This is a genomic window from Bacillus sp. AR13-1, assembly GCF_008042285.1.
GTDB lineage: Bacteria > Bacillota > Bacilli > Bacillales > Bacillaceae_G > Bacillus_A > Bacillus_A mycoides.
On record NZ_QNUA01000010.1, the window covers coordinates 230,687 to 459,191 of the forward strand.

General features: G+C 35.9%; 266 protein-coding genes, 1 tRNA gene, 3 pseudogenes, 6 riboswitches and 1 other annotated feature (2 of these 277 cut by a window edge). Of the genes and pseudogenes, 80 read left to right on the top strand and 190 right to left on the bottom strand.

What is annotated here, in order from left to right:
* Positions 1-1,408 carry the 5' portion of an oligo-1,6-glucosidase gene (gene malL, locus DN408_RS09200; RefSeq protein WP_002128902.1) on the bottom strand. It extends 269 nt beyond the left edge of the window, so 1,408 of the gene's 1,677 nt are visible here — the first part of the coding sequence; it begins with the start codon at positions 1,406-1,408; the stop codon falls past the left edge of the window.
* 279 nt (positions 1,409-1,687) lie between these two features.
* On the opposite strand from malL, the gene DN408_RS09205 reads away from it, so the two are divergent.
* Positions 1,688-2,788 (top strand): ABC transporter ATP-binding protein, encoded by a 1,101-nt coding sequence (locus DN408_RS09205; protein ID WP_002128903.1) that lies wholly within the window; start codon positions 1,688-1,690, stop codon positions 2,786-2,788.
* 69 nt (positions 2,789-2,857) lie between these two features.
* On the opposite strand, the gene DN408_RS09210 is transcribed toward DN408_RS09205, so the two are convergent.
* The 3 genes from DN408_RS09210 to DN408_RS09220 form a co-directional block, all read right to left on the bottom strand.
* Complete coding sequence (locus DN408_RS09210) at positions 2,858-3,367, bottom strand: SDR family NAD(P)-dependent oxidoreductase (protein ID WP_002066937.1); 510 nt, start codon at positions 3,365-3,367, stop codon at positions 2,858-2,860.
* A gap of 65 nt (positions 3,368-3,432) precedes the next feature.
* On the bottom strand, positions 3,433-3,531 hold the full coding sequence (locus DN408_RS09215) for a hypothetical protein (RefSeq protein ID WP_002111552.1): 99 nt from the start codon (positions 3,529-3,531) through the stop codon (positions 3,433-3,435).
* 270 nt (positions 3,532-3,801) lie between these two features.
* Positions 3,802-4,257, bottom strand: a complete 456-nt coding sequence (locus DN408_RS09220; protein ID WP_078213430.1) for an RDD family protein — start codon at positions 4,255-4,257, stop codon at positions 3,802-3,804.
* 131 nt (positions 4,258-4,388) lie between these two features.
* Between DN408_RS09220 and DN408_RS09225 the strand changes: the two genes are divergently transcribed.
* A complete protein-coding gene (locus DN408_RS09225) occupies positions 4,389-4,820 on the top strand; it encodes a DUF3997 domain-containing protein (protein ID WP_002128907.1) in 432 nt (143 codons plus the stop codon).
* A 44-nt stretch (positions 4,821-4,864) separates the two neighbouring features.
* On the opposite strand, the gene DN408_RS09230 is transcribed toward DN408_RS09225, so the two are convergent.
* Both DN408_RS09230 and DN408_RS09235 read right to left on the bottom strand, forming a co-directional pair.
* The gene (locus DN408_RS09230) at positions 4,865-5,623 is read right to left on the bottom strand and encodes a hypothetical protein (RefSeq protein ID WP_078213431.1); all 759 of its coding nucleotides are present in this window, start codon (positions 5,621-5,623) and stop codon (positions 4,865-4,867) included.
* A 36-nt stretch (positions 5,624-5,659) separates the two neighbouring features.
* On the bottom strand, positions 5,660-6,388 hold the full coding sequence (locus tag DN408_RS09235; protein WP_002111554.1) for a DUF4184 family protein: 729 nt from the start codon (positions 6,386-6,388) through the stop codon (positions 5,660-5,662).
* A gap of 148 nt (positions 6,389-6,536) precedes the next feature.
* Here DN408_RS09235 and DN408_RS32450 point away from each other — a divergent pair.
* Together DN408_RS32450 and DN408_RS09245 are read left to right on the top strand one after the other, a co-directional pair.
* Positions 6,537-6,796, top strand: a pseudogene (locus DN408_RS32450) (hypothetical protein).
* A 10-nt stretch (positions 6,797-6,806) separates the two neighbouring features.
* The gene (locus tag DN408_RS09245) at positions 6,807-7,532 is read left to right on the top strand and encodes an AAA family ATPase (RefSeq protein ID WP_147740071.1); all 726 of its coding nucleotides are present in this window, start codon (positions 6,807-6,809) and stop codon (positions 7,530-7,532) included.
* 29 nt (positions 7,533-7,561) lie between these two features.
* Here DN408_RS09245 and DN408_RS09250 read toward each other — a convergent pair whose 3' ends face one another.
* The 3 genes from DN408_RS09250 to DN408_RS09260 all read right to left on the bottom strand — a co-directional run bounded on the left by DN408_RS09250 (position 7,562) and on the right by DN408_RS09260 (position 9,727).
* Positions 7,562-8,737 carry an acetyl-CoA C-acetyltransferase gene (locus tag DN408_RS09250; RefSeq protein ID WP_002111558.1) on the bottom strand — a complete coding sequence of 392 codons (1,176 nt, stop codon included), beginning with the start codon at positions 8,735-8,737 and terminating at the stop codon, positions 7,562-7,564.
* Between the two features lie 139 nt (positions 8,738-8,876).
* Entirely contained in the window at positions 8,877-9,326 is a 450-nt protein-coding gene (locus tag DN408_RS09255; protein WP_002066949.1) for an NUDIX hydrolase, read from the bottom strand.
* Between the two features lie 107 nt (positions 9,327-9,433).
* A complete protein-coding gene (locus DN408_RS09260) occupies positions 9,434-9,727 on the bottom strand; it encodes a DUF3928 family protein (protein WP_002088390.1) in 294 nt (97 codons plus the stop codon).
* A gap of 177 nt (positions 9,728-9,904) precedes the next feature.
* Here DN408_RS09260 and DN408_RS09265 point away from each other — a divergent pair, with 177 nt between their 5' ends.
* Entirely contained in the window at positions 9,905-10,522 is a 618-nt protein-coding gene (locus DN408_RS09265) for an ImmA/IrrE family metallo-endopeptidase (RefSeq protein WP_002167734.1), read from the top strand.
* A gap of 15 nt (positions 10,523-10,537) precedes the next feature.
* On the opposite strand, the gene DN408_RS09270 is transcribed toward DN408_RS09265, so the two are convergent.
* Genes DN408_RS09270 through DN408_RS09285 form a run of 4 tightly spaced genes read right to left on the bottom strand, consistent with a single transcriptional unit; the run spans position 10,538 to position 12,763 of the window.
* Positions 10,538-10,837 carry a hypothetical protein gene (locus tag DN408_RS09270; protein WP_002128914.1) on the bottom strand — a complete coding sequence of 100 codons (300 nt, stop codon included), beginning with the start codon at positions 10,835-10,837 and terminating at the stop codon, positions 10,538-10,540.
* Between the two features lie 51 nt (positions 10,838-10,888).
* On the bottom strand, positions 10,889-11,650 hold the full coding sequence (locus tag DN408_RS09275; protein ID WP_016120762.1) for a DUF1129 domain-containing protein: 762 nt from the start codon (positions 11,648-11,650) through the stop codon (positions 10,889-10,891).
* A gap of 13 nt (positions 11,651-11,663) precedes the next feature.
* Positions 11,664-12,431 carry a DUF1129 domain-containing protein gene (locus DN408_RS09280; protein WP_147740072.1) on the bottom strand — a complete coding sequence of 256 codons (768 nt, stop codon included), beginning with the start codon at positions 12,429-12,431 and terminating at the stop codon, positions 11,664-11,666.
* Complete coding sequence (locus DN408_RS09285) at positions 12,431-12,763, bottom strand: PadR family transcriptional regulator (protein ID WP_002014879.1); 333 nt, start codon at positions 12,761-12,763, stop codon at positions 12,431-12,433. The genes DN408_RS09280 and DN408_RS09285 overlap by 1 nt, the downstream gene beginning before the upstream one ends.
* Before the next feature lie 196 nt (positions 12,764-12,959).
* Between DN408_RS09285 and DN408_RS09290 the strand changes: the two genes are divergently transcribed.
* A complete protein-coding gene (locus DN408_RS09290; RefSeq protein ID WP_002128918.1) occupies positions 12,960-13,736 on the top strand; it encodes a 3-hydroxybutyrate dehydrogenase in 777 nt (258 codons plus the stop codon).
* 150 nt (positions 13,737-13,886) lie between these two features.
* Here DN408_RS09290 and DN408_RS09295 read toward each other — a convergent pair whose 3' ends face one another.
* From DN408_RS09295 to DN408_RS09310, 4 genes are all read right to left on the bottom strand, one after another.
* On the bottom strand, positions 13,887-14,024 hold the full coding sequence (locus DN408_RS09295) for a YvrJ family protein (protein ID WP_002014881.1): 138 nt from the start codon (positions 14,022-14,024) through the stop codon (positions 13,887-13,889).
* Between the two features lie 290 nt (positions 14,025-14,314).
* On the bottom strand, positions 14,315-15,370 hold the full coding sequence (mtnA, locus tag DN408_RS09300) for an S-methyl-5-thioribose-1-phosphate isomerase (RefSeq protein WP_078177786.1): 1,056 nt from the start codon (positions 15,368-15,370) through the stop codon (positions 14,315-14,317).
* Complete coding sequence (gene mtnK, locus DN408_RS09305) at positions 15,367-16,545, bottom strand: S-methyl-5-thioribose kinase (RefSeq protein WP_078177785.1); 1,179 nt, start codon at positions 16,543-16,545, stop codon at positions 15,367-15,369. The genes mtnA and mtnK overlap by 4 nt, the downstream gene beginning before the upstream one ends.
* 88 nt (positions 16,546-16,633) lie before the next feature.
* A riboswitch (SAM riboswitch) is annotated at positions 16,634-16,774 on the bottom strand.
* Positions 16,775-16,845: 71 nt separating this feature from the next.
* Positions 16,846-17,709 (bottom strand): carbon-nitrogen family hydrolase, encoded by an 864-nt coding sequence (locus DN408_RS09310; RefSeq protein WP_002131202.1) that lies wholly within the window; start codon positions 17,707-17,709, stop codon positions 16,846-16,848.
* 14 nt (positions 17,710-17,723) lie between these two features.
* Here DN408_RS09310 and DN408_RS09315 point away from each other — a divergent pair, with 14 nt between their 5' ends.
* The 6 genes from DN408_RS09315 (at position 17,724) to DN408_RS09340 (ending at position 22,757) form a co-directional block, all read left to right on the top strand.
* The gene (locus tag DN408_RS09315) at positions 17,724-18,914 is read left to right on the top strand and encodes a pyridoxal phosphate-dependent aminotransferase (protein ID WP_078213434.1); all 1,191 of its coding nucleotides are present in this window, start codon (positions 17,724-17,726) and stop codon (positions 18,912-18,914) included.
* Positions 18,915-18,966: 52 nt separating this feature from the next.
* Positions 18,967-19,072: riboswitch (SAM riboswitch) on the top strand.
* 64 nt (positions 19,073-19,136) lie between these two features.
* Positions 19,137-20,381, top strand: a complete 1,245-nt coding sequence (gene mtnW, locus DN408_RS09320) for a 2,3-diketo-5-methylthiopentyl-1-phosphate enolase (protein WP_144512833.1) — start codon at positions 19,137-19,139, stop codon at positions 20,379-20,381.
* Positions 20,378-21,037, top strand: a complete 660-nt coding sequence (locus DN408_RS09325; RefSeq protein WP_147740073.1) for a 2-hydroxy-3-keto-5-methylthiopentenyl-1-phosphate phosphatase — start codon at positions 20,378-20,380, stop codon at positions 21,035-21,037. Before mtnW ends, DN408_RS09325 begins: the two co-directional genes overlap by 4 nt.
* Positions 21,034-21,672 carry a methylthioribulose 1-phosphate dehydratase gene (locus DN408_RS09330; protein WP_002128926.1) on the top strand — a complete coding sequence of 213 codons (639 nt, stop codon included), beginning with the start codon at positions 21,034-21,036 and terminating at the stop codon, positions 21,670-21,672. The genes DN408_RS09325 and DN408_RS09330 overlap by 4 nt, the downstream gene beginning before the upstream one ends.
* Positions 21,650-22,162, top strand: a complete 513-nt coding sequence (locus tag DN408_RS09335) for a cupin domain-containing protein (RefSeq protein ID WP_050000342.1) — start codon at positions 21,650-21,652, stop codon at positions 22,160-22,162. Before DN408_RS09330 ends, DN408_RS09335 begins: the two co-directional genes overlap by 23 nt.
* A gap of 319 nt (positions 22,163-22,481) precedes the next feature.
* Positions 22,482-22,757 (top strand): hypothetical protein, encoded by a 276-nt coding sequence (locus DN408_RS09340; RefSeq protein ID WP_002014891.1) that lies wholly within the window; start codon positions 22,482-22,484, stop codon positions 22,755-22,757.
* A gap of 111 nt (positions 22,758-22,868) precedes the next feature.
* On the opposite strand, the gene DN408_RS09345 is transcribed toward DN408_RS09340, so the two are convergent.
* The 4 genes from DN408_RS09345 to DN408_RS09360 form a co-directional block, all read right to left on the bottom strand.
* Complete coding sequence (locus tag DN408_RS09345) at positions 22,869-23,201, bottom strand: DUF3909 family protein (RefSeq protein WP_002014892.1); 333 nt, start codon at positions 23,199-23,201, stop codon at positions 22,869-22,871.
* A gap of 5 nt (positions 23,202-23,206) precedes the next feature.
* Positions 23,207-24,085 (bottom strand): NAD(P)-dependent oxidoreductase, encoded by an 879-nt coding sequence (locus DN408_RS09350; RefSeq protein WP_002128930.1) that lies wholly within the window; start codon positions 24,083-24,085, stop codon positions 23,207-23,209.
* Positions 24,086-24,089: 4 nt separating this feature from the next.
* The gene (locus tag DN408_RS09355; protein ID WP_050000341.1) at positions 24,090-25,220 is read right to left on the bottom strand and encodes a serine hydrolase domain-containing protein; all 1,131 of its coding nucleotides are present in this window, start codon (positions 25,218-25,220) and stop codon (positions 24,090-24,092) included.
* A 148-nt stretch (positions 25,221-25,368) separates the two neighbouring features.
* Complete coding sequence (locus tag DN408_RS09360) at positions 25,369-26,661, bottom strand: sensor domain-containing diguanylate cyclase (protein WP_141506898.1); 1,293 nt, start codon at positions 26,659-26,661, stop codon at positions 25,369-25,371.
* 310 nt (positions 26,662-26,971) lie between these two features.
* On the opposite strand from DN408_RS09360, the gene DN408_RS09365 reads away from it, so the two are divergent.
* The 3 genes from DN408_RS09365 to DN408_RS09375 all read left to right on the top strand — a co-directional run bounded on the left by DN408_RS09365 (position 26,972) and on the right by DN408_RS09375 (position 28,608).
* Positions 26,972-27,589 (top strand): nitroreductase family protein, encoded by a 618-nt coding sequence (locus tag DN408_RS09365; RefSeq protein ID WP_002033918.1) that lies wholly within the window; start codon positions 26,972-26,974, stop codon positions 27,587-27,589.
* 234 nt (positions 27,590-27,823) lie between these two features.
* Complete coding sequence (locus tag DN408_RS09370; protein ID WP_002088422.1) at positions 27,824-28,042, top strand: hypothetical protein; 219 nt, start codon at positions 27,824-27,826, stop codon at positions 28,040-28,042.
* 197 nt (positions 28,043-28,239) lie between these two features.
* On the top strand, positions 28,240-28,608 hold the full coding sequence (locus tag DN408_RS09375; RefSeq protein WP_050000339.1) for a DUF3915 family protein: 369 nt from the start codon (positions 28,240-28,242) through the stop codon (positions 28,606-28,608).
* Positions 28,609-28,694: 86 nt separating this feature from the next.
* Here the strand turns inward: DN408_RS09375 and ptsP are convergent, their stop codons facing one another.
* The 4 genes from ptsP to glcT all read right to left on the bottom strand — a co-directional run bounded on the left by ptsP (position 28,695) and on the right by glcT (position 34,058).
* Positions 28,695-30,407 (bottom strand): phosphoenolpyruvate--protein phosphotransferase, encoded by a 1,713-nt coding sequence (ptsP, locus tag DN408_RS09380; RefSeq protein WP_078177783.1) that lies wholly within the window; start codon positions 30,405-30,407, stop codon positions 28,695-28,697.
* Positions 30,407-30,670 (bottom strand): phosphocarrier protein HPr, encoded by a 264-nt coding sequence (gene ptsH / locus DN408_RS09385; RefSeq protein ID WP_002033915.1) that lies wholly within the window; start codon positions 30,668-30,670, stop codon positions 30,407-30,409. Before ptsH ends, ptsP begins: the two co-directional genes overlap by 1 nt.
* A gap of 135 nt (positions 30,671-30,805) precedes the next feature.
* Positions 30,806-32,869, bottom strand: coding sequence for a PTS glucose transporter subunit IIABC (ptsG, locus tag DN408_RS09390; protein ID WP_078177782.1), 2,064 nt, complete (start codon positions 32,867-32,869; stop codon positions 30,806-30,808).
* Between the two features lie 340 nt (positions 32,870-33,209).
* Positions 33,210-34,058 carry a glucose PTS transporter transcription antiterminator GlcT gene (gene glcT / locus DN408_RS09395; protein ID WP_002033914.1) on the bottom strand — a complete coding sequence of 283 codons (849 nt, stop codon included), beginning with the start codon at positions 34,056-34,058 and terminating at the stop codon, positions 33,210-33,212.
* A 165-nt stretch (positions 34,059-34,223) separates the two neighbouring features.
* Here glcT and DN408_RS09400 point away from each other — a divergent pair, with 165 nt between their 5' ends.
* Positions 34,224-35,042 carry a Cof-type HAD-IIB family hydrolase gene (locus DN408_RS09400; protein WP_002167724.1) on the top strand — a complete coding sequence of 273 codons (819 nt, stop codon included), beginning with the start codon at positions 34,224-34,226 and terminating at the stop codon, positions 35,040-35,042.
* Between the two features lie 73 nt (positions 35,043-35,115).
* Here DN408_RS09400 and phnF read toward each other — a convergent pair whose 3' ends face one another.
* The 6 genes from phnF to DN408_RS09435 all read right to left on the bottom strand — a co-directional run bounded on the left by phnF (position 35,116) and on the right by DN408_RS09435 (position 40,372).
* On the bottom strand, positions 35,116-35,847 hold the full coding sequence (phnF, locus tag DN408_RS09405; protein WP_078172874.1) for a phosphonate metabolism transcriptional regulator PhnF: 732 nt from the start codon (positions 35,845-35,847) through the stop codon (positions 35,116-35,118).
* Positions 35,777-36,565: a glucosamine-6-phosphate deaminase gene (gene nagB / locus DN408_RS09410; protein WP_002033913.1), complete on the bottom strand. Its 789-nt coding sequence runs from the start codon at positions 36,563-36,565 to the stop codon at positions 35,777-35,779. The genes phnF and nagB overlap by 71 nt, the downstream gene beginning before the upstream one ends.
* 4 nt (positions 36,566-36,569) lie before the next feature.
* Positions 36,570-37,712 (bottom strand): N-acetylglucosamine-6-phosphate deacetylase, encoded by a 1,143-nt coding sequence (gene nagA, locus DN408_RS09415; RefSeq protein ID WP_002088433.1) that lies wholly within the window; start codon positions 37,710-37,712, stop codon positions 36,570-36,572.
* Between the two features lie 206 nt (positions 37,713-37,918).
* On the bottom strand, positions 37,919-38,821 hold the full coding sequence (locus DN408_RS09420; protein WP_002143023.1) for a ComEC/Rec2 family competence protein: 903 nt from the start codon (positions 38,819-38,821) through the stop codon (positions 37,919-37,921).
* 78 nt (positions 38,822-38,899) lie between these two features.
* Positions 38,900-39,472 (bottom strand): SMC-Scp complex subunit ScpB, encoded by a 573-nt coding sequence (gene scpB / locus DN408_RS09425; protein WP_012261645.1) that lies wholly within the window; start codon positions 39,470-39,472, stop codon positions 38,900-38,902.
* A 156-nt stretch (positions 39,473-39,628) separates the two neighbouring features.
* Positions 39,629-40,372 (bottom strand): segregation/condensation protein A, encoded by a 744-nt coding sequence (locus DN408_RS09435; RefSeq protein ID WP_002143025.1) that lies wholly within the window; start codon positions 40,370-40,372, stop codon positions 39,629-39,631.
* A gap of 169 nt (positions 40,373-40,541) precedes the next feature.
* Between DN408_RS09435 and DN408_RS09440 the strand changes: the two genes are divergently transcribed.
* Complete coding sequence (locus DN408_RS09440) at positions 40,542-40,637, top strand: YjcZ family sporulation protein (protein ID WP_000510194.1); 96 nt, start codon at positions 40,542-40,544, stop codon at positions 40,635-40,637.
* A gap of 99 nt (positions 40,638-40,736) precedes the next feature.
* Positions 40,737-41,255: a DUF309 domain-containing protein gene (locus DN408_RS09445; RefSeq protein ID WP_078177781.1), complete on the top strand. Its 519-nt coding sequence runs from the start codon at positions 40,737-40,739 to the stop codon at positions 41,253-41,255.
* A 19-nt stretch (positions 41,256-41,274) separates the two neighbouring features.
* On the opposite strand, the gene ribT is transcribed toward DN408_RS09445, so the two are convergent.
* Complete coding sequence (ribT, locus tag DN408_RS09450) at positions 41,275-41,643, bottom strand: GNAT family N-acetyltransferase RibT (RefSeq protein ID WP_000908403.1); 369 nt, start codon at positions 41,641-41,643, stop codon at positions 41,275-41,277.
* Between the two features lie 485 nt (positions 41,644-42,128).
* A complete protein-coding gene (locus tag DN408_RS09455; RefSeq protein ID WP_000853785.1) occupies positions 42,129-42,566 on the bottom strand; it encodes a peptidylprolyl isomerase in 438 nt (145 codons plus the stop codon).
* A gap of 187 nt (positions 42,567-42,753) precedes the next feature.
* On the opposite strand from DN408_RS09455, the gene DN408_RS09460 reads away from it, so the two are divergent.
* Positions 42,754-43,620: a DUF1002 domain-containing protein gene (locus DN408_RS09460; protein ID WP_002014912.1), complete on the top strand. Its 867-nt coding sequence runs from the start codon at positions 42,754-42,756 to the stop codon at positions 43,618-43,620.
* Positions 43,621-43,651: 31 nt separating this feature from the next.
* Here DN408_RS09460 and DN408_RS09465 read toward each other — a convergent pair whose 3' ends face one another.
* The 13 genes from DN408_RS09465 to dacF all read right to left on the bottom strand — a co-directional run bounded on the left by DN408_RS09465 (position 43,652) and on the right by dacF (position 52,759).
* A complete protein-coding gene (locus DN408_RS09465; protein WP_078177780.1) occupies positions 43,652-44,455 on the bottom strand; it encodes a Cof-type HAD-IIB family hydrolase in 804 nt (267 codons plus the stop codon).
* A gap of 95 nt (positions 44,456-44,550) precedes the next feature.
* Positions 44,551-46,023: a spore germination protein SpoVAF gene (spoVAF, locus tag DN408_RS09470; RefSeq protein ID WP_002143032.1), complete on the bottom strand. Its 1,473-nt coding sequence runs from the start codon at positions 46,021-46,023 to the stop codon at positions 44,551-44,553.
* Complete coding sequence (gene spoVAEA, locus DN408_RS09475) at positions 46,010-46,579, bottom strand: stage V sporulation protein SpoVABEA (RefSeq protein WP_002088445.1); 570 nt, start codon at positions 46,577-46,579, stop codon at positions 46,010-46,012. Before spoVAEA ends, spoVAF begins: the two co-directional genes overlap by 14 nt.
* A 5-nt stretch (positions 46,580-46,584) precedes the next feature.
* Positions 46,585-46,935 carry a stage V sporulation protein AE gene (gene spoVAE, locus DN408_RS09480; RefSeq protein WP_002014916.1) on the bottom strand — a complete coding sequence of 117 codons (351 nt, stop codon included), beginning with the start codon at positions 46,933-46,935 and terminating at the stop codon, positions 46,585-46,587.
* A gap of 3 nt (positions 46,936-46,938) precedes the next feature.
* Positions 46,939-47,955, bottom strand: coding sequence for a stage V sporulation protein AD (gene spoVAD, locus DN408_RS09485; protein WP_002165116.1), 1,017 nt, complete (start codon positions 47,953-47,955; stop codon positions 46,939-46,941).
* 13 nt (positions 47,956-47,968) lie between these two features.
* Entirely contained in the window at positions 47,969-48,427 is a 459-nt protein-coding gene (spoVAC, locus tag DN408_RS09490) for a stage V sporulation protein AC (RefSeq protein ID WP_002128953.1), read from the bottom strand.
* 12 nt (positions 48,428-48,439) lie between these two features.
* Positions 48,440-48,856 (bottom strand): stage V sporulation protein SpoVAB, encoded by a 417-nt coding sequence (gene spoVAB / locus DN408_RS09495; protein ID WP_016092269.1) that lies wholly within the window; start codon positions 48,854-48,856, stop codon positions 48,440-48,442.
* Positions 48,849-49,469, bottom strand: a complete 621-nt coding sequence (locus DN408_RS09500) for a stage V sporulation protein AA (protein WP_002067040.1) — start codon at positions 49,467-49,469, stop codon at positions 48,849-48,851. The genes spoVAB and DN408_RS09500 overlap by 8 nt, the downstream gene beginning before the upstream one ends.
* 115 nt (positions 49,470-49,584) lie before the next feature.
* Entirely contained in the window at positions 49,585-49,686 is a 102-nt protein-coding gene (locus DN408_RS09505; RefSeq protein WP_002094424.1) for a methionine/alanine import family NSS transporter small subunit, read from the bottom strand.
* Positions 49,687-49,840: 154 nt separating this feature from the next.
* A complete protein-coding gene (sigF, locus tag DN408_RS09510) occupies positions 49,841-50,599 on the bottom strand; it encodes an RNA polymerase sporulation sigma factor SigF (protein ID WP_002014922.1) in 759 nt (252 codons plus the stop codon).
* A gap of 12 nt (positions 50,600-50,611) precedes the next feature.
* Positions 50,612-51,052: an anti-sigma F factor gene (spoIIAB, locus tag DN408_RS09515; RefSeq protein WP_001243400.1), complete on the bottom strand. Its 441-nt coding sequence runs from the start codon at positions 51,050-51,052 to the stop codon at positions 50,612-50,614.
* Positions 51,053-51,403, bottom strand: coding sequence for an anti-sigma F factor antagonist (gene spoIIAA / locus DN408_RS09520; RefSeq protein WP_002128957.1), 351 nt, complete (start codon positions 51,401-51,403; stop codon positions 51,053-51,055).
* A gap of 165 nt (positions 51,404-51,568) precedes the next feature.
* Complete coding sequence (dacF, locus tag DN408_RS09525; protein WP_002088461.1) at positions 51,569-52,759, bottom strand: serine-type D-Ala-D-Ala carboxypeptidase DacF; 1,191 nt, start codon at positions 52,757-52,759, stop codon at positions 51,569-51,571.
* A 166-nt stretch (positions 52,760-52,925) separates the two neighbouring features.
* On the opposite strand from dacF, the gene DN408_RS09530 reads away from it, so the two are divergent.
* From DN408_RS09530 to DN408_RS09545, 4 genes are read left to right on the top strand one after another with little or no spacing between them, the layout of a single operon-like run.
* Positions 52,926-53,345: a GntR family transcriptional regulator gene (locus tag DN408_RS09530; RefSeq protein ID WP_002033900.1), complete on the top strand. Its 420-nt coding sequence runs from the start codon at positions 52,926-52,928 to the stop codon at positions 53,343-53,345.
* Positions 53,311-54,192 carry an ABC transporter ATP-binding protein gene (locus DN408_RS09535; RefSeq protein ID WP_078177779.1) on the top strand — a complete coding sequence of 294 codons (882 nt, stop codon included), beginning with the start codon at positions 53,311-53,313 and terminating at the stop codon, positions 54,190-54,192. Before DN408_RS09530 ends, DN408_RS09535 begins: the two co-directional genes overlap by 35 nt.
* On the top strand, positions 54,182-55,249 hold the full coding sequence (locus DN408_RS09540) for an ABC transporter permease (RefSeq protein ID WP_147740074.1): 1,068 nt from the start codon (positions 54,182-54,184) through the stop codon (positions 55,247-55,249). The genes DN408_RS09535 and DN408_RS09540 overlap by 11 nt, the downstream gene beginning before the upstream one ends.
* A gap of 12 nt (positions 55,250-55,261) precedes the next feature.
* Complete coding sequence (locus tag DN408_RS09545) at positions 55,262-56,347, top strand: ABC transporter permease subunit (protein WP_078177777.1); 1,086 nt, start codon at positions 55,262-55,264, stop codon at positions 56,345-56,347.
* An 18-nt stretch (positions 56,348-56,365) separates the two neighbouring features.
* On the opposite strand, the gene DN408_RS09550 is transcribed toward DN408_RS09545, so the two are convergent.
* Positions 56,366-56,911: a hypothetical protein gene (locus DN408_RS09550; RefSeq protein WP_078177776.1), complete on the bottom strand. Its 546-nt coding sequence runs from the start codon at positions 56,909-56,911 to the stop codon at positions 56,366-56,368.
* Between the two features lie 100 nt (positions 56,912-57,011).
* The gene (locus DN408_RS09555; protein ID WP_002088468.1) at positions 57,012-57,431 is read right to left on the bottom strand and encodes a MarR family winged helix-turn-helix transcriptional regulator; all 420 of its coding nucleotides are present in this window, start codon (positions 57,429-57,431) and stop codon (positions 57,012-57,014) included.
* A 160-nt stretch (positions 57,432-57,591) separates the two neighbouring features.
* Here DN408_RS09555 and DN408_RS09560 point away from each other — a divergent pair, with 160 nt between their 5' ends.
* Both DN408_RS09560 and DN408_RS09565 read left to right on the top strand, forming a co-directional pair.
* Positions 57,592-58,263, top strand: coding sequence for an SIMPL domain-containing protein (locus DN408_RS09560; protein ID WP_002033894.1), 672 nt, complete (start codon positions 57,592-57,594; stop codon positions 58,261-58,263).
* Positions 58,264-58,397: 134 nt separating this feature from the next.
* Entirely contained in the window at positions 58,398-59,687 is a 1,290-nt protein-coding gene (locus DN408_RS09565) for an NCS2 family permease (RefSeq protein ID WP_002143039.1), read from the top strand.
* A 33-nt stretch (positions 59,688-59,720) separates the two neighbouring features.
* On the opposite strand, the gene corA is transcribed toward DN408_RS09565, so the two are convergent.
* The 9 genes from corA to spoIIM form a co-directional block, all read right to left on the bottom strand.
* A complete protein-coding gene (gene corA, locus DN408_RS09570; protein WP_002067031.1) occupies positions 59,721-60,683 on the bottom strand; it encodes a magnesium/cobalt transporter CorA in 963 nt (320 codons plus the stop codon).
* Between the two features lie 209 nt (positions 60,684-60,892).
* Positions 60,893-62,197 (bottom strand): pyrimidine-nucleoside phosphorylase, encoded by a 1,305-nt coding sequence (locus DN408_RS09575; RefSeq protein WP_078177775.1) that lies wholly within the window; start codon positions 62,195-62,197, stop codon positions 60,893-60,895.
* A gap of 7 nt (positions 62,198-62,204) precedes the next feature.
* A complete protein-coding gene (locus tag DN408_RS09580; RefSeq protein ID WP_078177774.1) occupies positions 62,205-63,026 on the bottom strand; it encodes a purine-nucleoside phosphorylase in 822 nt (273 codons plus the stop codon).
* Positions 63,027-63,038: 12 nt separating this feature from the next.
* Positions 63,039-64,223, bottom strand: a complete 1,185-nt coding sequence (gene deoB / locus DN408_RS09585; protein WP_002014935.1) for a phosphopentomutase — start codon at positions 64,221-64,223, stop codon at positions 63,039-63,041.
* A gap of 364 nt (positions 64,224-64,587) precedes the next feature.
* Entirely contained in the window at positions 64,588-65,328 is a 741-nt protein-coding gene (locus tag DN408_RS09590) for a FixH family protein (protein ID WP_078177773.1), read from the bottom strand.
* Between the two features lie 146 nt (positions 65,329-65,474).
* Complete coding sequence (gene xerD / locus DN408_RS09595; RefSeq protein ID WP_002067028.1) at positions 65,475-66,365, bottom strand: site-specific tyrosine recombinase XerD; 891 nt, start codon at positions 66,363-66,365, stop codon at positions 65,475-65,477.
* Between the two features lie 6 nt (positions 66,366-66,371).
* The gene (locus DN408_RS09600; RefSeq protein WP_002088473.1) at positions 66,372-66,602 is read right to left on the bottom strand and encodes a YqzK family protein; all 231 of its coding nucleotides are present in this window, start codon (positions 66,600-66,602) and stop codon (positions 66,372-66,374) included.
* Positions 66,603-66,705: 103 nt separating this feature from the next.
* Positions 66,706-67,161 carry a ferric iron uptake transcriptional regulator gene (gene fur / locus DN408_RS09605; RefSeq protein ID WP_000392654.1) on the bottom strand — a complete coding sequence of 152 codons (456 nt, stop codon included), beginning with the start codon at positions 67,159-67,161 and terminating at the stop codon, positions 66,706-66,708.
* Positions 67,162-67,267: 106 nt separating this feature from the next.
* Positions 67,268-67,915 carry a stage II sporulation protein M gene (gene spoIIM / locus DN408_RS09610; protein ID WP_002014939.1) on the bottom strand — a complete coding sequence of 216 codons (648 nt, stop codon included), beginning with the start codon at positions 67,913-67,915 and terminating at the stop codon, positions 67,268-67,270.
* Between the two features lie 126 nt (positions 67,916-68,041).
* Here spoIIM and DN408_RS09615 point away from each other — a divergent pair, with 126 nt between their 5' ends.
* A complete protein-coding gene (locus DN408_RS09615; protein ID WP_002033881.1) occupies positions 68,042-68,593 on the top strand; it encodes a GNAT family N-acetyltransferase in 552 nt (183 codons plus the stop codon).
* A 23-nt stretch (positions 68,594-68,616) separates the two neighbouring features.
* Here DN408_RS09615 and DN408_RS09620 read toward each other — a convergent pair whose 3' ends face one another.
* Positions 68,617-69,156, bottom strand: a complete 540-nt coding sequence (locus tag DN408_RS09620) for an NUDIX domain-containing protein (RefSeq protein ID WP_002014941.1) — start codon at positions 69,154-69,156, stop codon at positions 68,617-68,619.
* Positions 69,157-69,230: 74 nt separating this feature from the next.
* On the opposite strand from DN408_RS09620, the gene mciZ reads away from it, so the two are divergent.
* Both mciZ and DN408_RS09630 read left to right on the top strand, forming a co-directional pair.
* Positions 69,231-69,365, top strand: a complete 135-nt coding sequence (gene mciZ, locus DN408_RS09625) for a Z-ring formation inhibitor MciZ (RefSeq protein WP_000870297.1) — start codon at positions 69,231-69,233, stop codon at positions 69,363-69,365.
* A gap of 131 nt (positions 69,366-69,496) precedes the next feature.
* Positions 69,497-70,411: an aldo/keto reductase gene (locus DN408_RS09630; RefSeq protein ID WP_002088476.1), complete on the top strand. Its 915-nt coding sequence runs from the start codon at positions 69,497-69,499 to the stop codon at positions 70,409-70,411.
* A gap of 57 nt (positions 70,412-70,468) precedes the next feature.
* Here the strand turns inward: DN408_RS09630 and DN408_RS09635 are convergent, their stop codons facing one another.
* From DN408_RS09635 to DN408_RS09645, 3 genes are all read right to left on the bottom strand, one after another.
* Complete coding sequence (locus DN408_RS09635) at positions 70,469-71,296, bottom strand: aldo/keto reductase (RefSeq protein WP_078177772.1); 828 nt, start codon at positions 71,294-71,296, stop codon at positions 70,469-70,471.
* Between the two features lie 130 nt (positions 71,297-71,426).
* Positions 71,427-71,951, bottom strand: coding sequence for a GrpB family protein (locus DN408_RS09640; protein WP_002167715.1), 525 nt, complete (start codon positions 71,949-71,951; stop codon positions 71,427-71,429).
* Positions 71,952-72,019: 68 nt separating this feature from the next.
* Positions 72,020-72,283 carry a YqkE family protein gene (locus tag DN408_RS09645; RefSeq protein ID WP_002014945.1) on the bottom strand — a complete coding sequence of 88 codons (264 nt, stop codon included), beginning with the start codon at positions 72,281-72,283 and terminating at the stop codon, positions 72,020-72,022.
* A 212-nt stretch (positions 72,284-72,495) separates the two neighbouring features.
* Here DN408_RS09645 and DN408_RS09650 point away from each other — a divergent pair, with 212 nt between their 5' ends.
* Positions 72,496-74,085: a bifunctional metallophosphatase/5'-nucleotidase gene (locus DN408_RS09650; protein ID WP_002128971.1), complete on the top strand. Its 1,590-nt coding sequence runs from the start codon at positions 72,496-72,498 to the stop codon at positions 74,083-74,085.
* Positions 74,086-74,254: 169 nt separating this feature from the next.
* On the top strand, positions 74,255-74,566 hold the full coding sequence (locus DN408_RS09655; protein WP_002014947.1) for a ferritin-like domain-containing protein: 312 nt from the start codon (positions 74,255-74,257) through the stop codon (positions 74,564-74,566).
* A 49-nt stretch (positions 74,567-74,615) separates the two neighbouring features.
* Here the strand turns inward: DN408_RS09655 and DN408_RS09660 are convergent, their stop codons facing one another.
* The gene (locus DN408_RS09660) at positions 74,616-75,092 is read right to left on the bottom strand and encodes a ribbon-helix-helix domain-containing protein (protein ID WP_002014948.1); all 477 of its coding nucleotides are present in this window, start codon (positions 75,090-75,092) and stop codon (positions 74,616-74,618) included.
* Between the two features lie 131 nt (positions 75,093-75,223).
* Between DN408_RS09660 and DN408_RS09665 the strand changes: the two genes are divergently transcribed.
* Entirely contained in the window at positions 75,224-76,222 is a 999-nt protein-coding gene (locus tag DN408_RS09665; RefSeq protein WP_002128974.1) for an alpha/beta fold hydrolase, read from the top strand.
* Between the two features lie 119 nt (positions 76,223-76,341).
* Positions 76,342-77,661, top strand: a complete 1,320-nt coding sequence (locus DN408_RS09670) for a Na+/H+ antiporter family protein (protein WP_147740075.1) — start codon at positions 76,342-76,344, stop codon at positions 77,659-77,661.
* A gap of 25 nt (positions 77,662-77,686) precedes the next feature.
* Here the strand turns inward: DN408_RS09670 and DN408_RS09675 are convergent, their stop codons facing one another.
* On the bottom strand, positions 77,687-78,613 hold the full coding sequence (locus DN408_RS09675; protein WP_002014951.1) for a LacI family DNA-binding transcriptional regulator: 927 nt from the start codon (positions 78,611-78,613) through the stop codon (positions 77,687-77,689).
* Positions 78,614-78,727: 114 nt separating this feature from the next.
* On the bottom strand, positions 78,728-79,204 hold the full coding sequence (locus DN408_RS09680) for a GNAT family N-acetyltransferase (protein WP_078177770.1): 477 nt from the start codon (positions 79,202-79,204) through the stop codon (positions 78,728-78,730).
* 82 nt (positions 79,205-79,286) lie between these two features.
* Between DN408_RS09680 and DN408_RS09685 the strand changes: the two genes are divergently transcribed.
* Positions 79,287-80,210: an alpha/beta hydrolase gene (locus DN408_RS09685; protein ID WP_078177769.1), complete on the top strand. Its 924-nt coding sequence runs from the start codon at positions 79,287-79,289 to the stop codon at positions 80,208-80,210.
* 10 nt (positions 80,211-80,220) lie between these two features.
* Here the strand turns inward: DN408_RS09685 and DN408_RS09690 are convergent, their stop codons facing one another.
* Positions 80,221-80,466 (bottom strand): DUF2552 family protein, encoded by a 246-nt coding sequence (locus DN408_RS09690; RefSeq protein WP_002014992.1) that lies wholly within the window; start codon positions 80,464-80,466, stop codon positions 80,221-80,223.
* A gap of 139 nt (positions 80,467-80,605) precedes the next feature.
* Between DN408_RS09690 and DN408_RS09695 the strand changes: the two genes are divergently transcribed.
* The 5 genes from DN408_RS09695 (at position 80,606) to ribH (ending at position 84,880) form a co-directional block, all read left to right on the top strand.
* A complete protein-coding gene (locus DN408_RS09695) occupies positions 80,606-80,812 on the top strand; it encodes a CDGSH iron-sulfur domain-containing protein (protein WP_001151582.1) in 207 nt (68 codons plus the stop codon).
* A 190-nt stretch (positions 80,813-81,002) separates the two neighbouring features.
* Positions 81,003-81,146, top strand: a riboswitch (FMN riboswitch).
* Positions 81,147-81,455: 309 nt separating this feature from the next.
* A complete protein-coding gene (gene ribD, locus DN408_RS09700) occupies positions 81,456-82,568 on the top strand; it encodes a bifunctional diaminohydroxyphosphoribosylaminopyrimidine deaminase/5-amino-6-(5-phosphoribosylamino)uracil reductase RibD (protein WP_002167712.1) in 1,113 nt (370 codons plus the stop codon).
* Complete coding sequence (ribE, locus tag DN408_RS09705; RefSeq protein WP_078177768.1) at positions 82,550-83,194, top strand: riboflavin synthase; 645 nt, start codon at positions 82,550-82,552, stop codon at positions 83,192-83,194. The genes ribD and ribE overlap by 19 nt, the downstream gene beginning before the upstream one ends.
* A gap of 12 nt (positions 83,195-83,206) precedes the next feature.
* Complete coding sequence (ribBA, locus tag DN408_RS09710; protein ID WP_002167711.1) at positions 83,207-84,400, top strand: bifunctional 3,4-dihydroxy-2-butanone 4-phosphate synthase/GTP cyclohydrolase II; 1,194 nt, start codon at positions 83,207-83,209, stop codon at positions 84,398-84,400.
* Positions 84,401-84,418: 18 nt separating this feature from the next.
* The gene (gene ribH / locus DN408_RS09715; RefSeq protein ID WP_000230892.1) at positions 84,419-84,880 is read left to right on the top strand and encodes a 6,7-dimethyl-8-ribityllumazine synthase; all 462 of its coding nucleotides are present in this window, start codon (positions 84,419-84,421) and stop codon (positions 84,878-84,880) included.
* A 23-nt stretch (positions 84,881-84,903) separates the two neighbouring features.
* On the opposite strand, the gene DN408_RS09720 is transcribed toward ribH, so the two are convergent.
* The 8 genes from DN408_RS09720 to DN408_RS09755 all read right to left on the bottom strand — a co-directional run bounded on the left by DN408_RS09720 (position 84,904) and on the right by DN408_RS09755 (position 91,666).
* Entirely contained in the window at positions 84,904-85,224 is a 321-nt protein-coding gene (locus DN408_RS09720) for a hypothetical protein (RefSeq protein WP_002088493.1), read from the bottom strand.
* Positions 85,225-85,405: 181 nt separating this feature from the next.
* Positions 85,406-86,404, bottom strand: coding sequence for a biotin synthase (bioB, locus tag DN408_RS09725; RefSeq protein WP_078177767.1), 999 nt, complete (start codon positions 86,402-86,404; stop codon positions 85,406-85,408).
* 1 nt (position 86,405) lies between these two features.
* A complete protein-coding gene (gene bioC, locus DN408_RS09730) occupies positions 86,406-87,215 on the bottom strand; it encodes a malonyl-ACP O-methyltransferase BioC (protein WP_002128987.1) in 810 nt (269 codons plus the stop codon).
* Complete coding sequence (locus DN408_RS09735) at positions 87,181-87,921, bottom strand: alpha/beta fold hydrolase (RefSeq protein WP_002128989.1); 741 nt, start codon at positions 87,919-87,921, stop codon at positions 87,181-87,183. The genes bioC and DN408_RS09735 overlap by 35 nt, the downstream gene beginning before the upstream one ends.
* On the bottom strand, positions 87,918-89,105 hold the full coding sequence (gene bioF / locus DN408_RS09740; protein WP_147740076.1) for an 8-amino-7-oxononanoate synthase: 1,188 nt from the start codon (positions 89,103-89,105) through the stop codon (positions 87,918-87,920). The genes DN408_RS09735 and bioF overlap by 4 nt, the downstream gene beginning before the upstream one ends.
* Positions 89,071-89,799 (bottom strand): dethiobiotin synthase, encoded by a 729-nt coding sequence (gene bioD / locus DN408_RS09745; protein WP_078177765.1) that lies wholly within the window; start codon positions 89,797-89,799, stop codon positions 89,071-89,073. Before bioD ends, bioF begins: the two co-directional genes overlap by 35 nt.
* A complete protein-coding gene (gene bioA, locus DN408_RS09750; protein ID WP_078177764.1) occupies positions 89,799-91,232 on the bottom strand; it encodes an adenosylmethionine--8-amino-7-oxononanoate transaminase in 1,434 nt (477 codons plus the stop codon). The genes bioD and bioA overlap by 1 nt, the downstream gene beginning before the upstream one ends.
* Before the next feature lie 77 nt (positions 91,233-91,309).
* Positions 91,310-91,666: a hypothetical protein gene (locus DN408_RS09755; protein WP_002128995.1), complete on the bottom strand. Its 357-nt coding sequence runs from the start codon at positions 91,664-91,666 to the stop codon at positions 91,310-91,312.
* A 142-nt stretch (positions 91,667-91,808) separates the two neighbouring features.
* Positions 91,809-92,028, top strand: a binding site (T-box leader).
* A gap of 277 nt (positions 92,029-92,305) precedes the next feature.
* Here DN408_RS09755 and nhaC point away from each other — a divergent pair.
* Positions 92,306-93,679: a Na+/H+ antiporter NhaC gene (nhaC, locus tag DN408_RS09760; protein ID WP_078177762.1), complete on the top strand. Its 1,374-nt coding sequence runs from the start codon at positions 92,306-92,308 to the stop codon at positions 93,677-93,679.
* A gap of 53 nt (positions 93,680-93,732) precedes the next feature.
* On the opposite strand, the gene cpdB is transcribed toward nhaC, so the two are convergent.
* Positions 93,733-96,102: a bifunctional 2',3'-cyclic-nucleotide 2'-phosphodiesterase/3'-nucleotidase gene (cpdB, locus tag DN408_RS09765; RefSeq protein WP_078177761.1), complete on the bottom strand. Its 2,370-nt coding sequence runs from the start codon at positions 96,100-96,102 to the stop codon at positions 93,733-93,735.
* A gap of 271 nt (positions 96,103-96,373) precedes the next feature.
* Between cpdB and DN408_RS09770 the strand changes: the two genes are divergently transcribed.
* The gene (locus DN408_RS09770; protein WP_147740077.1) at positions 96,374-97,153 is read left to right on the top strand and encodes a GDSL-type esterase/lipase family protein; all 780 of its coding nucleotides are present in this window, start codon (positions 96,374-96,376) and stop codon (positions 97,151-97,153) included.
* A gap of 72 nt (positions 97,154-97,225) precedes the next feature.
* Positions 97,226-97,672: a MarR family winged helix-turn-helix transcriptional regulator gene (locus DN408_RS09775; protein ID WP_002129002.1), complete on the top strand. Its 447-nt coding sequence runs from the start codon at positions 97,226-97,228 to the stop codon at positions 97,670-97,672.
* A gap of 24 nt (positions 97,673-97,696) precedes the next feature.
* On the opposite strand, the gene DN408_RS09780 is transcribed toward DN408_RS09775, so the two are convergent.
* From DN408_RS09780 to argC, 7 genes are all read right to left on the bottom strand, one after another.
* Positions 97,697-97,903, bottom strand: coding sequence for a hypothetical protein (locus DN408_RS09780; RefSeq protein ID WP_002167706.1), 207 nt, complete (start codon positions 97,901-97,903; stop codon positions 97,697-97,699).
* Positions 97,904-97,961: 58 nt separating this feature from the next.
* Positions 97,962-98,513, bottom strand: coding sequence for a DUF2062 domain-containing protein (locus DN408_RS09785; protein WP_002167705.1), 552 nt, complete (start codon positions 98,511-98,513; stop codon positions 97,962-97,964).
* Positions 98,514-98,661: 148 nt separating this feature from the next.
* Positions 98,662-99,612 (bottom strand): ornithine carbamoyltransferase, encoded by a 951-nt coding sequence (gene argF / locus DN408_RS09790; RefSeq protein ID WP_002014968.1) that lies wholly within the window; start codon positions 99,610-99,612, stop codon positions 98,662-98,664.
* A gap of 12 nt (positions 99,613-99,624) precedes the next feature.
* Positions 99,625-100,800 carry an acetylornithine transaminase gene (locus tag DN408_RS09795; protein ID WP_078177759.1) on the bottom strand — a complete coding sequence of 392 codons (1,176 nt, stop codon included), beginning with the start codon at positions 100,798-100,800 and terminating at the stop codon, positions 99,625-99,627.
* Entirely contained in the window at positions 100,797-101,564 is a 768-nt protein-coding gene (gene argB, locus DN408_RS09800) for an acetylglutamate kinase (protein WP_002033848.1), read from the bottom strand. Before argB ends, DN408_RS09795 begins: the two co-directional genes overlap by 4 nt.
* Before the next feature lie 11 nt (positions 101,565-101,575).
* The gene (gene argJ, locus DN408_RS09805; RefSeq protein WP_002129011.1) at positions 101,576-102,799 is read right to left on the bottom strand and encodes a bifunctional glutamate N-acetyltransferase/amino-acid acetyltransferase ArgJ; all 1,224 of its coding nucleotides are present in this window, start codon (positions 102,797-102,799) and stop codon (positions 101,576-101,578) included.
* A 10-nt stretch (positions 102,800-102,809) separates the two neighbouring features.
* A complete protein-coding gene (gene argC, locus DN408_RS09810) occupies positions 102,810-103,847 on the bottom strand; it encodes an N-acetyl-gamma-glutamyl-phosphate reductase (RefSeq protein WP_002129012.1) in 1,038 nt (345 codons plus the stop codon).
* A gap of 224 nt (positions 103,848-104,071) precedes the next feature.
* Between argC and DN408_RS09815 the strand changes: the two genes are divergently transcribed.
* A complete protein-coding gene (locus tag DN408_RS09815) occupies positions 104,072-104,257 on the top strand; it encodes a YqzH family protein (protein ID WP_002014960.1) in 186 nt (61 codons plus the stop codon).
* A gap of 29 nt (positions 104,258-104,286) precedes the next feature.
* Here the strand turns inward: DN408_RS09815 and DN408_RS09820 are convergent, their stop codons facing one another.
* Both DN408_RS09820 and DN408_RS09825 read right to left on the bottom strand, forming a co-directional pair.
* Positions 104,287-105,081 carry an SDR family oxidoreductase gene (locus DN408_RS09820; RefSeq protein ID WP_078178714.1) on the bottom strand — a complete coding sequence of 265 codons (795 nt, stop codon included), beginning with the start codon at positions 105,079-105,081 and terminating at the stop codon, positions 104,287-104,289.
* A 9-nt stretch (positions 105,082-105,090) separates the two neighbouring features.
* Positions 105,091-106,044 (bottom strand): MBL fold metallo-hydrolase, encoded by a 954-nt coding sequence (locus DN408_RS09825; protein WP_078178713.1) that lies wholly within the window; start codon positions 106,042-106,044, stop codon positions 105,091-105,093.
* Positions 106,045-106,209: 165 nt separating this feature from the next.
* On the opposite strand from DN408_RS09825, the gene proI reads away from it, so the two are divergent.
* Complete coding sequence (gene proI, locus DN408_RS09830; RefSeq protein ID WP_002066991.1) at positions 106,210-107,049, top strand: pyrroline-5-carboxylate reductase ProI; 840 nt, start codon at positions 106,210-106,212, stop codon at positions 107,047-107,049.
* A 57-nt stretch (positions 107,050-107,106) separates the two neighbouring features.
* On the opposite strand, the gene sdaAA is transcribed toward proI, so the two are convergent.
* The 4 genes from sdaAA to rnz form a co-directional block, all read right to left on the bottom strand.
* The gene (gene sdaAA, locus DN408_RS09835; RefSeq protein ID WP_002033842.1) at positions 107,107-107,985 is read right to left on the bottom strand and encodes an L-serine ammonia-lyase, iron-sulfur-dependent, subunit alpha; all 879 of its coding nucleotides are present in this window, start codon (positions 107,983-107,985) and stop codon (positions 107,107-107,109) included.
* An 18-nt stretch (positions 107,986-108,003) separates the two neighbouring features.
* Positions 108,004-108,663 carry an L-serine ammonia-lyase, iron-sulfur-dependent subunit beta gene (sdaAB, locus tag DN408_RS09840; protein ID WP_002088527.1) on the bottom strand — a complete coding sequence of 220 codons (660 nt, stop codon included), beginning with the start codon at positions 108,661-108,663 and terminating at the stop codon, positions 108,004-108,006.
* A 45-nt stretch (positions 108,664-108,708) separates the two neighbouring features.
* Positions 108,709-108,855, bottom strand: coding sequence for a hypothetical protein (locus DN408_RS31935; RefSeq protein ID WP_158080567.1), 147 nt, complete (start codon positions 108,853-108,855; stop codon positions 108,709-108,711).
* 553 nt (positions 108,856-109,408) lie between these two features.
* A complete protein-coding gene (rnz, locus tag DN408_RS09850) occupies positions 109,409-110,332 on the bottom strand; it encodes a ribonuclease Z (RefSeq protein ID WP_002014952.1) in 924 nt (307 codons plus the stop codon).
* Between the two features lie 189 nt (positions 110,333-110,521).
* Here rnz and DN408_RS09855 point away from each other — a divergent pair, with 189 nt between their 5' ends.
* The 3 genes from DN408_RS09855 to DN408_RS31345 all read left to right on the top strand — a co-directional run bounded on the left by DN408_RS09855 (position 110,522) and on the right by DN408_RS31345 (position 114,400).
* Positions 110,522-110,773, top strand: a complete 252-nt coding sequence (locus DN408_RS09855; protein ID WP_000665712.1) for a DUF3932 family protein — start codon at positions 110,522-110,524, stop codon at positions 110,771-110,773.
* 196 nt (positions 110,774-110,969) lie between these two features.
* Positions 110,970-111,137: riboswitch (M-box (ykoK) riboswitch) on the top strand.
* Between the two features lie 331 nt (positions 111,138-111,468).
* On the top strand, positions 111,469-114,174 hold the full coding sequence (mgtA, locus tag DN408_RS09860; protein ID WP_078178712.1) for a magnesium-translocating P-type ATPase: 2,706 nt from the start codon (positions 111,469-111,471) through the stop codon (positions 114,172-114,174).
* Positions 114,175-114,250: 76 nt separating this feature from the next.
* Complete coding sequence (locus DN408_RS31345; RefSeq protein ID WP_162208024.1) at positions 114,251-114,400, top strand: hypothetical protein; 150 nt, start codon at positions 114,251-114,253, stop codon at positions 114,398-114,400.
* Here DN408_RS31345 and DN408_RS09865 read toward each other — a convergent pair.
* The gene (locus DN408_RS09865; protein ID WP_002088539.1) at positions 114,393-115,631 is read right to left on the bottom strand and encodes a DNA polymerase IV; all 1,239 of its coding nucleotides are present in this window, start codon (positions 115,629-115,631) and stop codon (positions 114,393-114,395) included. The genes DN408_RS31345 and DN408_RS09865 overlap by 8 nt on opposite strands.
* A gap of 142 nt (positions 115,632-115,773) precedes the next feature.
* Here DN408_RS09865 and DN408_RS09870 point away from each other — a divergent pair, with 142 nt between their 5' ends.
* Positions 115,774-115,980, top strand: a complete 207-nt coding sequence (locus tag DN408_RS09870) for a hypothetical protein (protein WP_002129020.1) — start codon at positions 115,774-115,776, stop codon at positions 115,978-115,980.
* 51 nt (positions 115,981-116,031) lie between these two features.
* On the opposite strand, the gene DN408_RS09875 is transcribed toward DN408_RS09870, so the two are convergent.
* A complete protein-coding gene (locus DN408_RS09875; protein ID WP_050000324.1) occupies positions 116,032-117,150 on the bottom strand; it encodes a tripeptidase T in 1,119 nt (372 codons plus the stop codon).
* A gap of 127 nt (positions 117,151-117,277) precedes the next feature.
* Positions 117,278-117,823 (bottom strand): GNAT family N-acetyltransferase, encoded by a 546-nt coding sequence (locus DN408_RS09880; protein ID WP_002015105.1) that lies wholly within the window; start codon positions 117,821-117,823, stop codon positions 117,278-117,280.
* A gap of 188 nt (positions 117,824-118,011) precedes the next feature.
* On the opposite strand from DN408_RS09880, the gene prli42 reads away from it, so the two are divergent.
* On the top strand, positions 118,012-118,104 hold the full coding sequence (prli42, locus tag DN408_RS31350) for a stressosome-associated protein Prli42 (RefSeq protein ID WP_000549036.1): 93 nt from the start codon (positions 118,012-118,014) through the stop codon (positions 118,102-118,104).
* 90 nt (positions 118,105-118,194) lie between these two features.
* On the opposite strand, the gene DN408_RS09885 is transcribed toward prli42, so the two are convergent.
* The 18 genes from DN408_RS09885 to DN408_RS09980 form a co-directional block, all read right to left on the bottom strand.
* On the bottom strand, positions 118,195-118,434 hold the full coding sequence (locus tag DN408_RS09885; RefSeq protein WP_002088543.1) for a DUF3894 domain-containing protein: 240 nt from the start codon (positions 118,432-118,434) through the stop codon (positions 118,195-118,197).
* A 64-nt stretch (positions 118,435-118,498) separates the two neighbouring features.
* A complete protein-coding gene (locus tag DN408_RS09890; RefSeq protein ID WP_002015103.1) occupies positions 118,499-119,059 on the bottom strand; it encodes a L,D-transpeptidase in 561 nt (186 codons plus the stop codon).
* A 16-nt stretch (positions 119,060-119,075) separates the two neighbouring features.
* The gene (locus DN408_RS09895) at positions 119,076-120,044 is read right to left on the bottom strand and encodes an aromatic acid exporter family protein (RefSeq protein WP_002033971.1); all 969 of its coding nucleotides are present in this window, start codon (positions 120,042-120,044) and stop codon (positions 119,076-119,078) included.
* Between the two features lie 100 nt (positions 120,045-120,144).
* A complete protein-coding gene (locus DN408_RS09900) occupies positions 120,145-120,867 on the bottom strand; it encodes an amino acid ABC transporter ATP-binding protein (RefSeq protein WP_002088545.1) in 723 nt (240 codons plus the stop codon).
* Positions 120,860-121,519, bottom strand: coding sequence for an amino acid ABC transporter permease (locus DN408_RS09905; protein ID WP_002067073.1), 660 nt, complete (start codon positions 121,517-121,519; stop codon positions 120,860-120,862). Before DN408_RS09905 ends, DN408_RS09900 begins: the two co-directional genes overlap by 8 nt.
* Positions 121,520-121,555: 36 nt before the next feature.
* The gene (locus DN408_RS09910; RefSeq protein ID WP_002129023.1) at positions 121,556-122,335 is read right to left on the bottom strand and encodes a transporter substrate-binding domain-containing protein; all 780 of its coding nucleotides are present in this window, start codon (positions 122,333-122,335) and stop codon (positions 121,556-121,558) included.
* Positions 122,336-122,586: 251 nt separating this feature from the next.
* The gene (locus DN408_RS09915; protein WP_002008492.1) at positions 122,587-123,000 is read right to left on the bottom strand and encodes a BrxA/BrxB family bacilliredoxin; all 414 of its coding nucleotides are present in this window, start codon (positions 122,998-123,000) and stop codon (positions 122,587-122,589) included.
* 144 nt (positions 123,001-123,144) lie between these two features.
* The gene (locus DN408_RS09920; protein WP_033709417.1) at positions 123,145-123,603 is read right to left on the bottom strand and encodes an NUDIX hydrolase; all 459 of its coding nucleotides are present in this window, start codon (positions 123,601-123,603) and stop codon (positions 123,145-123,147) included.
* 70 nt (positions 123,604-123,673) lie between these two features.
* Positions 123,674-124,378, bottom strand: a complete 705-nt coding sequence (locus DN408_RS09925) for a DUF421 domain-containing protein (RefSeq protein WP_002129026.1) — start codon at positions 124,376-124,378, stop codon at positions 123,674-123,676.
* Positions 124,379-124,484: 106 nt separating this feature from the next.
* Complete coding sequence (locus DN408_RS09930) at positions 124,485-125,663, bottom strand: FtsW/RodA/SpoVE family cell cycle protein (protein ID WP_002129028.1); 1,179 nt, start codon at positions 125,661-125,663, stop codon at positions 124,485-124,487.
* A 340-nt stretch (positions 125,664-126,003) separates the two neighbouring features.
* Entirely contained in the window at positions 126,004-127,320 is a 1,317-nt protein-coding gene (locus tag DN408_RS09940) for a dihydrolipoamide acetyltransferase family protein (RefSeq protein WP_002184993.1), read from the bottom strand.
* Between the two features lie 15 nt (positions 127,321-127,335).
* On the bottom strand, positions 127,336-128,319 hold the full coding sequence (gene bfmBAB / locus DN408_RS09945) for a 3-methyl-2-oxobutanoate dehydrogenase subunit beta (protein WP_000290070.1): 984 nt from the start codon (positions 128,317-128,319) through the stop codon (positions 127,336-127,338).
* A gap of 13 nt (positions 128,320-128,332) precedes the next feature.
* The gene (bfmBAA, locus tag DN408_RS09950) at positions 128,333-129,334 is read right to left on the bottom strand and encodes a 3-methyl-2-oxobutanoate dehydrogenase subunit alpha (protein ID WP_002167697.1); all 1,002 of its coding nucleotides are present in this window, start codon (positions 129,332-129,334) and stop codon (positions 128,333-128,335) included.
* Positions 129,335-129,361: 27 nt separating this feature from the next.
* The gene (gene lpdA, locus DN408_RS09955) at positions 129,362-130,783 is read right to left on the bottom strand and encodes a dihydrolipoyl dehydrogenase (RefSeq protein WP_002015090.1); all 1,422 of its coding nucleotides are present in this window, start codon (positions 130,781-130,783) and stop codon (positions 129,362-129,364) included.
* Between the two features lie 4 nt (positions 130,784-130,787).
* On the bottom strand, positions 130,788-131,891 hold the full coding sequence (gene buk, locus DN408_RS09960; protein WP_002088555.1) for a butyrate kinase: 1,104 nt from the start codon (positions 131,889-131,891) through the stop codon (positions 130,788-130,790).
* Positions 131,892-131,978: 87 nt separating this feature from the next.
* On the bottom strand, positions 131,979-133,079 hold the full coding sequence (locus tag DN408_RS09965; protein WP_002015088.1) for a leucine dehydrogenase: 1,101 nt from the start codon (positions 133,077-133,079) through the stop codon (positions 131,979-131,981).
* 35 nt (positions 133,080-133,114) lie between these two features.
* Positions 133,115-134,014: a phosphate butyryltransferase gene (gene yqiS / locus DN408_RS09970; protein WP_002033959.1), complete on the bottom strand. Its 900-nt coding sequence runs from the start codon at positions 134,012-134,014 to the stop codon at positions 133,115-133,117.
* 195 nt (positions 134,015-134,209) lie between these two features.
* Positions 134,210-136,282 carry a sigma 54-interacting transcriptional regulator gene (locus DN408_RS09980; RefSeq protein WP_002129032.1) on the bottom strand — a complete coding sequence of 691 codons (2,073 nt, stop codon included), beginning with the start codon at positions 136,280-136,282 and terminating at the stop codon, positions 134,210-134,212.
* Between the two features lie 137 nt (positions 136,283-136,419).
* Here DN408_RS09980 and DN408_RS09985 point away from each other — a divergent pair, with 137 nt between their 5' ends.
* Positions 136,420-136,653, top strand: a complete 234-nt coding sequence (locus DN408_RS09985; protein WP_001190193.1) for a DUF2627 domain-containing protein — start codon at positions 136,420-136,422, stop codon at positions 136,651-136,653.
* 51 nt (positions 136,654-136,704) lie between these two features.
* On the opposite strand, the gene DN408_RS09990 is transcribed toward DN408_RS09985, so the two are convergent.
* Positions 136,705-137,433 (bottom strand): glycerophosphodiester phosphodiesterase, encoded by a 729-nt coding sequence (locus tag DN408_RS09990; protein ID WP_002033957.1) that lies wholly within the window; start codon positions 137,431-137,433, stop codon positions 136,705-136,707.
* A 50-nt stretch (positions 137,434-137,483) separates the two neighbouring features.
* Here DN408_RS09990 and DN408_RS09995 point away from each other — a divergent pair, with 50 nt between their 5' ends.
* Positions 137,484-137,630: a YycC family protein gene (locus DN408_RS09995; protein ID WP_001247671.1), complete on the top strand. Its 147-nt coding sequence runs from the start codon at positions 137,484-137,486 to the stop codon at positions 137,628-137,630.
* A gap of 240 nt (positions 137,631-137,870) precedes the next feature.
* Here the strand turns inward: DN408_RS09995 and DN408_RS10000 are convergent.
* The 15 genes and pseudogenes from DN408_RS10000 to accB all read right to left on the bottom strand — a co-directional run bounded on the left by DN408_RS10000 (position 137,871) and on the right by accB (position 153,265).
* Positions 137,871-138,433, bottom strand: a pseudogene (locus DN408_RS10000) (PRK06770 family protein).
* Positions 138,434-138,730: 297 nt separating this feature from the next.
* Positions 138,731-139,525, bottom strand: a complete 795-nt coding sequence (gene spo0A, locus DN408_RS10005; RefSeq protein WP_002015081.1) for a sporulation transcription factor Spo0A — start codon at positions 139,523-139,525, stop codon at positions 138,731-138,733.
* A gap of 286 nt (positions 139,526-139,811) precedes the next feature.
* Complete coding sequence (gene spoIVB / locus DN408_RS10015) at positions 139,812-141,104, bottom strand: SpoIVB peptidase (RefSeq protein ID WP_002015079.1); 1,293 nt, start codon at positions 141,102-141,104, stop codon at positions 139,812-139,814.
* Between the two features lie 119 nt (positions 141,105-141,223).
* On the bottom strand, positions 141,224-142,963 hold the full coding sequence (gene recN / locus DN408_RS10020; protein WP_002088564.1) for a DNA repair protein RecN: 1,740 nt from the start codon (positions 142,961-142,963) through the stop codon (positions 141,224-141,226).
* Positions 142,964-143,233: 270 nt separating this feature from the next.
* Positions 143,234-143,683, bottom strand: a complete 450-nt coding sequence (gene argR, locus DN408_RS10025) for an arginine repressor ArgR (protein WP_002015076.1) — start codon at positions 143,681-143,683, stop codon at positions 143,234-143,236.
* Between the two features lie 142 nt (positions 143,684-143,825).
* The gene (locus tag DN408_RS10030) at positions 143,826-144,665 is read right to left on the bottom strand and encodes a TlyA family RNA methyltransferase (protein ID WP_002015074.1); all 840 of its coding nucleotides are present in this window, start codon (positions 144,663-144,665) and stop codon (positions 143,826-143,828) included.
* A gap of 3 nt (positions 144,666-144,668) precedes the next feature.
* Positions 144,669-146,561, bottom strand: coding sequence for a 1-deoxy-D-xylulose-5-phosphate synthase (dxs, locus tag DN408_RS10035; protein ID WP_002129043.1), 1,893 nt, complete (start codon positions 146,559-146,561; stop codon positions 144,669-144,671).
* A gap of 308 nt (positions 146,562-146,869) precedes the next feature.
* Entirely contained in the window at positions 146,870-147,763 is an 894-nt protein-coding gene (gene ispA, locus DN408_RS10040) for a (2E,6E)-farnesyl diphosphate synthase (RefSeq protein ID WP_002129045.1), read from the bottom strand.
* Positions 147,763-147,993 (bottom strand): exodeoxyribonuclease VII small subunit, encoded by a 231-nt coding sequence (gene xseB, locus DN408_RS10045; protein WP_000428422.1) that lies wholly within the window; start codon positions 147,991-147,993, stop codon positions 147,763-147,765. The genes ispA and xseB overlap by 1 nt, the downstream gene beginning before the upstream one ends.
* The gene (gene xseA, locus DN408_RS10050) at positions 147,983-149,341 is read right to left on the bottom strand and encodes an exodeoxyribonuclease VII large subunit (RefSeq protein ID WP_002015068.1); all 1,359 of its coding nucleotides are present in this window, start codon (positions 149,339-149,341) and stop codon (positions 147,983-147,985) included. Before xseA ends, xseB begins: the two co-directional genes overlap by 11 nt.
* 26 nt (positions 149,342-149,367) lie before the next feature.
* Positions 149,368-150,228: a bifunctional methylenetetrahydrofolate dehydrogenase/methenyltetrahydrofolate cyclohydrolase FolD gene (folD, locus tag DN408_RS10055; protein ID WP_002067081.1), complete on the bottom strand. Its 861-nt coding sequence runs from the start codon at positions 150,226-150,228 to the stop codon at positions 149,368-149,370.
* Positions 150,229-150,251: 23 nt separating this feature from the next.
* On the bottom strand, positions 150,252-150,644 hold the full coding sequence (gene nusB / locus DN408_RS10060; protein WP_002067080.1) for a N utilization substance protein NusB: 393 nt from the start codon (positions 150,642-150,644) through the stop codon (positions 150,252-150,254).
* 348 nt (positions 150,645-150,992) lie between these two features.
* Positions 150,993-151,385, bottom strand: a complete 393-nt coding sequence (locus tag DN408_RS10065; protein ID WP_000807630.1) for an Asp23/Gls24 family envelope stress response protein — start codon at positions 151,383-151,385, stop codon at positions 150,993-150,995.
* A gap of 22 nt (positions 151,386-151,407) precedes the next feature.
* Complete coding sequence (gene accC, locus DN408_RS10070) at positions 151,408-152,760, bottom strand: acetyl-CoA carboxylase biotin carboxylase subunit (RefSeq protein ID WP_002015065.1); 1,353 nt, start codon at positions 152,758-152,760, stop codon at positions 151,408-151,410.
* A gap of 16 nt (positions 152,761-152,776) precedes the next feature.
* On the bottom strand, positions 152,777-153,265 hold the full coding sequence (gene accB, locus DN408_RS10075) for an acetyl-CoA carboxylase biotin carboxyl carrier protein (RefSeq protein WP_002129047.1): 489 nt from the start codon (positions 153,263-153,265) through the stop codon (positions 152,777-152,779).
* A 471-nt stretch (positions 153,266-153,736) separates the two neighbouring features.
* On the opposite strand from accB, the gene DN408_RS10080 reads away from it, so the two are divergent.
* Entirely contained in the window at positions 153,737-153,934 is a 198-nt protein-coding gene (locus DN408_RS10080; protein ID WP_012261697.1) for a hypothetical protein, read from the top strand.
* A 58-nt stretch (positions 153,935-153,992) separates the two neighbouring features.
* Here the strand turns inward: DN408_RS10080 and DN408_RS10085 are convergent, their stop codons facing one another.
* From DN408_RS10085 to DN408_RS10125, 9 genes are read right to left on the bottom strand one after another with little or no spacing between them, the layout of a single operon-like run.
* Entirely contained in the window at positions 153,993-154,649 is a 657-nt protein-coding gene (locus DN408_RS10085) for a SpoIIIAH-like family protein (RefSeq protein ID WP_002015062.1), read from the bottom strand.
* Between the two features lie 15 nt (positions 154,650-154,664).
* Positions 154,665-155,327: a stage III sporulation protein AG gene (gene spoIIIAG, locus DN408_RS10090; RefSeq protein ID WP_002088572.1), complete on the bottom strand. Its 663-nt coding sequence runs from the start codon at positions 155,325-155,327 to the stop codon at positions 154,665-154,667.
* Positions 155,317-155,949, bottom strand: coding sequence for a stage III sporulation protein AF (gene spoIIIAF / locus DN408_RS10095; RefSeq protein ID WP_002015059.1), 633 nt, complete (start codon positions 155,947-155,949; stop codon positions 155,317-155,319). Before spoIIIAF ends, spoIIIAG begins: the two co-directional genes overlap by 11 nt.
* 12 nt (positions 155,950-155,961) lie before the next feature.
* Positions 155,962-157,134, bottom strand: a complete 1,173-nt coding sequence (gene spoIIIAE, locus DN408_RS10100; protein WP_002033983.1) for a stage III sporulation protein AE — start codon at positions 157,132-157,134, stop codon at positions 155,962-155,964.
* Between the two features lie 10 nt (positions 157,135-157,144).
* Positions 157,145-157,528 (bottom strand): stage III sporulation protein AD, encoded by a 384-nt coding sequence (gene spoIIIAD / locus DN408_RS10105; protein WP_078172833.1) that lies wholly within the window; start codon positions 157,526-157,528, stop codon positions 157,145-157,147.
* Positions 157,529-157,551: 23 nt separating this feature from the next.
* Complete coding sequence (spoIIIAC, locus tag DN408_RS10110; protein WP_000020914.1) at positions 157,552-157,755, bottom strand: stage III sporulation protein AC; 204 nt, start codon at positions 157,753-157,755, stop codon at positions 157,552-157,554.
* A gap of 14 nt (positions 157,756-157,769) precedes the next feature.
* The gene (spoIIIAB, locus tag DN408_RS10115; RefSeq protein WP_002088574.1) at positions 157,770-158,285 is read right to left on the bottom strand and encodes a stage III sporulation protein SpoIIIAB; all 516 of its coding nucleotides are present in this window, start codon (positions 158,283-158,285) and stop codon (positions 157,770-157,772) included.
* The gene (spoIIIAA, locus tag DN408_RS10120; RefSeq protein ID WP_002088576.1) at positions 158,279-159,205 is read right to left on the bottom strand and encodes a stage III sporulation protein AA; all 927 of its coding nucleotides are present in this window, start codon (positions 159,203-159,205) and stop codon (positions 158,279-158,281) included. The genes spoIIIAB and spoIIIAA overlap by 7 nt, the downstream gene beginning before the upstream one ends.
* Before the next feature lie 27 nt (positions 159,206-159,232).
* Positions 159,233-159,514: a YqhV family protein gene (locus DN408_RS10125; RefSeq protein ID WP_000816054.1), complete on the bottom strand. Its 282-nt coding sequence runs from the start codon at positions 159,512-159,514 to the stop codon at positions 159,233-159,235.
* A gap of 178 nt (positions 159,515-159,692) precedes the next feature.
* Here DN408_RS10125 and DN408_RS10130 point away from each other — a divergent pair, with 178 nt between their 5' ends.
* Together DN408_RS10130 and DN408_RS10135 are read left to right on the top strand one after the other, a co-directional pair.
* Positions 159,693-160,274, top strand: coding sequence for a GNAT family N-acetyltransferase (locus DN408_RS10130; RefSeq protein ID WP_002129049.1), 582 nt, complete (start codon positions 159,693-159,695; stop codon positions 160,272-160,274).
* On the top strand, positions 160,255-160,575 hold the full coding sequence (locus DN408_RS10135; protein ID WP_002129051.1) for a hypothetical protein: 321 nt from the start codon (positions 160,255-160,257) through the stop codon (positions 160,573-160,575). The genes DN408_RS10130 and DN408_RS10135 overlap by 20 nt, the downstream gene beginning before the upstream one ends.
* A 35-nt stretch (positions 160,576-160,610) precedes the next feature.
* Here the strand turns inward: DN408_RS10135 and efp are convergent, their stop codons facing one another.
* From efp to DN408_RS10155, 4 genes are read right to left on the bottom strand one after another with little or no spacing between them, the layout of a single operon-like run.
* Positions 160,611-161,168 carry an elongation factor P gene (efp, locus tag DN408_RS10140; RefSeq protein ID WP_002129052.1) on the bottom strand — a complete coding sequence of 186 codons (558 nt, stop codon included), beginning with the start codon at positions 161,166-161,168 and terminating at the stop codon, positions 160,611-160,613.
* A gap of 21 nt (positions 161,169-161,189) precedes the next feature.
* Positions 161,190-162,251, bottom strand: a complete 1,062-nt coding sequence (pepQ, locus tag DN408_RS10145; protein ID WP_002015050.1) for a Xaa-Pro dipeptidase — start codon at positions 162,249-162,251, stop codon at positions 161,190-161,192.
* Positions 162,252-162,255: 4 nt separating this feature from the next.
* Positions 162,256-162,696 carry a type II 3-dehydroquinate dehydratase gene (aroQ, locus tag DN408_RS10150; RefSeq protein ID WP_002015049.1) on the bottom strand — a complete coding sequence of 147 codons (441 nt, stop codon included), beginning with the start codon at positions 162,694-162,696 and terminating at the stop codon, positions 162,256-162,258.
* Positions 162,697-162,751: 55 nt separating this feature from the next.
* Complete coding sequence (locus tag DN408_RS10155; protein WP_002015048.1) at positions 162,752-163,237, bottom strand: YqhR family membrane protein; 486 nt, start codon at positions 163,235-163,237, stop codon at positions 162,752-162,754.
* Positions 163,238-163,481: 244 nt separating this feature from the next.
* Between DN408_RS10155 and DN408_RS10160 the strand changes: the two genes are divergently transcribed.
* Both DN408_RS10160 and DN408_RS10165 read left to right on the top strand, forming a co-directional pair.
* On the top strand, positions 163,482-164,402 hold the full coding sequence (locus DN408_RS10160) for a DUF1385 domain-containing protein (protein WP_002015047.1): 921 nt from the start codon (positions 163,482-163,484) through the stop codon (positions 164,400-164,402).
* Positions 164,403-164,481: 79 nt separating this feature from the next.
* Positions 164,482-164,883, top strand: a complete 402-nt coding sequence (locus tag DN408_RS10165) for an SA1362 family protein (RefSeq protein ID WP_002129056.1) — start codon at positions 164,482-164,484, stop codon at positions 164,881-164,883.
* Between the two features lie 78 nt (positions 164,884-164,961).
* On the opposite strand, the gene DN408_RS10170 is transcribed toward DN408_RS10165, so the two are convergent.
* The 3 genes from DN408_RS10170 to splB form a co-directional block, all read right to left on the bottom strand.
* On the bottom strand, positions 164,962-165,609 hold the full coding sequence (locus tag DN408_RS10170) for an HAD family hydrolase (RefSeq protein ID WP_078178177.1): 648 nt from the start codon (positions 165,607-165,609) through the stop codon (positions 164,962-164,964).
* Between the two features lie 53 nt (positions 165,610-165,662).
* Positions 165,663-166,091: a transcriptional regulator MntR gene (gene mntR, locus DN408_RS10175; RefSeq protein WP_001143080.1), complete on the bottom strand. Its 429-nt coding sequence runs from the start codon at positions 166,089-166,091 to the stop codon at positions 165,663-165,665.
* Positions 166,092-166,224: 133 nt separating this feature from the next.
* Positions 166,225-167,250 carry a spore photoproduct lyase gene (splB, locus tag DN408_RS10180; RefSeq protein ID WP_078178176.1) on the bottom strand — a complete coding sequence of 342 codons (1,026 nt, stop codon included), beginning with the start codon at positions 167,248-167,250 and terminating at the stop codon, positions 166,225-166,227.
* Positions 167,251-167,406: 156 nt separating this feature from the next.
* Between splB and DN408_RS10185 the strand changes: the two genes are divergently transcribed.
* From DN408_RS10185 to DN408_RS10195, 3 genes are all read left to right on the top strand, one after another.
* Positions 167,407-167,724: a PadR family transcriptional regulator gene (locus DN408_RS10185; RefSeq protein WP_000556081.1), complete on the top strand. Its 318-nt coding sequence runs from the start codon at positions 167,407-167,409 to the stop codon at positions 167,722-167,724.
* 5 nt (positions 167,725-167,729) lie between these two features.
* The gene (locus tag DN408_RS10190; RefSeq protein WP_144512790.1) at positions 167,730-168,401 is read left to right on the top strand and encodes a DUF1129 domain-containing protein; all 672 of its coding nucleotides are present in this window, start codon (positions 167,730-167,732) and stop codon (positions 168,399-168,401) included.
* 200 nt (positions 168,402-168,601) lie between these two features.
* Positions 168,602-169,444 carry a hypothetical protein gene (locus DN408_RS10195; protein WP_078178175.1) on the top strand — a complete coding sequence of 281 codons (843 nt, stop codon included), beginning with the start codon at positions 168,602-168,604 and terminating at the stop codon, positions 169,442-169,444.
* Positions 169,445-169,472: 28 nt separating this feature from the next.
* Here DN408_RS10195 and DN408_RS10200 read toward each other — a convergent pair whose 3' ends face one another.
* Positions 169,473-170,309, bottom strand: coding sequence for a lipoate--protein ligase family protein (locus tag DN408_RS10200; RefSeq protein ID WP_016120796.1), 837 nt, complete (start codon positions 170,307-170,309; stop codon positions 169,473-169,475).
* Positions 170,310-170,479: 170 nt separating this feature from the next.
* Here DN408_RS10200 and DN408_RS10205 point away from each other — a divergent pair, with 170 nt between their 5' ends.
* Entirely contained in the window at positions 170,480-170,863 is a 384-nt protein-coding gene (locus DN408_RS10205; RefSeq protein WP_002034000.1) for a rhodanese-like domain-containing protein, read from the top strand.
* Positions 170,864-170,898: 35 nt separating this feature from the next.
* On the opposite strand, the gene DN408_RS10210 is transcribed toward DN408_RS10205, so the two are convergent.
* Entirely contained in the window at positions 170,899-171,435 is a 537-nt protein-coding gene (locus DN408_RS10210) for a hypothetical protein (protein WP_016100627.1), read from the bottom strand.
* 317 nt (positions 171,436-171,752) lie between these two features.
* Here DN408_RS10210 and DN408_RS10215 point away from each other — a divergent pair, with 317 nt between their 5' ends.
* The 5 genes from DN408_RS10215 (at position 171,753) to DN408_RS10235 (ending at position 174,402) form a co-directional block, all read left to right on the top strand.
* Entirely contained in the window at positions 171,753-172,730 is a 978-nt protein-coding gene (locus DN408_RS10215; RefSeq protein WP_016120797.1) for a LacI family DNA-binding transcriptional regulator, read from the top strand.
* A 97-nt stretch (positions 172,731-172,827) separates the two neighbouring features.
* Positions 172,828-173,409 (top strand): TetR/AcrR family transcriptional regulator, encoded by a 582-nt coding sequence (locus tag DN408_RS10220; RefSeq protein WP_002034003.1) that lies wholly within the window; start codon positions 172,828-172,830, stop codon positions 173,407-173,409.
* A 71-nt stretch (positions 173,410-173,480) separates the two neighbouring features.
* On the top strand, positions 173,481-173,813 hold the full coding sequence (locus tag DN408_RS10225; protein ID WP_002111782.1) for a DMT family transporter: 333 nt from the start codon (positions 173,481-173,483) through the stop codon (positions 173,811-173,813).
* Between the two features lies 1 nt (position 173,814).
* A complete protein-coding gene (locus DN408_RS10230; protein ID WP_002015033.1) occupies positions 173,815-174,129 on the top strand; it encodes a DMT family transporter in 315 nt (104 codons plus the stop codon).
* Positions 174,130-174,144: 15 nt separating this feature from the next.
* Positions 174,145-174,402 carry a DUF3975 family protein gene (locus DN408_RS10235; RefSeq protein WP_002129069.1) on the top strand — a complete coding sequence of 86 codons (258 nt, stop codon included), beginning with the start codon at positions 174,145-174,147 and terminating at the stop codon, positions 174,400-174,402.
* Positions 174,403-174,467: 65 nt separating this feature from the next.
* Here DN408_RS10235 and DN408_RS10240 read toward each other — a convergent pair whose 3' ends face one another.
* From DN408_RS10240 to gcvT, 11 genes are all read right to left on the bottom strand, one after another.
* Entirely contained in the window at positions 174,468-174,653 is a 186-nt protein-coding gene (locus DN408_RS10240) for a hypothetical protein (RefSeq protein ID WP_002143118.1), read from the bottom strand.
* 247 nt (positions 174,654-174,900) lie between these two features.
* The gene (locus tag DN408_RS10245) at positions 174,901-175,497 is read right to left on the bottom strand and encodes an ABC-2 transporter permease (protein WP_002167684.1); all 597 of its coding nucleotides are present in this window, start codon (positions 175,495-175,497) and stop codon (positions 174,901-174,903) included.
* Positions 175,498-175,529: 32 nt separating this feature from the next.
* Positions 175,530-176,162 (bottom strand): ABC-2 transporter permease, encoded by a 633-nt coding sequence (locus DN408_RS10250; RefSeq protein WP_002184972.1) that lies wholly within the window; start codon positions 176,160-176,162, stop codon positions 175,530-175,532.
* A 14-nt stretch (positions 176,163-176,176) separates the two neighbouring features.
* Positions 176,177-176,845 carry an ABC-2 transporter permease gene (locus tag DN408_RS10255; protein ID WP_078178174.1) on the bottom strand — a complete coding sequence of 223 codons (669 nt, stop codon included), beginning with the start codon at positions 176,843-176,845 and terminating at the stop codon, positions 176,177-176,179.
* The gene (locus DN408_RS10260) at positions 176,826-177,698 is read right to left on the bottom strand and encodes an ABC transporter ATP-binding protein (RefSeq protein WP_147740078.1); all 873 of its coding nucleotides are present in this window, start codon (positions 177,696-177,698) and stop codon (positions 176,826-176,828) included. The genes DN408_RS10255 and DN408_RS10260 overlap by 20 nt, the downstream gene beginning before the upstream one ends.
* A 3-nt stretch (positions 177,699-177,701) precedes the next feature.
* Positions 177,702-178,076 carry a GntR family transcriptional regulator gene (locus DN408_RS10265; protein WP_002184968.1) on the bottom strand — a complete coding sequence of 125 codons (375 nt, stop codon included), beginning with the start codon at positions 178,074-178,076 and terminating at the stop codon, positions 177,702-177,704.
* Between the two features lie 118 nt (positions 178,077-178,194).
* Positions 178,195-178,386, bottom strand: a complete 192-nt coding sequence (locus tag DN408_RS10270) for a hypothetical protein (RefSeq protein ID WP_002088608.1) — start codon at positions 178,384-178,386, stop codon at positions 178,195-178,197.
* A 70-nt stretch (positions 178,387-178,456) separates the two neighbouring features.
* Positions 178,457-178,660: a DUF3929 family protein gene (locus tag DN408_RS10275; RefSeq protein ID WP_000262495.1), complete on the bottom strand. Its 204-nt coding sequence runs from the start codon at positions 178,658-178,660 to the stop codon at positions 178,457-178,459.
* A gap of 284 nt (positions 178,661-178,944) precedes the next feature.
* Positions 178,945-180,420, bottom strand: a complete 1,476-nt coding sequence (gene gcvPB / locus DN408_RS10280; RefSeq protein ID WP_002122485.1) for an aminomethyl-transferring glycine dehydrogenase subunit 2 — start codon at positions 180,418-180,420, stop codon at positions 178,945-178,947.
* Entirely contained in the window at positions 180,417-181,760 is a 1,344-nt protein-coding gene (gcvPA, locus tag DN408_RS10285) for an aminomethyl-transferring glycine dehydrogenase subunit 1 (protein ID WP_002015020.1), read from the bottom strand. The genes gcvPB and gcvPA overlap by 4 nt, the downstream gene beginning before the upstream one ends.
* A 20-nt stretch (positions 181,761-181,780) precedes the next feature.
* Positions 181,781-182,881, bottom strand: coding sequence for a glycine cleavage system aminomethyltransferase GcvT (gcvT, locus tag DN408_RS10290; RefSeq protein ID WP_002034013.1), 1,101 nt, complete (start codon positions 182,879-182,881; stop codon positions 181,781-181,783).
* A gap of 391 nt (positions 182,882-183,272) precedes the next feature.
* Here gcvT and DN408_RS10295 point away from each other — a divergent pair, with 391 nt between their 5' ends.
* On the top strand, positions 183,273-184,955 hold the full coding sequence (locus DN408_RS10295) for a DEAD/DEAH box helicase (protein ID WP_016120803.1): 1,683 nt from the start codon (positions 183,273-183,275) through the stop codon (positions 184,953-184,955).
* Positions 184,942-185,736, top strand: coding sequence for a YqhG family protein (locus tag DN408_RS10300; protein WP_002088611.1), 795 nt, complete (start codon positions 184,942-184,944; stop codon positions 185,734-185,736). Before DN408_RS10295 ends, DN408_RS10300 begins: the two co-directional genes overlap by 14 nt.
* 42 nt (positions 185,737-185,778) lie before the next feature.
* On the opposite strand, the gene DN408_RS31940 is transcribed toward DN408_RS10300, so the two are convergent.
* Together DN408_RS31940 and DN408_RS10305 are read right to left on the bottom strand one after the other, a co-directional pair.
* Positions 185,779-185,910: a hypothetical protein gene (locus DN408_RS31940; protein WP_002129080.1), complete on the bottom strand. Its 132-nt coding sequence runs from the start codon at positions 185,908-185,910 to the stop codon at positions 185,779-185,781.
* A 98-nt stretch (positions 185,911-186,008) separates the two neighbouring features.
* On the bottom strand, positions 186,009-186,236 hold the full coding sequence (locus tag DN408_RS10305; RefSeq protein ID WP_000032698.1) for a hypothetical protein: 228 nt from the start codon (positions 186,234-186,236) through the stop codon (positions 186,009-186,011).
* A 71-nt stretch (positions 186,237-186,307) separates the two neighbouring features.
* Here DN408_RS10305 and DN408_RS32325 point away from each other — a divergent pair.
* A pseudogene (locus DN408_RS32325) lies at positions 186,308-186,425 on the top strand (GTP pyrophosphokinase).
* 128 nt (positions 186,426-186,553) lie between these two features.
* On the top strand, positions 186,554-187,189 hold the full coding sequence (locus DN408_RS10315; protein WP_002015010.1) for a VC0807 family protein: 636 nt from the start codon (positions 186,554-186,556) through the stop codon (positions 187,187-187,189).
* A gap of 66 nt (positions 187,190-187,255) precedes the next feature.
* Here the strand turns inward: DN408_RS10315 and DN408_RS10320 are convergent, their stop codons facing one another.
* From DN408_RS10320 to comGA, 10 genes are all read right to left on the bottom strand, one after another.
* The gene (locus DN408_RS10320) at positions 187,256-187,456 is read right to left on the bottom strand and encodes a YqzE family protein (RefSeq protein ID WP_002015009.1); all 201 of its coding nucleotides are present in this window, start codon (positions 187,454-187,456) and stop codon (positions 187,256-187,258) included.
* A gap of 38 nt (positions 187,457-187,494) precedes the next feature.
* The gene (locus tag DN408_RS10325; RefSeq protein WP_002167678.1) at positions 187,495-187,992 is read right to left on the bottom strand and encodes a shikimate kinase; all 498 of its coding nucleotides are present in this window, start codon (positions 187,990-187,992) and stop codon (positions 187,495-187,497) included.
* A 151-nt stretch (positions 187,993-188,143) separates the two neighbouring features.
* Complete coding sequence (locus DN408_RS10330; RefSeq protein ID WP_002167677.1) at positions 188,144-188,794, bottom strand: 2OG-Fe(II) oxygenase; 651 nt, start codon at positions 188,792-188,794, stop codon at positions 188,144-188,146.
* A 174-nt stretch (positions 188,795-188,968) separates the two neighbouring features.
* Entirely contained in the window at positions 188,969-189,340 is a 372-nt protein-coding gene (gene comGG / locus DN408_RS10335; protein ID WP_002167676.1) for a competence type IV pilus minor pilin ComGG, read from the bottom strand.
* Positions 189,337-189,798 carry a competence type IV pilus minor pilin ComGF gene (comGF, locus tag DN408_RS10340; RefSeq protein ID WP_147740079.1) on the bottom strand — a complete coding sequence of 154 codons (462 nt, stop codon included), beginning with the start codon at positions 189,796-189,798 and terminating at the stop codon, positions 189,337-189,339. Before comGF ends, comGG begins: the two co-directional genes overlap by 4 nt.
* Positions 189,782-190,078, bottom strand: a complete 297-nt coding sequence (locus DN408_RS10345; RefSeq protein WP_002088621.1) for a hypothetical protein — start codon at positions 190,076-190,078, stop codon at positions 189,782-189,784. The genes comGF and DN408_RS10345 overlap by 17 nt, the downstream gene beginning before the upstream one ends.
* Entirely contained in the window at positions 190,071-190,526 is a 456-nt protein-coding gene (comGD, locus tag DN408_RS10350) for a competence type IV pilus minor pilin ComGD (protein WP_078178172.1), read from the bottom strand. The genes DN408_RS10345 and comGD overlap by 8 nt, the downstream gene beginning before the upstream one ends.
* The gene (comGC, locus tag DN408_RS10355; protein ID WP_002088623.1) at positions 190,523-190,822 is read right to left on the bottom strand and encodes a competence type IV pilus major pilin ComGC; all 300 of its coding nucleotides are present in this window, start codon (positions 190,820-190,822) and stop codon (positions 190,523-190,525) included. The genes comGD and comGC overlap by 4 nt, the downstream gene beginning before the upstream one ends.
* An 11-nt stretch (positions 190,823-190,833) precedes the next feature.
* Positions 190,834-191,871, bottom strand: coding sequence for a competence type IV pilus assembly protein ComGB (gene comGB / locus DN408_RS10360; protein WP_016096112.1), 1,038 nt, complete (start codon positions 191,869-191,871; stop codon positions 190,834-190,836).
* Positions 191,858-192,901: a competence type IV pilus ATPase ComGA gene (comGA, locus tag DN408_RS10365; RefSeq protein WP_078203155.1), complete on the bottom strand. Its 1,044-nt coding sequence runs from the start codon at positions 192,899-192,901 to the stop codon at positions 191,858-191,860. Before comGA ends, comGB begins: the two co-directional genes overlap by 14 nt.
* Positions 192,902-193,106: 205 nt before the next feature.
* Between comGA and DN408_RS10370 the strand changes: the two genes are divergently transcribed.
* The 3 genes from DN408_RS10370 to DN408_RS10380 all read left to right on the top strand — a co-directional run bounded on the left by DN408_RS10370 (position 193,107) and on the right by DN408_RS10380 (position 195,827).
* On the top strand, positions 193,107-193,802 hold the full coding sequence (locus DN408_RS10370) for a helix-turn-helix transcriptional regulator (RefSeq protein WP_002014995.1): 696 nt from the start codon (positions 193,107-193,109) through the stop codon (positions 193,800-193,802).
* 280 nt (positions 193,803-194,082) lie between these two features.
* Positions 194,083-194,325, top strand: coding sequence for a DUF2626 domain-containing protein (locus tag DN408_RS10375; RefSeq protein ID WP_002015110.1), 243 nt, complete (start codon positions 194,083-194,085; stop codon positions 194,323-194,325).
* Positions 194,326-194,432: 107 nt separating this feature from the next.
* Positions 194,433-195,827: an L-cystine transporter gene (locus DN408_RS10380; protein ID WP_147740080.1), complete on the top strand. Its 1,395-nt coding sequence runs from the start codon at positions 194,433-194,435 to the stop codon at positions 195,825-195,827.
* Between the two features lie 80 nt (positions 195,828-195,907).
* On the opposite strand, the gene DN408_RS10385 is transcribed toward DN408_RS10380, so the two are convergent.
* Both DN408_RS10385 and DN408_RS10390 read right to left on the bottom strand, forming a co-directional pair.
* On the bottom strand, positions 195,908-196,300 hold the full coding sequence (locus DN408_RS10385; RefSeq protein WP_002190672.1) for a hypothetical protein: 393 nt from the start codon (positions 196,298-196,300) through the stop codon (positions 195,908-195,910).
* 87 nt (positions 196,301-196,387) lie between these two features.
* Complete coding sequence (locus DN408_RS10390; protein ID WP_002067106.1) at positions 196,388-196,603, bottom strand: DUF3912 family protein; 216 nt, start codon at positions 196,601-196,603, stop codon at positions 196,388-196,390.
* A 252-nt stretch (positions 196,604-196,855) separates the two neighbouring features.
* On the opposite strand from DN408_RS10390, the gene DN408_RS10395 reads away from it, so the two are divergent.
* Positions 196,856-197,167, top strand: coding sequence for a hypothetical protein (locus DN408_RS10395; protein ID WP_002129099.1), 312 nt, complete (start codon positions 196,856-196,858; stop codon positions 197,165-197,167).
* A gap of 36 nt (positions 197,168-197,203) precedes the next feature.
* Here the strand turns inward: DN408_RS10395 and DN408_RS10400 are convergent, their stop codons facing one another.
* From DN408_RS10400 to DN408_RS10430, 6 genes are all read right to left on the bottom strand, one after another.
* Positions 197,204-197,692, bottom strand: coding sequence for a hypothetical protein (locus DN408_RS10400; protein WP_002015119.1), 489 nt, complete (start codon positions 197,690-197,692; stop codon positions 197,204-197,206).
* A 108-nt stretch (positions 197,693-197,800) separates the two neighbouring features.
* A complete protein-coding gene (locus tag DN408_RS10405) occupies positions 197,801-198,178 on the bottom strand; it encodes a nucleoside 2-deoxyribosyltransferase (protein ID WP_002034029.1) in 378 nt (125 codons plus the stop codon).
* A gap of 97 nt (positions 198,179-198,275) precedes the next feature.
* Complete coding sequence (locus DN408_RS10410) at positions 198,276-198,518, bottom strand: DUF3966 domain-containing protein (RefSeq protein ID WP_085960924.1); 243 nt, start codon at positions 198,516-198,518, stop codon at positions 198,276-198,278.
* Between the two features lie 242 nt (positions 198,519-198,760).
* A complete protein-coding gene (locus DN408_RS10420) occupies positions 198,761-199,819 on the bottom strand; it encodes an undecaprenyldiphospho-muramoylpentapeptide beta-N-acetylglucosaminyltransferase (RefSeq protein ID WP_078178169.1) in 1,059 nt (352 codons plus the stop codon).
* Positions 199,820-199,837: 18 nt separating this feature from the next.
* Complete coding sequence (gene metH, locus DN408_RS10425) at positions 199,838-203,236, bottom strand: methionine synthase (RefSeq protein ID WP_147740081.1); 3,399 nt, start codon at positions 203,234-203,236, stop codon at positions 199,838-199,840.
* The gene (locus DN408_RS10430; protein ID WP_002129106.1) at positions 203,236-205,068 is read right to left on the bottom strand and encodes a bifunctional homocysteine S-methyltransferase/methylenetetrahydrofolate reductase; all 1,833 of its coding nucleotides are present in this window, start codon (positions 205,066-205,068) and stop codon (positions 203,236-203,238) included. The genes metH and DN408_RS10430 overlap by 1 nt, the downstream gene beginning before the upstream one ends.
* 70 nt (positions 205,069-205,138) lie before the next feature.
* Positions 205,139-205,248, bottom strand: a riboswitch (SAM riboswitch).
* Positions 205,249-205,450: 202 nt separating this feature from the next.
* A riboswitch (SAM riboswitch) is annotated at positions 205,451-205,564 on the top strand.
* An 89-nt stretch (positions 205,565-205,653) separates the two neighbouring features.
* Between DN408_RS10430 and metI the strand changes: the two genes are divergently transcribed.
* The 4 genes from metI (at position 205,654) to DN408_RS10450 (ending at position 209,333) form a co-directional block, all read left to right on the top strand.
* The gene (gene metI, locus DN408_RS10435; protein WP_002184958.1) at positions 205,654-206,766 is read left to right on the top strand and encodes a cystathionine gamma-synthase/O-acetylhomoserine thiolyase; all 1,113 of its coding nucleotides are present in this window, start codon (positions 205,654-205,656) and stop codon (positions 206,764-206,766) included.
* On the top strand, positions 206,763-207,926 hold the full coding sequence (gene metC, locus DN408_RS10440) for a cystathionine beta-lyase (RefSeq protein ID WP_002165069.1): 1,164 nt from the start codon (positions 206,763-206,765) through the stop codon (positions 207,924-207,926). Before metI ends, metC begins: the two co-directional genes overlap by 4 nt.
* A 172-nt stretch (positions 207,927-208,098) precedes the next feature.
* A complete protein-coding gene (locus tag DN408_RS10445) occupies positions 208,099-208,605 on the top strand; it encodes a cysteine hydrolase family protein (RefSeq protein ID WP_078178167.1) in 507 nt (168 codons plus the stop codon).
* Positions 208,606-209,042: 437 nt separating this feature from the next.
* Positions 209,043-209,333 (top strand): ArsR/SmtB family transcription factor, encoded by a 291-nt coding sequence (locus DN408_RS10450; RefSeq protein ID WP_000894375.1) that lies wholly within the window; start codon positions 209,043-209,045, stop codon positions 209,331-209,333.
* 146 nt (positions 209,334-209,479) lie between these two features.
* Here the strand turns inward: DN408_RS10450 and DN408_RS10455 are convergent, their stop codons facing one another.
* Both DN408_RS10455 and DN408_RS10460 read right to left on the bottom strand, forming a co-directional pair.
* Positions 209,480-210,592 (bottom strand): class I SAM-dependent methyltransferase, encoded by a 1,113-nt coding sequence (locus DN408_RS10455; protein ID WP_002129109.1) that lies wholly within the window; start codon positions 210,590-210,592, stop codon positions 209,480-209,482.
* Between the two features lie 9 nt (positions 210,593-210,601).
* A complete protein-coding gene (locus DN408_RS10460) occupies positions 210,602-211,231 on the bottom strand; it encodes an MBL fold metallo-hydrolase (RefSeq protein WP_002129110.1) in 630 nt (209 codons plus the stop codon).
* A 170-nt stretch (positions 211,232-211,401) separates the two neighbouring features.
* On the opposite strand from DN408_RS10460, the gene DN408_RS10465 reads away from it, so the two are divergent.
* Positions 211,402-211,575, top strand: coding sequence for a DUF2759 domain-containing protein (locus DN408_RS10465; protein ID WP_002015138.1), 174 nt, complete (start codon positions 211,402-211,404; stop codon positions 211,573-211,575).
* An 80-nt stretch (positions 211,576-211,655) separates the two neighbouring features.
* Here the strand turns inward: DN408_RS10465 and glcK are convergent, their stop codons facing one another.
* The 15 genes from glcK to DN408_RS10535 all read right to left on the bottom strand — a co-directional run bounded on the left by glcK (position 211,656) and on the right by DN408_RS10535 (position 226,080).
* Positions 211,656-212,639, bottom strand: a complete 984-nt coding sequence (gene glcK / locus DN408_RS10470; RefSeq protein ID WP_002015139.1) for a glucokinase — start codon at positions 212,637-212,639, stop codon at positions 211,656-211,658.
* A gap of 19 nt (positions 212,640-212,658) precedes the next feature.
* Positions 212,659-212,859, bottom strand: a complete 201-nt coding sequence (locus DN408_RS10475; protein WP_002015140.1) for a YqgQ family protein — start codon at positions 212,857-212,859, stop codon at positions 212,659-212,661.
* 104 nt (positions 212,860-212,963) lie between these two features.
* The gene (locus DN408_RS10480) at positions 212,964-213,542 is read right to left on the bottom strand and encodes a 5-formyltetrahydrofolate cyclo-ligase (protein WP_002015142.1); all 579 of its coding nucleotides are present in this window, start codon (positions 213,540-213,542) and stop codon (positions 212,964-212,966) included.
* Between the two features lie 105 nt (positions 213,543-213,647).
* Positions 213,648-213,797, bottom strand: a complete 150-nt coding sequence (gene rpmG / locus DN408_RS10485) for a 50S ribosomal protein L33 (RefSeq protein WP_001265616.1) — start codon at positions 213,795-213,797, stop codon at positions 213,648-213,650.
* A gap of 70 nt (positions 213,798-213,867) precedes the next feature.
* On the bottom strand, positions 213,868-216,222 hold the full coding sequence (locus DN408_RS10490) for a sugar phosphate nucleotidyltransferase (RefSeq protein ID WP_078177906.1): 2,355 nt from the start codon (positions 216,220-216,222) through the stop codon (positions 213,868-213,870).
* A 345-nt stretch (positions 216,223-216,567) separates the two neighbouring features.
* Positions 216,568-217,224, bottom strand: a complete 657-nt coding sequence (phoU, locus tag DN408_RS10495) for a phosphate signaling complex protein PhoU (RefSeq protein WP_002015145.1) — start codon at positions 217,222-217,224, stop codon at positions 216,568-216,570.
* Between the two features lie 172 nt (positions 217,225-217,396).
* Positions 217,397-218,212 (bottom strand): phosphate ABC transporter ATP-binding protein, encoded by an 816-nt coding sequence (gene pstB / locus DN408_RS10500; protein ID WP_002088644.1) that lies wholly within the window; start codon positions 218,210-218,212, stop codon positions 217,397-217,399.
* Between the two features lie 28 nt (positions 218,213-218,240).
* Positions 218,241-219,107, bottom strand: a complete 867-nt coding sequence (pstA, locus tag DN408_RS10505; protein WP_002167665.1) for a phosphate ABC transporter permease PstA — start codon at positions 219,105-219,107, stop codon at positions 218,241-218,243.
* Between the two features lies 1 nt (position 219,108).
* On the bottom strand, positions 219,109-220,059 hold the full coding sequence (pstC, locus tag DN408_RS10510; RefSeq protein ID WP_002167664.1) for a phosphate ABC transporter permease subunit PstC: 951 nt from the start codon (positions 220,057-220,059) through the stop codon (positions 219,109-219,111).
* Between the two features lie 27 nt (positions 220,060-220,086).
* Entirely contained in the window at positions 220,087-221,004 is a 918-nt protein-coding gene (locus tag DN408_RS10515; RefSeq protein ID WP_002190684.1) for a PstS family phosphate ABC transporter substrate-binding protein, read from the bottom strand.
* Positions 221,005-221,234: 230 nt separating this feature from the next.
* Positions 221,235-221,369, bottom strand: a complete 135-nt coding sequence (locus DN408_RS31945) for a hypothetical protein (protein ID WP_255449076.1) — start codon at positions 221,367-221,369, stop codon at positions 221,235-221,237.
* A gap of 157 nt (positions 221,370-221,526) precedes the next feature.
* Positions 221,527-223,662, bottom strand: a complete 2,136-nt coding sequence (locus DN408_RS10520; RefSeq protein WP_002184953.1) for a peptidoglycan D,D-transpeptidase FtsI family protein — start codon at positions 223,660-223,662, stop codon at positions 221,527-221,529.
* Positions 223,663-223,771: 109 nt separating this feature from the next.
* Positions 223,772-225,049, bottom strand: a complete 1,278-nt coding sequence (locus tag DN408_RS10525) for an MFS transporter (protein ID WP_002015154.1) — start codon at positions 225,047-225,049, stop codon at positions 223,772-223,774.
* A gap of 122 nt (positions 225,050-225,171) precedes the next feature.
* Positions 225,172-225,783, bottom strand: a complete 612-nt coding sequence (sodA, locus tag DN408_RS10530) for a superoxide dismutase [Mn] (RefSeq protein ID WP_001052029.1) — start codon at positions 225,781-225,783, stop codon at positions 225,172-225,174.
* A gap of 223 nt (positions 225,784-226,006) precedes the next feature.
* A tRNA-Ile gene (locus DN408_RS10535) sits at positions 226,007-226,080 on the bottom strand.
* 239 nt (positions 226,081-226,319) lie between these two features.
* Here DN408_RS10535 and yqgB point away from each other — a divergent pair.
* The 3 genes from yqgB to ispG form a co-directional block, all read left to right on the top strand.
* Entirely contained in the window at positions 226,320-227,087 is a 768-nt protein-coding gene (yqgB, locus tag DN408_RS10540; RefSeq protein ID WP_002184951.1) for a protein YqgB, read from the top strand.
* Between the two features lie 65 nt (positions 227,088-227,152).
* Entirely contained in the window at positions 227,153-227,524 is a 372-nt protein-coding gene (locus DN408_RS31355; protein WP_002088653.1) for a hypothetical protein, read from the top strand.
* Between the two features lie 165 nt (positions 227,525-227,689).
* Positions 227,690-228,505, top strand: the 5' portion of a protein-coding gene (ispG, locus tag DN408_RS10550; protein ID WP_012261716.1) for a flavodoxin-dependent (E)-4-hydroxy-3-methylbut-2-enyl-diphosphate synthase. 282 nt of this gene lie beyond the right edge of the window; only the first 816 of its 1,098 coding nucleotides appear in the window; the start codon lies at positions 227,690-227,692; its stop codon lies off the right edge, out of view.

Consider the following 228,505-nt stretch of genomic DNA (forward strand, 5'->3'; position numbering starts at 1 on the left):
ATTCAATCAATTTTTTATAGTAATAAAAAATTGATTCTTCATCTTGGATTGCCTGTTTCACATTAATCTCTTTGTAGTTAGGATTTACCGCAATCCAAGGCTCACCCGTTGTGAATCCAGCATGTTCTCTATCATCCCACTGCATCGGAGTTCTAGCATTATCTCGGCCCTTTATATATATAGACTGCATCACTTTATCTATATCTTCGCCGCGCTCTATAACTTTTTCTTTATACATATTTAGTGTTTCAATATCTCGGTATTCATCAATTGATTCAAATCGAACATTGGTCATTCCGATTTCTTCTCCTTGATAAATATATGGTGTCCCTTTCATCATATGAAGTACTGTCGCTAACATTTTTGCTGATTCAGTATGATAAGCTCCATCATTACCAAAACGAGATACAACGCGAGGCTGGTCATGGTTATTCCAATAAAGGCTATTCCATCCTGTTTGTTCTAATGCTTTTTGCCACTTTGTTAAATTTTGTTTCAAAGTAAGAAGTGAGCATGGTTTTACATCCCATTTCCCGCCTTCTCCGGAATCTAAATCCATATGTTCAAATTGGAATACCATTTGCAGTTCTTTTCTAGCTTCCCCTGTATACAATTTAGCCTCTTCTGTCGTTACACCAGGCATTTCCCCAACCGTCATAATGTCATACTGAGACAATACGTCTTCATTCATTTCATGCAAATACTTATGAATATTCGGACCGTTCATAAAATGTTTATGCCCTGAAACATATCCTTCTTCATCCGTTTCAACAGATGGTAAGCCATCTTCTTTAGAAATAAAATTAATAACATCCATACGGAACCCATCAATTCCTTTTTCTAACCAAAACTTCATCATGTCATAAACATCTTGTCTTACCTTTTCATTATCCCAGTTTAAATCTGGCTGTTTTTTAGAAAACAGATGCAAATAATATTCATCTGTCATTTCATCATATTGCCATGCAGATCCACTAAATGCTGCTCCCCAGTTATTCGGCTCTTTCCCTTCTTTTCCAGGGCGCCATATATAATAGTCTCTATATTTATTATCTTTCGATTTACATGATTCAATAAACCAATTATGTTCATCTGAAGTATGATTAACAACTAAGTCCATCATAAGTTTCATATTACGTTTATGCATTTCATGTAATAGTTCATCCCAATCTTCCATTGTTCCGAACTCGTTCATAATTTTACAATAATCACTTATATCGTAACCATTATCATCGTTTGGAGATTCATAGACTGGTGATAACCAAATTACATCAATACCTAATTCTTTTAAGTAGTCTAGCTTCGCAAGAATACCACGAAGATCACCTATACCATCACCATTACTATCCATAAAACTACGAGGATAAATTTGATATACTACACTTTCTTTCCACCATTGTTTTCCCATTATGCTACCCCATTTCATCTATACTATTGATTCTTTTTTCTTTTTTTCCAAGGCGCAAACGTTTTCATTACTGAATGATAACAGATTCTATCCAAATTTAAAATAGCGCTTACAATATTTATTTTCTTTTTCTAATAAAACATGTGGAACTTATTATATATTCATAGGGATAATGAAAACGTTTTATTTTTTTATAGTGTTTTTATTTCTTTTTTGAATCTATTCGTTTATAATAAATTCAAAGAAAACGTTTGCATAAACTTTCTAGGGGGAAATATCATGGCAGAACTTAAATTAGAAAATATTTATAAAATATATGATAATAACGTAACAGCCGTAACAGATTTTAACTTACACATTCAAGATAAAGAATTTATCGTATTCGTTGGTCCTTCTGGATGCGGAAAATCTACAACACTACGAATGGTAGCTGGACTTGAAGATATTTCAAAAGGAGAATTTTCAATTGATGGTAAGCTAATGAACGATGTTCCTCCAAAAGATCGAGATATCGCAATGGTCTTCCAAAACTACGCTCTTTATCCACATATGAGTGTGTATGATAATATGGCATTTGGATTAAAACTTCGAAAAATACCGAAAGATGAAATCGACCGTCGAGTGAAACATGCAGCTCAAATTTTAGGGCTTGAACAATATTTAGATAGAAAACCGAAAGCTTTATCAGGTGGACAACGTCAACGTGTTGCATTAGGTAGAGCAATTGTTCGAGACGCAAAAGTCTTCTTAATGGATGAACCATTATCAAACTTAGACGCTAAACTACGTGTTGCAATGCGATCAGAAATTTCTAAATTACACCACCGCCTTGGCACAACGACAATTTATGTAACACATGATCAAACTGAGGCAATGACAATGGCTTCACGCCTTGTTGTTATGAAAGACGGCAAAATCCAACAAATTGGAACTCCAAAAGAAGTATATGAAACACCTGAAAATATTTTCGTTGGTGGTTTTATCGGTTCACCCGCAATGAATTTCTTCCGTGGAAAATTAACTGAAACCGATTTCGTTATAGACAGTTCACTAAAGTTTAAAGTATCTGAAGGAAAAATGAAGTTATTACGCGAACAAGGCTATGTAAATAAAGAAATTGTTTTAGGTATTCGTCCAGAAGATATTCATGATGAACTATTATTTTTAGAAGCTTCACAATCTACTACTTTCACAACAAAAATTGAAGTTGCAGAGTTGTTAGGGGCTGAATCCATTTTATATATGAAACTTGGAAATCAAGATTTTGCAGCACGTGTTGATGCAAGACATACTTTTTCACCTGGTGACCAAATTAAACTTGCTTTTGATATGAATAAAGCACATTTCTTTGATAGCCAAACCGAACAACGTATTCGTTAAAAAATAAAGTTCTATAATAGAACATACAAAAAAACCGTCCACATATATACTGGGGGCGGTTTTCCATTATTATACTAGGGCTTCTATTGTATGAAATGATTGTCCTCTCGTGCTAATAATACCAAAAACAGGTAAATCACTAAGCACCACTTCTTCTTGCTGTTTCATAAAAGATGACGTTAATTGTTTTATCTCTATCCAAACGTCATTAATACAAAGTACATTGGAATCGTTCTCTTGTTGGCGAGAAAAAATAGAATCTATTTTATATAGACCAGCATTTTGAAAAAGCATATCAATACGACTGTATGCCTCCATAGCAAAACTAATAACACGTTGCCAATCTCCTTGTTTCCCCATATCGTAGGATACAAAAAGTGCTTCTCCGCCTAAATCCGTAATTTCCTCGGCTGTTGCTTGTCCACTTTCTTGATCAATGTCCGTCACAATTACTTTTGCGCCTTGCTTAGCCAACAAAAGAGCTGTACTACGTCCAATACCGATGCCACCACCAGTTACAATGGCAACCTTTCCTGCAAGCTTCATTTTCATTACCCCTTCTATAAGTCTTACCGTCATTCAGTATACTCCTTTATTAGATTAGTCTGCAAGCAGGAAAAGTTCACGCTACAGCTTGTAAGCGATTACTTTTTTATTTCTTTTTTTTTCTTACTATTATATTGATCGAAGGTTAAACCAATAAAAATAAGAATTCCCCAAAATATTAAGCTACCTCCAGTCATTCCAAATCCCCCTTTGTTATATAACGATATTATTTATACCCATTATATCATTCTCTCAATTTTCAATCTATTCAAAACGAAAATAGGATGTTTGAATTAGCTAAAGCTTCTTTAAACATCCATCAATAATATGGAGGGTATTATATAGGAAATATCCGCCCTATATCAATTCCATTTATGGAATTTTTCATGAAATTAAAAATAAGACTTTTTATATACAAACAATAAAAAGTCTTATTTCATTAGTAGCACGTATACTCTAAATATTAATTATACAAGACTCATCACTTTTGTCTTTGCAATTACATCATGGAAGCCACAATTATCTTTGCGGAATAACATCATATATACATTGCATATTAATGGAACTCCAAGTAATAATATGCTTGGTAATAATAATACCAAAAATCGTATTATTAATGTTTGTAACGTTAGTTTTTCACTTGTTAACGAGATTATTTTTGTTCTTGTTACCTTTTTACCAAGTGTAGAACCGTTCCAAAGAAAAGGTAACAGAATAAAATTTATAGCCATTAATACGAAAACAAGTGTAAGGTCATATCTATAGTCACCTAAACTTATATTAAAACGATTAAAAATAGCACTATAGTTTCCTGTAATAATAGCTACTACTGCACCGTACGTAACCGAGATTAAAAACATGTCAATAAGGGAAGCACCTATGCGATTCATTACAAGCGCTGGACGATGCATCTTTAACTTCATTTTGTGTCGACTCCTTCATATCCTTCTTTACCCGTTTCATCGTACCACTTCTAAAAAACATTGTAAACTGGCGTTTCGCTTACTTTTCTTGTACAATGTGTTACAACAGCATTATAAAGGAGGTTCCCATATTGAAAAGATGGATAATCCTATTTGCCGCACTCTTATTAACAGGTTGCACAGGCAATACAAACCATTTAACCTATACAATTAACGATGAATATGAACTCATACATACTTCTGGAGATGCATTTGAACTTTTCCCATCGCAGGATGCTGTATATGCTACACAATACATCCCTGCAAAAATTACAGAAATTGCTTGGGACGATAAATACATTATCACAAAGCAAATTGAGGAAAAATCAGATCCAAACAATCCTGACGCAGCAATTACAAATAAAAAAATTGAACATTATTGGATTATCGATGTAAAGCATAATAAACGATTTGGTCCTTATAATGAAAAACAATTTAACGAGCAAAAAGATGCTTTTAAAATTACAGTGCCTTTTCAAAGTGTAGATTCATATGTGAAAGAGCTAAAAAAACAGTCAGCATAACTTTTTATGCTGACTGTTTTTGCTTAAATTATTATAAAGACACTTTATTTAGAGAGTGAAATATTAAAAGTTTGCGGTTCTTTAACAGCTTCATTTGTGTCTCCTGCTGCTAAATCATCTGTCGTAAACTTAATATCCTTTACTTTTTCTTTTCCATCATCAAGTATTAAACCGATAATTCCTTCTCGTGTCTCACCAGGCCTATAATCTTCCCTTGAAACACTCTTTGTACCAACGAGCGTATCTTCATCATATAAAAAGTTTTGAGTCGCTACATTAAAATGTTGTTTGTCATTTATAGCAACATCATTCATAGAGAAAAATTGCATGTTCTTATCTCCACTATTCTCTACCTTATATGTAATTTCAACATACCGAATCGTATCGCTAATCTCTGTTCCACTTAACGATGCATATAATTCAGCATCTTCTTGACTCACTTTATCTCCCAATCTACGCTTTACTTCTTCAGGAGTTAATGCAGTATACACTTTCAATGTATTTTTTGCCTCTTTGCTCATTTGTGATAATGAGATAACTTTAACATCTTGTACGTGAATTTTCATTGGGGCTACTTCAAATGTCTGATTCACAGAATGAATCTGTTCTAATTCAAATGTCCCCCACCCTTTTTCTTTCACTTTTTGTCCTACTTTTTTAAGCTCACGCCCACCATACTCTTTTGTTTCTGGAATAGATTCTTTCTTTTTAGGTTCTACCTTCTTTTCTTCTTGCTGGAAGCAACCACTTAACATAAGAAGAAAACTGCATAAAACAAAAATACTTTTCCATGCTTTCATCATTTAATTTCTCCTAACACTATCATTCATTAATATAAATTAGTCCCTTGATTTGTAAACTATAGAAACAATAAGAAGTCCACAAAACGAACTTGTCAGTCCAGATACTATTATACCTCCTATTTGGAAAATATGAAAATAGGGGTCTAATAACGCGTGAACGATAAATATAATGGCCGCCACAACGATAGATGAAGCCCAATATTTCTTTTTTTCCGAAGTTAAACTAGTATCTTGATCAGTTTCCCTCCTATATTTCCATAGTACATATATTAGTAATAGTAGACCAAAACATGTACTCCCATGTTGTAAAAATTTATAAATTGGAATACTATATACTTCTTGCTGTAACAGCGGCATTTCCATAACAAAATAGCCTGTCTTATGAGTAAAAGCATCCCAAACGACATGCGTCACCATACCGAATAAAGCAGAATAGCAAAATACAAAAAAATTCTTCCAAGTATATAGCCCCCACTTCGCATCTACTACATATTTATAGTAACTAGCAAAAGGCTTAGGTAAATGTGTTATAAATGGTCCTTTTAAAATAAAATGATATGCATATGCTAATAAAAAAACGAGTGGTAAATTCAAATAGAAGAAACCAGCCCATGTATGGCCAATAATACCGTATGGCCTAAAATATAAAAAATATTCAAAATCAGGTGCCATACTACCCAATATAAGAGCCGTCACCGAAATATAACTAGAATGTTTCTTAGCAAAAGGGAGAACAGCTGCTGGATGTGCAAATGTAAACGGCATATTAATACTCCTCTTCATATTTCTAATATAATACCATCTATCATAACGAGAGAATTAATCTTGATGCAATGTTTATTTTCACATTGGAATATGATAGTTTACGTGTTATAATCCACATAAAATATTCAGAAAATAAGGAAGTGTTCACGTGTCATTAACACTTGTCTTTTTTCTTGTTTTGTTTATATTGTTTTTAAGTACATACATCGGATTCTTTATATGGAAGCACTACAAAATTATAAAATATATATGGATTTATGAACGTTCTTATCATTTTTTATAGGAAAGAGAATGGCTTTCGGCTGGGAAGGTCTCGGTTTTGGCGCACTTCAATATACAATACTATTAGCAAGTTGTCTTACATTAGTATTTGCCGCTTTTTTAGAATCAAAATCCGTTATGAATTGAGGTTTATATATTGATTGACGTACCCTTTTTAAAAAATGTCACATTAAAAAAAGAAAATATCCCTAGCTTTTCCGCATACCCTTACTGTCTACCCGCTATTCGAACTTTACAATCACTAGCTTTCCACCCAAATGTAACATTCATTATTGGAGAGAATGGAACAGGTAAATCAACATTACTCGAAGGAATTGCAGTGGCTTTAGGTTTTAATGCAGAAGGTGGAACAAAAAATTTCCGATTTGGCACAAACGATTCCCATTCATCTTTACATGAATACCTTCGAATTTCAAAAAGTTTCAATACACCAAACGACGGTTTCTTTCTTCGCGCTGAATCATTTTATAACGTTGCTTCTTATATCGATGAAATAGATGCTATAAAATCTTACGGCGGCGTTTCACTTCACGAACAATCACACGGCGAATCATTCTTCTCATTATTTATGAATCGTTTTTCAGGAAAAGGTTTATACATTTTAGATGAGCCTGAGGCAGCTTTATCCCCGATGAGACAACTTTCAATGCTCATTCGCATGCACGAACTAGCTGAACAAGGTTCACAATTTGTTATCGCGACGCATTCTCCCATTTTAATGGCTTATCCTGAATCTACTATATACTCTTTAACTCAAGAGGGGATTCACGAATCGACATTAGAAGAAACGGAGCATTACCAAACAACAAAACTTTTCTTTGAAAATCGCGATCGATTATTTCATCACTTATTTGAGTCATAAAAAAGAGGCAGCAATCGCTGCCTCTTTTTTTATAATGCTTCTATAAATAAAGCTACTCCAATACCGCCTCCAACGCATAGAGAGGCAATACCTTTCTCTAATCCACGTCTTTTTAATTCGTGAATTAAACTTACCGTAATACGAGCTCCTGTACAACCAATTGGATGTCCAAGTCCTACCCCACTACCGTTTACATTCACTTTCTCACGGTCTAACCCTAACTCTTTCTCTACAGCTAGGTATTGTGCAGCGAAAGCTTCATTAATTTCAAGTAAGTCTGCATCTTCTAATGACCACTCTACTTTTTCTAATCCTTTGCGAATTGCTGGTGCTGGTCCAATACCCATAATTTTCGGATCTACACCTGCTACTGAATATCCAACAATTCGAGCTAACGGTTGTAAACCTTTTTCTTTCGCCTTTTCTTCACTCATTAATACTAAAACGGCACTTCCATCATTAAGACCAGATGAATTCCCTGCAGTTACTGATCCATCTTTACGGAAAGCTGGTTTTAATCCTGCTAATTTTTCCGCTGTAATATCTGCACGTGGATGTTCATCCTTCGAAAATACAACTTCTTTTCTACGTTCTTTTATCGAAATAGGAACAATTTGATCGTCAAAGTGTCCAGACTCAATTGCTTGCAACGCTAATGTATGACTACGAAGCGCAACTTCATCTTGTTCCTCTCTTGTAATTTCATATTGTTCAACTAAATTTTCCGCTGTTTCACCCATCATAATATGGTGAATCGGATCTTCTAAAACTTCCCACACCGTATCACGAATTTCTCCGTGCTGTAGACGTTGTCCCCAACGGTGTTGTTTTAATGCATAAGGGCTCGAGCTCATTGCTTCTACTCCACCTGCAACAACAATATCACTTACACCTAATTGGATTTGCATTGCAGCAGACATAATTGCTTGCATACCTGAAGAACATTGACGTTGAATTGTATAGCCAGTAACTGTGTCAGGAAATCCTGCCGCTAATGCAGCTGTTCTTGCCGTATTTGCTTCATCAGTTCTTTGAATACAATGACCTAAAATTACTTCATCAACTTCATGTGGCTCTACTCCGCCTCTTTTTACAGCTTCCTGAAGTACAGGAACAGCTAATTCTACTGGTGTTATATTTTTTAGTGCTCCTCCGAAAGTTCCAATTGGTGAACGAACTGCAGCTGTAATGACAACATTATGCATTTTGTACTTGCCCCTCTCTTATGTACCCTAGTAAGTTTTTAGGTGAAATTCCATAAGTTGTATTTCTAAAATTATCATACTATAAACATACCAAAAAATCAAAATATTTAATATAATAAAAATAGAAGGAATTAACCTTCTATTCTGTCAATGCGTATAAGAATTTTTGTAATATCTTCTCTGTCGTTTCATTCAATTTTGGTAACTTATCTACTGGAAAATATTGAAGCTCTAACCCTTCATGATCGAGCTTTAATTCTCCGCCTACATGATGTGCCTGATACAGATGAATCACATTAAAAATTTCATCTCCATTTGGATAACGGAAATAAACTTCCTTTCCTGAAAGAACACCAAGAAATTGCATTATTTTTGCACTTAGTCCCGTCTCCTCGAATAATTCTCTACGAGCAGTTTCTTCTGTCGTTTCTCCCAGTTCCATTGCCCCGCCAGGCACACCCCAATCATATGTATCTGAACGATATTGAAGCAATACTTCTTGATTATCATTTAATATAATAATTGCTGATCCTACTAAAATAAGTGGTCTCGTACCAACTACTTTGCGTAACTCTTCAATATACCCCAATATGTAAACTCTCCTTTCCTCATCCTTCCTTATCATAACAAAATTCTCTTCCTTTTGTTGCTGTAATTTTCAATAAAAAAGGAAGCTTCCGCTTCCTTTTTTTACCGTTATTTTTTAAAGCTTTCGTATTTTACAACTTCAAAAGCTTCTTCAATTTCCTCATTATGATAATGGACATATGTAAAACGCCCTAATTCTACTAATCTAGCTATTTCTTGCAATGCTTTATGCTGATCATATGTTTCTTCAATTGTAATATGTACATAAAACTTCATTAATGGATGTTCATATAAAGGTTCTCCCACCTCCACATATACATCTTCAACCCCTTGCACAACTCTTACATAGCTCGCAAATTGATACAGAGCTTCTCTGTCTGAAACGATTTTTAATGTATACATATATTCTCCCCCTTTTCTTTACTATATCAAAAAGCAGACCATACTACGTTATAGAACTATGAAATTTTTTCGACTTATAGTCTATATATTCGTGTAATAAACAAGGCGTTTATCCATACATAGGACCTTTCCCCCACATATATTATAGAAAGAATTTTTTCATTTGAGGTGTTCCTTATGAATTCATACGTTAATATATGTGTTTGCATTACTCCAGGCGCAGATATTTCTGACGACCGTATTGCAAAAGATTTAGCAGTTGCAGAATCAATTTGGCATCCCATTACATTTAAAATTAAAGAAGTAATTGTACTAAACGAGCTTTTCCGTTTTTGTAATCGGGAAATTAGTTATAAAAACTCCATTCAAAGTCAGGAAAAATTATCATCTTTTTTTCAAACTTGTGTTAACGAAGCTCCTGAATGCGACCTTTATATTTGTTATATTGGTAGTGATTATTTCAAAGAAACCGCAGTAATCGCTTGCGCTTACTCTCTAGCGAAACAACAACAACTTACTGGTTACATCGTTTTAACAAACTCAGCTGCTCCAATGAAAAATATATACACCCTCGCTCACGAAATTGGTCATATTTTATTTACAAGACGAATTCATGGAAAACTTACGCACGCAGATCCCCACTCTCCAACCGGTTCTGAACATCACCATTCACCATCGAACCTTATGTACCCTATAGTCCCTAGCCCTAATAACGTTCACATCAATTCATTATTAACAAATGAACAAAAAGCGCTCTCTTTACAAAGTCCTTTATTACAAAGAAAAAAACAGTAACGATATTGTTACTGTTTACAACAATATATTCCAATCAACAAACCAAATACCGGCTGCTAGAAATAAAAACATACAACTAAAGATAAACGTAATCCCTCTAAAAATCCCTATATAATATTTCTTTGGAAATACTTTTTTGCATATCCAGAGCAGCCCTTTTCCTATTAAACCGAAGAACAAAACATAACCCGATGTGTCATCTAATAAAGTATCGAAATAGTCATCATGTACCTTTTTCGAAAAGGTAGTATATAGCCCAAAAATCGTTAAACCTAAAAATATAATAGACAATATACCTAGAAATATACTTTGCATATTTGTTCCCCCCTTAATAAAAAATTCAGTTCGTGCACTATTAATATAAAGCTAGCTTACAGTTTTTTTCTCCTCATTTTTCAAAGACCATCGCATTAATACATACAAACTTCCGTACAGAAGTAAAGGCTCTAGTATTCCCCAATATGGGTTTTGCTTCCCTAATTCTTTAAATACAAACATAATTAATAGCGGTACGATAACAGCTAATATTCCAATCCATCCAAGTATAAAAGCTTCACCAATTAACAACACTAATAAGACAATTCCAGCTAGTATATAACTTTGCATAGTAGTTAATTGCAATACAGGTGTCCCATACCATTTATTCATAAACATTAATAATACTAGTAATAAAATTGGTAGCAAAGCTGCTACATAAATAATGCTAAATTCTTTTATTTTGCTTTTAAATGATGACATCTTAAAAGCAAAAATAATAGCCACAATAGTTATCATTAAAACAATTGGGTACCCAATCAATTGTACATTCGTTAATGTAAGTTCATGATTCGGACTTTCAAATAAAATATTTGTAAGTAACCAATATCCACCTATCCCAATTATCATTCCTAAAATAGTCTTTATACTCCCGCCTTTATCCTTCTCCATCTCATTCGCTAATTCTTCTGCATATTCTTTTGGCGAATCACCAAATATATCACTTACCGTCTTTCCTTTTTTCTCACCTTCTATTAAATGTAGCTCTGCATCCTCTAGAAAAGCATCTACATCTTCTTCTTTAATTCCCTTCGTAATTAAATACACTTTCGTATCGATTAAAAACTTTTCTCCTTCTTTAGAAACTTGCATTAGAATCCCTCCCTTAATTAACCGTTTCTTTTCTATTCGCCTTCATCATAATTTCAAGGAAGATTAAAATAACCAAACTTCCGTATAAACATATAATTTGAAATAACATTGGTACGAGATCTTCCGATGTGAACGTTTTAAAAACTAACATAATAGAAAGCGGAATAATTAAATATAAATTTTTAAACCATCCTTCAAAATATATATTTATAGCTACCGTGAGGATAAAGATCCCTCCAGCTAATATATAACTTTGGACTAGAGTCAACGTAAACATCGTTGTAGGATATATCATATCTAATATCGGAACTGCTCCTAATAAAAACATTGGCGCAATCATGACTAAAAACCACATGGAAAACCACGTTTTTGTAAAACTTGTTACAAATGTCATTTTACGAAGCAGAAAATTTGGACCCATTACAGCTACGATCAATGTAAAGCTATAGCCAATGCACTGAATAAGTGAAATCTGTAGAATTCCGTTATTCACTATTAAGATAGAAGCAATAAACCAAAACGATACGATATTCATTACCGTAAAACCAATTTGCTTCCAATTTTCCTTTCTATCCCTTTCCATCACTTTTACAAGTTCATTCGCATATTCTTTCGGTGAACTTCCGAAAATATCTTCTACACTTTTCCCTTCACCCTCACCTTCTATTAAATGCAACTCTGCATCTTCTAAAAAGCTTTCAATATCGCTTGCTTTCACACTCTTTGCAGTTAAAAATAATCTCATATCTAATAAAAAATTTCGCGCTTCATTTGATAACATTATTTTTTTCTCCCCTTCCCTTCAAGTAGACGCTCTACACTACTTTGCATCGCTTCCCAGCGATCCATAAATTCATCCAGTGCTTCCTCGCCTTTTTCTGTTAATGTATAATATTTTCGCTTTGGGCCAGATGGAGATTCCTTCATTACACTTGTTATTAACCCTTCCTTTTGCATTCGTATTAATAACGGATAAATACTTCCCTCACTCGCCATTGTAAAACCATACTTCGCTAATCTTTCACTCATTTCATAACCGTATATTTCACCTTCAGAAATAATAGCAAGTAAGCATCCTTCTAAAATCCCTTTCAGCATTTGACTTGTCGACATAATTGAAATCCTCCTGCTATCTTGTTTTACAAGATAGATAAGCGTAAGTACCTTGCTTTACAAAATAGTATAGCAGAGACTATTTTGCAAAACAAGATAGCTAAAGATATTTTTCCAAATGTTTGCAGGGATTTTATTATCACCTCTCTAAATAGAGCAATAAGAGAACTTTTATTATGAAGGAGTGTTTTTCATCATGGTTACAAATCGAGTTGTCTTTTTAACAGGTGCTGCGAGCGGTATTGGTTATGAAATGGGAAGTGCTTTCGCAAAAGAAGGTGCGAAAGTTGTCATTAGTGATCGCCTTGAAGATCGTGCAAAAGAAGCTGCTGAACAATTGCAAAAAGAAGGCTATCAAGCCATTGGTTTAAAATGTGACGTTACATCTGAAGAAGAAATTACAGCAGCACTTTCTCAAACAGTTCGTCATTTCGGTTCATTAGATGTATTAATTAACAACGCAGGAATGCAACATGTTTCACCGATTGAAGATTTTCCAACTGATAAATTCGAGCTTCTTATTAAAATTATGCAAATCGCTCCATTTATCGCCATCAAACATGCCTTTCCGATTATGAAAAAGCAAAAATATGGTCGTATTATTAATGTTGCTTCGATTAACGGACTTGTTGGATTCGCTGGAAAAGCTGCCTATAATAGTGCGAAACATGGTGTAATTGGATTAACAAAAGTTGCTGCTTTAGAGGGAGCAACTCATGGAATTACTGTAAATGCTCTTTGTCCCGGATATGTTGATACCCCTCTTGTACGAAATCAACTACAAGACTTAGCAACTACGCGAAATGTACCACTTGAAAATGTTTTAGAAGATGTCATTTATCCTCTTGTACCACAGAAGCGTTTGCTACAAGTACAAGAAATTGCTGATTATGCTATGTTTTTAGCGAGTGAAAAAGCAAAAGGTATAACTGGTCAAGCTGTCGTTATCGATGGTGGTTATACTGCTCAATAAAGTGAAACTTTAATCAGTGGGGGTTTTGTTCATCCCCACTAATTATTAGCCTTCACCAATCGGGCTTTTACTGCCCGTTAATGCGGGATAAAAAATAAAGTTTGCTCTTCGCGAGCAAACTTTATTTTACTTTCTATCGTGAGGATCTTCCTACTTTAGTAATTGTTTAGGGAGCTTCTCAATTGCTACAATCACTCCGTCTAATTTACTTTCAATGCGATGTAGTAAATATAGCGTTACAACAATTGGAAAGCCCACATTACCTATCATCCCGATCCACTCTTCCATCTTTCTCTCCTCCCTTCATTACATAAATAAGAGGAAACGAAGACTTAAGGCATAAAAAACAAGCTATTTTTTATTAGCTTGTTTTTTAACTACTCAGCCATACATTTCATTTTTCAGCATATAGATTGCTACCATGAAGATACAAATGGTCCTACACCTTGCTACCTTTCTTTGTTTTAAAACGTTGCGCGTGGTAGGAACAGGCACTTACCGCTCCTATACATAGCCAGTCCCTCTCGACCATTTAAAAACATGCTTTTCTACCGTTTTTTTATATAGCGACTGAGCAGTTAGCTTATTTTTTCAAATAATGATGTAATTTTTTGCTTATAATCTCCACGTAAAATACCTTTCTCAGTAATAATCCCCGTAATTAATTCATGCGGTGTTACATCAAATGCAGGGTTAAATACAGGCGTTCCAAGTGGCGCCACTTGTTTCCCAAAAATTTTCGTAACTTCTGTTTCATCTCTTTCTTCAATGACAATTTCAGCACCTGTTTGTTTCGTAGTATCAAATGTAGATAACGGTGCTGCAACGTAAAATGGGATACCGAAATACTTTGCTAATATAGCTAAATTTAATGTTCCTATTTTATTAGCAGTATCACCGTTTTCAACGATTCGATCTGCCCCTACGATAATCGCATTAATTTCTTTCGTTCGAATTGCATGTGCTGCAGTATTATCCGTAATAAGCGTTACATTAATGTCTGCTTGTTTCAATTCCCATGTCGTTAAACGACCACCTTGTAAAACCGGCCTCGTTTCACACGCATACGCATGTAAACGCACACCCTTCTCTTTCCCAATATAAAATGGAGCTAATGCTGTTCCATATCTAGCAGTCGCAATACTTCCAGCGTTACAAATTGTTAAAATTTTATCACCGTCTTTAAAACATGTTAAAGCATGTTCTCCAATACTTCGGCACACCATTTCATCCTCTTGCTGAATATGAAGCGCTTCTTCTTCTAATATTTTTTGAGCTTCTTTTATTGTAGTAATCTCTCGAATAGATTCTCTCATACGATCGATTGCCCAAAATAAATTGACTGCTGTCGGGCGTGATGTTCCTAAATAGTTACAATCTCTATTAAACTTCTTCTGAAACTCATAGATATTTATAGCATCGTATTTCTTTGCCGCAAGCGCCAAACCAAACGCAGCTACAATTCCAATTGCAGGCGCTCCTCGTACTTCTAACATAATGATACTTTTCCATACATCTTCAATATTCTTTAATGTTTTGTATTCAGTGACATGCGGCAACTTTGTTTGATTTAATACTGCAATTGCATCGCCTTTCCAACTTACAGATCTCGGAATAGTAATAATTGTACTCATGCTTTTACGCCTCCAACTGTCTGTTGAAATAATGTTCGAAACAGTTGAATACCAGCACCCTTGGCTTCATATTTTATTAGTTCTCTACCTAAGGATAACGCTTGTTTTTTAGCTTGAATTCTATTTTCTTTATTTGCTATCCCATCTAAATCCGCTACATGAGCTAAGCCAATTGTTCTACGAATCAGTTCACATCCGGCAAATCCGACGGCATCAGTAAAGATATTTTGCAAAATAATTGGTAACCATTGTTTTTCTTTCGTATATGCTTCTACACCTTCTCCAATCCATAACTTCGTAAAGTTTTCTACAAAATAACTCCATGTCTTTTCTATATGGAAAAATAGTACACTTCTCTTTTCTTCTTCTCTAGATAAAGCATTTAATAATAGATTTGCAATAAATTGACCGATATCAAACCCAAATGGACCGTACGTTGCAAATTCTGGATCGATCACTTTCGTTTCAGAAGGTGATGAAAAAATACTACCAGTATGTAAATCACCATGAATAAGCGCTTCTTTTCTCGTTAAAAACTTATATTTATATTGTGCTACTTTTAGTTTTAAAGTTTTGTCACTCCAAAGTTCATCAATCACTGACTGTAAATCAGACTCATAATCATTCGTATCATAATGTCCAAATGGATCCGTAAAAACTAAATCTTCTGTAATTTTACTAAGGTCTGGATTTACAAATGTACCTTCTAGTACCCTTTTCTCTTCTGACTGTAAACCGAAATCTGAAGTATAAAACAAAACATGTGCTAGAAAACGACCGATATGCTGGGATAAAAGTGGATATCCTTCTCCATCTATTAATCCTTTTCTTGTAATTGTTAGTCTTGATAAGTCTTCTATTACTGTAACTGCTAACTCTTCATCATGACTGTACACTACCGGAACATAATCTGGCACATACTTCGCAAAAATTTGTAATGCTTTACTTTCAATCGTCGCTCTTTTTATAGACAGTGGCCAGCTCTCACCAACTACTTTCGCATATGGCAGTGCTTGTTTTATTATAATAGACTTCTCTCCATCATCTAATTTGAACACGTAATTTAAATTTCCATCTCCAATTTCATGACAAACTACATTTGCTTTCTTTTCAAAATAACCGTGTTCTTTCGCATATTGTATAGCTGTTGTTTCAGTTAATGAATAATATCCCATCGTCTTCTCCTCCTTTTCATTCAGAGGTTTTTCTAAAATAGAAAAACCTCTTTCCACAAAGAAAGAGGTTTGAAGTTTATCTTCTCCCCTCTTATCTGCCAGAAAGTTTACTTTCTGCTGGAATTAGCACCGTGCCTTTTGGCGTCATAAACGCCCCATTTCACAATGGTATTACGGTCGGTTGCTGGGCTTCATCGGGCCAAATCCCTCCACCTGCTCTTGATAAGAGTTTTATAATTTTTAGAATTTTTAACTTTATGATGAAGACTATACCAAGAATAAAAATCACTTGTCAACATTTTATTTGTATAATTCTGGACGACGATCTGCAAAAACTGGAATTCCTTTACGTACCTCTTTAATTTTCTCGAATTTAAGTTCTCCAAATAAAATTGATTCCTCTTCATTTGCCTCTACCACAACTTCACCCCAAGGATCCACAATTAGAGAATGACCTGCAAACTCATTATTCGGATCCTTTCCTGCTCTATTGCACGCAACAACATAACACTGATTTTCAACTGCTCTCGCCTGTAAAAGCAAACGCCAATGTGCTAAACGTACTAATGGCCATTCTGCTACAACAAATAAAACTTTTGCACCTTTAGCAGTATGAACGCGCATCCACTCTGGAAAACGAATATCATAACAAATTGTACCAGCACACTCTACATCATCTAACTTAAATTCGCCTGTCTCATTACCAGCAACTAAATATTTATGTTCATCCATCAGCTGAAATAAATGTACTTTACTATATTCATTGACTAGATTCCCTTCATTGTTTACAACATACATTGTATTTGTAACCCCTTGCTCTGTTTGCTTTGCTATGGAACCACCAACAATATGTACACCATATTGCTTCGACCATTCTTTCAACTTTTCTTTCGTTTCTAATCCATCCGTATCTGCAATTTCAGAAAGTCTCGTTAAATCATATCCTGTTGTCCATAGTTCTGGTAAGACGATAACATCTGGTCTTTCTTTCATCGCTTCACTTATTTTTTTTTTAGCGTTCTCAATATTTTTTTCTACATCTCCAAAGACAATATCCATTTGAATACATGCGACTTTCATTTTTTCAGCCCCATTCTCATTTTTTTCTTTACAAAATACTGGAAAGATTATATCATTTGTCACTAGAATTGTAACAACTTTCAAAAGAGGTGGAAAGTATGAAATTATTTCAACCTTCTGAGATAGTAACATCATTGCCAACACAATTTTTCGCTTCACTTGTTGCAAAAGTTAACAAAGTCGTTGCAGCTGGTCACGATGTTATTAATCTAGGTCAAGGTAATCCAGATCAACCAACACCGCAGCATATCGTTAAAGCTTTACAAGATGCTGCTGAAAAGACCATTCATCATAAATATCCGCCATTTCGCGGACACGAAAGCTTAAAAGAAGCCGTGGCAACATTCTATCAACGTGAATATGATGTAGTAGTAAATCCAAAAACTGAAGTTGCTATTTTGTTTGGCGGAAAGGCTGGATTAGTAGAATTACCAGTTTGTTTTACAAACCCTGGTGATACTATTCTCGTTCCAGATCCAGGCTATCCAGATTATTTATCAGGAGTTGCTTTAGCAAAAGCACAATTTGAAACAATGCCGCTTATTGCAGAAAATAATTTTTTACCGGATTATACAAAAATTGATGACTCTGTTGCGGAGCGAGCAAAGTTAATGTTTTTAAACTATCCAAATAACCCTACCGGCGCTACTGCATCAAAAGATTTTTTTGATGCAACCATTCATTTTGCTAATAAACATAATATATTAGTTGTTCACGATTTTGCTTACGGTGCTATCGGATTCGATGGTCAAAAGCCTGTTAGTTTCTTGCAAGCAGACGGCGCTAAAGATACAGGTATTGAGATTTACACTTTATCGAAAACTTTCAATATGGCTGGATGGCGTATTGCTTTTGCAGTAGGAAATGAAAGTGTCATCGAAACTATTAACCTATTGCAAGATCATATGTATGTTAGTATTTTTGGTGCAGTTCAAGATGCTGCCCGCGAAGCACTATTAGGCTCGCAGTCTTGTGTGGTAGATCTTGTTAATAGTTATGAATCTCGGAGAAATGCTCTTATTTCAGCTTGTCACTCAATTGGTTGGAAAGTAAACATTCCAACAGGATCATTCTTTGCATGGCTTCCTGTTCCAAGAGGATATACATCTGAGCAATTTTCTGACATTTTACTAGAAAAAGCACACGTTGCAGTTGCTCCTGGTGTTGGATTTGGTGAGCACGGCGAAGGGTATGTCCGTGTTGGTCTCTTGCATACAGAAGATAGATTACGAGAAGCAATTAATCGAATTGATAAATTAAATTTTTTCAAAAAGTCATTGACAACATAAAAAATATCTGACAAAATTCAGTTATCTTAAAAATTTAAACATTTCTAAATACTTCTTATCAAGAGCAGGTGGAGGGACGAGCCCGACGAAACCCGGCAACCGATCTACAATTGTAGACACGGTGCTAATTCTCGCAGCGTTACGCTGACAGATAAGGAGCTGGTTGTAAAAAAACCTCTCCTTAGCTGAGAGGTTTTTTTATTTAACTAGGAGGGTATAACAATGAGCGGAATTATAGCGACATATTTAATCCACGATGATTCTCACAACTTAGAAAAGAAAGCAGAACAAATTGCAATCGGTTTAACAATTGGTTCATGGACTCATTTACCACACTTATTACAAGAGCAATTAAAACAACATAAAGGCAAAGTCATTCATATTGAAGCGTTAGACGAACAAGAACATATTAACTCTTACCTTGGCAAAAAAGTATCACGTGGACTCATTAAAATTCATTATCCATCGCTGAACTTTAGCCCTGACTTACCAGCCATTTTGACAACAACATTTGGAAAACTTTCGTTAGATGGAGAAATTAAACTAATTGATTTAACATTCTCAGACGAATTAAAGAAACAGTTCCCTGGACCAAAATTTGGAATTGAAGGCATCCGAAACCTTTTACAAGTTCAAGATCGACCTCTTCTAATGAGTATTTTCAAAGGGATGATAGGACGGAATATTGGATATTTAAAAACTCAACTACGCGATCAGGCAATTGGAGGCGTAGATATTGTAAAAGATGATGAAATTTTATTCGAAAACTCATTAACACCACTTATAAAAAGAATTGAATCTGGGAAAGAAGTTTTACAATCTGTATACGAAACTTACGGGCATAAAACTTTATACGCAGTAAATTTAACAGGTCGAACTTATGATTTAAAAGAAAACGCGAAACGTGCGGTGGTAGCTGGAGCAGACATTCTTTTATTTAATGTATTTTCTTATGGATTAGATGTACTGCAAGCACTTGTAGAAGACGATGAAATTCCAATTCCTATTATGGCACACCCTGCTGTAAGTGGCGCATATTCATCATCGAAACTATACGGTTTCTCTTCTCCATTACTACTTGGAAAATTACTACGTTACGCTGGTGCTGATTTCTCTTTATTCCCATCACCATACGGCAACGTTGCATTAGAAAAAGAGGAAGCTCTTCTCATTACAGAAGCATTAACTGAGGAAGACCACTATTTCAAGAAAAGTTTTTCTGTTCCATCTGCTGGAATTCATCCTGGTTTCGTTCCCTTTATTTTACGAGATTTTGGTAAGGATGTTGTTATTAATGCCGGCGGCGGGATTCATGGGCATCCAAATGGAGCTCAAGGTGGTGGCAAAGCTTTCCGTGCTGCAATTGAAGCTACTTTACAAGGTAAACCACTCCATGAAGTGGATGAAATAAATTTGCATAGCGCACTACAAATATGGGGAAATCCTTCTCATGAGGTGAAATTATGAGTATTCAAGTATTTTGTGATTTCGATGGTACGATTACAAATAACGATAATATCATGTCCATTATGGAAAAATTCGCACCACCAGAAGCAGAGGAAATAAAGCAAAAAATTTTATCGCAAGAACTTTCTATTCAAGAAGGTGTTTCTCAATTATTTCGATTAATACCTATTAATCTACACGATGATATTATTCAGTTTTTACAAGAAACTGCTGAAATCCGTACAGGTTTTCATGAATTCATACAATTCATTAATGAAAATAACATTTCCTTTTACGTTATATCAGGTGGAATGGATTTCTTCGTCTATCCACTCTTACAAGAAATAATCCCTAAAGAACAAATTTATTGTAATGCAACTGACTTTTCAGGAGAATTTATTGAAGTGAAATGGCCGCACCCTTGTGACGAGCAATGTCAGCATAGTTGTGGTCTCTGTAAATCATCATTAATTCGTAAACTAAGCTCTAAAGATGATTTTCATATTGTGATTGGAGATTCTATTACTGATTTACAAGCAACAAAACAAGCAGATAAAGTATTCGCCCGTGACTTCCTTATTACAAAGTGTGAAGAAAATCGTATTGCTTATACACCGTTTGAAACATTTCACGATGTTCTAGCTGAACTAAAACATTTGTTGGAGGTGAAATTATGAAACAACTTTTTCGTCAATGGTATGACTTAAGTGAAATTAAAAAAGAATTAACAACTCGGAATTGGTTTCCAGCAACGAGTGGAAATATTTCTATAAAAGTCAGTCATGATCCCCTTACTTTTCTTATTACAGCAAGTGGCAAAGATAAAACCAAAACCACTCCAGATGATTTTTTATTAGTAAATCATCAAGGAGTTCCCGTTTTAGAAACTGAGTTACGCCCTTCGGCAGAAACAATATTGCATACACATATTTATAACAATACGAACGCCGGGTGCGTACTTCATGTTCATACAACTGATAACAATGTCATCACAAATTTGTATAGTGATGCAGTCACCCTTCAAAATCAAGAGATTATTAAAGCTCTTGATATTTGGGAAGAAGGTGCAACGATTAACATTCCTATTATCGAAAATGATGCTCATATCCCGACGCTTGGAGAGAAATTCCGAAAGCATATACAAGGAGATTCAGGAGCAGTATTAATTCGAAACCATGGCATTACCGTATGGGGCCGTGATAGCTTTGATGCAAAAAAAAGATTAGAAGCTTATGAGTTTTTATTCCAATTTCATATAAAATTATTATCAATTCAAGGAGGCGTTTCTAATGGCGCAAATTCGTATTCATGAGGAAAATACTCGTATTGAAAATGAAGTAGCAGTATCAAACTTTCTACAAGGAGAAGATGTTTTATATGAGAAATGGAATATTTCTAAACTTCCTACTCATTTAAAAGAAAATTACTCCTTAACAGATGAAAACAAAGCTGAAATATTAACGTTGTTTTCAAAAGAAATTGCTGATGTTTCAGAGCGCAGAGGTTATAAAGCATATGATGTGATTTCACTTTCAAATAGCACACCTAACCTTGACGAGTTATTAATTAATTTCCAAAAAGAACACCATCATACTGACGATGAAGTTCGCTTTATTGTCAGCGGTCATGGCATCTTCGCTATTGAAGGAAAAGATGGTCGATTCTTTGACGTTGAACTCGAGCCTGGTGATCTTATATCTGTGACTGAAAATGCAAGACACTATTTCACCTTACAAGATGATCGCCAAGTTGTAGCTATTCGTATTTTTGTTACAACAGAAGGTTGGGTTCCAATTTATTAAGGTAGCTAGTTGAATAAAAGAACTTGGAACCCCTTTTCCAACCTTTTATTCACTCTACATATATACATCCTCCTATGGACCAGGCTTATTTCATAACATTGAAGTAAGCCTGATTTTTTATTTACTAAAATGATTTTTCCCTTTCGTTTGTTTAAATCAAATATCTCGAATCACAATTCCACTTTATCAAGTATATTTCGGAATTTTTTTTGAACATTTATTGAACTTTTTTTGAAATTTTTCTGAAAATTCTGTTTTACGTATGATATACTACAACTAATAAGAAGGAAAAGAATATTGCAAACAGAGGGGGATAATCATGAGTTTACTTATCGCACTTATACTAGGAGTTACATGCGGAGCTATTCCTGTCATTTTAGGAGCTATTATGGAAGAATTAGAAGTTGGTGTTTTAGGTTTTGTTGCATCATGTGTAAGCGCTTTATTTTTTGGTTTATATGGTGCTATTCCTGTTTCTATTCTGTGCGCATTTTATATACTACGCCATGCTCGCGCGAAACAGCTCGGCCCTAATCACATTGCCCAAGTTATTCCATTCCCAATTGAACGATGCCGCCGCGCTTCCAGCCTATAAAGTGAAACTTTAATCAGTGGGAGTTTTACTGCCCACAAATAGCGGGATAAATTATCCAACTTAAATATTATGCCTGCCTAAATAAATAAAAAGTCCTCAAATGAGGACTTTTTATTTATTTTCTTCTAGAAATTGAAACAATTCTTGCAAATGAAGTGCATCTTCACTGTAGCTAACGGATACATGACATGTCCCTTCAATCTCAGCATGCATATAAAGGACAATTCCATCTCGATCATATTTCAATGCCAAATAAAACTCCATTTCCTCTAACATCTTTTTCGAGCTTCGGATAACATAATGCCCTTTCTCATCTCTTCCATATTCAAAATCTGGTCCAAAATCGTATTTTTGTTTAAAAGCTTCTTTTTGCTTATCATTAATCTGTACACAAGTTGCTCGCTGCACAGCATCAATCATCTCGTCAAACTTTTGGAGATCCATTCCATTTACCCCCTTATATACTTTTTGTATAATACTTGTGTTCCGCTATTCTCTTTTCCATCTGCGATTAGCTCTTCATACAATTCCTTCGCTAGGGTTAAACCCGGTACTGGTAATTGTAATTTTTCAGCTTCATCTAAAGCAATCTTCATATCTTTCATAAAATGCTTTACATAAAAGCCAGGTTCAAAATCTCCTTTTAACATTCGAGGAGCTAAATTACTTAATGACCAGCTACCTGCTGCTCCTGTCGAAATACTCTCTAATACTTTATCTGCATTAAGTCCAGCCTTTTTCGCATATGCTACCGCTTCACATACTCCTATCATGTTAGAAGCAATTGCTATTTGATTGCACATTTTTGTATGTTGTCCACTCCCAGCAGGGCCTTGCAACTGAATATTTGTTCCTAGTTTTTCAAATAGAGGTAAGCAAATATCATATATTCTGTTCTCTCCACCGACCATAATTGCTAGTCTTGCTTCTTTAGCCCCAATGTCCCCGCCAGATACTGGTGCATCTAATGTATATATATTCTTGCTTTTCGCAACTTCATTAATACGTTTTGCCAATGTTGGTGTAGATGTTGTAAAGTCAATTGCTATCGTACCTTCATTTGCATGTTCTAAAATTCCATCAATCCCAAAGTACACTTCTTCTACATCATGAGGATAACCAACCATCGTCATAACAACATCAACTTGCTTTACTAACGCTTTCGGTGTATCACACCAAGTCGCACCCTCTTGCACTAAAGAAGCTGCCTTCGCTTTCGTTCTATTATATACATATACTTTATGACCGCCTTGCATTAAATGATGTACCATACTTTTTCCCATTACACCAATACCAATGAAACCTATTGATAAATTTTTATTTTCCATCTTCTCATCCCCTTTGTTCTAATAAATCATTTACCATCTTTCGGAACTCTTTATTAAAATCATCATCCATACTATTTTTCACATTTGAAAATAAAATAACAAAAGTTCCTTTTTCTTTATTAAAATTATTGAAAGTGTTCCAACCAGATAGTACACCATGGTTATGGAAATAATCTGGATATATGTAAAAACTAAATGCATATTTTCTTTCTTGTGAAGGTGTAAACATCGCTTGTATACTTTGTTCAGAAAGAAGCTTTCCATTTATAATCGCTTCATCTAATTTTTTCATATCCCCTACTGTCGTATACATCTCACCCGATCCATATAACCAGTCCATTCCTAATTTTTGTGCTAGTACAAGCTCTTGATCTTTCTTCACATACCCCTTCGTGAAGTTTTTATCTCCAGGCACCATATTTCCCATACCTGATTCATGCATCTCGGCCTTTGTAAATATATTTTCTTTTACATAGTCTCCTAAAGGCTTTTTCGTTATATTTTCTATAATATAAGCGAGCACCATATAATTATAATCCGTATACTTCCAACCTGTTCCTGGTGGAAACTCTAATTTTTGACTTCCAATCCAAGTTACTAAATTTATACGTGAAGCTACATTAACCTTCCCTTCCCCATTTTCCGGTAAACCAGATGTATGCGTTAATAAGTGATATAACGTGATGTGTTTATCTGCTGGAAATGAAGGAATGTATTTATTTACATTATCTTGGATATTTAACTTCCCTTGTTCTTGTAACTGTAGAATGGATGTAGCAACAACTGTTTTCGTAATAGAACCGATACGATATTTTGTTTGAGGCGTATTTTCTATTTTATTTTGAACATCAGCATATCCATATCCTTTATTCAATATAACATGCTCTTTATCTGTCACCAAAACTGTCCCATTAAATTGCTTTCCTACTAAATACTGATTTAACTTTTGAGATATACTAGCATAATCAATTTTTTGTACTTCTTCTATATTATCCTGTACCTCTGACTCAATAGCAGGAGTTACCTTTGTTGTTAATACTGCTTGTTCCTTTGAATCGGGACTATAGAGAAAATAGTATACTCCGCCGCAAACTACAGCAGACAGTGAAGCCATAACCATTATTTTTTTTATCATATTGTTCCTCCGTAATTACTTCATGTGAACTACCCACCACTTAGTCTCTCTTGCGAGCTTACTTGAAGTGGGGGCTTCTCGGTTAAAATGGCCCCCATATTCTATTATCAAGTAATAAAAAAAAATCGCAACAATTTGTTGCGAAAAATCACATTTTTTCTTTTCTATATATACATACTTGATTTTTCCCATTTTTTTTCGCTTCATATAACGCAATATCCGCTCTTTGCATTAACTCTTCTCTTGTAATCCCTTGCTCATATAACGCAACTCCAAAACTCGCTGTTAATTTCGAAATTCCAGAGAAATGCTTTGTTTCAATGAAAAATCGCAATGATTCCGCAACTTGAAACGCTTCTTTTTCTACCGTATTTGTCACTAATATTATAAATTCCTCTCCTCCCCATCTTGCAAATACATGTTGATCTTCAACTTTAGATTTCATAAGATCTGCAAGTTGTACTAATGCTAAATCGCCAAAATCATGACCATATGTGTCATTTACTGATTTAAAATTATCTATATCAAACAAAATAAGTGCAACTTTTTCATCATTACGTAATACATTCTCCCACTCTGTCTCCAATATTTGTTGGAATTTCAAGCGATTATATATTTCTGTCAATGAATCTATCATAGCCAATCTTTCTTGCTCTTGATAGATTTCATCTAATTCTGTAATCTCTGTGCATTTTACTATAAATCGCGATAAGTCTTCTGGTAATGGTGTCGCACGTAATAGAAAAGTAAATGCTTCTCCTTCATAATTATACATTTTAATTCTTCTTCCATTTGATAAAGTATCATCCAGCCATGTTATATCGTGAGTCGTCGAATAATATCCGTTCTCTCTAATAAGATGTTCTGCAAACACTAAATGTTTTTCACGATACGTAAATAAATTATCATGTCCGAAGAATTGTAAAAAATTCGTGTTACAATCAACAATCTCATCATCTTCTACTATAAATAATAAATCATTTTGAAAATCAAACATCGTTTGAAGTAATTCTTGCTGTAAACCTACTTGCCGCACTAAAGAAAGTTGATATAAACTCTTATTCACTTCCTCTAGTACCACTTGTGGGGTTACTGGTGCTATAACAATATTACGTATTCCTAACAGTAGTAAATCTGCAAACTGATTATCTATCTGTTGATCCCAAATGATAATGAATGTACTCCGTGAATCATATATATTCTTTATATATTTTATTTGAGCAAAATCTGTTACATACATAATTACAATATGTGGTCTAGTTCTATGAAACAATATTTCTCCTTCTTCAAAACTATTTGCTATAAACATACATTTTGGATGGACGTTTTCTATCGTTTGTTGATGTGTACATCCATCTTCTATATAAAGGACATTCAACTGAAGATCTTGTAATACATTTTGGAAAACAGTATTCTCTAATAAAAAATGTAGTATGTTCATCACTAGTCTTCACTCACTTCATATATCTTGTTCTACTGAATTCCTCACAATCATTTTATAAAGAATTATGAGGAACTCATATTAACAAGCTAATTGAGAATGTTATCTTCGCTTATCTGCTCTGGAAATTCCTTTTTTAGTGTATGATTATATGAATTGTATCGTTTGTATGAATGCCCTGCCTTACTATTTAAAACTTGACAATTAAAATAAAGGTATTATATTCTTAAATTCAATAACTTACAAAATGTAAGTAGAGTATATTACATTTATTTTATATTAAGTTGATATGTAATTTGGAGGATATATAATGACAAACAATGACTTTTTTAACGTTTTATATGAACGCACATCTACACGTGCATTCAACCCTGAAAAAGAAATTTCATCTACAGAGTTACATGAAATTTTAAAAGCAGCTGCGCAAGCACCTTCTGCTTGGAACTTGCAACACTGGAAATTCCTTGTTTTCCAAGGCGAAGATGTACAAAAACGATTACACCCAATTGCCTATAACCAACAACAAATTCTTGATGCTTCTGCCGTAGTCGCTATTTTAGGTGATTTAGAGGCATATAAAAATGTTGAACCTGTTTACGGTCCAATTGTAGAACAAGGATTTATGAAAGCAGACGCAAAAGAGCGCTTAGCTAAAAATATTGAATCTGCATATACTCGTGAGCAATACCCACGAGATGCTGCCTTTTCAAATGCTGCTTTAGCAGCAATGCAACTTATGCTTGCTGCTAAAGCAACTGGCTGGGATACTTGCGCAATTGGTGGTTTCAACCCACAAGCACTAATGGAAGAATTTAATGTTTCATCTCGTTACGTACCAATTATGCTTATTACAATTGGTGAATCCACTTTAAAAGGTCACCCTGCACCGCGCATGAGCGTAGAACAAGTAAGTGAATGGGCGAAATAATAAAAACGAAGGTAATTTCATTACCTTCGTTTTTTTATATTCTGTCACACATCCGTAATATTACAATGTATTATTCGACATCTACACATAGAGAAATTGTAATTTTTACGCTATCACTATAAACAAATATGGCGTTTTGTGTCGAAATTTGTTAAAGCATTGAAATATAACCGTGTATTTTTGTTACAATTGTGATACAATGATAACAAATAGATAACAAGAGAGGGATTTTCATTGAGTTCATACGGAAGCTTTATCGCACTTTTAAGTTACATAGTAACTGTACTACTGCTATATTTTATTGGCGATGCTGCAAACATATCAGTGTTACAATTCCCAAAAGAAGAAGCGTTACAATTAGAAGCAGAAAAACACACTGCACGATCCATTGCACCACTACTCCTAGCTCTTCCTGTATATATCATCGTTTTATATAAAAGCAAAAAAGTGTAAAGGCTACCTAATTTATTTCATTGAGGTGGTCTTTACATTTTTTTGTGATATTTCCCCTATTTTAAACATCATTCCATACTAAATACCCATCTAGTCATTTAAAATGAGAAAATCCCCTAGAAAAATTTTCATTATCTGTCCAGTCACCGACTACCGAACTTACATAGATTATAAGTGTGAAGGGGGTGATGAGGATTATGTTTGGATCATTTGGATGCTGTGATAACTTTAGAGACTGTCATCATCGTGAAAGAGAGTGTGACCATCGCGAACATCGCGAGAAAGAGAGAGAAGAAGTTAGACCACAACGAGCTGCTGTATGTAACGTACTTGCACATCTTTCTATAGGCACTGAGATTTCGCTTCTTAAACTAAAAGGAAATGGAACATTCCGCAATTTAGTTTTTGAGGGGTTCTGTAACGGTATTGCTCTATTCTCTGCATTAAGAAGAGATGACGACAAAGACAACAACAAAGATGATAAGAATGGAAACAATCGTAATGACGATAGATTTGAAGGGATTTTACGTGTTTGCCCAGAAGATGTTATCGCAATTGCTCTTTAAGATAAGTTTAAACAATAAAATCACCTAAGGTATATGTAGCAAAAAAACCTGAGATCGATTTCGAATCGACTCAGGTTTTTTTACTATTATATGCTTTTAACTAATTCAACAACTTCTTCAGCAGTTGACATCATTAATGCTTTTTCTGCTAATGTTTCCATTTCTGCTTTTGACAACTTGCTTAGTTGTGTTCTTGCAGGAAGAATAGATGTTGCACTCATACTGAACTCATCTAAACCTAAGCCTAATAATAATGGGATAGCAAGTGAATCTCCCGCCATCTCACCACACATACCAGCCCATTTGCCCTCTTTATGAGCAGCATCGATAACCATTTTTACAAGACGTAAAATAGATGGGTTATATGGTTGGTATAAGTAAGCTACTTGTTCGTTCATACGGTCTGCAGCCATTGTGTATTGGATTAAGTCATTTGTTCCGATAGAGAAGAAATCAACTTCTTTTGCGAACTGATCTGCTAATACTGCTGAAGCTGGAATTTCAACCATCATACCAACTTCAATAGAATCAGAAACAGTTGTACCCGCTTCTACAAGTTTTGCTTTCTCTTCTAATAAGATTGCTTTCGCTTGACGGAACTCATCAAGAGTTGCAATCATTGGGAACATAATTTTTAAGTTACCGTATACGCTAGCACGAAGTAATGCACGAAGTTGTGTACGGAACACATCTTGCTCATCAAGACATAAGCGAATTGCACGGTATCCTAAGAATGGGTTCATTTCTTTTGGTAAATGTAAGTATGGAAGCTCTTTATCTCCACCGATGTCAAGTGTACGAACAACGACTGGTTGATCTTCTTTTACACCTTCAAGAACTGCTTTATACGCTTCGAACTGCTCTTCTTCTGTTGGAAGATTGTCACGGCCCATGTATAAGAATTCTGTACGGTATAAACCAACGCCTTCTCCGCCATTATCGATAATACCTTGTACATCATTTGGTGTTCCGATATTAGCAACAAGCTCAACGTGATGTCCATCACTTGTTACAGTTGCTTGGTCTTTTAATTTTGCCCATACAGCTTTTTGCTCTTCAAATTTCGCTTTCTTTTCTTCAAAAGAACGAAGAGTTTCTTCAGATGGGTTTACAATTACTTCTCCATCTAAACCGTCAATGATTACGATATCGCCGTTTTGGATTTTCTCCATAACAACCTTCGTACCAACAACAGCCGGAATTTCCATAGAACGAGCCATAATTGCAGAGTGAGATGTACGTCCACCGATATCAGTTGTGAAACCTTTTGCATACTTACGGTTTAACTGAGCTGTATCAGATGGTGTTAAATCTTCAGCAATGATGATTACTTCTTCAGAAATTGTACCAGGGTTTGAGAAGTTAATTCCTAGTAAATGCGCAAGAACACGTTTTGTTACGTCGCGAATATCCGCAGCACGTTCTTTCATGTATTCGTTATCCATGTTTTCAAACATAGAAATAAACATTGATGCAACTTCATCCATTGCAAATTCAGCATTTACTTTTTCGCTATTTACTTTATCTTTTACTGGATTTACTAATTCCGGATCATTTAATACTAATAAATGTGCTTCAAAGATAGCAGCTTTATCAGCACCTAGCTCAGCAAAAGCGTGGTCCTTAATAGCTTCTAGTTCAGATTTTGCTTTCTCAAGCGCAGCGTCTAAGCGTGCAATTTCAGCAGCTTCGTTTGTAATTGATTTCTTTTCAATGTTAAATTCAGGATTCTCAAGTCTGAAAGCCTTTGCAATAGCAATCCCACTTGATGCAGCGATCCCTTGAATGTTAAGAGTCATTATTCTCCTAATCCTTCGTTTTTCATAGTTTCTTCGATAGCTGCTAGTGCTTGAGCTGCATCATCACCATTTGCAGTGACCTTAATTTCCGCGCCTTGTTGAATTCCTAAAGACATAACACCCATGATTGATTTTAAGTTAACGTTTTTTCCGTTATACTCTAAGTTGATGTCAGAACCAAATTTGCTTGCAGTGTTTACAAGTAGAGTTGCTGGACGAGCATGAATTCCTGAGTCGCTAGTTACTTTAAAGATTTTTTCCATGATAATTTATCTCCTTCAAATACAGTATTTTTTTAGTTGTATAGACGTGAGTACTACATCATCTATTGTATATAATAGGCGATGTTCGGTCAACCACATCGCCTATTATAATTATAAACATTTTGCGTCAAATTCCTACTGAATGTCAATAATAGCGTTTTCGCCCTTCTTAACATTTCCATCTTTTTTCAATTCGACTTGTTGCCCTTGTTGTAAATTCGTAAAGACGATTGGTGTAATAATAGATGGTGCATTTTCTTTTACAAATGCAAGATCTACTTTTAATAATGGTTGTCCTTGCTTCACTTTATCACCTTGTGCTACAAGCGCTTCAAAGCCTTCACCATTTAATTTTACAGTATCAATACCGAAGTGGATTAAAATTTCTTTTCCGCCTTCAGACTGAATACCAATCGCATGTTTTGTAGGGAATACATTTACAATCTCACCATTAACCGGAGAAACTACTGTTCCTTCTGTTGGCTCAATCGCAAATCCATCTCCCATCATTTTCCCTGAGAATACTTGGTCAGGTACTTCTGTAATCGGTAAGATTTTCCCTTCAATTGGTGAAACGATTGTTTCATTTTCATCAACCTGTTGAGGAGCTTCTTCCACTTTTACAGGCGCTTCTTTTTCAACATGAGGTGTACGACCTGACATAATATCATGAATTTGTGATTTTAATGTGTCAGATTTCGGTCCGAAAATAGCTTGAATGTTATTTCCAACTTCAAGTACACCGGCTGCTCCAAGCTCTTTTAAGCGGTCTTTATTTACATCTTTTTGTTCGTTAACTTGAACGCGTAAACGAGTAATACAAGCATCTAACGAAGCAATATTTTCTTTACCACCAAGTGCTACTAATACTTCACGTGGAAGTTCTCCTGCTTCTGTTTTCCCTGCGCCTTCATTAGCATTCGCTACTTCACGACCAGGTGTTTTTAAGTTCCATTTACGGATTGCGAAACGGAATCCGAAGTAGTAAATAACTGCTAGTACAAGACCAACAATAATTACCCACCACCATGCCGTACGACCTGGTAGTACACCGAATAATATGAAGTCAATTAAACCACCAGAGAATGTCATACCAATTTTAACACCTAAAATTTGCATTGTCATAAATGATAGACCAGCGAATACTGCATGAATTCCGAATAATACTGGTGCTACGAATAAGAATGAAAATTCAAGCGGTTCTGTAATACCTGTTAAGAAAGATGTTAATGCAGCAGATCCTAAAATACCAGCTGCTAATTTTTTATTTTCCGGACGTGCTTCATGGTACATTGCTAAAGCTGCTGCTGGAAGACCGAACATCATGAACGGATACTTACCAGTTGTAAATGTACCTGCTGTCAATTCTACGCCGTCTTTTAACTGTGCCATAAAGATTTTTTGGTCACCACGGATTAATTCGCCAGCTGCATTTGTATACTGACCGAATTCGAACCAGAACGGTGAATAGAAAATATGATGTAATCCAAATGGAATTAATGAACGTTCGATTAAACCGAATATAAATGCTGCTATCGTTCTATTTGCATCAATCATTTGATGTGAGAACGTATTTAAGCCACCCTGAATGTATGGCCAAATGAAGCACATGATAATACCTACCACTAAAGAGAATGTTGCAGTTGCGATTGGTACGAAACGCTTACCTGCAAAGAAACCTAAGTATGATGGTAATTCAATGTTGAAGTATTTATTATAACAATATGCCGCTACTATCCCGACGATAATACCACCAAACACTCCTGTTTGCAGCGTTGGAATTCCTAATACGTTTGCATATGCTGGATCTGAAAATCCAATTTTCACTGGATCTGTTCCAGTGCTTGTTACTTTCACTAGTTTATCTACTTCTAAGAACACACTCATCGTTTTGTTCATAATTAAGTATCCGACGAACGCTGCTAAACCAGCTACTCCGTCTCCACCAGCTAAACCGATCGCTACCCCAACTGCGAATAATAGCGCAAGGTTAGCGAAAATAATATCGCCAGATTGTTCCATAATTTTTGCAACCATTACGAACCAATCTGCTTTTAAAGCAGGGATAACATTTGTTAGTTGTGGATTTTGAAATGCATTACCAAATCCAAGTAAAATACCTGCTGCCGGTAAAATCGCTACTGGAAGCATAAGCGCTTTTCCGACTTTTTGAAGAACACCAAAGATCTTCTTAAACATGGAAACCCTTCCTCTCTTATCTATATTGATACTTTTCGACAAACGCCAAAAAGGCATGAGGAAAAAAAAGATAGAACGATAGCTATACAAAGGGTAGTATGTCCCTTTCTTTAGCTTACATTCCCAACTTTTCTCCACTCATGCCTGATCGAATCAGTAACACGTGTCAAAAATAGGATTACGTATAAGTTCACTATAATTAAAGCAAACGTTTTCGTTATTTACCTTAATGTGTTTGTCGAATTTTGTATAACTTTGCAATAGTTATTATACATAACTATTGTAAGCGATTCAATCATTTTTTTTAACGTTTTCATTTTAGACAAAAATATATGTCTTTTTACACATGTTCTGCTTTCACTAATCGTTGTAAATGCATCGTTAAATAAATACTCTCCGCTTCATAAACAGGAAGTTGTAATTCGTTCTGCATTACTTTGACTAGCTTCCACGCCAAATTGTAACAAACTGGATATTCTAATTTTAATAAATCAGCAAAACTTTGTGCTTCTTCTACTTTTTCTCCTTTTTTCACCCGTTCAATAGCATATTGTAAATGGCGAATAAGGCGTAAATAATGAATGCTTTCTTGGTCTAATGTAATTTGTAGGTTTGTCTCAATTAAAGACACAAGTTGTGCAATAAGACGAGAATTTTGATTAACAGAAGATAAATCAGAGTTTGTAAGCGAGCTATAAATATGGAGTGCGATAAAGCCAACTTCTCCTTCTGGCAATGTAATTTGCAAACGAGAATTTAAAAGTTTCACAACTCCTTCAGCAATTTCATATTCCTCTGGATATAGCATTTTCGTTTCAACTAAAAAAGGATTATCTATTGTAAGTCCTTGTTTCAGCCTTTTAATTGCAAAAGAAATATGATCTGTTAAAGCGATATGAATATGTTCATTTAATGGAGACTCCGCTTTTTCTTGAATGTATAACATAATATCATTCATCAATTCAATTAGCTTTTCACTCACATGCGGCACTAAAAGTTTGTATTGTTCTCGATCACGTTCATTTTTTAAAACAAACATTTTCTCAATTTGTTCTTGCTCCAACACATCTTCAGCCTTTTTTCCAAATCCAATTCCTTTACCGATCACTACTACTTCCTCGTGTTCAGGATGGCTAGCAATGATGACATTATTATTTAAAACTTTTTTAATTTCTAGATAATTACTCATATAACACCACCCTCGTACTTAAATAGCCTACTTTTATGTTACAGAACATTCTTCTTTGTCGTCAATGTAAAACATCTACCATTTGATAAAAATTCATTTTTTAGACATGTTTGTATATGATACGTATAATGTAAGAGCAACTGTACATAGAAAGGAGATAGCAACATGATTAAAATGTTTGTAAGTGATATTGACGGTACAATGATGCAGCATGGAGGTCTGATTGATGAACAGGATGTTGCGGCACTTCGCAGTCTTGCTGAGCAAAATGTTATTCTTTGCTTCGCTTCTGGACGACTTGATAATGAAATCGCAGACTTAATGAAAGCTGTAAATACAAATTTCCATCGTATTAGTGTAAATGGTGTGTTTGTATACACTAATGAAAATAAGCAACTATTATCCGCAAATTTTGATTCCAGCATTCTTCCTGATTTACTAGCTATGACAAATCAAGACCCTTATTTCCGTTATGTAAGTGATGAGCATAATTACTATATTGAAGAAAAGACACCTTTTATTCATGAACTCGAAAAACAAGTAGCAATGACTTCTGTTGAAGAACCAAATTTATTACAGAAAATCGATGATACAATTTTTCCAAATAAAATTTCTATCGGTGGAACAAAGGAAAACTTACAACTCCTTCAAAAAAAGATCGATGAAAAATTCCATGGAAAAGTTAGTACTTTCATTTCAGCTGAACAATGTTTAGATGTAATGCCACCAAATATTAGTAAAGGTTCTGCTATTTCTGTTTTATTACAAGAGTTTCAAATACAACCAGAGGAGGTTGCGTGCATAGGGGATTCTTACAATGATATCCCAATGTTTTCCTTAACTCCCCATAGTTTTGCTATGTCTCAAGCTGATGATGCGGTAAAAGAGCACGCTCACTATGTAGTAGATACTGTCAAAGATGCCGTTAACCAAGTACTTGTTTATAATGAAGAAGCAAATAAAAATACGACTCGATCCTTATAAGGATGAGTCGTATTTTTATTTCTTTACATGTTGAAAACATCAAAGTTCACTGTACTTCACAAACTGAAATATATTACTTGTTACGTGCGATGTTCGTAATAAACTTGTAACGATCCCCACGATAAATACATTTCACATACTCTAACGGTAACTCACCTTCTGAATATGACCATTGACGCATTACAAGTACAGGCGCCTTTTTAGGAATATGCAGATGTTCAGCTTCATTATCCGTTGCAATTGAAGCTTCAATTGATTGAGTAGCGCGAACAAGCTTAAAGCCCAGTTTTTTCTCTAAATGTTCATATAAAGATTGTTGTAATATTTCTTCGTTAATATCTTTCACAAGAGTTGGCGACAAATATGTCGTCTCAAATGCAATCGGTTCGTCATCAGCTAAGCGCGTACGCCTCACTTCATAAACCGATTCTCCCTCTTGTATTCTCAGCCGGTCTGCTATTTTAGCAGTAGCTGGAACTAGGCGGAAACTTAATAACTGGCTGCTCGGTTTCATACCACGAGATATCATATCTTCTGTGAATCCCGTCATTCCTTGCAACTTTTGCTCCACTTTCGGAAGTTGGACGAACGTTCCAATCCCACGTTTCCGGTATAAATAACCTTGTTCCACTAAGTTATTAATCGCCTGTCTGATTGTCATACGACTCACTTCGAACTTATCACAAAGTTCATTCTCAGACGGAATTTTATCTCCCGGCTTCCATTCGCCTTCCTCAATTAGCTGTTTCACCCACTCTTGAATCTGATAATAAATCGGAAATGGTGAATACTTGTCGATGTTCATCAGCAATCGCCTCACTGCATAAAGATAGAGCTTCTGGATCTGCGATTACGGTTACATTCGGATGACGTTGTAAAACTGTAGCAGGACACGCCTCACTATATTCACCTTGCAATAATTCTTTAATAGCTTCTGCCTTTTTAGATCCCATAGCAACAAGTAGAATTTGTTTCGCTTTCATAATACTTCCAATTCCCATTGTAATCGCATGAGTCGGCACATCTTCTTCATTTTCAAAGAAGCGAAGGTTTGCTTGGCGTGTAGATTCTGTTAATTCTACAATGTTAGTTGGAGAATTAAATGGTGTTCCTGGCTCATTAAATCCGATGTGACCGTTTTCACCGATTCCAAGAATCTGTAAGTCAACTGGGTTAGCTACTAGAATGCCTTCATAACGCTTGCACTCTTCCTCTAAATCACTTGCCATCCCATTCGGTACATAAGTTTGTTTAAATGGAAGATGATCAAACAACTGTTCTTGCATGAAATAGTGATAGCTGTTTTTATCTTCGTGTGGTAAATTTACGTACTCATCTAAGTTTACAGTGGTTGCATGACTTGTATCAAGTTTATTTTTTCGCATTTCTGCATAAATACCTAATGGAGAGCTTCCTGTAGCCATTCCTAATGTTGGATTTTCTTTTGATTTTACAACCTCTTTAATTAACTTATAACCTGCTTCTGCTAATTCTTCTGGAGTTTTTACAACTAGAATATTCATCTAATTACTTCCCTTCCTTCATATGAATTCCTAAACGAACCGTATCATATACATGTAATTCTTCAGTCATAACAACAAAGTCTGCATCTTTACCTACTGCTAATGCGCCTTTATTATTTAATCCAAATTCTTCTGCTTGGTTAACTGATGTCATTAACACTGCCTCCTCGATTGAACATCCTGTAAATTCAATTACATTTCGGAAAGCTTGATCCATTTTTAAAATACTACCAGCTAACGTTCCATCTTCTAATCGGGCACTGCCATCTTTTACATGTACTGGCTGTCCGCCAAGCTCATATAATCCTTCTTCAAGACCTTTTGCACGCATTGCATCTGTAATGACACTTACTTTTTTCGGTCCTTTTAATTTATATGCTAATTTCACCATATCAGGGTGAATGTGAATACCATCTGTAATTACTTCAACCATTACATCTGGATTTAATAACACATGACCAACAACTCCTGGTTCACGATGATGTAGTCCACGCATTTGATTGTATAAATGTGTTGCATGTGTAATTTTTCTATTTTTCAGTTGTGCATCAATTGCATCTGTATGCCCCATTGTGCCAACAACACCTGTTTCAGCAAGATACTGTTCAAACTCTAACGCACCTTCTTCTTCCGGTGCATATGTTACTAATTTAATTAAATTACCGCTTGCTTCCTGCCATTGTTTAAATTGCTCGATACTCGCAGGAACAATATGTTCAAGTGGTTGTGCACCCGCACGTTTTTTTGAAACATATGGTCCTTCTAAGTGAATATATTCGAAATGTGCTCCTTTGTCTTTCGCTTCCTTCGCAGCACTTAGCGCCGCTTCAATCGCTTCTGGAGCTTGTGTCATTGTTGTTGGGAAGTAAGTTGTAACTCCTTCTTTTAACATTTCTTTACCAAGAGTTACTAATCCATCGCTATTTGCATCCATCGCATCAATATCGTATCCACCATGAATATGAACATCAATCATACCTGGAATCACAATCTTTCCTGCCACATCTAACACAGTTTCATTTTCTTGTGATACATATTGAGCCATCAAACCAATTTCTTTAACTGTTTCTGTGTAACGAATAAATCCGTTTTCCACTACTTCTTTACCTGTATAAATTTCGGCATTGATGACAACTTGCGTTTTCATTTTCATCGACCCTTTCCCATGAAATACCTACTTATTATTATTACCTTATTCGCCTAATTCCATCTTAATATACACACAAGTAGTTGTCTATACATTCTAATGAAATTTCCTCTTCGTTCAGCGAAAAAAGGAAATTGATTTCTTTTTCATTCTAATATATATTATCCATTTTTACCAAAATGGATAATAACCTCTTATATAATTAGTTACTTAAGTAATGGCATAAGACCGCTTGCCCCCATAGTAATATGTTCACCATCTGTTTCTATTTCCACAGTTCGCTTGTTTGTTCCATATATCATTATACCACGCTGTTTTAATCGTCTTACTACACTCTGATGAGGATGCCCATACGGATTTCTACTCCCGTACGAAAGAATAGCGAATTGTGGATCTACTTTTTTTAAGAATGTTTCACTCGTTGAAGTATACGAGCCATGATGCCCAACTTTTAATACATCTGCATGTACATCAAATTGCTTTAATATTTCATTTTCCGTCCGTATATCAGCATCACCCATTAATAAAAAGTCCGCTTTACCATATCGAATCTTTAACACAATTGAGGACTCGTTATTCTCGTCTTTCGATTTACCATTGTTTAATACTTGTATAGAAACATGTGGATCTAACGGTATATATTGTCCTTCCTTCACTGAAATGAAAGGTATACCCCTTTTTTTAATATTATTCCGATACGTATGATAAGTAAATGAACTATATGTTTTTCCACTATCTAATACGAGTGAAACCGGCATTTGTTCTACAATTGGAATAAGCCCCCCTATATGGTCCATATCAGGATGAGTACTTACAATCACATCTAAATGATTAATTCCTTTTTCAATTAGTTTTTGAATAATAACCTCTCCCGCTTCATAAGGGCCCCCATCTATTAACATCGTTTGACCATTTGGCAATGTAATAAGTGTCGCATCACCTTGTCCAACTTTTAAAAAACTCACTTTCATTTTACCAAAATGTTGCCGATGCATATGTATAGAAGACGCAGTATGAATAGACATCATATATCTTTTAGCCGATGCGCTGTTTAACGAAAAACATAATAAAACAGAAACCAACAATAGAATACTCCGTACACCTTTCATAACTCGTCTCCTTTTTTCATTTAGTATGGCACGCTCTGTAATTGATATACAAAAAAAGCTTAGCAAAATGCTAAGCTTTTATTTTGATAATTCCTGTAAAGAACCAAAGAACAAATCTGCTTCATTCATTTGTTCATTTTCTTCCGAAAGAGGTGGTAAATCATCTAATGTTTTCAATCCAAACGTATCTAAAAATTCTTTCGTCGTTCCGTATAAAATAGGGCGCCCTGGTCCTTCCGCTCTTCCCGTTTCTTTTATAAGTAAGTGTGAAACTAACGTTTGTAATGCCTTGTCCGTTTTCACACCTCTAATCTCTTCCATTTCTGTCCTTGTAATCGGTTGACGGTACGCAACGATTGCCAACGTTTCAAGAGCTGCTTGAGAAAGTGAAGCCGCGGTTGGAGTATCTATTAATTTTTGATAGTACGAAGCATGTTCTTTCTTTGTTGCAAAACGATACACTTTTGCATATTGTACAATTTGCAAACCGCGATTCGATCCTTCGCATTCTTTTTGCATTTCCTCTATACTGTTTAGTACTTCTTCCACTTCAACTTCCAGAACTTTAGCTATCTGTTCCGGATAAATCCCTTCGTCACCTGCAACAAATAAAAGCCCTTCAATAATCGCTTTTTGTTCTTTTCTATCCATTTTACGAACTCCTTCCTCCTATTTCCCATAAAAAACACACATAAAAAAACCGAATCACAGTAAATGCGTTCGGTTCAATATTTCTTCTCTCGTTCCAAACGATACATTAAAACCTAACATGAGATAAAATATTTCTATCCCCTCTTCACATCAACTCTATACGGATTTATTAGAGCTTGATACGAAAATTTCATCAAAATTATGTTCCTGCTCAATTATGATTTGTTGATTTTTCATTAGCTCAAGAACCGCTAAAAATGTTACAACCATTATTTCACGTTCTTCATCAGCAAACAAATCATAAAAGCTTTGACGACCGCCTCTTACTTCTAACTGTTGTAGAATATCAGTCATTCGCTGTGCAATTGGTATTTCTTGGCGAGTAATTCGCGTTGTTACGGGGGTTTTTGCTTTTTTACGACGCATTAGCTTTTGAAATGCCGCTAACATATCATATAACGTAACATCAAGAGGTAAGCTTGTCTCCTCTTCTTGTTGAAATGATGTAAAATCAATTGGCGGACGTGTATATAGCTGTGCTCTTTCTTGTTCTCTTTCTTTTAACTCAGTAGCAACTTGCTTATATTTCTTATATTCAATTAACCTCTCCATCAATTCTTGACGAGGATCATCTATAAAGTCTTCACCGTTATCAGGTACATCTTCTTCTTGTTTCGGTAACAACATTTTACTTTTAATTTGTAATAACGTTGCAGCCATTACTAAATACTCACTGGCAACATCTAATTGTAATTCTTTCATCGTATGGACATAAGATAGATATTGCTCTGTAATTTTCGCTACAGGAATATTATATATATCAATTTCGTAACGATTTATTAAGTGTAACAATAGATCTAAAGGCCCTTCAAAAGCCTCTACTTTAAAATTATACTGCACAAAGCATCCCACCACATTTTTTCTATAACACCATAAGTATAGAGCATACTCATGTTCTATCCAACCTTTTTAAGAAATTTAATTAAAAATAGACCTATGCCCATGTCATAATGCCCACCGCTTCATATGATAACAATGTAGTAAGAACAATGTAGGAGGTCAAAAAACTATGGGTCACGTTGATTGCGGTTTTAGCGGTGGGTTCGCATTACTTGTTGTACTGTTCATTTTACTAATCATTGTAGGAGCAGCTTGCTTCTGCTAATAGGACGCAATAAAGCGACTAGGGATATTTCCCTAGTCGCTTATTGTTAATATTTCTATGATAAACTGTACATATAACCGTTAGACAGGAGCGAATAAAATGTATCCTACCGAGTACATACAATTTTTAATTCATTTTCACGGAGACTATGATTATTTTGAATGTCATGAAATATTAGAAGAGTATTGGAAATTAAAACCTAGAGGAGAACGCGACAATTACTTAGTCGGTCTCATTCAAATTGCTGTTTCCTTATACCATCACAGACGATCAAACTGGAATGGTGCAGAGAAGATGATAAAAAGCGCAATAGCACTTTTAGAAAAGAACAGTACATCTTTACATCAATTAGGAATAGATCATAAACAACTTATGTTCTTATTAAATGAAAGATTACACTCTATCCACAAAAAGGAAATTTTCGCGCCGTTATTTTTACCCTTATTAGACGTATCGTTAGAAAAACAATGCATACAGTTATGTAAGAAACAAAACCTCTCTTGGAAAGATGTGAACATCATTCCTGGTGAATACATCATAAGTAAGCACACATTGCGTGATCGAACAGAAGTCATTTCTGAACGACACGAGCAACTACAAAAAAGAAAGCAGAGATAATAAACACTTATCCCTGCTTTCATGAATGTATATTTTGTTCAAGCTCTTTACACTTTTTGCAAAAACTTGCTGTTTGCTCATTTCCGCAAATTGTAAACTCAAGAAATTTACTCTTAAGCTCTTGAACCATCTTCGTCCCAATCCCCATATGACGGTGAGACGGATTCACGCTCAAATGCTGAATTTCCAATACCTGATCTTCTTTTTTTATAATCCCCATTATCCCAACAAAATCTTCATTTTGTTTCCACAAATACAATTGCCAATCCTCTTTCGCTTCATATTCTTTCATTGTCAATTGTAATGTTTTTACATCTTTTTCAGTTGGCATAAATGAAAGAAGCCCCATTGCAATTTTTTCATAACTTTTTTTAAAACGAATTAACATAACCCTTATCCCTTCTTACAAAAGTTACAAACTATTTATCCCCTCAATCACTCTTTTCATATCACATTCATTCTACAATATTTTTACCAGAGTGAGAAGGGGCTGAAACAACTTGATAATCATACAAAGCGTTAAGAAGAAAGTCAAATATATGTTTCCACGCTATTTCTTTCTATTACACCGCTCAAAAAAGAGACAATACTATATAGGAACTAAAAGGAAAATCCCTTTCTCATCACATTTCACTTATTAACCACTTTTGAACAAAGTAGTTCTACCAAAAGCAATATGTTAAGAGAAATACATTTATTGAAGCATATAATTCGTACTCCATCCTATGTATTTTGTTAAAAGTTTGTTCTCATGAACAATATAATTTAACGTTAGTAGCCGTCCTATTTGTGTCATATACTTTAAAATATATACCAATCCCTGTTTATAGGAAATAAAAAAAGAGAGCAAAATCGCTCTCCTTTTCTCGTAACTTATTCTTCCCAAACTTTAACTTCTTTCATTACATCGCCTTGACGCATGTTTAATACTGTTTCAATACCGCTTGTTGCTTTACCGAATACAGTATGTACGCCATCTAAATGCGGTTGTGGTTCATGAACAACAAAGAATTGGCTACCACCTGTATTACGGCCAGCATGTGCCATAGAAAGTGAGCCAACAAGATGTCTATGAGGATTTCCATCAGTTTCACATGGGATAGAGTAACCTGGGCCACCTGCTCCTGTGCCTGTTGGGTCTCCACCTTGGCTTACGAAACCAGGAATAACGCGGTGGAATGTCACACCATCATAAAATCCTTGCTCTGCTAATTTTTTAAAGTTTTCTACTGTTTTTGGTGCCTCTTCTGGGAAAAATTCTAAATCGATTTTTTCGCCATTTTCCATTAATATGTATCCTAAAGTTTTCATATGTATATGTCTCCTTTCAACTATCTCAGCACTATATTACCATATTCATGACGAGAAACAAAAAGAATCCGACAATCTGCATACTTCTTTTTTGAAATGTGGAAGAAGCTAGGTGACAAATAAGAAAAATATACTATAATAACTGTGTTGCCCGAAAATTTAAGAAAGAGAAAGGGAGCGATTTTTCGTGAAAACGAAATTACTAGCTCTGCTATTAGCTGTAGCCGTATTTATTATGCCAACAGCTTCATTTGCAGACATCATTGAGGGAGAATCAATTGTTACACTAGGAGAAAACTTATCTGAACAACAGAAACAAGATCTTTTGAAAGAAATGAAAGCACCAAAAGATGCACAAATTATTACTGTATCTAATGCGGAAGAACATAAATTTCTAGAGGGCATCGTTCCAAAAGCGCAAATTGGTACGAGAGCTATTTCCTCTTCTATGATTACATACACAAAACCAGGGTCAGGTCTCATTGTACGCTCAAAAAACATTAATTCGATAACAGATGCAATGTACACAAATGCACTTATTACAGCAGGTGTGAAAGATGCAGAGATTCAAATTACTGCACCATTTAAAGTTTCAGGAACTGCTGCTTTAACAGGTTTAATGAAGGCCTATGAAACAACATCAAACAAAGCCATTCCTGAAGAAGTAAAAAAAGTAGCCAATGAAGAAATGGTACAAACAGCCCAGCTTGGTGATAAAATCGGCGAAGAAAAAGCAGTTCAACTTGTTGCAAAAATTAAAGAAGAAATTGCAAAAGAACAGCCAAAAACAACTGAAGATTTACGTACATTAATTAAAAAAATTGCTGATCAACTCGGTATTACATTAACAGATGAACAGTTGGATAGCCTAGTAGCGTTATTTGATAAAATGAAAAATCTTAATATCGATTGGAACCAAGTTGGTAGCCAATTAGAGAAAGCAAAAGACCATGTGTCTGCCTTCTTAGGATCTGAAGAAGGGCAAAGTTTCCTAGATAAAGTAAAAGATTTCTTCTCTAGTATCATTGATTTCGTTAAATCTTTATTCAAGTAAAAAAGAAGCTCGCCAGTGACGAGCTTCTTTTTTATACAAGTAACGGTAATTTCATAATAGCTTCTTCAACCGAACGGACAACATAATTTGATTTCTCCTTCACATACGGATGAGCATGATGGAGGGTGAAGGAGTGCGGGGTTACTTCAAACATAGAAATATCATTGAAAGAATCTCCAATACATGCAACTTCATTTGCTTCAATTTGTAAATGTTCCATTAATCGCTTCAGAGCGCTTCCTTTACTTACACCTCTTGGCATAATGTCAACATATCGCTTACCCGATATAAAGACTTCCGCTTCGCTATGAAATGTATCTCTCAACTCTTGATCTAATGCTACAATTTTTTCTTCTTCGCCAAAAACAAATAATTTCGCAGGATGTACAGTCTTCCCAAATTCCTCTTCTAACTCTTCGATTTCAGCAATATGCACTCCCATATACTCTTCAAAAGTATGGTGATGTTCATTCTTCCTTTTTGTATATCGCTGCTCATTTGCACAAACAATATCTGCTAGTCCCTTTTTATGTATATATCGATATATTTCCTGGGCAACCCCATCTTCAAAACTCGATTCATGAAATACTTTTCCATCCGGTAGTATCATTGTCGCTCCATTTAAACTAGTTGTGTAATACGGGAACGAAAACCTTTTTACCGCCTCATCAATTCGGTGAGTAAAACGGCCAGAGGCAAAACAAATATTTGTCCCGTTTTCAGCTAGCCAACAAAGCGCTCGTTCATCTTCTTTTTGCATATCATTCATATTGTAAACGAGTGTATCATCTAAATCACTTACAAATAGTTTAATCATGTCCTCTTCCCCTTCCATACACAATATCTACTCTAATTGTACAAAAAAAATGTTTGATTTTTGTTAAAAAAATAATAAATTTTCAATAAAAAATAAGCGGAGCATAATCCCGCTTATTTTTGTCTTCGCACATTTTGAGGTCTTACAATACTTGGACGAACCTTTAAACTAGACATAGTTGGACGAAGTAAAATTTTCGTTAACGCGCCCCAATCAAACGGTAAAAACGGCCATAAATACGGTGTTTGCAAGCTTTTTATAGATGTTAAAAATAGAATCAATATCGTCATTCCAATGACAAATCCCATTTCATGAAATATGCCTGTTAAAATAATGACAAACAATTTTCCTATCTTATTCCCAAGCCCTAGTTCATAACTTGGCGTAGCGTATGCTCCAATCATAGAAACTGCTACGTACAAAATAACTTCTGGTACAAACAAACCTACATCAATTGCAATTTGACCAATTAATATGGCAGAAATTAATCCTGCTGCCGACGACAATGATGTCGGTGTATGAATGGCAGCCATTCTTAAAAATTCGAGTCCGACTTCCGCCATCAAAATTTGTAATAAAATCGGTAAATGCGTCATCTTATTTGGTCCAATGAAAGCAAGACTTTCCGGTAAAAGAGTCGGATCAAAAACAAAAACTAGCCAAAATGGCAGTAAGAATAGCGAAAATATAACACCTAAAAAACGTACCCAACGTAAAAATGTACCTACAGCTGGATTTTGTCTAAACTCTTCTGCATGCTGTAAATGGTGAAAATATGTTGTTGGAGTGATCATAGCACTTGGTGATGTATCAACGAGTACTAACACATGTCCTTCTAACAGATGATTTGCTGCTACATCTGGTCTCTCTGTGTATCGGATAAGCGGGAATGGATTATAACCTTGTTTCACTACAAATTCTTCTACCGTTTTATCCGCCATCGTAATCCCATCTACTTCAATATTATTTAATTCTTGTTTTATAATCTTCACTAAATCCGGATTTGCAACATCTTGTACATATGTAATACAAATATCCGTTTGCGATCTATCCCCTACTCGAATCATTTCATTTCGAAGACGTGGATCGCGTATTCTTCTACGAATTAACGCTGTATTTACAACGATATTTTCAACAAATCCATCCCTTGCACCACGCACTACCTTTTCTGTATCTGGTTCTGTCGGTGTCCGGCCCGGATAACTACGAACATCTATTGCGAACGCTTCAGTTTCACCTTCCACAAATATAACAATGAGTCCTGATAATACTTGGAGCATTACATCATCCATCGTTTTTACTTTACTTACTTGTTGATGAATTAAACGATTCTCTAAAAGCTTTACTGTATCTTCTTCTACATCCCTTATTTCATTTGTATCCACCGCTTCTTCTAAAATAGGGATAATATAATTCGTATCACAAAGTCCATTTACAAATAACACACCAATTTCTTTATTTAAAATTTTAAATTTACGAATACCAACATCGTATGTAACACCAAGTCCAACTGTTTGCTTTAAATAATTTTCATTATCACTTAAAAAAGATGAAATCGGGATATTCACTTTTTTAGGCTTCGTCATAAAAGCCACTCCTTTCCAAAATTAATTGAATCGCCTTTCTAGTAATAGGTGATCCTCTCTCCCATTCATCATTTCCGCACATCTTGCCAATATCACCGACCCCCACTATGACAGGAACATTCAGACCATCTAAACAATAAATCGTATCCCCACTAATCCTGCCAATTTCACCATCTGGGAGTCCAAATTTATCAACGCCATATTCTGTCAAATTCCCATTCCGATCTACACTTACATCTACACGCGCCCATTCCCAATGATGTGTATTAGATGCTACTGCTAAAATACCGAGTACATCAACTTGTTTATGTGTTGCGACATACTTTAACGCCTTTTCACCAGATCCTTCTCCTATAAATCCGCTGTCATCAAACATGACAAATACAGGGTCATATGGCGTTTGCATAATAAGCTCAACAACTTTCTTCCCTGTCAATTTGGTCGGATTACTTTGCGATGCTGAAATACACCTCCCCCCAAATTCCTTTGTTAACAGCTCAATTGTCCGCTTTGCATATTCATCTCCATCTGTGACCAAAACAACCCTTCGTCTCATTTGATTTATCCTTTCGGTTTACATATAAGTGCAACAAAAAATGAAAATAATATCGCTGCTGAAATCCCCGCAGACGTTAAGCTAAACATACCGATTCCAATTCCTAAATATCCATGTTTTTCTGCCGCATGCATTGCCCCGTGCAATAGTGAGTGTCCAAAACTTGTAATAGGGACTGTTGCCCCAGCACCTGCAAATTTTATAAGCTTATCGTACAATCCGAATCCGTCTAAAATAGCTCCGGCGACTACAAAAGTTGCCATTAAATGTGCCGGTGTTAACTTTGCGAAATCTAGCAACACTTGTCCAATTACACAAATAGCTCCTCCTACAAGAAATGCATATATAAAATCCACAATTCACTCTCCTTTAACGCTTTCAAACACAACACCATGCGCAATCGTTGGAATCGTTTCCTTCTGTTGTATCATCATGGGACTTAATAGAGCTCCAGTTGCAACGACAAAAATTCTTTGTAAATTCCCTTTTTGCATTTCACGCAATAAATGGCCGTATGTTACAACAGCTGAACAAGCACAACCACTGCCCCCTGCAAACACTTCTTCTTGATTTGAATTGTAAATCATTAATCCACAATCATTGTATACATTCCCCAAATCATACCCTTCCTCAAGTAAAAGTTGTTTCGCAATTGGTGTCCCAACAGCCGATAAATCACCAGTAACAATAAGATCATAATCAGCTGCACTTCTTCTCAAATCTTCAAAATGTTGTTGAATTGTATGAGCAGCAGCTGGTGCCATCGCTGATCCCATATCTAAAGGATTAGCAATTCCTAAATCTTGCACTTTACCAATTGTTGCTGCTGTTATTTTAATTGCACTCTCCTCATTGCTAATTAATATTGACCCTGCTCCGGTAACAGTTGAGTTTGCTGTCCCTGGCTTTTGTCCTCCGTATTCTGTCGGGGAACGAAATTGTCTTTCAGCCGTCGCATTATGACTACTTACTGTAGCTAAAATACGATTCGCAAATCCACCATCTATAAAAGCTGATCCAATCGCCAAAGTTTCCATTGACGTCGCACAAGCGCTGAACATCCCTAAAAAAGGAATACCATACTCACGAGCAACATAATTTGCTGTCACTGTTTGGTTTAATAAATCTCCCGCTAAAAAGAAATCAATTTGCGATTTTTTTATATTCCCTTTTTGCATCGCTTGTTGAATTGAGTCTGACATTAACCTTCGTTCAGCAAGTTCCCAGTTTTCCTCTCCGCAATGTAAGTCAGAATATGAAATATCAAAATCCTTTCCAAGAGGGCCTTCAGCTTCTTTCGGACCGACAGCAGTACCAGTTGCATTCACGAAGATATCATTTTGAAATACCCACGTTTGTTTTCCTGTCAATCTCATACCCACCCCTCCTTTAAGACATTAAAATTTGAAATGTATATCTTATTAACCCGATAATGTATGCACCGACGACTCCAAATACAATGACACTTCCTGCAAGCTTAAACATGTTAGTAGCGATTCCTAGAACAATCCCTTCACTCCTATGCTCTAGTGCGGCACTCGCCATAGAATTCGCAAATCCAGTAACTGGTACTGCTGATCCCGCTCCAGAAAACTGCCCGATTTTATCATATACACCACACCCTGTTAAAATCGCTGATAGTAAAACAAGAGTTGCAACTGTAGGGTTTCCTGCCTCTTTCTCACTAAAGTGAAAGTAATGTATATAAAATTTCATCAACACTTCTCCTACCGTACAAATGAGTCCACCAACAAGAAATGCCTTCACACAATTTATGAAATAGTTCGGTTTTGGATGGTACTCCTTCACTTTATTTATGTAATCGTCCTTCAATTTTCGCCCTGCCATATATATTGCCTCCTACTTTACGAAATAAATCCAGTGAAACAACGAGCCTATTACTTTCCCAAGTACAAGAGCAACGAGTAAAACAATAATTTTCTCCTCTACCCTTACTCGTTTCGCTAAAATAGGTAAAACGTTTAACACTTCCGTTAACGCCGCAGCGAGCATTCCAATGAATGTGCCACAAAATATCCCTAATATAACAAGCCAATATTGTGACGTTTGAAATGTAATATTTTTCAAACTACACCAAGCCCCTGTTAAAGTACCTGCAATGACCGCCCACTCAAAGTATTGAATATGCTTTCCACTTCTCGTTAATTGAGCTAAACGAGGGATTATACCAAGTACAGCTAAAAACGCGACATATCCGCTCCCTACTGCAATTCCTCCAGCTAAGCCAATTAATACAACAAATGCACACTCAATCATCAGCAATCTGTTTCATATTATCCTTGTTTTCATGAACAATTACATATTGATCAAGCGACTGCTGATATTGAAACATCTCAACTTCTAACGGGCTCGGCTCTTCATTAATTCTCTTTTGAAATACATGATTAAAAAATAAGACCATACCTAATCCAAGACCTAATGAATAAGGAATTTGAAATAAAAGTGGTTGCGCCTTAAATTCTCCAGTAATCATGTAATATAACCGTTGGTGTACTTGTTGCATACTTACATCTTCATGGAAATAAATGATCGCAAGGGCCGCTCCAATGAAAAGTAACAACCATACAAGTCCGAAGAAAACCGGATGCACTTTCTTTTTTTCGTATATAATTTCAACAAGAGTTTGTCCAGAACCAAGTAAATTAATTTGTATGTGAGCCGCTTTTTGTTGAATAATCTCAATCACTTTCATAACATCAATTACAACATGTGTTTTATCATGCGCTGTTATTTTGTAGACTATTTCATTTTGTAACAACTCAACTACAAAAGAATCTCCGGCAAGTTGAGCAACATCGCTCAGCTTTACTTCATACGTAGGAGACACTTTTAAGCGATTGCGCATTTTAATATAAATCGTTTGTTCCAATTTTCATTCACCCCTTCACTCTTCCTCGTAGTTGTAGTATGGTTATTGGAATTTTTTCTAATACAATTTTTTCATAAAAAAACATCTGTACCATTTCGGTACAGATGTTTTTAGCTTATGCCTTTTTCTTAAATAAATTTGCAATACTTAATGCAAGTCCTCCCCAAATGACTACCATACCTATAACCATCATCATAATCGCTGATCCACTCATCATGAAACACCTCGGTCCTTCCATTCTTTTTCAAGCTGGACAGAGTCTGAATGTATTTGTGCATTCCATTTCTTCAGACTAATGACTAGTGCAACTATAAGAAACGCTGCCGCTATCGACCAACCATACGTTACAACAAAAAAAATCGAATAGATAGCTATTCATCTATTCGATCTTTCATCTGTTTTAATATTTTCTTTTCAAGTCTTGAAACTTGTACTTGCGAAATGCCTATTCGCTCCGCTACTTCTGATTGGGTTTGGTCTTTATAATAGCGCAAATACACAATTAGCCTTTCTCGTTCATCCAATTCTCTAATTGCTTCTTTTAAAGCAATTTTATCAAACCATTTCGTTTCCGATTGATCTGCAATTTGATCTAAAATAGTAATTGGATCTCCGTCGTTTTCATACACAGTTTCATGTATCGACGAAGGAGCACGACTCGCTTCTTGCGCCAGAACAACTTCTTCCGGCGTTAGTTCAAGAGCCTGTGCTACCTCATTAATCGTTGGAGCCCTTCCAAATTCTTTCGAAAGCTCGTCTCTCATCTTTCGGACTTTGTTTCCTGTTTCTTTTAAAGATCTACTTACTTTCACTGATCCATCGTCACGTAAAAATCGTTGTATTTCACCGATAATCATTGGAACTGCATATGTTGAAAATTTCACGTCGAAAGATAAATCAAATTTATCTACCGATTTTAAGAGTCCAATACATCCAATTTGAAATAAATCGTCTGGTTCGTATCCTCGATTAAGAAATCGCTGTACAACCGACCATACGAGACGCATATTACTTTGAACGATTGTATCTCTCGCTTGTTGATCTCCATCTTGACTTTTTTGAATTAACGCTTTTAGCTCGTGGTCCTTTAACTGAGGTTTCTTCTTCTCATTTCTGACCTCTATGTCCATTGGCTATTCTCCTTAATTGCATAGAGCGTTACTATTTGATAAGTATTTTGTCAAATGGATTGTTGTCCCGAAAGATTCGTTTGAAATAACTTCTACTTCATCCATAAAATTTTCCATGATAGTAAATCCCATTCCGGAACGCTCTAATTCAGGTTTAGTTGTAAAAAGGGGTTGTCTTGCTTCATCTAAGTTAAAGATACCAATCCCTTCATCTCGAATCGTGAGTTTCACCATCGCTTCTTCCAAAATCACTGAAATATAAACAACACCTTCTGCATTTCCTTCATACCCATGAATAATTGCATTTGTAACCGCTTCTGACACAACTGTTTTAATCTCTGTTAGTTCTTCCATCGTCGGGTCTAATTGCGCAATAAAAGCAGCTACCGTAACACGAGCGAATGATTCATTCTGACTTAACGCTGAAAATTGAAGGTTCATTTCATTTCTCATCTACGCCACCCCCAACGTCGCGAGCGCATGCGCTTCACTTTCTTCTAAACGAACAATTTTGAATAGACCTGACATTTCAAATAAACGTTTAACGGGCGGTGAAATTGCACAGACAACCATCTCTCCACCTAATCCCTTTACATGTTTATATCGGCCTAATATAACGCCTAAACCAGAACTATCCATAAATGTTAAGTTCTCTAGGCTCAAAATAATATGATGAACACCATGTGTCTCAATCATATCTGTGACTTTCGTTCGCAACTCTTCAGCAGTATGATGATCTAACTCGCCCTCTAGCCTCACACATAAGACGTCACGTTTTACTTCTAAATGCATGGAAAGACTCACACGATTTCCTCCTTATGCTCAAACTTTACTCATTAACATAAGATTTTCGTGATATAAAATCAGAATCCTTCCTACTGACAAAAGAAGAACTATTTCGTCATAAAGTGAAACCTTTCAGCAATTATTTCAGTAAATACGAACAGAAAAACATCAAAATTTCCGCCGCTATTTTGATGTTGAAAACATCCCAAAACTTCTTTTAAATAACTCCCACCAGCTCGCTGCCTCAACATCTTCTTTCGCTACAATTGTTTGTTTTAATAAAACATCTTTATCTCTTTTAATAACAAGTGTGCCAAGTGCATCACCTTTTTTAATCGGTGCCTTCACTTTCTTTTCAGCAATCACTTCTTGTTTAACTTTGTCCATATTTTCGCCCTTCTTCATAAGAAGAGACACATTGTCTGACGCAACTAAATCTACTTTTTCTTCCTTACCTTTTCCTACTTGTACAGTCTTAATTTTCTCACCACGTGTATATAATTTCTTTGTCATGTATTGTCCAAATGCATAATCAAGAAGCTTCGTTACTTGATTGTTCCGCTCTTTTGATGTAGGTGCTCCCATTACAACTGAAATAACACGCATACCATTTTTCTCAGCCGATGCCGTTAAACAATATTTCGCTTCTGTCGTAAAGCCTGTTTTCACTCCATCTACTCCAGGATAAAAACGTACTAGCTTATTCGTATTAACAAGCCAAAACTTCTTATCCGTATTTTCACGTAAATAGTCTTCATATTTACCTGTGTATTTTCGAATAAGTGGATACTTCATCAACTCTTTTGCCATAATAGCCATATCATTCGCTGTAGAATAATGATCTTTCGCTGGAAGACCTGTCGGATTTTGAAAATGTGTATTTTTCAATCCTAGATCTTTCGCTTTTTTGTTCATCATATTTACGAAACCTTCTTCTGAACCAGCGATATGCTCAGCTACTGCAACCGATGCATCATTTCCAGATGCAATTGCAATGCCCTTTAACATTTCATTTACAGTCATCTCTTCCCCAGGTTCTAGAAAAATTTGTGATCCGCCCATTGAAGCTGCGTGTTCACTCGCTCTAACTTTATCGTTTAGTTTTAGTTTTCCTTTTTCAACTTGTTCCATAATTAATAGCATTGTCATAATCTTTGTCATACTAGCAGGTGGTAACTTTTCATTCGGATTTTTATCAAACAAAACTTTACCTGTATCTTGCTCAATTACGATCGCTGACGACGCTTGTTCCGCTAACTTCGGCGTGGTTTCTTCTGTTTTTTCCTGCTTCGTTTTCTCAGATTGTGCGAAACTAACTGAAGTACCAGAAAGCAATAACATGAAACAAACAAGTATTCCAAAAACTCGCTTCATGACTAACCCTCCATTCTATATCAAACTTATTTTTTCCAATTTATACATTTTTAATACCATATTTTTCTATTATTTTCAGTTGACAAATAAATTCATTGCCTATATTGTATTAAGTGTATTACACGTAGTAGTACACTTAATACTCATCAGGAAGGAGACATTGCTCTTGCATATTCAACTTGATCCAAGAAGCAACACTCCGATATGGGAACAAATTGTTCAAAATATAAAAGAGCTCGTACTAAAAAATATGTTAGCTCCAAGTGATAAACTTCCTTCTGTACGCGAGCTTGCTTCTTTGCTCGTTATAAATCCAAATACAGTAAGTAAAGCTTATCAAGAATTAGAGCGACAAGGGATTATTGAAACATTACGAGGAAAAGGAACATTTGTAGCCCAATCGATTACCCCAACATTAGACGAAAGGAAAATCGCTATGGTTGAAAAGCAATTTCATCAATTATTACTAGAAGCCTCTTATCTTGGGATTACGAAAGATAAAATTCACGATTGGATAGATTCATACTATAAAGAGATTGGAGGAAATACAGATGTTGAAAGTGACAAACTTGAAGAAAACAATTGATAACCAAACGATTTTAGACGATGTTTCTTTCACATTACAAAAAGGTAGTATCGTCGGATTGCTCGGAAGAAACGGTGCGGGGAAAACAACTTTATTACGAACGATGGTCGGCATTTTAGACCCCGATGAAGGAACTGTTACATATGAGAATACAGATGTTCATATGCATCCTGAAATTAAACAAAAAGTTGTATACGTTCCAGACTCTACTAACATACTGAACGGATATACAGTAAAAGAAATCGTAAAGTTTTATAAAGCGGTTTATACAGCATTTGATGAACAATATTTTTATGAAATATTAGAACTTTTTAATTTACCAAACAAACGTATTCGTAGTTACTCAAAAGGAATGAAAGCACTGCTTGCGATCATTTTAGCTTTCGCTGCAAAAGCAGAATATGTCATTTTAGATGAACCGACAAACGGACTTGATCCTATCGTCAAAAGACAGATTCTACAATTTCTCGTTGAAGAAGTAGCAGAAAAAGAAATTACAATTTTCATCTCCACTCACCATTTAGATGAAGTTGAAAAAATTGCCGATACAATCATTATTTTAAAAGGACATACAGTAGATTCTATTACATCACTAGATGATGCAAAATCACGATTTGCCAAAATACAAGTTGCTTATGAACGTTCATTACCTCAAAAACTAGAAAACTTAAGCAATATTAAAATATTAAACCAAACAGGAAAAGTATATACAATCTTAATTGAGGAAAATGTGGCTACAACACTGGAGAAGTTTTATAAAGAGCAACCAATACTCATTGAAGAATTATCAATGTCACTTGAAGATGTCTTCGTTACGACACTTGAGGAGGATGGGTATGTTTCATAAGGCGTTGTGGATGTGGAATTGGAAGCGTGGGAAGTATGCTGCTTTACTATTTTTCTTTAGTTCACTTTATTTTTTATCTTTCAGATACTATCAAGCAGCTGAAGATCAACAGTCTCTCTTTCTCCATCCAGAAAGCATGGGTGAAAAAAAGTTTTACTATCATTATTCTTTTCATTCTTCTGATAGCTTTTGGTTGGGTATTATTACAATCGCCCTAGCCTGTATATTAATAGGTTGGGAGCGAAGTAATCAAAATGGGAATTTATTTATGACGTTACCATTTAAAAGGCGTGATATGTTCTTATCAAAGTGGATTTTCGGTGCATTTTTCATTGTAATATCACTTCTTATCAATTGGGGTCTTATGTATTTTATTTATAAATCTACAATCCACTTTGAGTATCAATCGTTCGAACCGTTTCATCGATATTTTCTTTATGCAATTTTTTCATATATTGCTATCTATACTGTCTCTTTATGTATTGGCACATTTACTGGCAGTATTATTTCACAAAGCATCTTTAGCATTACTTTTTGCGTAATGGGAATGGGAGTCTTTTCACTCTTACTCTTTTTCTTTACGATTCACGCTGATGCAATACAAAGGAATAAAAGTTATGCAAGTTCTGAAAAAATTTATGAACTCAATAGAAAAACCGACATTTCAGGTCCTATATTAAACTTTTCAATTAATTATAATTACCATCCTAGTGCCCAATCGTATGAGGAGCATGGCAAAGTGATACAGAAAGGTCCTACTTCTCATAGTTACTACTCTGCCAAAGCAATTCTTGTTCCTATCTTCTATACAATTTTTTGCTTATTCATCGGTATGTTTCTTTATACAAGATCACCAAATGAAAATAATAAGAAAATCTTCCTTTTTCAAAAATACCGCTCAATCTGGATATGGAGTACTATCTTATATTTCGCATTAATAGGTGGCCAAATGTTAAAACGTTTTGATTTATTATTTAGTTACTATGTTGGATTCTTTTTAGTTGGAATCGTCACTTATTTTGTACTATCACGTCTTACAAACTATAAAGTTTTTTAAAGGAGAGATCCTATGTTTCAAAAAGCATTATGGATGCACACATACAAACAAAGTAAATATATGGTTTGGCTATTTTGGTTAGTAAGTTTCTACATACTATCATATAAATACTATTTGGCAGCCGCAGAGCAACTAAACTATTTACATGATAATAACAAATGGAAATATATATTCCGGTACAATTATCATCTTTCACTTACTGACGCTATCATGGTTCAAGGAGCAATCCTCATTGCATTAGCCTGCATCCTTATTGGATGGGAACGTCAAAATCAATCAAGCGACTTTCTATGGTCCATGCCATTTAAACGGAAAGATCTCTTTATAACGAAATGGCTTTTTGGTGTGTGTAATATTGTAGCTATCGTTATATTGAATTGGGGACTTTTTGCTATTATGAAAAAGACAACCTTTCATAATAAGTATCAAGTATTTTCACCATTTCATACTTATTTCTTATACATGGTTATCGTCTTAATTGCTATCTATACACTTGCATTATGCATAGGAACAATTGCTGGTAATATGGTCTCACAAGGATTCTTCAGTGTCGCTATACTTGGATTCCCTTTTATTTTGCCTACTCTAATTGTCGGGATTATTTCCATTCATACGGTTGGACTTATTTCCAACCATACCTTCTATACGGAGGAAAATGTAGGTCGTTATGGCTCAGTAATAGAAAAAGTGAGTATTTTAGCACCAGTTCGCGAATTCAATATTGATTTTAATTATGATCCTCAACGTGCTTATACTGATGAACATGGCGTACGTCATGACGAGCCGAATTTTACGTATATTCCTTCAGCGACGAAACTTATTGGTCCAATCGCAAATATACTTATTCTATTACCTTTAGGAATGTACTTATATACAAGATCACCTAATGAACAAAATGGAAACTTTCTATTATATCCGAAGCTCAAAAAACTATGTATGATATGTTGTGTAATCTTTATTGGAATGTTTGGAGGAATGGTAGCAGGAGGAAGTCGCTCTATCTTGAACTATTATATTGGTTTTATAGGGACCAGTACGATAGTCTACCTACTATTATCTCGCTTATTAAAATTTAAATTTTCTTGGCGTGTAAAATAACCTCCTCTCAAAAGGAGGTTATTTCACATTCTCTCTCCTATCCCCATACACCATCTCTTCTTTCATTCCAAACCCATCACCGTTTGGCACAATTTGCTCCGTCGGTGCGACTACACTTTCAGCAATTTTCCATTCGCCGCGCTCTTTCACAAATACTTGCAGAAAATAGTTCATACCATTTAATTGATACGCATTTTCTTTTTTCACATTATAGTGCACCGCAATGTAGTGCACTTGAATATTTTCTTTCCCTGCTTTTGATACGTATTGCGATAATCTTGGAATGTACATTGATGCTTTCTTAAATGGTAATTGCTTCGCTTTAACGAGCGATGAACTTGTTACATTACGCAAAGTGTCCTGATTACGAACATTATCGCTATGATGAAATAATACTGCGTTTTGCATAGAACGAACCCATAATTTCGAATACAAGACGGTATTATCATTCTCAATGTACTTCACTTCTTTTTGCACCACTTGGATAGGGCTATCAGCGTACATGAATGTATGAAAGCAGAAAAAACTTCCAAGTAAAATGGTAAGTGCAGCAATATATTTCATAATCTTTCCTCCGATCTGTTTAATTAAAGTATCGGAGTTTCAAAATATTTTTATTCAAAAGAAAAAGGATAGGAAAGCTCTCGCTTCCTATCCTCATTTATTATAATACGCGGCCAAATAGTTCTAAAACCATTTCTATCTCTTGGTCGCTCCAACCTTTAAATTTCTCTTTATAATATTCTTTACGCACAGCTTCAAGCTTTTCAGTTACTTCTCGTCCGTTTTCAGTAATTTCTAAGTATACGATACGACGGTCCGAATTTGAACGTTTTCTTTCAACAAACCCTTTTCGCACGAGACGATCTGTTACAGCTGTAATATGACTGGAGGTTACGTTTACTTCACTCGCAATTTGCGAAGCCATCTGTGGACTTTTTAAAAATAACGCACGTAATACAGAGAATTCATTATATGGCATATGCTCTGAAAAACGTGTATTAATATCATTTTGTAATAAACGTATCATCTTTCGAAATGATGCAGATAGATCTAAAATCAGTGTTTCTCTATTTTCGTTCACTAGCCTCGTCCCTTTTTTATCATATTTACACATATTATAATCTATAAATACCTATATTGTATATGCTTTCTTCCCTCAACATTCTCATTTATGTAACTTTTTTCATAAGATTTTCTTTTTTGTTCACACATATACATATAAAAAAGGATGGTGAGCATAAATGCAAAGTGGAATGAATCCGTATTTACATAATATCCGTACGACGAATACTGGTAAAGAAGCTACTATTACTGTACAAGGAGAAGGCATTATAAAGGCAAAACCAAATGTTGTCATATTAACACTGGGCATTCGAACAGATAGTAAAAATGTAAAACAGGCGCAAGAAGAAAATGCAGTGCAATCGAAACAATTGCTTGATGCACTCAAACAGCTAGGTATTGCCGATAAAGATATAGAAACCATTTCTTATACAATTACTCCTCAATACGAATATGTAAATGATAAAGCATTACTACAAGGCTACCGTGTGGAGCATTTGTATGAAATTACCGTTTTAAATGTGCAAAAAGCAGGGGAAGTATATGATATAGCCGTTACAAATGGTGCAAACGTAGCAAAAGGATTACGTTTTCGAATATCTCATCCAAATAAATATTATGAGCAAGCTCTCATTCAAGCTCTGCAACAAGCAGTAGACAAAGCTCGTACAATTGCGAGTACCTACAATTTAAATATTAATCCTGTTCCCCTCTCACTCGTTGAAGAATCTGCCCAATTACCACGGGAGATCTCATCATATGCTACTTTGCATGCGCAAGCAGCTCCGCCCATTCAATCAGGAGAACTAGAAATCATTTCATCTATCCGGGCAATTTTTACGTATTTATAAATAAACTCATTTATAAGTAACCGTTATCATTTTCGTTGTTGTAAAAACATGATGTTCTGATATAATAAAGGACGGTGAGCTCTTACATAAGAGATATCACGGGTGGGAGAGGGATATGAAAAAGAAGGTTTAACATGAAAGGAATACTTGAAAGAACATTTAAATTAGACTTACACCAAACATCACCAAAACAAGAAGTTTTAGCTGGAGTCACGTCATTTTTCACAATTGTTTATATTATGATTGTAAATGCGTCAATCTTATCAGATGCCGGCATTCCTCTTGAGGCAGGAATTTTGGCAACTGTTTTTAGTTCATTTGTCGGATGTCTGCTCATGGCATTTTGGGCAAATGCACCTGCTATTCTTGTCCCTGGTATGGGTGTAAATGCATTCTTCACGTACACTGCTGTGCATACGCTCGGTTTAACTTGGCAGGAAGCATTGGCAGCTGTTTTTATCGCCGGTATTATTTTTACAATTGCTGCTTTTACACCGATTGCTCGCGTGCTTTCGGTATCGATTCCAAAGTCATTAAAGGAAGCGATCACTGTCGGTATCGGGTTGTTTTTAGCTTTCATCGGCTTGCAAAAAGGTGGTTTAGTCGTTTCGCATCCTAATACTGCTGTTGCAATGGGAAAATTAAGTAGTCCTGTCGTTCTTGCCACACTACTTACTCTTATTGTCGCACTTGTACTATTTGCGCGTAACGTACGTGGAAGCTTTTTATGGACGATTGCAATTGGAACTGGTATTGCATGGCTGTTTGGCCTTGTTGATACGAGTCAAATGGGAAATAGTTCGTTTTCATTCGCTAATTATGGCGATGTGTTTGGAGCTATGTCATTTGGGAAACTTTCTTCCTTGCCATTTTGGATTGCAACATTCTCCTTAAGCATGGTGCTTATTTTTGAGAACATGGGACTTTTACATGGTTTATTAGAAGATGATCGTAAATTCCCACGTGCTTACCAAGCAAATGCAATTTCAGCAATGACATGTGGTCTATTTGGCACAAGCCCTACCGTTTCAACAGTAGAGAGTGCCGCAGGTATTACTGCAGGCGGAAAGACAGGTCTGACGTCTATCGTTACAGGGTTGTTATTCTTCGCATCACTGTTTGCGCTTCCGTTTGTCAAAATAATTCCTGACAGTGCCATTGCACCAATCTTAATTATTATTGGCGGGCTGATGATTACAAGCATTCAACAAATTCCTCTGAACGACTTTTCAGAAGGATTTCCAGCGTTTTTAATTATCGTTATGATCCCGCTCACATATAGTATCGCTGATGGCATTGCGTTCGGATTTATTGCTTATCCTATCTTGAAAGTTGCACTTGGAAAGCGTAAAGAAGTCGCACCGTCCATGTATATTATTACATGCTTATTCTTAGCCATGTTCGTATTACACGCTATTGGCTAAGAAAAAAACACCGAGGAAATCCTCGGTGTTTTTTTACTTAAACCAACCTTTTTTATAAAACCAAGCCATCATTCCGCCGCCAATTAATGCCATTAAAATTAAGCAAATAAAATAACTATACTTCCCGCCAAGCTCTGGCATATGTGCGAAGTTCATGCCGTATACCCCTGCAATAAATGTTAACGGCATGAAAATAGTTGAGAAAACAGTTAATGTTTTCATAATATTGTTCATATGGTGGGAATTCAACGAAAAGTAACTATCTCGAATATCTGCTGTTAATTCACGGCTCGCTTCAATCATCTCTGTCAGTTTAAGCAAATGATCATGTATATCTTTAAAATAAATTTCATGATCGCTTATACCGTAAAAACGTGTTGAATTTAATATACGATACAATAAATCACGCATCGGAATAATTGTACGCCTTAGCTTAGATAAATCTGCACGAATATCAAATACTTCTTCTAGCACACTTCCTGCTGTCTCACCCGTTAAATTATCATCAATTGCATTTAAATGGTCTTCGATGTAATAAACAGGTGCGAAATAATCATCTACAATTTGGTCAATAATTGTATGTGCTACATGCAAAGGACTCTTCTTAATACGTTTCTTTTCACCGAGCGTTTTCCATACTCTTTCAATCGCATTATTATGAGAGAAATGGAAAGAGACTATATATCGATCACTAATAAATAAATCGATTTCATGCGGTTCTAATCCGTCTTCTCCGAATGCATGAAGAACTAAAAAGTTATATCCATCATAAAAATCTACCTTTGGTCTCTGTACATACTCTACACAATCTTCAATTGCAAGGGGATGGAACTTGAAGTGATCTTGTAAAATATATGTATACTCCTCTTTCGTTGGCTTATATAAATCAAGCCAATACCATATGATGTTCTCTTTTTTCGTTTCTTCTAGCGAAACATCATATAAAACTTCATTTTTTTTCGTTATTGCACAAATTCTAATCATAATTTCACCCATTACTATTATAAACAAAAAATAGTAAAAAAAGCCAAGGAGAAATCTCCTCAGCTTTTTTTATCCCGCTATTTGCGGGCAGTAACACACCTACCTCAAAATTCAGCGAAAGCAAAGAAGTTAGGTCTGGGTCGGGCTGCCCGTAAATGCCTGATTGGTGAAGGCTAATAATCAGTGGGGATAAAGCCCCCACTGATTAAAGTTTCACTTTATTACTTCGTTACAATTCCGTGTACTAAAGTTGGTGCATCTACGTGATCTTTAGCGATTTTCATGTTCTCATAAATTTTCGCTTTTACGTCTTCAACATTTTCGCGGTTTGCGTAAATTGTAACAAGAGAGTCACCTTTTTTCACGCTATCACCTACTTTTTTGCGGAGCATTAGACCAACTGCTAAATCAATTTCAGACTCTTTCGTTGCACGCCCTGCTCCTAAAAGCATTGCTGCTGTTCCGATTTCATCTGCAACGATTTCCGATACGTAACCGTCTTCTTTCGCTTCCACTTCAATTTTAAATTGTGCTTGTGGCAATTTAGAAGGATCATCAACAACAGATGCATCGCCGCCTTGCGCCGATAAGAACGTTTTAAATGATTCTAGCGCTTTACCATTGTTCATTACTTCAATTAACTTTTCACGTGCATCTTCTAAAGATGAAGCTTGTCCAGCAAGGTACACCATCTGACTTCCAAGTGTTAAACATAACTCTTCTAAATCTTTCGGTCCCTTACCTTGTAATGTATCAATTGCTTCTTGTACTTCTAATGCATTACCAATTGCTTCACCAAGCGGCTGACTCATATCAGAAATAACCGCCATCGTATTACGACCAACGTTATTACCGATGCGTACCATTGCTTCTGCTAAACGCTTTGCATCTTCATCCGTTTTCATAAACGCGCCTGCTCCAGTTTTTACATCAAGAACAATTGCATCTGCACCAGCAGCAATTTTCTTACTCATAATTGAGCTAGCGATAAGAGGAATTGAATTTACTGTTGCAGTTACATCACGAAGCGCATATAACTTTTTATCAGCAGGTGTTAAGTTTCCACTTTGACCAATAACAGCGATTTTATTTTCATTTACAAGACGCATGAATTCATCATTTTCAATTTCCACATGGAATCCTGGTACTGCTTCTAATTTATCAATTGTACCACCCGTATGTCCTAGACCTCGTCCAGACATTTTCGCAACTGGTACACCTAAAGCAGCTACTAATGGACCTAATACAAGTGTCGTTGTATCACCAACTCCACCCGTTGAATGCTTATCTACTTTTACCCCTTCAATGGCTGATAAGTCAATTGTATCACCGCTATTTACCATTGCCATCGTTAAATCTGCACGTTCTTGATCATTCATATCTTGGAAGAAAATTGTCATTGCAAGTGAACTCATTTGATAATCTGGAATACTACCATTTGTATATCCTTCAACGATAAAGTTAATTTCTTCTGTCGTTAATGCATGTCCATCACGTTTTTTTGCAATTAGGTCCACCATTCTCATTGTGAAGTCACCCCTTCATTTGTTTTACAATTGCTTTTACTAATGCTAAGAAATTAGCTTTAACACGTTCTGTCGTTTCAATTACTTCATCGTGATGAAGTGGTTGATCTAAAATACCAGCTGCCATATTTGAAATACAAGAAATACCTAGTACTTTCATACCTGCATGACGAGCTACAATTACTTCCGGTACTGTTGACATACCAACTGCATCTCCGCCAAGTGTACGAAGCATACGAATTTCAGCAGGTGTTTCATATACAGGACCTGTCATTCCAACATATACACCTTCTTGTACTTTAATATTTAAATCTGCTGCAACTTGTTTCGCCATTTCGCGAAGTTCTGGCGTATATGATGTAGACATATCAGGGAAACGTGCACCCATTTCAGAATCATTTGGTCCGATTAATGGGTTCGTACCCATGAAGTTAATATGATCTGAAATTAACATAAGATCGCCTGGTTCAAATGATGTATTTACACCACCAGCTGCGTTCGTTACAACAACTGTTTCTACACCTAGTTCTTTCATAACACGAACTGGGAATGTTACTTTTTGCATATCGTATCCTTCATAGAAATGGAAACGTCCTTGCATTGCTACTACTGTTACACCTTGAAGTGTACCGAACACAAGTTGACCTGCATGTCCTTCTACAGTTGAAACTGGGAATTCAGGGATTTCACTGTATGGTACTGTTACTGCGTTCTCGATTTCATCTGCTAATACACCTAGTCCAGATCCAAGGATTAGTCCTACTTGTGGTGTCTCTTGAAATTTCTCTTTTAAGTATGAAGCTGATTTTGTAATTAGTTCACGATTCATCTGTTTATCCCCCTATTTCTTTAGCTCGTTTAAGAAGCTTGTTCCATGTTCTGGCATTTTAACATTAAAGTTTTCTGCTACAGTTGCACCAATATCAGCAAATGTTTGACGAAGTGATAACTCTTGTCCGCCTTCTTTCATGCTTGGGCTATATGCTAATAACGGTACATATTCACGTGTATGATCAGTACCAGGATGTACTGGATCATTACCATGGTCTGCTGTAATTAATAATAGATCATCTTCTTTTAGTTTTTCGAATACTTCTGGAAGACGTGCGTCATATTCTTGCAATGCTTCTCCGTACCCTTGTGGGTCACGACGATGACCAAATAAGGCATCAAAGTCAACTAAGTTTAAGAAGCTAATACCTGTAAAGTCCATATTTAATGTATCTACAAGCTTGTCCATTCCATCCATATTTGATTTCGTACGAAGTGATTCAGTTACACCTTCTCCATCATAAATGTCAGCAATTTTACCAATAGCAATTACATCATAATCGCTATCTTTAAGTTCATTCATTACTGTGCGACCAAATGGTTTTAACGCATAGTCATGACGATTTGGTGTACGTGTGAAGTTTCCTGGCTCTCCAACGAACGGACGAGCAATAACACGCCCTACCATGTACTTCTCATCTAATGTTAATTCACGTGCGATTTTACAAATTTTATATAGCTCTTCAAGTGGTACTACTTCTTCATGAGCTGCGATCTGTAATACACTATCAGCAGAAGTGTAAACAATTAAAGAACCTGTTTCCATTTGTTCTTGACCAAGCTCAACAAGTACCTCTGTTCCAGAGGCTGGTTTATTACCGATAATTTTACGACCTGTCTTTTCTTCTAATTCATCAAGTAATTCTTTCGGGAATCCTTCAGGAAACACTTGGAATGGTGTATCAATGTAAAGGCCCATGATTTCCCAGTGACCTGTCATTGTATCTTTACCTGTAGATTTCTCTTGCATTTTTGTATAATATCCAAGCGGTTTCTCTACTTTAGAGATTCCTTTCATTTCACGAATATTACCAAGGCCTAATTTCACCATGTTTGGCATGTGTAATCCATTCATATGTTCAGCGATATGACCAATTGTATCAGAACCTAAATCACCAAACTGCTCAGCATCTGGTGCTTCACCGATTCCCACAGAGTCCATTACGACTAGGAAAATACGTTTATATTTATTCATAACTGCAACCTCCTATATGTTCAGTTCTACTTCTTGTAGTATGTTCAAAACGCTATAAAGTGAAACTGTTATCAATGGGAATTATCTTTCGTCCTCATTATCAAACAGTACTGCTTTAAACCAGTCTCTAACTTTTTCGTTTTACTTTCAAACGAATCAAAAAAATTTCTAGTTTTTTCTAAGTCAGATGTCAGACATCTGATATTGATATCATACCATGTTTACGCTTTCTTTTTAATACATTTTCGTAGAATTTCTCATTTTCTTTACCCTTCTATTGTAATCCATTCTGCAAAGAAGTGCTAATCATTTTATAACATATTTCCTAATATAAAAATAAAAAGCAGCTCTAAAGAGCTACTTTTTATTTTACTTCTACTGTTTCTTCTTTATGTTCATGTAGTTCACCTTTTCTTACATGAACTTTCACTTTATAAGCACCATTCTCTTTGAAAGTATGTTTACTTTCATACTCCCCTTTATTCCCTTCTTTCGCCGGAATAAATTCGTGTTTTTCAACGCCGTCTTTCCAAATCTCAAGTTGTACTTCGGCACCAGTTAACGCTTCTTCTTTTTGTTTTAAATGGACTTTCATTGTTGATTCAGCATTTGCTTTTATGTCACCGGCCATAAGATGAATCATTGTGTCACTTTTATGATCACCGTGTCCTGCATTATGATTACCACTTTCTTTTTTCGCATCTTCTACTTTCGCATTCCCTACAGCAACTTTGTGTTCTGGCATAACGTGTATATCACGTGCATTTGTATGAGGAATAATATGATATACTCCATCCGTTTCAAATGTTTTCTCTACTGCATAAACACCTTTTCCTTTATGCTTACCATCTAACATCTCGTGTTTCTCGTCGCCATCTTTCCAAATCTCAAACTTTACGTCATCAGCATCCGTTACTCTTTCTTTTCCTTGTGTAACAAGTGCTTGTACTTCTGTTTTTTCACCAGGTTTAATTTCTTTCGGATTCGTTTGAACCGCTACGTCTATACCTTCAAGTTTCTGTCCTTTTTTCGGTTCTTCTTTGTTTGTATTACAGCCAGCCAATGCTAGCATCGCGATAAATAATGTAATAATAAGTTTTTTCATCTTCATTTCCTCCTTCATACTTTCCTTAGTATAGAGGAAATACATTGTAATATTCTAGTCTTCTGCTGAAAACAATGTACGAAATGTTTGTGAAGTTTCTGTGAAATGGTTCACTCTTCTTAATCTATGAAAAAAGAGCATAGTGACTATGCTCTCGGGTGAAACTGTTTATATACATCTTTTAATCTAGTTTTTGAAACGTGCGTATAGATTTGCGTCGTTGAAATATCTGCATGTCCAAGCATTTCTTGTACAGCACGCAAATCTGCCCCGTTTTCTAATAGATGCGTAGCAAAAGAATGGCGTAACGTATGCGGTGTAAGCTCTTTTGCAATATTCGCTTCTTTCGCTAGCCGTTTTAAAATTTTCCAAAATCCCTGTCTCGATAATCGATTACCATGATGGTTTAAAAAGAGCGCATCTACTGCTTTTTTACCCATCAATTCTCTTCTTCCTTTTTCAATATACTTTTGAATCGCTTCTGTCGCTAAGCTTCCTAGTGGAATAATTCTTTCTTTGTTCCCTTTCCCGATACAGCGAACAAATCCCATCGTTAAGTGCACATCTTCTAAATTTAATGCAATTAATTCTGAAACACGAAGTCCTGTTGCATACAACAACTCTAACATTGCCTTATCACGAATCCCAAAAGCACTTGCCGTTTTCGGTGTTTGAAGCAATGCTTCCACTTCGTCGATTGATAATACTTTTGGTAATTTCCGTTCCCCTTGTGGCGTTTCAATATGTACCGATGGGTCATGCTCCACTGCTCGTTCACGAAGTAAAAATTGATGAAACGAACGAATCGATGCAATATGACGCGCCAATGTTTTTGAAGATTTCCCGTTTTCTTTTAAATGCTGCAAAAAGTTAACAATATGCAAGCGTGTCACTTCATGAAACGTCTTCGTTTGTTCTACATTTTGCAAATACTTCACATAGCTTTTTAAATCGCGTTCATAAGATACAACTGTATTTTTCGCTAAACCTTTTTCAACAATCATATAATGAATAAAATCTTTTAATTGATCTTCCAATCTACACTACTCCCCATTTTCATAGAAAAACATCATTCTATTTACGAAAGCATCCTTTTCCGGCTCCTCATTCCCTGATACTTTTTCTACAGTCTCTTCTTTTGGCTTTTCATAACGATGGTAACTTTCATATTCTTCATTTATCCATAGTATAGCGAAATAAAACAAAATCGTACAACTTGTAAATAATAAAAATACTTTCATCCCATCAAAAGTTAATTTTAAAGCTCGGCGCATTGTAAATTCCTCCAAAATATAAGTTATTACAACATATGCCAAGCTTTCACCAATTTATACCTTATTCAAATAAAAAACCTCTTCCTAGTTAAATAGGAAAAGGTTATTTTTCATCCGTTTCATTTTCTTGACAATTTTTACAAATCCCATGGAATGTTAAACGATGATCTTTCACCTTAAAGCTCCAGTCTCGTTCCACTTTATTCTCCACTTCACCAAGTAAATCTTCTTGTATTTCTTGTACAGCACCGCATTGTGTACAGATTAAATGATGATGGAAACGCTGTGCACCTTCTTGGCGTAAGTCATAACGCGAAACACCGTCTCCAAAGTTAATTTTATCGACAACTTTCAACTCAGACAATAACTCTAAAGTTCGATAAACGGTTGCTAATCCGATCTCTGGCGACTTTTCTTTTACAAGGAGGTATACATCTTCTGCGCTTAAATGATCTTCTTCATTTTCTAGCAGCACACGAACTGTTGCTTCACGTTGTGGTGTCAATTTATAGCTCGCTGCATGTAATTGCTTCTTAATTCGTTCAATTCTTTCTTCCATTCGGTACTACTCCCTCCTCGCCACTCTTACACCATTATATCAGAAGAAGGGCTCCTGTCAAAAGAAAAACAATAAAAACAAATTGATAATTATTCTCAAAAAATATTTATTGTTTGTTAATAGCCTCCACAACTTCTTTCATTAAAACTGGTGATGCATACACTTCGACACTGGAAGCAATAGCTAATACCGCTCCAATCACGAGAAAAAAGCATGTATAGCGAATTAATAACGGTAATAGTGGCTCAGTTATTTTCCGAATAAATTGATGCCTAATCATGCGTAAGGAAAAGCTTGCAGCAATTGTTGTCATTACGAGAAATACAGGAATTATAATTAAATTTTGTGGCAATACAGATACAAATGCTAATAATAGTCCATTCCATCCGTGCTGACTTACTAAAAAACCTACTGTAAATCCAACAACTACCCCTTTTAAAAATAGTAAGATAAAAATTAGCGGCAACCCAATAATTGAAATCCCCAAAATCCAAATAAAACCGATATATTTTAATTGCGAAAAGTAACTTTCTCGAAACATTTCGCCTGCGACAGCAAATTCTCCTTTAGAAACTTGTCCAAAAAAACGCTGTAAATAAAATGATAAATCTTGCTTTTGGTTTATTTGTAAACTATTCACAAGAATCGCTCCAAATATTACTCCCATCAGTAATAAAACCGCATTAAATATATATAGTGAAGAATTTTCCTGTATGTGAGACATTACACGGTCTTGCCACGTTTTTCGCCACATTTTCCTTCCCTCCGTTCACACTCTTACTAAAAATGTATGAAAGAAAGAAAAAAAGTATGACGAATTAGCATTGAAATTCCGCTCTACTTTGCTAAACTAAAAAGTAGAGAATAGGAGGGATTTCTCTTGAAACCATTATTATTAGATTTTCCAACATTATTTCAAACTGAGCGCTTGCAAGTACGTAAGCCGTTTCCAGGTGATGGCACAGAAGTATATGAAGCAATCCAAGCTTCGCTAGAAGACTTATTACCATGGATGCCAATTACAGCTGAAACAGAAGAACGTGCTGAAGAAATTGTTCGCGAAGCTCACGGACAGTTTTTACTTCGTGAAACACTTGATTTCCACTTATACGATAAAGTATCTGGTACATTCATCGGAGCTATTACGCTCAAGCCTGAAAACTGGGATATTCCAAAGTTTTCACTTCACTTTTGGCTACATAGCGCTTATACAAAGCATGGCTATATGACAGAAGCCATTAAAGGTGCGATTCAATTTGCATTTGATAAACTAGGTGCTAGAAGAATTGAAATTCGTACTGATGCAACAAATATAAACGCATGTAACTTAGCAGAACGTCTAGAATTTATTTTAGAAGGTACAATGGAAAATGATTTCCTAGCACCCGATGGCAGCTTACGCGATGCACGTGTATATGCAAAAATCAACTAAAAACACTCGCCTTAGGCGAGTGTTTATTTTTGTAATTGTAAATATTGTACTGCAAACATCGTCTTAGCATCATGTATGCGAAGGTCTTTCATAAGATCAATCGCTTCTTCTAATGACACTTCCATTAATTCCACAAATTCATCTTCATCTAAAGCTGCTTTATTTTCTTTTTGTTTTAATCCTGTCGCTTTATATACATATAAAATCTCATCTGCAAAACCAGGTGATGTATAGAAAGATGTAATAAGCTCCATATTTTCACATACATATCCTGTTTCTTCTTCTAATTCACGAACTGCTGTTACCTCTGGCTTTTCCCCAGGTTCTAACTTCCCAGCAGGAATTTCCACAATTGCCTTTTCGAGAGCTTTACGATACTGCTCAACGAGTACAATTTTCCCCTCATCAGTAATAGCAATAATAGCAACTGCCCCAGGGTGATTTACGATTTCACGTTTACTCATTTCTCCATTTGGTAATACTACATCATCAACACGAACTTTTATAACTCTACCATCAAAAATCGGTTCAGTTTTTACTGTTCTTTCTGCAAGATTACTCATACTACTTCATCTCCCTGTTCTATTTCCTAATCGTTCTTCATACATTTTACCACATTGAAAGGAGCGTGATAGAAATGAAAGTTTACATTTTACCAAATCGCGTCACTTTAGTCGGCAAAGCATGGCAAATTCGTCATAAGCTAAAACAATATGGAAAAGAGTATACAACTGTACAAGAGTGGATTACAGCAAATAAAGTGAAACTTTAATCAGAGGGGGGCATCCCCTCTGATTATTAGTTGAACCAATCGGGCTTTTACGGGCAGTTAATGCGGGGCAAAAAGTAAACGTTTGTCAACCTCCTTCCCCTTTCGTACAATAAAGGTAAGGAGGTTGACCTATGAAAAAACGTCAATTAGGAAACTCAGATTTATATGTTACGGAAATTGGATTTGGCTGTATGTCTCTCGGTGCATCTGAGGCTGAAGCTATGCGTATTATCGATGAGGCAATCGATTTAGGAATTAATTTTTTTGATACAGCGGACTTATACGATTATGGATTAAATGAAGAATTTGTTGGAAAAGCTCTGAAAGGAAAACGTGACCAAATTGTTCTTACAACAAAGGTTGGAAATCGATGGACAGAAGAAAAAAACGGTTGGTCTTGGGATCCTTCTAAAGCTTATATAAAGGCCGAAGTAAAAGAGAGTTTACGTAGACTTCAAACAGATTATATTGATTTATATCAACTGCATGGCGGGACGATTGAAGATCCTATAGATGAAACAGTTGAAGCCTTTGAAGAATTAAAAAAAGAAGGGATTATTCGTCATTATGGTATCTCTTCTATACGTCCAAATGTCATTCGTGAGTATGCAAAACGATCAAATATCGTTAGCATATTAATGGAATACAGCCTTTTAAATCGTCGCCCTGAAGAATGGTTCCCGCTTCTTAATGAACAGCAAATTAGCGTTATTGCTCGCGGACCACTTGCAAAAGGGATTTTAACTAACAATAATGCAAGAAAGATAGAAAGAGTAAAAGAAAAAGATTACCTCTCTTATTCTTACGATGAGTTATATTCGACACTCGCGAGTGTAAAAGAAATAATCGGAGAAAGCTCTTTAACAGGAACGGCTATTCAATATTGCTTACATAACGAAACTGTTGCAGCTGTTATACCTGGTGCAAGTTCTATTCAACAATTGCAAGAAAATATACAAGCTAGCCAACAGTTATCTTTAACAAAAGAAGAATATGTACAACTTCAAAAGATTGTTAAGTATGATTCATATGCTTTGCATCGCTAAAATATTGATACCGATAAAAGCAAAAGACTGCCCCCAACACTAGGCGGCAGTCTTTTTTTATAACGTATCATATTTATCAGGATTCGTTCCTACATGTAAATTACGATTTAACGTATTAATTTGATCCATCTCTTCTTCAGTTAATGAGAAATCAAAAATAGTAAAGTTCTCTTTAATACGAGATGGCGTAACAGATTTAGGAATAGTCACAATCCCACTTTGAATATCCCACCTTAATATAACTTGTGCAGGTGACTTTTCATATTTTTTAGAAATAGCCTGAATAATTGGATGCTGGAATACTTCGCCGCCTCTCATTAAAGGACTCCACGCTTCCATTTGAATATGCTCACCTTGACAAAAATCACGCAATTCAAATTGCGCTAACATCGGATGAAGTTCCACTTGGTTGACCATCGGCTTCACTTTACAATTTGGTAATAACAGTTCTAAATGATGTTTATGAAAATTAGAAACACCAATCGCGCGCACTTTACCTTCTTCATACAATTTTTCTAGCGCTCGGTACGTATCGACATACTTCCCTCTTATTGGCCAATGTATTAAATATAAATCTACATAGTCCATTTGTAATTTCTTTAAGCTTTTTTCAAACGCCTCAAGTGTTTCCTCGTATCCTTGATCGTCGTTCCAAACTTTTGTTGTAATAAATATGTCTTCTCTCGGAATCCCTGATTCACGAACCGCTTCTCCGACACCGCTTTCATTTTCATATACAGTTGCTGTATCAATCGAACGGTATCCAAATTCTAATGCTGTTTTTACTGCTTGTTTAACCTCGTTGCCTTCTTTCGCTTTATAAACGCCTAGACCAATCATCGGCATTTTCACACCATTATGAAGTGTAGTTGTTGGAATATGCACACTCGTTCTCCCTTTCATTGTTACATTTTTATAAACCACCACTTTATTTCAACAAGATTCATCCAAAAAGTCAAAACATACGTACAGTTTACATAATACTTTTATACACATTTAAAAAAATAACGTGAACTCAGTCATTCACGTTATTTCCTTTCCATTCTTTCGCTTTTTCATCAACATTACGTACAAACTCATTTTTTCCTTCCGTATACATCGTGCCATCATATGTATATTTTTCCGCTAGTTCTTTCTTTAAATTTGCATATGCCTCTGCTTCTTCGCAATGAGCCATCATGTAATCACGAAACGATAAATGCCTTACTATCTCAGGATTCCCTTTTTCAAATACGTGCAAATGATACGAGCGTTTTTCCTCAGTCCCATGAATAAAATAACGACGTCTTGAAATACCATTTTCCCCTTTTACGATGTAACCAAGCTCTTTAAAACGTTCATTCCAATGATCTACTCTGTCGATACTCTCTACTTCCATAATCATATCTATAATAGGTTTAGCTGCCAGTCCTGGCACTGACGTACTTCCAATATGATGGACTTTCACCATTTCTGGCATCGCCGATTTTAATCTTTCGGCTTCCATTTGGAATTTCTCACTCCAATGATTTTCATACGGAACGACTACAATTTCCCTCATTCTAACTCCCCTTTTCTTACAAACTCGTCAAAAAAATGATCAGCGGCATTTCACTGATCATCTTTTTATTATTTAAAGTCTTTCCAAGTAAGGCTACTTTCACTTAACAGTTCTTCAAATGATTTATTCTTTTCACGTTCTTTTTGTTCCTTACGCTTTCTTTCTTGTTCTGCTGCCTCTTTTTTCTCTTCTCTCACTTGCAACTCTTTTTTCTTATTCTTTAATTGTTGCATTAACGAATCGTTCAATTGATCACCTAGTGTAAGTGATTCTTTCTCTGGTTGATTCATTTGAGAGTGTCTTTGTGTTTGTCTTTGCTTCTTTTTCTTCATACTACTCACCTTTTACTTTTTTCTCCATTATAGAGGATACACGGCGAAATCGACAATAAAAAAGGTTCATTACTCTCACATTCTCTATTATTCATTTTTTGTAAATATGTTAATTTTTCGAAAAAACTAAATTTAACTATAGATATAATCCTATTAATCTATTAAAATTATGTCGTATGATGTCAGATTATAAAAAAAAGGAGAAATTAATTATGTGGAAAAAAATTATTCCTGCTGTTGCTGTTTTAAGTACTATTACTTTTTCAAGCGTATTCGCCGCTCCTCCATCTCAGACTCCTGCCGAACAAAACCGATACATAGACGTACAAATGCTTGGTATTAATGATTTACATGGTCAACTAGATACTGTAAAAAAAGTTAACAATAAAGAAGCTGGTGGCGCTGATTATTTAGCTACTTATTTAAAAGAACGCAAAAAACAAAACCCTAATACACTTCTCGTACATGCCGGTGATATTGTCGGAGCCAGCCCACCAGTTTCCGCATTATTACAAGACGAACCAACAATTGAATTTTTAAATGACTTAAAGTTTGATGTTGGTACAATCGGAAACCATGAATTTGATGAAGGTATCGATGAAATGAAACGCCTCATTTACGGTGGATATCACGAAAAAACAGGGAATTTCAAAGGAGCAAACTTCCCTTATGTCGCTGCAAACTTCTATAATAAATCAACTGGCCGCTTATTTTTACCACCATTCACTGTAAAAATGGTTGACGGAGTTCCTGTAGGGTTCATTGGAGTTGTTACAACGGATACACCGAATGTCGTTATGCCTACTATGCTTAAAAATGTAGAAATCACTGATGAAGTAGAGGCTATTAATAAATCCACACAACAATTAAAGCGTCTCGGCGTTAAATCTATCGTAGTCCTTGCACATGTCGGCGGAACAACTGATGAGTCTGGTGTAACAAATGGAGACCTCACTCGAATTGCAAATGAAACAGATCCCGAAGTTGATGTTATTTTCGGCGGACATAGTCATACGTACGTAAATGGTACTGTAAATAATAAACTTATCGTGCAAGCGAACTCTTACGGGATGGCTTTCTCTGATGTAGATGTAACGATTGATAGAAAAACAAAAGATATTATGAAGAAAAAAGCTGAAGTTATTACAACGTACCATGAAGGTGTAGAGCCTGATAAACAAGTAAAACAAAAGTTAGATCAATATAAAGAAAAAATCGCACCTCTTGTAAATGAAGTAGTCGGAAAATCTACAGCACCTATCGACCGTAAACAAAACGATGCTGGTGAATCTACACTTGGAAATTTAGTTGCGGATGCCCAGCGCCAAACTATGCAAACACAAATCGCTCTTATGAATCCTGGTGGAATTCGTAATGATCTAGACGCTGGAGATATTACATGGGGCGAATTATACGGCATTCAGCCTTTCGGAAACCAATTAATTAAAGTAGATCTAACAGGTCAAGATATTCGTGATATATTAAATCAACAATGGCAAAAAGGAGCAACGAGAATGCTTCAAATTTCAGGTATTCAATACACTTGGGATGCAAACAAACCAAATAACGAAAAGGTTACGAATATCCGTTTAACAAATGGTGAAGAATTAGTTCCCTCTAAAACGTATAGCGTAGTTGCAAATGCTTTCCTAGCTTCTGGCGGTGATGGATTCGTATCCTTTAAAAATGGAAAAAATGCTGAAACTGGTCCAAACGATTTTGAAGCATTAGTCGATTATGTAAAACAAGTGAAAGAACCAATTCAGCCGATTATTGATGGACGTATTCAAAAAAACAATTAAATACTATTCAAACTAGTGCGTGACACTCGAAAGAAGAAGCTCCTTTTATATGCAAGGAGCTTCTTCTTTTAGAGTCATACGTATTGTCATTTTTCTAGTGCAGTAAAGGATACGCACATAGCCCCTTGTTTCTTCGTAGTATATAGAAAACTATAATGGGGAAATTTGTATGTATTTCTATCAAACAATGACGATACATTGTATCGACAAACACATTCGTAGTATTGAGAAAGCAATTAATGGAGAATATAGCGCCATTCATTTTTATGCTAGATTAGCTACTTTAGCTCCAGACATAAATGAACGAACTCAAATCCTTGAAATTCGGCAAGATGAGCAACGAACAGTTGATTTTTACTTAGAAATTGCTGACGAAACGACAAATCAACAAGTGAAAGAAACATTTCGGCGCGCAGCAGCTGATGAACAAAATCATGCCGTTTGGTTCCTATATTACTTTTCGAAACAAAACAAAAAATGAAATAAAAGAAAGGATACACGCTCTTATATGGAACATAGTATCCTTTCTTTTATTTCTCTGGATACGTTTCATGATTAACATCATACCGTTGCAAAAATTCCTGTAGTGCTTCTTCTACAATTTTAGACTTTTGAATCCCTTTTGATTCCGATATAACATCTAGTCTTGCTAATACTTCTATATTAATCGAAAAGGTTCGTTTCTTTTTCTCTGTGCTCTTACTTATAATTTGAACACTTACTTCTTCTCTTTTTCTTAGCAATTCATAAATGCTTTGTAATTGTTCATAAATTAGTAATTGATAGTCTGTTTTTGCATATTGAAGGGCAGTAGCTTCTTGGATTTGCAAATGACGTGGCTCTTCGCCATCACCTATAAAGATACGTTTTTTCTGCTCTCCATCATATTCATATCCAATCACCCTTAATTTCTTTGATAATGTATATGGGCTCATTTCAAGCCGTTTCGCTATAATAGCGATTGATTCGCGTCTATTTAAAGAATCAATAATTTCTCCAATCGTCACATTCTCCCTCCTCTCTTAATCGCCTAAACTTGAAATCAAACCAGTATGTTATGATACAATGATTTTCTAGTAGTATATGCAAAAGAAAGAGCCTGTGCGATTCATACCATTTAAGAAAAGGAGGTTTACATATGCTTTTTCGTAGCCATACCCCTCAGTTTTACAACGAAAAAAAGCAACTAATCCCTAACAGTATCGCTACGATAGAAAGCGTTATGATTAATGACCGGAAACAATCTCTCCTTATACGCGGTCAAAACGTGGAACAGCCTATTTTATTATGCTGTCACGGCGGCCCTGGTATGGCACAAATCGGCTTTATTCGCCATTTTCAAAAAGAGTTAGAAAAGCACTTTATCGTTATTAATTGGGATCAGCGAGGGGCAGGTAAATCCTTTTTATGGCGGGACATCCAAACAAATCTTACGATTGATCAATTTTTTTCAGATGCAAAAAAGGTTATTCAATATCTTCTCAAACGCTTTAATAAGCAAAAACTATTTCTCGCAGGTCATTCTTGGGGAAGTATTATCGGACTACAAATCGCTAATCAATGTCCCGAATATATAGAAGCATACATCGGCATCGGTCAAATCGTACATATGAAGCAAAATGAAGAATTACTATATCAACATTTAATTAGCTCTGCCAAAAAACATGACCATAAAAAGGCATTAGCTTCTCTTTTAAAATTAGGGAAACCACCCTTTTTAGATACGAGACGCCTCATTATTCAAAGAAAGTGGCTTGGTACATTCGGAGGAGCAATCCAAAATGGATCTTCCTTTTCTTTCATACGAAAAGGCTTCTTTTCTCCTGAATATACGCTATTAGATTGGTTCAAATTTCTCGCAGGAAATTTAAAATCCGGAGTTTTATGGGAAGAGATGCTGACAATCGATTTCTTTTCATCTATTTCAAGTTTATCTATTCCTGTTTATTTTTGTTCTGGTCGCTATGATTATCAAACTCCTTATGCACTCGTTCAACAATATTGCGATATCATTCAAGCTCCTATTAAAAAGATGATTTGGTTTCCAAACTCGGCACATTCTCCAGATTTAGAAGAGCCTGAGTTATTCGCTAAATCTTTACAATCAATTAAACAAGAACTATCTTTTCAACATTAATAACAAAAGGCGCTTTTACATTTCATAGAAAACATTTTATAATGATATGTCGCAAGCATATGTCACTACAAACACTTGCTTGCCTTAACAGAATAAAAATTAGGGAGATTACATTTATTATGAACGCTGTACTCATCGCAGTAGCAGTCATGCTACTGCTTAGTTTGTTACGTGTCCAAGTCATTGTCGCCATTATCGTTGGAGCTTTAACAGGCGGACTTATCGGCGGACTCGGTATTTCAGAAACAATTAGTACTTTTACAGCCGGTCTTGGGAACAGTGCTCCTATCGCATTAAGCTACGCAATGCTCGGTGGATTTGCTATTTCCCTTTCAAAAACAGGACTTCCTGATGCAATGATCCAATCAGCTTTAAAATGGATCGGCAACGAACAAGACAGGAAAAAACAAGTCTATTCTAAAATACTTATATTATTTATCATTTTAACAATGGCTTGTTTCTCACAAAATATTATCCCTGTTCATATCGCCTTCATCCCAATCTTAATTCCAGCACTTTTAAAAGTATTAAATGAGCTGAGGGTGGATCGTAGGCTTGTAACATGTCTTATTACATTTGGGTTAATTACCCCTTACATGTGGGTTCCAGCAGGGTTCGGAAAAATTTATCATGACGTATTGCAAACAAATGCTGCGCAAAGCGGTCTTACATTTGATGTCGCACTTATTCCAAAAGCGATGACTATTCCAGCAATCGGTATGATTATCGGATTATGTGTAGCGGTTTTCATTACATACCGAAAACCACGTACATATGAAACAGAACAAATTCATTCTGCACAGAATGAAATCGTTCCCTATACGAAAAGAAGCATTACTTTGGGTTTATTATCAATACTCGCTACATTAACTGTGCAATTAGCAACAGAATCAATGATTTTTGGTGCTTTAGCAGGTATTATCGTCTTATCAGTTAGCGGTAGCCTCCCTCTTAAAGAAGCCGATGCTATTTTAACGAGTGGAATGCGTATGATGTCCTTTATCGGATTTGTTATGATTTCTGCCGCTGGATTTGGCGCTGTTCTTCGAAAAACTGGACATGTTGAATCTCTTGTGCAAACGAGTGCACATATAATCGGAAATAATAAACCGCTTGCTGCATTTCTTATGCTCATTATTGGACTTCTCGTTACGATGGGAATTGGCTCTTCCTTTTCAACCATCCCAATCTTAACAACAATTTTCGTACCATTATGCGTCCAGCTCGGATTTAGTCCCATGGCTACAATCGCAATTATCGGTACAGCTGGTGCACTTGGTGATGCAGGTTCTCCAGCATCTGATAGTACACTTGGACCAACGTCCGGTTTAAATGCTGATGGTCAGCACCATCATATATGGGATACATGTGTCCCAACATTTCTACACTATAATATACCGTTACTTATATTCGGCTTTATTGCCGCAATTACACTATAAAAGGTGCGTTTTAAAAACGCACCTTTTACTTTGTTGTTTCTCTCTCAATGCACCTAAATTCTGTTTCCACTTCTTCTTGTCGCACTTGTTTCTTCTTTATTTTTCCTATTAACTGTTGAAAAGCTATTTCCCCATTTTCTTCGATATAACTTCCAATCGTCGTTAATGATGGACTTATCCATTCACCCTCTACACTCCCGTTAAATCCAATGATTTGTAACTTACCTGGTATATGAATATTAAGAGTTTTCGCCGCCCTGATTAGCTCAATAGCGACCTTATCACTTGAAGCTACAACCCCATCTATGTATGGATGCTTTTGTAACAATTCAAGAAACTGTTGATTCGTATACCCTTGTACAATTTCCTCTCGATAAGAAAGTCCTTCTTTCCAAGCAGTATCTAGAAATCCTGCCACATGCTCTTCCATTTCTTCACTCTCTACTCCCTCACCGATATAAGCAAGAAACTGGCAGCCTTTCTCTTTTAATAAAGAAACAGCTTTCTGTCCACTTTCATAATAGCTCATAAGAGATTGTCGTTCTTCAAGCACAGCGAAAGGAAGTGAGATTTCTCCTATACTTCGAAAAACAGATTTCGTCATTATAACGCCTGCAATGTTATTTTGCTCCAACATATCTATGTATCTATTCTTATTTTCTATATTACAAACTATTACTTGATACCCTTCTTTGTATGCTATTTCCTCAACGAAACGGAGCAAAGTGATGTATGATGGATTATGCAAATTATCTACAAGTAATGCAATCACCGTTGAAGGTTGTTTAAATAAAGGCTTTGCTGTAGCATTCGGTCTATAATGTAATTCTTCAATTGCTTTTTTTACTTGTTTCACCGTATCTTCATGGACATATCCTTTTTCGTTAATGACTCTTGAAACGGTTGCAACTGAAACACCGGCCAATTTTGCAACATCACGTATAGTTGCCACATCGTCACCCCTTAATATGGTAATAGATTACAATTTTAAATTAAACCAAAATATAACATTCGTCAAGGTTATTGTTTTATATTTCTGAAAATTATTACACAATTTCCACTCTACTCAGAAAATATACTCCAGCTGAATTTCATGTGAAATCGCGATATTATCATAACCAATAAACGGAATTTCTTTCTTTATTTTTCGTGCTTCCTTTACCGCATCAATATACAAGTTCGTCATCATGAAGTTACGTTTTTGATAAAAACGAAGTGCGTTCATATTATCATTCGTCGTAATAAGCCACACTTTTTTACATTCGTTCTCTTTTGCCACTCGCAATACACAATCCACCAGTTTTGTACCAATCCCCTTCCCTTCCTCAAAACTATTTAACGATACAATTTCACACATGTTTTCTATCACTTTACATGTTATAATTCCCACTATTCTGTTATTTCTAAGTGCAATAAAACCAGGTAATTCTTCTAATTGATGTACTCTGCCTCGCGAGACCATCATTGGGCTTCCCCAGTTTTCACACATAAAATCCTGAATTGCTTCTTTCATTTCTGGTGTGATTTTTTGTATATGAACCATACACAATTTCTCCCCTTTTCACATCATTGTGATACAATGTTAGTGTATCACATGTAGAGGTATTTGGAGGATGAGGTAAAGTATGAAACGTTTTTTTACAGCATTGTTTACTATACTAGGTGCACTAACTGCGATTGGGATTTTCTTTACAAATAAAGTTATGTACTTGAAGAAAAAAACAGAGGAAGAAGTTTTAGAACGCGAAACGAAAAAGCATTTTCATTTGGACGATTTTAAGGCTATTCAAAAAGAAGAGGTTCACATCCCTTCTCAATTCGGATACGAACTTCACGGATATTACATGCCAGCTGGTCATTCCAATAAATTTATGATTTTTTGCCACGGTGTGACTGTAAATAAAATGAATTCCGTTAAATATGCAAACTTATTTTTAAATAGAGGATATAACGTATTTATTTATGATCATCGCCGTCATGGTAAAACCGGTGGTAAAACAACAAGTTATGGCTATTATGAAAAACATGATTTAAAGTCAGTAGTTGACTGGCTAAAAGATCGTTTCGGAACGAATATTACACTCGGAATTCATGGTGAGTCTATGGGTGCTGCAACTCTTCTTCAATATGCAGGACTTGTAGAAGATGGTGCTGATTTTTATATTGCTGATTGTCCTTTCTCTGATTTTTATGGACAGTTACAACATCGTTTGAAAGTTGAGTTTCATTTGCCAAAATGGCCTTTATTACCTTTAGCAAATGCCTTTTTAAAAGTTCGTGATGGCTATACAATTCGTGAAGTTTCACCAATTGATTGTATAAAAAATATTAACAATCCGGTTCTCTTTATTCATAGTAAAGATGATGACTATATTTTATCTGATATGACGAAATCACTTTATGAAGCGAAAGAAAATAATAAACAGCTTTATATTGCAGAACATGGTGCACACGCTTGCTCTTATAATGAAAATAAAGAAGAGTACGAAGATGCCATCGATCAATTTTTAAACACATATGCAAAAGAAACAAAAAACAGGCTTGCATAAGCCTGTTTTTTTACTGCGCTAAAACGTCTGTAACTTGTTCCATATTTTCAGAAATCCACTTTACTGCCTCGTCTAGCGTTGGGAATTCCGTCGTTTGAAAAGTTACCTCATCTTGAAGTAACCAAACATCTTTCGGTTCTTGTCCTACACCTGCGATTGACCAATGAAGTAAACTATATGGATGATTATCATTCAAAAATGATGCCCATGTGCGCTCATTTGCAATATTTTGTAGTGTGTGTAATTTTTTATCCATCTTTCGTCACCTTACTCTAGTCAGTTATAAAAACTATTATAACACTCTCTTCTCTCTCAAACAAAGTGCTCTTTTTATATTGTCAAGTACTCTCCCTAATTATATGATGAGAGTAAGCGTTTGGAAAGGAGGGATAACGTTGGCAAAAGTACAAATTAAAGTGAATGATAATGGCTCTTTTCGCGTTACAGGGGACGTGGAATTAGTTGACTCACAAGGGAATGTATTCCCAGCAAAACCAGCATTTTCTTTATGTCGTTGTGGTTTATCAAAAAACATGCCTTATTGCGATGCTTCGCATAAAGGCAAATTCGAGTCTGTTGTTAGAGCACCAGAGGCAGAATAAATATTTAAAGAGCATGCACATTTATTTGTGTATGTTTTTTCTTTTGATCAAAGCCTATACAGCCCTTCCCCTTTCAACATTTCTATTACTTTCGTCCCCATTCAAATCGGCATATATTTTCAAACAATTCTTCACATTCGAACATTTTTTACTATGCTTTTTTCTTTTTTGTGCTATAATGTGAGCAAACAACATCCTTCGGGGTCGGGTGAAATTCCCAACCGGCGGTGATGAAGCGATAGCTTCTAAGTCCGTGACCCGTTTTCAACGCGAAAACGGTGGATCTAGTGAAACTCTAGGGCCGACAGTATAGTCTGGATGGGAGAAGGATATGTTTTCTAGTAATTTTATATAGCGAATACACTTTTATTTCAGTATGCATATTTTTAAATTTTCATTTTGAATCTTTATATATGTTTTATTTTGTATAGTTATGTTTCTATACTGAAATAAAAAGATACGACTAGCGTTGAAAGAATTTGATATTTTGCTAGGTTTTTTCCTTATGCCAAAATATCAGTCATCGTTAGGTTTCTTTCCTATACTTTCGTATTCGAACTATATTTCTAGAAATCACGTCTCCCAAACCCCAAGGATATAAAATCCTTGGGGTTTTTTGATTTTTTCAGGAGAGGTGAAAAGAATGACAGATCAAGAATATATGAGGATTGCCTTGCAGTTAGCACAAGGAACATCGGGACAAACAAGCCCAAATCCTATGGTTGGTGCCGTTGTTGTTAAAGATGGGAAAATCGTTGGAATGGGTGCCCACATGCGTGCTGGTGAAGAACATGCTGAAGTTCATGCTCTTCACATGGCTGGTGAAAGAGCAAAAGACGCTACCGTTTATGTAACACTTGAACCGTGTAGCCATTTTGGAAAAACACCCCCTTGCTGTGAATTACTCATTGAAAAAGGAGTTCAGCGTGTTGTAATTGCTACTCTTGATTGCAATCCACTCGTTTCCGGCAATGGAAAAAGAATATTGGAAGAAGCTGGAATCAAGGTAACTACTGGTGTTCTTGGGGCGGAAGCCACTTTATTAAATCGATACTTTTTTCACTATATGAAAACGAAACGTCCCTTTGTAACAATAAAAACAGCAATGAGCTTAGATGGAAAAACAGCAACTGTAACCGGTGAAAGTAAGTGGATTACAGGCGAAGAAGCACGCGCTGACGTTCACCAATATCGTCATATACATGATGCTATCCTAGTCGGTGTGAATACAGTTCTAACTGACAATCCACACTTAACAACACGAATTCCAAACGGAGGTAAACATCCTATACGCGTTATTTTAGATACCCACTTACGAACGCCGCCATCTTCTCATGTCATAACAGATGGCTTAACTCCGACATGGATTATTGTCGGTAAGGATGTAAGCAAAGAGAAAATAGCGTCTTATGAATCTAACAATATAGCTGTATTCCAAATGAAAACACAGCAAATTGAAATACAAGATGTCCTATCCCTACTCGGTGAGAAACAAATTCTTTCTCTGTTCGTTGAAGGTGGTCAAACGGTGCATGCAAACTTCTTAAAAACAAATAGTTTTAATGAAATCGTGACCTATATAAGCCCGAAATTAATTGGTGGAAAAGATGCCCCCACCTTATTTGGCGGAGCTGGTTTTTCGAAGTTACAAGATGCACTTTCCTTAACAATTCAAGAGATGAAACAAATCGGTAATGATATAAAAATTGTTGCAACCTTAAAAAGCGAGGTGACGGAATGTTTACAGGAATCGTAGAAGAGTTAGGAACGATATCAAGCATGACTCAAAGTGGTGAAGCAATGAAGCTAACTATTAGCGCAAAGCAAATTTTATCGGATGTCAAATTGGGTGATAGTATCGCAGTTAACGGCATTTGCTTAACAGTAACTACTTTTACGACTACTTCATTCACTGTCGACGCAATGCCTGAAACAATGAAAGCAACATCACTTCGTATGCTAAAGCCAAGTGCCAAAGTGAATTTAGAACGGGCGATGGCTGCAAACGGACGATTCGGTGGACATTTCGTCACCGGACATATCGATGGCATCGGTACGATTTTAACTAAAAAACAACATTACAATGCCATCTATTACAAAATAGCAATTTCTGATGAATTACTACGCTATTGTTTGCATAAAGGATCCGTTGCTGTTGATGGCACTAGCTTAACAATATTTGATATAGACGAATCTTCAATTACAATTTCACTCATCCCCCACACAGTAAGCGAGTCTATAATCGGAGAAAAACAAGCCGGGGACATCGTAAACATTGAGTGTGACATGATTGGAAAATATATTGAACGCTTTATCTCAAAGCCCGCAAAAAGAACTGGTTCAATGACCGAAAGCTTTTTACAAGAAAACGGATTTCTATAAGGAGGAAGCACAATGTTTCATCGTATTGAAGAAGCTCTAGAAGATTTAAAACAAGGAAAAGTTGTTATCGTATGTGATGATGAAAACCGAGAAAATGAAGGCGATTTTATTGCTTTAGCAGAGTACATTACACCAGAAACGATTAATTTTATGATTACACACGGTCGTGGTCTCGTTTGTGTACCCATTACGGAGGAGTACGCAGAACGTCTACAGTTAGAACCAATGGTATCTCATAATACAGATTCACATCACACTGCGTTTACAGTGAGCATTGATCATGTTTCTACAACAACAGGGATTAGCGCTCATGAACGTGCAACTACGATACAAGAATTGTTAAACCCTGCATCAAAAGGCGCTGATTTCAATCGCCCTGGACATATCTTTCCATTAATTGCGAAAGAAGGCGGTGTACTGCGCCGTGCTGGTCATACAGAAGCCGCTGTCGATTTAGCCAAACTTTGCGGAGCAGAACCAGCTGGAGTCATTTGCGAAATTATAAATGAGGACGGTACGATGGCACGTGTACCTGATTTACTAGAGTGCGCAAAACAATTTGATATAAAAATGATTACAATAGAAGATTTAATTGCTTATCGCCGCCATCACGAAACACTTGTGACGAGAGAAGTGGAAATTACATTACCTACAGATTTCGGTACTTTCCATGCAATTGGCTATTCTAACTCATTGGATATGAAAGAACATATCGCGCTCGTAAAAGGTGATATTTCAACAGGCGAACCTGTACTTGTACGCGTTCATTCAGAATGCTTAACAGGAGATGTATTTGGTTCGTGCCGTTGTGATTGCGGACCACAGCTACATGCTGCACTTGCTCAAATTGAGCGTGAAGGAAAAGGTGTTCTTCTCTATATGAGACAAGAAGGACGAGGAATTGGCCTTCTGAATAAGCTTCGCGCTTATAAGTTACAAGAAGAAGGGTTAGATACTGTAGAAGCAAATGAAAAACTTGGGTTCCCAGCTGATCTTCGTGATTACGGTATTGGCGCTCAAATTTTAAAAGATTTAGGCTTACAAAGTTTACGATTATTAACGAATAATCCACGAAAAATTGCTGGCTTACAAGGTTACGATTTAGAAGTAACCGAGCGTGTACCGTTGCAAATGCCAACAAAAGAAGAAAATAAAACGTATTTACAAACGAAAGCAAGCAAATTAGGACATTTACTAAACTTATAATTAAGGGAGAGATACATTATGGTATTCGAAGGTCATTTAGTTGGTACAGGATTAAAAGTTGGGGTTGTTGTTGGACGTTTTAATGAGTTTATTACAAGTAAGTTACTTGGTGGAGCTTTAGATGGATTAAAGCGTCACGGTGTAGAAGAGAATGATATTGATGTTGCATGGGTTCCTGGTGCATTTGAAATTCCTTTAATCGCTAAAAAGATGGCCAATAGCGGAAAATATGATGCTGTTATTACATTAGGTACAGTAATTCGCGGTGCTACAACACATTACGATTACGTTTGTAATGAAGTAGCAAAAGGTGTTGCGTCTTTATCACTACAAACGGACATTCCAGTTATTTTCGGTGTATTAACGACAGAAACAATTGAACAAGCGATTGAACGTGCAGGTACAAAAGCTGGTAATAAAGGATATGAATCGGCAGTTGCTGCGATCGAAATGGCTCATTTATCAAAACAATGGGCTTAAAAAAGAGGCTACGGCCTCTTTTTTTATTTTCTCACCTTTTTTCGTACATCTTCTATTAATTCATCCATCGTTTTTCCTTCTGTTTTTATACGAAGAGCTTGTGCTGTTCTCCACACATTTTCTCTCTTTTCCGCTTCTTCTATAATAGAAATTTCCTTCCTCACTTCTTTTAAATCTTTTCCTTCTGTTTCAAGCCCAAAATGTTCAGCTTTCGTTCGAAAATGCTGTTCAATTCTTTGTTGCATTTCTTTTTGTTCAGGATTTTCAGCCGCCTTAACTGGATCAGCACTTATCGCTTTTATTAAAATCAGACAGGTCATAATAGTTAATATGTATTTGTACATGTAAAATCCTCCAACCCGATATAAATTACATTTTTACTATGTACAATTAGGGCTTGGAAAATTCGTCCACAAAATTATTTTTCTCGTCCAAAAGTGACTACTATCAAGCGTTAATGGACTTTTATTACATTTTATTTACAAAAAAAAGCAAACCCTTTAAAGAGTTTGCTTTTCATCTATCTTATAGCGCACATTCTTCAATCTCAAACCCTAAATCTTCAATCATACCCCAGTCCGCAGTCGGCTCTTGTCCAGCTGTTGTTAAATAGTCCCCGACAAAGATAGAGTTTGCTGCAAATAAACCAAGTGGCTGTACAGAACGTAAATTAAGTTCTCGACCACCTGAAATACGAATTTCTTTTGTTGGATTTACAAAACGCATCATCGCCAGCACTTTTAAACATTCTACAGGTGTTAATTCTTTTTGTCCTTCAAGCGGAGTACCCTTTACAGCAACAAGGAAATTACATGGAATAGAATCCGCATCTAAACGTTGTAATTCAAATGCAATTTCAGCGCGCTGTTCAATCGTTTCTCCCATTCCGAAAATTGCTCCAGAGCATGGAGAAATACCGGCTTGCTTCGCTTTTTGGACTGTATCAACACGATCGTCATACGTATGCGTTGAACAAATGCTATCATAATTGTTGGCATGCGTATTTAAATTGTGATTATAACGATGCACACCAGCTTCTGCTAACTGACCTGCTTGATCTTCATTTAAAAATCCTAAACAACAGCAAATTTTTAAATCTGTCGTTTCACGAATTTCCTTAACTGCTCCAATAACGTGATTTACTTCTTTATTCGTCGGACGACGACCAGATGCAACAATACAATATGTACCTGCTTTACGACGAATTGCTTCGTGCGCTCCTTCAACAATTTTCTCTTGTGTTAACCATGCATACTTATCAATCGGTGCTTCTGAAATAATAGACTGTGAACAATACCCGCAATCTTCAGGACATAATCCAGATTTCGTATTTATAATCATGTTCAACTTTACTTTCTTACCAAAATGATGATGGCGAATGATGTAAGCTGCATTCATAATTTCTAAAACCTCTGTATCATCAGCTTCTAATATTGCAATTGCATCTTCTTTCGTAATCATTTTCTCTTCTACTACGTCGTATGCAAGTTTTTTCCAATCCCTTTTTTTTTGTACTTGTTTCATTTCATCTCTTCCCCTCTTTTGTTATATACGTAAATAAAGCATGATATGTTGCCATTATCCCTTCTTTTCCCGTGAAGTCTCTTTCGTATATACGAAGCATCGTACGAAAGAGTGAAGGGCTTTGACAGTAAGACTCTTCATTACTATTGGTTGCCCCTACTTTTCGAATAGAATGTAGAAACTCCCTAACTTCTGTAAAGCTTTCTATGTAACACGTTTCAGAAACATGTACATTTCCTAATGGATTTTTGCATATATTCACTAACTGTTCTTTCGAAACGAATCGTTGTCCTATTGAAGTACAATTGTGTATCCCCTTTTCTTTCTTAGCACGCTGAAAAGACGTATGCAATTCTTGAAAAGTCGTATTACCAAACGTGGAAAATAATAATATTCCTTCTTCAGACAAATAGTTAAATAAATTTTTCACTGTCTCTTTTAAATCATTAAGCCATTGAAATGTAGCATTTGAAATGATGACATCATATGGATTTTCTAATTTTAATTGTTCAATATCTTCACATCGAAACATCACATTTTCCAAACTTTTTCTAGTTTTCGCGACTGCAATCATCTCATCAGCAAAATCCACAGCTGTAATATGAGCTTTCGGAAATAAATTTGATAATTGCTCTGTTACATATCCTGTCCCGCATCCAAGTTCTAAAATACGTATCGATGATGTTTCACTATATCGTTCCTTCAATGTAGAAAGTAACGAATGCGCCATCTTTTTTTGTACATTTGCATATTGATCGTAGGATATAGCCGCCCCGTTAAACCGTTTTTGCAGTAACGTTTTGTTGATCATGTCGTATCCCCTCTACAAATTGAATAATTTCATTTGCGCAATATTCAAAATTCGTTACACATAATGCATGCCCAGCACCACTTACTACTTTTAGATTGGCATTCGTATTATTCGCCATACTATGGGCTGCAGACAATGGACATATTACATCCTGCTCTCCATGAAGGAGTAACAGCGGGGCTTTCATATCTATTACTTCATTTCTCATATCTGTTTCTATTAAATAATCTAAGCCTAATTGTAAAGACTGAATCGAGTCTCCTTTAAACTTCTGCGCAATCTCTTCAAAACTCGTATTCTCCCTCAGCTCACTTTTTGTAAACATATTTTCATAGAAACGCTTCAAAGTATCTTCTTTTTTTCTCGTTAAATTCTTTTTCATACGTTCTATATGCAAGGAATTCCATCCACTTGTATAGTCACTTGTATTGGTAAATTTAGCGGTACCACCAATTAGTACCATACCTTGGGCCTTAATCTTTTTATACGCTTGTACTGCCGCTAACGCTCCTAGTGACCATCCAACTAAAATTACATTTTCATCCTGCGCTACATCTATTATTCGCCCCGCAAATTCACTTTGTTCTTTCACGTTACGCCAATCTATACATTGAACAGAATATCCTTTAAAATACGGCAGAACCAAAGTCCAAACATCTTCTTCCATTCCCCATCCTGGAATAAAAATAAGCTTTAGCTCTTTCATACTAAAAACCCCTCTTCTTTACCAATGCGTATAATATGCTGAATAGCCCATTTTAAATCGGCTATTGTATGTTGTGACGTAACTGCAAAACGGACTCGAGAACTACCAACCGGAACAGTCGGCGGACGAATTGCAATGGCTGCGATACCTACCTCTTGTAACCTTTCACTAAACCGTAAAGTATTTTCATTTGACCCAACTACAATCGGTACAATATGAGTTGAGCTATTCCCAATATCAAAACCAGCTTCTTGTAAATGCGTCCTGAAATATGCACCATTCTCTATAAGTCGCTCTCTTCTTTCGTTATCTTCTTTCACAATTTCAATTGCTTTTCGGATCGCCCCTAATGTTCCTGGTGGTAAAGCTGTAGTAAAAATCAAGCTTCTCATCATATTTTGTAAATACTCTAGATAAATGGAATCACCCGTTAAATACGCACCATAACACCCTAAAGCCTTACTAAACGTCCCCATATGTATATCAATTTTTTGAGCAATATCTTTTTCTACATGAGATAATCCGGCTCCACTGATTCCATATATTCCACTTGCATGTGCTTCATCAACTATAATGATTGCCCCGTATTTCTCTTTCAGCTGAACTAAGCCTCTCAAATATGCAATATCTCCATCCATACTAAAAATCGTATCTGTTACGATTAATTTTCTCTTTTCTGGTGACGCTATTTGCAACATCTTTTCTAAATGATCCAAATCATTATGACGATATCTTTTATGCTCTGCTCCGCTTAATATAATTCCATCAACAATACTTGCGTGATTTAATTTATCACTAAAAACCATATCGTGACGACAGGCTAAAGCAGATATAGCACCTACATTTGCTGTATACCCACTATTTACAATTAATGCTCTTTCAGTACCTTTCCAGTTGCATATAATTTTCTCAACCTCTTCATACAATGGATAATTTCCTACAACGAGACGAGATGCTGTCGCTCCAGTTCCATATTTTCTCGTGCAGGCAATAGCAGCTTCTTTCAACCTTTCATCTCCAGCTAATCCTAAATAATTATTCGATGCTAAATTTAGCATCTTTTTCTTATTTCGAATAAGCCATGTCTCTTCCGCTTTCTCTGTTACATGTAAATTACGATACTGCCCTTGCTCCTTTAATTGTTCTACTTTAGATTGAAGATGCGTGCGCCACATTTGATTCATTTTGGATGAGCTCCTCTAATTTTGAAATCATAATATGCTCTTTTGCCGCCCCTAATAATTCTTCCTTTGTAAACTCTCCTTCAAGGAATGGTAATAACCCTAAAACCGGCACGCCACTTAACTCCTCAATCATTATTTTATTTTCTTGCACTCTTTCTTTTTCATATCCTTTACATCCAGATAAAATTACACCTGCTACTTTTAATCCATGTGCTTTTGCATAAGAAATTGTTAAAATAGTATGATTAACTGTCCCAAGCGTAGGACGCGCTACTACAATAAGAGGAAGCTGTAATTCTTTTGCAAAATCAATCACTAAAGCATCTTCTGTATATGGAACTGCAAGCCCACCAGCCCCTTCTACAAATAGGCTATTAAACTTTTTTAGTAGTTCATTATAGTGAGCAGTAATTTCTTTTAACGTTACTGTCCTTCCAGCTCTTTTCATGGCAAGTCTCGGAGCAAGTGGTTCTTCAATGGAATAAGGACAAATTTCATCTTCTTCTGTCGGTACACCCGATAATGCTTTTAACCTTGCTGCATCACCCTCAGGATTTGATGCAACATGTCCACTTTGCAACGGTTTATATACACCAACATTATGTCCACGCTCTCGAAATATACCTGCCAATGCTCCTGTCACTACCGTTTTTCCAACTTCTGTATCCGTTGCTGTTATAAAGAAACCACCCATTACTCTCCCTCCGTAACATCCGAGATTGCTTTATATAAAATGCGTAACATCTCATCAATCTCAGCCACCGTAGATGCAAGAGGAGGCATAAATACAATCGTATTACCGAGTGGTCGCAAAATCATGCCCAGCTCTCTTGAACGTTTACATACTTGAACGCCGACTCTTTCTGTCCATTCAAACGATTCTTTCATTTCCTTATTCTTCACAAGTTCAATACCAACCATTAGCCCACACTGACGAATATCTCCTACGTGCTTATATTCATTAAGAGCTTCTAATTGTGCCGCTACATATTCTGCTTTATACGCAACATCTTCTATTAAATTAGTTTTTTCATATAGTTCTAAATTTGCAATTGCTACGGCACACCCTAACGGATTCCCTGTATAACTATGACCATGGAAAAACGTTTTTTGTTCTTCATAGCCTCCTAAAAAGGCATTATAAATTTCATCTGTCGTTACCGTAATTGCCACTGGTAAATAACCACCTGTTAAACCTTTTCCGGCTGTTAAAATGTCTGGCGTTACATCCTCGTGTTCACATGCAAACATTTTCCCGGTACGCCCAAATCCAGTCGCTACCTCATCTGTAATAAATAATACATTGTATTTTGTACATAAATCGCGAAGCCCTTTTAAGTATCCTTTTGGCATTGTAATCATCCCACCAGCACCTTGCATTAATGGCTCCACAATAATAGCTGCTACTTCTTCATGTTTTTCTTGTAGCATTTCTTCCATTTCTTCTAAATGTTTCTTTACAATTTGTTCCTTATTATCTCCATAAGGAGAACGATATGTATATGGATACGGCATTTTAATTGCCTCAAATAATAGTGAACTATACACTTGGTGAAACAAGTCTATTGCTCCTACTGAAACAGCACCTATCGTATCACCGTGATATGCTTCTTTTAATGTAACAAATCTTTGTTTTTTCGGTTTCCCTTTATGCTGCCAATATTGAAAGGCCATCTTAATTGCAATTTCAACGGCGCTAGAACCAGAGTCTGAATAGAATACTTTCTTCAAACCTTCTGGTACAACTTCAATTATTTTTTCTGCTAATAAAATAGATGGAACGTTAGCAAGTCCTAGCATAGTAGAATGAGCAATTTTATTTAATTGCTCGCGAATTGCCTCATCTAGTTCTGGTACTTGATGCCCATGAACATTTAACCAAATAGATGAAACACCGTCCCAATATTCATTTCCATTTACATCGTATAGCTTTCTTCCCTCTCCACGTTCAATAATGACAGGATCTTCTTCTAAATAATCTTTCATTTGTGTAAATGGGTGCCATACGTAATCTTTATTCTTCTTCGATAATTCTTCATATGTATAAGACGATTTTTCACTCGTGTTACTATTAATAGCCACAATTGTCACCCCTAATGTTAACTCATTTATAAATATAGTTAACATTAAAAACAAATGACTGTCAATTATTTTTAAATAAAATAGTTCTCAAAAAAGAACAACTTATCATACGATAAGTTGTTCTACTTTCCATGTTGTATCTTTCCAATTTCTAAAATAATCTCTTCATCTTTTTTTCCTTCTGTATCAATTCCAAGTTGCTTAGCATGCTCAATTAACAAATCATGGCGCTGCTCAAATCTAGCGGTATCTACTTCTTTTGTAACCTCTTCTTTTGTTTTCCCCTCAGTAGAAACTCCTAGTTTAGTAGCTGCTTTTTCCATCGATTTCTTCTCTTCAGTTTCTTTCACTTTCTTCACTTCTGACTGCTGTATTTGCTTTTGTTTCGACTGCTCTGATTCAGCTGCAAAAGCTGTGTAAATTCCAGCACTTCCGCCAACGACTAGTAAGGTGGTAAAAAGAATTATTTTTTTCTTCACTCTTTCCTCCCCTTTCAAATTCATTATAACGCACATTTTCACAGTATGAAAAACATTTCTCCTTTATTTCCCTAAAAAAATATCGAATGTTTTTATTGACATGTATGATGAATATATGATAAAAATTTAACTAACATCATATGAATCGGCGTTGATAGGATTTAGTAGTATTTCGTTTTCTGATTTCAGAGAGCTGGTGGTCGGTGCGAACCAGTACAGAGCGATTTATGAATTACCCCCTGGAGCTTCTTTTACGAAACGTGAGGAGTAGTGAAAGACGGTTTAGACCGTTATGTCTAAAGAGTGGTGAAATGAAACTGTTTCACAATTTAGGGTGGTACCGCGAATTTTTCGTCCCTGCATATATTGCAGGGGCGTTTTTATTTTATGAGCGCATATCATATGACCCTTTATTTTGTGATACATTCCTTTCACAAGCTAGGGTGGTACCGCGATTTCTTCGTCCCTGCATAATTATATGCAGGGGCGTTTTTTTATCCAATCATTTCCGTATCATATTGAGATGTTGACAATTACTGGTAATTTGTCACAAAATTCTAAATTTTAGAAGGAAATATACAATATTGGCGAATTTTATATAAAAAAGAGCTATTTTAGATTACTTAGGAGGGAAAAACAATGGTTTCAAAAATTGAATCTGTTCTTTTAACATTATTTATCTTTTTCTGTATTGGCTTTAGTGTTATCCAATTAGAAGTTTCACCACACATCCCAATTTTATTTGGTATCGTTCTTTTATTAGCATTTGGATTTATGAAAAAAATCTCTTGGTCTACTATGGAAAAAGGGATGATCAGTAGTATTTCAGCTGGTATTCCATCTATTTTTATTTTCTTACTTGTAGGCGTATTAATTAGTGTTTGGATCGCTGCTGGAACAATTCCAACTTTAATGGTATACGGCTTCCAGATTGTATCTCCTAAAATTTTCGTTCCAACTGTTTTTGTAGTTTGTGCAATTGTTGGAACAAGTATCGGTAGTGCCTTTACAACTGCCGCAACTGTAGGACTTGCCTTTATGGGTATGGGTAGTGCTCTCGGATACGATCCAGCTCTAATCGCTGGTGCAATTATTTCTGGCGCATTCTTTGGAGATAAAATGTCTCCTTTATCTGATACAACAAACTTAGCTCCTGCTGTAACGGGTGTAGATTTATTTGAGCATATTCGCAACATGCTTTGGACAACAGTTCCTGCTTTCATTATTGCTTTTATCGCATTTTTCATTTTAGGAAGCGGTATTAGTGGAGACGTTGACTTCACAAACTTTATTAGCACGTTAGAAAAAAACACAACGATTTCTATCGTTACACTTATTCCAATTTTATTACTGTTCCTATTCGCATTTAAAAAGGTTCCAGCAGTTCCAACATTGCTTGCAGGAATTGTTGTAGGAATTATTATTCTCTTTATTTTTAAACCTAGCACTTCTTTAGCTGATTTAATGAAAATTATGCAAGACGGCTACGTTTCTAAAACTGGTATTAAAGACATTGATAGCTTACTATCTCGCGGTGGTCTACAAAGTATGATGATGTCGATTGCTCTTATTTTCCTAGCTCTTTGTATGGGAGGATTATTACAAGGAATGGGTATTATAGCGCAGCTGATGAATATTATCTCTAGCTTTGTAAAAAATAGCACACGCTTAATTATTTCTACTGCTTCAACTGCAATTGGTGTAAACTTCTTACTTGGCGAACAATACTTATCAATCGTTTTAACAGGACAAGCATTCGCTAACAAATACGATGAAGTCGGTTTAGAACGTCGTAATTTATCACGCGTATTAGAAGATGCAGGTACAGTTATTAACCCGCTCGTACCATGGGGTGTAAGTGGCGTATTCTTAACAAACGTCCTTGGCGTTCCGACATTTGATTACGTTCCATTCGCAATCTTCTGTTTAGCTTGCCCGGTCTTAACAATTATTGTTGGTTTCACTGGATTTGGTCTTTCATGGAAGAAAGAAAAAACAGTACCAGTTTCATAATATATACGAAAAAAAGGATTACCGATTACGGTAATCCTTTTTACAATACTGTACTATCTATTCGCTTTCTTTCTTCTAAATAACAGAAGTAATCCCGCTCCAACAAACGCCAAACCTGCTCCAATTGTAGAAGCAACACTTGTACCTGTTTTCGGTAAATCACGTTCTTCTTTATTTTCACTTACAGTTGTTGTTTCTTTTGAGTTTTGATTATCCGTTGTAGTTTGTCCAGATCCTGTATTATTTCCATCTTGTTTTGGTTCATTTCCATTATTGCCTTCACCTGTTGGTGGTGTCGTTGGATTTTCTCCGTTATTGCCTTCACCTGTTGGCGGTGTTGTTGGATTCTCTCCGTTATTGCCTTCACCTGTTGGTGGTGTCGTTGGATTCTCTCCGTTATTACCTTCACCTGTTGGCGGTATCGTTGGATTCTCTCCACCAGTTTCCTTATCATCATTCTTCTTCGTTATATCAATTGCATATTTAGCAAATTCATTTTCAGATGGTCCAACATATGATATCTTTCCATCTTTCTTTATATGGTTTTGTGCATTTGGTGAAGAATCAAATGTTGTATTTAATTTATCTGCAACAATCGGCTTAAATGTCCAGTTTTGATCTGCTGCTGGATCAATAATTGGTGTTTCTTGCATATATTTCACAATGATTTGACGTGTTTCATCTTGTGATTGGTATACAACTTCCCCTTTACTTACACCAGGGAACGTTTGGCTACTTCCACGATAGTTATTTGTAGCTACGATGAACTCTTGATTGTCAGCTACAGGCTTACCTTCATACGTCATATTTACAATACGATTCGTATTTCCATTTACAACTTTACCATCTTTATCGTATTTCGCTGGTTGCGTCACGTCAATTTCGTATTTTAGACCATCTAAAATATCAAAATTATATGTAGGATAACCTATATTTACTAGTGGCTGCTCTTCTGTTTTCGCTGGATCAATTTTATTAAACTGACCAGCAGACATTTCAAGCCATTCTTTTACTTGTGCCCCGTTTACTTTTACAGCATATAACGTATTTGGATATACATATAAATCCGCTACGTTTTTAATTGCTAACGTCCCTGCTGGAATATCCGTATAATATGTAGCACCGTTTCGGCCACCCGCTTTAAATGGTGCTCCTGCAGATAATACTGGAATTCCTTTATATTTACTATATTGTCCGTTTTCAGCGAATAGCTTTTCTACATACCATTTTTGTGCATTTGTCACAAGTTGTACAGAAGGATCATCTTGTACTAATGAGAAATAACTATTAATTGGCGCTGTCGTTTTTCCTACAGCTGTATTCACATAATCAATTGTCGCTTGATGATCATCCTTAATTTCATTAACTAATCTTTGATCAGATTGTACTAATGGGTTCCCTTTACTATCAGCAATCGGACGAAGTTGCGGATTCGATTGCTCTTTTTGTACTTCCCATTTTCCGTTTACCTTTTTCAATTGCATATCAATAATACCTAAGTTACTTCCAAAAACACCAGGCATTACAACAGGAACACCATTAAATACATCATTCACTTCAGTATGTGAATGTCCCATTAATACTGCATCTACACCAGGAACCTCTGTTAAATAATATGAAGCATTTTCCATTTTGGGGCTACGGCCGCTCTTATCGACACCTGAATGGGCTAATGCAACAATAACGTCCGCACCTTGCGCCTTCATTTCTGGAACTAACTTTTCCGCTGTATCAACAATATCTTTCGCTTTCACTTTTCCTTCTAAATTCGCTTTATCCCAGTTCATAACTTGAGGTGGAACAAATCCCATTACGCCAATTTTCACTTTTTGTTTTTGACCTGATTCATCTTCTACTTCTTTTTCAAAAACATGATATGGTTTAAAGTAGTTTTGGTCGTTCTCTTCATTATTATCTTTATCATCCTTATAGACGTTCGAGTTAATAACCGGGAACTCTGTTTTACTAATTACTTTGTTTAAATAGTCTAAACCGTAGTTAAATTCATGATTCCCAAGAGAGATGACGTCATACTTCATTAAATTCATTACACGATATAATGGATGTGTATAACTAGGATCCACAGGCTTCTTCGGATCATTTATTTTATTCGCTACATAATCTCCAAGCGGTGTCCCTTGTAATGCATCCCCATCATCAAATAAGACAGAGTTCTTCGCTTCTTCACGTGCTTTATTCACAAGTGTTGCAGTTTGCACGAGACCTACTTTATTATCTGTTTTCGTTTGATAATAATCGTAATTCATTAAGTTAACGTGAATATCTGATGTTTCTAAAATTCGTAAGTTAACTGTACTCTCCCCAGCTTTTTCCTCTGCATGAGCTGTTGTCGGCAACACTTGCGGTGCTATAACGCCAATAGCAAGTGTTGCTCCAGCTAGCATTTTTTTTGACTTTTTCACAAAAGATCCCCCTTATACAATTACCCCAAAATAATGAAATGAATCTCTATCAGTCCCTAATCACATACCTTTTTCTTCTATTAGAGCGATGATTTTCACCTTATCTGACATTATCATATCTAAAGTTCTTTCATACCGTCAATATTTTTTGACATACTTCTACAAATTTTCTGTAAAGTTATTGTGAATTTTTCATAAATATATAATATGCCCTTACATTGCTTATACTGCTGAATATGATACAATTACCAATTACAAGGAGGATGAATTTATGAAAAAAATCATCTTAACAATTGTTTGTCTCCTCCTTCTAATCATTTCTTGTTCTAATTTTGAAAAGAACGATGAGATAGAACAAAAAGAAACTGAAGGAAAAGCAGAAAAAACATCTGCTCCCAGTTGGATTTATAAGCAAACGAATGACTCTTTTTATCACCTCGTATTAGGTGATTCACTTGCAAAAGGATATGGATCTACACAAGGGGGATTTGCCGAATTAGCTTCTAGACAAATAGAAACACAAATTCACAAACCAATTACAGTAGAAAACCTTGGGATAAACGGTCTTACTACAGATCGTCTCGCAAAAAAAGTTCAATCAGAAGATGTTCAACAAAAAATTAGGGAAGCAAATATCATTACTATTAGTATTGGAGGAAATAATTTATTCCGCTTAAATCGTGATGTAGGTGTTATAGATGGTATTAAAATGTTAAATAAAGAAAAAGCCCGTTTTGAAACGGATGTAAAAAATATTGTAAAGACCGTTCGAGATCAAAATCCGAATGCTTTACTCATTCTCTCTGAACTCTATAACCCTTTACAACTAGAGGACTCCATCGCAAGTTATGCAGATATGTTTTTAGACGGTTGGAATGATTCTATTCATTCTATTTCAAAAGCACATCAACCGTCGATCGTTTTACCAATTCGCAAATTAATATCGAATGATAAAAAAGAGTTACTATTTGACCAAGTACACCCAAATGATAACGGTTATGTGATTATTGCCAATACATTTACAAAGCAAGTGTTATCCTACAAATATTAAGGCTACCATGAAACAATTCTATTTTTATACCTTGTCTTTTTTGTTACAATGATAGTGGAAGGGGGCCGTTATATGGAATCACGCGAGTGGGAACGTATTGTTGATCATCTTCTTTCGCTAGTGCCTCTTTTTTATCGCAAATTTATGCTTCCTGGAGAGTTTTCTTCTCAAAGACATATGCCGCCATCGCATACGCAAGTGTTACTGCTTTTGCATGAAAATGGTACATTAGCAGTTTCAGAAATTGGCAAGCGGCTAGCGATTTCACGGCCTAACATGACCCCTCTATTAAACAAACTTATTCAAGAAGAGCTAATAGAGCGTCATTATAGCGAAAAAGATCGAAGGGTCATTTTAATTTCCCTAACAACTGAAGGGAAAGTGTTAGTAAGTCAGTATCAGCAATTCATTTTAGGCAAACTAAAAGAAAATTTTCAAACATTATCTGAGGAAGAGCGTGAAAAGCTCATTTATTCTCTTAAAACCATTCAAAATTTAATTTTGAAAACAAACGCATAAAGCTGCTTCTAAATAGAAGCAGCTTTATGATTCGTAATAATTACCATAGTATACATTTGAATACGGCCATGTCGTTAAATATGGTTTTTGTTCTTGCGTAGGCTGTTGTTGTGGTATTTGTGGTATTTGCTGTAATTGTTGTTGTCGATATAACTCGTATTGTCTACTCATATCATAAACCGGATAATAATTTACATATGGGTATACTTGCGGTACGTAATAATAATACATTCATTCTCTCCCCCTTTTTCTTAAACATATTCAAAGGAGAAAATGAATGTGACATTCTTTATATTTGAACAAGTGGTTCTCTCACTTGTTTCTTTCTTTTCTTCAAACGTAACTTACGATTCTTTTCATATAAATAATGCACAACGAAATATGAAATTACCCCACACACAATTCCTATTATCGTCATACCAATTAATACATATACTTCACTCTGTAATAAGCTCTTTAACATCGTAAAAATATGGCTCGAAAACAAATCTGATATCGTAAATGGTTCATGATGTATTTTCTGTACATGAAATGGGTAAATCATTTTTCCTAGCGCATAAGCAAACGGAAATAAAAATACTGGGAGAAACGATATTTTCCCAATAATATTACCAATGACTGCGGCTGGAAAAGATCCCTTTGCTAACCTTACAATTGGATAAAATATTAAATATACGAGCGATGCCGTATAAATCACCAACATTTCTAAACCAAATCCAATAGCAAAACCTAGCGACACTTTCTTTGCTCCTTCTGGCGATCGAAGCAACTTAAAATATTGAAACTTTAATATTCTCCACATCCGCTGAAAAAACGAATATGTTTTCTTAGTTGTTTTCAAATTCATCATCTCTTTAACTATATTTTTTTATCTAGTATGTCCTTACATGATATGAAAAACAAATTTAGTTTGCTCTTTTTATTATAAATGATATAGAGATAATTAACTAAATATACATCCGACATTTCCATATAAAAAAACCTCCCTTTTAGGAAGGCTCTTCTATATTTTTAAATAAACTCACTAATAAAGCTTTTTGCGCGTGCAACCTGTTACCAGCTTGCTCAAAAACGATAGACTGTGGCCCATCTATAATCTCTCCAGTTACTTCTTCTTCACGATGAGCGGGCAGGCAGTGCAGGAAACGATATGTTTGCTTTGCATGTATAACAAGCTCTTTATTTACTTGGAAAGGCTGGAATAAAGTATATTTTTCTGCTTCTCCTTCTTGGCCCATACTCATCCAAACGTCAGTATAAATAAAATCTGCTCCACTTACCGCTAATTCAGGATTATGCAAAATTTCAATTTCAGCCCCTGTTTCATCAGCAATCGCTAATGCTTTTTTAACAATTTCTTCATTCGGCTCATACCCTACAGGAGTTGCAACAGTCATATTCATTCCGACTTTTGCACTCGCTAGCAATAGTGAATGACATACATTATTCCCATCACCTACATAAGCTAATTTAACTCCTTTAAACGTATGAACTTCTTCATATATCGTCATTAAATCTGCCAATGCTTGGCAAGGATGATGATCATCAGTTAAACCGTTAATAACTGGGATACTGGACTCTTTTGCAAGCTCCTCTACATCCGCATGCGAAAATGTGCGTATCATAATTCCATCAATATAATGAGATAGTACTTTCGCAGTATCTGACACCGTTTCTCCTCTGCCAATTTGCATCTCTTTTCCACTTAAAAACATTCCATGTCCTCCGAGCTGTACCATTCCTGCTTCAAAAGAAACGCGAGTACGGGTTGAATGTTTATCAAAAATGAGACCTAATATTTTCCCTTGTAATAAAGGCTCCTGCTTGTTCTTTTTTAAATATATAGCGAACTCAATTAAAGAAATGATTTCTTCTTGCGTCAATTCTTCTAACGTTAAAAGATCTTTCGTATTTAATTTCGGTACTTGTACAGTTGACATGAAATTTCCCCCTTATATTATTGATGCATTTTTTGTACAAACCACTCTTTTTATCATATATATTGCCTGTTCTAGCTCTTCATTCGTTACAATAAGTGGTGGTAATAGTCTTATAACATTAGGCCCTGCTTGTAATACGAGAAGTCCTGCTTTTTCTAGTTGTTCTATGACATTTGCAACCTCATGCTTGCATTCGATTCCAATCATAAGTCCCTTACCACGAATATTTTGAACACATTCAACGTGTCGTAATTCTTCTTGCAATTTCTTTAATACGTACTCGCCCTTTTCCTGTACCTCTTTAAAAAACGATTGCTCCTTAATGAATTGCAATACTTCTTTCGCTGCAGTCATAGCAATATAATTCCCACCGAAAGTTGAACCGTGTGACCCGGCAGTAAAAGAAGAACCTAGTTCTTTTCGGCCAATCATCGCTCCAACTGGAATACCATTCCCAAGCGCCTTTGCGATGGTAACGATATCAGGAACTATTCCCATTTGCTCATAAGCGAATAGTGTTCCTGTTCTGCCTATTCCAGTTTGTACTTCATCTATAATAAAAAGAGCATTGTACTGATTACATAGTTTTTCAATTTCCTTCAAAAAGGATGGATCAGCTAATATTACTCCTCCTTCTCCTTGAATAACTTCTACCATTACCGCCGCAACTTCTTCATTCATTACTTCTTCATTCATTACTTCCTCTAATGCTCGTATGTCGTTAAATGGTATATGTAAAAAAGACGGAAGTAATGGACCGAATCCTTCTTTCACTTTATCTTGCCCTGTTGCACTCATCGTTCCAAATGTTCTCCCGTGGAAAGATTGCTCACATGTTACTACGAGAGATTTTCCAGTATGCTTACGTGCTAGTTTTAAAGCCGCTTCATTTGCCTCCGCCCCGCTATTACAAAAAAACACATGATCTAATGCTGTATCTTCTGTTAATAATGATGCGACCTCTTCTTGTAAGGAGTTCGTAAATAAGTTAGATATATGCCATATATTTCTAAGTTGCTTTTCTACTGCCTTTACAACCGTAGGGTGACAATGTCCTAAGTTACATACTCCAATACCAGAAGTGAAATCTAAATATTGCTCACCACTTTTATCAATAACTTTCGCCCCATTGCCCTTTAGAAATTCAATTTCTCTTCTTCCATATGTTTGAAAAAGATGGTTTGTCATACGATACTCACTCCTTTTGTTACCGTAGTTCCAACACACTCTCCTGTAACCTCAGTAAAATCCTTTGTACCATTTACGATACTAGCCTTTTTCACTCCCATTTTTAACGATGTAAGTGCCGCCTGTACTTTCGGAATCATTCCACCTGTAATGACGCCTTGTTCTATAAAAGTAAGAATTTCATATTCATCCGTTTTCTTTACCAATCTTCCTTCGTGTAATACTCCATCTACGTCCGTTATAAAAATGAGTTCTTTTGCGGATAGTGCGGCTGCAATTCCGGCTGCAGCGGTATCTGCATTTATGTTATAAACCTCATTACCATTTATCCCAATCGGGGCAATGACAGGAATATAATTCATATCTATCAACCCTTTCAATAGGGCTGTTTCTACATAACTTACTTCTCCTACATATCCTATCGCTTCGCCAACAGGTTGAACTTGAAGTAAACTACCGTCACATCCTGAAAGCCCCACCGCAAGTAAATCATGTTTTTGTAAATTCATTACGAATTTTTTATTCGTAGTTCCGCATAGCACCATTTGAACAACATCCATAACCTCTTTCGGCGTTACTCTTAATCCATCTTTCTTTTCTATCTCGATATTAGAGTCTTCTAACTTGGCATCAATTTCTGGGCCACCACCATGGACAATAACAACCTTATACTTATTTTGCAATTTCTTTATACAATCAAAAAAGACACTATTTAATCGATTCAACATGCTACCGCCACATTTAACTACAATATAATCACTCATCTTCTCTCTCCTTATGTACGATAACAAGCATTTATTTTCACATATTCATAACTTAAGTCGCAGCCCCAAGCTGATCCCGTTTCATTTCCTAAATGTAAACACACATCAATTTTTATTTCATGTTCTTGTAATTTCTTTGTCATTTCCTCTTCAGAAAACATTTGAGGCTCACTATTTTTTAATACAGCGATAGATTGAAGAGTGATATCAATTGTATTTGGGTTAATAATTACTTCACTCTGTCCAATACTACTAATAATTCGTCCCCAATTTGGGTCCTCACCATATATCGCTGTTTTCACAAGACTGGAACCGACTATTTGTTTTGCAATTTTCTTTGCTTCTTCATTTGTTCTAGCCCCTAACACGTTTACTTCTATTAACTTCGTAGCACCTTCACCATCTTGTGCAATTTTTTTCGCTAAATCTTCACATACCTTTTGTAAAGCAACTACGAAAGTTTCCCAGTCTTCATGTTCCATATTCATCGTTTTCGTTTCTGATAATCCACTTGCCATAACGATGACCATATCATTTGTAGAAGTATCTCCGTCCACCGTAATTTGATTAAACGTATGATTCGTAATTTGTGATAATGCTGTTTGCAATACTTCATGCTCTATATTGGCGTCTGTTGTAATAAAACTAAGCATCGTTGCCATATTCGGTTTGATCATCCCTGAACCTTTTGCGACCCCAGCAATGATCACTGCTTCCCCATCAATTATCATCTCATAGCAAGTTTCTTTCGTTATAAGATCTGTCGTTAAAATTGCTTCACAAAAAGAATAAGCTTCACTTACTTCCTTTGTTGGCACAAGAGATTCAATTCCCTTTCGAATGATATCCATCGGTAAAGGTACTCCAATTACACCTGTTGAAGCGACTGCGACGTACTTTTCTTTTACTCCAAAGTGTCCCGCTCCTAATGTTCGCATCTCATAAGCATCTTGCAATCCTTTCATCCCCGTACAAGCATTTGCATTGCCGCTATTTACAACAATTGCTTGTAATTTCCCTTCTGCTGCTATGCTATCCTTCGTTACTTGCAACGGCGCTGCTTGTATTTGATTTGTTGTATACACAGCGGCACATGATGCTGGCACCTCACAAACGATTGCACCCATATCCTTTTTCACCTTTTTCAGACCATTTGCAGTACCGATTGCCAAAAAGCCTTTTGGTGTAACAATTGAACCATTTGCTAATTTTTTAATAGACGATGCTTTAATCATAATTTCCCCCTTATGGATAAAGCGGCATATGCTGTAAACCCGTTGTCTCTTCTAGCCCCGCTAATAAATTTGCATTTTGAACTGCTTGCCCTGCCGCACCTTTCATCATATTGTCTATAACAGAAACGACCGTAACTCTTTCTGTTCTTTCATCGTAAGCTATCCCAATATCACAATAATTTGAGCCCCTTACTTCTTTCGGACTTGGAAATTCTCCTTGCGAGCGAACTCGAACGAAAGCTGAGTATTCATACGTTTCTTCATACAATTTTTGAAGTTGCTCTATTTTCATTTCCTCTTTCACTTTCGCATAAAGTGTAATCATAATCCCTCGTGATATCGGTATTAAATGTGTACTAAACGTGATTGGCTTCGTTTCATGATTCCACTCTGCAAGCATTTGCTCAATCTCAGGAACGTGCTGATGTTGATTAACTTTATAAATGTGTAAGTTATCGTATAACTCAGGAAAGTGAGTCATTGTTGTTGGCGTTTTGCCCGCTCCAGATACTCCTGATTTCGCATCAATAATAATCGAAGCTTCTTCAATTATGCCGCTACGTACTAACGGCGCTACCGCTAATAATGCAGCTGTAGCAAAACATCCTGGGTTTGCAATTAAATTTGCATTTTGGATCTCAGGCCTTTTCCATTCACTTAATCCATATACTGCTTTCCTAAGAAATTCTTCCTGTGCAGCTGGCCTTTTATACCACAATTCATATGACGAGGGATCTATCATACGAAAGTCTCCAGATAGGTCAATTACTTTTAAACCTACTGCCAATAATTTTGGTGTTAACTCTGCCGATACTCCCGCTGGAGTTGCTAAAAATACAATTTCAGCTTCCTTCTCTATTTTCTCCGCATCAATTTCTTGTAACGTATGGACAAGAACATTTCGAAAATGCGGGTATACATTTGTTATAAATTCACCAACTTGTGAAAAAGAATGGAGAGATGCTATCGAAAAATATGGATGTTGCTCTAATAACCGAATTAACTCAATACCTCCGTATCCAGTTGCTCCAATAATTGCGACTTTCATAAGCTCCTCCTCATATCTATTCTTTAAATTAAGTTTGATTATAATATTGCATAATTATAAAGTCAATTAAATATTTATAATTTTAAAAAACTTCAAAATATTATTCTCACTATAAAAGCAATATACACAAGTGGATTTTTATGCAAAAATATTGCATAGTAGTATTTTCATTTCACTTCAAGTACAATAAAACAATACATGTATACATACAGGCGGGGAAAAACATGAATAAAAAATTAATTGAGAAAATGATTATAAAAAGTTTTCGGCAATATCAATGTAATCCTGTTTCGAAAGAGGATCAGGAAATGCTAATTAAACATATTCAAATGATAATTCATTCAAATACTGAAATTGATGTATACGAGGCTGTTGAGGATATCGTTTACGATTATGTGACTGGAAAATAAAAAATAGGAGATTTCCATATGGAAATCTCCTATTTTTTACTTAATGATTTGCCTGCAACGCGTTCAAATAAACCTGGGAATAATGCGTAGAGCTTTGGCCCCATTCCCATCCACTTCGGCAAGTTTACTTCACGTTTTTTCGTTTGCATCGCCTTTACGATTTGTTCTGCTACATATGTTGGTTTTAACATGTAACGTCCCATATTTTTCACATATGTACCTGATTGATCGGCTATTTCAAAAAAGTTCGTTTCTATCGGTCCTGGGTTAATTGCTGTTACATACACATTTGTGTTAGATAACTCCATACGTAAACTATTCGTAAATCCTAATACAGCGTGTTTTGTTGCTGCATAAGCACTCGACTTCGGAGTTGCAATTTTTCCAGCCAATGAAGCAATATTAATAATTTGTCCTTCGTTCCTTTTTACCATATTAGGTAATACCACTTTCGTACAAGCTACTAATCCAAATACATTTACTTGAAACATATCCTTTACTTCATCCATTGAAGCATCTTCAAACGTTTTAAAAATACCAAACCCAGCATTATTTACCAATATATCAATACGTCCTACTTCTTGTAATACCTTTGAAAAAACAGATTGTACTTTCGTTTCTTCACTTACATCTAATACATAGTAATAGCAAGGCGTATTATAAGTTACTTTAATTTTGTCTGCTAATGCTTGTAGCTTCTCTTCTGTTCGAGCCATTAATACCGGCGTCGCCCCTTGCTCTGCAACCTGCATTGCGACTTGCTCTCCAATTCCACTAGAAGCACCTGTAATGACGATTACTTTTTCTTGTAAACGTCCCGTCATTGCTGTCACCTACTTTGCATAATAAATCAATTGTTGTGAAGATTCATCAATCATCACCTGTTGATTATATGCTAAAAAGTCTAATTGTCCAACAGTTTCTGAGATAGTAAGTGGTAATTGCTCTTTATATAATACCGGAAATAGTTTTACACACACCTCAAATGCTGTCATTGGCTTTTCCTTTAATAGTTCAAGCACTTTAAAAGCACGTGTCTCTTGCTTTTGTAATCTTGTTTCAATAAGTTGTTTCACATTCAGAACATCTTCCCCATGCCCTGATAAAATCCGTGAAATATTCATTTCACTTAAACGTTTTAACGTTTGATTGTACTGCAATAAGGGATGCGCTCTTTCTGTTTGCCCTTCATATGGTGGTTCTAATATTGGATTTGAAGAAATATGACTAATGAGAGCATCCCCACCAATTAATATTCCATCAGATTCTCTATATAATGAAATATGAGTGGAAGCATGACCCGGGGTTTCAATCACTGTAAATCCAGGTAACGAATCTATACGATCTCCCTCTCTCACGGTATGTGTTAACGATCTATTACAAGAATATTTAAGTGTCTTCGTCGTCAATAACGCCTCACCATTCAGAAATACTGCTGGAACGCCGAACTGCAAGGCTGTCTCTTTAAAAAATTCATGATACCTCTTTAAAAATTCAGCATTCTGTGTAATCCACGGTTCATTCCAAGGATGTCCGGTAATCTTTACTTTTTCAGAAAATGTATTTAAAAGTCCGCAATGATCCGCATGGTGATGCGTAATCACTACCGTTTCAATATCTTCTATCTTATATCCTAATGCACCTAATTGACTTTCTAGTGCTTTCTTTGCTTCTTCTGTATTTGTCCCTGTATCAATTAACGTTAATGTTTCTCCCTCAACTAAAAACACATTCACTGTCTCAACTGCAAATGGAACAGGAATCTCCATTCGATGAATCGCCGTCATGCTTAGCCCCCCTGTCTTTTTCCGGTTCAAAAATGAATACCTCTTCAGTTTACAACTTCCCTATAAATTTGTCATTATTTTCAGATAAAAAGAGGTCTTTTCCATAAAAAAACGAATGTATGTACATTTATAAGTATTTCTAACCAAATTTAAAGGAGGCACATCATGTCTATGCAAAACATTTCCTTTCTCGGTGCAGGCTCTATTGCCGAAGCGATTATTGGTGGCTTATTAAACGCAAATGTTGTTAAGGGAGAACACGTCACTGTAAGTAATCGTTCTAACGAGACAAGATTACAGGAGTTACATAAAAAATACGGTGTCAAAGGTACACATAATAAAAAGGAATTACTTGCTGATGCAAATATTCTTTTTCTAGCTATGAAGCCAAAAGATGTCGCAGAAGCGGTTATTCCTCTTAAAGAATACATAAATAATGACTTGCTTATTATTTCGTTATTAGCAGGTGTTTCTACTCATTCAATTAGAAACCTACTTCAAAAAGACGTTCCGATTATTCGTGCAATGCCAAATACATCTGCAGCCATTTTAAAATCCGCTACCGCTATCTCACCTTCAGAACACACAACGGAGGAACATATTCGTACTGCAACATCTTTATTTGAAACGATTGGTCTCGTCTCTGTTGTAGAAGAAGAAGATATGCATGCTATCACTGCATTATCTGGAAGTGGACCAGCTTATATTTATTACGTGGTAGAGGCACTGGAAGAGGCAGCAAAAAAAATTGGTTTAAAAGAAGATGTTGCAAAATCTCTTATTCTTCAGACGATGATTGGTTCTGCTGAAATGCTAAAAGCAAGCGAAAAACACCCTTCTATTTTGCGAAAAGAAATTACTTCTCCTGGCGGAACAACTGAAGCAGGTATTGAAGTATTAAAGGAGCATAATTTTCAACAAGCATTAATCTCATGTATTACACAAGCAACGAAACGATCACACGATCTTGGAAAAACATTAGAAGAAATAGCAAAAGAAAAATAAAAAACGGAGCTCAACTTTATTTGAGCTCCGTTTTTACTTTAATCATATGCTATGGTTTTAGTTATTACTCTTACCAAAAATCTCTTCTTGCAAACGACGACCTGTCGGTGTTGCTGCAAGGCCACCTTCTGCTGTTTCACGAAGTGCTACTGGCATCGTTTGTCCAATTCTAAACATCGCCTCAATGACTTCATCACATGGAATTGTACTAGTTACACCAGCTAATGATAAATCAGCTGAAATCATGGCATTCGCAGCTCCTGCTGCATTACGTTTTACACAAGGTACTTCTACAAGCCCTGCAACAGGATCACATACTAAACCAAGCATATTCTTTAATGAAATCGCCATCGCTGTAGCTGCTTGATCTTGTGTTCCACCAGCCATCTCAACTGCTGCTGCAGCTGCCATTCCACTTGCTGAACCTACTTCAGCTTGGCAACCTCCTGCCGCGCCAGAAATACAAGCATTATTCGCAACAACCATACCGAAAGCTCCTGCTGTAAATAAAAATTCAATCATTTCTTCGCGTGTCGGCTGTAATTTTTCTTGCAGTGCAAACAGTACACCTGGCACTGTTCCAGCAGATCCTGCTGTTGGTGTTGCACAAATAATTCCCATCGCCGCATTTACTTCATTTGTCGCAACAGCTTTACTCACTGCGTCCAAAATCGTATCTCCAGATAAACCTTTTCCACTCTGCATATACGCTTGGACTTTCACAGCATCCCCGCCAGTTAAACCAGTCGGTGATTTTACACCACGAATACCGCGTTCTACTGCTTGTTCCATCACGACTAAGTTCTTTTCCATTCCAGCAATTACTTCTTCACGTGAGATATTTCTTGTTTGCATTTCACATTGAATCATAATTTCTGCGATTTTTACATTTTGCTCTTTAGCTTGCGCCACTAGTTCCGCTGCGTTCCGAAACATGGTGTGTCCCCCCTGCAATTAATCCATAATAGTTACTTGACAAATATTTTGTTGCCCATTTATTTCCGCAATTACTTCATCTGCTAATAATTCATCTGTTTCAATGACCATAAGCGCTCTTCTTCCTTTTTCTTTACGAGAAACACTCATTGTACTTATGTTAATCTCATGCTTAGCAAGGATTGAAGCTACAGCTGCGATAGCACCAAAGCGATCGTTATTTACAATAAGTAGTGCTGGACTCGTGCCTGTTAATTGAAGATCGAATCCGTTTAATTCTACAACTTCAATTTTACCGCCACCAATTGAGCAAGCAACAACTTCAATTTCCTCTTCACCTTTATACAGACGAATTTTCGCTGTATTTGGATGCGGAGCATTTGCATCTTCTTCAATGAATTCCACTTCAATCCCGCGTTCTTTTGCAATATCTAACGCACTTGGAATACGTAAATCATCTGTTTCAAATCCTAGTATTCCACCGATTAGCGCTACATCCGTACCGTGACCACGGTATGTTTTTGCAAATGAACCATATAATGAAATGCTAACTCTCTCTGGTTCATGACGAAACAGCTGACGAGCAACTTGCCCCATTCTTGCCGCACCTGCTGTATGTGAACTTGATGGACCAATCATAACCGGACCAATAATATCAAACACTGAGCGATACTTCATCATAACTCCCCCTAAACCTCTATGAAAAAATTATTTACTATTCTATTAAGCTACCGAATCGGTTGCTGTTCCAGTCGTACCACGAATTTGTTCCGCTGTAAGAATTGGATAGTTTTTGAATAACAGTGAAGCAATATATCCTGAAATAATACCAGTTATAATAATAAATAAGAAACTTAGCATTACCTGCATTTAAAAATAATATAAGATAGTCCACAATAAAGTCTGGTAGCAATCCAAAGTTTAACACAGAACCCCTTACAAGCATAGCATAAACAAGTGAAACTCCCATTGCTTTCATACCTTTTGATATTTTAAAGCTAAAAAGGAAAAAAAGACTTAGTACAAATAATAGTAATATCCTTCCTATTATAATTTCCATGTTGCTCTCTCACGATTTAGTCAACTTCACTTGTTATGACAAATGGCTAAAACGCATGTAGCCTACAATAAATTATAATCTGCCCTCATTATAGCTTGTTTTTAATAAAACGCTTACTTTTAATGAATTTTAAAAGTTCTGAATAAAAATCCATTTTCGCTACTTGTACCACTCGTATGTCGTCTGACTTATATAACAGTTTTTCTAAATAATCGGCATTATGTATTTTTATCCTATATCTTCACATCATTAAAACTTTCTGTGTCATCCTATATAAAAATAAAATGATAACAGTTTTATTTTTAATTTTTTTTAGAAATAAAAAAAATGGCAACCTATCGTCACCATTTTTTCACAACATTATTATCTTTCTACTGGAAATGATTTTAAATCCGTAGCTATTTCTGTATTAGAAAATAGCTCTCTTGCCTCTTTCAATAATTCCTTATATGTATCTCCTTGATAACGAGAACTAATATGAGTCAATATTAAGCGTTTTGCATTTGCCTGAAGTGCAATACTCGCAGCTTGCTTAGATGTGGAATGAAAATAATCATACGCTTGTTGTTCATCTTCTGCCGCAAAAGTCGCTTCATGAACAAGTACGTCAGCATCTTGCGCAAGCTCTCTACTCGCTTCGCAATATCGTGTATCGCCTAAAATTGTAATAACTCTTCCTTTTTGAGGCGGGCCAATAAAATCTTTTCCATCTAACACTGTGCCATTCTCTAATTCAACTACTTCACCATCTTTTAAGCGTTTAAAAACTGGACCAGGTTTCACACCCATTCCCAGTAACTTATCCACTAAAAGAGCTCCCTGTATATCTTTCTCTACAATTCGATATCCGAAGCATTCAATTCCATGTGATAACCTTTTTGTTTCTACACAAAATTCATTATCCTCAAACACAATACCTTCTTCCGTAATCTCAACGATTTCAAGTGGATATTTAACATGTGTCGTACTTACTAATAATGCCACTTCAATAAATTGTTTAATTCCTTTTGGTCCGTACACTGTTAATTTTGTTGTTCCACCTTGAAACGAACGGCTACCCAATAAACCCGGCAATCCAAAAATATGATCGCCATGTAAATGCGTAATAAATATTTTTTCAATGCGGCGTGGACGTACAGACGTATGTAGTATTTGATGTTGCGTCGCCTCGCCACAGTCAAATAACCAAGTCTGTCCTCGTTCTTCTAACAACTGCAAAGCAATTGCTGAAACATTCCTTCCTTTTGAAGGAACACCTGCACCAGTCCCTAAAAATACAAATTCCACTTTCTTTCCTCCAGCTCTTTATATAATCTATCTTTCATCTTACGGAATGTTATTTCAAATGGCAAATTGAATTTGTATAACCAATCATCTAGACAACTATATAACACGAACATTATACTTAAAAAATTTAGCTATCGTTCGTATTTTGTGGTAAAATGATTGTACTACATTTTAAGGGAGCGTTTTATTATGAAAGAAGTATTTCGTTTACAAACTGATTTTTCATCTTCATTTGATCGCTGGGTAAGTTCTTTCGTTTCTGATCACCCAGCACAATTAGAATGGACGACTTTAAAAGAATTAATCCATGAATATACAACATCACATACAAATGAGACGTTACCAACATATATTTCTTCAGCTTTAACATATTACGCACAACGCGTTTCAACAACAAGTAACTCAGAAATTGTTATTTTTGAAAATCCTACAATCTCATAATCTATAATAAAAAGCACTGTAATCAGTGCTTTTTATTTATGTTCATTAAAGTATTTATTTTCCCGCCTTATTTCAAAAAACTCCGCTTATTTCCTACTATATAGCCATCATAAATCTATTTGATTTTTCAAAAAAACAGATTAAAAAGATATTGACACTACGATTTTACAGTGCTAATATTCAACGTGTAATTGAATATGGTCTCTGTTAGGTGAGGCTCCTGTATAGAGAAACGCTGCTGCCCAAAAATGTCGAGAGACGCCAATGGGTCAACAGGAAAGGTCGGAATGAAGGCCTTTCTTAACGTAGCTGGTTTCAGTACCTATGCTATACAGTGCTAAAACTCAACGAGGGAGAGGTGCGTATGTTTTGTCATACACAAAAACTGTTTTTATCTATGTTTACTAACAGTCTTTGTTGTTGACTCTTTTTGACTATGAATTCAGACCTTTACTCGTTTTGAGTAAAGGTCTTTTTTATATCTTTATGCACCCTACTATGAAACAAACATAGCATATTCAGAAACTATTAAATTGTATGGAGGTGAGGAACAGTGTCAAGTGATGATTCGGCCCAGATACCCATATGTTTTACATTTATATTTCATCATGTAGGTAGGAAAGAAGCTGTTCCTCCCTGTTTAAAATAGTCGAGTAACAGATTGTTTCCTCCTTCATGAAAAGGAGGAACTACCAATGTTAAATTTACAAAAACAAGAAACGAAGCATGCTTACGATCAAGATAGCATGAAAGCAAATAACGAATTATTAGTGGAAGTTGCAACACAGGATGTAAACTCTGCGTTAAAACTCTTAGAAACAACACAAGATGGACTCTCTAAACAAGAAGCGTCTCGTAGACTTTCTTTATATGGTCCGAACGAAATCGCTCATAATAAAACATTGCCGTGGTACATTCAATTTCTGCTGGCATTTAAAAATCCATTTATTTTTGTTTTGTTAGCTCTTGGAGCACTCTCTTTTTTCACAGATGATATACAAGGAACAATTGTCGTATCTGTAATGGTACTGCTAAGTGCAACGATTCGCTTTTCACAAGAATTCCGCTCTCAGAAAGCGGCGGATAAGTTAAAGGCTATGGTTCGAACAACTGCGAGTGTCTTTAGAATAGATGGATTTGTACACGAAACAAAAAACGTAACAAATTTAAATCGAAATTACACAACAGAAATTCCAATTGAAGAACTTGTACCTGGCGATATTATTTCACTTTCAGCTGGTGATATCGTGCCAGCTGATGTGCGTATTTTATCCGCAAAAGATTTATTTGTTAATCAGTCTTCTTTAACCGGGGAAGCACTTCCTGTAGAAAAATACGAAAACTGCTACCATACGGAAAATAAACATATATTACCGAAAAACATGAAAAAAAATTACAATCCGCTCGATATGGAAAACCTTTGCTTTATGGGTACAAATATTGTTAGCGGTAGCGCAAAAGCTGTTGTTGTTTCAACTAGTACGGATACGTATTTCGGCTCTTTAGCAAAAAAGGTTATCGGAAAACGTGCAGAAACAAACTTTGATAAAGGCGTAAACAAAGTAAGTTGGCTCTTAATCACATTCATGCTTATTATGGCACCCATTGTCCTTCTCATTAATGGATTCACAAAAGGAGATTGGCAAGAAGCTTTCTTCTTTGCTATTGCTGTTGCAGTTGGCCTTACACCTGAAATGCTGCCAATGATTGTAACTGCTAATTTAGCTAAAGGCGCCGTGAACATGTCTAAACAAAAAGTAATTGTAAAACAGCTCAACTCAATTCAAAACTTAGGTGCTATGAACATTCTTTGCACAGATAAAACTGGAACTTTAACAGAAGATAAAGTTGTCCTAGTTCGTCATTTAGATCCTAACGGAAATGAATGCGATCGTGTATTACACTTTGCCTATTTAAATAGCTTCTATCAAACTGGATTGAAAAATTTAATAGATAAAGCTGTTATTGAACATACAGAGGAGAACCATAAATTTGATCCATCAGCTTTTCAAAAGCTAGATGAAATTCCATTCGATTTTGCTCGGCGTCGCATGTCTGTCATCGTGAAAAATATTTTAGGTGAACATACAATGGTTTGTAAAGGTGCCGTAGAAGAAATTTTATCAATTTGTAACTACACTGAAGTTGATGGACAAATTGTCCCTCTCACTGAAGAAATGAGAGTAAATGTAAAACATCTCAGCGAAACTTTAAATAGTGAAGGAATGCGTGTCATCGCTGTAGCATACAAGAACGATAACAAACCTTATCATAAAGCTTATGCAGTACAAGATGAATCCACTATGATCCTTACTGGATATATCGGCTTTTTAGATCCACCTAAACCATCTGCTGCTTCTGCAATTCAAGCATTGCAAAAACATGGCGTACAAGTGAAAATCTTAACAGGCGATAACGAAATTGTTACAAAAAAAGTTTGTAAAGAAGTGGGATTAAATATAGGTGAGCCTGTCCTCGGTTACGAAATTGATTCTTTACCAGATAAAACATTAGCAACACTGGCAGAAGAAACAACAGTGTTCGCAAAACTAAATCCAATGCAAAAGTCCCGCATCATTCGCGTATTGCAAGGTAATGGTCATACTGTAGGTTATATGGGGGATGGTATTAACGATGCCGTTGCACTACGTGATGCTGATGTTGGAATATCTGTTGATACTGCTACTGACATTGCAAAAGAATCTTCCGATATTATTTTACTTGAAAAAAGTTTAACTATATTAGAAGCAGGTATTTTAGAAGGACGCACTACTTTCGGCAATATTTTAAAATATATAAAAATGACAGCTAGCTCTAACTTTGGAAATGTATTTAGTGTATTAGTGGCAAGTGCTTTCATTCCATTTTTACCGATGCTTGCAATTCATCTCTTAATTCAAAACTTACTTTATGATATTTCACAGCTTTCAATTCCATGGGATAAAATGGATAAGGAATTTCTAGAGAAGCCTAGAAAATGGGATACTGCAAACTTGCGTAACTTCATTATTTGCATCGGTCCAATTAGCTCTATATTCGATATTATCACATTCGTTGTCATGTGGAATGTGTTCGGTGCAAATACACCTGGAGAACAATCGCTATTCCAATCTGGTTGGTTTGTCGTTGGGTTGCTAACTCAAACATTAATTGTCCATATGATTAGAACACAGAAAATTCCGTTCATTCAAAGTACAGCATCAATACCAGTTCTTATATTAACCGCTTGTATTATGGCAATCGGAATTTACATTCCATTCTCACCACTTGGTGCAGCAATTGGTTTACAAGCATTACCACTAAGCTACTTCCCGTGGCTCATAGGAATATTATTAGGTTATGCTTTCTTAACACAATTCCTGAAAAAGCTTTATATTAAAAAATTCCACAGCTGGTTGTAAAAATGAGAATGAGTGGGTATTTCTCACTCATTCTCAAAAAATATAACATGTACTTATATGTATGGAGGTAACCATGATGATATGGTATGACATCGTATTAAGGTTATTTATAGCAATTATTGTAGGAGCTTGCATCGGAATGGAAAGACAATGGAGACATCGAATGGCTGGACCCTCTCTTCCATCTAAAAAAGAAGGGTTTAAATCTCTAAAACCTTCTACATAAACTTATTTTCTAATTTTTGCTGAAACGACTTTTCTTGCTTACGCAATAATTGACTACCTCTCTGTAAAAGAGGTGTTCCATACTTTTCATTAATTTGATCAATAACAGCAAGTAACGGCTCTTCTTTCGCATCTTCTTCGAATGAAAACAAATCTAACTGTTTCACTGATTCTGTCTTCCACTCTAATTCAGTAGCTGTAACACCTAACAGACGAACAGAATCACCATCCCAGTGTTGCTTCCATAAACGTGATGCTGCTTGGAAAATAACCCGTTCTTCCCATATTGCATTTTTCAATTGTTTACTCCGTGTTACCGTGCGACGATCATGGTATTTAATCATAATTTGAATGTTATAACTAACGAGAGTTCGTTTTTGTAGCCTTTTGCTTACTGATTTCGATAATCTTTCTAACATATCAAGTAATTCTTTTTCTTCGTCCATATCCTTTGAGAAAGTCATCGAATTTCCAACGCTTTTATGTTGTCCCATTTGATTCGGATCAACTTCCCTGTCATCCATACCTTTTGCACGTTTTTGTAAATCAACACCGTGCTTTCCAATTTTAGCGCGAATGATATGCTCGTCTCCTTTTGCTAACTGTTCAATTGTATGTATATGAATGTCTTTTAGTTTTTCAGCTGTTTTCTCTCCGATTCCATGCATCTCTGCAACTGATCGTGGCCAAATAATTTCTGGGATATCACGTTTTCGAAGTACTGTAATTCCAAGAGGTTTTTTCATATCTGAAGCAGTCTTTGCTAGGAAAAGGTTTGGGGCAATCCCAATGCTACATGGAAGCTGTAACTCTGTTAGTAACGCTTGTTGAATCATCTTCGCTATTTCAAGAGGCGAACCGAGCGCATAGCAATCTGTAATATCTAAATACCCTTCATCTATAGAAAACGGTTGTATTTTTTCTGTAAAACGGGAAAGAATTTGAAACATTTGAAATGAAGCTTCTCGATATAATGTAAAATTAGGGTGCCTCACAACTAATTGCGGGCATAATCGCTTCGCTTCCCATAGAGGCATCGTCGTACGTATTCCATATTCTCTCGCCTCATAACTACATGTTATGATAATCCCTTTTCTCTCTTTTTCATTCCCCGCAATCGCTAATGGCTTTCCTTGTAATGATGGGTCATGAGCAATTTCGACAGATGCGAAAAAACAATTCATATCTACATGTAAAATAACACGTCCATTTTTCGGATACATTTCTCGCATACTACTCACCCCTTAAAGAACATTTGTTCCTTCATTATATCAAATTTCTTTACACGTTATAATAATTATTGGCTTTTCTCTATCTATTTTTTGCTATACTGTACGTAACAAATGGATATTATTGTAAATGAGGTGAATCGTTATGAAACAACATAATAAACTCAATTATGTATTTATTATTATTATAGTAATCCTTGCGATTAATTATTTGTTACTTCCCCTTTTTAACATTAACATTTACGCTTTAGGAATCTTCTCTCATTTCATACGTTTTGCAACAACTTATGTACTTCCGTGGGTCTTCTTATATTGGCTTATCCGCCTTGTGAAAGCAATTGAATCAAAATAAAAAAAGACGTGTAAACCATAATTGGTTCACACGTCTTTTTGACTTTATTACTTACTTCGCTACTTCTTCGATAATAGCTACAACTAATTCTGCTGTTTTCGCTAATTCTTCAACAGGAATTTTTTCATTTGTTGTATGAATTTCTTCATAACCAACTGCTAAGTTAACTGTTGGGATACCATGTCCTGCGATTACGTTCGCATCACTTCCGCCACCACTTTGGTGAAGAGAAGGCGTACGACCAATGTTTTGAGCTGCACGTTTCGCAACTTCTACAACGTGATCGCCAGCAGCAAACTTAAATCCTGGATACATAACGTTTACTTCAACGTCTGCATGACCACCCATTTCTTTTGCAGTTGTTTCAAATGCTTCTTTCATTTTTGCAACTTGTGCTTCCATTTTCTCATTTATTAAAGAACGAGCTTCTGCAAAGATTTGAACATGATCGCAAACGATATTTGTTTGTGTACCACCTTCAAAACGTCCAATATTTGCAGTTGTTTCAGAATCGATACGACCAAGTGGCATCTTTGCGATTGCTTTTGCTGCGATAGTAATTGCAGATACACCTTTTTCTGGTGCTACGCCAGCATGAGCTGTTTTCCCGCGAATAATCGCATTCACTTTCGCTTGTGTTGGCGCTGCAACTACAATTTCACCAACTTTTCCATCACTATCTAATGCATAACCATATTTTGCTGTAATGCGCTCGCGATCTAACGCTTTTGCGCCAATAAGACCAGATTCTTCTCCAACTGTAATAATAAATTCAATTTTACCATGAGGAATGTTTTTCTCTTTTAAGACACGAATTGCTTCAAACATAGATGCTAATCCAGCTTTGTCATCGGCTCCTAAAATTGTAGTACCATCTGATACGATATATCCATCTTTAATAGAAGGCTTAATTCCATTACCAGGAACTACTGTATCCATATGAGAAGTGAAATAAATTGTATCAACACCGTCTTTTGTTGCTGGTAAAGTACAAATTAAGTTACCTGCACCATGACCAGTCACACCCATCGTGTCATCCTCAAATACTTCTACACCTAAAGCAGTAAATTTCTCTGTTAACACTTTGCAAATTTCTGCTTCAAATTTTGTTTCAGAATCTACTTGTACTAACTCCATAAATTCATTTACTAAACGTTCTTGATTAATCATAAGACTGCGCCTCCTACACTACCATTATGTATATAACAACATTAATTATAACAGAATTTCGCAAAAGTTTCGAAATACAAGACAAAAAACAGATGGTTAACACATCTAGATACCCATCTGCCTTCTATTACTCGTTTAACAATACCCAGCGCATATGATCTTCCCAGATGCCATTTACCATTAGCATTTTTCGAGATACACCTTCATATTGAAATCCTATCTTCGTCACTACTTGTATAGATGCTAAATTTCGTGGCATAATTGGTGCTTCTATACGATGTAAATGAAATTCTTCAAAGGTAACTTGAATTGCTTTTCTAAGCGCTTCTGTTGTGTAACCTTTATTCAATTCTTCCTTATCTAATTTATAACCGAGTACACAAGATTGATAAATTCCGCGAACAATTAGATTAAATGAAATACATCCAATAATTTTTGTATCATCACCCTTTTTAAAAATCCAAAGCCTGATAATCTTGCCTTCCGCGAACTCTTTTCTATCCTTTTGTAACTTTTTCTTTTGATAATCTAACGTGAAAAACCCCTCCGGTCTATACTCTTCCCACGCTTTTAAAAATTCACGATTTTTGTCGTAATATTGAAGAACTTTTTCCGCATACGACTCATCAATTTCTCTTAAATGTAAACGATCTGTCTCGTATATTTTCATCATTGTATCTCCATTCTTCAGCTTGCATAAAAAAAAATTAATAATCTATCTTTTAACATATTCTCTACGTATGCTCAAATTTCCTGTAATATTTTGCACCCCCTTCCCGAATTTTGTCCTTTCTCTCCCCTTGTCCACAATTTCATTTCTCGTTACAATGAAATTGTACCGATTTGCAAGGAGGTTTAACGATGCATAAAAAAGCTCAAAAAATTATGGTTTATATAATGCTAATTTCTATGCTTGTAACAACATTACTTACTGGCGCAAGTATGTTTTGGTAAAAAGGACGATTCACTCGTCCTTTTTTTACTGCTTACACATACAAAATAGACCATCTCGAAATCGAGATAGTCTATCTTGTAATGAACATTTTATTTTATATATATTACAATTGCTACAATGCTAAAGGAAAAGGCCATTACAAGTGCTATTACAAAACTTGTATATTGTTTCTGCTGAAATGCCCCAATAACAAAAGTAAGATTGAGTAATGCCATAAATACAATCGCTACAACGTAAGAACATATATTAAAAGTTGCCAATATGAATGTAATAACAAATAGAAAACCAACACAAAACTGCATGTAAGAAATTTTTGGATTTAAATACATATGAGCAACCCCTTTACTCAATTATCTTTATATATTCTCATTAACGCATGGTTATGTACACATGTCAAGACAACTTATAATAAAAGAAAAAGCCAACCGTTTCGTTGACTTTTCCAAATACTATGGCCCCTTTTTCCTTCGCCAATTGCTGAAATGTTTTTTTCGATTTCACAATCGATACTTTCGTTCCAATTGGAATACGATCAAACAAATATTCCACATCATGTTTCTTCATTCTTATACATCCTTGCGAAATATATTTTCCAATTGAACTAGGCTGGTTTGTCCCGTGTATCCCATACTTACTTCCATCCGTTCCTCTTGCATTAAATCCCATCCACCTCGATCCAAGTGGATTTTTTGGAGAGCCCCCAGGAATATCCTTCGCAATATAATAGGGATCCTTCGCCTTCAATACAATGTCAAAAGTTCCTTCTGGGGTTAATTCATTTGTTTTCCCTGTCGCTACTGGAAAAACCTTTTGGATCTTCCCATCATCGATGTAAGCTAGTTTATTCGTTGCTTTATTTACAATTATAAAAGGATCTCCAGCACGTGGGTTATCACCAAGAGGCCAGATCGGTGATAGAGAAAGACATAATAATAAAGAAAGAAGATACGGCATATATAGTTCCTACCTTCTAAATAAGTTCTTTTATATTATCCTTTCCCTTAAAACGACTTTTAATGAGTAAATATTGCTCCATCTCATAAACAAGTTGAACAAGTTTTGCACGTATTTCAAATTCTTCTCGCGAGACTGGTAAAGGCATTTCTCTAAATACTTCTCGCATTTCTTGAAGTTGTCTTAACGAAATGACCCCTGTACTTTCAGGTCGAATAGAATTCCCTATATTTTCAATTACGTCTGCAATCATATCAGCTTGTTCATACGTCCAAGATAGTGATGCAGCTAATGGTATCATGCGCTCCAAAATTTCAAATTGTTGCATACGCATATCAAAATACCGATAATAATAGTCATCTTCACGCATAAATTCATTCTCAAGTTTTTTAAATGATAAATCTTTCGCTTCTTTCAGCATCATTTCTGTTTCAATTAATTCGGCCCCACTCCAATTACTATCTCGATTCCGTAAATAAACGACCATTTCAAACAAAATCGTTCTGAAATGCTCTTCTATTTTTCCTTGATACTCTTTCAGTTTATTCTCACTGCTTGGCATGTACATGTTTACTAATAAAGCGACACTAATTCCAATCGTTAATATAGCAATTTCATTACCAACTATAGACCATGTAATTTGCTTTAATGAATACAGATGCATAACGATAACCGAACTCGTGACAATCCCTTCTTGAATTTTGCACATAACTGCAGTTGGAATAAAGGTAAGCAGTAATACGCTAATCGCTAGTGGTGTATAACCAATCGTTTCAAAAATACAAAACGCAAATACCATCGATAATACACAAGCTAAAAAACGGTGCAACGATACTTGAACGGATTTTCGTTTCGTATTTTGCACACATAAAATGACTAAAATACCAGCTGAACTATAAAATTCTAATCCTAATAACTGAGCAATAAAAACTGCCGCTCCCGTTCCAAGCGCTGTTTTCACTGTTCTATATCCAATTTTAAACATATCATTACTCCTATATGTATAAATGTATTTAAAAATAGTATAAAAAAAGGATGACGCAATGTCATCCTTTTTTACCTATTATTCACGTACCCTTCACATATTACAATATCTTTTGCAAAAATTCTTTTGCACGGTCACTTTTTGGTGCTGTAAAAAACTCTTCCGGATTACTATCTTCTACGAGCTTTCCACCATCTAAAAAGAGAACACGGTCTGCTACTTCTTTTGCAAATCCCATTTCATGTGTAACGATTGCCATCGTCATTCCTGTCGTAACTAATGATTTCATAACTTCTAACACTTCTTTCACCATTTCTGGATCTAGCGCAGAGGTAGGTTCATCAAATAACATAACTTCCGGTTCCATCGCTAACGCTCTTGCAATTGCTACACGTTGCTTTTGTCCTCCTGAAAGACGATTTGGATATGCATCTTTCTTATCTAATAACCCCACTTTTTCTAGAAGTTTCTCAGCTTTTTTTTCAGCTTCTTGCTTCGTTACTTCTTTTACATTGATAGGAGCATACGTAATATTTTCTAATACAGTCATATGAGGGAATAAGTGAAAATGTTGAAATACCATTCCGACATTTTCACGAACGTGCATAATATTTGTTTTCGGATTCGTTACTTCTTCCGTTCCAATCCAAATGTGACCATCTGTCGGCGCTTCTAATACATTCATACAGCGTAAAAACGTTGACTTTCCAGATCCAGACGGTCCAATAATTGCAACAACCTCTCCTTTCTCAATCGTTGTTGTAATTCCTTTTAATACTTCATTTTTCCCAAATGATTTATGAAGGTTGTCAATTTTAATCACTTTTCTTCATTCTCCCTTCAATGGCTTTCCCGACTAATGTAAGAATAATTACTAATATATAATAAATAAGTCCAACAAAAAGTAATGGCTCAAGATATTTAAATGTTTCACCACCTACAATATAAGCACGGCGCATTAAATCAGTCGCTCCTATTACGGTTACTACAGCCGACTCTTTCGTAAGTGTCGCAAACTCATTCACAAGTGCTGGTAATATATTTTTTAAAGCTTGAGGAAAAATAATATTTCTCATCATTTTACTGTACGGAATACCTAAAGCCATTGCTGCTTCTGTTTGTCCTTTATCGACTGCTTGAATGCCGGCACGAATTACTTCTGACATATATGCACCTGAATTTAAGCTAAATGCAAGTACAGCTGCTAAAAAGGCCGGTATCTCATAACCCATCATTTGCGGAACACCGAAATAAATAATCATTAATTGTAATACTAGCGGTGTGCCACGAAATATTGACGTATAAATATCTGCTGCAATATTTAATACTCGTATTCTAGCAATTTTGCAAAGTGCTAATAACGTTCCTAAAATAAATCCTACCACAGCTGATGCAGCTACAATTTTCAATGTAACTTCTAATCCCTTTAATATATATGGTATTGAAGGCGTAATTGCCGAAAAATCTAGATTCATCCTTTTCATTCCCCTCACAGAAAAGTGAAAGGCAGCTTATTTTCCGCTGCCAAACCATTTCTTCACTAATTTATCCATTTCTCCATTTTCTTGCATTTTCTTAATTACTTTATTAAATTCTTCTGTTTTATCACTATTTTTCGGAAGAGCAATTGCTGCACCTACTTCTTCTGGTGCTTCTTGAATTTCAATTCCTTGTAGCTCTTTCATTTTTTCTAAATAATTTTTTGCAACTGTGTCTTCTATAATTGCAGCGTCAAAACGACCAGCTTTAATTTCTTGTACGATTTCTGGTATACGGTCACGTCCCTCAGCTTTGAAATCGACTTGTTTCTGAAATTCTTTTGCCTTTTCTTCTTGAATTGATCCTGTTTGTACTCCTACTTTTTTCCCTTTTAAATCTTCTAACGATTTAATATTAGAGCCCTTTTTTGAAACGATCATATTTTTTGCAACAAAATATATATCTGTGAAATCAGCATTATTTTTACGCTCTGCAGTTGGCGTCATACCCGCCATAACGAAATCAACTTTTCCTGAATTAAGAGATGCTAATAATCCGCCGAAATCCATGTCTTTCACTTTCACTTCGTATCCAAGTTCTTTTCCGATATATTTGGCAATATCAACATCAAAGCCGATAATTTCATCACTTTTTGAAGCTTCTACGTATTCATACGGTTTATAGTCTGCTGACGTCCCCATAACGAGTACTTTTTTATTTTTTCCAGTAGCCTTTTCTTCCCCATTACTACAAGCACTGAATATACTTACAATTAAAATAAGTGCAAACGATATTGATAACAACTTCTTCATCTTTCTTCCCCCTAATAATGTATATTTAAAAGTTTAATAGAATATTTATTCGATGTTTGTATTGTATCAGCACTTTCATTTTTATGCAATATTTAAAATAAAAATAAATAAAAAAACAGCATTAAAGCTGTTGTTAATGCATGAAAACATGCATAAAACAACAACTTCCTGCATGTTTAATTATTTTAAAAACTAAATAAAAAAGGCGGTACATCCACTTCATTGTGGACGTACCGCCTTTTCGCTTATATTTATAGTTCTTCACAATTCTCTTCGAAATAAGATTGTAGTTTTGCAATAACTTGCATTGGTTCATGACCTTCAATTTCATGACGTTCTACCATCGTTACAATTTTTCCATCTTTTAATAAAGCGAATGATGGAGAAGAAGGTGGATATCCTTCGAAATATTCACGAGCTGTTGCTGTTGCTTCTTTATCTTGACCTGCAAACACCGTTACAAGATGGTTAGGACGTTTATCATAATGTACGGAATGCGCAGCAGCAGGACGAGCAATACCACCTGCACAACCACATACAGAGTTTACCATTACAAGTGTTGTTCCATTTCTTTTAAACGCTTCTTCTACTGCTTCCGGCGTCGTCAATTCTGTATATCCAGCAGAGACAATCTCTTCACGCGCTTGGCGGACAACATCATTCATAAAAAAGTTAAAATTAATCAATCTTTTCCCTCCTCTAAAACTATCTATTTGTATCTTACCAGTTAATGTTTATGAAATACAAGTAAGTTTACTTGTATTTAGGCATAGAAAAGGTGTTAGAGCCCTTGCTCTAACACCTTTTTGTCACTTTTCCATAATTTTCATATATTCCGCAATCATTTTTTTATGCGATCCTACAATATAATCAGGTAGCTCTGTTACCGGGAAGAATTTAAGCTGAACCGCTTCTTCTTTATTCATAACAAAATTCCCTTCGTATTCATCGGTATAATAGGCTGTCGTTACGGATTGAAACTCATCACCGTTTGTTAATTTTGAAAAATAGTTCGCTCCAGAAAATACATTGATTAATCGGAGGTTCTTTACTTCTATTCCTGTCTCTTCATATACTTCACGGTAAGCTGTTTCTTCTGGTGATTCACCAAGCTCCATTAGCCCGCCAGGCAACCCCCATTTTCCGTACGGCTCTGTTCTTTGCTGTAATAATACATATCCACTTTCATTTATAACGAGTACAACAGCACCAACTAAAATTAAAGGGCGATGACCAACTATTTTTCGTAATTCTTCTACATATCCCATCGTATCGCCTCCTTTTTCGTTGTCCACACTATTGTATCATATGTATGAAACGACAAAATGCGTATATTTTTCATTTTTTTAACAAAATATTTATTTTATGTGCTTCATCTACTGTAGCTAACATAATGGATTCAATTTCTGCATTCTTCTCTAAAAACTCTTTCGCCCACTCTTCTGTTTTTCCTACTAAAGCGAGAACGTCCTGCTGAATTCTTCCATCCTTCACTAAAATAAAAGCAACTGGAGATTTTTTCCCCGCCACTTTAAGATCAAGCCGAGAAACTGCTTCATATTCTGGATACTGAAATATAGAAACAACACCACTTGCTTCCCATAATGCTAATTTAATCGTTTGAATATCGCTCACATTTCGCATGCGAAGTTCCGAAAATAAATATTCCGCCGTAATTCTCGCCTTTTTCAAATTGCTAAAATCAATGGCACCATTGTGTATAAGAATAATAGGTGCAGGCTCTAAAAAGCGTCTCCATCTATCCCATTTCAACATTAAAACAGAGCTTATAATATGAAGTACAACTAGTATAAAAGTTGTAATCATTGAACCGAGTAATCCGACCTTTTCATCAGATAGCGCATTAGAAATATTACCACCAAGTAATAACACTAATACAACATCTAAAAAGCGAAGTTGTGCGATGGATCTTTGTCCCATCGATTTCGCAACTAATATTAAAAATGTGTACGCTATGATAGCCCGAATAACCCATTCACTATTAGAAAGATGCCGTGCCCCTTCAAAAATATGCATATGCATCACTTTGCACTCCTTACCCATCTCAAACTGCTACTTTGTTTTAGTTTGCAACGTTTAAGAGCATATATGTAAAAAAGCTGGTTCGTTTAAAAACGAACCAGCTTTTTTACTTAACTGAAAACATATATTTTTTATACGTTTTCCGTACCGATAATATGAGCCCCATCATAATCATATTCGAGAATAAGGAACTTCCCCCATACGATAAGAAAGGTAATGCAATCCCTTTTACAGGCATTAATCCAACGATCATACCAATATTTTGGAATATTTGAACCGTTAGTATTCCTATTGATCCAGCACATAATAATGTACCAAATAAATTATCAGCAGAATAACCGATAATAATTGTTCGATATAGTAGTAACAGGAACAAGAACACAACTAACGCCGCTACTATAAATCCACCTTCTTCGGCAATTGTAGCGAAAATAAAGTCAGTGTGTTTCTCTGGAATATAGACGTTCCCTTCACCAAATCCTTTCCCTTCCATACCTCCACTACCTACAGCTAAAATCGATTGCTGTGTTTGATAGCCTTCATTTGCATTCTCAAATGGATTTAGCCAACCTATAATACGTGATTGTTGGTGAGGTTTTAACAAAGTAACTAATTTATTAAAGAAGAAATCTGGATATTTTACAAATATAAATATTAATGTAGACAATATGGTCACCGGAATGACTGTACATAACGCAATTAATTTCTTTTGAATTCCTGACATAAATAAAATACATGCGATAGCTGCTGCATATAAGAACACCATCCCTGTATCCGGTTGGCTATATACAACGGCCATAGGCGGGAGGGATACTAGCATAATTTTACCTACTAATTGTAAATCCGTTTGGAATGTCCTTGCCATATACTGTGCATTATGTTTCACTGCTATACTTGCTACTACGAGAAGCAATGCGATTTTGAAAAACTCGGATGGCTGAATTTGTCCAAGTACTGGAAAAACGAACCACCTTTTTGCCCCTAACTTTTCAGGTGTGAAACCTGATGGTGGTAATACTTTCAAAAGAATAAGTGAAGCAAACCCAGCAATATAAAGCGGCCAAGACAATTTTTGCAACTGATCTAAGTCGATGCTAGCAACAAGAAGTAACAATACAACCCCAATTATGTAGTTAACTCCCTGCTTCATAGCAAAGTTTGCATCTCCATACTGTCCGGTTTGCTGACTGCTATATATAGCAGTTATACTTATAACACAAAATGCACACAAAATTAAAATTAATTTTACATCTAAACTTTTTAGAAACTCGGTACTTCTTTTCATGACATCCTCCTGAAACATTGTTACAGCAAAATAAAAAACCAGGAGTCAACATTCTTCATGTTTTGACGACTGATTACACATTATCTATAAAACACTTATATAGAATAACTCTCTTTTTCATACAATACAATATATTATACTACAGTTTCGTCAGTAAGATTTGCCAAAAAAATTATTCTTTTCTTATTTTATATCTATATACCATATATCAGCAATGTATTTTCGTAAATTTCTAATACATACTCGTTCATTGTAAGATTGCTGGGAAAAGTGTTGTACATATAGTAGGATGCAAATGAAGAAATAAGATGATAAAAAGCTCGCATAAGCGAGCTTTTTATTAATATACAGATGTATTATTTTCTGACGTATTTTCTAAAATTTCTTTTACACGTCCTAAGAACTTACCACAAATTAGGCCATCTAGTACACGGTGGTCAAGTGATAAACATAAGTTAACCATGTCGCGAGCACCGAACATACCGTTATCCATAATTACTGGGCGTTTTACAATTGATTCAACTTGTAAAATAGCCGCTTGTGGGTAATTAATAATACCCATAGATTGAACAGAACCGAATGATCCTGTGTTATTAATTGTAAATGTTCCGCCTTGCATTTCGTCCGCTTTTAACGATTTCGTACGTACTTTTCCTGCAAGCTCTGTAATTTCACGAGCGATACCTTTAATCGTCTTCTCATCCGCGTGTTTAATTACTGGTACAAATAGTTCGTCCTCTGTTGCAACAGCGATAGAAAGGTTAATATCTTTCTTCTGAACGATCTTATCGCCAGCCCACATTGAATTGATTTGAGGATACTCTTTTAACGCTTGCGCTACTGCTTTTACGAAGAAAGCAAAGAACGTTAAATTAAAGCCTTCGCGCTTTTTGAAATCACCTTTAATTGAATTACGGTATGACACAAGGTTTGTCACATCTACTTCAATCATCATCCAAGCATGTGGCGCTTCGTGTTTACTACGTAACATGTTCGCTGCAATTGCTTTACGCACACCTGTTACTGGAATTTCGATATCGCCAGGCATTGTTGGTACAGAAACTGGTTTTACAGCTTCTACTTTTTGTGCTACTGGCGCTGCTTTTGGTGCTTCTGGACGCGCTTCTACTACTGCTGCTACCGCTTCCTCTTTCTTCGCACCTGCTTGCGGAATATTCCCAGATTCCACCAGCTTTAAAATATCTTTACGAGTGATACGGCCATTTGCTCCCGTACCTTCTACTAAATCTAAATCAACATTATGCTCACCTGCAAGTTTTAAAACAGCTGGTGAAAAACGTGGTTTTCCATCAGTTGGTTGTTTTGCTTTCGGTGCTTTTTCAGGCGTAGCTACTTCTGCCTTTGGTTCTTCTTTTGTTTTTTCCTCAACAGCTGTCGCTGCTACTTCATCTGCGCCTTCTACTTGAATAACACAAACTACTTCACCTACAGCTAACGTCTCACCTTCACCAGCGATTAATTCTTTCACAATACCAGTGAAAGAAGATGGCACTTCAGCATTTACTTTATCAGTCATTACTTCTGCAAGCGGATCATACTTGTTTACGTGATCGCCAACATTAACGAGCCATTTACTAATTGTACCCTCTGTAACGCTCTCCCCGAGCTGAGGCATTGTGATATTTTCTACAGCCATGTATAGTCCCCCCGATTAAAATTCCGCAAGTTCACGCATTGCTTTTTCAACTTTATCTGGATTTACCATAAAGAATTTTTCCATTGTTGGTGCATATGGCATTGCTGGAACATCTGGACCTGCAAGACGTGCGATTGGCGCATCTAAATCAAACAGACAGTTTTCAGCGATAATAGCTGCCACTTCACTTATAATACTTCCTTCTTTATTGTCTTCTGTTACAAGAAGAACTTTACCTGTTTTAGAAGCCGCTTCAATAATTGCTTCTTTATCTAACGGATATACCGTTCTTAAATCAAGAATGTGTGCAGAGATTCCATCTTGTGCTAACTTTTCAGCTGCTTGAAGAGCAAAGTGAACACATAATCCGTAAGTGATAACAGTAATATCATCACCTTCGCGTTTTACATCTGCTTTTCCGATTGGTAATACATAGTCATCTTCTGGCACTTCACCTTTAATTAAGCGATATGCACGCTTATGCTCAAAGAATAATACTGGATCTTCATCACGAATTGCAGCTTTTAATAAGCCTTTTGCATCATATGGTGTAGAAGGGATAACAATTTTTAAACCTGGTTGGTTTGCAAACATCGCTTCTACAGATTGTGAATGATACAATGCACCGTGAACACCGCCGCCAAATGGCGCACGAATTGTAACTGGACAAGTCCAATCGTTATTAGAACGATAACGAATTTTTGCTGCCTCAGAAACAATTTGGTTTACTGCTGGCATGATGAAATCAGCAAACTGCATTTCAGCGATTGGACGCATACCATACATTGCCGCACCAATTGCTACCCCAGCAATTGCAGATTCTGCAAGCGGTGCATCAAGCGCACGATCTTCACCAAATTGATCATACAAACCGTGTGTCGCTTTAAACACGCCACCTTTTTTACCAACATCTTCTCCTAAAACGAATACTTTCTCATCGCGTTCCATTTCTTCGCGCATTGCTAATGTAATAGCATCAATATAAGACATTACAGCCATGAAACGTTCCCCCCTATTCTGCGTATACGTGCTTCAATGCATCTTCAGGTGCTGCATACGGAGCATTTTCTGCATATTCTGTTGCTTCATTTACGATATGCATAATTTCGTCTAACATTTGTTTTTCAAATTCCTCAGTTAACACGCCAGCTTCTTTTAAATAAGCTGCAAATGTTATAATTGAATCTTTTTTCTTTGCTTCTTCTACTTCTTCTTTATCACGATAAACACGATCATCGTCGTCACTAGAATGTGCTGTTAAACGATATGATACTGTTTCAATTAAAGTTGGGCCTTCACCACGACGGCCGCGGTTTGCTGCCTCTTTTACAGCTTTATATACTGCAAGCGGATCGTTTCCGTCTATTGTATATCCAGGCATACCGTAACCAATTGCACGGTCTGATACGTTTTTACATGCTAATTGTTTTTCAACTGGAATAGAGATTGCGTATTTATTATTTTCACACATGAAAATAACAGGCAGTTTGTGTACACCAGCAAAGTTTGCTCCTTCATGGAAGTCACCTTGGTTTGAAGAGCCTTCTCCGAATGTAACGAACGTTACTAAATCTTTCTTCTCCATTTTTCCAGCTAGTGCAATACCAACTGCATGTGGTACTTGCGTTGTTACTGGTGATGAGCCTGTAACAATACGATTTTTCTTTTGACCGAAGTGACCAGGCATTTGACGACCACCAGAGTTTGGATCTCCAGCTTTTGCGAAAGCAGACAACATAAGCTCTTTAGCTGTCATACCAAACGCTAGTACAACACCCATATCACGGTAGTATGGTAATGCATAATCTTTCTCTCTATCAAGAGCGAACGCCGCTCCAACTTGTGCAGCCTCTTGTCCTTGACAAGAAATTACGAATGGAATTTTACCTGCACGGTTTAATAACCACATACGTTCGTCAATTTTACGTGCAAGTAACATCGTACGGAACATTTCTAATACTTGCTCATCACTTAAGCCAAGCTCTTCATGGCGCTTTTCTTTTACTTCTGCCATTTTTCATAACCTCCTAAATCCACATTTTTATGCGTGTAACGCTCTTCCATCTACAGCAAGTGCAGCTTCACCAATCGCCTCAGATAATGATGGATGCGGATGAATTGTATGTGCTACTTCCCAAGGTGTTGCATCAAGTACTCTTGCAAGACCAGCTTCAGAAATCATATCTGTTACATGTGGTCCGATCATATGAACACCGAGAATGTCATTTGTTTCTTCATCAACTACAAGTTTTACAAAACCGTCTGATTCTCCGTATACAAGTGCCTTTCCGATTGCACGGAATGAGAACTTACCTACTTTTAACTTATAGCCTTTTTCTTTTGCTTCTTGTTCTGTTAAGCCGACAGAAGCAACTTCTGGACTACTATATACGCATTTTGATACCATAGAATAATCAATTGGTGCAACTTCTTTACCAGCGATATGTTCTACTGCAACAATTCCTTCATGAGAAGCAACGTGAGCAAGTTGCAAGCCACCGATTACATCTCCAATTGCGTAAATATGAGATTCCTTCGTTTGATAAAACTCATTTGTTTGAATGTATCCTTTTTCCACAACAATATCTGTGTTCTCTAAGCCCATATTTTGCGTATTCGCTTGTCTTCCTACAGATACAAGCATTTTTTCTGCTTTAAATGCTTTGTTCTCACCGTTATGTTCAGCTTGAATTGTTACTCCATTATCTTTTACCAATGTTTCTGGTAATACTTTTGCACCCGTTACCACTTTAATACCTTTTTTCTTGAATAGACGTTGCATTTCTTTTGAAACGTCATTATCTTCTAGTGGTAATATGTTTTTCGCATATTCTAATACAGTAACTTCTACACCGAAGTCAGCAAGCATAGATGCCCACTCAATACCAATTACACCGCCACCAACGATAATGATTGAGCTAGGAAGCGTTTCCATTTTTAGGGCATGATCCGAAGACATTACATACTCTCCGTCTAACTCTAATCCTGGTAATGAATTTGGACGAGAACCTGTTGCAACAAGTACATTTTTTGGAATTAACATTTCATTCTCTTCTCCACTTGCAAGTTCAACTGAAATTGTACCTGGCATTGGAGAGAAAATAGATGGGCCAAGAATACGGCCAATACCTTCAAACACATCAATTTTACCTTGTTTCATTAAATGCTGAACGCCTTTGTGAAGCTGCGTTACAATCTTCTCTTTACGCTCTTGTACTTTAGCAAAGTTTAGTTCTACATTACTTGCAATAACTCCGAACTCTTCTCCTTTTTTAGCAGTTGCGTATACTTCCGCACTACGTAAAAGAGCTTTACTAGGAATACACCCTTTGTGTAAACAAGTACCACCAAGATTTTCTTTTTCAACAAGTGCAGTTTTTAACCCTAGTTGTGATGCACGAATAGCAGCAACATATCCACCAGTACCGCCGCCAACGATGACTAAATCATATTCTCTTGCCATTATCTCAACCCCTAGCTACTGTTTGTTTTTCTCGTACAATATATTCTTTTGGAGCTTCTTCTTCACGTAATACACGAAGTGCTCCTTCTGCTAACGCTTGTAATTCATCTTCTCCTGGATGTACGATAACATCTGCAATCCAGTGAACACGTTCTTTTATTTCATCGACAAGAATTTTACTGTACGCAAGTCCACCAGTTAATACGATTGCATCGATTTTCCCGTGAAGTACAGCACTAGCTCCGCCAATCTCTTTTGCAACTTGATACGCCATTGCTTTATAAATAAGAGTTGCTTCAGGATCACCTTTTTCAACCATTTGTTCTACTTTAATTGCATCGTTTGTACCGATAAGACTTACAAGTCCACCTTGTCCGACAAGTTTTTTAACCATTTCGTCTCGGTAATACTCACCAGAAAAACACATTTCAACTAATTGTCCTACTGGTACTGTACCAGCACGCTCTGGACTAAATGGTCCTTCTCCGTTTAAGCCATTATTAACATCGATAACTTTTCCTTTTTTATGAGCACCAACTGTAATACCACCGCCCATATGTGTAACTAATAAATTTAAATCCTCATATTTGTGATTTAATTCATCTGCCACTTTACGAGCAACCGCTTTTTGGTTTAATGCATGGAAAATACTTTTACGTTCCATACCAGCAATACCGCTAATACGAGCAATCGGTTCCATTTCATCTACAACGACAGGATCCACAATGAATGCAGGAATGTTTAATCCAGAAGCGATTTCATATGCTAAAATGCCTCCAAGGTTTGAAGCGTGATGACCGCTAAACCCATTTTTTAAATCTTCTAACATCGCATCGTTTACTGTATACGTACCGCCTTCGATTGGACGAAGTAATCCACCACGCCCACAAACAGCGTTTAATTTTGAAATGTTAATACCATGAGAATGTAGAACTTCTAAAATCGTTTCTTTACGAAACTCATATTGGTCGATAATTCGCTTATATTTTCCAATCTGTTCTACGTCATGACGAATAGTTTCTTCTAGAACGGGTCTTTCATTATCAAAAACACCAATCTTTGTGGATGTACTACCTGGGTTAATAACAAGAATTCGATTTACAGACAATGTTGCTACCTCCACTAATAAATTTAAAAGGAAGTGGAAACCTCATAAGAGGTAACCACACCTTTTGTAAAAGTTATATATGAATGATTAGCGACGGCTAATAATGTCGTGACCGTTGCGTAAGTATGTGCTACGAGAGTTTTTCAAGCTTGCAATGCGCTCTTCAGCTAGACGATCTGCTGCAACATAAGTTGCTATGCCATCGCGTTTTGAAATTTCGATTACTTTTGCAATTGTGTCATAAATAGACTCAACACGTTTTAATGCACGTTCTCTATTGTATCCATATAATTCGTCTGCTACGTTAATTACGCCACCTGCATTAATAACATAGTCTGGTGCGTATACAATACCCATTTCATGAATAAGGTCGCCGTGACGATCTTCTTTTAATTGGTTATTTGCAGAACCAGCGATTACTTTTGCTTTAAGTTGTGGAATAGTTTCATCATTAACTGTTGCGCCTAATGCACATGGTGCGTAAATATCACATTCAACACCGTAAATTTCATTTGGCTCAACTGCTGTTGCACCGAATTCTTCTACTGCACGTTGTACAGCTTCTTTATTAATATCTGTAACGATTAATTTTGCTCCTTCAGCGTGTAAATGTTTGCATAGGTGATACGCTACGTTACCAACACCTTGAATAGAAATTACTCTTCCTTCTAGGTTATCTGTACCAAATGCTTCTTTTGCAGCTGCTTTCATACCACGGTAAACACCGTATGCAGTTACTGGAGATGGGTTACCAGAAGAACCGAATGATGGTGAAATCCCTGTTACAAAATCAGTTTCCTCATGGATAATATCCATATCATCTACTGTTGTACCAACATCTTCAGCTGTAATGTAACGTCCGTTTAGTCCTTGAATGTAGCGTCCTAATGCACGGAACATCGCTTCGCTTTTATCTTTACGTGGATCACCGATAATTACTGTTTTTGCACCACCTAAGTTTAAACCAGCTGCTGCATTTTTGTATGTCATCCCTTTTGCAAGACGCAATGCATCTTCAATCGCCGCTTCTTCAGAATCATATGTCCACATTCTTGTTCCACCAAGAGCTGGTCCAAGTGTTGTATCATGGATTGCAATGATTGCTTTTAAACCAGATTCTTTATCTTGACAAAATACCACTTGCTCATAATCATATTTTTCTAAGTATTCGAAGATTTCTAATGTCATTGTCGTTTCCCCCTAATTGTTTTACCCTATTTGGTTTATTTTGAAGCAGTCGCAACTGCCAATGCTAATGAATATACTTTTGTTTCTGCTGAATCAGCACGTGATGTTAAAACAATCGGTGCTTTAGCGCCAGCAATCATCGCTCCTACCTTTGCATTTGCAAAATAGACGAGTGATTTATATAGCACATTTCCAGCTTCAATCGTTGGGACGAGTAAAATGTCTGCCTTACCTGCTACATCACTTACTATGCCTTTATGTTCTGCTGCAATTTGTGATACTGCATTATCTAAAGCAAGTGGTCCATCAACGACACAATTTTTAATTTGTCCGCGGCGATTCATTTGAGTTAACATCGCTGCATCAATTGTCGCTTGCATCGCAGGATTAACAACCTCTACCGCTGCAATTGGCGCTACCTTTGGCAAATCAATTCCTATTGCCTGGGCAACTTCTACAGTATTTTGTATAATAGCAGCTTTTTGTGTTACATCAGGTGCAATGTTCATCGCTGCGTCTGTAACAAAAATAAGACGATCGTAATTTGGAACTTCAAACGCTGCAACATGTGAAAGCACGCTACCCTTACGAAGTCCCCACTCTTTATTTAATACAGCTTTCAAAATATTTGCTGTTGGGATGTTCCCCTTCATTAGCACATCTGCTTCGCCATTGCTTACAGATTTAACAGAAAGTTCTGCAGCCTCAGCACTTGACGCTGCTGCAATCACTTCAATATGTTCTGAAGTTTGTAACCCATGCTCTTGTAGCATCCCTATTATTTTCTCTTGATTTCCATATAGACGAAATTGAGCTAGCTGTAACTTGATTGCTTTCGCTACAGCTTCAATTACTTCATGATCTTCAGCTACTGCTACAGCCACAGTTTTTTTAGGCTGTCCTGCTGCTTGATCAATTAAGTGTTCTAACTTCATATTTTGTAATCAACCCTTTCCGTCGTCCCTCGTCTATTCATTAAGCAAATACCGTGCCAACTTTCAAAAGTGGTCTTACCAATAATGAAAACGCATTCAAAATGCAGTAAAATCAATACTTTGAAAAACAACGAAATATTCTGTCTCGTTTTGTCGCTTTTTGTATACCACGCAATAAATTGCACGGTATGCAATTTATTGCATGCTATTTTTTGCACAGTCATACTTTTCTAGCTTGTAATATAAGTTTCGAACTGAAATTCCTAACGCTTTTGCAGTCTTCGTTTTGTTCCCATCAAATTTCTCTAAATATTCACGGATAATATTCCCCTCAAATTCTGTCACTAGGTGTTCAAGGGCCTTCTCTTCTAATTCAGGTAATAAATTATTTTGTTTCGTCTCTACTTGTTCTTCTTTATGTAAAGGCGGTAAATGATGTACATCAATATATATTTCGTTATAATTCATAAAGATAATAGCTCGTCCTAAAATATTTTCAAGTTCTCTAACATTCCCTGGCCATTCATATGATTGCAAATACGAAACGGCTGAATCGGTGAGTCCTTCTACATTACGACCATAATCTTGATTAATTTTTTGAATTAACCTTTCTGCAATCGCTGGTATATCTCCTTTACGCTGACGAAGGGAAGGAATTTGAATCGGGATTTTATTTAAACGATAATATAAGTCCTCTCTGAACTCTCCTTCTAGAATGCCCTTTTCTAAATTCACATGTGTTGCTGCAATTACCCGGACATTAATAGGTATCGCTTTCGTTCCCCCTACTTTCACAATTTCTTTTTCTTGTAGCACACGAAGGAGCTTCGCTTGCGTATTTGCAGATAACTCTCCGATTTCATCTAAAAAAACACTTCCATTATTCGCTTCTTCAAAGAATCCTCGTTTCCCGCCTCTTTTCGCTCCAGAAAACGCGCCTTCCTCATAACCGAATAATTCACTTTCTAATAAGGTCTCAGAAATAGCAGCACAGTTTACTCGTACAAACTTATTGTATTTTCGATTACTACTGTTATGAATAGCGTGTGCAAATAACTCTTTCCCCGTACCAGATTCCCCTCTAAGCAATACTGTTGCCGGTGTATTCGCTCCAAGTTTTGCTTGTTCAATAGCTGCCGTCGTTTCATCTGAATCACCAACAATATCATCAAATGAATATTTTGCTTCTAACGTTCGAATAATTTGTCTTGCCCTATTCAATTCATTTGTTAACTTTTGAATTTCTGATACATCGCGAATTACCCCGACGCTCCCTTTCAATATTCCATCGACAATAACCGGTGCTACGTTTACAATTACATCTCGCTTTTTTTGCCCAATCTTCATATGTATTCCTCGTACCGCTCGGCGCGTCCGAAGTACTTTCATATGCATACTTTCACCTTCCACAATATCAGTTGTAGCCGGCTTCCCAATAATTTCTTCTTCAGTCAAACCCGTTAACTTCGTATAAGCAGGGTTTATAACTAGTCCTCTTCCTTTCTCATCAACAACCGAAATTGCTTCCTCAGATGAGTTAATAATCGCCTCAAGTAGCGTTTGAATTTCTTTTAAGTCTGTAACTTCTTCCGCTAAATCTACAACTTCTGTAATGTCTTTAAAAATCGCAAATGCCCCTTGAACCTCTCCACCTTCTTTTAATATCGGAATACGCGTTGTAATAATCTTTTTTTCATTCTCTAACGTCAGTTCATGATTCACTTCTATTTTTTTCGTGCGTATAATACGAAGCAACTTACTCGTTGGAATAACTTCTAAAATATATTTCCCTATTGCTTCCTCTTTTTTATATCCAGTAATACGCTCTGCGCTTTTATTAAACAGACGAACTTGTCCCTCTTGGTCTATAACAATCATACCGTCATGCGTTGAATTTAAAATTAAATTCCCTTGTTGCGTCTGTTCTTCTAGCTTTCCAATTAAGCTTTCCTTCTCATGCGCTAGTCTCGTAACAATTTTTGCAATATCCCCTGGTATAAGAAGGGTGTCTTTATGCTTGCTTCCCAATAAAACTTTATGTAAATCATAATCACCTGTCATATCAAACATTACATCAATATGCATAGAAAGAAACGGAGTTACACTATCACCAATCGGAACCCCATATTCCTTTGCGATTTGTAATCCTTTCGCAATTGGATTACTATCAATAACTCCTATAATTTGAAATATATTCGAATTTTGCAACAGACTCAGCAGTGTACTCCCACCTTCACCTGCTCCAACAATTAACACATTTTGTTTCATACATTACACTTCCTCTCGAAGTATCTCTGCAAAAATTTTCACATTCTTATCTTACTCGTTCAGCAACCTCTTGACAAACCCCCATTCCATATAACATCATTAAAATACACAAAATAATCTGAAAAGGAGCGTTATGTATGCAGCGTTACCTCGCTCTATTATTAGCACTCATCCCCATTTCATTAGCCGTGCTTGGTATTAAACTAATGAGAGATACTGTATTTGGGATTTTGTTCTCCCCAATCCCTATATTATGGTTACAATTTTTAATCGGCGCTCTTTGCTTCGCACTCGGGTTTTATATCTTCGGCGGCTTCGTCTTACACAGAGATCGTAAGAGAAATAAAGTACAAGCACGCTTCAGAAGATAAAACAAAGTTTTCACATATCATAAATAAAAAATGAGACCATTATATTAGGTCTCATTTTTTTATCGGTAATAAAGTTCTTGCTGTTTCAGGATAATCAGTAATAATCGCTGATATATTCATATCAAAATATTTACGCATAAGCGTTTCTTCATTTATCGTGTAAGGACGAACCTCCACACCACTTCCCATCGTTAATTCAGCGATAGCATCTTGAAGATAACGATAATTCGGATGTACTGCAGTAGCACCCATCTTTTTTGCATATGCCCACGGGCTATGCAAACCTTCACGATACAAAATAGCTGTTTGAATATCAGGAGCCATCATATGACATCGCTTCATACTGTAGTGATTAAAAGAAGAAAACACAATCCGATCCTCTAGACTAAACTTACGTACAAGTGTTATAACCTCTTCTTCTAAACCTCTGTATGGGATTTTATTATTTTTCAGTTCAATATTGAGTAGCAATTTCGTTTTTGCGAGCCATTCTAACACCTCTTCTAGAAGAGGTATTTTGCAAAAACCTACTTTGTCACCGAATTTATAACTCGCATCCAACTTACATAAATCCTCATATAAATAATTTCGAACCGCACCTTTTCCATTTGTTGTCCGATCCACCGTTTCATCATGAATAACGACAACTTTTCCATCTTTCGTGAATTGAACATCGAGTTCAATTCCATCTGCCCCGAAAGCCTCTGCTGCTTCAAATGAAATCATTGTATTTTCCGGATACGTTCCCGCCGCACCACGATGCGCGAATATAAGAGTCATCCTCACTCCCCCAATCTTATGCTATACTATACGAAAAAGGAGGTACTTCTATGAGACCATTACAAATTTCTCCAGACACTGCAGTCCGCCTATCAAAAGCGTTAGGTGTTCCACTTGAACAACTTATGCATATGCCACAGCATATTTTAATCCAAAAGTTAGTTGAATTAGAAAAACAAAATAAAGACGAAGAATAATATAGTCCTGTTTTGCAGGGCTTTTTATTATCATCTATTATATCATGGATGACTTCCCCGCTAAAATCCTTTAACAGATGTACTACGATGCGATTTAGCCTTTACTTCATCATTTAATAATGAATTATATATCTTCTTTTTTGTTACAAGTCATAAAGAAAGCAGAATATTTATTCACAAGTCACCATTGCCCCCTTAAAGCAAGGTAATAAAAAAACTAGAAGCCCTTCATATTATTTTTTATTGAATGTGCGGAGTATCCCCTGATTCGTATAGTTCTTTCGCTTTTTCCTCCCCGAATGTAGTTAAAATATAATGTTGCTCTTCTACCGCATCCATCGCTCTAGTGGCTTTACAAACATTACCCTCTTGAGCATCCGAGAAAAAATTGTGATCTTCTACAATTTTACTAAAATCTTTTTTCGCCCATCTATCAGCAATTGCTACAAGCTCATTTTTCTTCGCAAAACTACTCTTATTTATGATTTTTTTAATTTTTCAGCGTTATTTTGAATCATTGGGATGGATCCCGATTTTCGTTCTGCCACTACTTTTTGATGAGTCATGTGATACATCGCTGTAATGACTTCGCTTTCAGTAGAATTTTCAGTAACATACACATCAACAAAGACTCCATCTACCTCTCTACCTACTATCGTTGGGTCTTCTTTTTTATCTATTTGAGCACTCACTTCTTTATCTACTGGATTATCGGCAAGCTCTAACATTCCAAATGTAACTGCAACAGCAAGAACTCCCATAGCTGCTACTATTCCTAGCCAAGTTAATATTTTGTTTTTCATTTTCCTTCTCCCTCTGTATACCTATTTAATTACCTTAAAAAACTCACTTATATGTAATATTACTAAAAACAGGTTTTATTTTCCATAATATCAAACAACCCTTTTTATCTACCCAAATAATTTTGATAAAATCGATATCACTTCTCCCTCTTTTTCTCAACAAAATAAAAAGACCAACGAATTCTAAAATTCATTGGTCATTAAATAAAAGTTTATTGGTTTTAAAATTGATATCGAGTATAAATTTCAAGAATTATTAAGCTCTACTAAAACTTAAATCCCTTACTACTTTTCCTCTCAGCTAGCCTTATGTTCAAGTCTTAGCTTATCCGCAACCATTGCGATGAACTCAGAATTCGTAGGTTTTGCTTTTGACATGGATACAGTATAACCAAATAAGGACGAAATAGAATCAATATTCCCACGGCTCCAAGCTACTTCAATTGCGTGACGGATTGCGCGCTCGACACGGCTTGCTGTTGTATTATATTTCTTTGCAATATCTGGATATAATACTTTCGTAATAGATCCTAGTAATTCGATATCATTGTACACCATAGAGATTGCTTCTCGTAAGTACATGTACCCTTTAATATGAGCGGGTACACCAATTTCATGAATGATACTTGTAATACTCGCATCTAAGTTTTTCGGTTTTCCATCGATCGTTGTTGCTGATCGGAAAGATGGTAATGGACGTTTAATAGTAGCACTTTCCTTACCACTAACTTGACGAATATGACTTGTTAAATTCTCCATATCAAATGGTTTTAATATGAAATATGATGCCCCTAAATCAACCGCTTTTTTCGTCACATCTTCTTGTCCGAATGCTGTCAACATAATAACGCTAGGTTGTCTTAACCTTTCAATATGTCGCATTTTCTCTAGCACAGCTAGACCATCTAAATGTGGCATAATAATGTCTAAAACGAGTATATCAGGCTGCTTTTCTTTCAATAAGTTTAAACATTCTTGACCATTGTAAGCAATTCCGATAACTTCCATATCATCTTGGGCAGCAACATAACTCTCTAGCATCGATACCAATTCTTTATTATCATCCACAAGACATACTTTAATTTTCTCCACAGTTTTTCCTCCCTTACCGAATCGATTCTTCCGACATGTGTAAGCTTCTAGGCTACATGAATTGTTCGACAATTGTGTGAAAATTCCCTTTAAAGTTTCTTACTTTCCGATAAAATCACAAAAAAATATGTTTATCGTTCATTTTTTTACTTTCGCAACACATTCCATCATAGAATTACAGCGAAACGTTCAACCCTTTGCTTATATCTTACAACAAAAAACAGCTCTTGCGGAGCTTTTACAAAATTTCAACGAATTTTTCAAAAGAAAAGCGAGCTAATATGTATTAGCTCGCTTTTTTCTCTTGATCATAAATATTAATTCCAGCCTCATGTAACATCCATTCAATATGAACACCGTATCCTGACGTTGGATCATTTACAAATACATGTGTAACCGCACCAATTACTTTCCCATTTTGTACAATCGGACTTCCACTCATTCCTTGTACAATACCACCCGTTTTTGCTAGTAAACGTTTATCTGTCACTTTTATAACCATACCTTTTGTAGCCGGGAACTTTTGTGGTACCGTACTAACAACTTCAATATCAAACGCTTCCACCTTATCTTGATCAATAACTGTTAATATTTTCGCTGGCCCTTCTTTTACTTGATGGGATAATGCGATAGGCATTGCTTTATCCATTATGCCGTTTGTCATATCTGTGTTTAATTTCCCAAAAATACCATACGGGCTATTTATTGTAATATTACCAATCACTTCACGATCCGGTGAAAATCTTGCTAATTTTTCTCCCGGGTTCCCGTGACTTCCTCTTTCAATAGACGTTACTGTCGAACGCATAATTTGTCCATCTTCTACTTGAATTGGCTTTTTTGTATCATTATCGGAAATCACATGACCAAGCGCTCCATATTTCATGGAATCTGGATGTACAAATGTCATCGTTCCGATACCAGCTGCTGAATCACGAATATACAGTCCAATTCGGTAAGAGGATTCACCATTGTCTTTTTGTGGTGTTAGCTTAGCACGAATATATTTTCCATCTCTTAATAAAACAAGATTGAGCGGTTCACCTGTTTCTCCACTATTATGAATAAATGGTGCTACATCACTCATTCTTTCAATTGTTTTACCATTGATTTCAGTAATCATATCTCCAATCTGTACACCAGCTGTTTCACCAGGAGATACTTTACCCTTTTCAGTTTGAATTAAATGATGGCCTACAACAAGTACACCTTTTGTGTTCAATTTTACACCAATCGATTGTCCACCTGGAATAACTTTAAAATCTTTTAATACTTTCACATTTACTTTTTTCACTGGAAAACCAGCAAGTTGAAACACCATATCAGCTTCACCATTTTGGTGAGAATTTACCATAAGTTCTTGTTCATTTGAACTTACAGTAAATACATTACGATTTGTAGATGCAGCCTTAAAAACTGGTAATGATGCTATTTCTGATTGTTGTCCTTCAAAAACAACAAGTTGCTTCGGAGATGAAATAAACGTTCGAAGCGGTTTAAAACATCCAATAAAAACTAGAGAAACAAGGAGACAAAGACCTATTATTTTTCGAAATCTTTCTAATTTCAATTTGTTCACTCTCCTCGCTCCTACCCCACATTCAGCCTCTTGGCTTCACTTTTTAATCTCTCCTTGCAGCGCTTTATTTATAACCGGAAGAATTAAGAAATCGTCATTTGAGAAAAAAAAGCTATCCATTACTGGATAGCCTCTGCTGTCTGTTTGAAATGATGCGCTTGCGTAAGTAACTCTTTCGCATGCTCTGTCGTTAAATCTGTAATTTCAACACCAGAAATCATTCGAGCAATTTCTGTTACTTTTTCATCCGTACTTAACACAGTAACCGATGTAATCGTACGATCATTCGCCACTTGTTTTCTAATAAATAAATGAGAGTCCGCCATTGAAGCTACTTGAGGTAAGTGCGTAATACAAAGTACTTGCGAGTTTACTGATACACGATAAATTTTTTCCGCAATAGCCTGTGCAACCCGACCACTCACACCCGTATCCACTTCATCAAAAATAACAGATGCAACACCTTGATGCTTAGAAAAAATGCTTTTTAAAGCTAAAATAATACGAGATAACTCTCCGCCAGAAGCGACCTTTGAAAGTGGCTTTAACGGTTCACCCGGATTCGTTGAAATATAAAATTCCACATGATCGTAGCCATCCGCCGTAAGTTTTACCGGTGTTCCTTCCACGAGAGGTTCTTCTACATTTCCTACCCTCTTCATAATTCTCACTTCAAATTTCGTTTTTTCCATATATAGTTCTTTTAATTCTTGATGAATAGCGCTTGTAAGATGATCTGCAAGCTCATGACGCATAGTACTTAACAACGTTGCTTCTTTTACAATAACACCTTCTAATTTCGTTAACTGCTTTCTCGTCGTTTCAATATGTACGTCTTTATTTTCAATCGTAAAAATTTCTTGTTCAATTTTATCAGCATACGCTAAAATCTCTTCTACAGTATTTCCATACTTTCTCTTTAACATACGGATTTCATTCAAACGTGTTTCAATTTCATCTAGACGTTTCGGATCATATTCCATCATATCTAATTTTTCTCTAAGCTGGTATGCAACTTCTTCTAATAAGTAATAACTATTTGCAATAGAATCATGATTTTCTTGATACGCTTCATCTAAGTGCGTAATACTCTCCATTTGTCCCATTGCATTTCTTACGTGATCCAATCCCTGTCCGTCTCCACTTAACGAACGATACGCATCTCCTAATGCTTTATAAATCTTTTCAAAATTGGAGATTTTTAATCGTTCCTCAGTCAATTCATATTCTTCATCCATTTTTAAATCCGCCTTACGAATTTCTTCATGTTGGAATTGAATTAAATCTAGACGATGGGCCATTTGTTGTTCATTTTCACTTAAAGATTTCAGCTGTTTTTTTAACTTCTCATAGTCTGTATATACATTTTGATATATGCCCAATTGTTTAACAATGCGATTTCCATCAAAATGATCAAGCATAAACATATGACGCTCTTCATTCATTAAATCTTGTGTTTCATGCTGTCCATGAATATCAACTAGCGTTTTTCCAATCTCTTTTAATATGCTGAGTGTAACAAGTTTCCCATTTACACGACAGACACTTTTTCCGTTCGCAGCGATGTCACGCTTCAAAATAATCATGCCATCTTCTATTTCTATATCTAACTCTTCTGCCTTTGCGATACATGGATGTTTGTCATCTTCTACATAGAATAAGCCTTCTATCTCAGCCTTTTCTGTTCCATATCGAACAAATTCTGCTGAACCACGGCCACCAACAAGCAAACTAATTGCATCAATAATAATGGATTTTCCAGCTCCTGTTTCACCACTTAAAACGGTTAAACCTTTTTGAAAAGAAATATTTAATGCCTCAATAATAGCAAAGTTTCTGATCGATAATTCCGATAACAATGCCCCATTCACCTCGTTATAAACTAATCCCCTATTAAGGGCTTTTCTCAGTATTCTTCATTCAAATAGTTATACTATATGTTTGTATGTATAAATTACTCTTCTAACCCGCTCCATTGTACCAAACATTCGTTTTACGGGTCAATCCACCTATTTTCTAACTTCATTCAAAAAAAATAATGTATTGTATTTGAAAATCCGTATTTTTCGCCAATAAAAATATCTTGTTTACTTTCCACTTTACAGAGGAAAGTAAACAAGATTTTTCTGTTAAAGCATATTTAAGAAACGATCAGAGACAACACCTGTATCTTCAGGTGTACGGCAAATAATTAAGCAAGTATCATCACCACAAATGGTTCCGACAATCTCATCCCACTCTAAATGATCAATGAGTGCCCCAAGTGAATGAGCGTTACCAGGCAATGTTTTTAGCACAAGCATATGTCCTGCCGTGTCTAATTTTACAAATGAATCCACTAGATTTCGTTTTAATTTTTGCAACGGATTAAATCGTTGATCTGCTGGCAAGCTATATTTATAGCGGCCATCATGTAATGGCACCTTCACTAAGTGCAGTTCTTTAATATCGCGCGATACTGTTGCTTGCGTTACATTAAACCCCACATTACGTAAAATATCAACTAGTTCATCTTGTGTTTCAATTTCTTTGTTAGCAATAATTTCCCTGATTTTAATATGGCGCTGACCTTTATTCATACATTTGCACCTCACACTATCTCTTACCATAGTTTAAACATTGGTATACTTCATTTATTTATGTTACCGTATAATCCATTACTTGTACACAATTGTTTTTACAATCATTATACGATTACAACAAAAAGAGGAACAACATATGTTATTCCCCTTTCCCTTTTTGTTTTAGAACATCATGTGCTTCTGTAACAACTTGCTCAATAGAAACCGGAGAATGATTTTCGCCATTCTCACGCTCACCGTGCCACTTTAGATGAATTAAAAATTCAATATTTCCATCCCCGCCTGTAATTGGTGAGAATGTTAAACCTTCGATATTATAGCCTTCCTTAAGGGCAAAATCGACAATCATTTCCACGACAGCTTCATGTACTTTTCTATCACGAACAATGCCTTTTTTCCCGACTTGTTCTCGTCCAGCTTCAAACTGAGGTTTAATCAATGCAGCTACATCACCATTTGGCATAAGCATTGTTTTTAAAACCGGCAATATAAGCCTTAATGATATAAATGAAACATCAATACTTGCAAACTGCGGTAAACCACGCTCTAAATCTGCCGGTGTCACGTAACGGAAGTTCGTTCGTTCCATCACAACAACACGCTCATCTTGACGCAATTTCCACGCAAGTTGATTATATCCTACATCTAATGCGTAGGATAACTTCGCCCCATTTTGAAGCGCACAGTCTGTAAAACCACCAGTTGATGAACCAATATCTATCATAACCTTATCTTGTAAATCAAGTTGAAATGTTTCTAATGCCTTTTCAAGCTTATAACCACCACGGCTTACATACGGCATGACTTGCCCTTTCACCGTAATCTCCGTATCTTGTGAGATTTTCTCCCCTGGCTTATCGAGTCTCATTTCATTCGCATATACAAGACCTGCCATAACAGCACGTTTAGCCTTCTCACGCGTTTCTATAAGTCCTCGCTCTACTAATAGTACATCTACTCTTTCTTTTTTTACGCTCATTTGTTACGCCCTTTTTTGTTTTGATGGAATCATTGTATGAATACGGTCTACAACAGCATCTGTTGTTAAACCAATTTCTTCTAACAGTTTTGTTACACTACCATGCTCTATGAAGCGATCAGGAATACCCATTCGTTCAATTAAAGCACTATGGTATCCGTTCTCAGAAGCAAATTCAACTACTCCCGTTCCAAAGCCACCGATTAAACAAGCCTCTTCAATCGTTAAAATCGGTATATTTTTCCCTAAAAGCTCATGTAAATATGCTTCGTCCATCGGCTTAATAAAGCGAGCATTCACTACTTTCACTGATATTCCAGCTTGTTCAAGACGCTCAGCTGCTTCCATTGCCATCGGGATTGTCGTACCAAACGTTAAAATTGCTGCTTGTGTGCCTTCTTTTAACGTTTCCCATGTACCGATTGGAATCGCCTTTAATTCTTCATCCATTTGAACGCCAAGTCCATTTCCGCGTGCATAACGTAAAGCAATCGGCCCATCTTCGTATTGCATCGCTGTATATACTAAATGTTGACCTTCATTTTCATCTTTCGGCATCATAAGCACCATATTCGGCAAGTGACGTAAAAACGCGATGTCAAATACACCTTGATGCGTTTCACCGTCTGCTCCTACTAATCCAGAGCGATCTATTCCAATAAAAACGTTTAAATTCTGGCGACAAATATCATGAACAACTTGGTCATATGCTCTTTGTAAAAATGTTGAATAAATTGCTAAGAACGGCTTCATCCCTTGTGTTGCCATACCAGCTGCCATTGTTGTAGCATGCTGCTCTGCAATACCTACATCAATCATTCGATCCGGAAATTCTTTTTGGAATTTCTCAAGTTTCGATCCAACAGGCATTGCAGGCGTAATTGCAACGATACGTTCATCCGTTCTCGCTAGCTTAAGCACTGTTTCACTAACAACAGCACTCCATGCTGGTGCAACTTCTTTCGGTTTAACGAAGTCACCTGACTCAATTTTATACGATCCTGTTCCATGCCAAGTTCCAATAACGTCACTTTCAGCTGGTTTATAACCTTTTCCTTTTTTCGTAATAACATGAACAAGTACTGGGCCTTTTGTTTTCTTTGCATATTGCAACGTTTCGAATAACTTTTCATAATCATGCCCATCGACCGGACCTAAATATGTAAAGCCTAATTCTTCAAAAAAGACGCCTGATACTAGTAAATATTTTAGACTATCTTTTATTTTCTCTGCTGTCGCAGCAACTTTCCCGCCGACTGCTGGGATTTTCTTCAATATATACTCTAGTTCATCTTTTACCCAATGGTACTTCCCTGCGGTACGTAAACGACCAAGTACATTATGAAGTGCACCGACGTTTGGTGCAATTGACATTTCATTGTCATTCAAAATAACAATCATGTCCGTTTTTTCATGCCCAATGTGGTTCAATGCCTCTAAAGCCATTCCGCCTGTTAATGCACCATCGCCAATGATTGGTATAACGTATTCTTCCGTTTTCTTTAAATCACGTGCTAGAGCCATTCCCATTGCAGCAGATAACGACGTTGAACTATGACCAGTTTCCCAAACATCATGCTCACTCTCACAGCGTTTTGGAAAACCGCATAGACCTTGGTATTGCCTTAATGTGCCGAATTCTTTCGCACGCCCTGTTAAAATTTTATGTACATAGGATTGATGTCCTACGTCCCATAAAAACTTATCTTTCGGACTATCAAATAATTTATGCAGAGCAATTGTGAGTTCTACTACACCTAAATTAGGTGCAATATGTCCACCTGTTTGAGAGAGCTCTTCAATTAAAAACTTACGAATATCCTCACTCAACCCCTCTAGTTCACTGATAGACATATCTTTCAAAAAACTAGGGTTTTGAATTTGCGTTAGATCCACATGGATCACTCACTTTCATTTCATAATCTGTCAACATGTCAAATATTATAAGAAACATTTACACAACACAAGAAATTATCTTTTCTATTCTTTTTATCTTGTCCTGCTTTCAGAAAACACTTCCATTTTTTCACTTATCATATTATACATCATATTTCTTTACGTGATGAAAAAAATAGCCGCTAACACGAAGTGATAACGGCAATGTAATCTACATATATTTTTGCCAATAACAAGAAAAGAAAAACCTTTTCCTACATTTATATCATAAAATGATGAATGACTCAACAAATGGAAACGCTGTTATATTAGTTATTACGTTTTGCGATTAAATCACAAATAGATAGTAAATATTCATCTTGTAATTGTAAGGAGCTAATAGAAGCTTTTGCTTTTGCAATTTTCTCCTCTAAAATAGATTTTGCTCTATCTACAGTAAATAACGTCGTATATGTGCTCTTCTCGTTGGAAGCATCACTACCAATCGGTTTTCCAATCTCTTCTTCTGTTCCTTCTACATCCAAAATATCATCTCTAATTTGGAAAGCTAGACCGATATATTTCGCAAATGCAAGTAACTTCTCTTCTTGCTCTTCTGTAGCATCAGAAAGTATCGCGCCTGCAAGTACAGCAAACTCAAGCAGTTTACCTGTCTTATGATTATGAATGTACTCTAATTCATTAATTGTAAGTCGTTTTCCTTCAGCTTCCATATCTGCCACTTGTCCAGCAACCATTCCTTCAGGTCCTGCTGCTTTCGCAAGCTCAAGTACAAGTCTTACTTTTTTTTCAGCAGAGATTTCTTTTTGCTCATATGCCATAATAACTTGAAAAGCATATGTCAACAAACCATCTCCCGCTAAAACTGCCATTGCTTCACCAAATACTTTATGATTTGTAGGCTTTCCTCGTCTTAGATCATCATCATCCATACAAGGTAAATCATCATGAATTAACGAATATGTATGAATCATTTCAAGGGCACAAGCTGCACCCACTCCAAGATTTCTTTCTTTCCCAAACGCTTGTAACGTTGCAAATAAAAGTAACGGGCGGAGACGTTTCCCACCCGCTTCCAAAGAATATGCCATCGCTTCACGAAGCACATTTGGACATTGTAATTCATTTGCATAGCTTACAAGCTTTTCTTCTACGAAAGTTTTACTCTCTTTCAAAAAAGCATCAAAAGCTATATGTGTCACTATGCCTCATCTCCTAAAGCAGTAAACGGTTTAAGCTCTCCATCTTCCCCAAGGATAACTGCCATTTGTTCTTGTACATCTTTCAATTTCTCATCACAAAGCTTAGATAATTCCATGCCTTCCTTAAAATAAGAAATTGCTTCCTCTAAAGGTACATCACCTTGTTCAAGCTTAGAAACGAGATGCTCAAGCTGCGAAATTGCTTCTTCAAAGCTTAACTTATTTTCCATTATTCAATTCACGCTCCTCTATGCTTGATACACTACAATCTAGTATTCCATCTTGTAATTGAACCGAAACAGCATCTCCAAGGCTAACATCTTTCACGCTTTTTAATACTTGTTTCTCTTCATCGTATACAAGCCCATACCCTCTCATCATTACTTTAAGCGGGCTTAATACCTCAAGCTTTTGAGCCGCTCTCACAAATACGAACTCCTTCGTTTGAAGTAATGTTTGCATTTCACGTTGCAACTGCTTTTGCAACGTTTCAATTGCCGTTTTCGTTTGTATAATTTTTTGAGATGGGTGGTGCTTTTCTAAATAAAATGAAAGTTGCTTTAATTGATTTACTTTTTTATCTATATAACGCTCTTTCGCTAAAACAAGTTGTTCAAGAGCCCTGTCTAACTGCTCTTCTTTTTGCTCGTACACTTGCCTTGGATAACGGAACGCATAAGATTTTTGTAACACTTGCAGTTTTTCTTCTTTTTTATGTACTCTCTCTCTCATTGCTCTTTGCAATCTCAGAGTTCTTTGTAATACCTTTTCTTGTAACTCTATAGTATTAGGTACCGCCAACTCAGCTGCTGCAGTCGGTGTTGGTGCACGTAAATCCGCGACAAAATCTGCGATTGTAAAATCTGTTTCATGGCCTACAGCCGAAATAATCGGAATCTCACTTGTGAAAATTTCTCTTGCAACTACTTCCTCATTAAAGGCCCATAATTCTTCAATAGAGCCTCCACCACGCCCAACAATTAAAACATCAATATCTCCCATTTCATTCGCTGTACGAATTGCTTGTACAATCGAGGGAGCTGCTGACTCCCCTTGTACAAGTACAGGAAACACAATAACATTTCCAATTGGATAACGACGTTTAATTGTTGTTATAATATCGCGAATTGCTGCTCCTGTTGGCGACGTGATTACACCTATTGTTTTAGCATACGGAGGAATTATTTTTTTATAAACTTGAGAAAACAAGCCCTCTTCCTCTAAACGAACTTTTAATTGCTCATAAGCTAAATGCAAGTTTCCAATTCCGTCAGGCTGCATGTCTTGAATATAAATTTGATAAGAACCACTCGCCTCATAAACAGAAATCTTTCCTTTTACAAGTACTTTCATTCCATTTTCCGGTCTGAATTTAATGTTACGATTATGACCCGCAAACATAACCGCTGCAATTCTTGCATTTTCATCTTTCAATGTAAAATACATATGACCACGACTATGATATTTAAAGTTGGAAATTTCTCCTTTTAACCAAACAGACTGTAAATGCGGATCATACTCTATTTTTGTTTTAATATAGCGTGTTAATGCTGTAACGGTTAAATATTGTTTCTCCATTTCTCTCTCCTCATAGCCGATTCAAATTATTGACAAACAACACCTGCACGCTTTGCAGACTCCACAGTGTTGTGAAGAAGCATTGTAATAGTCATTGGGCCGACTCCTTTTGGCACAGGCGTAATGTAACCTGCAACGTCTAATACATTGTCAAAATCAACATCACCACAAAGTTTGCCTGTTTCTAAACGGTTAACACCAACATCAATTACAACCGCACCCTCTTTAATATAGTCAGCTGTTACCATTTTCGGTCGTCCAACGGCTACGATTAAAATATCAGCTAACTTCGATAATTCTTTTATATTTTGCGTCTTAGAATGACAATATGTGACAGTTGCATTTTCATTTAAAAACAGTTGCCCCACTGGTTTACCAACAATATTACTTCTTCCAATTACAACAACATGCTTTCCAGAAATATCAAGATTCGTTTCTTTTACTAATTCTAAAATGCCATGCGGTGTACATGGAAGGAATGTGTCTTGTCCCGTCATCATACGTCCTACGCTGATTGGGTGAAATCCATCTACATCCTTTTCCGGTGAAATTCTTTCAATGATAGCTTTTTCTTCAATATGTTTTGGTAAAGGTAATTGTACCAATATACCATTAATGCGGTCGTCTCCATTTAAGCGATCGATTTCAGCAAGCAAACGCTCCTCAGTAATCGTTTCAGGAAGTTCTATTAGCTCTGAATAGATTCCTACTTGCTCACAGCCTTTTTCTTTTCCTTTTACATAAGAACGAGATGCTGGATCTTCTCCAACTAAAATAACTGCTAATCCTGGTACAATCCCTTGCTCTTTTAACTTCACAACTTTTTCTTTTAATTGTGCTCGTTTTTTCTCCGCAACTTCATTTCCTTTGATGATTACTGCTACCATTTTAAGTTTCCCCCTTAAAGAAATTACAGTGTATCTTTTATATTAGATAAAACGCCGTTAATAAAACGACGAGATTCCTCATCCCCAAATGTTTTTGCGATTTCAATTGCTTCGTTAATTGTTACATTGTGCGGAATTTCTTCCATGTATTTCATCTCACACACAGCTACACGTAAAATACTGCGATCAACAATACTAATACGCTCAAGCTTCCACTTTTTTAAATTTTGACGAATTGCTGCGTCAATCTCTTCTTTGTTGTCTACAAATCCTACAACAAGTGATTCTAGAAACTCATTTGTTTCTTCGCCTTCATCTAGCGTATTTTCCACCGCTACTTTCGGTTCTAATTCACCTGTAATATCCATTTGGTATAATGCTTGCATTGCTCTTTCTCTAGCCGTCCTACGTTTCATTGTAACTCTCCTTTATACTTCAAGTCTTTCCTTATGTTTTGTTATATTATTATAATTTATAAGCCGTCAATTCACTTACTCTTGCAGTTTTCATTGATTTTCCAACCTTATAATACAATGATAATAACACAATTTATCGTTTCACACACGGGGTACAAGGCTGAAAAATAATAAAAAGATTAACTTCAAGTTCCATATCTTATCACAATGTACGTTTTTTGGAAAAATGAAACATACCGTTTTATTTTTCTTTTTTTTTGAAATAGTATAATAATTAGAGGGTTTTAATTTGTGAAGAAATGAAACGATAAAAAAGATGCCTATTTTACTAGGCACCTTTTTCCACTCTTACACTGGTTCGATTTCTGTTTTTTGTGTTTCGAATGTTACGCCAACGATGTGAACGTTCACTTCTTTTGGCTCAAGTCCTGTCATTGTAAAGAGTGCTTGGCGAATATTGTCTTGAATTTTTTGTGCAACAACCGGAATCGCTACACCAAAATACATCACAACATAAAGGTCAACAATAATATCTTCGTTTGCTAATTCAACCTTTACACCTTTACCATGATTTTTCTTACCTAACTTCTCAACAACATCTGTAGCAAAATTACCACGCATTGCCGCTACACCTTCTACTTCAGCAGCTGCAATACCTGCAATTACTTCGATTACTTCTGGTGCAATTTCTACTTTTCCAAGAGTTGTATCTTGACCCATATCTAACATATGTTCAGCCATGAAAAAAACCTCCTTTAATGTATCACTGCGTCACAAGTTCATGCTCTTCCAAAAATTTCGTGTTAAACTCACCTTTTACAAAATCAGGATGCTCTAGCAATTGCAAATGGAACGGGATTGTTGTATGTACGCCTTCAATGACAAACTCACTGAGCGCTCGCTTCATTTTTGCAATTGCCTCTTCACGTGTTTTTCCGTGAACAATTAATTTAGCAACCATCGAATCATAGAAAGGTGGTATTGAATATCCCGGATATACAGCTGAATCGACGCGAATACCAAATCCGCCTGGTGGTAAGTACATTTCTACTTTACCTGGAGATGGCATAAATTTTTTGGCAGGGTTTTCCGCATTAATTCGACATTCCATTGCCCAACCATTAAATTGTACTTCTTCTTGCTGTAACGATAACTTTTCTCCCGAAGCAACAAGAATTTGTTCTTTAATTAAATCCATCCCTGTTACCATTTCAGTAACTGGATGTTCAACTTGGATTCTCGTATTCATCTCCATGAAATAAAAGCTTTTCGTTTTATATTCATAAATAAACTCAACCGTACCAGCACCTGTATAATCAACCGCTACCGCCGCTTTAACTGCTGCCTCACCCATTTGCTTGCGAATATTCTCATCAAGTGCAGGTGATGGACTTTCTTCTAATAGTTTTTGCAGACGGCGCTGAATTGTACAATCACGCTCTCCTAAATGAATGGCATTTCCATGTGTATCTGCCATTATTTGAATCTCAACATGGCGGAAATCTTCAACGTACTTCTCCAAGTATACACCAGGGTTCCCAAAAGCGGTACTGGCTTCTTGCTGTGTAATTTGAATTCCTTTTACAAGCTCTTCTTCATGGCGCGCAACACGAATACCTTTTCCGCCGCCACCTGCAGTCGCTTTAATGATAACTGGATATCCAAGTTGATTAGCAAGCTCGATCGCTTCTTCGGTATTTTTAATAATCCCTTGTGAACCTGGTACAATCGGAACCCCTGCTTCTTTCATTGTATCACGTGCAACGTCTTTTGTGCCCATCTTTGAAATGGCTTCTGGGCTTGGACCGATAAAAATCAAGTTACACTCACGGCATAATTCTGCAAAATCTGCATTCTCTGCTAAAAATCCATATCCCGGATGAATTGCATCACAACCTGTTAATTTCGCAACACTAATAATGTTCGTCAAATTTAAATAGCTTTCTTTTGAAATCGTTGGTCCAACACAATACGCTTCATCTGCAATTTGCACATGAAGTGACTCTTTGTCTGCTTCTGAATAAATTGCAACTGTTTCAATATCCATTTCTTTACAAGCACGAATAATTCGTACAGCAATTTCCCCACGATTGGCTATTAATACTTTTTTTATCATCACAAAGACTCCCTTATTACGCTTTTACAAGAAATAGCGGTTGTCCATACTCAACAAGCTGTCCATTATTAACAAGAATTTCAACAATTTCGCCCTCTACATCTGCGTCAATTTCGTTAAATAATTTCATAGCCTCAACAATACATACGATAGAATCTTTCGATACTCTGTCCCCAACACTTACATATTGAGGTGTATCAGGCGAAGAAGAGGAATAAAATGTCCCTACCATCGGTGATGTGATTTTATGTAGGTTTTCATTTTGAACAGCTGTCTTCTCTTCTTGTTTTGGCGCTTCTACTTGCGCTGCCGCTACTGCTGTTTCTACTTCGACAGATGCTGCTGGCTGTACTACCTGTTTCGTTACCGGTGCTTGCACAGTAACTACTTCATTACCACGTTTTTTCATTTTGATTGTTGTACCGTCTTTTTTGTATTCAAATTCATCAATATTAGAGCTATCAATTAATTTAATTAATTCACGAACTTCTTGAATTTTAAACATGTAAAATCCACTCCCATACTCTTGTTTGTCCCGTTTTTACAGATTGGCATCAAACTGATTTACTGTAAAAATACGATGCATTCTATTAGAAAATTTATTCCTATGACATTTACTAATAGAAATATTTACTATTCCCATCTTACGCTAAATTTTTTAAACATTCCAATTTATATTTCTTTATTATAAATCGAAATTCCTGTAAAAATATTATTCCACTAAAAAATTATTACCTAGTAATAATACCAAGTTTCACACGAAATTGGCAAGACCACTTCCTAAAAAACATTCTTTACTTTTTCAAAACTGCAAAGTGTAAAAACGTAATTCCCTCAGCATTCTTCATTTTATCTACGGTAAAAAAACATATTTTTACCAAATATTATTTTTTTGTTTACGCGCCGTTCATTCTTCCTTCATAAAAGAATAGTATGTTCAAAGTGTAGCAAATTTATTGTAGTGAGGTGCGGACATATGATATGGCTCATCCTGTTCTTGCCTGCCGTAGTGATTTGGACATTGGTCCTCTTCATTCACGTCAAATCTGGAAAAACTAATCACCATCATCACGAACCATTAATCTTTTACTCACAGCGTATTTCCCCGTTTCCAATTGAAAATACTAAATACAACTGCAAAGATGAAATAGAAAAAAGCTATCGAAAACGATAGCTTTTTTCTATTATTCTTTTATCTAATTTGAAGCAGCAACACCTATTATAATTTCAATTTATTTTACTGATGGATCAAATTTCACACCTACATCTTTTGAACCACCTTCACTTCTTACGAGCTGAATAATTTTATTCGCTTCTTTTTGTGAATGCTTTGCCGATTTAACTGTTACTTTAATGTCCGTTCCATCAGCTCTTACAAGAGCATCCTTATATCCGCCTTGAGATTTAATCACTGTCTCAAGTAATTGTTGCTTCGTTTCCATCGTAGTGATTGCATCAAGATTATCTTTCGCTTTACTCTTTTCTTCTGCTGAAGATTTTGATGACTTCATTACATTTTGTAACTTTTCTTTCTCTACACTACGCTGATCTTCCATTTGCATACGTAGCGCTGTAAAATTCTCATCGCTTGATTGAACTGTTACGCTAGCCTCTTTTTTACTTGTTTCTTTTTTGTCATTCTCTTTTTTGTCTGTTTCTTTATTTGTAGTTTCCTTGCTTGTATTTTCTTTTGTTGTCTCTTTATTTGTAGTTTCTTTCGTTGTTTCTTTTGTAACTGCTTTATCAACACCTTGCTTTTCTTGTCCCATCTTTTCACCCGTTGCCGGTGCTGCTGTATTCATTTTATCAGGAGTTGTTACGTAATAAACAGATAGTACAACCACTAAACTTAACATCGTTAATAGCCAAACCGTTTGTTTTTTTAACACTTTATTTCCTCCCTATCAATTTTTCGGTGATACTGAAACGCGATGAGCTGGTACATCTAATAATCGCGTCACAGCTTCTTTTACCATTGCTTTTATTTGTATATTATCCACTCCCTTTGCTACGACCAGAACACCTCGTACTTTCGGTTTCTCTGTTCGCAAAACAATTGGAGTTTCTTTATCACCTTCACGTATAATGACTGTCTTTTCATCAAGAGACTCGTCTTCTACTTCCCTTTTCCCGCCTGCTTTATCAGTTTCACCTGTCGTTTGTGAACGTTTTACTGTATTTTTCTCGAGTATTTTTTCTTCAGATGAATCTAAGTTCACTTTAATAGTTACATCTTTTACTCCGGCTATCTCTTCTAAAGAAGCTTTCAATTCTTGTTCATACGCTTTTTCGTATTTTTCTACATTTGACATATTATCATTGTTTTTTTGACCGAAAGTTGGTACATCTTTATCTTGGCTTTGACTTGTCTTTTCTTTAAACACAGGCACTTCTTCTTTTTTAGGTGATAAGAAATTACTAGAAAACATAAGCGCAATCCCAAGTATGAGTAGGACAAGCAAAAACTTAGGTGTTACCTTTTTCCCCTTCTCATTACTTTCTTTTCCATCCCCATTTAATAAGTTTCGAAAAAATGAGAACCTCGAATTTTTATCTTTATTGTCCATTTACGCTACCTGTCCTCCCTTCCATCTGAACTTGGATTTGTTTATCCTCTAGTTGCCACCTGCTTGAAAAGAAATCTTTCATTTCTACATTCGTTTCTTCTATTTTTTTTGGAGGTTCTTTCATATTAATTTCAATTGGCTTTACTGTTTCGATTGCATCATTTTTACTACGTTCTTTTTCTTTCAACGTCACAACAACAGATTGAATATCTTTCGCTGACTTTACTTCTTCTGCATGTTCCACTGCGACTATTTGTATTTCAGAGACTGTCATACCATACTTTTTCTCAAACTCTTTTCCTACGTCTTTTTTCATTTTGGTAGCCATCTCTTCTAAACTATATGCACGTGTTAGAGCTTGTATTTCTTTTTTCTTCGAATCTATCGAATTTTTTACAGATCCATCTGCTACGTACTTTTCCTCATTGAAATTTGCGATAACTTCATTTACATCTGTTTGTAACAACTTAAATAGAGGCGTTAAAATTAATACGACTAACAATAGACTTACAACGAATTTAACGTACTTTTGCAAATTTGAATTTGGAAGAATAAGATGAAGCATTGTCGCTAAGAGTAAAAAAACGATAATATTTCTAATCCACTCTGTAACAAATTGCATACTCTTCACCTCCTACCGCATCATGAGAGTAATGTTCCCGGCAGCAATAATAATTGTGATACTTAAAAAGAACATAAATGATACGATAGCTAAGCAAGCAAATACGTAAATGATACTTCGGCCAATGATATCTAAACATTGAATAATTGCTCCTCCGCCTACCGGTTGCAATACTGCTGCTGCGAATTTATAAATAAACGCGATACAAAAAATTTGAATCGCTGGGAAAGCGACAATTAAGCATAAAATAACGAGCCCGATAATTCCGACTGTGTTTTTTAATAATCCAGATGCACTAATAACAGTATCCGCCGCCTCAGTAAACATCCTTCCTACTACAGGAATGAAGTTTCCTGTTACAAATTTAGCCGTTTTCACAGCTATACCATCAGCAACGGCTGACGCTGTTCCCTGTACAGATAATACGCCTAAAAAAACCGTCAAAAAGATACCAATAATCCCAACACTAACGTTTTGCAAAAGCTTGGACAATTTCGTAACTTTATATTGATCACTCATCGTGCTTACAATACTTAATATAGTTGCAAGTAATAAAAGTGGTAGAACGATATAGTTCATAAGAAGCCCACTCGTATTCATTAAGAAAATGATAATCGGATGAAAAAACGATACAGAAACAACACCGCCGCCTGTTGCTATGAGTGCGAGTAAAATTGGTAATAACGCTAGTATGAAATCTACCATTGTTTGTATCGTCTCTCTTGCATATGTCATGACGACATAAAAACTATTTAAAGCGAAAATAATAAGTACCATGTATACGACTGCATCAGCGATTTTACTCACGCTACTCTTTGAAAAAGCAGATTGCAACGATTGCAACAATGCACTGAAAATCGTGAGCATAATGAGCGTTCCAAGTAACTTTCCATTTGCAACAAGCTCATGAAATAAATATTTTAGTAGACCTATCATCCACTCTTTTATGGAGAACTCTTTTTCTCCCTTTACAAACTCCATAAAGCTTCCTTTTTGACTCTCTGGTAAATAGCCTCCATACTTTGTAACAAGCCCGTCCCAAAATTGCTTCACATCTTCAATTCCGAGCTTATCCAATTGTTGATCAACGACGTTTGTTTCTATAGGAGAAGCTTGTACAACAATCGGTAAAGAAAAGAAAAGGAAGCAAGCAAATAATAGCTTAGCTCCAAACTTCCTCAACATTCACTCCCCCTTATCCCGTAGGTAAAAAACCGAGAATTGTTTCAATTACAACCGTCAAAATAGGAATTGCCATGACGAGAATTAAGATTTTCCCAGCTAATTCAATTTTCGAAGCGATTGCACCTTGACCAGCATCCTTTGTAATTTGCGCACCAAACTCAGCGATATAAGCAATCCCTATAATTTTCAATAACGTTTCTACATATACGTTGCTAACCTTCGCTTCACTCGCCACTCTCTCAATCATTTGTAAAATAGAATGAATTTGATCGATTAAGAGAAGAAACATCATGCTACCAATGAACACAATAAATAACGATGTAATACTAGACTTATGCTGATTTAAAACAGCAGCTAAAAATGTAGCAACGAGGCCTAATCCGACAATTTGTATAATTTCGATTCGAACCGCCTCCTTTACTGGAAGAGAAAGACACTTTTAATCTTGTCGAATAGAGTATTAATTAAAAATGCAACATGAAACAAAATAACGACAAAACCGACAAGGATAACCCAATTTGCAATATCCTCTCGCTTTAATTCTTTTAGTACCGTATGAATGAAAGCTAAAACAATGCCGATTCCGGCGATTTGAAATATTAATCCAACATCAATGGACATCGCCTTTCTCCCCCCTATAGCAGTAAAATTACGATAAGTAGCCCTGCTAGTACCCCTAAACTCTTTATCATTTTTTCATATTGTAGTTGTAATGCTTTCGCTTCTCCTTCTTCTCTCTCCAAATGTGTAATACATAAGCGAATATGTTTTTGCTGTGATTCACGATCATGTTGTCCAAGTGTTTCACCAAATTGTTGTAAGATTTCATACTCGGTTTGTTTAAACGCCGTTAACGTCCAGTTCTCCTTCAAACTATCAATCCAAGCTTCTCTAACTGTTTGCTCCCCGTCCTCTAGCCGTTTCGAAAAGCTTTGAAATATCCAATTTAACGGCTTCGGCATTTGTTTGACTAAACGCTCTGCAGCCTCAGATAACGGCGTGTGTCCATACATAATTTCAGCTTCTAATGATTGCAATGCTGCCTTCAATAACCTAAGTTGCCGCGGTCTCTCACTGTACCTTTTAGCGTATGAAAATCCGAAAAAAGTGCTAACAGCAACTATTAATACCGCACCAAATATTTTCACCATACGCCTTGAACCTTTCTATGGGATAATACTGGTTTTCCATCTCTATCTTTCACTTGCATAACTGTTCCTGGCCCTCTCGCTTTTGATAATTCCACAAACCTATCAAATACACCAAGTTCCAGCACCGCCTGTAACGATGGACGTTTCACAACGTCATCATAAGAAAATCCATGCGCACTTATAAAAAGCTGAACACCTGCATGTACCGCCTCCATAATCGCTTCACTATCTTCTTTACGTCCAATTTCATCTACGATTAATATGTCTGGGCTCATAGAACGAATCATCATCATCATTCCTTCAGCTTTTGGACAAGCGTCTAATACATCTACTCGCACGCCAAAGTCATATTGCGGGATTCCTTTCACACAACCCGCAATTTCTGATCGTTCATCAACAATCCCCACTTTACATGAAGGAATTTTCGAAGCACTTACACCTTGACTCATACAGCGTGCTACATCTCTTAAAAGTGTTGTTTTCCCCGTTTGCGGTGGGCCAATTACCATCGTGTTTAACCATCGCGATTCATAAAGATATGGCAGAAGCGGCTCAGCAATCCCTATTTTTTGACGGGCAATACGAATATTAAAAGAAGAGACATCCCGAATCATTTTCACTGCACTTTTTTCTGTAATGACTTTTCCAGCTAGGCCAATTCTATGTCCTCCTCGTAGTGTCACATATCCACGTTTCAATTCCTCTTCCATCGTATAAATTGAGAATTGGCTTAATTTATTCAATAAATGGATCGCATCTTCCGCTGTAGCGATATAGTCATAGAAAAACACTTCTCCATGTGCGATACACTCTAGTGGCCTTCCAATTCGAACGCGAATTTCCTCTAGAGTATCGTATTGTTTACAGCCTTCAACTAACTGTTTCATCGTTTTCGGTAAAACTTCTAATACTTCTTTCATAAGCTTCTCCCCACTATACTCGACTTACTATTTCAACAACGCGATAAAAATGCAGCCAATTCCAAGTGCTAGAAAAAAGAGTTTCAAGAAAGAAATCTCACTTGCTACACTCGCTATGCCAATTGTCATTGTTAAAATTAATACGGTCGGTCCAACAAACGCCAACATACCATTTATAAACAATGCTTTCTTCGCATCATTCACGTAAAGCATAAGCAGAGCGGCGAATATTTCCGCGCTTCCTGAAAACAACCGAAGTAACCCCATAACAAGCACGGATGTTTCCATTGCCGCTAGCCACTGTTTCATTCTCCCACCTTCTCCCATAACAGTTACTACTTCCTTATTCTGAAAAAGAATATATTTGTACAACCATATGCAGAGGTTGTCTATTTCAGAAGTAAAAACATAATTTTTCTCTATCGACTTTATAGAAAACTGAATATTCTCATTAATATATGGTATATTTAATAGAAAAGGAGCATAGATGATGAAGCAAGTTACTTTACTACCACTCGATTTACGATATGCAAATGTGCTTTTTGAGCTATCAAGCAATCCACATGTAAAAAATGCATTAGGGATAAAAGTAGAATCAGTGGAAGATACAAAGGCGTTCATTCTTTTTGCAATTGGAGAGGAACGAAAAAAACACTCCTTATCAAGAGTGATTGTAAGTGAGGAAAATGAAATAATTGGCCTCACGACACTTAAACATATTAATTACGAACAAAAGCACTCACATATTGGAAGTTGGCTCGGCTATCAATATTGGGGAAGAGGATATAACGAATCTGCGAAAAAAGAGATCTTTAAAATCGCTTTTTTAGACTTGCAACTTACATACGTATTTGCCGGTGCTAAAACGAATAACATTCGCTCTTTAAAAGCACAAGAGAAACTATCTTACATTTCATTACATGTGGAAAAACAATTTCCAGACGTACACGCTGCTTTGGAGAAAGAAGTAAAATCACCTTGCGTACTGCATGTTGTATCATGCGAAAAATTTTCAAATTGGTTGGAAGTACAAAATGAGGGGGGAAAATATGAAAGGATTGAAAATTAGTTTAACAATTGTAGTAGAATTAGCTATTATTTATCTTTTTTCAAAAATGGTCGGCTGGTCATTTATGGAGAGCTTTTTCCTTGGCAGTCTAGCAATATTTGCAATTACGTGGTTAATTATTATGAGTACCTTTAGAAATAACAATATGGATCATGCAACGAATAAAACTTTTACCGGTATTGAAACTGGTGAAATACGCCCGTTTCAAATTGTTTTGACTCCATATATTATGGGTACCCTTTCACTCGTCACAGTTAGTTTTGCTATAACTGCAATTTACTATCTGCCCTATTTCCTATAAAAAAAGCACTCGTGATAATCACGAGTGCTTTTCTACTATGCACGAGAAACGTATTTACCTTCACCAGTGTTGATGATAAGCATTTCGCCTTCGTTAATGAAGATTGGTACTTGTACAACAAGACCAGTTTCTAATTTAGCTGGTTTTGTTACGTTAGAAGCTGTGTCACCTTTAATACCAGGCTCTGTTTCTGCAACTTTTAATTCAACTGTGTTCGGAAGTTCAACACCAAGTATTTCATCTTGGTATGTCATAATAGATACTCCCATGTTTTCTTTTAAGAATTTTAATTCACGCTCGATTTGGTTTTCACCAAGTTCGATTTGCTCATAAGTTTCGTTATCCATAAATACGTGAGACTCACCGCTCGCGTATAAGTATTGCATACGACGGTTTTCGATGTGTGCTTTTTCTACTTTTTCACCTGCACGGAATGTTTTCTCTTGAACAGATCCTGTGCGAAGGTTACGTAGTTTAGAGCGAACGAATGCAGCACCTTTACCTGGCTTTACGTGTTGGAAATCCATTACTTGCCAAAGGGCATTGTCCACTGAAATTGTTAAACCTGTACGAAAATCGTTTACTGAAATCATGTAAAAAAATCCTCCTGTGTATTACAAAATAATAAGTTCTTTTGGTGATTTCGTTATTACTTCATTACCTTCACTTGTTACAATGATATCATCTTCAATACGTACCCCGCCAACACCTGGAATATAAATACCTGGTTCTACTGTTACAGCCATACCTGGTTCAAGTACTGTATCAGAACGGAACGCTAAACCTGGTGCTTCATGGATTTCAAGACCGATTCCATGACCAGTAGAGTGTCCGAAGTATTCACCATATCCTTTTTCCGTTATGTAATCACGCGTTAATGCATCAGCCTCACGACCCGTTAAACCAGCTTTAATACCGTTCACACCACGTAGTTGTGCTTCTAAAACAATATTATAAATTTCTTTTAATTTATCAGATGGTTCACCGACTGCAATCGTACGAGTAATATCAGAGCAATATCCTTTGTAATAAGCGCCGAAGTCTAATGTAACGAAATCTCCTTTTTCTATCACTTTTTCAGATGCCACGCCGTGCGGTAATGCCGAACGAAGACCTGAAGCAACGATAATATCAAACGAAGAAGATGTTGCTCCTTGTTTTCTCATGAAAAATTCAAGTTCATTTGACACTTCAATTTCAGATACTCCCGGGCGAATGAATGATAGAATATGCTCAAAGGCAGCATCTGCAATCTGTGCAGCTTCCTTTAATATCTTAATCTCTGAATCAGTCTTTATCAAGCGTAACTTTTCTACAAGCCCAGAAGTTGGGATGAATTCAGCTTCGATCGCTTCATTATGCGTTACGTAAGAGCTATATGTAAGAGTATCTTGCTCAAATCCTAGCTTTTGAATTCCAAGTTCTTTAACTTGTTTCGCAACTTCATCAAGAATTAATCCTGCATGCTGCACTATTTCGTATCCAACCGCTTGCTTACTAGCTTGCTCTACATAACGGAAATCTGTAATAAATAGAGCACGCTCTTTTGAAATTAGTACAACACCAGCTGTTCCTGTGAAATTCGCCATATATCTACGGCTATGTTCATTCGTTAATACGATACCGTCAATACCAGCCTCATCAAACGCACTTCTTAATCTCTCGATCTTTTCCATTACTTTATGCCTCCCTCAATTTCTCCATTAATGCAAATAACGCTAACTTATAGCCATAAAAACCAAATCCAACAATTTGTCCCGCACAAACAGCCGCCGTCACAGATTCGTGACGGAACGATTCACGCTGGTGAATGTTAGAAATATGTACTTCAATAACAGGAATCGAAATGCTCGCAATTGCATCTCGAATCGCATAGCTATAATGCGTAAATGCTCCAGGATTTAAAATGATCCCTTCATATATATCTTCAGCCTCATGAAGACGATCGATAATAGCACCTTCATGATTCGATTGGAAACATTCTAACTCCACTCCCATTTTCTCTGCTTCGTGTTTCATATCTGTTTCAAGCGTCGCTAACGTTCCTTTTCCGTATACATTTACTTCCCTAACGCCAAGGCGATTTAGGTTAGGACCATTTACGAGGAGTAACTTTTTCATTTTCTTAAAACTCCTTAATATTAAAAAATGTCTATACGACATTTTAACATAGGAATCACTTATTTGAATAGTTTGTCTTCTCGACCCCTTCTCCTCTATTTGTATTATTCGATTCGAATGCTACAGAATACGAAATAAAAACACCATATAATATAAAGATACATATTGTCGTTACAATTGTTTCTTTCGGTAAATGGAGTGCACTTTTAATAACAGGTGCCATTAGCCCCATCCCCAAAAATAATAATGCCCACCAAAACAAACCATATAGTACGCCAGGGAATACTCCTTCAAACTTTTTAAAAAGGGCTTTATAGAGAAATGCCACTAAAATTGAAAGAAGTCCCATACAAACGATACCTAGTACATTTCCCCAAACCCCTTCTTTCCAATCTCCAAATGCAAACGGTAAAAGTAAATAGTTAGGTCCAGCTTCTGTAAATGAGAATATATGAAGGAAATACCATATACCTCCCCAAAATAAGCCACCAAATAAACCAATTTGTACAAAGTTTCTTATTGTTGATTGTTCTTGATTCACATTGACACCTCCGCTCACTAGTATGCCCGAAACTATTTTGAGGCATGTTTAAATCCTGCAAAATTTGTCTATAAAAAGAATAAGAAATGTCCGACTCTCGTAACATTTTCCCTTGTCATCTGCCTGTATTTGTCGATAAAATAAAGGAAACTCGGTGATTGTCTTATTTCAAGATGACAAAACCAAGTATGACAATTGCCTCTTTTTCTACATAAGAGAGAAACAAATACAGGTTGGTGTTAACATGGCAGAAGAGTCAAAACAAATATATGGCGGGCAGGCAGTCATAGAAGGAGTTATGTTTGGCGGTAGAGAATATACTGTTACAGCGGTTCGTCGTAAAGATAAATCGATTGAATTTTATCGTTTACCACGCGTTCGTAATAAAGCATTATCTCTACTAAAGAAAATTCCATTTTTACGAGGTATTGCCGCTATTGTGGATGCAAGTGCGAATGGAGCGAAACATTTAAACTTTGCTTCAGAACGATTTGATGTCCACCCAGAAGAAGATGAACAACTTGCAAATAAAAAAGAAGAACAATCAAAATTAACGATGGTATTAGGAGTTGCAGCAGTTGGCGTTTTATCGTTCATATTCGGTAAAGTAATTTTCACAGCAGTTCCTGCACTTTTAGCTGAATTAACGAGACCGATTTTCCCATCTCATACAGGGCAAATCATTGTCGAAAGTGTCATTAAGCTCATGCTATTATTGAGCTATATATACTTCATTTCTTTAACCCCACTTATTAAGCGGGTATTTCAGTACCACGGTGCGGAACATAAAGTAATCAATGCTTACGAGAATAACCTTCCACTGACTGTAGAAAATGTTCAAAAGCAAACTCGCCTCCATTATCGCTGTGGCAGTAGCTTTATAATATTTACAGTCATTATTGGAATGTTTGTTTATTTCCTAGTTCCTACAGATCCACTTTGGGCAAGGGTAGTAAACAGAATTTTATTAATTCCAGTTGTTCTCGGCATTTCTTTTGAAGTATTACAATTTACCAATCGATTACGCGATGTCCCTGTTTTGCGAGTACTTGGATATCCAGGATTATGGCTGCAACTATTAACAACGAAAGAACCAACAGATGATCAAGCGGAAGTTGCAATCGCATCGTTTGAAGAATTATTACGTTTAGAAAACAAACAATAATTATTTAAAAATGGTGTTCAACTCCTTTCCTCATCGTTAATATACTAATTTTAATATATGTTTTTAGGAGGTGTCCCTTATGAACGGTCGTTCGTTTACATTCGCTATATTTGTGCTTATTATCGGATTAGCAATATTCGGCCTTGTTTCATCTGTTATTACAGATCCAATGGGAGTATTGAAAAACATTGGTATCATGTTAGCTGTCGTCGGTATCTTTTACTTACTCTACAAAATGTTTACAAACTCTAGTGGTTCTGCAAATTCGCAAAGCTCATATAAGCGTGCAGCGAAACAATCGAACCGCAAACACGGGAAACAAAATGTAGCACCCCTAAGTAATTCTTTCTTGAAACGAAATGCTTCTGATGACAAGGGGAAAAAGGGTAATTCTCCATCGTTGAAAAGAAAAAGAAAACAATCTCATTTAACTGTCATTGAAGGTAAAAAAAACAAAAAGAAAGACCGTGCTTCCTTTTAGGAAATACGGTCTTTTTTATCTCAATTAGTATGGGCAAATAATCAGTGGGGATGAGAAAAGCCCCGACTGATTAAAGTTTCACTTTATATGTTGAAGTACTTCTTTCAAACTTTTATCTTTCATACTTTCGATACGAAGGTGATGGTTTTCAAATTGTAAATTTCTTGTCACATCATTAGGTACGACGACACATTTTAATCCTGCTGCAATTGCTGCTTTCAATCCATTTAATGAATCTTCAAATACAACAGCTTCCGATGGTTCAACTCCTAATTCTTCTATCGCAGCTTTATAAAGAGCTGGATCTGGTTTTACTTTCTCGACATCTTCTCTCGTTTTAATCACTTCAAAATACTCTCTAATCTGTAACTCTTCTAAAAAAAGAACGACCCACTCTCTAGATGAGCTAGAGGCTAATGCGATTTTTAATCCAAGTTCTTTCGCTTCTTCTAAATATTCTTTTACACCGTCACGTGCTTTCGGTATTTTCATTTTTTCTTTATGTAAAGTTGTTACTTTTTCCTTTAATGTATGCTCATTAAACTTTTCTTTTAATTGCTCTTTTAAATATGCATAAAGCACTTCATCTGTCGTTCCAATACATTTCGCAAATTCCTCTAAAGGTAACTCGCTGCCGTATTCACGAACAGCATCTCTGAAAGAGTGAAACCATATTGTTTCTGTGTCCACAATTAATCCATCAAAATCAAAAATAATCGCTTTCATGATTCTCCCGTCCTTTTCGATTGAAATAAAAAAGGAAACGCCACACGTTCCCCTTAATTACTTTTCTCTTCATTTGCTTTTTGAACACCACGAAGTGTTTCTACTCGAACTTCATCTTGTTCAAAGTATTGTACTAAATCACCGATACGGTCAATTGATTCCCAACTTAAATGATGTTCAATTCCTTCTACATCATTATAAATTTTGCTTTCATCCACACCGATAATGCGCATAAACTGTTCTAACAATTCATGACGATATACGAGACGTTCTCCGATTTTTTTACCTTTTGATGTTAATACAAGCCCTCTATATTTTTCATAAATTAGATATTCGTCTTTGTCTAATTTTTGTACCATTTTTGTTACAGAGGATGGATGTACACTAAGCGCTTCAGCAATATCAGATACACGGGCATAACCCTTTTCATCAATCAACAAATAAATTTGTTCAATATAATCTTCCATACTAGGGGTAGGCATCGGTTTCCTCCATCCAATTTCATTTTGCTTATTCCGTACGAAGCAATCAATAAAATGATACACCAGAAAGAATAACGTGACAAGGTGGAAACGAGCCTAAATATATAAAACAAAAAAAGAATCCAGATTTCCCTTATGTAAAATATTGAATTTCTGCATCGGGAAAATACTCATATATATAACCTCGTATTGTTTCTTCCAATACTTCTGCATCATCCTTTTGATATACATATTTCCCAATACCGTATCGTCCCCATTTATATTTCCGCTTCTCTTCATCCATTTCAAGTTTCGTATTCGGATAACGTTCTTGAATGATTTTTTTGGCTGGTTTCGTAAAACGATGTTGAATTAATTCGAACGTTAAATTTGGTATCGTCATGTCTTTTAACTCATTGTACAATCGTTCAAACAATTCACGGTACCCTTCTTCCCACCCTTCATGCATATAAATTGGCGCAACAATAAAGCCAAGAGGATAATTAGCCCCCGCTACTTTACGAGCAGCCTCAATTCGCTCTTCAAATGGCGATGTCCCTGGTTCAAAATTTTTAATCACATAACGTGAATTAATACTAAATCGAAAACGCGTTTTCCCATTATGCTTTGCATCTAATAAATGATCAACATGCGAATATTTCGTAACGAAACGTAAACGTCCATGTTCACTTTCTCCGATAAACTCTATCGCCCGCTTTAATGCATGTGTCAAATGATCAATTCCAACGATGTCTGATGTACACGCCGCTTCAAATCTTGTTATTTCAGGGGCCCTTTCATCCATATATTGCTTTGCCTTCTCAAATATTTCATCTAGATTCACATACACCCTTACGTAAGGTTTGCTCCCAAGTGTCGTTTGCAAATAACAATAATGACAATGTCCCATACATCCTGTTGCAAGCGGGATTGCATATTCAGCTGAAGGTTTTGATGTATCGAACTTTAACGTCTTCCTCACCCCAACGACAAGTGTTGCTTTTGCATTACGATACTTTTGCAATTCATTTTCCCCTGGAAAATTTCTAATTTGATTATGTGATGTCGTTTCACGAATTTCTAATCCCATCTTCGTAAACTTCTCATAAAGCTCTTTTCCAAGCGGATATTCGAGTGCCCTCGGTTCAAAGTAAACGAGTTTTGGCATAAATGGTTTCATGTGCTTCCCTCCTCTCGTTAGTATGGGAAGCACATGAAAATTAACACAGATTAAAGTTTTCCACTTCAGTAACTTGCGTTGCAAGTTACTGACTGTTATAATTCGGATAACAGCTACCTTGCAAGGCAAGTTACCTGGATAAAAGGTGGTGAAATCATGCACAGCCAAATGTTAAAAGGTGTACTAGAAGGTTGCATTCTATATATCATTTCACAAGAAGAAGTGTACGGATATGAACTAAGTACAAAATTAAATAAACACGGCTTTACATTCGTAAGTGAAGGAAGCATCTATCCTTTATTGTTACGCATGCAAAAAGAGAAACTTATTGAAGGAACATTAAAAGCTTCCTCACTCGGTCCAAAACGAAAATATTATCACGTAACCGATAAAGGATTAGAACAGCTTGAAGAATTTAAAAAAAGTTGGGGAATGGTTTCAACGACGGTAAATAACTTATTACAAGGGGAGTGATAGAGATGAAGGCGCAAGACATGGTTGAATTGAACAATAAAAAACGCGAATTTCTAACACCTGAAAACGAAGCTGCTTACGGTGATATGTTAGTATATCTTCGGTTATCTAACGTACCCGAACATCAAGTAGAAGAACTTTTATTAGAAATATTAGATCATCTCATCGAAGCACAAGCAGAAAATAAAAATGCTTATGATATTTTCGGAAATGATTTACGATCTTACTGTGATGAACTTATATCAGCTTTACCAACCCAAACAAAGCTAGAAAAAACTTCTTTAATCGGTTTTATTATTAGCTTACTTCTTGCTATACAGTTTGGAATAGATGCACTTGTTTCGACTTTCATTTTAATCTTCGGGAAGAATATCGAACAATTAAGCCCAGCTTTTAGCATCCCTGGAACCACTTTGTTCGTTTCACTTATTATACTAGGCATACTTTTCATTTTATATTTGTTAAAGCGCTATTCCTTTGATCAAAAGATGAATTGGAAAAGAAGGATTCTATTTGGATTTGCATTTGCTACTCCATTTTGTTCAGCTGTATTTTTAAATGTCTATTTCAAAAAACAACCTTATCTCATTTATCATCTAACCTTTGGGCAAAACGCTTTAATCGCTATTCTATTTTATATTTTATATAAATTACTATACAAAAAATCAAATTTTTAACAGCCCTTCAAACGGCTGTTTTTCTTCTGTCTAATTTTACAAATTGAAAAATTTCATAAAGAAAATAAGAAAAATGCAAAATAATTAAAGTTAATTGTTGACGTGATGCTTTTATTATCGGTATCATAAATCTTCGTGAGCAATTATTTTTCGTTATACGATTTTTTTATTATTACTGAATTTTTGAGAGGAGAAATTAGATGTCAGTTAAGAAGAAAACGCAAGTACGCACCGGCAAAATGGTACGTGAACTAATGTTAGCAGACGAAGATGTAAATGCTTCGCTAATTATGGTATACAGTGAAAACGGTGTAAACGCAGAAATTAAAATCGAGGGCTTAACGCCGAAATGTAACGAAGAATTATTTTTGAGCGGAAACGTGGATTGGAACAAGAGTGTTATTTATAAAATTGTTGATTTCACTGGGAACGCGGAAGTTGGTAAAGTTACATTAACAGCGATGAATAAGAACAATGTTTCTCTAGAAATTGAACGCGTTATGTGGAGCAAAGAAAATAAAGAAGCTGCTGAGCAAGAAGAAACAGTTGTAGAAGCTACTCCGAACAAAGAAGTAGTTGTAGAGGCTCCTAAAGCAGTTACACCCGCTCCTAAACCTGTTATGCGTGTAGAAACACCCGCTATAACACCTAAGCCTACTCCGGTACCAACGCCGAAGTCAGTAAGTGTTGAAGCAGCTGTAGAACTATCTACTCCAGCACCTGTGAAAAAAACAGTACCTACTCCAGTTACAAAGCAAGAGACAGCACCGGTTACTCCTGCAAAACCGAAGCAACCTGCTTTGACTGAAACAAATACAAAACTACAAGAAAATTATGTTAAACTTGTGAAAAAGACAATTGAAGTTTGTCAAGATTACGAGCTTGGCATCGACATAGATGATTCTATTGAAGGATTAAAAAAAGAGCTACAAAGCCAAGGTATTAGCGTTACATTCGACAAAGAAATTATGGACGTTGTAAATCGCCTTCGTTCTTTACAAGATAAAGGAATCAAAGTAGAAAAAGTACTTAATTTACTATAAAAATAAGGAGATGGCGGTCGCCATCTCCTTATTTTTTATAATTCCATTCATTACTTTCATACTTCTCTTTTGCTAAAGTTTGAACTTCATGAAGCTGTTCTTCTGTTAGTTCATACGGCACAAGCTCTATATCTAAACCTTTTTCAAATCCAGTTTCAAACGCTTTAATTAACTGTTCAATCGTAAATGTACGGTCTGTCAACTCATTAATCGCTACCGCTTTAGAAGAAAACATGTTTTTCATACGCTCTTTTACACGTTCATTCGGGAATAAAAATAGATCGTATAACTCATCTAAATCTATTTCTAACGGAATAGAACCGTGCTGTAAGATAACACCTTTTTGACGTGTTTGAGCACTACCTGCGATTTTTCTTCCTTCAACTACAATTTCATACCAAGATGGTGCATCAAAACATACTCCTGAACGCGGATTTTTTAAATTCTCACGATCCTCTTCTGTTTTCGGAACTGCATAATACGCTTCTAATCCTAATGCCTTAAAACCGTCTAATAAGCCTTGCGAAATAACGCGGTATGCTTCTGTAACTGTTTTTGGCATATCCGGATGATCTTCAGACACAATAACACTGTACGTTAATTCTTTATCATGTAGTACACCCCTGCCGCCTGTTTGACGACGAACGAATCCATATTTTTTTTCGTTAACTACATCCATATTTATATCTTTTTCAACACGCTGGAAATACCCGACTGTTAATGTTGGTACTTCCCATTCGTAAAAACGAATTGTTGGTGGCATTTTCTTTTCACTTTGCCAATTTAATAAACATTCATCTAACGCCATATTAAATGCTGGTGAACATTGACCAGAGTTAATATAACACCATTTTTCTTTTCCCATCCTGCACCTCATATAACCAATTATTTTTCACATTCTCTAGTCTACCAAATTCGACAAAATTTGTGAAAGAATACGAAATTTCTTCTTATATACAAATGAATCTGTTGCATAAATACATATGGGCATTATAATATTGAAAGTAGGATAAGAAAAAAGGGAGCGATAGAATCGTGTCAACAAACTTGATTATTATACTAGCCGCAATTGCAGCATTCATCGGCTACACTGTATGGATGTATTTCTATCAGAAAAAATTAATTAAAACACTTTCAGAAGAAGAATTTCGCGCTGGCTACCGTAAAGCACAGCTTATCGATATTCGCGAAGCAGATGAATTTAACGCGGGACATATTTTAGGTGCGCGTAACATTCCATTATCACAAATTCGCCTTCGCCACAAAGAACTTCGCCAAGATCAACCGGTTTATTTATATTGCCAAAGCGGATTCCGTACAGGTCGTGCAGCTCAATACTTAAAAAAACAAGGCTACACAGATTTCTACCAATTAAAAGGTGGATTTAAATCTTGGTCAGGCAAAATTAAAAAGAAATAACATACAAAAACTAGCTGCACGATACAGCTAGTTTTTTATTCCATATTGTTCGCAATGTACAGTAGATTTTGTTTAATCACATCTTCATCTTTCTCATCTACATTACGATATAATAGCTGATATTCAATCCCCTTCTCTTTCCATATAAGCGTAGCAAATTCGTCCCCTCGCTCGTAATCATCCTTATTTTTAAAATAAGCAGGTGCTCCATTATTCAATTTCATTTGTTCTTGAAATCGATTTTCTTCTACGAGGTATGGAAAACTGTAAGAAAAGTTGGCCACTGTTAATTCTATATAATCGTGCCTTCCTTTCTCTTGTTGCTTATATTTAATCGTTAAGACAGCATTCTTCTTTCCCATCGTTCTTACCTCTCCCTGCACATCACTCGTAATGTCATAAGGTAAAAACGTTGGAACTTTAAACTTCGCCGGAAAATATTTTGGAAGTTCCTTTAGCGGAATCGGATCAGTAACACGGTCCTTAGCCCCTCCTGTTGTTCCTACAAATGTTTTTTCTTCTTGCATCGTTTGCTGAAATGAACATGAGCTAAGTATTACACTAGAAAACACGAAACAAATGATTCCTTTTTTCAATTTGTTTCCGCCCTTTCATACCGCTCTCTTAACGAGTGAAGCGTTTATACTCTCTACTATTCGCTTCGTTATCAAACGCCTCCTCCGAAAACTTTCCACGTTATTCTCACACATTCTGACAAAAATTCTTTGCAGACATACAAAAAAGACCCCACTATTCTTACGCCCAAATAAAAAGGTTACGCGAACAACAGAAGTCATGCTTATAACATAGATTGTGAAAAGCTTTTCAGGTCAAGATTTTTTTCATTCTTATCATTTTCCCCTTATAATTAAGGAAAGAGGTGATACATATGGCCAATATAAAACAAATTGCAAAAACTGCTGGTGTATCTATATCAACTGTTTCTCGTGTCCTTAATAATCATCCTTACGTAAAAGAGGAAAAACGTAAGCGTGTTTTAGATGCAGTTGAAGAATTGAACTATGCAAAAAATATAAATGCTATCCATTTAATAAAGGGTAAAACATATACAATTGGCGTTATGCTACCTTTTATTAATCTTCCGTACTTTAGCACGATCATTGAAGGAATCGGAAACGAAGCGTTAGCAGCTGGATATCATATTAATTTATGCCAAACGAATTACGATAGTATTGAAGAAATTCGCGTTCTTGAAATGATGAAAATGAAGCAATTTGACGGGATGATTATTTGCTCTCGCACGAGTTCATGGGAACAAATTGAACCGTTCGCAAAATTTGCCCCTATTATTTCATGTGAAAAAATGAAACATCCCCTCATTTCATCTGTCTATGTAGATCATTACGAAGGATTCCGCCTTGGTACTTCCTATTTACTCAGTAAAGGTCATGAAAAAATCGGCATTTGTTTAGCAAGAAAAACAAGTGCTAATTCAATCGAGCGTGAAAAAGCTTTCGCCGATACTCTTCGTCAAGAAGGAAAAACAGTGCACCCTGATTGGGTTTTTCATCAATGTTATACGATGCAGGACGGGGCACAAGTACTCCATCGCATTTTAAGTATGAAAAATCGCCCAACCGCTATTGTTACAGCGAACGATCAAGTTGCCGCTGGTTTATTAACAGAGGCAAAAAAACATGGCATTCGCATACCTGAAGACCTCGCTATCCTGGGATTTGATAACCATGAAATTTCAAAAGCATTAGAAATTACAACTATTGAACATCCCGGTCTCACAATGGGCTCACATGCTTTTTCTTTATTCTATAAACAAATTCAAAGCGAGCAAATTATCGGCAGTACAGAAGAACTTTCATTCCATTTAATTGAGCGAGAAACAGTCTAAAAAAGAGCGTTAACTATAGCGCTCTTTTTTATCCCTTCACCTATTGACTTTATATTTTTCATCTCATATAATTAACCTAACGAACGGTAGGTAGGGGATGAAAATGACAGCAAACCGCATTAAAGCTGTAGCACTTTCTCATTTCGCACGCTACGGCTATGAAGGAACTTCATTAGCAAATATTGCTCAAGAAGTTGGGATTAAAAAACCATCGATTTACGCACACTTTAAAGGAAAAGAAGAGCTATATTTTACATGCTTAGAATCCGCTCTTCAAAAAGATTTACAAAGCTTCACTGACGATATCGAAAATTTTTCAAAATCGTCTACTGAAGAATTGCTAGTAAATCTGTTAAAAGGTTATGCAAAACGATTTGGTGAAAGTGAAGAATCAATGTTTTGGTTACGAACTTCTTATTTTCCGCCGGATGCATTTCGCGAACAAATTATTGATAAAGCGAATGTACACATTGAAAATGTCGGAAAACTTTTATTCCCTGTGTTTAAAAGAGCAAGCGAACAAGATGAACTGCATAACATTGAAGTAAAAGACGCTTTGGAGGCTTTTTTATGCTTACTTGACGGCCTTATGGTTGAACTACTATACGCAGGTTTAAATCGTTTTGAGACACGTTTAGAAGCTTCTTGGAAAGTATTTTGGCGCGGACTTTCAAACTGACGGATTGCTCCTTTGCAATGCGTCGTTTTTAAGCCCTTTACCTAACGACTGGTAGGAAGGAGAAATGACATATGGCATGGATTTATGTAATCATAGCTGGTATTATTGAAATCTTTTGGGTTATTGGACTTAAAAAAGCGGAGGCACCACTTGAGTGGGCTGGTGTTGCTCTATTAATTACAATTAGTTTCGTCTTATTATTTAGAGCATATAAAGATTTACCTGTCGGCACTGTATACGCAGTCTTTACAGGAATTGGAGCTGGTGGAATCGTTCTTACAGAGATTTTCATCTTCGGAGAACCTTTCTCTATCGTAAAAGTATTATTAATTGGTTTAATCTTCTTCGGAGTAATCGGCTTAAAACGAGTAACAGAAGAAAAAGAATCGAAGGAGGCTGCATAAAATGGCTTGGGTATTTTTAATTCTAGCTGGTATTTGTGAAATTGTTGGTGTACTCTTTATGAAAGTAGCCACTGAAAAGAAAGGCTGGGCACCAAAAGTTATTTTAATCGCTAACTTCGGCGTAAGTTTCTTCTTCTTATCACTTGCAATGAACACATTACCGATGGGAACTGCTTACGCAATTTGGACTGGAATCGGAACTGCCGGAAGTGCACTTCTCGGGATTCTTATTTTCCGCGAGTCAGCGGATTGGCGTCGCCTTGCCTTCTTAAGCTGCATTCTATGCGGCGCTGTTGGCTTAAAATTATTAGGCTAACGTGAGGTGAATGTCATGTGGAAAGAAAAAGGAAAACAAATCTTAACATGGATCACACTCGGGATTATCATTCTATTACAAATAAGTTTTCATATAATAGAATGGCTGTTTCATAAAGTATTATCCATTCTTACATTCCTTCCTAACATGGCACTTGAAATTGCATCTATCGCTTGGTCAATTATTGCCTCCATTACAATCGTGATTATATGGAGTATCGCCAAGCTATGGAACAAGTTATTTAAAAAGGACAGTTCTTCTGAAAAGAAGTAACTGTCCTTTTTTATCCCGCATTAACGGGCAGTAAGACCCCCACTGATTAAAGTTTCACTTTATATTCATTCTGATTTTCTATAGAAATTTGATGCGATCAGACAAAGCAGACCAGCTATGACAATACTTATACCAATCCCTTTATGCAAATTAGGAAATGGCGGTGGTATATCCGAGTAAAAATTTGCTATTATGAGACCAATTGAAAATAAAAGTACCCCAATTCTATATAACCACTTTCTTTTGTTCATCATTCTCCCTCCTAAAATTTTTCATATCCTTCTTTCTTTTGGACATACTACCTAAAAAAGGAGTGGGTTATATGCAAAATTCTATACATAAGCAGATCCTATTTTTATTTTTCCTCTTTCTCATTTTCGTTATCGTTTTCAGCTTTATATTACATACTCCGAAAGATGTGCCTAATAGCCTTTCTGTTTATAAACTTTTGCTCTCGTATTGCCGTTATTGAAGAAGGTGCCTTTTACGAGGCACCTTTTAAAATTCTCTTTTCTCATACAATTTCACTGAAACGAAGATAGATACTATGAACATGCAAATTGAACTAACGAATAACACGCAGTTGTATAGTTGAATTTGTTCCAGGTTGATTTGAAACAAAGTTTCTAAAATAACAATCGGCGCCATGAATATTACTATCGTAATAAAAATAGTTTTTTTATACCCTAGCCAAAACGATATCGGTAAAACAAAGCTTAAATACACTAAAATAAAGCTAATACTAGCAACCATTGTCGTTTCAATAAATTCAAATAGGTTAACCCCATTCTTCATTCCCATCGTGAAACAACCGACCGTTACGCTTATAAAAAGAATAATAATTGCTACTATATATTTCGCAAATACAATTTGTTTTCTCAATATTGGTAAACTATTTACTATAACTTCACTCTCATTTTTACTATCTGCTTCAAATGTTTTTACTGTTGCCCCAATTGTAATAATTACTGACATAATTATGAATAGATTTTCCGTATCTGTTAAAGCCATATAAAAGAGAATAGGATAGAGTATGTACCAAATTAAAAATTTCCATTGAATGATGAAATCTTTTAAAATTAATTGCTTGATCATGTATTACACCTCCTAATATGAAAATGCTCCTTCTATAACTCTGCTTCCTGAAACATTTTCATTGAGAGAAACATTGATATGACTATACTTACTAACACTCCGATGCCAAGTATACCCATTGCTAGTGTAGCATCTTCAGATTGAAGTACTTTTAACATAATTATTTTATCACCAAAAACATTGCACATAAGGCCAATCATACCCGTTAAAGGCAAAACCATAATAACATTCAAAACAGAAGTAGCTTTATATCCTCCAACGTAATTAGCAGGTATCGTTACAACACAATAGATCAAAGTTGCTACTATTGCTGAAAATATTGCATATCCAGGAATAGCTATGTCTCTGTTCAATAAAATATTTCCTAATATTACGACTATAAAAGTTGTACTCAAACCAGCCATAATAAATAATGAGCTTGAAATATATTTAGCTATAACTATCTCTTTTCTCGTTATAGGCAAACTCACTAATACTTTTTCTGCTTTACTTTTCTCTTCATGATAAAAAGAAATATATATAATCGTACTACATGTTATAAATAATCCTATTGCAATCCCCATTGGTTGGACGGGATTCCTAAAAACAGAGAAAATAGGTATTAAAAAATAGAAAGGAAACATCTTCTTATGTAAGAAAAACTCCTTTAAAATCAACTGTTGCATATGAATTCTCCTCTCTATAAATCACGCGATCCATAAATTTTAATTGTTAGAAACATAGAAGCGATATACATACTAACTAATGTAATGAATCCAATTATAAATACACCAATATGCAGAGGATTCATAATCCACTCAATGAATGAAGGTGTTGTTTCATTCAGCCCATCACTAATAAATATCCAAAGGATTCCCCCCACTCCTATTGATGCTGCTGATACTATACTTCTTACTACCTTCGACTTTGTACCATAATAACTAGGGAAAAACGTGACAACCAAAAATACGGCGTAAACAACTCCATTTATTACTTCATACCATGGAATTTCAATGTATAGATTAGGATGATAGGCACCGATATCACCAATAACCACAATGCCTCTTATAAGAAAAACAACTAACATCGTAGAGAGTATGCCACCAACAATGAATATTGCACAGGAAATATATCTAGCAATGATGATATCCTTTCGGCTTACCGGTAAACTATTTATAACAATGTCACTTTTATTCCTTTCATCCATAAAGATTAACGTCATAACCGAGGAAAGGGTTATAAATAAACAACTCATCGGAAATAACAATTCACCACTTGGCTCTAACATAAATAACAAAAGAGGCATAACAAAATTCACTAACCACGTTACCCGAAAAAAGAACAAATCTTTATATATGAGCTGACGCATAGGCACCTCTCCCTTTCGCAGTGTATACAATGATGTCATCTAATTTAGGCTTTTCTAGTACAACCTCATTTCCAAACCAGTCTACAATTGTTTGTTTATCCTTCGCTAAACCTTCGAAACCAAACTTATTTTTTCGTAATCCAACAAATAGTTCTTTTCCTTCTCGATCTAATAAATCATTGCTTCCCTTTACGATTACGTAGTTCTCCATTAATTCATCTTTCTCACCAGTAAATATAATTTCTCCATCATTGATGAACGTAATGTAATCCGCGATGCGTTCTAAGTCTGTAGTAATGTGTGTGGAAAATAAGACAGATACTTCATCCTCCATCACAATTTCTTGCAGCATATCAAGTAATTCACTTCGAACAACTGGATCTAATCCTGCTGTTGGTTCATCCATAATAATGAATTCCGCATGGTGTGAAAGTGCGATTGCAATCGCAAATTTCATTTTCATCCCTTTGGATAACTCTTTAATTTTTTTAGACTTTGGAACTTGTAATCTCTGCATATACGATTGATACTGCTTTTCGTCCCACTTTTTATATAACGGTGCAATAATCCGTTTCATTTGCTCACACGTTAAATCTTCGTAATAATGATTTTCATCATATACAAAACCAATATTTTGTTTTATTTCCTTTTCGGCTTTCTTATTGTCCTTACCAAAAATTTTTATATCACCGCTCTCTTTTCTGATTAAATTCATAATCATTTTGATCGTCGTACTTTTTCCAGCTCCATTCGGTCCGATAAATCCCATAATATATCCACGTGGCAATGTAAAACTTACATTTTTCACTGAGAAATCTTGATAAGTTTTACAAACGTTTTTTAGCTCTAACATCTCTTATTCCCCCTCATATAAACACGCAATCATCTGCTGTAAATCTTCAAGTGAAAGCTGCAACGCTTTACTTTCATTCACAATCCCTTCCGCTTTACTTTCCAATAGACGTAGCCGCTGTTCTTTTAGTAGTTCATTATTTTTACGTGAAACATAAGTCCCCTTCCCAGCAACAGTTTCTATATATCCTTCTTTTTCAAGCTCCTCGTACGCACGCTTCGTTGTAATTACACTAACTTGTAATTCCTTCGCTAAGCTACGAATAGACGGTAATTGGTCTCCACCCTTTAAACCACCATTTAAAATAAGCTGGCTTAATTGTTTTCTTATTTGCACATAAATAGGGTCTTGGGAAGAATTCGAAATAATAATATTCATGTTTTCCTCCAGTGTGTGTATATACTGTGTATATCTTATATATACAGTATATACACACCATCCTATTTTTGGCAAGAAAAAAAGACCAACATTTTCCTGTTGGTCTTTCGTATATGTATCACTTTTCAAAGCGATCTAACATTTCGTCTCTCATTCCGAAACTAACAACCGCAATTCCTACATACATAAAAAGAAGGAATGCTGGATGAACTGTATTGTACCAGCTGCTATCAACAATTAAATAAATCGTTAACGCCACAACAAGAACAAACGCTAAAATAAACATATAAAAGTGTCGTGTATTACCCATGATAAACTCCTCTCTTCTCTCTTCACCATTCAACAGTATATTGTATCGAATAATTCGATATGACTCAAGGTTAACTTTCTGTTATGTAATCAAGTTCTACCTTTACAATGTCCTCACACGCTATTGAAATGATTGTTCCTTGTTTATCAATCGCTGTCACTTCTCTATTATCCATTACACGGTGTGCTACTCTTTCTAACACTTTCCCTTGGTCTCGGTAACAAAATTCTTTTACATCTTTAATTGTTTCTCCATTTTCTAAATGGTATACCATTCTATAACATCGATATCCCACGCTTCCACCCCCGTCTTGCTCGTTTTTTCACATATACATAAAAATGAGTAATTTCTACCTCATCACATCTTCTTAATTTCAATAAAATTCTAACAAAAATAAATACTTTTATCAAACCGACTTTTTCAACAAAATCACCTATAAAACCGCATCTTTACAGCAATATGAAACAAAAAATATAAATTTTTAACATTTTTTTCATTCTAGCTGCACCAATGTTGCAAAAAAAAGAACCCGCATGTAGCGAGTTCTTTTTTTTGCAATCACACTTGTACAGGTGCTAGCTTTTCATAACGTAAAACTGGTTTACGAGCAGCCAATGTTTCATCTAAACGTTTTATTACTGTTGTATGTGGTGCTTCTTGTACAACTTCTGGATTTTCTTCTACCTCTTTAGCAATTTGAATCATCTTATCAATGAAACCATCTAATGTTTCTTTTGATTCTGTTTCTGTTGGCTCAATCATAATACATTCTTCCACATTTAATGGGAAGTAAATTGTTGGTGGATGGTAACCGAAATCAAGCAGACGTTTTGCAATATCTAATGTACGTACACCAAGTTTCTTTTGACGACGACCTGATAATACAAATTCATGCTTGCAATGTCTATCGAACGGAAGATCATAGAATGGTGCTAATCTTCTCATCATATAGTTCGCATTTAATACAGCATACTCAGTTACTGCACGCAAGCCATCTGGGCCCATAGAACGAATATATGTGTATGCACGAACGTTAATTCCGAAGTTACCATAGAATGGTTTCACACGCCCAATTGCTTCTGGACGATCATAGTTGAAGTGATAGCCATTTTCTGTTTTCTCTAAAATCGGTTTTGGTAAGTACGGAATTAAATCAGCTTTCACACCTACTGGACCAGAACCTGGGCCACCGCCGCCATGCGGACCTGTAAATGTTTTATGAAGATTTAAATGCACAACGTCAAATCCCATATCTCCTGGGCGTGCTTGGCTTAATACCGCATTTAAGTTTGCACCATCATAGTATAATTTACCGCCTGCGTTATGGACGATTTCTGCCATTTCTAAAATATTTTCTTCGAATAGGCCTAATGTATTTGGATTTGTTAACATAAGTGCTGCTGTTTCTTCGTTTACAACACGTTTTAAATCATCTAAGTCAACAAGACCATGTTCATTTGATTTCACCGTAATTGTTTCAAAACCAGCTACTGTTGCAGACGCCGGGTTTGTTCCGTGAGCAGAGTCAGGAACAATTACTTTCGTACGGTTAAAGTCACCGTTCGCTTCATGATATGCACGAATCAACATTAATCCTGTCCATTCTCCGTGTGCACCAGCTGCTGGTTGTAACGTAACAGTATCCATACCTGTAATTTCAATTAAATGTTCTTGTAAGTCATACATTAATTCCATTGCACCTTGCACTGTTTTTTCATCTTGAAGTGGATGAATATTTGCAAAGCCTGCGAAACGAGCTACGTTTTCATTAATTTTCGGATTATATTTCATCGTACAAGACCCAAGTGGATAGAATCCAGAATCCACACCGTGGTTACGGTTTGAAAGCGCTGTGTAATGGCGCATAATATCAAGTTCAGATACTTCTGGAAGCTCTGCATCTTCTACTCGAATATAATCACTCTCAAACACATCTTCTAATTTTACTTCTTCTACATCTAATTTGGGTAAGCTATATCCTACGCGTCCTTCTTTAGTCACTTCAAAAATAAGTGCTTGGTCTTGGTTCTTCATTGGATAGCCCCCATTTCGTTTACAAGTGTGTCAATTTCCTCTTTTGTACGAAGCTCTGTTACCGCTACAAGCATATGGTTTTCATGCTCTTTATAATCACGGCCTAGGTCGTAACCACCGATAATATTCTTTTGTATTAATACATCATTTATTTCTTTAACTGGACGTTTACAATCTACAACAAATTCATTAAAGAATGGTCCAGCGAACGTTACTGTGAAACCTTTCGCTTCAAATTGACGTTTTGCATATTGTGCTTTAGAAATGTTTTGACGTGCCATTTCTTTTACACCTTGTTTGCCAAGTGCCGTCATTGCAACAGAAGCTGCTAATGCATTTAACGCTTGGTTTGAACAAATGTTAGACGTCGCTTTATCACGACGAATATGCTGTTCACGTGCTTGTAACGTTAATACAAATCCACGTTTACCATCTGAATCTACAGTTTGTCCGACAAGACGTCCTGGAATTTTACGCATAAATGCTTTCGTTGTTGCAAAGTAACCACAGTGCGGTCCACCAAACTGCGTTGGGATACCGAATGGTTGTGCATCACCGATTACAACATCAGCACCGAATTTTCCTGGCGGTGTTAATGCGCCTAATGATAATGGATTTGAAGAAACGATAAATAATGATTTTTGTTGATGAACGATTTTTTCGATATCAGCTAACTTTTCCACTTGTCCGAAGAAGTTTGGATATTGAACGATTACACAAGCAACTGTATCATCTACTTCACTTTGTAATACTTCTAAATCTGTTACACCGTTTTTATGATCAATTTCAACAACTTCAAGATTTTGACCTTTTGCATATGTTTCAAGTACCGCTCTTGATTCTGGATGAACTGCCGCTGAAACAAGAATTTTCTTTTTGCGAGTATGACCAGCTGCTAGCATTGCCGCTTCAGCTAAAGCTGTACCTCCGTCATACATAGAAGAGTTTGCTACATCCATTCCTGTTAATTCACAAATCATTGTTTGGAATTCAAAAATTGCTTGTAATTCCCCTTGTGAAATTTCTGGTTGGTATGGTGTGTAAGCTGTATAAAACTCTGAACGAGAAATAACATGATCAACAATTACTGGAGCGTAATGATCGTATACACCTGCTCCTAAGAAAGAAGCATATTCTTTTAAATTAGCATTTTTACTAGCCATTTGAGATAACTCTTTTAACAGCTCTGGCTCTGATTTTGCTTCTTTAATTTTTAAATCCCCTTTAAAACGAACACTCTCTGGAATATCAGAGAATAATTCGTCGATCGTTTGAACGCCGATCGTTTGTAACATTTCTTTTTTGTCTTCTTCTGTCATTGGAAGATAACGATGCAACATGAAATCTACCCCTCTCCCCGTTACTTTGAACGTTTATAAAATGGTGTTGGAACAACTACTGCTTTGACGCGTTTATTACGAATTTCAATTTCTACTTCTGTATCAACTGCTGCGTATTTTACATCAATTAGTGCTAAACCAATGCTTTTCTTTAACGTTGGAGATTGTGTACCACTCGTTACTTCCCCGATTTTTTCTTCTCCTATAAATACAGGGTAATGCGTACGAGGAATACCGCGTTCGATTACTTCGATGCCGACTAATTTACGAGATGCACCGTTTTCTTTTTGCTCTTTTAACGTTTCTTTTCCAAAGAAATCTGCTTCTTTATTTGGTTTTACCGCAAAGCCAATTCCCGCTTCAATCGGTGTAATATCTTTTGATAACTCTTGTCCGTATAACGGAAGTGTTGCTTCGAAGCGAAGTGTATCACGAGCACCTAAGCCACATGGTTTTAAGCCCTCTTCTGCTCCCACTTCAAGAAGTTTCTCCCAAAGTTTTGCTGCATCTTCACTCTTACAGTAAATTTCGAATCCATCTTCACCTGTGTAACCTGTACGAGATACAAGTGCAGGAATTCCATCTACAAGAATATTATTTTTAAATTTAAAGAACTTAATTTCTTTCAAATCTTCTGACACAACTTTTTGTAAAATGCCTTCTGCTTTTGGTCCTTGAATTGCAAGCTGCGCAACTTCACTAGAAACATTGACTACTTTCGCATCGCCAATTACATGGCTAGCTAACCATTCGTAATCTTTCTCGATATTTGATGCATTGATTACTAATAAATAGTCTTCTTCACCACGTTTGTAGATTAATAAGTCATCTACTGTGCCACCATTTTCATAGCACATAGCTGTATATTGTGCGCCCCCTACCTTTAAGGTAGATACGTCATTTGTAACAACACGTTGTAAAAATGCTAAACTATCTACACCTTTTACCTCTACTTCTCCCATATGAGATACATCGAACAAACCTGCTCCTGTACGTACAGCTTCATGTTCCTCTTTAATGCTTGAAAATTGAACTGGTAATTCCCAACCACCGAAGTCGACTGTTTTCCCACCATACTTCGCGTATACATCAAATAACGGTGTACGTTGTAATGTAATCATGCTCTTTCCCCCTTATGCTCTGACAAATCAATAAAAGTTGCTTCCCATATCTAAACATTTTCATTCTGAAAAGATAAGGTTATACGGAATCTCAGTATATTTTTTTATGAAAGCGTAAATAAAAAGTTACTTTCTTGGATAAAATACGAAAGATTCCACACATTTCACACCATTATCCTAACATTATTCGCTATATTTCATCAATATTCTAGCATAAAAAATAATTTAGAATTTTTCATTCTTAATCTTATTAAATACAAATTTTGAAATTTAGCCCTTTATCATTGCCTATTCTTTAACTTTTAGTAATTGTGATAGCGCCTTATTACGAGGCTTATAATAAAGATTTTTTAAATAATCACTTTAGTTTATAAAAGGTGGGAGAGTCTTAATGAATGTCGATATTTCCGTAGATCGAACGTGGCAAAACAATTTTTTAAAAAGAATTGATGAAGATGGTCCTTGGACAAATTGGGATTTATATCATTTAGCTTATAAAACAGAGAAATCGTTACTCGTCCCTACTTTTGATGGATTGCAAGCACCGAAACATTTATCACATTTCACGCCGCTTCCACATCAATTAGAGGTCGCTCAAAATGTCATTGAACAAATGAATGGTAAAGCGATTCTAGCAGACGAAGTCGGACTTGGAAAAACGATTGAAGCTGGACTTATTTTAAAAGAATATATGGTTCGAGGACTTGTAAAAAAGGTACTCATTCTCGTTCCAGCTTCTCTCGTATCTCAGTGGGCGTATGAACTAAACACAAAATTTTTTATTCCTGCGGTCGCTCAAAAGAAAAGTTATTCTTGGGAACAAGCTGATGTCATCGTTTCATCAATCGATACTGCGAAACGTTCACCGCATCGCGATATCGTTTTAAACCTAGAGTATGACCTTATTATTATCGATGAAGCACATAAACTAAAAAATAATAAAACAAAAAACTATGAATTTGCACAGCGATTAAAAAAGAAGTTTTGTTTATTACTAACTGCAACTCCTGTTCAAAATAAAATCGATGAAATCTTCAACCTCGTTTCTTTATTAAAACCAGGTCATTTAGGCAATCAATCTAATTTTGAAGAATATTACGCTTCCAAAAATCGTTCCACTGAATCCGATGAAGATTTAAAAGCTCTTATCAATAAAGTAATGGTTCGAAATAGACGCAATAACACTGGCATTGATTGGCCGAAGAGGCATGTACGAACAATCTTCGTTGAATTCAATGAAGAAGAACAAGCTTTGTATAATGAAATTGAAAATTGGCGTGGACAAGATGCCGTCACATCTGCTTTCTCATCCTTAACTTTAAAACGGGAAGCATGTAGTAGTCGTGAAGCTGTTTACTATTCACTAAAAAAACATGTAGAAAAAAGACAGAAAGAAAATGAGCACTACATAAAGGACCCACATATTGATGTGCTGATGGACAAAATTAATCATATTCCGTTCAACTCCAAAGCAAATAAAGCACTAGAGCTTATAAAAGAAGTTGACGATAAAGTCATTATCTTCACTGAATATAGAGCTTCACAAATGTATTTACAATGGTTCTTACAACAACATGGCATTTCCTCTGTTCCATTTCGCGGTGGATTTAAGCGCGGGAAGAAAGATTGGATGAAGGAGCTTTTCCAAAATCATGCCCAAGTATTAATTGCGACCGAAGCTGGTGGTGAAGGAATTAACTTACAATTTTGTAGCCATATGATTAATTACGACTTACCGTGGAATCCAATGCGACTCGAGCAAAGGATTGGACGTATTCACCGTCTTGGACAAAAAAATGATGTTCATATTTATAACTTAGCAACAAAGCACACTGTTGAAGAGCACATTTTAAAACTACTATATGAAAAAATTAATTTATTTGAACGTGTAATCGGTGAACTCGATGAAATTTTAACGAGAATCAACATGAAAAATATTGATGCGCATATTCAAGAAATTTTCGCGCATTCAAAAAGCGAAGGTGAAATTCGAATCAAGATGGAAAATTTAACATCTATTATCGATTTTGCGAAGCGCAATGAAGCAGAGGTGCAAGACTATGCAGCAAAATGAAATTCATAATTACTTATATAACTTTTTTGAGGCGAATAACTGCGAAATTTTAGAACGTTCCCCTCACCTATTAGACGTACAGTTAACAATTGAAATGGATAAATTATTAATGAACCGCCCTTTCTATTGGCACTATCTTGAAAAAACAGGAGGCGTTCCGAACCCGATGCGCCTTACTCTTATTACAAATCCAGAAAACGAAGAAAACGACGGTGAACTTATTCATTACGGTTCACCCCGTTTGCATCAAATATTTGAAACAACAAAAGAACTAGGTTCATACATACGTTTATATGAGGAAGTGAAACATAGCGGGGCAACTCATACCCCCCTTCATCCTTGGCTTGGTGTAAATATAAAAGTATCTTATCAATGCGACCGAAAAAAAGACATACTTCATTCTATCGGTATTCATCTTATTTCCGGGACAATGATTGCAAACTTTCATGACACTTTAGCAGAGATCAAACTCACACCGAAAATACCTGACTTTTGTTTTACCCTCTCACCTATCATTAAGCCACAAAGTGGCTTACAACGTATAGAGGATGCTTTAAAAAGTATAATCGCTGAAGATGACCACACGTGGGCAAAAGAAGCGAGAGTGCGTTGGAATCACGATTTAGACCTTTTAAATCGATTTTACGAAGATAGCGATGAACTTCCAGAAAGCTATGAAATTGAAAAGCAAGCATTACAAGAACAATACGAACCACGCATTACAATACAAATTATAAACGGTGGTCTCTTTTATGTTACCGCAAATCATTTTCTATCTTAAAAGAAGCTCCTTAAGGAGCTTCTTTTAAGATATGTTCCCAGCCTATTCTCTATCTTCATTACGCCCTTGCTGTTTTTTCTCTGTCATACGTTTCTGATATGCACGATCCTTTGCACTTACATGGTTTGCATCAGTTGGAAGATTCTCTTTTGAACGACCAATTCCATTACTCATCTTTTTCGCCTCCTTTTTGCATGTTTCAAAATGCATCTTTATTTTCAGCTAGAGGCACAATCCTTATACAAAAAAATAAGAGCAGCCAGTAGCTGCTCTTACTCATTCACGTATTTTTGAAACATATCATGGATGCCTTGATTTACGAGGTTCGAGATCTGTTCGTCAGATTTATTCGGATAACGATCACGTAATCTGATAGATGCCTTCACCATTAAATTTTCTAATACAGAACGGCCACCTTCTCCATAAATAATTTCAGCATACTTAACCAGTCTTCCATCCTCTAATGTTGCTGGATTATGATTGAAGAAAAATTTACTCATTGTCTCCACCTCTCTTTTGATAACGTTTACATTTATATAGATTATTTATGTTATTTATTTCACAATATTGTATGCATGTATATTTAATTAGTTTCATTATAAAGTAACATATCAATAGTAAATATGTGATTTTCCATCCATTTTGTGAACAAATCAAAAAATGAAAGCGTTTCCTTTATTATATACTAAAAAAACTTACTACGCTAGGGACAATTTTTTTAATCTACTAATCATCTACTTTTCTTTTTTTTATTAAACCTTATACAATTTTCAGAAATTATATTATAAAATATATGTATGACTTAAGGAGGATTTGTATGAATCAAAATAAAAAAGCTATATTAGATCTTGTCTTTTATCTCGTATTCCCATTCCTCATTTGGAAATTTGCAAAACCTTATATCGATCCTTATTACGCAATGTTAATTTCCTCTGTTCCGGGGATTATTTATACACTGTATACCTTTAAAAAAGAAAAACAGTTTAACGTTACAGGGTTCTTTATTTTAATTACACTCATTTCTAATACAACCGTAGACTTAATATCTGGATCAGCGGAACGAATGCTATGGAATGATGCATATTATCATATCGTACTTGGCTGCATCGTTATATGTACAATCTTTATAAAAAAACCACTTATGTTATATTTCGCAGCGGATATTTCAGCACTGCAAGGTCATGATCGTGATAAAAGTCGTGAGCTTTATCGTGATAGTCGTATATATCCAGCACTGCAATATTTAACACTATTTTTCGGCCTTCAATTTATATTAAAAAGCTTCTTGAAAATCTATTTCATCTCTGTTTTCGGTGTAGATGGATATGGTGAAATGAGAGCTATTATGACCGCTGTTGGCTGGGGTATTTCTATTTGCATCGGAATAGGGTTTGTATGGGTAAATAATAAGATACATGCGGTTACTGAAGAAAAAGAATCTGTGCAACAATAAATAAAGATCCCCTAGCAGCTTGTTGCACTAGGGGATCTTTATTTTGCCAGACATATTACGAAAAAGTTAGCTTGATTTTTTTCTTTTATTTTTTACATTTCGATAAAACAAAGCAGCGCTCAGTGGCATAACACCAAACCATTTATTTAAGAATGGCTCTTTCTCCGCACGACGTTGTTGTTTCTGTTGTTTTCGATCCTCTTTTGGAGCATCCATATATGACACAAATTGCTGTGTCACAAAGCGTACATAATCATTAGTAGACATATTATCATCACCTCTACTTGATTAGTATGTCCACTTTTTTATTCATTAATCTTTTGCTTTAATTCATTCATAATTTGCTTTACCGACTTATTTGTCGTATCGATATGAATATCAGCCTCTTCATAATAAGCTCGGCGCGATTCAAATTTCGTTATAAATGCATCTATATCTTTCTTCTGAAATAGTGGACGTGTCGTATCTTCACGAAGCCTTTCTGCAATTACATGTGGATCGCAATATAAATACACAACAGTTCCATTTTCCTTCATCCACTTTCGATTTTCCTCTCGTTCAATAATCCCTCCACCAGTTGTCATAATTACATTCTGAACCGGTAATGAACGTAACATTTCACTTTCATATTCACGAAAAGCCATTTCGCCTTCTTCTGCAAAAATATACCGAATCTCTTTCTCTTTCTGCTCTTCGATTTTTTGATCTGTATCTACAACTTCCATATGGAGTTCTTTACTTAACGCTTTTCCAATTGTTGTTTTCCCGACTCCCATATAGCCGGTTATGTATATAGATTTCATTTTCGTTCCTCTCAATCATCCGTTATTATTTGTTATTATAACGAAAGATGTTACTTTATTTAATAAAAAAACGTTTTGTTCTTCTTATACTATGAAGAACAAAACGTAACATACTCACTATTTTCTCGTAATCAAACAAGCTGGCTCACTTTTACTTATAAGTACCTCTTCTCACCCACTGCGTTGCAATCCATTTCTCGCCCTTCGTAACAGGTGCCCCTCCATGTAACGTAAGCTCATTTAGTGATTGATCTTGATAAAAGTACTCAAAGTATACTGCCATTCCCTTTCTAGGGTGTACAGAAAGATTTAATTTCGGAAAGAATGTTTCTCCGCCTTCTTCTACATCATTTAAGTACATCACAAGAGTACTTATACGATTATTAGCAGCTGATCTACTATGTTCCGCAAAATAATCATAGTGCGCTTTATATTCTTGATCTACTTCATAATTTAAAATGTGCAATCCTTCTCCATGCGCTACAGGAACATTCGTGATAGATGAAATTCGTTTTTCAATCTTCGAAGTTAGTTCATTCTCTTCCAAAAATGCACCACTACTTGTTCGAATATCATTTACATCACGTGATGAACCAACTTTAGAACGTTTCATCTTACTTTTAGACAATTCAATTAATTCATCGCACTCTTCATCACTTAATACATTTGCTAATACGACAATAAGAGGTTCTTCGAATTTTGAAATAATTTGTATTTCCCTATCCTCTGTCATAATCGTATTTCCTTTATGATCAAAAATAGTTTGTTCCTTATTTTCACCTATTTGATTGTTATTTGTCATTTCCTTATCTCCCTAGAAAAAAATGATTGGATAGCATGAATATATCATATTCTTTCTACCTTTCTCTTTTTTGAGAAAATTTAAACTTTTGACCATTATTCTTATCCCTTTCCTCAAAGAAATTGACTCCCTCCACAATAGAAACTCATGGTTCTTCTCCATATATTTTACATATTATCCTTCTACCCAATCAAATATTTTATTATCCTTTTCCCTATACCGAAAGCTCACTGTATAGAAAACTCTCTGTTTTGTAACACATTGCAACGAAATGATAATAACATCATTTTCAAAGACGTACTTTCCACTCACTTCTCCTCTTTCATACTGAAATAAAAAAACATCCTCTTTTTCTTTTTGCTGTAACTCTCTTTTTATATCTGAAATAGCGCGATCAACAAGTTCCTCCATGAAAAAACTTTGTTCTATTTCAGAATAAAATTTTTTATCCGAAAGTAACATATTCGTTTCGTACATCAAAAAAGAAATGAATAAAATAAGAAAAATAATTGTTCCTGGCATTGCAAATCCATCTTGTTTTCTCATGTTTCTATCTCAATTTCACTATAGCGCACAGCCACGCCTTCATATATTTCACCACTTATATCTTTCACATATATATATAACAAATGAGGTGTTAATTTATACGAACTCGCTTCAATCCTTTGTAATATAAATTCCCTTCCGCGCATATTTACTTTTCTTATTAAATTACTATTCAACTTTTCATACGTCACCTGATCACCATTACGAAGTTGGAAGCGTAAAATATTCCCACCGTTTTCTAGCTCTATCTTCCTCCCACTTAATACTTCACGAAACTCTAATTGCATTTGTCCTAAAAACACATCCCACTCCCAGTCATTTAATCCTTTTGAATGTGTATTTTCTATCCCCATAATATGAAGACGCGGTAAAAGTAAAAAGAACATTGATAAAAGCAACAAACATGCAATCATTTCTATTAATGTAAATCCCGCTTCTTTTTTATTTTTCCTTTGCATAAAGGCATTGCTCCATCGCCTTTCCTCTCATATCTTTCCACATCGTACAAACTTCATCTCCTCTCCAATATGTGTAATATACAATTCCTTTTATGACTTGCTCTTTTACTCGCTTTTCCTCATTCTCATACTTAAATAAGGCCGCTTCTTTTTTTAATAATATTAATGCTTTATAGCTCATTTTTATATTTTTTCTTTCTTGCATAATTAATAATGTTTGCGGGAGCAATAACGATGCTGCCATCATTATTAAACTTAACGCTACAACCATTTCAACCATTACTGATCCTTTTTGACACTTCACGATACGTAAATCTCCCTCTTCCAAGCTGAAATACAATCTCATATTTATACCCTCGATAGGAAAGTAAAATCGTACCACCCCTATTAATATTCCCGCTCGGATTATATGTCATTGGATTTGGAAAGGTATGCAAATCCATTTGGACATCTTTATCATATTCTCTCTTAACAATTAAAAGGTCTGTCTCCGATTCCGAAATATAATACATCTGTTTCCCTTTAAACCAGCGTAACGTATAATGTTTTTGACGCTTAATCGCTAACTGCTGCATATACAAAATATCATTTGAAAACTGTTTCAAAAACTGCTCAACTTTTTGTTTTTCATGTAATGAAGTAACGTTAAAATGCGTAACAACACTCAGTACAGAAATAGCAAATAAGACAAGTAGCATTTCTAAAAGAGTAAAACCTTTTTGCTTCACGATTTCCCAGCTGATACCGTACCATCATCGGAAATATGGATTGGTTCACCTTTCGGGCAAGTTTTTGAAGTAATATACTTTCCTGTTTCAAGTTCCTCTATTGATGGAATCTTATTATGTTGCAAGTGATATGCTTGTATTTGTGCTTCTATAGATTTCACATAGGCTGCACATCCTTTTCCTTGGACGGATGAGCGCTGTGTAACTACATTTGGAATAATTAATAGTAATAATACAGTTATGACAACCATAACTAATAACATTTCTAAAAGAGTAAAACCCTCCTCATTCTGCATGTAAATGCCCCCTATATAGAATTCATCATTTGAAACATCGGCATAATCATCGCTAAGTACATCAAAATGACTATAACCCCAAGACATGTAAATAAAATGGGTTGAATCACAAATAACATACGTTTAATTTTTTGTTCTACCTTTTCAATAATGAGCTCACTGTAATCACCAAGCTCATTTGCTAAATTACCGTTTGCTTGTCCATGCGTAATGATATAAGAAAGTTCTTTTTCGTAATAACCGCTTTTATCAATAATAGATTGTAACGGTTCTCCTGCAATTAATTGCCGCTCAATTCGGTCTGCTTCATACTGAAAGAACGGATGATACTTTTGCTTCATCATTATTGTTAATGCTTCGTGTACCGACAATCCACCGTGTAATAAACCACTTAATTGAGTGGAAAAATAATGCGAATGATTTAAAATAAGAAATGTTTTCATAAGGGGAATACGGATCATAATCTTTACCTTTTGAGTAGGCGGAAGTTTTCGGAAATAAAATATATATAAACTAAATCCCGTTATAACGATAAGAACAATCATATAAATGAAGTAGGGTAATAATTTAATTGCAACTAAAATTTGCTCCGTAAGTGGTGGTGCTGTAGAACGTAAAGAACTATACATCATTTCAAACTGAGGCAATAAAATGAGGTTAAAAACAGAAAGCATAATCATTAAAAAAAATGATAAAAACATAGGATATCGCATTACTTTCATCATATCTTTCCTATATTTATCTTTCTTGTAAAGAAGTACGCTCCCTTGTTGCAAAGCAAAAGAAATGTCACCATGTCGCTCTGCATAAAACAAATAACTTAACATCTCAGAGTGAAACATTAATTGGTGAAAAGAAGCGTGCAAACTTTGTCCATTTTTCAATCCCTCGATCATACGCTGTAACTGTAATTTCTTCCCTAATGGTAGTTGCAACTGCAAAAATTCTAACGCCTGCAAAAGTGAGTAACCTTTCTCTAATAAATCACTTAATCTTTTACATAATAATGCTTGATCACTTAAACTCCATTTTCTCTTAAACATATACATCTTCTTCTAAAAAGCCTAAAGCATACCCTTTTCGAACCGACGATTCCAACGTTTTATAGTGATACGTAACATGTTCTCCACTTGCTTCTTTAATCGCTTGTTTTAATTCATATCCATATAACAGTTCATAAATGCTTGCCTGTCTCACTTTCCTCATTGATTTACATAAAGTTGCACACTTCCCTCTGCAAAATGGACATTTTAATTCGACGAGCCGCTGAGCAGCTACTGCTAATAATGATTGTTCAATTTCTTGCCTTGTAATACCATAATCCATAAATCGTAGTATCGCTCCTTTCGCATCATTTGTATGCAAGGTTGTCATTACTAAATGTCCCGTCAAACTGGCCCTTACAGCTACTTTTGCTGTTTCTTCATCACGAATTTCGCCAACTAAAATAATATCTGGATCATGACGCAAAATAGCCTTTAATCCCGTTTTATATGTGATACCAGCTTTTTCATTTATTTGAATTTGTAATAAACCGTCTTTTCTTTGCTCAACTGGATCTTCCAGTGTAATAATGCGACGTGTTTGCCATTTTCTAGCTACTTCTAATAACGCATACATTGTTGTTGTTTTTCCAGAACCAGTTGGCCCAGTAAATACGAGTAACCCATGAGAATGCTTTAAAAAAGAGAGTAATTTTTCCGCTGAACTTGGAAATAACGAAAGATGAGACAGTGGCTGTACAGATGCTTGTAAATGGAGGCGAATAACGAGACTTTCTTGATATACTGTTGGAAGTGTTGAAAGGCGTAAATACACTTCTTGTCCATCAATTTGTAAGTACAACGAACCATTTTGAGGTTTTCTCCTCTCTCCTATATCCATTGATGCTAAAAATTTAAAGTGTGAAACAAGCTTTTCTCCAAATTCTTTCTCAATACACCGTTTCGTAATTAAATCTTTTCCAATACGTAATTGAATCGCCACATCCTTCTGCCTGGGCACAATATGTAAGTCCGATGCTCGCACCCTACAAGCTTCTTTCATAATCATATTTGCAAAAAGCTCGACACTATTCATCAAGTTTCCCTCCTCACTATGTATATATCATAAAAAAATGCACAAGAAAAATTAGAGATTTTGTATTTTCACTAAGAGAAAAAGGAAAAATATGTTTGTGAAATTATGAACAATTTCCGAATTATTGTCTGAAATTACCTATATAGAAGTTTATCTGTATTATAATGTTAATATCTTGGATAAAGTGATAAAGGTGGAGATCCTCATGGAACAAGCTTTAAAAATTACAGGTGTATTATCTGACCCTACTCGTTATTATATTTATAAATATATTTCGCAAAAACATAATTACGTAACTGTACAAGAAATTGCAGATGAGTTTAACATTCATCCAAACGTAGCGCGTTTACATTTATCTAAATTAGAAGATGTTAATATGCTCAAATCAGAAACAAAAAAAACTGGGAAAGGCGGCAGACCAAGCAGGCTATATGTCTTGTCTCAAGATGTCATCCAGTTACAATTCCCATTTCGCGATTATCAATTATTAGCGCAGATAGCATTTAATTCACTGCTAAGCTTAGGTAGTGCTGGTGAAAAAGCGCTATATGAAACAGGGAAACAATTCGGCAAAGAATTAATGCAACAACATATGCATCGCTTAAATGTAAGTGCAGAAGCATTGACGATAGAACAAAAAATGCTAATCGCAAAAGAAGCATTCTCAACAGCTGGCTTATCTCCTGCTTTTGAATTAAGTACAGATGGCACAAAAATTTTCTATGATGTACACAATTGTCCATTTAAAGAAGTTGCTGCGCATCATCCGACTGAAATTTGTAATATGCACGGAGATATGATGAAGGGGATTTTTGAAATCCTATTCCCGAACGTGGAATTAACACGAAACGATAGTCTACTAGATGGATGCAAATCTTGTAACTATAAAGTGAAACTTTAATCAGTGGGGGTGTTCTTCCCCCACTGATTATTAGCCCGCACCAATCGGGCTTTTACGGGCAGTTATCTCCCACCTAACTTCCTCGCATTTTGCCGAATTTTGAGGTGGGAGTTTTACTGCCCACAAATAGCGGGATAAAGTTCAAATTTAGTTTTTCAACTAAGAAGAAGTCAATATTATAATTGGCTTCTTTTTTATATGAATGAATATTTACAATAGTTAGAAAAATAAACTATAATGAAAAGAGGTTTTACTTTTTTTAGAAAAGGAGGGAGATGGCATGGAGCGCATGTTTCGCGTTCTCGGCTTTTGGACTGGAATTTTCTCGGTTATGTTTTACGTAGGGGATATGCATTCGACCGCACTACTATTTTTAGGACAAACAGGATTCTTCGTACTTTTAAGTTATTTAAAATTAACAGAGCGTATGTATATATACGTATTCGGGGCATATTTAACCGTTTTCTTCATCGGATTTACATGGTACACAACATTTTTACTTGTCCCTGGAGCTGGGCATTAAGAGATGGCAAATTGCCATCTTTTTTTTAATTCCGCAATTCCCTAGTTGACTTATAGGTTTTATTACCTTATATTCTATATAACACATTGGAATTAGGGGGAATCAACATGAATACACTGCTTGTCGGGATTAACATCACAGTCATGCTCATTTTAGTTGGCGTATTGTATTATATGCAACGTAAGCATGTATCTTTTAATAAACGTGTATTTACTGCTTTAGGAGTCGGAATTATCTTTGGTCTTATATTACAATTTATTTATGAACCTACTTCTAAAGTAATTATCGAATCAAATACCTGGTTTAGTTTAATTGGTAACGGTTATGTGAAATTACTTCAAATGATCGTTATGCCACTTATTTTAGTATCTATTATTTCAGCATTTACAAAATTACAATTAACGAAAAACCTTGGTAAAATCAGTGGTCTTATTATCGGAATTTTAATTCTTACTACAGGAATTGCCGCAGCTGTCGGTATAGCTGCAAGCGCAGGATTTGATGTATCAGCAACAGGATTACAACATGGTGATGCAGAATCTGCTCGTCTGAAATTAGTAGAAGAAAGATTTACTTCTATTGAAAAGACAACAATTCCAGACAAATTGTTAGAACTGTTGCCTACGAATCCTTTTCTTGATTTAACAGGTGCTCGTCCAACATCAACAATTTCTGTTGTAATATTTGCAGCCTTTATCGGGATTGCCTTTATAGGTGTAAAACGAAAATATCCAGAACAAGCAGAGCTATTTAAGAAAATGCTTGATGCTGTATATGCAATCGTAATGCGTATGGTAACATTAATTTTACGTCTTACTCCATACGGCGTATTAGCTCTTATGGCAAAGACAGTTGCTGGTAGCGATATTAACGCTATTTTAAAACTTGGTAACTTCGTGTTAGCATCTTACGTAGCTCTTATCGTAATGTTTATCATTCACTTATTATTAATCGCATTATCTGGTTTAAATCCAATTCAATATTTGAAAAAAGTGTTCCCTGTATTAACATTTGCATTTACATCTCGCTCTAGTGCTGGTGCAATGCCATTAAATATTGAAGCTCAAAAAGAAAAGCTTGGTATTTCTGAAGGAATCGCTAACTTCGCTGCATCCTTTGGGGTATCTATCGGTCAAAACGGTTGCGCAGGTATTTATCCAGCAATGCTTGCTATGATGGTCGCTCCAACTGTAGGAATTGATCCATTACAACCACAATTCATTTTAACTTTAATCGCTGTCGTTGCTATTAGCTCATTCGGTGTTGCCGGTGTTGGTGGCGGTGCAACATTCGCAGCGTTAATCGTACTATCTACAATGAACTTACCAATCGGCATTGTCGCTCTTGTTATCTCAGTTGAACCATTAATCGATATGGGTCGTACAGCTCTTAACGTAAGTGGTTCTATGACAGCTGGTCTTATTTCTAGTAAATGGCTTGGTGAATTAGATCAGGATACGTACAATCAAGATGATGTAAAAACTGGTGAGATTGCTTCATAATAAAAAAGGACGCTAACAATTTATACTGTTAGCGTCTTTTTTATTATGTTCCATCTCTATACATCTTCTCTTGAAAGTTATCACTCCAAGTATTCTTCTAGTTGCTCTTTTAACTCTTCCTCAATCTCATAACAAGATTCATCAACAAGTTCCCCTACTTTCTTACTCCCCCAAACTCTCGACTGAGTTGGCATCCCTAAAAAAGTATTTTCGCATCTCCAAATTGGAATAATGTAAAATTCAATCATCTCTCCTTCTTCATCTAATATCGCTATAGAAACTGATGAATAATATCCTATTTCAAAGGGATTCTCTTTTTCTCTTTCAAATCCCATATCTAATTTCATATTTTTCCCTATGTATAAATGCGAATACGCTTTAAAAAATCCAAGTGATATTCGCTCGATTTCCTTTTCCATACCTTTAATGTTCTCTTTCAACTCCAATGTAAACTCTTGTTCTTTATACTTCATTTCCGTATCCCCACACATAGAAAAAGAGAATATAATAACATATTCTCTTTTCTCAAATATATTTCATTATCTCACAGCCCGTCCCTTTCACAAATAACCATTTTGCTCGCACCATTTATGAAATTGTCCTACATCTACTCCAACTAACACGATATCCTTTAGCTCTACATCAATACTTTGTTCTCCAATTACAATAGCAAAATGGGATTCTAATTGTTTTTCATTTTTCTTTACAGTTCCAATTCGGTTCCGATGCGGCCCATCTTTTATATATGCTTTTTGTCCTACAATATCAAAGTTCAAGATTCTCACCTCTTTTACTGCGCTCAAATTGGAAATACAATCTCCACCTCGGAAAATTTCCTTTCATTGCACTATTTCTCTATATATATGACGAAACAATAAAAGAGTCCTTCCTTCTTTACAATTATTTTTTCTTTGTTTCATTTTTATGATTGAAACGTAAAGTTTATAATAAAATACACTTGGAAGCGCTTTCTACGTAATTTTTTATGTTATAATATAAAAGTAGAACTTCGTAAAGAGGGTTAAAAAATGAATACAAACATGATTAACAAAGTAATTGAAGCATTAAAAGTATATGGCTTTCAGGATGTATCATTCTGTGAAGAAACAAAGCAATTTTTATTTCATAACGAAACCGATATTATGAGCGGCTATGCAGAAATAACATATAGTAGTCAATTCGAAAAATTTAACGTACAAATTCATCCAATTGAAACGCATCACCAAGCAGAGTTACAAGAGGTTGAAAGACATATACAAGCTTGCATACGAAAAGTAGAGTATTTAAATGCACTTCTTACTGGACAAACAAAGCTAGATGATAAAATTATTATTATGTAAAAAAAAAAGAACGTGAAGCTATCACGTTCTTTTTCATTATACGTTCATTTTCCCCTTCAGCTGTAATCCTGTAACAGATTCTAATACATCCATCGCTTCTTCAAACGTCATATCAAAAATTGTCTTCTCTTCTATATAGGGAAACTGTCTAAAGCGCTTTTCTAACATTTTCACTGCATCCGATGTGAAGTTTGCGCTATCAATGCCAAATTCTGTTTCAAGAAGCACAATCCAATCTAACACATGAAAACCTAATCCATTTACGAATGAAATAAGTTTTTCTTCTGGCTGTGGAGATAAGAATACGTTTCGCTCCAGCTCACTGAAAAGTTCTTCTCCTAAAATTCCTGCTAACTCATCATCATGTTCGCGTTCAATAATCTCTTCATAACCGTAATCATCAACAAGCTCTTCTACTTCTTCACTATCCGCAAAAAGCAATTGACTAAGAATTGCATCTTTCTTAAATTCACTGTTTTGTACAACCTCTAAAAAACTTGTTTCCCATCCATTTTCTAATTTCATATTTATAACTCCTTTATATGCTTTACTTATAATAACTGTGCCCAAAATAGCCTAATGGTAACCTTCACTCTTTTTTTGCAAGAAATATTTCTCGCTGCATTCCCACGTCTAACATTCCACTTTATTTAATATATATGAGACAAGCCCCTCAATTTCTCCTTCGAAAATATCAACTTCTCGTAAATGGTAGAATGTCGTTTGCAACTCATTGCCCTTGTGATATATATAAATTTTCTTTTCTAAAGCAATTGCCATCCCTAATTCTGTATGACTTCCATTCCCACCCTCTAGTATGAGTAAGAAAACATCAGCTTCTCGTATCGCTTCTTGTTCTTCTTCACCAATCTTTTGCAATTGTTCTCTATTGGTTGCTCTTTCATTTTTCGTCCAATCATATGTATGCTGCCATCCCACTTCTTTCAACTGGCTTGATACGAAACGAACAAGATGTTTATTTTGAAATCCTGAAGCAATATAAAATTTCATTTATATTCACTCCTTAAATATGTATGGGGAAACTCCTTTTTTAGCGTTAATGGGATTTTTTCAAAAAAAATCCCCATCCTTAGAACTTATTTGCGTTTCAATGATGGGGTGCCTCATGATCTTCTTTTATTTTTTGTTTTTTATAACTTTCATCAGCTAACATTTCTAGTTCAGCTGTTATTTCTGATTTTTCAAGCTCTCGTTCTTGTGAAAATTTCCGTGAAATATAAACAATAACACTACCAACGTACAACACAAAGCATATAATAAGTGCAGTATTTTCATAGAGACTTAGCTCCAACACAGTCACTCCTAATCCATTCGTATTTTCACGCTTAATCAATTGGAATTTCCCTATTAACCATTTGTTACCCCGCATTAACGGGCAGTAAGACCCCCACCTCAAAATTCAACGAAAACAAAGAAGTTAGGTGTGGGATTAACTGCCCGTAAAAGCCCGATTGGTTCAACTAATAATCAGTGGGGATGAACCCCCCACTGATTAAAGTTTCACTTTATTGTAACATAAAAATATCAATTCTTGGAATCTTTCATCCTACTAAAAAAGACATGATTGTTTAATCATGCCTCTGAAATATGTTGAATGATAGTTTTAATCGCTTCTTTTCCATTATATTTTTTTAATGCTGTTTTATACGTCTCATTATTATGAGATAGCTCTTCTATATGCTTTATAAGTGAGTTCACCGTTACATCCTCTTCATATAATACCGATGCATACCCTTGTCTTTTAAAGGATTCAGCATTTAAAATTTGATCTCCACGGCTTGCAAATTTCGATAACGGAATTAAAACCATCGGCTTTTGCATTGTTAAAAATTCAAAAATCGCGTTGGATCCCGCACGTGAAATAACAAAATCTGTTGCTGCTAATATATCCGGCAACTCTTCATGTACATATTCAAATTGTCTATATCCTTCTTTATTTTGTAAGGATTCATCAAGATTTCCTTTTCCGCAAAGATGCACAATTTGATAATTTTTCAGAAGATCTGGAAGTGCCGATCGAACCGTTTCATTAATTTTCTTTGCGCCTAAACTTCCTCCCATAACAGTAATAACTGATTTCTTCCGGGAAAACCCTAGAAACTTTAAACCTTTTTCAAGATTTCCTCTTAGTACGTCTTCACGTACAGGCGATCCTGTATATATTACTTTTTCTTTCGGTAAATGTTTCGCTGCTTCTTCAAATGTAACAAATATTTTCGAGGCAAAACGGAGCGCAATTTTATTTGCTAGTCCAGGTGTTATATCAGATTCATGTAATAAAACTGGCACCCTATTTAGCCACCCTCCTATTACGACTGGTACGGATACGAAACCACCTTTTGAAAAAATAACATCCGGTTTTAGTTTACGAATTGTTACGTACGCATCCATAACACCCTTCATCACGAGAAAAGGATCTTTTATATTTTTCAAATCAAAATAACGACGTAGCTTCCCGCTTGCAATACTATGGTATGGGATTCCTTCTTTTTCTATAATCGTTTTCTCAATCCCTTGATGAGAACCAATATAAGAGATATCCCAGTTCTGCTTTTGTAAATGTGGAATAATTGCTAAATTAGGTGTTACATGCCCGGCCGAACCGCCACCTGTAAAGACTATTTTTTTCATACGTCTCCCCCTTCTACACTATAGTACACTAAAATACCTTGCCTCAGGGTGAGAAAATACCATAGCCGTTACAGACGCTTCTGGCTCCATCATAAATCCTTCTGTTAATGAAATACCTATTTCTTCTGGATGAATTAAGCGAAATAATTTTTCTTGATCAGCAAGTTCTGGGCATGCTGGATAACCAAATGATACGCGTATTCCTCTATATTTTGTACGGAATCTCTCTTCCATCGTCAATTCAGGCGAATCTGGAATTCCCCAACGATCACGAATGAGCATATGTGTTTTTTCAGCAAGTCCTTCTGCTAATTCAAGTGCTAACGACTGAATCGCATGACTGCGTAAATAATCTCCCTTCGCCTTCCATTCCTCTGCAATATCTCGAACCCCTTCTCCAACGGTAACAGATAAGAAAGCGACATAATCCATCTCATCTCCAATCGGGCGTATATAATCTCCTAAAGTACGGTATGGTGCTTTCCCTTGTCTCGGAAATTCAAATCGCTCTATAATACGTGTGTGATCTTCCGGATCGTATATAATTATATTTTGTCCATCACTTTGCGCCGGGAAAAATTGATACACCGCTTTTGGGCGTAACCAAGATTGTCCTTCTTGTAATAATTCATCAATTAAATCATTTAGCTCATGTGCTCTTTTATCCCCTTCTTGCAAGAGTTTTTTTACGTTTCCTTTTAACCCAAGATGGTGTCCAATTAACATTTGTCTATTTAAAAACGGTGCAAGATGAAGGGCAGGAATATCCCGTAATACAACTCGTTTCGTCGAATCTGGCACTATAACAGTTGCTTTTGGCAACGGCTCAATAACTGCGGGAATTTCTATTTTTTTCTCCTCTTGTTTCACAATATGAAGATAGCGTTCCTTTTTATCTCGCTTCATCTTTTCACGTTCTTCTTCTTTTTGTAATTTGTTAATAATATCAAGACCTGTCATTGCATCACTTGCATAACATACGAGCCCTTTATAAGATGGAGAAATACGATTATCTGTAAATTTCCTCGTTAGTGCTGCACCACCTACAACAATTGGAATATCAATATTCGCTGATTTTAAATCTTCAGCAGTCGTTACCATTTGTTGCGCTGATTTTACTAACAAACCAGAAAGGCCAATAATATCAGGTTTCTTTTCTTGTACTTCTTGAACAATTCGATCCGAACGAACATTAATTCCTAAATTAATAATTTCATATCCGTTATTTGATAAAATAATTTCAACAAGGTTTTTCCCAATATCATGTACGTCTCCTTTAACAGTCGCTAATAATACTTTCCCTTTTTTTGCACTCTCACTAGATTCCATATGTGGCTCTAAATAACTTACGGCAGCTTTCATACTTTCAGCACTTTGCAATACTTCAGCAACGATAAGCTCATTACCATTAAATAATCGCCCCACCTCATCCATTCCTGTCATAAGCGGCCCGTTAATAATATCCAGAGGTTTTCGTCCTTCTGTAAGCGCGAGACTTAGATCTTCTTGTAGTCCTTGCTTCGTACCTTCTACAATATAATTTGCCAGTCGTTCATCAAGTGTTAGCGTTTCTTGTATAACGACATCTTTCTTTTTGGCAACACGATAAAAGTTTGTAAATTTTTCTAACGTCTCTTTCGTCGTTTCAAATAATAATGCATCCGCAAGACGTTTTTCTTCCTCTGGAATTAACGCATAGCGTTCTAATTTTTCCGTATTAACAATCGCATAATCTAATCCTGCTTTCGTTGCATGATATAGAAAGACAGAGTTTAATACTTCACGTCCAGCTGGTGGTAAACCAAAAGATATATTACTCACACCTAGAATCGTTAAACATTCTGGTAACGCTTCTTTAATAAGACGAATTCCTTCTATAGTCGCTGCCGCTGAACCTATATATTCTTCATCACCTGTTCCTACAGGAAACACAAGCGCATCAAAAATAATATCAGATGGGCGTATACCATACTTTTTCGTTAGTAATTCATTGCTTCTTTTAGCAATCTCTATCTTTCTTTCTGCACTAACTGCCATACCATCTTCATCAATTGTCCCTACAACTATCGCAGCACCGTATTTCCGAAGAAGGGGTGTCACTTTTTCAAAACGTTCTTCTCCATCCTCTAAATTAATAGAATTGATAACACCTTTTCCTTGAATATAAGTAAGAGCTTTCGCCATAACATTTTCATCTGTTGAATCAATCATAATCGGTACTTTTAACACTTTCGTAACTTCTGCCAAGAATCTTTCCATATCTTCTATTTCATCACGATCAGGGTCTGCCATACAAATATCAATAATATGAGCATTTTTCTTCACTTGCGCTCTTGCCACTTCAGCAGCCTCTTCAAATTTCCCTTCTGCTACTAATCTTTTAAACTTACGCGATCCAATTACATTCGTTCTTTCTCCAACAAATAAAGGCCTCATAGAATCATCGTATTGCAACGCTTCTAGTCCACTAATTCCATGCCCAACCCTTTCATGATGCTCACGAGGATTAATCGAGGCAAGCGCCGATTTCATTACACGTATATGTTCTGGTGTTGTGCCACAACAACCACCAATAATATTAATCCATCCTTCTTCAGCAAAACGTTTTACTTTTTCAGCAAGTGACGCTGGAGATTCGTGATAATGCCCATCTTCATCAGGAAGACCAGCGTTTGGATAACACGAAATATAACACTCCGATAAATCAGATAGGGAACGTATATGTTCCCTCATAAATTCTGGACCAGTAGCACAGTTTAATCCAACCGATAATGGCTTCATATGCTCTACCGATAAATAAAAGGCTTCGATCGTTTGACCCGCTAAAGTCGTTCCCATCGGTTCAATTGTTCCAGAAATCATAATAGGTACTATTTTGTTTAGTTCTTCAAACGCCGATTGAATTCCAATGTACGCAGCTTTCACATTACGCATATCTTGACTCGTTTCAACGAGTAATACATCAACTTCTCCTCTTAATAGTCCTCTCGCTTGCCTTGTATAGGCTTCAATTAACTCTTCAAAAGTCACACCACCTGTAACACTAATCGCTTTCGTCGTTGGTCCCATCGCTCCCGCAACATACACTTCTTTCCCACTTTCTTTAACCGCTTGCTTCGCCACAAGCGCTGCCCTTTCGTTTAACTCTTCATCTAAATGAGACAATGCATAATCACTTAATACAATATTTGTTGCACCAAACGTATTCGTTTCAATAATATCTGCTCCAGCTTCAATGTAGACTTTATGAATATTTAAAATAACATCCGGTCTTGTTTTTACTAAATATTCATTACAACCTTCGTATTCTTCTCCTCCAAAATCTTCCGCTGTTAAGTCTTCTTGCTGGATCATCGTTCCCATTGCACCATCTAATATTAAAATTTCATGTTGTAATCTCTCTTCTATTCGTTTCATCAATTAATACCTTCTTTCACTTCTTGCTTTTCTCTCACATATTTCACGAGATGTTCTGTAATTTCATATTTTAAAAACGGTGTAATAAGATAAATACCGTTAAAGTATTTCATCGCCGCATCGATCAACTCTTGTGAAATACGAATCCCTTCTTCTATGGCTGCCTCTTTCGTTTCATGTCCATCCATTCTTTGTCTTATCTCTTCAGGGAGAGTAATACCCGGCACTTCAAAATGAAGAAAATCTGCATTCCGCTTACTTACTAACGGCATAATTCCAATAAAGATAGGTTGTTCCAAATGCTTTGTCGCTTCATATACTTCTTCTATTAAAGCAACATCATATATCGGCTGCGTTAAGAAATATTCAGCACCAGCATCAATTTTTCGTTCCATTCGCTTGACCGCTGCTTTTAAATGCCTTACATGAGGATTGAATGCACCTCCGACAGAAAATCTTGTTGCCGGACCAATTGATTTCCCTAAAATAGAGCGACCGTCGTTCATCTCTTTAATCATTTTAATGAGCTCTATCGATGACAAATCATATACAGAAGTTGCACCTGGGAAATCACCAACGCGCGCTGGATCACCAGTTAAAGCTAGCACTTCCTCCATACCTAATGCTGATAATCCAAGTAAGTGAGACTGTAGTCCAATGACGTTATGGTCTCTACACGTTAAATGCGTCAATACTGGAATATCATGCTTCGTTAATAATGCACCCATAGCCATATTCGAAACACGAGGAGATGCTAATGAATTATCTGCTAGAGTAATAGCATCCGCTCCAGCCCTTTTCAGTGCTCTTGCCCCTTCAAAAAAACGCTGCGTGTCTAACGTTTTCGGTGGATCTAATTCCACTACAACTGTCGTTTGTTTCTTTGCCTTTTCTGCTAGAGTAACATGAGCTCTCGAACGCTTCTCATGTGTATGGACCACTTTAGGCCTTTGAATCGTCTCCTTTGCTATTACAGGTGCAACATTTGCAATAGCACGTTTCATTCCTTCAATATGTTCCGGGGTAGTACCACAACAACCACCTAATAAACGAATACCTTGTTCAATAAATTTCGGTGTCATCTCTTCAAAATACGCTGGACTTCCCTCATATACGTAACGCCCTTCCACATAATTCGGGAGACCTGCATTCGGATATGCTGATAAATAGCCATTTTGAGGAATCGATATCATTTTGAAAGCTTCCGTCATATGAAGTGGCCCTAATTGACAGTTCAATCCAACAACATTGGCACCGTAATCCAAAAGCTGTTTTAATATTTCATTGACATCATTCCCATTTTGAGTCGTACCTGCCTCATGTAACGCTAACTGAGCAACAATCGGAATACTCGTTTGTTTACGCAATACTTTAACGGCATGCAATAATTCAAATTCATCATAAAAAGTTTCTAATAGTAATCCATCAACCTGTTCTTCTAGTAAAGCACCTGCCTGCTCAAGTAACATAAATTCTCGCTCTATATCAGTCGTTGTAACAGCACCAATATGTTTCATACCTCCAATTGTCCCTAAAATTGCATTCCGATCTGTTACTGATGCTTTCGCAATATTCACTGCCGCTTTATTAATTTGGACAACTTGATTCTCTAGACCATACATGCGGAGTTTCGCTTCATTCGCACCATACGTATTCGTTTGAATAACATCCGCTCCAGCAGCTACATATTGTTTATGGATCGATATAATTAAGTCCGGATCAGACAAATTCAATTCTTCAAAACTACTTTGTAAACCATGCGAATGTAATAACGTTCCAACCGCACCATCACCTATTACAATTCCTTTTGATAATAAATCTAGTAATTTCACGAATCTCCCTCATTTCTATCAATATAAAAACCCCCTCTTCACTTTGAAGAGGGGGACATAATTGTTCCTCCTCTTATTATGCAAAACACACGTTTTGCAGGTTTTAGCACCGTTTCAAACATTTAGTTTGAAGGTTGCCGGGTTTCACAGGGCCTTTCCCTCCACCGCTCTCAATAAGAGTTTGTCTTTATTATTTTATTTATGTAGCTAAAAGGAAATACGTTCCCCTTTTAACAATGTTTGTTAATTTTTTATAAATTTAGCACGCACTAAAATAAAAGTCAATGACACTTGCGGAAAAATAAAAATTATTTGAAATAAAGTTGCAATTCAATTATCTTTTGTTGTAAAGTTAAAACCATAATAAAATTTCATACGAACATTCTTATCTAGAGAGGTAGAGGGACTGGCCCTTTGACGCCTCAGCAACCATTAACATTCATTCGTTAATAAGGTGCTAATTCCAGCAAATTGTGAAAGATTTGACAGATGAGAAGAAGACTCTATTCAATCCGAAAGCCTTCTTCTTAGAAGGCTTTTTTTATTTTCACTTAGTCGTTCACTTTAAAAAGGGGGAATTTTCACATGTCAACAATCGAAACAAAACTAGCACAAATCGGGAACCGTAGCGAAACTACAACAGGAACTGTTAATCCACCTGTTTATTTCTCAACTGCTTATCGTCACGAAGGAATTGGTAAATCTACTGGCTTTGACTATTCAAGAACTGGAAATCCGACTCGCGGTCTTTTAGAACAGGCAATTGCAGACTTAGAAAGCGGTGAGCAAGGGTATGCCTGTAGTTCAGGAATGGCGGCTGTTCTCCTTGTCCTTTCACTATTCCGTTCCGGAGATGAGCTTATCGTATCTGAAGACTTATACGGGGGAACATATCGTCTATTTTCCGAACATGAAGACAAGTGGAATATTCGATGTAGATACGTAGATACACAATCTATTAAACAAATTGAGCAAGCAATCACATCTCAAACGAAGGCTATTTTCATAGAAACACCGACTAATCCATTAATGCAAGTAACTGATATCGTAAGTGTAGCAAGTGTAGCGAAAAGGCACGGACTACTTCTCATTGTAGATAACACGTTCTATACACCTTATATACAGCAACCATTAACAGAAGGTGCAAACATCGTCCTTCACAGCGCAACTAAATATTTAGGCGGTCATAACGATGTACTAAGCGGACTTGTCGTTGCGAAAGGGAAATCTCTTTGCGAGGAGCTTGCTCATTATCATAATGCCTCTGGTGCTGTCTTAAGCCCGTTTGATTCATGGCTATTAATTCGAGGCATGAAGACTTTAGCACTTCGCATGAAACAGCATGAAGAAAACGCCCATGCAATTGTTGCTTATTTAAATGATGAAGATGGTGTGACAGATGTATTTTATCCAGGAAGAGGTGGTATGATTTCATTTCGCCTTCAAGATGAAACTTGGATTAATCCTTTCTTACAATCTTTATCCTTAATTACATTTGCTGAAAGTCTTGGCGGTGTCGAAAGTTTAATGACTTATCCAGCAACGCAAACTCATGCCGACATTCCAGAAGATGTTCGAACAGCACGTGGTGTTTGTAATCGTCTTCTCCGTTTTTCAGTCGGCATCGAAAATAGCAACGACTTAATTCAAGACTTAAAGCAAGCAATTAAAATTGTAAAAGAAGGTGTAAGAATATGAGTTATTCCATAGATACGCTTTTACTGCATAATCAATACAAGCATGACTCACACACAGGAGCTGTTAACGTTCCCATCTATAACACATCAACATTCCATCAGTTTGATGTAGATGCTTTTGGAAAGTATGACTATAGTAGATCTGGAAATCCAACACGTGAAGCTCTTGAAGATATCATTGCTTTATTAGAAGGCGGGACAAAAGGATTTGCCTTTGCATCAGGCATTGCAGCCATTTCTACTGCATTTCTCCTTCTTTCACAAGGTGACCATGTTCTTATTTCAGAAGATGTATATGGAGGCACTTACCGAATTATAACTGAAGTTCTCTCTCGTTACGGTGTTTCACATACATTTGTTGATATGACCAATTTAGAGGCAATAAAACAAAATATCAAACCGAATACGAAGCTCTTTTATGTAGAAACACCATCTAACCCACTTTTAAAAGTGACAGATATTCGCGAGGTTTCTAAACTCGCAAAATCTATTGGTGCTCTTACATTTGTTGATAATACATTTTTGACACCACTATTCCAGAAGCCACTTGACCTTGGCGCCGATGTCGTTCTTCATAGTGCCACAAAATTCATTGCCGGTCATAGTGATGTTACTGCCGGATTAGCAGTTGTAAAAGATGCCGAACTCGCTCAAAAACTTGGATTTTTACAAAATGCATTCGGCGCTATTTTAGGACCGCAAGACTGTTCTCTCGTGCTTCGCGGCATTAAAACATTGCATGTACGTCTCGAACATTCAGCTGCAGGTGCCAACAAAATCGCACATTTTTTACAAGAGCACTCTAAAGTTCAAAATGTCTATTACCCTGGATTACAATCACATCTTGGCTATAGTATTCAACAAACTCAAGCAACATCAGCTGGGGCTGTTTTATCTTTCACCTTACAATCCGAAGATGCACTGCGCCAATTTTTATCAAAAGTTAAACTACCCGTTTTTGCGGTTAGTCTAGGAGCTGTTGAATCTATTCTTTCATATCCAGCAAAAATGTCACATGCAGCTTTATCACAGGAAGCACGTGATGAAAGAGGGATTTCCAATTCATTACTTCGTTTATCGGTTGGTCTTGAAAATGTTAACGATTTAATATCCGATTTCGAAAATGCTCTTTCTTATGTCGAAGAACCTATTAATGCATAGAGAGAAAAGAAGATATGAAATTAAGTTTTTATATCTTCTTTTTATGCTGTCTAGCATATTCATTTTAATGCTTCTCTTTCTGTTATAGTCCATAAAAAAATAAAAATGCATTATCTATTTCCAAGTAATGGATTAATTGATATATTAAGAAATAAAAAAAGGGGTAAAAATAATGGATACTTGTGCAGATATTTTAATCGTTATCGATTTACAAAATGGGGTATGCTATAGCAAAGAGCATTTATTCGATTTACAAAATTTACTTACAAAAGTAAATAAAAGAATTTCTTCATACAGAAAATCAAATAAACCAATCATTTTTGTTCAACATTGTGATGATGATTTGGTACCCGAAAACGAACTTTGGGCTATTCATACCAATCTAGATGTTCAAGAACAAGATTTTTTTGTAAGAAAAACACATGCAAATTCATTTTATAAAACGAACTTAAAAGAGATTTTAGAACAATTATCTGTACATCATATTGAATTTTGTGGTGCCCAAACAGAGTACTGTATGGATGCTACGATTAAATTTGCCCATGGACTAGGATACAAAAACTTCATGGTACAGAAAACAACCTCTACATTAAATAATCCATTTATGTCCGCAAAAGAGACAATTAATTTTTATGAGAATATATGGAATCACAGATTTTTAAAATTGATACAAGATTAACTCTAGAATAAATGACTAATGGTTTGATCATTCTAAGATTTATCAGCTACACTCAAATATTTCATTATCACCATTATAAAGAAGCTGATTATAATCAACTTCTTTTAACCTGTTTTATATTCTATATATAACATTATAATTCCTTTGTCATATTATTTTAAAAATTTTGTATATTCATTTGAAAGAATAAGAAAATCATGATAAAATTGTGTTACGAATATATCTATATCTTTCAATTTTTGAAACGCATCAAAATTTTCACCCAAAAATGTCATTTTACAAAACTGTGCTAATTTATCTATTTTATTTACATCAGGGTCTCTTTTCTTACAATTTCTTTACTTTAGGACTCTTTTTCTGCAACAACTATTTTCTTTTCTTTAAATTTTTGGTATGTATAGTATGGTATAACAGCTCACACGGAGGTGGAAAAGAACATGTTAGAAACCTTTCAAAAAGAAATAGAACTATATGAAAGCAATGCAGAATTATTGAAAGTGCTTGCTCATCCTGTTCGCTTATGTATTGTAAAAGGATTAATTGAACGTGGCCCAAGCAATGTTTCTACAATGTACACAGGCTTAAACATGCCACAATCTACAATTTCACAGCATTTAGCAAAGTTAAAAAGTGCTAAAATCGTTTCTAGTGAAAGAAAAGGATTAGAAATTTACTACAAAGTAGAAAATGAAACAATTATTCAACTCGTTCGCGTATTATTAGGTTAGGGACTAATAGACGGAGAAAAAGAACGTATTCTATATTTTTCATCTCATATCTTTAATATAAATATATATCATGAGAGGAAATATATAATACTACATAAGTCGTATTAAAAAACAAGACACAGAATTATACTGTGTCTTGTTTTTTTTCATATTGTTAAATATTGATTCAAATGTAAATTCTTCATATCTTTCGTATGTATAACAACATCAAAAGCACTTCCTAAGCCTCCGTTCAAAATCATAGAACGAACTGCTCGATTTCGTTTTTGAGTTTCAGAAAATGGATTCGTATCTTGATGACTCGTAAGCTGTTCTAATATTCCTGCCGCTAACAAAAATTCAGATTGCTTCTTATGCCATACTGCACCCATTCCTTGGAGGCTAAAAATCTCCTTCAGCTCATCCCAATGAATATGAGTCGTAAGATCCATTTCACCTGGATGCTCTAGAGGATTCCGTATTAGCTCATGCTGATAGTATCCTCGTAAACTTCCTTCTTGATGTGCAGGATGCATCCATTCTTCTTTTGTATATCCATAATCAACTGTAATACATATACCTTTCTGAAACCATTTCGTAATCTCTTCTATATACTCTTCCATTGCAATAGGCACTTCAAAGCGCTGTCCCTCCGCAATATGAATGTTATATTTCAATAAGTAACGACCGATTCTTTTCTCAATCGGTCTAAATATTTCTGTAAGGTTCCCCTCATCTGTATACGTGATACGTACTTCATACAAAATTCCATTTCTTTTCTCAACTATTTCAACAGGAAACGAATCAAATAATTCATTCGAAAAAATAATTCCTTCGAAAGACTCTCCCATTTCAATATAAGATGTATAATAGGATACATTATCAACTGAGCAAAGCCTCTCCTGCTGCAATCTTCTATGAAAAGGGCTCACTTCAATAATTGAATAGTTTAAATTGATAAAGGTTTCCGGAGATAATTGTTTCCATTCTTGTAAAACATCATAGGCAAACTTTCCTGTTCCCCCACCAATCTCACAAATATTTGGAGAAACTTCTCCCTTTTCAACAAGCCGAATAAAAAACTTAGCAAAAGTCTTCGCAAATACAGAGGATACATTGCTACTCGTAAAAAAATCTCCCCGTCTGCCAATTTTTTCACGTTCTCTCATATAATACCCATGTCCCTCTGCATATAATGCGAGGTTCATATACGTACTATATGAAATCGAATGATCCTTTTCTTTTTCCATCCATTCTCTTAAAATGAGCTCCATCCCCATAATGACTCCTTATTGTAAAAATGGATTATTTTCTTTTTCAAATCCAATACTTGTTTCTGGACCGTGTCCACATAGCACTGCTGTTTCATCTGGTAATACAAATAGCTTCTCTTCAATACTTCCAATTAATTCAGCAAAGCTTCCGCCAGGCAAATCTGTTCTTCCGATGCTCATTTGGAATAATACATCACCAGAAAATACAGCATTCGCTGCTTTACTGTAATAAGAAATACTTCCTGGAGAATGTCCTGGTGTCTCAAAAATTTCAAAACTAAAAGAACCAATCGTTAATGTACCCTCTGCATCGATAATATGATCTGCTGGTTTCGCTGTAATACTGCGGTTCATCATAAAAATTTGCGAGCCATTCACAGTTGCATCTCCTAACCAATCCGCTTCTTCTTTGTGTACGTATACCGGAATATGAAAAGCGTCTCTCACGGCATCAACAGCACCAATATGATCAAAGTGAGCATGTGTTAATAAAACCGCAAGTGGCTTTAACTGCGCTTCCTGTAAATATGTAACAAGTTTCTCTCCTTCATGACCAGGATCAAAAATAATACACTCATTTTGATCATTCGTTAAAATATAAGCATTTGTTTGTAATGGGCCTAAAGGCATTTGTATCCATTTCATATGAAAATCTCCTCCAGTTATTTAATTTACTTTTAATGATACAACATTTCTTTCTCTTAGGAAAAGAAGGCGTGTTATCTCGACAATCATTTTTAAAACATGTACAATATAAAAGAGTAAATATTCTAAAAACTCATTCTAAGGAATGAGTAGACAGAGGAGGATATTGTATGGGCCTTGTTATTATTTTTACGCTAGTCACTCTGTTAGCTGTATTTGCTACGCTTAGAACACTTCGCGAAAAAAACTTATTCGCGGGCGGCTTCGCTATTGCAACCGTACTTGTTTTCGGATGGTTTACAATCATGACTGTTCTATATAATGGGTACCCACCAACAGCTTAATCCATTTACATTTTTATTCTCCAACAAGATCTTGCATAAAAAGAGGAAGGGGGCCCCTTCCTCTTTTCATTATTCACAACTTATATCATCTTCGCCTCGTATTTGTGCTTTTTTACAAGCCACGCTCCTCCAATTACACCTGCATCATTACCAAGTATTGCAATTGCTAACTTTGTGCTCTTTACAGCACGAGAGAAAGCATATTGCTCGAAGTAACGTTGAATTGGCTCTAATAGTGCGTCTCCAGCTTTAGATACGCCACCACCAATTACGATTTTCTCTGGGTTCAACGTACTAGCAAGGTTCGCTACAGCTAATCCTAAATAAGAAGCTACTTTTTCCACTACTTCACCTGCTAGTTCGTCACCTTGTCCAAGCGCTTCAAACACATCTTTTGATGTAATAAGCCCTTCTTCTGCTAACATAGAACGTAAAACACTTTCTTTAGCTGTCTCTTGTATTTGTTGCATAGCAACACGCACAATACCTGTTGCAGAGGCTACCGTTTCTAAACAACCCGACTTCCCGCAATTACATGGAAAAGCGTTCTCTGTAACAACCGTAATATGTCCAATCTCACCAGCAGCACCGCTTATACCATGTACAATCTCACCATTGGCGATAACACCACCACCAACACCAGTGCCAAGTGTCATACAAATTAAATCTTTTGCTCCTTCACCGGCACCTTTCCACATTTCACCAAGCGCCGCTAAGTTTGCATCATTATCAATAACAACAGGTAATCCCGTTTCTACTTCTAGTAAATCTTTTAACGGATAGTTTTTCCATCCTAAATTAACCGCTTCATAAATCATTCCAGATGCCACATGTACAGGACCAGGAGCTCCCATACCAATACCAATTAGCTTACTTTTTAATTCACCTAATTCTTCTAACTTTTTATCAATAGCTTTCGCTACATCAAGTGTAATATGTTTTCCTTGTTCATTTGTATTCGTAGGGATTTCCCACTTATGTAAAATTTCACCGTACACATTAATAAATGCTAATTTAATCGTTGTACCACCAAGGTCAACACCAACTAACCATTTCTCTTCCATGTTACGTACCTACCTTTATCTATTTCTTATTTATCTCTTTTTGAATTTCTTGCTTCAACAAAAATAAAGCTGTTTGATAGTCTTGTGGATCGATTAGCTGTGATTGATTTAATTCACGCAATTCATCTTGCATTAATTGTAAATCAGCGATTCGATCACCCGTATAAATAATCGTGCCAAATTTCTTTAGCAATTGCTGAATATCATAAATGGATATCATTTCATCACCCTTTATGCTCACTTACTATAAAAAAATTATAATAAGAAAACGTTCACATATTTTATTATAATCAAGAAGAAAAAGTCTCGTCAATTTTTATTTGTCTATACAAGCCCATTTATAACCATTGTTCCTTTTTCTGTAATAATTTTTTCTACATTTTTATCAAATGGCTCTACCGGAATATGTTTTACAATTTGAAAATCATAAGCTAATGATAGCGTTTTCCCTTTATAGTGCACGAGATAACGATCATAGTAGCCACCGCCATATCCAATCCGTTCTCCTCGGCGTGTATAAGCTACTCCTGGCACGATAAGAAGATCAATTTCACACGCATTCACTTCTTCCGTAAGTGCTGGAATCGGTTCACGTAAATTCATATATACTGTTTCTAATTGATTTAAATTACTAATTTGTCGAAAAGACATCGTTCTTGTCCCTTTATTACACTTCGGAACAACAATTTTCTTTCCTTCTTCCCAAGCTTTTTCGATAATCGGATATGTATTCACTTCATGCTCCATCGAGAGAGTGATTCCAATTGTTTTAGCTTCAACCCACTCTTTTTGTCCATACACCGAAACTGCAATTTGTTCCGATAAAGTTGTATACTGTTCTTCAGATAAAGAATTCATGTGTTCTATTATTTGTTTGCGTAAACGTATTTTCTCTTCTTTCACACACTTTTCCCCCTTGCAGTGACACTTTACTCTACGAAGATAGTGTATCACTTTTACGTAGGAATCGCATAAAAAAAAGAAACAGTAGGAAAATATTCCCACTGCTTACTTTGTTTCACGGTGTAACGTAGACTTCTTGTCACGCTTGCAATACTTTTTAAGCTCGATACGCTCAGCGTTGTTACGTTTATTTTTCTTTGAGATATAGTTACGATCTCCGCATTCTGTACATGCTAGAGTAATATTCACACGCATTCTTATTTCCCTCCAGTCACTAATAACTTAAATCAGACTATACTATAATACCACTTTTAAAATAAAAATTCTACACCTTTTGATATTGTCTAATTTTTTCTATAAGATTTTTCATATTTTCCCTTGCTATTACTGGGTTTCTAGCATGTGAATACACCAAAATTTTTGGTTGTTTTGTATCAGAAACGATATAAGACCACTCTTTTTCGGTATATTTGAACTGTATCCCTTCAAATATACCTTCTTCTTTTCTTTCCATATCGGCCAATAATTTCCTCATTACTTTCCCTTTTTCCTTCCATGAACATACAACTTCATCATAAAGTAGATACAGTGGCGGTGATTGCTCTGCTATGCTAAGTAATGTTTTTCCTTGCAACGCTATTAATTCGAATAATTTTCCAATTCGATATAAAATATCTCGTTTCCATCTTAATTGAAAAGAGTTTTTTTCGTTATGCATATAAAAGAGGAGATAACATTCCCCTAATTTCAAAGACATTGGGTAAACATTATCTGCTGATTCGAGTAATAAATCTGGAATATCTACTTCTTCAAAATCAGTTCCTTGGTAAATATTACTGTGAGTGTCATATAATTCGAAGCGATTTCCGTGTTCAGAAAACATAAGCGCCATATTTGCTTTACTCGATTTCATCAGAGCTTTCACATGATCTTTTTGTTCACTCGCGTAAATCCATGTAACTGTGCATCCAAGCCTTTGTAGAAAGATCATAAGTAAATGTTGTAACATATCATTTCTCTTATTAATAAGAAGATGAAACTTCTGTTTTTGTATCGTTTTAATATCAATACGCTCTAACACAGCTTCTACATAATTATTTACAGAAACGTGAACTAGCTTATTTCGCCCCATTTCTTTCTCAGAAGCGTAATAAAACGACTCAGACATATATACTTGTTCTATCGCTTTTTGCTGCTTATACGTTAAAAACGAGCCCTCCTTGCCATACAGTTGTATAACAATTCCTCTTTCGCTTTCCACTTGAACGAAAACTCCACCTGCACATTGCAAATTATGAATGGCATACTGAAAAAGCGATTCATTCATTTCTTTACATTCCATCGTATGAATCCCGCTGCCATGAATGGCATGGAGGAATAAATTTTTAAAGGAAGTTGTTTCTATATTTTCCTGACTTCCAATCAATATACTCTCTCCTTTAGCAAAAAGAGATCCATAAGCCATTGCAACTTTCACAATAAATTGAGGAGTAATTTCAACATTACCCCTTCCTACAATCCGGCTTTTTTGTAACCATCCTGCACTCTTTTCACTCTCTTTAACACCGGCAGAACCTACTATCGAATGACTATCTATCTCCTTATATGGCCATATTTTTCCTTTTTGCTTAATTACTGTACTTTTCCCTATATGACAATGATCCGCTACAATACTTTTTTGAAAAAGTGTAACATCATCTTCGACCATTGTATGATCTCCTATTGTTGTTTCTAACAACTCACAATTTTTCCCTATATGAGAGTTTGCAAAAATGATGCTTTTTTGAAGATGAGAATAACTTGAAACGATACTATTTTTCCCGATAATAGAGTACGGTTCAATTACAGCCCCTGCACCAATCATTGCTCCTCCCCCAATAAAAGAAGGACCATGAATTTTCGTCCCTTTTCCTATCGTTACACCTTCTCCCATCCACACCATTGGTAATACTTCTGTATATGGAATAGGCACCTTCAATTTTTTCGTCAACAAATCGAATTGAGCTTGCCGATATTGATCAAATGTACCAATATCTAGCCAATAGTCTTCTGATAAATATGCAAATAAAGCATTTTTATTTGCCAATAACGGAAACACATCATGACTGAAATCCGAAAATTCCATGGATGGTATGTAAGAAAAGATTTCTGGCTCCATTATATAAATACCTGTATTCACAATATTAGAAACTACCTCATTCCAGCTCGGCTTTTCTATATATCGTATAATTTCTTGTTCTTTATTCATTACAACTAACCCAAATGAAAGTGGGTTTTCTACTTCTTTCACAAACATCGTTACCATTCTCTTCTTCTGTTCATGAAATGCAATTCCTTCTGATAATTGAAAGTCAGTTAGTGCATCCCCACTAATAACAACAAATGTTTCATCTAAAAAACTTTCCGCTTGCTTAATACTCCCTGCTGTTCCAAGCGGAGGAGAATCTTCAAAATAATACAAGTTAACTCCCCACTTACTACCATCACCAAAGTATTGCTTAATGGCAGTACTCATATATTGAACTGTAATTGCAATTTCACGAATACCATGCTGACGTAATAATTCAATATTATATTCAAGAACTGGTTTTTCTAACAATGGTAACATCGGTTTTGGAGTATTACATGTTAATGGTCTAAGGCGTCTCCCTTTTCCTCCAGCTAAAATAACCCCCTTCATATACTTCAGCCTCCACTTATATAATGTTCAAGAACTCCGTATATCATTTACCCCACATTAACTGCAGTAAAAGTCCGGTTTGATATGCTCTAACAATCAGCGAGAGACAGCCCCACTAATTAAAGCCTCACTTTATAAATAAATGTACCTTTTAACTCCCGTCAAAAAGAAAGCGCTTACCATTAACTTGGTAAAATAATTAATAAGACGTAACTAACATATATGTACTTATTTTCCCATTAATTATGATACATCTTATCATCATAGACTAAAGGAAACAACGAGCTTTTTTTGTCATGTTTTGACTAAAAAAAGCAGGTGATTTCTCATCACCTACTTTTCCCCCTACTCATTCAATAAATAATGCTTTCCTTTTACTACATAAAATACATTCTCGGCAATATTTGTAACATGGTCTGCTACACGCTCAATATATCTTGCAACAAAGGATAGTTGTGTAATTTGTGTAATCGCTTCTGGTTGTCCAGGGATAGATGAAATAAATTCACGAATCGCCTTCCCATAAATTTCATCAACTGAATCATCCATTTCAGCAATTTGTTTAGCAAAAGTTAAATTTTCTTGCTCATATGCTTCTAATGCTAAATTTAACATCTTATGAGCAATCTCAAACATTTCCTCAAGATTATGCAAACTAACAACCACTTCTTTTTCACCAAGACGAATTGTTGATTTCGCAATATTAACAGCATGGTCTGCAATACGTTCTAAATCTGTCGCTGTTTTAATTGAAATGAAAATTCTTCTTAAATCACTTGCTACAGGCTGCTGCTTTGTAATAAGCATAAGCGCAAGGTCATTTATTTCCTCTTCTAAATTATCCATGCGATAATCCCCATCAATGACTTCTAACGCTTTCTCTACATCCCTGTTGTGAAGACCTTCCATAGCAATCAATAAAGCTCCACTTGCTAACTCACCAAGCTCGATCACCTTTTGCTGTAACGTTTTTAAATCACATTGAAACTGTTCTCTTACCATTGTTTCTTCCCCCTCAATATTATGTGCCCTTTTATATAAATCCCCTCCCCAGCCTCTTGTATGTTTATTAAGCCTTGAGAAAAGAGAAATATTACTCCCCTATTTAAAATGAGGTGAAAATGAGAAATGCCCTCTGTTAAGAGGGCATTTACTCTTAGCCTTGCTAGCGATATCAACCAAATCGTCCTGTAATGTAGTCTTCTGTACGCTTATCTGCAGGTGTTGTAAATAATTTGTTCGTATCTGTATATTCCACAACTTCTCCACTTAAGAAGAAAGCAGTTTTATCTGAAATTCGTGCTGCTTGTTGCATGTTGTGCGTTACGATAACAATACTAAAATCTTTCTTTAACTCCTGAATTAATTCTTCTACTTTTGATGTTGAAATTGGATCTAGCGCCGATGTTGGCTCATCCATTAAAATTACGTCTGGCTCAATCGCTAAGCAGCGTGCAATGCATAGACGTTGTTGCTGACCACCAGATAAACCGTATGCATTATCATGCAAACGATCTTTTAACTCATCCCAAATAGCTGCGCCGCGCAAGCTATTTTCAACAATTTCATCAAGTGTTTTTTTGTCACGAACACCATGGATTTTCGGACCATATGCTACATTTTCATAAATAGATTTTGGGAATGGATTTGGCTTTTGGAACACCATACCCACATGCGTACGTAATTCTTCAACCGGATATGATTTATCAAATATGTTTCGTTCTCTATATTCGATAACGCCCGTAGTTCGAACGATAGGCACTAACTCTACCATACGATTTAGCGTTTTTAAGTATGTTGATTTCCCACAACCACTCGGACCGATAATCGCTGTTACTTCATTCTCATGAATACTTAAGTTGATATCTTTTAAAGCATGGTCTTCTCCGTACCATAAATTTAAATTTTTCGTATCAAATACTATTTTTTTTGGTGCTGTCTCAATCTTTTTCTCATTTTTCACCTGTACATTTACTACTGTTGCTACCATTTGAATTCCCCTTTCATCCACTTCCAACTTATTTTCGATTTCGTAACCATAAGACAAATATATTTATAAAGAGCAACAATCCTAGCAAAACAATCATCCCAGCTGCTGCTACATACTGAAATTCTTCTTGTGGTCTACTCATCCAATTAAAAATTTGAATTGGTAAAACCGTAAATCTATCAAACATACTGAACGGAACATAATTTGCAAAGGCAAGGGCCCCAATAACTAATAATGGTGCTGCCTCACCAATTGCTCTCGATACCGCTAACGTACATCCCGTTACAATCCCTGGCAAAGCGACTGGCAATACAATTCGATACATCGTTTGCCATTTCGTAGCACCTAATCCGTAAGAAGCCTCTAGTAATGAGCTCGGCACAGTTCTAATCGCTTCTTGACTAGCTACAACAACAGTTGGTAAGACGAGTAAACTCATCGTCAGTGCCGCTGCCATTATGCTCTCTCCCAAATGGAGAGCGTATACGAAAATAGTTAACCCGAGTAAACCAAACACAACGGAAGGTACCCCTGCTAATGTTTGATTATTTAATTCAATTAACTTTTTAAAAACGGACTCCTTCGCATAATGCTCTAAATAAAGAGCTGTTCCGACTCCAAATATAAAAGAGACTGGTATAACAATGCTCATAAATAGTATTGTCCCTGACAAAGCAGCGACAATCCCAGCTTCTCTCGGATTACGTGAGGCGAAGTTTGTAAAGAAATCTATTGAAAGATAACTTATACCTTTTTCAAAAATTTGAAAAAGCAATATAAAAAGTATTACTACTGAAAACAAAATTGCTATATAAAACAAACACTTGTAAATCCGATCCTTTAAAAAACGAGATGCCATATTTTCTTGTATGTTCTTATGGTTTAACATTCGCATATTATGTCACCCTCCTAAAACGGCGCATAATATATTGCGAAATGATATTCATAATAAAAGTAAACATAAATAACGTTGCACCTACAGCATACATGCTGTAATAAGTAATCGTTCCGTGCGGAGCATCACCTAAACTCACTTGTACAATATAGGCTGTTAATGTTTGAATAGAATGAGTCGGATCTATCGATACATTAGGTGTTGATCCAGCTGCAATAACAACAATCATCGTTTCACCAATTGCCCTGGAAGCTGCTAATATAATCGCTGCCATTATGCCCGTAAAAGCCGATGGAAACACCACTTGTTTTACCATCTCAAAACGAGTTGCTCCTAGCGCTAATGAGGCTTCTTTAATTCCTTTCGCTACAGCTCTCATCGCATCTTCAGAGAGAGACGCAATCGTCGGTATCATCATAAACCCTATAACAATACCTGGACTAATAGCATTAAAAAACTGCAAATCTGGTATAACCCGTTGTAAAAGTGGTGTGACAACTGTTAACGCGAAAAAACCATATACAATTGTCGGGATGCCTGCTAGTAGCTCTAACAACGGTTTTAATATTTTCCGAGCGCCATTCGAAGCGTATTCGCTTAAAAACACGGCACAACCTAAACCAATAGGAATTGCTACGAACATGGCAATTGCTGTTACAAGGATTGTTCCACATATAAGTGGTAATATACCGAATTTTGGATCTTCAAAAAAAGGTAACCATTCCTTCTCTGTCAAAAAAGAATACAATGATATCTTTTGAAAAAACATGATTGTTTCATTTGCCAACGTAATAATAATTCCAAGTGTCGTTACAATGGACACGCTAGCAATGGCTTTTAGTATTAACGGAACAATTCGATTGATTCGCTGCGTTTTTTTTCTTCTATTTGTATTTCTCTCAATCAAATGTTGTACAGAAAATGTAATTTGACTTTTGTCATTATGAGCCAAAGATGAAAACCCCTTTCCACCCTGACATTACCTTTTTATTTCTGTTAACATTCGCAGCTGTTCATTATATTTTTCTTTTGGTAATTTTACATATCCGACCTCTTCAGCAAGGCTTCCAACATGCTTAATCATAAACTCAACATAATTTGCTACATTAATTTTATTTCTGATAGATGCATGATTCACATACGTAAATAGCGGCCTAGATAATGGCTTATACGTACCCGACTGAATGGTCTCTTTCGTTGGAAATACACCATCCACCTGTATTGCTTTTACCTTATCTCGATTGGCCATATAATAAGCATATCCTACAAAAGCAATGGCATTTTTATCATTCATTACCCCTTGCATAATAACTTGATCGTCTTCAGACAAAGAAACCGTTTTTACAAGGCGATTATTTTGTAAGACAACATTTTGGAAATAATCATAAGTACCAGAGTCTACGCCTGGCGCATAAAATTTAACTTGTTCACGAGGCCATGATGAATGAATTTGTGACCATCGTTTCAATCTTCCATTTTCACTCCATAATAGACGTAACTCGTCTATCGTCATATTGTTTACCCACGTATTTTGACGATTCACAACAATCGTTAGACCGTCATAAGCAACCTCAAATGGTGTAAATTGAATGAATTTTTTCTGCATTGCATTTTCTTCTACCGGTTTCATCAATCTCGAAGCATTGTTTATATCTACTTCTCCTTTACTGAAACGATTAAATCCTCCCCCTGTCCCAGAAATACTAATAGAAATTTTCACGTTTGGATGGGCCTTTGTATATTCCTCTGCTACTGCCTCTATAATGGGGAAAACCGTTGAGGATCCATCAACTCTCACTTCTCCCATTTCATTTGTAGCGAATGCAGTAGACATATTAAAACAAAGGAAACATGTCGATAATGTCAAAACTTTAATCGATGCGCTCATCCATTTCACGTGTTCTTCCTCCTAGAAGTAACCGGAAATAACAGGATTACAGATATAAGAATACTGCTAAACTATTAATTCGGTTTTAATTATTTGTAAAAGTTTTGTAAAGTCCCACAAAAACAACTGTATACACAAACTTTATTTTCACTTTTGTACTTTAGATGCAGGAAATTTTCTAATCATCCATAAAGCGAAACTTTAATCAGTGGGGGTTTTGTTCATCCCCCCACTGATTATTAGCCCTCACCAATCGGGCGTTTACGGGCAGCAGGGCTCCCACCTAACTTCTTTGCTCCAGCTGAATTTTGAGGTGGGAGTTTTACCGCCCTCAAACGCGGGATAAAACTGCTATCGCCTATCACACAAGACAAACTTAGAGCGTATGCACTAATCTTGTTGTGTTCATCGTTTTTGAAACTACATGTTTTTTCAATATTTTATGCTTGTCCACATTTACTAAACCATATGCGTAAGGCATAAAAAAAAGCACACTATCTTTTCAGATAGTGTGCTTTTTTTACAACTTTTTTATTCATCATCTTGATTTTTATTTTTTTTCTCTTTTTCATCTTTTGGAGCTTCACCAGTTATTGCTTGTTGTTTTAACTCAAAATAAGCATCCATAATTTCACGACCAATATATCCGTTAATTCCTGTTTTATCATCATGTACCCATGGTACAACAACAGAAAATGCTACTTCTGGATCTTCAAGTGGCGCATAACCTACTAATGTTAAATTATATGTTTCACGACGCTCACCTTTTGCATTTCTACCAATCTCTTTATCTCCGCCATATACAGTTTGAGCTGTACCTGTTTTCCCAGCTGCTTTATATGGTGCGCCTGCAAAGTATTTTGTAGCTGTACCACCTGTATCGTTATACACTTGTCTAAATCCTTCTTGTACACGTTTAATTTGCGATTCAGGCATATCAATGCGATTTAATACTTTCGGTTCCATTGATTGAACAACTTTTCCAACTTCCTCTGGCTTCGCCGATGGCTGACGTATTTCCTTTACAACTTGCGGTTGCATACGATATCCACCATTCGCAATCGTCGAAATATATTGTGCTAATTGAAGTGGTGTATACGTATCATACTGTCCAATTGATAAATCTAATAAGAAACCTGGTATCTGATCTGTTCTACCTCTTTGTCCAGCCGTTTCATTCGGTAAATCAATGCCAGTTTTTACACCAAGTCCAAATTGACCGAAATAGTAACGCATAGTATCATATGATTTTTGTGGTATATCTAACGTACCGCCTCGCACATATGGAACCCCAGCGATATTCATCGCTGTTTTAAACATATAAACGTTTGAAGACATTTTTAACGCTGTCAGGTCATTAATGTATCCCATCGTTTTCCATGATGATTTTGTTTGTGTACCTTTTAATTTAATTGGTTCATCTAACTGTACAGATCCAGGTTGAATCGCGCCAGTTTGATATCCCGTAAGTACTGTCGCACCTTTTACAGTTGAACCCATCGGATACGAACTCGTCATCGTTCCTAATGCAAAATCTTCTACTTTCGTTTCGCCGTCTTTATCCACTAATTGTTTCCCCGCCATAGATAAAACTTCACCATTTTTCGGGTTCATCATTACAACGAATGCACGGTCTAAAAGAGGTTCGCTCCCTTTAAATCTCATTAAGTTTTTCGTAAGAATTTCTTCTACGCGCTTTTGTAATTCCATATCGATTGTTAAATTCAGGTCGTTACCTCGTTGTCCTTGTGACACATTAATAGTTTCTAAAATATTACCATCTTTATCTGTAACATTTCTAACTTCAGCTTTTGTGCCGTGTAAACTATCTTCGTACTGTTGCTCAAGGTAACTTTTTCCTACGCGATCATTACGATTATAATCACGAACAAGATAGTAATCTAATCTTTCTCTCGGTAACCCTTCATCAGAAGAAGTTACACCACCAAGTACACTTCGGAACATATCATCATACTTATATTTTCGTTCCCAGTCGACATTTGTATCTACACCTGGCAATTTTGCCAAATTTTCACTAATAATCGCGTATTCTTCTTCTGTTGCACCTTTTTTAACGATTTGCGGCGTCATTGCATATCCGCTTTCCATCTTACTTTTGATCGCCAATATTTCTAAATCTTTTGCTGACAATTGATTAATCTCTTCTTCTGTTACACGATTTCGTTGACGTTCATCTAGTTCTTTATCTTCAATTTTATTCGCTTTAAAATCTTCACGATCTTTTTTTGTGATTTTTGCTTCTGCTTCTTCTTTATGTAAAGCAAGCCAATAATCTTTCTTATCGCGATCTGTTAACTTATCTGTTGGGACTTCAATTAAATCTGCTAACTTTTTCGCCGTTTCTAAGCGATCTGCTGCAGTTGATCCCTTCATTTTTGTAAATGTAATTGTACGAATAGGCTCATTATCTACGACCGCTTCTCCATTACGATCAAATATTTTCCCGCGTGGTACAGGATTGCTTATCGTTGAATTTTCTTTTTTCTCAACTTCATTTTTATATTCCTCACCACGAACAATTTGTACGTATCCAAGCCTTACAATAACCGCGGAGAACATTAAAAACACGCAAAAAAACAACACGTTTAACCGAAAGGGAACGTGGTTTTTTTTCTTTGTCTGGTTCTTTTTCTGCTTCTTGCTCATACAAACCCCCTCTACCAACAGCTATGTAATGTGAAAGGGACACCTTCATACAGGTGCCCTCACTGCTGTCTTACATCTTTTTCTATTCTAGCATAAAACACGCGATAAGTTAACCTTCTGGTTCAGTTTGATTCTGTGTGCTCCCTTGCGCTACAACACTGGTTTTGTTCACATTCCCCTCATCATATTTGACATTTTTAACTGCAAAATAAATAAGGAAATGTCCAGCTCCTAAAATACATAGTAAGAAAGGTAAACTTTTTTCAGGCGGAAAAAATATGACAGCACATAAAAAACTTAAAATGGAACAAATTCTTCCAGCATTTAACCATAATTCCCTGACCACTATATATTCTACACGCCATTCTCTCGCCTGTTTTGCTCTACCAATTACATCGTATGTCATGGAGCCGTACGGAACGAGTAAAATAGGATATGCAACCGCAATACATGCTGCATAAATAAGTAATTTCGTATATGTAACATTAAAAATAACTAAAAATACAACCGCGTATAAAATAATACCGCCAAGTAAAATTGCTTTTTTTCGCCATTCTTTCTTTAACATACGAGCAACTAAATAATAGCATACAAATGATACTGCAGAATTCACTAAACTATATTTCCCTAGTGCTAACTCGCTACCAGATGCTAAATAGACATATACCGAAATAACGAAAATAAACGTTCCCTCTCTCAAACCTTGGAAGAAATGAGCGCGCGTAATTCTTCCCCAGTTTTCATCAACTTGCCGCTCTTTCAATACTTGCACAATTTCATAGCGTCCTTCACATTCCCTCTTCGATAAAAAAAAGCTTAGAACGACTGCAACCGCAAATAGCATTAACGAGAGGAAGAAAACGACAGTATAACCACTCCATTTTTCCATACGTGAAATTGTATATCCTGCTGCTATCGGTCCAATCATTCCAGAGAACGATGTAAGAAGTCCTAGAAAACCGTTAAAAAAATCTCTTGTTTCTGGTTCTGTAATCTCAAATGTTAACAAGTTAAAAGCGAGCCAATAAAAACCGTAACCAACTCCTAAAAGGGCTCCCATTAATAAAATATAGTGAGATGCACTTTTTCCCGCTACTAAAACGACGATAAAAAAAACAGCTAACGTGCCTACACCGATTCTCAATAAAATCGAGCGATCAATACGTTTCGCTAATTTCCCGCCCACAAGAAATGTTAGAGGCTGCAATACAACGCTGGCCAAATTATACAAGCCCAGATTCACATAATTTTGTGTTTGCTTCCATAAATAAATGTTTACAAACGTATTCGATAAAGAAATTGCGAGCGTGTATAAACCTCCTATAACGAGCAATAATACTAAATCCCGATTCACTTCAACATCACCGATTACATGTTTCCACTTCATACACAACTCTCCTTTACTTCATGTTCTAGTCTTCCAAAAACAAGCTCAATTATGTAAAAGGAGAACATAGAAAAAAGCTAGGAGAAAACCCCCTAGCTTTTTTCTAGCTGTATTAACTTTAATTATTTTGCTTCTTGGTAAAGTTTTTCAGCAACGTTCCAATCTACAACGTTCCAGAATGCACCGATGTAGTCAGGACGACGGTTTTGGTAATTTAAGTAGTAAGCATGCTCCCAAACATCTAAACCGATAACTGGAGTTTTACCTTCAGTTAGAGGAGAATCTTGGTTTGGAGTGCTTGTTACTTCTAACTCACCATTGTTTACTACTAACCAAGCCCAACCAGAACCGAAGCGAGTTGCGCCAGCTTTTGCGAATTCTGCTTTGAATGCATCGAAGCTACCGAATTTCGCTTCAATCGCAGTTGCAAGTTCGCCTACTGGTTGTCCCCCGCCGTTTGGAGATAGGATTGTCCAGAAGAATGTATGGTTAGCATGTCCGCCACCATTGTTACGTACTGCTGTACGGATTGCTTCAGGTACTTCGTTTAAGTTTGCAACTAATTCTTCAACGCTTTTGTCAGCTAATTCTGCATGACCTTCTAAAGCAGCGTTTAAGTTTGTAATATACGTGTTGTGATGTTTTGTATGATGGATGTTCATTGTTTCTTTATCAAAGTGAGGTTCTAAAGCATCATACGCATAAGGTAAATTTGGTAATTCGTGTTTTGCCATTGTTATATTCCTCCCGGTTTATGTATTGTCACTACATATGTGACCTACAACTTCATTCTACCCTAATTGCCATAGGGTGCAAACAAATAAATCGCTTTGTCTTGCTATCATTAAAGTAGCAAAATTCCCACTTCTTTTCAATTAAAATGCTCATATATTCCGAAAAAAAGCTTCCTTCTACAAGGAAGCTTCCTGCTGACATAATAAACATATGAAATGGATATGGACCCTGTAGGACTCGAACCTACGACCGGACGGTTATGAGCCGTCTGCTCTAACCAACTGAGCTAAGGGTCCACGATTATGTATGTACCATTAAAAACAACTAAATTCCAATCGGATATATCGTTTGAAAAATGTAAGATAAATTTACCATATACGAAAGAAAAGTGTCAATTGTATTTTTCTCTACTAAAAGAAGTAAATTAATAAGAAGGAATTTAGTCCTCTCTACTATATGTGAATATAATATATCTTGAGCTTCTCTAGATTCGTACGTTACAATGATTTTATACATACATAAAGGAAGTGAATCTATGTCCATTTTTACACAGCTAGCAAAAAGCGTATATTCGCCTAAAGATATGGCGCTTTTCCGTTTTCAAAAAATCGGTAAAACCATTTTGTATATTATGCTTCTTTGCCTAATCACTACTATTCCAAGAACTTTCTTGTACGGTAGCGTTATTCAAGATGGTGTTAACATGGTAAATAAAGTAATCGAAAAAGATTTACCTGATTTTAAAATTGAAAATGGCGAGCTAACAGCTGATATTGATCAACCTATCGAAAAAGAAGATGGAAATGCCCTTTTCGTATTTGATCCAAATTCAACAGACTTAGAAAAATATCAAAATAAAACAGGTTTATTTGTTTTAAAAGATAAAGTAGTCTCCATGGGGAATGGTCAAACACAAACATACTCCTATAATGACTTATTAGGCGCATCTCTTGAGAAAAAAGATTTACAAGATTTCATTTCGTTATTTGACAGTATTTATCCAATCTTATTATTCGTTATTGGGTTCTTACTGTACTTGTTCCAATTATTTATTACCTTTGTAGGAGTTACATTGCTTGCCTTCATCGGTTCTGCGATGAGCGGTCAACGCAAATTATCTTATAAACAAGTTTGGACATTAACTGCTTACAGCTACACAATTCCAACAATCTTCTTTATGATTATGGATTTATGCAAAATAAACGTACCTGGCGCAACATTCATTTACATTGCAGTTGTTTTAATCGTTCTATACTTAACAATTAAAGAAGTTCCAAAGCCGAAAGAAAAACAAGAACTATAAAAAAATGCCTAAATAGGCATTTTTTTTTTGGACAAGCATATATTCCTAGCAAAGGAGTGAAGGATATGAAGAGATTAGGTGTACTCTTATTCGTGCTTGTCCTCGGTTATATATTTTATTACGACATAAAAATCGGTACTTTACCGATGTTAAGTTCATACAAAAAAACATCTGCTGCCCAAACGATAAAAAAAGAAAATACAGATACAAAACAAAATAAAGAGAAAGAAACAGAAAAAGAAAAAGAAACGGATACAGCTTATAAAGCAATCGAAGTAAAAACTGGCGATACAGTTCTTTCTATTACAGAAGCGATTAATAAGAAAAAAATTCCTTCTATTGAAAAAGTAATTGATGATTTTAAGCAATTAAATAAAAATACATCTGCTACAAAAATCCAAGTTGGAAAGTCTTATAAATTCCCCTTATATCAATAAGCAATCACTTAATCCTTGTCAATTACATAAAGGCGCTGATACAATAGTAAAAGTGAAACCGAGTACTTTGGTTTCTATAGCCCTTTCTCACACATACTATCATTGATGTAAGGGACTAAAATAAGAAACTTCTTTTATAAGGAGAGCGATCAATTCGTGAATGAAATGACTCAACGCACAAAAACACGTCCAGTTAAAGTCGGTAATTTAACAATTGGCGGTAACAATGAATTAATTATACAAAGTATGACGACAACAAAAACGCATGATGTTGAGGCTACAGTTGCTGAAATTAAACGTTTAGAAGAAGCTGGCTGTCAAGTTGTTCGTGTTGCTGTTCCAGACGAACGCGCAGCAAATGCTATTGCTGATATTAAAAAACAAATCAACATTCCACTTGTTGCTGATATTCATTTTGATTACCGCCTTGCTTTAAAAGCAATCGAAGGCGGCATTGATAAAGTACGTATCAATCCAGGTAACATTGGACGTCGCCATAAAGTAGAAGCTGTTGTAAATGCAGCGAAAGAGCGTGGCATTCCAATCCGTATCGGTGTAAATGCCGGCTCATTAGAACGTCATATTTTAGAAAAGTATGGATATCCAACTGCTGATGGTATGGTCGAGAGCGCACTGCACCATATTAAAATTTTAGAGGACTTAGATTTCCACGATATTATCGTATCAATGAAAGCCTCTGATGTTAACTTAGCAATTGAAGCATACGAAAAAGCTGCTCGCGCTTTTGATTATCCATTACATTTAGGTATTACAGAATCAGGAACATTGTTTGCTGGGACTGTAAAAAGCGCCGCCGGTCTTGGAGCAATTTTAAGTAAAGGCATCGGAAATACACTTCGTATCTCTTTAAGCGCTGATCCAGTTGAAGAAGTAAAAGTTGCACGTGAACTATTAAAATCATTCGGTCTTGCATCTAATGCCGCAACACTTATTTCTTGTCCAACTTGTGGTCGTATTGAA

What these genes read in the sequence shown, in the direction of transcription:
- DN408_RS09205 (WP_002128903.1), top strand. Translation starts at nt 1,688, where the DNA reads ATGGCAGAACTTAAATTAGAAAATATTTATAAAATATATGATAATAAC.
- DN408_RS09210 (WP_002066937.1), bottom strand. Translation starts at nt 3,367, where the DNA reads ATGACGGTAAGACTTATAGAAGGGGTAATGAAAATGAAGCTTGCAGGA.
- DN408_RS09215 (WP_002111552.1), bottom strand. Translation starts at nt 3,531, where the DNA reads ATGACTGGAGGTAGCTTAATATTTTGGGGAATTCTTATTTTTATTGGT.
- DN408_RS09220 (WP_078213430.1), bottom strand. Translation starts at nt 4,257, where the DNA reads ATGAAGTTAAAGATGCATCGTCCAGCGCTTGTAATGAATCGCATAGGT.
- DN408_RS09230 (WP_078213431.1), bottom strand. Translation starts at nt 5,623, where the DNA reads ATGATGAAAGCATGGAAAAGTATTTTTGTTTTATGCAGTTTTCTTCTT.
- DN408_RS09235 (WP_002111554.1), bottom strand. Translation starts at nt 6,388, where the DNA reads ATGCCGTTTACATTTGCACATCCAGCAGCTGTTCTCCCTTTTGCTAAG.
- DN408_RS09250 (WP_002111558.1), bottom strand. Translation starts at nt 8,737, where the DNA reads ATGCATAATGTTGTCATTACAGCTGCAGTTCGTTCACCAATTGGAACT.
- DN408_RS09260 (WP_002088390.1), bottom strand. Translation starts at nt 9,727, where the DNA reads ATGTATACATTAAAAATCGTTTCAGACAGAGAAGCTCTGTATCAATTT.
- DN408_RS09265 (WP_002167734.1), top strand. Translation starts at nt 9,905, where the DNA reads ATGAATTCATACGTTAATATATGTGTTTGCATTACTCCAGGCGCAGAT.
- DN408_RS09270 (WP_002128914.1), bottom strand. Translation starts at nt 10,837, where the DNA reads ATGCAAAGTATATTTCTAGGTATATTGTCTATTATATTTTTAGGTTTA.
- DN408_RS09275 (WP_016120762.1), bottom strand. Translation starts at nt 11,650, where the DNA reads ATGCAAGTTTCTAAAGAAGGAGAAAAGTTTTTAATCGATACGAAAGTG.
- DN408_RS09280 (WP_147740072.1), bottom strand. Translation starts at nt 12,431, where the DNA reads ATGTTATCAAATGAAGCGCGAAATTTTTTATTAGATATGAGATTATTT.
- DN408_RS09285 (WP_002014879.1), bottom strand. Translation starts at nt 12,763, where the DNA reads ATGTCGACAAGTCAAATGCTGAAAGGGATTTTAGAAGGATGCTTACTT.
- DN408_RS09290 (WP_002128918.1), top strand. Translation starts at nt 12,960, where the DNA reads ATGGTTACAAATCGAGTTGTCTTTTTAACAGGTGCTGCGAGCGGTATT.
- DN408_RS09295 (WP_002014881.1), bottom strand. Translation starts at nt 14,024, where the DNA reads ATGGAAGAGTGGATCGGGATGATAGGTAATGTGGGCTTTCCAATTGTT.
- mtnA (WP_078177786.1), bottom strand. Translation starts at nt 15,370, where the DNA reads ATGAGTACAATTATTACTATTCCGAGATCTGTAAGTTGGAAAGGCGAT.
- mtnK (WP_078177785.1), bottom strand. Translation starts at nt 16,545, where the DNA reads ATGGGATATTATTCATTAACTGAAACAACAGCTATACAATATGCGAAA.
- DN408_RS09315 (WP_078213434.1), top strand. Translation starts at nt 17,724, where the DNA reads ATGAAATTATTTCAACCTTCTGAGATAGTAACATCATTGCCAACACAA.
- mtnW (WP_144512833.1), top strand. Translation starts at nt 19,137, where the DNA reads ATGAGCGGAATTATAGCGACATATTTAATCCACGATGATTCTCACAAC.
- DN408_RS09325 (WP_147740073.1), top strand. Translation starts at nt 20,378, where the DNA reads ATGAGTATTCAAGTATTTTGTGATTTCGATGGTACGATTACAAATAAC.
- DN408_RS09330 (WP_002128926.1), top strand. Translation starts at nt 21,034, where the DNA reads ATGAAACAACTTTTTCGTCAATGGTATGACTTAAGTGAAATTAAAAAA.
- DN408_RS09335 (WP_050000342.1), top strand. Translation starts at nt 21,650, where the DNA reads ATGGCGCAAATTCGTATTCATGAGGAAAATACTCGTATTGAAAATGAA.
- DN408_RS09340 (WP_002014891.1), top strand. Translation starts at nt 22,482, where the DNA reads ATGAGTTTACTTATCGCACTTATACTAGGAGTTACATGCGGAGCTATT.
- DN408_RS09345 (WP_002014892.1), bottom strand. Translation starts at nt 23,201, where the DNA reads ATGGATCTCCAAAAGTTTGACGAGATGATTGATGCTGTGCAGCGAGCA.
- DN408_RS09350 (WP_002128930.1), bottom strand. Translation starts at nt 24,085, where the DNA reads ATGGAAAATAAAAATTTATCAATAGGTTTCATTGGTATTGGTGTAATG.
- DN408_RS09355 (WP_050000341.1), bottom strand. Translation starts at nt 25,220, where the DNA reads ATGATAAAAAAAATAATGGTTATGGCTTCACTGTCTGCTGTAGTTTGC.
- DN408_RS09360 (WP_141506898.1), bottom strand. Translation starts at nt 26,661, where the DNA reads ATGAACATACTACATTTTTTATTAGAGAATACTGTTTTCCAAAATGTA.
- DN408_RS09365 (WP_002033918.1), top strand. Translation starts at nt 26,972, where the DNA reads ATGACAAACAATGACTTTTTTAACGTTTTATATGAACGCACATCTACA.
- DN408_RS09375 (WP_050000339.1), top strand. Translation starts at nt 28,240, where the DNA reads ATGTTTGGATCATTTGGATGCTGTGATAACTTTAGAGACTGTCATCAT.
- ptsP (WP_078177783.1), bottom strand. Translation starts at nt 30,407, where the DNA reads ATGACTCTTAACATTCAAGGGATCGCTGCATCAAGTGGGATTGCTATT.
- ptsH (WP_002033915.1), bottom strand. Translation starts at nt 30,670, where the DNA reads ATGGAAAAAATCTTTAAAGTAACTAGCGACTCAGGAATTCATGCTCGT.
- ptsG (WP_078177782.1), bottom strand. Translation starts at nt 32,869, where the DNA reads ATGTTTAAGAAGATCTTTGGTGTTCTTCAAAAAGTCGGAAAAGCGCTT.
- glcT (WP_002033914.1), bottom strand. Translation starts at nt 34,058, where the DNA reads ATGAGTAATTATCTAGAAATTAAAAAAGTTTTAAATAATAATGTCATC.
- DN408_RS09400 (WP_002167724.1), top strand. Translation starts at nt 34,224, where the DNA reads ATGATTAAAATGTTTGTAAGTGATATTGACGGTACAATGATGCAGCAT.
- phnF (WP_078172874.1), bottom strand. Translation starts at nt 35,847, where the DNA reads ATGAACATCGACAAGTATTCACCATTTCCGATTTATTATCAGATTCAA.
- nagB (WP_002033913.1), bottom strand. Translation starts at nt 36,565, where the DNA reads ATGAATATTCTAGTTGTAAAAACTCCAGAAGAATTAGCAGAAGCAGGT.
- nagA (WP_002088433.1), bottom strand. Translation starts at nt 37,712, where the DNA reads ATGAAAACGCAAGTTGTCATCAATGCCGAAATTTATACAGGTAAAGAA.
- DN408_RS09420 (WP_002143023.1), bottom strand. Translation starts at nt 38,821, where the DNA reads ATGAAAGGTGTACGGAGTATTCTATTGTTGGTTTCTGTTTTATTATGT.
- scpB (WP_012261645.1), bottom strand. Translation starts at nt 39,472, where the DNA reads ATGGATAGAAAAGAACAAAAAGCGATTATTGAAGGGCTTTTATTTGTT.
- DN408_RS09440 (WP_000510194.1), top strand. Translation starts at nt 40,542, where the DNA reads ATGGGTCACGTTGATTGCGGTTTTAGCGGTGGGTTCGCATTACTTGTT.
- DN408_RS09445 (WP_078177781.1), top strand. Translation starts at nt 40,737, where the DNA reads ATGTATCCTACCGAGTACATACAATTTTTAATTCATTTTCACGGAGAC.
- ribT (WP_000908403.1), bottom strand. Translation starts at nt 41,643, where the DNA reads ATGTTAATTCGTTTTAAAAAAAGTTATGAAAAAATTGCAATGGGGCTT.
- DN408_RS09455 (WP_000853785.1), bottom strand. Translation starts at nt 42,566, where the DNA reads ATGAAAACTTTAGGATACATATTAATGGAAAATGGCGAAAAAATCGAT.
- DN408_RS09465 (WP_078177780.1), bottom strand. Translation starts at nt 44,455, where the DNA reads ATGGAAGGGGAAGAGGACATGATTAAACTATTTGTAAGTGATTTAGAT.
- spoVAF (WP_002143032.1), bottom strand. Translation starts at nt 46,023, where the DNA reads ATGACGAAGCCTAAAAAAGTGAATATCCCGATTTCATCTTTTTTAAGT.
- spoVAEA (WP_002088445.1), bottom strand. Translation starts at nt 46,579, where the DNA reads ATGAGACGAAGGGTTGTTTTGGTCACAGATGGAGATGAATATGCAAAG.
- spoVAD (WP_002165116.1), bottom strand. Translation starts at nt 47,955, where the DNA reads ATGAGATTGACAGGAAAACAAACGTGGGTATTTCAAAATGATATCTTC.
- spoVAC (WP_002128953.1), bottom strand. Translation starts at nt 48,427, where the DNA reads ATGGCAGGGCGAAAATTGAAGGACGATTACATAAATAAAGTGAAGGAG.
- spoVAB (WP_016092269.1), bottom strand. Translation starts at nt 48,856, where the DNA reads ATGATTGAGTGTGCATTTGTTGTATTAATTGGCTTAGCTGGAGGAATT.
- DN408_RS09505 (WP_002094424.1), bottom strand. Translation starts at nt 49,686, where the DNA reads ATGATGAGTGGATCAGCGATTATGATGATGGTTATAGGTATGGTAGTC.
- sigF (WP_002014922.1), bottom strand. Translation starts at nt 50,599, where the DNA reads ATGGACATAGAGGTCAGAAATGAGAAGAAGAAACCTCAGTTAAAGGAC.
- spoIIAB (WP_001243400.1), bottom strand. Translation starts at nt 51,052, where the DNA reads ATGAGAAATGAAATGAACCTTCAATTTTCAGCGTTAAGTCAGAATGAA.
- dacF (WP_002088461.1), bottom strand. Translation starts at nt 52,759, where the DNA reads ATGAAGCGAGTTTTTGGAATACTTGTTTGTTTCATGTTATTGCTTTCT.
- DN408_RS09535 (WP_078177779.1), top strand. Translation starts at nt 53,311, where the DNA reads ATGTTGAAAGTGACAAACTTGAAGAAAACAATTGATAACCAAACGATT.
- DN408_RS09540 (WP_147740074.1), top strand. Translation starts at nt 54,182, where the DNA reads ATGTTTCATAAGGCGTTGTGGATGTGGAATTGGAAGCGTGGGAAGTAT.
- DN408_RS09545 (WP_078177777.1), top strand. Translation starts at nt 55,262, where the DNA reads ATGTTTCAAAAAGCATTATGGATGCACACATACAAACAAAGTAAATAT.
- DN408_RS09550 (WP_078177776.1), bottom strand. Translation starts at nt 56,911, where the DNA reads ATGAAATATATTGCTGCACTTACCATTTTACTTGGAAGTTTTTTCTGC.
- DN408_RS09560 (WP_002033894.1), top strand. Translation starts at nt 57,592, where the DNA reads ATGCAAAGTGGAATGAATCCGTATTTACATAATATCCGTACGACGAAT.
- DN408_RS09565 (WP_002143039.1), top strand. Translation starts at nt 58,398, where the DNA reads ATGAAAGGAATACTTGAAAGAACATTTAAATTAGACTTACACCAAACA.
- corA (WP_002067031.1), bottom strand. Translation starts at nt 60,683, where the DNA reads ATGGGTGAAATTATGATTAGAATTTGTGCAATAACGAAAAAAAATGAA.
- DN408_RS09575 (WP_078177775.1), bottom strand. Translation starts at nt 62,197, where the DNA reads ATGAGAATGGTGGACCTAATTGCAAAAAAACGTGATGGACATGCATTA.
- DN408_RS09580 (WP_078177774.1), bottom strand. Translation starts at nt 63,026, where the DNA reads ATGAATCGTGAACTAATTACAAAATCAGCTTCATACTTAAAAGAGAAA.
- deoB (WP_002014935.1), bottom strand. Translation starts at nt 64,223, where the DNA reads ATGAATAAATATAAACGTATTTTCCTAGTCGTAATGGACTCTGTGGGA.
- DN408_RS09590 (WP_078177773.1), bottom strand. Translation starts at nt 65,328, where the DNA reads ATGAAAAAACTTATTATTACATTATTTATCGCGATGCTAGCATTGGCT.
- DN408_RS09600 (WP_002088473.1), bottom strand. Translation starts at nt 66,602, where the DNA reads ATGCGCCGAGCTTTAAAATTAACTTTTGATGGGATGAAAGTATTTTTA.
- fur (WP_000392654.1), bottom strand. Translation starts at nt 67,161, where the DNA reads ATGGAAGAAAGAATTGAACGAATTAAGAAGCAATTACATGCAGCGAGC.
- spoIIM (WP_002014939.1), bottom strand. Translation starts at nt 67,915, where the DNA reads ATGTGGCGAAAAACGTGGCAAGACCGTGTAATGTCTCACATACAGGAA.
- DN408_RS09620 (WP_002014941.1), bottom strand. Translation starts at nt 69,156, where the DNA reads ATGAGTAATCTTGCAGAAAGAACAGTAAAAACTGAACCGATTTTTGAT.
- mciZ (WP_000870297.1), top strand. Translation starts at nt 69,231, where the DNA reads ATGAAAGTTTACATTTTACCAAATCGCGTCACTTTAGTCGGCAAAGCA.
- DN408_RS09630 (WP_002088476.1), top strand. Translation starts at nt 69,497, where the DNA reads ATGAAAAAACGTCAATTAGGAAACTCAGATTTATATGTTACGGAAATT.
- DN408_RS09640 (WP_002167715.1), bottom strand. Translation starts at nt 71,951, where the DNA reads ATGAGGGAAATTGTAGTCGTTCCGTATGAAAATCATTGGAGTGAGAAA.
- DN408_RS09645 (WP_002014945.1), bottom strand. Translation starts at nt 72,283, where the DNA reads ATGAAGAAAAAGAAGCAAAGACAAACACAAAGACACTCTCAAATGAAT.
- DN408_RS09650 (WP_002128971.1), top strand. Translation starts at nt 72,496, where the DNA reads ATGTGGAAAAAAATTATTCCTGCTGTTGCTGTTTTAAGTACTATTACT.
- DN408_RS09655 (WP_002014947.1), top strand. Translation starts at nt 74,255, where the DNA reads ATGTATTTCTATCAAACAATGACGATACATTGTATCGACAAACACATT.
- DN408_RS09665 (WP_002128974.1), top strand. Translation starts at nt 75,224, where the DNA reads ATGCTTTTTCGTAGCCATACCCCTCAGTTTTACAACGAAAAAAAGCAA.
- DN408_RS09670 (WP_147740075.1), top strand. Translation starts at nt 76,342, where the DNA reads ATGAACGCTGTACTCATCGCAGTAGCAGTCATGCTACTGCTTAGTTTG.
- DN408_RS09680 (WP_078177770.1), bottom strand. Translation starts at nt 79,204, where the DNA reads ATGGTTCATATACAAAAAATCACACCAGAAATGAAAGAAGCAATTCAG.
- DN408_RS09685 (WP_078177769.1), top strand. Translation starts at nt 79,287, where the DNA reads ATGAAACGTTTTTTTACAGCATTGTTTACTATACTAGGTGCACTAACT.
- DN408_RS09690 (WP_002014992.1), bottom strand. Translation starts at nt 80,466, where the DNA reads ATGGATAAAAAATTACACACACTACAAAATATTGCAAATGAGCGCACA.
- ribD (WP_002167712.1), top strand. Translation starts at nt 81,456, where the DNA reads ATGACAGATCAAGAATATATGAGGATTGCCTTGCAGTTAGCACAAGGA.
- ribE (WP_078177768.1), top strand. Translation starts at nt 82,550, where the DNA reads ATGTTTACAGGAATCGTAGAAGAGTTAGGAACGATATCAAGCATGACT.
- ribBA (WP_002167711.1), top strand. Translation starts at nt 83,207, where the DNA reads ATGTTTCATCGTATTGAAGAAGCTCTAGAAGATTTAAAACAAGGAAAA.
- ribH (WP_000230892.1), top strand. Translation starts at nt 84,419, where the DNA reads ATGGTATTCGAAGGTCATTTAGTTGGTACAGGATTAAAAGTTGGGGTT.
- DN408_RS09720 (WP_002088493.1), bottom strand. Translation starts at nt 85,224, where the DNA reads ATGTACAAATACATATTAACTATTATGACCTGTCTGATTTTAATAAAA.
- bioB (WP_078177767.1), bottom strand. Translation starts at nt 86,404, where the DNA reads ATGAAACAAGTACAAAAAAAAAGGGATTGGAAAAAACTTGCATACGAC.
- bioC (WP_002128987.1), bottom strand. Translation starts at nt 87,215, where the DNA reads ATGATCAACAAAACGTTACTGCAAAAACGGTTTAACGGGGCGGCTATA.
- DN408_RS09735 (WP_002128989.1), bottom strand. Translation starts at nt 87,921, where the DNA reads ATGAAAGAGCTAAAGCTTATTTTTATTCCAGGATGGGGAATGGAAGAA.
- bioF (WP_147740076.1), bottom strand. Translation starts at nt 89,105, where the DNA reads ATGAATCAAATGTGGCGCACGCATCTTCAATCTAAAGTAGAACAATTA.
- bioD (WP_078177765.1), bottom strand. Translation starts at nt 89,799, where the DNA reads ATGGGTGGTTTCTTTATAACAGCAACGGATACAGAAGTTGGAAAAACG.
- bioA (WP_078177764.1), bottom strand. Translation starts at nt 91,232, where the DNA reads ATGTTAACTATATTTATAAATGAGTTAACATTAGGGGTGACAATTGTG.
- nhaC (WP_078177762.1), top strand. Translation starts at nt 92,306, where the DNA reads ATGGTTTCAAAAATTGAATCTGTTCTTTTAACATTATTTATCTTTTTC.
- DN408_RS09770 (WP_147740077.1), top strand. Translation starts at nt 96,374, where the DNA reads ATGAAAAAAATCATCTTAACAATTGTTTGTCTCCTCCTTCTAATCATT.
- DN408_RS09775 (WP_002129002.1), top strand. Translation starts at nt 97,226, where the DNA reads ATGGAATCACGCGAGTGGGAACGTATTGTTGATCATCTTCTTTCGCTA.
- DN408_RS09780 (WP_002167706.1), bottom strand. Translation starts at nt 97,903, where the DNA reads ATGTATTATTATTACGTACCGCAAGTATACCCATATGTAAATTATTAT.
- argF (WP_002014968.1), bottom strand. Translation starts at nt 99,612, where the DNA reads ATGTCAACTGTACAAGTACCGAAATTAAATACGAAAGATCTTTTAACG.
- DN408_RS09795 (WP_078177759.1), bottom strand. Translation starts at nt 100,800, where the DNA reads ATGACAAACCATCTTTTTCAAACATATGGAAGAAGAGAAATTGAATTT.
- argB (WP_002033848.1), bottom strand. Translation starts at nt 101,564, where the DNA reads ATGAGTGATTATATTGTAGTTAAATGTGGCGGTAGCATGTTGAATCGA.
- argJ (WP_002129011.1), bottom strand. Translation starts at nt 102,799, where the DNA reads ATGATTAAAGCATCGTCTATTAAAAAATTAGCAAATGGTTCAATTGTT.
- argC (WP_002129012.1), bottom strand. Translation starts at nt 103,847, where the DNA reads ATGAAAGTCGCAATTATTGGAGCAACTGGATACGGAGGTATTGAGTTA.
- DN408_RS09815 (WP_002014960.1), top strand. Translation starts at nt 104,072, where the DNA reads ATGAATAAAAAATTAATTGAGAAAATGATTATAAAAAGTTTTCGGCAA.
- DN408_RS09820 (WP_078178714.1), bottom strand. Translation starts at nt 105,081, where the DNA reads ATGACGGGACGTTTACAAGAAAAAGTAATCGTCATTACAGGTGCTTCT.
- DN408_RS09825 (WP_078178713.1), bottom strand. Translation starts at nt 106,044, where the DNA reads ATGACGGCGATTCATCGAATGGAGATTCCTGTTCCATTTGCAGTTGAG.
- proI (WP_002066991.1), top strand. Translation starts at nt 106,210, where the DNA reads ATGTCTATGCAAAACATTTCCTTTCTCGGTGCAGGCTCTATTGCCGAA.
- sdaAA (WP_002033842.1), bottom strand. Translation starts at nt 107,985, where the DNA reads ATGTTTCGGAACGCAGCGGAACTAGTGGCGCAAGCTAAAGAGCAAAAT.
- sdaAB (WP_002088527.1), bottom strand. Translation starts at nt 108,663, where the DNA reads ATGAAGTATCGCTCAGTGTTTGATATTATTGGTCCGGTTATGATTGGT.
- DN408_RS31935 (WP_158080567.1), bottom strand. Translation starts at nt 108,855, where the DNA reads ATGCAGGTAATGCTAAGTTTCTTATTTATTATTATAACTGGTATTATT.
- DN408_RS09855 (WP_000665712.1), top strand. Translation starts at nt 110,522, where the DNA reads ATGAAAGAAGTATTTCGTTTACAAACTGATTTTTCATCTTCATTTGAT.
- mgtA (WP_078178712.1), top strand. Translation starts at nt 111,469, where the DNA reads ATGTTAAATTTACAAAAACAAGAAACGAAGCATGCTTACGATCAAGAT.
- DN408_RS31345 (WP_162208024.1), top strand. Translation starts at nt 114,251, where the DNA reads ATGATATGGTATGACATCGTATTAAGGTTATTTATAGCAATTATTGTA.
- DN408_RS09865 (WP_002088539.1), bottom strand. Translation starts at nt 115,631, where the DNA reads ATGCGAGAAATGTATCCGAAAAATGGACGTGTTATTTTACATGTAGAT.
- DN408_RS09870 (WP_002129020.1), top strand. Translation starts at nt 115,774, where the DNA reads ATGAAACAACATAATAAACTCAATTATGTATTTATTATTATTATAGTA.
- DN408_RS09875 (WP_050000324.1), bottom strand. Translation starts at nt 117,150, where the DNA reads ATGATTAATCAAGAACGTTTAGTAAATGAATTTATGGAGTTAGTACAA.
- DN408_RS09880 (WP_002015105.1), bottom strand. Translation starts at nt 117,823, where the DNA reads ATGATGAAAATATACGAGACAGATCGTTTACATTTAAGAGAAATTGAT.
- prli42 (WP_000549036.1), top strand. Translation starts at nt 118,012, where the DNA reads ATGCATAAAAAAGCTCAAAAAATTATGGTTTATATAATGCTAATTTCT.
- DN408_RS09885 (WP_002088543.1), bottom strand. Translation starts at nt 118,434, where the DNA reads ATGTATTTAAATCCAAAAATTTCTTACATGCAGTTTTGTGTTGGTTTT.
- DN408_RS09890 (WP_002015103.1), bottom strand. Translation starts at nt 119,059, where the DNA reads ATGCCGTATCTTCTTTCTTTATTATTATGTCTTTCTCTATCACCGATC.
- DN408_RS09895 (WP_002033971.1), bottom strand. Translation starts at nt 120,044, where the DNA reads ATGTTTAAAATTGGATATAGAACAGTGAAAACAGCGCTTGGAACGGGA.
- DN408_RS09905 (WP_002067073.1), bottom strand. Translation starts at nt 121,519, where the DNA reads ATGAATCTAGATTTTTCGGCAATTACGCCTTCAATACCATATATATTA.
- DN408_RS09910 (WP_002129023.1), bottom strand. Translation starts at nt 122,335, where the DNA reads ATGAAGAAGTTGTTATCAATATCGTTTGCACTTATTTTAATTGTAAGT.
- DN408_RS09915 (WP_002008492.1), bottom strand. Translation starts at nt 123,000, where the DNA reads ATGAATGATGTTGTCCGCCAAGCGCGTGAAGAGATTGTCTCTGCTGGA.
- DN408_RS09920 (WP_033709417.1), bottom strand. Translation starts at nt 123,603, where the DNA reads ATGGGATATGTAGAAGAATTACGAAAAATAGTTGGTCATCGCCCTTTA.
- DN408_RS09925 (WP_002129026.1), bottom strand. Translation starts at nt 124,378, where the DNA reads ATGCATATGCATATTTTTGAAGGGGCACGGCATCTTTCTAATAGTGAA.
- DN408_RS09930 (WP_002129028.1), bottom strand. Translation starts at nt 125,663, where the DNA reads ATGAAAAGAAGTACCGAGTTTCTAAAAAGTTTAGATGTAAAATTAATT.
- DN408_RS09940 (WP_002184993.1), bottom strand. Translation starts at nt 127,320, where the DNA reads ATGGCTGTAGAAAATATCACAATGCCTCAGCTCGGGGAGAGCGTTACA.
- bfmBAB (WP_000290070.1), bottom strand. Translation starts at nt 128,319, where the DNA reads ATGGCTGTAATGTCTTATATTGATGCTATTACATTAGCAATGCGCGAA.
- bfmBAA (WP_002167697.1), bottom strand. Translation starts at nt 129,334, where the DNA reads ATGGCAGAAGTAAAAGAAAAGCGCCATGAAGAGCTTGGCTTAAGTGAT.
- lpdA (WP_002015090.1), bottom strand. Translation starts at nt 130,783, where the DNA reads ATGGCAAGAGAATATGATTTAGTCATCGTTGGCGGCGGTACTGGTGGA.
- DN408_RS09965 (WP_002015088.1), bottom strand. Translation starts at nt 133,079, where the DNA reads ATGACATTAGAAATCTTCGAATACTTAGAAAAATATGATTATGAGCAA.
- yqiS (WP_002033959.1), bottom strand. Translation starts at nt 134,014, where the DNA reads ATGAAGTTAGAACACTTAATTGATCAAGCAGCAGGACAGCCTAAAAAA.
- DN408_RS09980 (WP_002129032.1), bottom strand. Translation starts at nt 136,282, where the DNA reads ATGAAACAAAATGTGTTAATTGTTGGAGCAGGTGAAGGTGGGAGTACA.
- DN408_RS09985 (WP_001190193.1), top strand. Translation starts at nt 136,420, where the DNA reads ATGCAGCGTTACCTCGCTCTATTATTAGCACTCATCCCCATTTCATTA.
- DN408_RS09990 (WP_002033957.1), bottom strand. Translation starts at nt 137,433, where the DNA reads ATGACTCTTATATTCGCGCATCGTGGTGCGGCGGGAACGTATCCGGAA.
- DN408_RS09995 (WP_001247671.1), top strand. Translation starts at nt 137,484, where the DNA reads ATGAGACCATTACAAATTTCTCCAGACACTGCAGTCCGCCTATCAAAA.
- argR (WP_002015076.1), bottom strand. Translation starts at nt 143,683, where the DNA reads ATGAATAAAGGTCAGCGCCATATTAAAATCAGGGAAATTATTGCTAAC.
- DN408_RS10030 (WP_002015074.1), bottom strand. Translation starts at nt 144,665, where the DNA reads ATGAGCGTAAAAAAAGAAAGAGTAGATGTACTATTAGTAGAGCGAGGA.
- xseB (WP_000428422.1), bottom strand. Translation starts at nt 147,993, where the DNA reads ATGGAAAATAAGTTAAGCTTTGAAGAAGCAATTTCGCAGCTTGAGCAT.
- xseA (WP_002015068.1), bottom strand. Translation starts at nt 149,341, where the DNA reads ATGGAGAAACAATATTTAACCGTTACAGCATTAACACGCTATATTAAA.
- folD (WP_002067081.1), bottom strand. Translation starts at nt 150,228, where the DNA reads ATGGTAGCAGTAATCATCAAAGGAAATGAAGTTGCGGAGAAAAAACGA.
- nusB (WP_002067080.1), bottom strand. Translation starts at nt 150,644, where the DNA reads ATGAAACGTAGGACGGCTAGAGAAAGAGCAATGCAAGCATTATACCAA.
- DN408_RS10065 (WP_000807630.1), bottom strand. Translation starts at nt 151,385, where the DNA reads ATGGCTGAACATATGTTAGATATGGGTCAAGATACAACTCTTGGAAAA.
- accC (WP_002015065.1), bottom strand. Translation starts at nt 152,760, where the DNA reads ATGATAAAAAAAGTATTAATAGCCAATCGTGGGGAAATTGCTGTACGA.
- accB (WP_002129047.1), bottom strand. Translation starts at nt 153,265, where the DNA reads ATGTTTAAAATTCAAGAAGTTCGTGAATTAATTAAATTAATTGATAGC.
- DN408_RS10080 (WP_012261697.1), top strand. Translation starts at nt 153,737, where the DNA reads ATGATATGGCTCATCCTGTTCTTGCCTGCCGTAGTGATTTGGACATTG.
- spoIIIAG (WP_002088572.1), bottom strand. Translation starts at nt 155,327, where the DNA reads ATGGACAATAAAGATAAAAATTCGAGGTTCTCATTTTTTCGAAACTTA.
- spoIIIAF (WP_002015059.1), bottom strand. Translation starts at nt 155,949, where the DNA reads ATGCAATTTGTTACAGAGTGGATTAGAAATATTATCGTTTTTTTACTC.
- spoIIIAE (WP_002033983.1), bottom strand. Translation starts at nt 157,134, where the DNA reads ATGTTGAGGAAGTTTGGAGCTAAGCTATTATTTGCTTGCTTCCTTTTC.
- spoIIIAC (WP_000020914.1), bottom strand. Translation starts at nt 157,755, where the DNA reads ATGTCCATTGATGTTGGATTAATATTTCAAATCGCCGGAATCGGCATT.
- spoIIIAB (WP_002088574.1), bottom strand. Translation starts at nt 158,285, where the DNA reads ATGGTGAAAATATTTGGTGCGGTATTAATAGTTGCTGTTAGCACTTTT.
- spoIIIAA (WP_002088576.1), bottom strand. Translation starts at nt 159,205, where the DNA reads ATGAAAGAAGTATTAGAAGTTTTACCGAAAACGATGAAACAGTTAGTT.
- DN408_RS10125 (WP_000816054.1), bottom strand. Translation starts at nt 159,514, where the DNA reads ATGAAACAGTGGCTAGCGGCAATGGAAACATCCGTGCTTGTTATGGGG.
- DN408_RS10130 (WP_002129049.1), top strand. Translation starts at nt 159,693, where the DNA reads ATGATGAAGCAAGTTACTTTACTACCACTCGATTTACGATATGCAAAT.
- DN408_RS10135 (WP_002129051.1), top strand. Translation starts at nt 160,255, where the DNA reads ATGAAAGGATTGAAAATTAGTTTAACAATTGTAGTAGAATTAGCTATT.
- efp (WP_002129052.1), bottom strand. Translation starts at nt 161,168, where the DNA reads ATGATTTCAGTAAACGATTTTCGTACAGGTTTAACAATTTCAGTGGAC.
- pepQ (WP_002015050.1), bottom strand. Translation starts at nt 162,251, where the DNA reads ATGGAAAAGATCGAGAGATTAAGAAGTGCGTTTGATGAGGCTGGTATT.
- aroQ (WP_002015049.1), bottom strand. Translation starts at nt 162,696, where the DNA reads ATGAAAAAGTTACTCCTCGTAAATGGTCCTAACCTAAATCGCCTTGGC.
- DN408_RS10160 (WP_002015047.1), top strand. Translation starts at nt 163,482, where the DNA reads ATGGCAGAAGAGTCAAAACAAATATATGGCGGGCAGGCAGTCATAGAA.
- DN408_RS10165 (WP_002129056.1), top strand. Translation starts at nt 164,482, where the DNA reads ATGAACGGTCGTTCGTTTACATTCGCTATATTTGTGCTTATTATCGGA.
- DN408_RS10170 (WP_078178177.1), bottom strand. Translation starts at nt 165,609, where the DNA reads ATGAAAGCGATTATTTTTGATTTTGATGGATTAATTGTGGACACAGAA.
- mntR (WP_001143080.1), bottom strand. Translation starts at nt 166,091, where the DNA reads ATGCCTACCCCTAGTATGGAAGATTATATTGAACAAATTTATTTGTTG.
- splB (WP_078178176.1), bottom strand. Translation starts at nt 167,250, where the DNA reads ATGAAACCATTTATGCCAAAACTCGTTTACTTTGAACCGAGGGCACTC.
- DN408_RS10185 (WP_000556081.1), top strand. Translation starts at nt 167,407, where the DNA reads ATGCACAGCCAAATGTTAAAAGGTGTACTAGAAGGTTGCATTCTATAT.
- DN408_RS10190 (WP_144512790.1), top strand. Translation starts at nt 167,730, where the DNA reads ATGAAGGCGCAAGACATGGTTGAATTGAACAATAAAAAACGCGAATTT.
- DN408_RS10195 (WP_078178175.1), top strand. Translation starts at nt 168,602, where the DNA reads ATGTCAGTTAAGAAGAAAACGCAAGTACGCACCGGCAAAATGGTACGT.
- DN408_RS10200 (WP_016120796.1), bottom strand. Translation starts at nt 170,309, where the DNA reads ATGGGAAAAGAAAAATGGTGTTATATTAACTCTGGTCAATGTTCACCA.
- DN408_RS10215 (WP_016120797.1), top strand. Translation starts at nt 171,753, where the DNA reads ATGGCCAATATAAAACAAATTGCAAAAACTGCTGGTGTATCTATATCA.
- DN408_RS10220 (WP_002034003.1), top strand. Translation starts at nt 172,828, where the DNA reads ATGAAAATGACAGCAAACCGCATTAAAGCTGTAGCACTTTCTCATTTC.
- DN408_RS10225 (WP_002111782.1), top strand. Translation starts at nt 173,481, where the DNA reads ATGGCATGGATTTATGTAATCATAGCTGGTATTATTGAAATCTTTTGG.
- DN408_RS10230 (WP_002015033.1), top strand. Translation starts at nt 173,815, where the DNA reads ATGGCTTGGGTATTTTTAATTCTAGCTGGTATTTGTGAAATTGTTGGT.
- DN408_RS10235 (WP_002129069.1), top strand. Translation starts at nt 174,145, where the DNA reads ATGTGGAAAGAAAAAGGAAAACAAATCTTAACATGGATCACACTCGGG.
- DN408_RS10240 (WP_002143118.1), bottom strand. Translation starts at nt 174,653, where the DNA reads ATGAACAAAAGAAAGTGGTTATATAGAATTGGGGTACTTTTATTTTCA.
- DN408_RS10245 (WP_002167684.1), bottom strand. Translation starts at nt 175,497, where the DNA reads ATGATCAAGCAATTAATTTTAAAAGATTTCATCATTCAATGGAAATTT.
- DN408_RS10250 (WP_002184972.1), bottom strand. Translation starts at nt 176,162, where the DNA reads ATGCAACAGTTGATTTTAAAGGAGTTTTTCTTACATAAGAAGATGTTT.
- DN408_RS10255 (WP_078178174.1), bottom strand. Translation starts at nt 176,845, where the DNA reads ATGCGTCAGCTCATATATAAAGATTTGTTCTTTTTTCGGGTAACGTGG.
- DN408_RS10260 (WP_147740078.1), bottom strand. Translation starts at nt 177,698, where the DNA reads ATGTTAGAGCTAAAAAACGTTTGTAAAACTTATCAAGATTTCTCAGTG.
- DN408_RS10265 (WP_002184968.1), bottom strand. Translation starts at nt 178,076, where the DNA reads ATGAATATTATTATTTCGAATTCTTCCCAAGACCCTATTTATGTGCAA.
- DN408_RS10270 (WP_002088608.1), bottom strand. Translation starts at nt 178,386, where the DNA reads ATGGGTAATACACGACACTTTTATATGTTTATTTTAGCGTTTGTTCTT.
- DN408_RS10275 (WP_000262495.1), bottom strand. Translation starts at nt 178,660, where the DNA reads ATGGTATACCATTTAGAAAATGGAGAAACAATTAAAGATGTAAAAGAA.
- gcvPB (WP_002122485.1), bottom strand. Translation starts at nt 180,420, where the DNA reads ATGAAGAACCAAGACCAAGCACTTATTTTTGAAGTGACTAAAGAAGGA.
- gcvPA (WP_002015020.1), bottom strand. Translation starts at nt 181,760, where the DNA reads ATGTTGCATCGTTATCTTCCAATGACAGAAGAAGACAAAAAAGAAATG.
- gcvT (WP_002034013.1), bottom strand. Translation starts at nt 182,881, where the DNA reads ATGATTACATTACAACGTACACCGTTATTTGATGTATACGCGAAGTAT.
- DN408_RS10295 (WP_016120803.1), top strand. Translation starts at nt 183,273, where the DNA reads ATGAATGTCGATATTTCCGTAGATCGAACGTGGCAAAACAATTTTTTA.
- DN408_RS10300 (WP_002088611.1), top strand. Translation starts at nt 184,942, where the DNA reads ATGCAGCAAAATGAAATTCATAATTACTTATATAACTTTTTTGAGGCG.
- DN408_RS31940 (WP_002129080.1), bottom strand. Translation starts at nt 185,910, where the DNA reads ATGAGTAATGGAATTGGTCGTTCAAAAGAGAATCTTCCAACTGATGCA.
- DN408_RS10305 (WP_000032698.1), bottom strand. Translation starts at nt 186,236, where the DNA reads ATGAGTAAATTTTTCTTCAATCATAATCCAGCAACATTAGAGGATGGA.
- DN408_RS10315 (WP_002015010.1), top strand. Translation starts at nt 186,554, where the DNA reads ATGAATCAAAATAAAAAAGCTATATTAGATCTTGTCTTTTATCTCGTA.
- DN408_RS10320 (WP_002015009.1), bottom strand. Translation starts at nt 187,456, where the DNA reads ATGTCTACTAATGATTATGTACGCTTTGTGACACAGCAATTTGTGTCA.
- DN408_RS10325 (WP_002167678.1), bottom strand. Translation starts at nt 187,992, where the DNA reads ATGAAATCTATATACATAACCGGCTATATGGGAGTCGGGAAAACAACA.
- DN408_RS10330 (WP_002167677.1), bottom strand. Translation starts at nt 188,794, where the DNA reads ATGACAAATAACAATCAAATAGGTGAAAATAAGGAACAAACTATTTTT.
- comGG (WP_002167676.1), bottom strand. Translation starts at nt 189,340, where the DNA reads ATGAGAAAACAAGATGGATTTGCAATGCCAGGAACAATTATTTTTCTT.
- comGF (WP_147740079.1), bottom strand. Translation starts at nt 189,798, where the DNA reads ATGCAAAGGAAAAATAAAAAAGAAGCGGGATTTACATTAATAGAAATG.
- DN408_RS10345 (WP_002088621.1), bottom strand. Translation starts at nt 190,078, where the DNA reads ATGGTTGAAATGGTTGTAGCGTTAAGTTTAATAATGATGGCAGCATCG.
- comGC (WP_002088623.1), bottom strand. Translation starts at nt 190,822, where the DNA reads ATGCAGAATGAGGAGGGTTTTACTCTTTTAGAAATGTTATTAGTTATG.
- comGB (WP_016096112.1), bottom strand. Translation starts at nt 191,871, where the DNA reads ATGTATATGTTTAAGAGAAAATGGAGTTTAAGTGATCAAGCATTATTA.
- comGA (WP_078203155.1), bottom strand. Translation starts at nt 192,901, where the DNA reads ATGAATAGTGTCGAGCTTTTTGCAAATATGATTATGAAAGAAGCTTGT.
- DN408_RS10370 (WP_002014995.1), top strand. Translation starts at nt 193,107, where the DNA reads ATGGAACAAGCTTTAAAAATTACAGGTGTATTATCTGACCCTACTCGT.
- DN408_RS10375 (WP_002015110.1), top strand. Translation starts at nt 194,083, where the DNA reads ATGGAGCGCATGTTTCGCGTTCTCGGCTTTTGGACTGGAATTTTCTCG.
- DN408_RS10380 (WP_147740080.1), top strand. Translation starts at nt 194,433, where the DNA reads ATGAATACACTGCTTGTCGGGATTAACATCACAGTCATGCTCATTTTA.
- DN408_RS10385 (WP_002190672.1), bottom strand. Translation starts at nt 196,300, where the DNA reads ATGAAGTATAAAGAACAAGAGTTTACATTGGAGTTGAAAGAGAACATT.
- DN408_RS10395 (WP_002129099.1), top strand. Translation starts at nt 196,856, where the DNA reads ATGAATACAAACATGATTAACAAAGTAATTGAAGCATTAAAAGTATAT.
- DN408_RS10400 (WP_002015119.1), bottom strand. Translation starts at nt 197,692, where the DNA reads ATGAAATTAGAAAATGGATGGGAAACAAGTTTTTTAGAGGTTGTACAA.
- DN408_RS10405 (WP_002034029.1), bottom strand. Translation starts at nt 198,178, where the DNA reads ATGAAATTTTATATTGCTTCAGGATTTCAAAATAAACATCTTGTTCGT.
- DN408_RS10420 (WP_078178169.1), bottom strand. Translation starts at nt 199,819, where the DNA reads ATGAAAAAAATAGTCTTTACAGGTGGCGGTTCGGCCGGGCATGTAACA.
- metH (WP_147740081.1), bottom strand. Translation starts at nt 203,236, where the DNA reads ATGAAACGAATAGAAGAGAGATTACAACATGAAATTTTAATATTAGAT.
- metI (WP_002184958.1), top strand. Translation starts at nt 205,654, where the DNA reads ATGTCAACAATCGAAACAAAACTAGCACAAATCGGGAACCGTAGCGAA.
- metC (WP_002165069.1), top strand. Translation starts at nt 206,763, where the DNA reads ATGAGTTATTCCATAGATACGCTTTTACTGCATAATCAATACAAGCAT.
- DN408_RS10445 (WP_078178167.1), top strand. Translation starts at nt 208,099, where the DNA reads ATGGATACTTGTGCAGATATTTTAATCGTTATCGATTTACAAAATGGG.
- DN408_RS10450 (WP_000894375.1), top strand. Translation starts at nt 209,043, where the DNA reads ATGTTAGAAACCTTTCAAAAAGAAATAGAACTATATGAAAGCAATGCA.
- DN408_RS10455 (WP_002129109.1), bottom strand. Translation starts at nt 210,592, where the DNA reads ATGGGGATGGAGCTCATTTTAAGAGAATGGATGGAAAAAGAAAAGGAT.
- DN408_RS10460 (WP_002129110.1), bottom strand. Translation starts at nt 211,231, where the DNA reads ATGAAATGGATACAAATGCCTTTAGGCCCATTACAAACAAATGCTTAT.
- DN408_RS10465 (WP_002015138.1), top strand. Translation starts at nt 211,402, where the DNA reads ATGGGCCTTGTTATTATTTTTACGCTAGTCACTCTGTTAGCTGTATTT.
- glcK (WP_002015139.1), bottom strand. Translation starts at nt 212,639, where the DNA reads ATGGAAGAGAAATGGTTAGTTGGTGTTGACCTTGGTGGTACAACGATT.
- DN408_RS10475 (WP_002015140.1), bottom strand. Translation starts at nt 212,859, where the DNA reads ATGATATCCATTTATGATATTCAGCAATTGCTAAAGAAATTTGGCACG.
- rpmG (WP_001265616.1), bottom strand. Translation starts at nt 213,797, where the DNA reads ATGCGTGTGAATATTACTCTAGCATGTACAGAATGCGGAGATCGTAAC.
- DN408_RS10490 (WP_078177906.1), bottom strand. Translation starts at nt 216,222, where the DNA reads ATGAAGGGGGTTATTTTAGCTGGAGGAAAAGGGAGACGCCTTAGACCA.
- phoU (WP_002015145.1), bottom strand. Translation starts at nt 217,224, where the DNA reads ATGGTAAGAGAACAGTTTCAATGTGATTTAAAAACGTTACAGCAAAAG.
- pstB (WP_002088644.1), bottom strand. Translation starts at nt 218,212, where the DNA reads ATGGTAGCAACAGTAGTAAATGTACAGGTGAAAAATGAGAAAAAGATT.
- pstA (WP_002167665.1), bottom strand. Translation starts at nt 219,107, where the DNA reads ATGCGAATGTTAAACCATAAGAACATACAAGAAAATATGGCATCTCGT.
- DN408_RS10520 (WP_002184953.1), bottom strand. Translation starts at nt 223,662, where the DNA reads ATGAGCAAGAAGCAGAAAAAGAACCAGACAAAGAAAAAAAACCACGTT.
- DN408_RS10525 (WP_002015154.1), bottom strand. Translation starts at nt 225,049, where the DNA reads ATGAAGTGGAAACATGTAATCGGTGATGTTGAAGTGAATCGGGATTTA.
- sodA (WP_001052029.1), bottom strand. Translation starts at nt 225,783, where the DNA reads ATGGCAAAACACGAATTACCAAATTTACCTTATGCGTATGATGCTTTA.
- yqgB (WP_002184951.1), top strand. Translation starts at nt 226,320, where the DNA reads ATGTCCATTTTTACACAGCTAGCAAAAAGCGTATATTCGCCTAAAGAT.
- DN408_RS31355 (WP_002088653.1), top strand. Translation starts at nt 227,153, where the DNA reads ATGAAGAGATTAGGTGTACTCTTATTCGTGCTTGTCCTCGGTTATATA.